Source organism: Methylomonas montana (assembly GCF_030490285.1).
GTDB classification, from domain to species: Bacteria; Pseudomonadota; Gammaproteobacteria; order Methylococcales; family Methylomonadaceae; genus Methylomonas; species Methylomonas montana.
Genome location: NZ_CP129884.1, coordinates 2,584,326 through 2,815,011, shown reverse-complemented (window position 1 = coordinate 2,815,011; position 230,686 = coordinate 2,584,326). Strand labels below are relative to the sequence as shown.

Below are 230,686 nucleotides of genomic sequence, written 5' to 3'. Positions count from 1 at the left end.
TTCCCGGCTTTCGGCGACCGCATCGGGTTGCGGCATCGGACAGGCTAGGGTATCCGTTTCCGATTCCTCGTCGTTGACAAAAGGGACGATTTGCCCGCGTCTATGCAGGTCGCCGCTCAGGTTGGCAGTGATGCGATACAGATAGGCGCGATGGTTGTCGATGGCGTCGGTGTTGCCGTGCTGCAAGAGCCTGAGATAAGCATCCTGAACCAGATCCTCGGCATGTTGGCGGCCGGCGCGTTGTTCGGCGAACACCAGCAGTTCCTTGTTGTGTCTTTGGAACAGAAAGTCCATGAGGCGAATATGGCGATTGGGCATGTCGGCGTGAAGTTCAATGGTTCGCAATAGCTAGCCGGAATCGTGCCTGATTTCCGGCTGATACACCTATTCAATGGCTTAAGCGGTTTGAAGATGGATCGAGAGTGCGGCTGATTTAATTAAACTGTGTTATATAGCTTTGGTGGTCATCGGGAAATCGCCGACATGCCAAGTCAGCGGCAACGCGGCAGGAATTCTGAGTGCCGACACCCTGGCATCGGTAAGTCAGCAGCGGGCTCAGCTGTTAATGGCGCAGATAAATATCTGAACTGGGAATGTGCGACAAATGCCTTATTAACGAGGGGAAATGACTGGTTTTTCTTAAAGCGAATGGACTCTGTTTGTGCTATCGACTGGTTCACACTTTTTTCGTGAAAACTGCTAGTCTTATGTGCTTGATCAAGCGGCTGAGGTCTCGATTGGAACAGGATATAACAACAGATTTGCGTGTGTTGGAAAGTCACTTGGATGGCATGCTAAACCGCGTCCAACACAATAGTCTGACGCTGAAGCGTTTACAAAGCTTCGAGATGCGTTTGTTAGGGTTAAATTCCTTGGCGGAAATGATCGAATTCATTCTCGGCCAAACGCCGGCCTTATTCGATTTGGATGTCGTCAGTTTGTGTTTGATCGACCCTAAAAACGAAATTGCCGATTATCTGGATAGCGACAACTATGGTTTCCGAAATCGGGAAGGCTTGTTTTTGGTTAATAGCGAATTGCAGGTGCGAAACAGTTTCGTTTTATCCAGCCAGCCTTTTCTCGGCAGTTATCAAACCGCAGTTTGCGAACAGTTTTTTTCCGAGTCGAGCCTGCAAAAGCCGGCGTCAGTGGTGATAGCACCGTTAATTCGCCGCGACAAATATCTGGGCTCTCTTAATCTCGGCAGCTATCGGACCGATCGCTTTATTCAGGGTATGGCTACGGATTTTGTCGAGCATATTGCCTCGGTGATCGGTATTTGCCTGGAAAATAATCTCAATGTCGAAACCATGCGCCGCACCAGTTTGGTCGATCCTTTGACAGGCGTGAACAATAGGCGTTTCCTCGAGCAGCGTATCGAAGAAGAATTGGATCGCAGTCAACGGGACCGTGAACCTTTGTCGTGCTTATTCTTGGACATCGATTTTTTTAAACGCATTAACGACGGTTTCGGTCATCAGGCTGGCGATCATGTGTTGACGCTAGTGGCGGGGGCGATCAAAAAGCAGCTGCGCAATAACGATGTAATGGCGCGTTACGGCGGCGAGGAGTTCGTGGCTTTATTGTCGCAAAGCGATCAGCGTAGCGCCGCCGAAATTGCTGAACGGATTCGGGTCAGCATCGCCAATCTGGGAATCGAGCATGCCGATCAATCAATACCGGTGACTATTTCGATCGGTGCGGCAACCTATCAACCCAATCGGTCGCTGAAAAAACGAGTGCCCGATATCGCTCTGCAACTGATTCAAGCCGCCGATACTGCATTATACGAGGCCAAGCGCAACGGTCGGAACCGTGTTGAACACGGCGGATTGGTGTTGGCTTTGGAGCCGGCTCAGGCGTAACCGTTAGGATTTTTTTTCTGCCAATGCCAGGCATCGGCCATCATCTGTGTTAAGGTTCGTTCGGCTTTCCAAGCCATTTTTTGCGCCGCCTGGCCTGGGTCGGCGTAACAGGCCGCCACGTCGCCGGCTCGGCGCGGCGCGATTTTATAAGGTACCGGTTGGCCGGTCACTTCGATAAAAGTATTGACCATCTCAAGCACGCTGTATCCGTTACCGGTGCCCAGATTGACGGCATCGCAAACCGCCGCATCAATGTCCTGTCCCAATAAATATTCCAGTGCCTTGATATGGCCTTGGGCAAGATCCACGACATGAATGTAATCGCGGACGCCAGTGCCGTCCTTGGTCGGATAATCATCGCCGAACACCGATAGAATCGGTAGTTTGCCGATGGCGACTTGCGATAGATAGGGCATCAGATTATTCGGAATGCCGTTGGGGTCTTCGCCTATCAACCCGCTGCTATGGGCACCGATGGGATTGAAATAACGCAAGATGGCGATCTGCCAGGGTTGGCTGTTATTGTTCAAGGCGTCGGCGTTGCTGACGTCGCGCAGAATTTCTTCGATGAACAACTTGGTGCGGCCATAAGGATTGGTGGCTTGCAACGGAAAGCTTTCCAGGATCGGCACGCTGTGCGGGTCGCCGTAAACGGTGGCCGACGAACTGAATACGAAGCGTTTGACCGAAAATTCCGCCATCACTTCCAGCAATGCCAGGGTGCCGTAGATGTTGTTACGGTAATAACTCAAGGGTTGCTGGCAGGATTCGCCGACGGCTTTCAAACCCGCGAAATGGATCACTGCATCGATTTTATGGGCTTGGAAAATGTTGCGTATTGCGGCTTGGTCGGTAATGTCGGCCTGATAGAAACCGGGCTTTTGTGAGGTGATGGTTTCTATGCGCCGGAGTGATTCGATTTTACTGTTACTGAGATTGTCGACAACGATGACCTCAAAGCCATTGTTCAAAAGTTCTACGCAGGTATGGCTACCGATAAAACCGGTACCGCCCGTTACTAAAATCGTCTGTGTCATCGTAGCATTCCATGGTTAGCGTTCAAGGATGTCCAGTCCAGCTTCGGCAGAGACGACTCGCGGCAGGGCCGATTCGGGGTCGCGGCGCAGGCCGGCAAAATCAAACAAGCTGGTGTCGGCCATTTGCGAAGGCGCGATGTTTTGCAGGCTGGCGAAAATGGTTTCGATGCGGCCCGGAAACTGTTTATCCCAGCCGTTCAACATCTGTTTCATCGCCTTGCGCTGCAGGTTTTCTTGCGAGCCGCACAGATTGCAAGGGATGATCGGAAACTGCTTGAAAGCCGCGAAGCGGTTGATGTCTTTTTCCCGGCAATAAGCCAAGGGCCGAATCACGATGTTTTGTTTATCGTCGCTGAGCAGTTTCGGCGGCATGGCTTTCAGCTTGCCGGCGTAGAACATGTTTAGAAAAAAGGTTTCGATGATGTCGTCGCGGTGATGGCCGAGGGCGATCTTGGTGATCTTATGTTCCTTGGCGAAACCGTACAGCGTACCGCGCCGCAGCCTTGAGCACAGGCTGCAAGTGGTTTGGCCTTCCGGGATGATGCGTTTGACGATGCTATAGGTATCGTGCTCGATGATGTGGTAGGGCACGCCTATCGACTGCAGATATTCCGGCAATACATGTTCCGGAAAACCCGGCTGTTTTTGATCCAGATTGACGGCGATGATCTCGAAATGAACCGGCGCGGTTTTCTGCAAATTCAGCAAAATGTCCAGCATCGTATAAGAGTCTTTGCCGCCGGACAGACAGACCATGATCTTGTCGTCAGGTTCGATCATGTTGAAATCGGCAATTGCCTCGCCAACACTACGCCGTAGGCGTTTTTGCAGCTTGTTGAATTGGGTGCGGGATTTTTGTTCTGGATCGGACATGGATATTGGCGAGGCGGCTGGAGCCTGGGCTCCAACCGCGCTAGAAATTAGCCGTTGTAGCGTTGGAAAATCAGCGTGGCGTTGGTGCCGCCGAAACCGAAGCTGTTGGACATGATGGTGTTTAGCGTCACGTTATCCCGATATTCTCTAACAATTGGAATGCCGGCCGCGCCAGGATCGAGCTGAGTGATGTTGGCGGAGGCGCTCAAGAAGTTTTCCTGCATCATCAGCAGCGAGTAAATGGCTTCGTTGACGCCGGCCGCGCCCAAGGCATGGCCGGTCAAGGATTTGGTGGAACTGACCGCGGGTACGCCGTCCGCGCCAAATACCGCGCGCAATGCTTCCAGCTCGCGGGTGTCGCCAACCGGGGTGCTGGTGCCGTGGGCATTGATGTAATCGATTTTATCGCTTACCGTGGCCATGGCTTGTTGCATGCAACGCACAGCGCCTTCACCGGACGGTTGCACCATGTCGTAACCGTCGGAGGTGGCGCCATAACCGACCAACTCGCCGTAAATTTTCGCGCCGCGCGCTTTGGCGTGTTCCAGTTCTTCGATCACCAGCACGCCGCCGCCGCCGGAAATCACGAAACCGTCGCGGGTTTCGTCGTAAGGACGCGAGGCAGTGGCCGGGGTGTCGTTGTATTTGGAGGACAGGGCGCCCATCGCATCGAACAGCACCGACATGGTCCAATGCAGTTCTTCGCCGCCGCCGGCGAACACCACGTCCTGTTTGTTCAGTTGGATCAATTCCATCGCATGGCCGATACAATGGGCGCTGGTCGCGCAAGCCGAGCTAATGGTGTAATTGACGCCTTTGATTTTGAACGGTGTGGCCAGGCAAGCAGTGTTGGTGCTGGACATCGCTCTGGGCACCATGTAAGGGCCGACTTTTTTTACGCCTTTGGAGCGCAGAATATCGGCCGCTTCTACTAAATTGGACGTCGAAGGGCCGCCGGAGCCCATCACCAAACCGGTGCGGAAATTGGAAACCTGGCTGTCTTCCAGGCCGGAATCGGCGATGGCTTGTTCCATCGCCAGATAATTGTATGCGGCGCCGTCGCCCATGAAGCGTTTGATTTTACGATCGATCATTTCGTCCAGATCGATGTTGATCGGACCATGCACATGGCTTCTGAAACCAAGCTCTTGATAAGTATCGGCATGCACGATACCGGAACGGCCCGTTCTCAACGATTCGACCACTTCGTCCCGATTATTGCCGATGCTGGAAACTATCCCTAAACCTGTTACAACCGCGCGTCTCATGATGGTTTCCTTAGAAATCTTGGGTGGAAGTGAATAAGCCGACCCGTAAATCGGTAGCTTCGTAGATTTGTTTGCCGTCGACTTCCATGGTGGCATCGGCGATGCCCATCACCAGCTTGCGTAAAATCACGCGTTTCAAGTCGATTTTGTAGGTCACTTTTTTAGCCGTGGGCAATACCTGTCCGGTGAATTTGACTTCGCCGCAGCCTAGCGCCCGACCTTTGCCGGGACCGCCTAACCAGCACAAATAGAAGCCGACCAATTGCCACATCGCATCCAGGCCCAAGCAGCCGGGCATGACCGGGTCGCCTTGAAAATGGCAGTCGAAAAACCATAATTCCGGGGTGATGTCCAATTCGGCGATAATTTCGCCTTTTCCGTATTTGCCGCCTTCATCGGAAATGTGGACGATGCGGTCCATCATCAGCATATTGGGAAGCGGTAGCTGCGCGTTGGCCGGACCGTATAACTCGCCTCGGCCGGACATCAATAATTCTTCGCGCGTGAAACTGTGCTGCTTCTCCATTTTAATTCTTACCTGGTGAGTGGGTTCAAAAACTGCGGCATTATCCAATAATCGGCTTAAAAAATCAGCTCAATTTTTATCCGGGCATTACCTCGCGTAGTAGATCGTCGATCTTTAAGCTGTCGCGCTGCAGGCGTTGTTGGTAAATCAAGCTGTACATCAATACCGATGCGACATAGCCGCGAGTCTCTTTATAAGGGATGGTTTCTATCCAGATATCGGCCGGTAGTGTCTGATTTTCCGGTAGCCAGCGTTTAACTTTGTTGGCGCCGGCGTTATACGCGGCAGTAGCCAACGCCACATGGCCGTTGAATTGTTGCAGCAGTTTTTTATAGTAAAACGCGCCGTATTTCAGGTTCAGTTCGGGTTTGAACAGATTGTTATCGCTATCCCAACGGTCGCGCATATCCGCAGCGATTTGCTGGCCAGTTTTGGGCATCACTTGCATCAAGCCCTTGGCGCCGGCCGGCGAATCGGCGGTTTCGTCGAAGGCGCTTTCCTGACGGATCAAGCCCAGGATCAAGGCCGGGTCCAATTGTTGTGCCGAAGCATTGGCCTGGATTTGCTGGACATATTCCAACGGAAAACGCAGATTGACATCGTCCCAGTGATTGGCCTTGGCTATCGTGGAAATCGCCCATGCCGGCGCATGCCATTGCTGCGCCAATTTAGCGGCCGCAGGCAATAAGCGGCTATCCAGCTTGCCGATCGCGTACCACCATTGCCGTTTGGCTTCCAGTTTGCGATCGATGGCAATCAGCTCGGAAACCACCCGAAAATCCGGATGAGTTTGCAGATAGTCGAGATCCTGTGCGGAAACGATCAGGGGATGATCCTCCAGCGCTATGGTTTGCCGCAAGCGGCCTGCCGCCAGAAAACCGTAAAAACTGCGATTCTTTGCCAGTTGCTGAAACAGGGCATTAGCCGATACCGGTTGCCCGGCTTCCGCCAAGCCGCGCGCTTGCCAGTATTGCCATTTTTCACGGGACTTTTCTTCGTCGCTGAGCCCGGCGATCGCGGCGGCGACATCCTGCCAGTTTTGCGCATTCAATGCGGCCCGGACTCGCCATTCCCGGGCCGATTCGTCGCTATTGTCCAGCCGGGATAAACGGGCGTAGGCCCGCTTGTCGTGCTTGAGCGCCAGCGTGACAGCGATGCGTTTTTCAATATATGCCAGCGTTGCAGAGACAATCGTTAACTGCGACTTTTCCTTGTCCCAAGCGGTCATCGCTTGCTCGACATCGGACTCCAGCCAACGGTCAATGGCGTGGGCAAACAATTCGCCAGCTTGTTCGGTATATTGGCGCCAGTGCTGATCACTTATCAGCGTTTCCGGATGACGGTGCAGTTTCAGCCAAGTGTTGGCAAGTTCCAGCTCCGCACCGGTCAAAAAACGCGTCAAATAGCCGGCCAGACTTAGATTATCGCGATTCAACGCCGCTTGAAAACGTTGGCGGATCATTTCGTGGTTAAAATAGGGCGATGCTTGATAGGCTGTAAACAAGGCATCGCAATGCTCCGGTTGCGATTTGCCGCTTAGCCACAAAGCGCGAGCCTGATCGAGCGCTTCCAAGGTTTGGCCAGTTTCGAAACGCGCCAAACCGGCATAACATTGCAGGTCCGGATCGTCGCTGCCATGATAATGCTTGAGCAATAGCGGCCAGTGCTGTTTTTTGCCCAATTGCAACAACCATTTTTGCCTAAGCGCTGAAGCGTAACGGCTGGCGGCGTTATCGATCAGAAACTGCTGGATCTCGCTATCGGCATCCAGATGATTTTTCAGCCATTGGTAGTGCAGATACGGGTAGAGCGGATAGTTTTTTAAAGCGGCCGCTAGCGCGAAATACTCGGTGTCGCGATTCCGGTCGATCGCTTGTTCCGCCAGCAAGAATTGTTGACGTTGGGCGGCCAGAGAAATTTCATCCGCCTGGGCACTGTTCGGCAAAATGTCGGTCAGAGCGGCAAGCAATAAAAAACGCAGGACAGAATGCATATTAATTTCCACGAAATCCGGCACGAAACACTCGGCAAGAAGTTTTTGCAAAGTGGGCTTGGCCATTATAATCGTTAAACCTCATCGGATTCCTTTCATTACCTTGAAAACATCATACCGCTCGCCGCAAGAGGAATACTCGTGGCGCTATATTTACCGCATCGCCCTGCAACACAAAAAACAACTGATCAATGGTCATCTGATCGCCATATTGGCTACCGCGGCCAGCGTACCGGTACCCTTGTTGATGCCGCTATTGGTCGACGAAGTCTTGCTACACCATCCCGGCATCGCTTTGCAAACGCTGAATCCCTGGCTGCCGTTGGAATGGCAGCAGCCCATCGTCTATATCGGGATTATTTTATGCGTTTGCATGCTGATGCGTTCGTTCGCGCTGGTGTTGAACATTATCCAGACCCGGCAATTTTCAAATATTGCCAAGGATGTGATCTTTCGGATCCGCGCCGGTCTGGTCAAGCATTTGCAACATATTTCCATGTCCGAGTATGAAAGCCTGGGCAGCGGTACGGTCAGCGCACATATGGTCACCGATCTGGACACGCTGGATAATTTTATCGGCACCACGATTAGTAAACTATTGGTAGCGGTGTTGGCCGTTCTAGGAATGGCGTTAATTCTGCTATGGATGCACTGGCAACTGGGTTTGTTCATTATTTTTTTAAATCCGCTAGTAATTTATCTGGCCAGGGCGATCGGTTCCAGGGTCAAGGAATTGAAAGCCAACGAAAACAAGGCTTATGCGGTGTTTCAGCAAGCCCTGAGCGAAACGTTGGAAGCGATCCACCAGATTCGCGCCAGCAACCGTGAGGAGCATTATTGCCGGCAACTGGTAGGCAGCGCGTTGGCCGTGAAAAATCACTCCACGGTCTATGCCTGGAAAAGCGATGCCACGGTACGCCTGAGTTTTTTGACCTTTCTGTTCGGCTTCGACATCTTTCGGGCCACTGCCATGCTGATGGTGCTGTATTCCAATCTGAGCATCGGCGAGATGCTGGCGGTCTTCGGTTATCTGTGGTTCATGATGGCGCCGGTGCAGGAAATACTCAGCATTCAACAGTCTTTTTACGCAGCCAAGGCGGCCTTATCCAGGGTGAATAAACTGACCTTATTGGAACGAGAGCCGTATTATCCGCATCTGGAAAATCCGTTCAGCGGCAGAAAAACCGTGTCGGTCAGCGTCAAAGATTTACATTTCAGCTACAACGAAGAGCCGGTTCTGAACGGCATTAATCTGACGATTCCGGCCGGTGGGAAAATCGCGTTGGTCGGCGCCAGCGGCGGCGGCAAATCCACCTTGGCGCAGACTCTGATTGGTTTGTATCCGCCGGGCAGCGGCATGATTTATTTCGACGGCGTGCCCTTGGATAGGATCGGCTTGGATGTGGTGCGCGAACATGTTGCCACCGTGTTGCAACATCCGGCGCTATTGAACGATACGATACGCGCGAATCTAACCTTGGGTCGGGAGATTGCTGATGCCGAATTGTGGCATGCATTGGAAATCGCGCAGATGAAAACCACCGTCGAGGAACAGCCGCAAGGGCTGGATACCGTGGTGGGCCGGCAGGGCATGCGCTTATCCGGTGGTCAGCGCCAGCGGTTGGCGATTGCCCGAATGATCGTCAGCCAGCCAGCCGTGGTGATTCTGGATGAAGCAACCTCGGCGCTGGATAGCGAGACTGAATACAAATTGCATCAGGCGCTAAATGGCTTCCTGGAAGGCCGTACCACTATCATCATTGCGCATAGACTTAGCGCAGTGAAACAAGCCGACCATGTCTATGTGTTCGAACAAGGCCAGATTTGCGAACAAGGCAAACACGACACCTTGATTCAACAAAACGGCTTATACGCCAAACTTTACGGTGATTATCAATAGTGTCGGAAATATACGATTTACACAGCCATTCCAACGCCTCCGACGGCGCCCTGTCGCCGACCGAACTGGTGTTGCGCGCCAAACAACAGGGCGTGGCCGCGCTGGCCTTGACCGATCACGATACCACCGCTGGGTTGCCAGAAGCGCGCCAAGCAGCCGAAGCAGCCGGCATACGACTGATTCCGGGTATCGAGCTATCGGCCAGTTTCGAGAACCATTGTCTGCATATCGTCGGCTTGAATATCGATCCGGATCATCCGGCATTGGTCGAGGGCGTCGCCCGGCAACAGCACATCCGCGACCAGCGTGCGCAAAAGATTGCCGAAAAACTGGCCAAGAAAGGCATAAGCGACGCTTACTCGGTATTGAGCAGGATGGTCGGCAACGGCGAAATCACTCGCTTGCATTTCGCCGATTTTCTGGTTAATCAAGGCTATGTCGAAACCCAGCAGGATGCCTTCGACCGTTATTTGAGCAAGGGAAAACCGGGTTATGTGCCGACTGCCTGGGCCGGCTTGGCCGACTGCATCGCTTGGATTACCGCGGCTGGCGGCGTTGCGGTATTGGCGCATCCCTTGCGTTACAAACTCAGCACAAAATGGATCAACAAGGTTTTGATTGCATTTAAAGCGGCGGGCGGGCAGGGGATAGAAGTGGTCACCGGCCGCGCCAGTGTCGACGATATTCGTTTAAGTTACCTGCATGCGTCCAAACATAAGCTGTATGCATCGGTCGGATCGGATTTTCATGCGCCCGGCAATCAATGGTTGGAACTGGGGCGCCTTGCGGCTTTGCCGGATGGCGCGCCGCCGATTTGGCAATTATTTTAAGCGGGATGACTCTTTCGCGCCGGACTGAAAAGCCGGGTAAATTCCTCCGCGGGCAGGGGGCGATGCCAATAAAAACCTTGAGCTTTTCGGCAGCCCAATAGGTTGAGTTGTTCGACTTGTTCGCGGGTTTCCACGCCCTCGGCCAAGGTCAGCAGGCCCAAGGTCTGGCCCAATTGCACGATGGCTTGGACGATTGCGGTGTCTTCGACTTTGCCAGAATTCATATCCCGAATAAACGATTGATCGATTTTTAGTTTGTTCACCGCAAAGCGTTTCAGGTAGCTAAGCGAGGAATAACCGGTACCGAAATCGTCGATAGCCAAACTGACGCCTAACGCCCGCAATTGGGCGATGGTGTCGATCACGGCGTCGGTATCGATCATCAGCACCGATTCGGTCAGTTCCAGTTCTAAATAATGCGGTTCCAGTTGAGATTCGGTCAGCGCTGCTTTCACCAACTCCAGTAAATTGCCGCGCTTGAACTGTAAGGCCGAGATATTGACGGTCACCAGCAGTTTTAAACCGGCATCGTGCCAGACCTTATTTTGCCGGCAGGCCTCGCGCAATACCCAATCGCCTATCGGCACGATCAGGCCGTTCTCTTCGGCGATCGGGATGAATTTAGAGGGTGAGATCATCTCGCCGTTTTCCGGCTGCCAGCGCAGCAAGGCTTCCGCGCCGATCAACCTGTTTTCGCGTATGAAATATTGCGGTTGGTAGTGCAGCCGAAATTCGTTTCGCTGCAAGGCCAGACGCAGGCCGTTTTCGATATTCATCCGCTCGATCGAAGCCAGATTCATATCGTCAGAAAAGAAGCGGAACGTATTGCGACCCTGGTTTTTGGCCGCATACATCGCGGTGTCGGCTTTGTTGAGCAGACCGTGAAAATTTAGGCCGTCGTTTGGATATAAACTGATACCGATACTGAAAGAGGTGCTGACAGTCACGCCTTCCAGCAGAAAAGGCTGGCTCAATTGATCGAGAATTTTAAGCGCAATTTGGGTAATGGTTTCGACTTCGGGAATGTCGGTGAGGATAATGATGAACTCATCGCCGCCTTGCCGGCAAACCGTATCGACTTCCCGCACGCATTGAACCAGTCGTGAGGCGATGCCTTGCAGCAAGCGGTCGCCGACATCGTGGCCCATGGTGTCGTTGATATGTTTGAAACGATCGAGATCCAGGAACAGTACGCCGACGAGTGTGGCATTACGCACTGCATGTGCCATGGCTTGATCGAAGCGGTCGTGCAACAAGGTGCGATTGGGTAGATTGGTAAGCGGATCGTGGCGAGCCATATATTCGATTTGCGCTTCGGCGGCTTTACGCTCGGTGATGTCGGAGAAAATGCCGATGTAATGACTTATTGCGTCCTGGGTATCGTAGATTGCCGATATACCCAACCAGGCTGGATAGGATTCACCGTTTTTGCGGGTGTCCCTCACTTCGCCTTGCCAATAGCCGTTTTCTCGCAGCGCTTGCCAGATACGCTGATATTGACTCAGGTCGAGATGTTGGACGTCCAATATCGGCGGAACTTGCCCCAAGACTTCTTCGGCGCGGTAGCCGGTAATATTGGTATAGGCTTGATTGGCGGAAACGATACGAGTATTCGGTGCACACAGGAAAATTGCCTCGCCACTATTTTCGAACACCTTGGCCAGCAAATGTAGGCGTTCGGCGGCCATTTTGCTGTCGGTGATGTCGGTGTAGGTGCCCAACATTCGCAATGGCTGGCCCTGTGCATCACGCTCGACGATGCTGCCGATCGATAATATCCATTTCCAGCTGTCGTCGGCGCAACGCAGGCGATATTCAACGCGGTATTCGTCAAGTTCACCGGCCACGTAGCGCTGGTAACTGTCAATAGCCCGAAACCGGTCATCAGGATGCAGACGCGCTTGCCACGCCTCGTAACTAGCGTCAAAGTTTGCCGGATCGTAGCCGAGCATGTTGGCATATTCCGCATTGACGATGATGACGTGTGCTTGCGGGTTCAGATCGTAAAAGCCTTGTTTTGCCGCCTGCATGCACAGTCGCAAACGTTCCTCGCTATCCGCCAAGGCCTGTTGGGTGAGGCGCATTTCGGTAATGTCGTGAGCTAAACCGTTCACGGCAATTACCCTTTGCTCGGCGTCGAGAACCGGCGATTCGTTAAGACTCAGTAAACGAAGGCTGCCGTCCTTACGATGTACTTCCACTTCATAGTTAGACGGTATGCTGCCGGTCAGACACTGTCGGGCGTAAGCGCTGGCGATCTCATTGATTGGATTATTGGCGGCGCTATCGAAACAATGGCGCAATAACTCATCCGGTTTATAACCCAGGATATGTTCCACCGAAGGTCCAAAATAGGTAAACAAGCAGTCGGTGTCGCGAGAATAAAGAAAATATTCGCGGCTGATGCTTTCAACCAGGTCCCGGAAGCGCTGCTCGCTTTGCTTCAGTAAGTTTTGTTGTTCGAGCAGGCTTTGAGTGGTTCGATGCGAACGCAAGACATAGTCGATTCGATGAGGGAGTAGCGGCCATTGCACGGGTTTGCCGATAAAATCGGTAGCGCCCAGTTTAAATGCATCGTCCACGGCGTGTACGTCTTCGATAGCCGTCATCATGACGATGGGGATGGTTTTGTTCGGGGTGGCTCGCATCGCTTGCAGACAACTGAAACCGTCCATTTCCGGCATCATCACATCCAGTAATACTAGCGCCGGGGATGTCTCGATGAACCATTTTAGGCCGTCTCGGCCGTTTTCGGCGGCGATGACTTCGTAGTCGCTGGCCGATAACACCTGGCTGACTAGTAACCGGATTATCGGGTCGTCGTCAATGATCAAAATATAAGGCTTATCTGTCATGATTAACCGGTAGCTGCGATTTGGGCGTTAAGTTTTCACGTGAAAGGCACAAATTCAAAGCCGTTGTCCGGTAACATCGTGCTAGATTCGGACCTTGGTTTTTGACTGCATCCCAGTCAGGTTTGATGTTTTCGGCAGTATTGGTCTGAAAATCTTCCGGTTGACGGATGTCTTTCGACAGCAAACGCTCTTTATCGTCGTCAATCGCCGGAAAAACGCTGCGAGTAGTTAAGCGTTCCATGTTCAAGAATTAAGTTGCGAAAGCCAATGTAATATTTCTTTATATTCGCTTTGCAAATTTTCGGCAAGTTGGGTACCTAATTGCAAGTTGTTATCCCGTGCGGCGAGTTCGATGTCGCGCGCCAGATCGGCAAGATGGAAGGCGCCAATATTGGCGGCAGCCGATTTTAAACTATGCGCGGCCTGGCGTACCGCTTCTGCTTGCTCTTGTTTTAACGCGGTCGCTAAGGCTGAGATTTGTTGCGCGGCGTTTTCGCGAAACAGCGTCAAGACCTCTTCGACCAAGGCGCAGCCGCCCATCTTGCGCAGCGTATTCAAGGGTGCCGGATCGAATTTGGCAGCACCAGCATCCACTTTCACCGGTTCCGGCGCGGGAAGGTTGCGTGGCGGTTTCGAATTAACATCGATCAGCGCTTGTATCTTGTCGTGCAAGGTTTTCTGCAGGAAGGGTTTGCTCAAATAATCGTCCATGCCGGCCAGCAAACATTTTTCACGGTCGCCCTCCATCGCATTGGCGGTCAGCGCGATGATGGGGATTCGGTTTAAATGGGTATCGCGCTCCAGGTCTCGGATTCGCGCTGCCGCGGTATATCCGTCTATCTCCGGCATCATGCAGTCCATCAGGATCAGGTCCGGCGGCTCGCGCTTGAAAATATCCAGCACCTCGCGGCCGTTATTGGCGACCGAAATTGCGTAACCGAGTTGGCGCAGCATGGCGTTACAGATTTTCTGATTGACCGGATTATCCTCGGCCAACAGAATATGCGCGCCGGAGCCGGACGGCGTTGGACGCCAGGCCGACAGCGGCGTTCTCGCCAGCACATCGAGCAGCGCGTCTTGCAACACCTGTCTGTGTATCGGTTTGTGCAAATACAGATCGTAGGCGCCGGCGCGCATCGCCGCTAGTTGTCTATCATCGCTGCTGGAAGCAATGATGATGCGCATATCGGTAAAGCGGGCGTCGCCGCGAATGGATTGGGCTAGTTCCACGCCGTTCATATCGAACATTTCCATGTCCAGCACGGCGACATCGAAAACCTGTCCCGCGTGACTGGATTGATCGAGAATTTTCAAGGCCTGCGCGCCGTTTTTAGCAACGCGGGTTCGCATGCCCAAGTCGTTGAGATGGTTTTCCAAAATCTCGGCGTTGATCGCATCGTCTTCCACCAGCAATGCCAGTTTGTCTTGCAAATTAGCGTTCGGTTGAATACTGGGCAGGGAGGTTTGGGCATCGCGCAAGGGAATATGCACGGTAAATACCGAGCCGGCATTAGTTTGGCTTTGCGCCTCGATATTCCCGCCCATCAATTCGCTCAATTCCTTACAGATTACCAATCCGAGGCCGGTGCCGCCATATTTGCGGGTGGTCGAGCCGTCGGCCTGGCTGAAGGATTTGAATAAACGCGACATCACGTCTTCCGCAATGCCGATACCGGTATCGCTGACCCGAAACTCCAGGCAAATGCCTATATTTGATTGACACTGGCCGGGGCCGGCGACGCCGATCTGCAGTTTGACGCTGCCGGCTTCGGTGAATTTGATCGCATTGGATAATAGGTTGGTGAGAATTTGCCGCAAACGGTAAGGGTCGCCTCTGACGTCCCTCGGTACGTCGGCGCCGACTTCGCAAAGCAGGCTTATATTTTTGCTGTTGGCCCGTTCGAAGAACAAGGCGGTGAGTTGATCGGTGAGATTGATCAAGCTGAAATCGATTTCTTCCAGTTCCAGCTTGCCAGCCTCGATTTTAGAAAAATCCAGAATGTCGTTGATCACGGTTAGCAGGGAATCGGCCGAACTGAACGCGGTTTCCGCGTATTGGCGCTGAGTGTTATTCAGATCGGTTCCCAGCAATAGTTCGGTCATACCCAGTACGCCGTTCATCGGCGTCCGGATTTCATGGCTCATGGTCGCTAAAAATTGCGATTTGGCAATATTGGCGGCTTGTGCTTCGCTTACCGCTTGACGTAAATCGGCCGTGCGCAAATCGACTTCTTTTTCCAGGCTGCCGCGTTGGCTTTCCAGCTCTGCGTCGCGTTGTTGTATCCGTTCTATCATCTGGTTGAAACTTTTTACCAGCTGGCCGATTTCGTCCGCGCTTTCGCCTTTGGCGCGCACCATATAATTGTTGTCGACCGAGACCTGTTTAGCCAATAGGGATAAACGCGTCAACGGCGCGGCGATCGAGGTTGCCAAGCGGCGTCCGAACCAGGCCGCCAACATAAACGATACCAACATGGCCAGAAAAATTCGGCTGAGACTACCGCCTATGGTTTGCCACATCGGCAGCAGATCGATCAATAAGCGTAATGTGCCGATCACCTCGCCGCTATCGTCCGACAAGGGATGCAGGATAGTCAGGCTGAAAAGCGGTATGCCTTGCTGGCGTTGCAATGCTTGCGCATTACCGAGGCTGGCCGGAAAACTGTCGAAATCGGCAGTGGCCGGATAGTACGCAAAAATGCCGCCATCCCGGTTGTACAACTGCGCGGAGACGATTTCGGGTTTACCGCGCAAGGTGGCGAGGATATCCGAGCCGGTTTTGTTGTCCCCGAACAGCAACGCGGCATTGGCATTAAAGCCTATCATTCGGCCTAGCGAGCGGATTTCGGTGGCCAGCTCCCGTCTTTCCTGCCAAGCCTGGGTGACGCTGGTAATCAGCAAGGTAAATAGCAAGGCCAGTGCCAAAGTGATAGCCTGTAAGCGTTGCAGCTTGTAGGTCATCGGTAAATTGGTGAGTTTATCCATCATTTGTTGGCGTTAATATTTTTAGCCAATTTCAACAATTGAGCGCTGAAACGAAGTTTGCTGGCATCGGCGCTATTCAAATTGATTTCAAAGCCGAGCCGATTGCCGTCTTGCAGTAAGCCGATGATGCCGCCTTGTTCGATGAAACCGGATTTGTCGCTGACCGAGACGATAGGCAAGCCTTTTAGCTCACGCGCATAATCGGCGGGATTGTCGTTCGCGCTGACATAAAGCATATGGCAGGTTTTCAGGTCTTTGACAGCGATGTCCTGAATCACGTTGAGCGGTTTGCCGTTCACGGTTTTTCCCTCCAACATCAGCAGGTTATTGCCGAAATCGTTATGACTGGTCAGGCACAAAGTGTAGTGGTTTGGGCCGGCAATAGTCTCAGGCCATTCGATAAATTTAAAAAAGTTATACAAAAAAGCCACTTTGACGGCCGCTTCGCTGGCCGCTTCCGCAAAACAAGGACTTGCTGTGATCATCAACACCAATAACAACACCTTGCCGAACCCCACGCCATTCGCCGATTTTGTCGGCGTCGGCGCATGCATTGAAATGTCAGACACATCGACAGCCAAGCCGCTGTCGTTAAACAGGGCCTTTGCATGCATCGCCTTCGGTGCCGGATGTCGTATTGAATGCATACTGTTCGGGACCGATTAGAATTGCCAGCGCAAGGTGCCATACACCTCGCGTTGCACGGCCGTCGCTGTCGAAAACATGTCCGAGCCGTATTCGAAGTGATAGCTGTTGAGCAAATTGCGACCCACTAGCGCCAATTCGACGCCGGAACCCACGTCCCAGGCCAAGCGCCCGTCCAAATCCTGATAGGCGCGTGGCCGCGCCGCGTCGATACTGGCCGCATCGGAATAACGCCAGTTTAAGTCCAGCTGGAGTTGTGGCGTCAGTTGGAACATGGACCAGAGCATGGCTTTGTTGGCCGGATAACTGTCGCCGGATGTCATAGTGGTAAACGCGGGGGCGGTGCTGGACAGGCGAAATTGTTCCTCTTCGTGACTATAGGTGGCGCGCAGTTTCCAGTCCTCATTCACTTGCCAGTCGGCGCTGATCTCGCCGCCATAGACTTTCACCTGGCCATAGTTGCTGTAACTGACGGTTTGCAGTAAATAGCTGGCGCCGATATGCGTGGTGTCCAAGGCATTGGGCGACAGGCTGGCGAAATCGTCATAGCTGTAATGGTACAAGGCCACGTCGACGCTCAATTGCCTATGTAATTGGCCACGCCATCCCAATTCGAAGGCGATCATCTTTTCGGCAGTCAGATCGGGATTGCCCACCAAACCGCGGATAAGCGCCGGGTTGGCGGGATTGGCGGCGCCGTCACCGACGGGCGGCCGGGTCTGCAAACTATAGGAGATGTTTTGCTCCACCCAATTGGGGGTGCGTACCGCGCGGGAGACCGAACCCCAAAACGATTGCTGTTCGTTGGGTGTCCACAGCAAGCGCGCGTTCGGTTGCACCTCAAACTGCGTCACGGGGTTGTGCTCCAGTTTGCTGCCTAAGGTCAGTCGCCAGCGATCGGGTACCAAGGTGATGTCGTCTTGGGCGAACAGACTATAGATGCGGTCGGTGCGGTTGTTCGCGAGCATAGCAATCTGAGCGCTATCCTGAAAATTATTCAGATTGAAACGGACGCCGCTGCCCCAAACCAATAAATGCCGGTCGATCTTGTAGTTGTGTTGAAAATCGATGTCGACGTTATCGATTTGATACTCGGAATCCAGATATGGCGATTTTCGGCTATGTCTATCCCAATACAGGCGCAGCACGGTATTGGAGTCGGCGCCCTGATGCTGTTCCCAGCGACCTTGGATATAGTGGCCGGAGAATAACTGGCTGGTAGGCAATAGACGGGAGTAGGGCGGTGCTGTCACCGGCGTCAGGTGCGAGGACAGGTATGGAAAGCTTTGGGGCGCGCCGTTGCTTTCGCCCAGAAAAGCGTCGCCTTGCAAGCTCAGTTTATTGGAAATATCGATGGCTTTATCGTAACGAAAGCCGATTTTGCTGAGTTGGCCTTCGTCGCCGGCGGAATTGGCGTCGCCCAGGGTTTTTGAGTCGCCATATTCGGCGTGGCGGCCGTAGACTTTTAGATAAGCATCGTCGCCAAGATCGGCACCGTAGCGAATGCCGCCACCGTAACGTTGGTTGCCGACATGGCTGGCCAGTAAGCCGCCTTGGCTGTCCTTGGCGGATTTGGTGATGATGTTGATGACGCCGTTGACCGCATTGGCACCCCATAAGCTGGCGCCCGAACCGCGGATCACTTCGATGCGTTCGATGTCATCCATCATCACGTCTTGTTGATCCCACCAGACTCCGGAAAAGAGCGGGTTATAAACGCTACGGCCGTCCACCAGTACCAGTAGTTTATTGACAAATTGACTACTAAAACCGCGTACCGATACCGCCCACTTGTTGCCGTCGACCTTGGCAACGTGTAGCCCGGGTACCACGCGGAGTGCTTCCGGAATACTGGTGGCGCCGGTCCGGCGGATTTCTTCGTTGCTCAGCACATAGATCGCGGCGGGTACATGGCTGACATCGGTGGGGACTTTCATCACCGAGGTGACGTCGAGGTTCATTAACTGTTCGACGCTCAGTGCGGTCAAATCCGGCAGATTCTCGTTTTCCGGCACTTGATTGGCGGCTTGCGCTACGGACAGTCCCAGCCCAACCAGCAAGCTGATGGATGCGGCGCGTTTAAATCGATTAGAGGAAGACATAAGCAATCCGTCTCAAAATGTCAGCTGAAATTTCAAACGAAACTCCCTACCATTCATGCGCAGCACATCGATATTCTCGCTGACGCCCAGCATTTGGTAATGGCTATCGAACACGTTGTATATCCCAAACGAGGTATCCAGACCATGGATCAATTTATCGGAACTGAGGTTAATATTGACTAATTCGTAACCGTTGACCTTGCCGCCTAGACCGTTTTTGCGACTATCGATAAATATGCTTTCCAAACCTAAACTCAGATAGTTGTCGAACAGCGGTTCGGCGTAGTGCAATTTGAAAAGGTTTTGCGGGGAGGCGTTGGCCCATGCGCCATGGCGGTTTTCGTTGGTTAATAGGCTATAGGTATAGGAGGCTTTTAATAAACGACCGTTACTCCAACGCTTTTCGGCTTCCAATTCGCCGCCGTAGGCGTGAAATCGGCCGGCGTTGATCAACGCATAATTGCCGTCGGCATCGCCGGTGAGATGGCCTTCCAATAATTGGGAGATGTCGTTGTAGAACAAGGTGCCCAGCAAACGCAGATTGCTGTCCGAACGCCATTCCGCAATCGCCTCGTAGCTTTTGATCTGTTCCTCGCGCATCAGGGGATTATCGACGAATCCAAAAGCGTTATAGTCGCGCTCCCAAGCGTTCGGCGCCCGGAATGTCGAGCTGTATAGAAGTTTAAACTGTGTGTTGGTCAGCGGACTCCAAATCAGGCCAACGCGCGGATTGAGTTGTAGGTTCTTCAGCATATGATGATAATCCAGGCGCGCGCCAGCGCTGAATACCAGATCGTCCAGCAGTTGGATGTCGTCTTGCAGATAGACTTCCACCCGATGGCCATTGCGGTGACTTTCCAGATACGGCAAATACGGATCTAAATCGTAATTGAGCAGGCGCTGGCGTTGGTCATATTGATATTCCAGGCCCGCGATCAGTCGGTGGCCCTCGAAAGGGTGGGTGGTCAATTGCGCCTCGCCGCCCCACCAACGGCCACTGGCTTCGTCGTGATTGATCACCCTGGCGTCGTTGACGATGTAAGCCTGGTCGCCGTAATAATCGTAACCTTGATAAAAGCCTTTCAGTAACAGTGAGGTGTTTTCGTTTAAAGCCTTTTCGTATTTTAAGTTGGAAAAAAACTGCTTGTCGTCGGTGAAAAAGAGCGGGTCGTTGAAAATTCCGTCGAAGGCCGCTGTCGGGACGTGTCTGCCGCGATCGACGTAGCCGCCGCTGAGCGTCAATTCTTCGAATTTGATTTTGCCGAATAGCCGGTCGGCGCGTTCGTCGTCCATCTTGTGGGCGATGCCGTTATTGGTTTCCGGGCTGTCGTATCCCGGAAAATAGAGGTTTTCAACGCCGGCCGTGTCGTAATGCGAAGCCGAAAATAATAGGTCGGTGCCGTTCTTCAAGGTTTTGCCGTAACTGACGCGGCCCTTATAGGTGTCGAACGTGCCGATTTCGCCGGCTAATTGGCTGCCGTCGATGGCCTTGCCTTGCTTGGTCACGACATTGATCATTCCCAAAAAAGCATTGGCGCCGTAGATCGAAGACCCGGAACCGGGGATGTATTCGATGCGCTCCACCAGATCCATATCCAGCATAAATTCTTGGGCGATGTAGCCGCCGTCGTAGATGTTTTCGTTCATGCGTTGACCGTCTATCATCAGCAATATTCGCGAGTTGTAATCCCCTCCGCGCATGAAACCGCGTATGCCCAGATAGCTATAATTGCGGTCGTTGCTGGTGAACAGGCCGCGCATGCTGTTCAAGGCCTCCGCCAGTGTCCGCCAGCCGAAGGTACGAATGTCGTTTGCGGTCAGAATCGAAACCGAGGTAGGGGCTTGGCTGCTTTTTTGTCCCAAGCGAGAGGCGCTGATGACTTCCAGATTTAACAATTGCTCGAGCGAAAGATCGGTTAAATCTTCCGGCGAGGTTTCGCTAGCCATCGCCGAAACTACGTGCGCCATCAAGAGAGCGGGAATTCTCAGCGCGCGCATGTAGGGTCGGGGCAAGGGCGTAAGTGGATCATGAGCTGCGGCGGACTTTAGATGGCGAATGATGGCTGGAAGTATAAGAGAAATTTATATATGTGCTCTTGAAAACCCTAGGCTGTCATATTATCCACATATTGAAAATGGATTTTTAACGATATTTGGTTAAACGCAGCAGTTTTTTCTATAAACCGACTTGGTAAATAGCGATAGGTCGTATTAAAACTATACGGCTATGCGAGATTCTGGAAAACCATCGGCATGTCATCGCCCAAGTCCCCCGATCTGGATAAATGCGTCGCGAGTTTCAAAGCTTATACGGCAAGGCAGAATATCGAATACCCGTAACAACAGCGGCAGGAAGCGTGATTGAAACGCTTCCTGCCTGTTCCAGCGAGGACTAATTTATCATCAAGCCTGCTCTGTTAGCGCATATCTCGTTCCTACGCGCTGAGGGAATCCAGGCTGAAAATAACCGCCCCAAAAGGGCGGCTTTGTTTATCGCGTGCAGGTTAGCTTAAACAGTCGCGTATTTGCGACGATTAAAGCCGATCCAACCCAAGAATGCCGAGCCAAATAACCAGAAAGCAGCCGGTACTGGTACGGCGCTAACCAGCGAGTTACCTAGAATGTAATTAAAGCTCAGCCCGGTATTGCTAGTGTGTGTATGCAGATTAAGGCTTAAGGTGATGTCCAGGTTGGCGTTGGCCGCAGTCACAAATTCTGACCACGCGCCTAAGTCCAGGGTTTTGTCGTGGAAGAAATTAGCGCCGCTGCCAGGTGCGTTTATATCAAGCAAATCGCTAAAGCTATAGTTTTTCGATAGAGTACCGCCGACTCCGGATACAACGATATTAAATGTCAGGGTATCGTTAATACCCAGATTGCTGCCACCCAATACTGGAGACAGCAAGCCCAGCAATAAGTCTTGTTGATTGGTATAGCCAGCCGTATTGATGATCAGATCTATCTTGCTGGAATAGTCATGAAAGTTGCCATCGACGGCGGTATTTAATACGCCTTGATTACCCAACAACCAAGCTTGCGCATCGGTACCGGCATTGAAATTGCGATTGACATTGGCATGATTAGCCAACGCAGCGGTCACATCGGTCGACAAAGGTAAAGCGGTGGCATAGGCGACAGCTTGTTTGTCATTCGCCGATGCGGTGACTGGCGCCGGTTGTCCAAGCGTAGCTTTTACGTCGCTGGTACCTGCAACGGTATCGGGAACGCTAGCTTCGGCGGAGACTGAAGCATAACCACTTTGGCCGGCTAAGGCGTTTGCATACGAACCGTTACCACCCACCGAGGTAGCATCGGCGGTGACAAGATTGGCAAGAGCTGAACCCGTACCAGCCGTTGCAATTGCCGAGCTTGAGGCAAACCCTGCGGTGCTGATCGCTTTGGTGTGGGCTTGCGCATCGCCGGCTAGGCCTTGCGTATTATAATCCGTCAATCCGCCGGTGCCGCCAGTGGCGTTACTTGACGCGTAGACCGATTGATTGCCGCTGTTACTGGCGTTTGCGTTTGAGACGGCGGCGCCACCATTGTTGCCAATGGAGTCAAAATAAAGGTACCCGCCACTACCGCCAGTTGCTTTATCGCTGACATGGACATTACTGTTACCGATGGCGGTGCCGTTAGAGTGGCTGGTGGCATTGGCCCCCTTGCCATTATTATCGTTGCCTGTTCCGTCCCCCATGCCGTATTTACCGCCTTCGGCGTTGCTGTTGACATAAATGCTATGTCCGTCACCGATGCTGGTCGTGTCGTTGCGTGCAATCGCATCGCCGCCGCGGTCGTGACTGCCCCCGCGCACAATGCCAGCGGTGCCGCCGATGGCTACTGTCGTGGTGTTCAATACGCTGCTGTCGGTATCGGTTACACTCAGTATTGAGGAGGCCTTGCCGCCGTTTCCATGAGTAGCTCCGGGCTCGGTACTTCCACCGCCGTCGCCGCCATAAGCATATTGTTTTAGCGTTAAAACTCCGCTGGTCGAACCGGTTACCGCATTCAACATGCTGGAATCAACGCTGGTACCGCCGTATTGGTGGGCGATAACCGTGACATTGCCGCCTCCGCCAGACCTGCCGCTGGCCCGAGCACTACTTGTCCCACCGCTAGATTTTGGAGCAGCACCGCCGGCTCCGCCAATAGCCGTACTGGAAACAGAAACGTCTCGATTGCCGCTATTGCTGGCACTTGCGTCGGAAGAGGCGCTACCGCCTTTGCCGGAAAATACTTGGTGGTGGCCATCGTAGCTGCCATTACCGCCGACCGCTTTATCGTCGACTTGGACCGCGCTGTTACCAGTGGCGGTAACGGAGGTTTGGCTAGTACTATTACCGCCAGCGCCGGGAAGACTAAAAAGCACCGGATTGCCACCTCTACCACCTTCGGCGTAACTGACGGCATTAATGTTGTGGTCGTCGCCATAGCTAATTGTGGTGTTAAGGGCTATGGCATCGCCGCCGGAGGCGGTGACAGCGCCATAGATGCTATCGCCCCCGATAGTATCGCCCCCGATACCTCCAATGGCATTCGTTCTGGTGTTCAGCAAACGGCTTTCGTTATTTTCTTCATATAGCCTGGAGCGGGCCTTACCGCCCATCCCACCGGAACCGTACCAGCTGTTACCGCCACCACCGCCATAGGCATATTGGCCCAGGGTCAGTATGCCAGTGGTGGATCCATGGACGGCACCTGACATAATTGAATCAGCGCCGTTGCCGGCACTACTGCCCCTATAGCTGTTGTACTCACCACTATTACCACCGTTACCCCCAAATTGGTAAGCGTAAACTTGGACATCACCGCCGCCGCTGGAACTGCCTCTGGCGACCGCCTCACTTGCCGCGCCATCTCCTCCTTTCTCATAATTGCTAACTGGATCTTGCGGAGCCAGCCCTTGACCACCATTACCGCCATGGGCGGTGCTTTGCGCGGTCGTTACGCCGGTCCCTCCGGCAGAGGTTGCGCTTGCTATTGAATTTGCCTGGCCGCCAGAAGCGCCATTGCCGCCGGTACCGCCGTATGAAATTGCGTTGGCAGTACTTCCTCCATTCTCGGCAGCGATTGAGGAGGCAATTGAATTCGCGTTGCCGCCAGACGTGGCAACGCTGCCGGTACCGCCGTATGCAACCGTGCCGGCGGTGCTTCCGCCGCTTCCGGTATTTCGGGATAACGCGGCAGCCGAAGCGTCACCGCCGGTTCCCGCACTACCGTCGCTTCCGGCGATTTCAGAACCATAACCGCCAATGCCACCGATACCTCCACTACCGGCAAACGCCGAGGCCGAGGCCGACGTGGTTAAGCCGCGGCTTAGATCGGTGATCGCGGTTGCGTGGGCGTCGCCGCCTCTACCGCCATGCCCGCCATTTCCTCCAATCTGCGTACCATTGCCGCCATTGCCGCCAGTACCCCCGATTCCAGCGGTTGCAGTTGCGTTGTTATCTATGGTTGATCCATTAGCGAGCGCCGAAGCATCGCTTCCATCTGTACCGTTTCCACCATCGGTGCCTACTAGATAGCCTGACACACCATGTGTACCGTTGACGCCATCACTGCCGGCGACAACGATTGTGTCGGCCCATGCCGACTGCGGTGTGATACTTGTGGCACTTGCAATCAAAATGACCAATATGGCTTTGCTTAATGGGTGTATTATCATTGTCTGATTCCTTATGGACGTGCGGATGTGACAGTTGATGGTAGTCAACGACTTCATCGTTAAGTTGACGACGGCGACTGTCTTGGAGGTTTGAAAAAAGGCGACGGATTTATTGCGTTGACAGTAGATATTAAAGTGGACGGCAGCTTAATTGTCTAGCGGCCTGCCTGACTTTCTAACGGTAAGGCCCGGTGTTTGGTAAAATGGCGGCCTAGGCCGACGCCCAATCCAAGAAGACCCATGACCTATTTCACCCCATACGACCGCTATCAACGGCTGCATTTCATAGCCCAAGCCCCCGAACTGGGAAATGTGTCGCGAGTTTCAAAGCGTATACGGCAAGGCAGATCATCGATTACCTGCAACGCAGCGGCAGGAAGCGTTATTGAAGTGCTGCCGCTTGTCATTCCCAGGCTTCAGCGTGGGAACCATAAGCGGCGCACCAGCGCGACCGTGAGTTTCAATTCTGGCAAGAAGGCATGCATGCCGAGTTGGTTTTCGGCAAGGCAATGATGCGGGAGAAGCTGGAGTACATTCACGCCAACCCGGTCACCCGAGGCTGTGTTAATTTGCCTTAGCATCGGCGTTATTCTCGTGCGGCCAATTATGCCGGCCTTGGTGATTTGATTGAGTGAGGGTTTTTTATTGTCCCCACGCTCCGGCGTGGGGACACCGCTACGGACGCTCTAGCGTCCCGAATCGTACCGCTGGAGCGGTTACGGGCTGCATTCCCACGCTGGAGCGTGGGAATGATAAACAAACGATGCGCTCCAGAGGAATTACGCTTTGCTTGACCGGCGTTTTAAAGCGGCAAAGCCGAGGATTGCCGAGCCAAATAACCAAACCGCGCCGGGTACAGGCACGGCCGCTACATCGCCATCGCGTACAGCCCAGGCAAAGTAGGCGGCTGTTTTGCCGGCAAGGCTTTGACTGCCATTGCTAAGCGAAAACAGCCAGGCATTGAAAGGAGCACTTGTCTGGTTTTCCCTATTTGTCCAGAAACTATTGGTGGTGTTAACAAATAAACTGGAATCAGGTATATGGCTATGAGCCGAACCATTTAGTTCTGTATAGAACAAATGTCCCATTTCGCTACCCGCATTAAAACCCTCTGCGGCGGGGCTAGTGGTAGGTAAACGCCAATCGCTGTACCCTCCATATACTAGACTGTTGGTCCAAGCCAAAGCTCCAAACCAAGTCGTGCGGCCATTACTTGTGTTGAGGTCAAAGCTACTCAGGTTGTACACGCCATCACGTCCATCCTCGCTATTAGGCGTGTCGTAGATCACCCCGTTGTTGGCGTCGATAATGTCTTGCACGTAGCTATTTGGATCTTCGGAGGCATTCGCTAATGTTTTGAACAACATTGCATCAGCTACCCAGGTAATATTTAGATCCGTATCGTAAACCATCGTGCCTCCGCCACGGCCCAGCAGTTCAGCCTGGGCAGGCGAGATGATGGTCAAAGCTACAGCCACCACTAACGGTAGTCGTACAAGAGATTCTTTTGAAAATAATGGTGTCATTTTTTGCTACTCATGGCTTTGTGTGTCGTAGAAATATTATCTAATTGTCCCTCCGGCGTGGGGACTCACAGCGGCGGACGCGCTAGCGTCCTGAATGACCTGCCTGGGCGATACAAGCTGCGTTTCCACGCCGGAGCGCGGGAACGATAATTGCGAAGCATGCCCTGATGGTAACCGGTCGAACCGGCATTTGCAAAATCTGCCGAATCCGCTGTATCCAAAAGCACGATAAGGGGATCGGGAGCAAACGCGCGAATAACCCATTATGGTCAGTGCGGATAAAGCCCATTCACAGGCCGGATATACGAGTGCAGTCATACCATCAACCCGCAAGGGAAATGCTTGCAAAACGGGATGAGTCCATATAAGGATTATGTCGTGGCGGTGCCGTATGGACTGTTCAATAAGCGACCGTCACGGTGATGCTGTCGCTGTAGCTGCCGATCATGGCACTCCGCTGCGTCGAGAGCGGTATGCGGCCATATATCGTATGGTTTCTGGAGCCGAGGAGAGTCGAGCCGGCATCAACTATGACGCTGCCGCCGGTGCCATCGCCCCATATCTGGCTGTAGCCGGCACTGGTGTAGAGGTTGTATTCCAGAGTGTTGCCGCCACTGGTCATCCTCCGTGGGTTATAGGTTCCGCTGCCGCCGGGCGAGAGCGCAATGGTATAAGACGACAGTTGCAACGCGCAGGTAACGGTGATGGTGGCAGTGCTGTCGACTGTGTTGCCGGTAAGCGGGCTGAAGCTGCCAAAGGCCAGGCTCGCATTGTTGACGGAGCAGAGGGCAGACGCTGTTGACGGCCATAGCATATTCAACAGCAGCACGGCGGCCAAGAACATTACCTTTTTCATCACGGGTCTCCACAGATAAGGGGGCCGATGCGCGGCTCGGGCGGCGCGTCGGCGGCGAGTGTGACGGCCAGATCGCAGCGACCATTTCAGTAGAAGCTGCTACATCATCAAGGAACCGGACAAGCCTCACTTTATGAGCTGCACGGTCGTCAATGTGGAGGCCATATTTAAATACGTATAGCGATGAACGCTGACGCGCCGGATTGATAACTCTTGGCTTTCAACGCTGTTTCGGGCTAGTATCGATCCGGCTATTCCGACACGAGAACCCCCTCATGATCAGCGCTGAACTGCGGCAACTACCTGCAACCGAAAAACTCAAACTTATCGAAGCTTTGTGGGACGATTTGCTCGATAACGAAAACGACGTCCCGGCGTTACCTTGGCATCAGGAGGAATTACAGCGGACAGAAGCAGCTTATACAGCAGGGGATGTCGAGGCGGTCGATTGGCAGCAAGCCAAAAAGGCATTACGCTCGCGGTTCGAATGAAAATTCGGATTTTGCGCACTGCCATGGATGATTTTTCGGCAGGACGCTTGTTTTACGATAAACAGCAAGAAGGAGTAGGCGATTATTTTTTCGATAGTCTGTTCGCCGAAATTGATTCACTAGCTCTGTATGCCGGCGTTCATCCGCTGAAAATCTTGGAAACGGAGCGATAGCGAAGTGAAGATTTTTAGTCCGCGATAGCCGTAGCGCCGGGCGGGTTTTCGTAGTGAAGCGGAGAAAACCTGCAAGGCATCGCGAAACGGCGTCAAGTCATGCGAGAGCCAATGTTTCGACCCCTTGTTGGGTCGAAACGAGGTGACGCGGACGAATCGGGGCCGCCGGAGGCATAAGCGGTCGCGTAATTTTTGCCGCTTGATTGGGCTGGGATGCCCAAAACAAGCTTTCGCAAAAATAGCGACTCCCCGAGTCTGCATTTTGGATTCCATAGGCTTTTGGCAAAGCGGTTTCCCTACGCCATTTATTACAAAGTGATCGACGATCAAGCCGTTGTGTTTCGAATTCTGGATTGTAGGCGAAATCCAAAGCGGCTTCGGCGGGAGATGGGGCGTTAATCGGTTTAGGCTTTGCTGTAAGCAATTGCCGCGAAAACGATGCGCTTCACGTTGTTCAGCACATCCTATGGCCCTCATCTGCTTACCATCTTTCGTCATCCCCGTATTGCCTCATAGAAAAAGGTAACCGAAGGGTCAAAGTCGTTGCCTCACATTAGAGGTAACCTGGACTTGTGAAAAGATGAGTTTCAATTGTTGCTCAATGGCGGCCTTGAGAGCAAATGGATTGAGCTTGGTATGGTGCTCTCTGAGAGCCTGTTTGGTGGATTCAGGAATATCAGTATGATCGAGAACCCTTTGGTAAGGCGTTTGCGGCACGTGGTATTTTTTAACGATCTTGGCGCCGTCTCGGTGTTTTTTCTGGAGTTTCAGACTGGGACAGAAGTGATTCTGCAACGGGCACCAAAGCGTGCTGTAGACCTCATTCATCAACGGCACCAGCACGGCGTTATCCAGCCGGTCGTAGCCGAATAATTGCCTGGCGTGGGTCCAGTTTTTCTGTTCGACGTGGGCATTGTCGTTTTTCTTGTAGGGCCTGGAGCGGGTAAAGGCGGGCTGTTGCGGATGATCGGTGAAATAGCGCAGTAAATGCTGGTTGAGAAATTCCGAGCCGTTATCACAATCGAAGCCTTTCAAAGGGAACGGCAACAGGTTCTCGATGGCCTGAATCTGTTCCAGGACGCCTTGCGAGCCCTTGTTCCAAGTGGCCCGGCATTCGGTCCAGCCGGTGACGATATCCGTCATCGTCAGACTCCAGACGAAATCGCCGGCCAGCGAATTGCCACAGTGAGCCACGGTATCAGCTTCGACGAAGCCGGGCTGGGTTTCGTCCCAATGATGGGTGCGGATGGGAATTTGGGTTTTCAGCAGCGAGCCGGGTTTGGTGCCGGACAACCCCTTTGGATGCTGGACGCGCAGGGGTTTGAGCAGGCGATCCAGGGTGGCCGCCGACACTTTGAGCAAGTCGGCGCGCACGCCATCCGCCAAGGGGCCGTATTGATCTTCGTGGTGAGGCAGCCAGATCGGTATCGCCGCCTTTAGTCGTTTGCCGCACAGTTGATCGCTGGCGAACCAGATGCGTTTCAGCGGCTCCAGCAACACCTCGGCTTGATATTTTCGCTTGGGCCCGGGGCGTTTGGTTGGAGAAGCGGCGGGCTTGGCTTTTCGATTCAGCAAACGAATGGCGTACTTGCGGGCGTAGCCGCAGACTTCGCAAAACTCGTTCAGGATCGTTTGTTTCGTGGCCCTATCGCTTTGTCGATAGCGCTTTTGAATCGCTTGTAAATAGGCTCGTCGTTCGTGTTTTCCCATGGTGGTAACCCGTTTTATTTCGGTTACACACAATGTGAGGCAACGACCTGTTTTTATTGACCCCTTGGGTTACTTTTAATTTGAGGCAATTCGATCCCTAAATCTGCCGTCCCGTATTTAACTTCGGTAATAATATAATCCGGTGGTGGACTGGGGTTTTTGTATACCCCATCTATACCTTGCTTCCCAGGATAGTAGTTGCCGTCGGTGTTTCCGACAGGTTCGTAGCCTTTTTCCGTCATCCTGTCATGGGCAGTTCGTTCACCGAAAGCCGCTTTCTCATGATTGGTTTTTTCGGCGACAGGTTTACTTTCGTTGCCGGAAGTTTCCCCGATACCATCACGCCCTTGTCTTTCCCTCATCGCGGTCTCGTTCCCACGCGCTGCGTGGGAATGCCGGGCTTGGCCGCGCTGCGGTACAACTTCACCGCTACGCGGAAAGTCTGGGTTTCCACGCGACGCGTAGGAACCAGGGTAATTTGGTCTGCACTTTATTGCCGGCGTATCAATCTTCATGCAGGGGGAGTTAGGCGTTGGATGCCTTTGCGTCCGGAATATTTGACCAGGTGCGATGGTTAAACTCAGATGGCAAAAACCTTCGCGCCCATCACACGGCGCGGGCGGCGTACCGGATCAGCGAGCAAGGCATTGATGATCTGAACAAGCAGCTGGTTGAAGACTTTGCCAGGCAGGTGATTACCACTACCCGCGAGCTGGAAACGGCGACGATTCCGGCGGCGGAAAAGGCTCAGCTGTTAGCGCAATTGGCCGATGCGTATGCCAAGTTTAGCAAGGCGTTTTCGCGGGTGAATCCGGCATTTTCCGGCTTGTCGGTGGCGCTGGATACCCTGCGCATCATCGCCGACGAGTTGCGCAAGCGCGATCCGGCGGCGTTGCGGGCCTTGCAGCCGTATTTGGATGATATTGGGGCGGTGTTGGGGAAGCGGTATGGGTAAGACTATCGACCTTTTTGATAAGCCCAGGAAAAAGCGCCAATGGCTGATGCATGTATGCGATGGGGCTAGTAATGGCCCTGGTGAACAGCTTGTTCGATACGCCTGTGCTCGTTGCGAGCACGAAACCGACTGGACATCGGCTGAAAGTGTGACGGCTGCTAAACGCGGGATTCCGTGTCCAACCTGCAATGAGGAGAATTGAAATGAAAGTAACTGGCATTTTGACCAGCCTGCAAATTAATGAAGATAGACCGGGTGATAGCTTGAACGTGAGAGTTGATGATCCAAACGGTCCATCACGATTCATCAGCATTTACGGTCTGAAACCCGATGAGGTAAGAAGCCTGTCGTCTCATCTTGGCTATACAGTGTCGATTTCGATTAGCCCAGACATTAAATAATGTCTGAATCCCTCGACATCCAGGAAGTTAAAAACTGGCGCGAGTTCGAGAAAGAGCTGGCCCTGCTCGGCGAGCAGATTCGCCAGCAGATCGAGCTGGAGTGCGAGTCGTTTGCTACCGATCCGGCGGCCAGCCGCGCGCGGCGGGAACGCGCCTGGTACGACTACGGCTATTTCTGCAAAACCTATTTCCCGCACTATGTGCCGACGCCGCATTTCAGCCAGTTTCATGAGTTCATTTTCCTGCGCTTTCCGCAAGTGATCGACGGTGCCGCCGATGGCCGCGAGGTGCATCAAGCGCCGCGCGGCGAGGCCAAATCCACCTACGAAACCCAGCTGGGTTCGCTGTGGTGCATCGTTACCGGCCGCAAGCACATGATCGGCATCATCATGAACACCGAGGAGCAAGCGGCGGAGATGCTGGAAAGCATCAAGGCCGAGCTGGATACCAATCCGCGGCTGATGATGGACTTCCCAGACGCCTGCGGTCGCGGCCGGGTATGGCAAGCGACCACGGCCATCACCGCCAACAACATCAAGATTCGCATCGGTGGTACCGGCAAAAAGATCAGAGGCATGAAGCACGGCCCGCACCGGCCTGATTTGATCTTCCTGGACGATTTGGAAAACGACGAGAACGTCAAGGACAAGGGCCAGCGCGACAAGGTGCAGAAGTATGTACTCAGCGCGGTGCTTGGCTTGGCCGGACCGGGCGGCGGCATGGATGTGTTTTGGGTCGGTACCAGTTTGCATTACGACGCGGCCATCAACCGTGTCAGCCGTGCGCCGGGTTGGCGGCGGAAAGTGTTCCGGTCGATTTTGAAATGGCCGGATCGGATGGACCTTTGGGACCAGTGGGAAGCGCTGTATACACGAACCGGTGAGGATGACGAAAAGGAGCAGTTCGAGGCCGAAGCGCTGGCGTTTTATAAAAAGCATAAGGCCGCCATGGATGCCGGCGCGGTATGCAGTTGGCCGGAAGTGCGGCCGTTGTATCGACTGATGTGCATGCGGGCGATTAATCACGATGCGTTTTCTCAAGAGCAGCAAAACGAGGCCGGAAACGATGAAAACGCGCCGTTCAAGGACATTCAGTTCTGGGTGAATCGGCTAGCAGATTGGGTGTTTTTCGGCTCGCTCGATCCGTCGCTGGGTAAGAAAGGCACGGTGAAAGGCGACCCGTCGGCGATTCTGGTGGGCGGTTTGGACCGCAAAAAGATGGTGCTGGATGTGGTGGAAGCCGATATCGCCCGCCGCGTTCCGGATTTGATCATCAGCCGGGCGATTGATTTGCAGGCCGAGTACGCCTGCATGGCCTGGGCAGTGGAAACCGTGCAGTTCCAGGCATTTTTGCATAGCGAGTTGATCAAGCGTGCGGCGTTGAAGGGCATCGCCTTTCCGGGGATTCCTGTGCAGCCAGATACCGATAAGAGTTTGCGGATTATCAGCTTGCAACCGCATATCAATAACGGGCTGATCCGGTTACACCGCAGCCAGTCCACGCTGATCGAGCAATTGAAGTTCTGGCCGGAAGCGGACCACGACGACGGCCCGGACGCGTTGGAGATGTTGTGGGCGATAGCCGGGCAGTTCGGCGGCGAGTGGAATTATACGTCGGCGGGCGGCGGACTCGGCAAACGCCGGTCTACCAGCCGCTGTAGTGCTGATTATGATGAGGATTGGGATGATGACTGAGCGATTAAAATCTGGCGTTGTTAATTTGCCAGGATATGGGCCGAACGGTAGGCCAATAACCGTTGTTTGTTCACGAATTTTGTATTGGAGGCTTGTGGACTATAACGGCAATTTTGCGACGGAAATCCATTTAGATACTGGTGAGTCAATAATCGTTGGCGCATGGCCAGACGATGTTGAATCCATGGTGACCGAAGATGATTAAACAAGCCAAAGCCGCTTTAGCCAAACTCACCCAGGTCAGCAAAAAAGGCCTGGAAACCCTGCAAGCCGGCGCACGATCCACGCAAAGCCACATGCTCAATTATATGAGCGTCAACACGCTGGACCCTACCCGGTTAGCATCGGCGTTCGCTCAAGCCGATCAGGGCTATATCACCGACCAGGCGACGCTGTTCGAGCTGGTGGAGGAGCAAGACCCGCATATATTCAGCGAGCTGGGCAAGCGTCGCCGCGCGGTGACCGGGCTGGGTTGGGATTTGCATCCGAAGGACGATGCGACCCAAGCGGAGATCGATCGTACCAATGAATTAAAAGACATGCTGTGCAAAATCCCGCGCTTTGAGGATGCGCAGTACGACATTACCGATGCGATCGGCAAGGGTTTGGCGGCGTTGGAGATCGATTGGCGCACCGGCGCGGAATGGGTACCGCAGGCGTTGAACTGGGTACCGCAACGCGAGCTGCGCATCGACATCAAAACCGGCGAGCTGATGTATCTTAAAAACGGTACGCCGGAAGCGTTGCGCGAATGGGGCTGGGTGGTGCATGAGCATCGGGCCAAGTCCGGGTATATTGAGCAGGCGGCGTTGTTTCGGGTGCTGGCCTGGACGTATGCCTATAAGGCTTACAACATCCGCGATATGCAGCGGTTTTTAGAGGTGTACGGCATGCCGCTGCGCTTGGGTAAATATCCGTCTGGTATCGGCAAAACCGAGCGCGACCAGCTGCTGAAGGCGGTGCGCAATATCGGCAACGACGGTGCCGGCATTGTGCCCAGCACGATGACTATCGACTTTGTTACGCAAACCTCGACGGGTAATGTCACCGACTTTTTAAACGCGACCCAGTATTGGGAGCGCAAGCAATCGCTGGCGATTTTAGGCGGTACGCTGACCAGCCAGGCGGACGGAAAAACCAGCACCAACGCGCTGGGCGTGATTCATGACAAGGTGCGGCGCGAGATCATGTTGCACGACGTGCGGCAGATCGAGCCGACCACCAATAGCCAGATCATCAAGCCTATCGTGTTGCTGAATGGCATGTTCTCCCATGACCGCATGCCTGTGTTTAAGTACGACACGGCGGATGAGGTTGATCAAAAAGCGCTGGTGGATGTATTGGAAAAAGGTGCGGCAATGGGCCTGGAGATTGATATCGATTGGGCGCATCAAGCGTTGCAGATTCCGAAAGCCGGCAAGGACGCAAAGATATTGACAGCATCCGGCAAGGTGGCCGTGCCATCACCAGCCAACGCGGCATTGACCCGATTGGCGGCATTGGCCGCGCAAAACCAAAACGGCGATATCGCCACATCCTATAGCCAGCAATTGGCGGCGCTGTGTGTGCCGCATGAAGAGGCATTGATTCAACAGATCGCGGCGGTGGTTGCGGAGGCTGGGTCGTTTGATGAGGCGATTGCCGGGATGGAGGCGTTAACGGCCAGCAATAAGGCCTGGGCGGAGTCGGTGCAATTGGGTATGGCGGCGGCGAATTTGGCGGGGCGCAGCGATGTTTAGTAAACAATCACAGCCTGATTCCTCCAGGAAGGGCGACAAAGAAGAAACAATCTTTGGTGGTGCGTCGTGAGCGTGCATATCGAGTGGACGCAGGGCGTTGCCCGCACGTTCGACAATGGCCGACGGTTTGAAGACGCCGATCCGTTCGTATCGGTGATTAAACTCGATAAGATCGGCCCCGATACGGTGCTGCTGTCCGCTGATTTGACGCAGCGCAAATTGACGCGTGGCGATATCGCCGAATTGAAACAAGAGTTGATTGCTGCCGGCTTTGCCTTGGTGCATTGCTGGCGCAAAGTCGGCCGTCGGGTGCCATATGGCGGCCGGGTGATTCGTACCAAAGGCCAATTGGCCCTGTGGGAGATCGAACTGTGACGGATTCGCCGGCGCAATTGCCGTTTTCAGAGGCCATTGATTTTATCAAGAACAAAATCAAGCTGCCTACAGCCAGTTGGACTGACATTTGGCAAGAACACCATAGTTACGCTGCGGTCATAGCAGGTGCAAGTCAAGATGCGCTATTGGAAGATTATTTCAACGCCATGATGACCGCGAAACAGAGCGGCAATGGCTACGATGAGTTTGCCAGCAAATTCGACGATATCGCTCAAAAACACGGATGGACATATAACGGGTCACCCGGCTGGAGAAGCCGGATTATCTACGACACCAACATCATGCAGGCTTATAACGTCGGCCGTTATGTACAAATGATGAAGGTGAAGCATCTGCGCCCATATTGGGAATATGACCACACATCAATAGAGCACCCCCGCCTAGAGCATAAAGCATGGGATGGGCTGATTTTGTCTGCTGATGATCCGTGGTGGGATACGCATTACCCGCAAAATGGCTGGTTATGCCGTTGCCGAGTAAATTCGTTGTCACATTACGAAGCTGAGCAAGCCTGGCAAGAAAAGGGTAATACCGGTCCAGATACGGCCCCTCCTATTGAGTGGGAAACCAAAACCGTCGGCAAAAGAGGCCCGTTTCCACGTACTGTGCGTGTTCCCAAGGGAATTGATCCCGGATTTGCTTACAATCCGGGTAAAGCTTACCTGGAACCGCTGACCGTGCCGCCTTTAGATATTCATGGCGAGGTGCTAAAGGTTCGCGATAAACCGTGGCCGACCGGTTTTGAGGTGCCTGACATGTCGAAACCGACCAAGGTTTCGCCAAATATAAAAATTCCGCCTGGTACCGCTCCTGAAATCGCAGTCGAAGAGTATTTGGGGATTTTCGGGGCGACGATGGATGAAGGGGCGGCGTTTACCGATGCAGTCGGCAGCACGTTGGCAATAACCAAAGCATTGTTCGAGGATGGGTCGGGCGAATTTAAGTGGTTGGCTAAGCCTGAAAAAGCCGATAGGTTGGAATATATCAACTTATTGGCCATGGCCCTATTGGAGCCTGATGAAATATGGTCGCGTTGGGAGGAAGATCGCAACTGGTCTAATCAAAACCCTGATCAACTGAAGCGGTGGAGGCTAAAACGTCGGTATTTGCGGGCATTTGAAATTGAAGGCACAGGTGAATATGCCATTGTGGCGTTCGAGTGGGGTCGTACTGGCTGGATAGGTTCGACAGCATTCATGGCTGAGCCAAGTAGCGCAAAGCAGCGATTGAAGTATTTCGATAAACAGCGGATTGGTCAGTTGCTGTTTAAGAGGTAATGGCCGGTTTGTGCTGTAAACCGGTCTGTGGTTTTGGTTGGGTCTGCCGTACAGTCGGCCTGTCTCCTATCGCCACGCACTCATTATATATATAGGTGGGGATTATGCAATTTGAAATAGAATTCGAAGCGAGTCATTTAGACCGGATGATGGAGGCGATTCGCCGGGAAATTGCAACACCGGATGAGATGCTGGGTAGCATCGGCGAGTCGTTGTTACGTGTGAATAGGCGGCGGCATGAAAAAGGCGTCGATCCGGAAGGTAAGGAGTGGAAGGCGTTGTCTCCGTTGACTTTGGGTAGCGCTGTTTGGAAAAACCAGGATGAATCATTCCGAAAATCTAAATCTTTAAGCATCGAAACAGCCAGAAAAATCCGTTCAAAGCGGGGTGGTGTTCTGAAGGATACCGGTCGGATGCTGGCTAGTTTCAATTATCAAGTTTCGAGCGATACGTTAATTCTCGGGTTCGATGATGCAAGAGATGCAAAGTTGGCTGGATGGCATCATGGCGGAACCGATCCTTATACGATCCTTCCAAAGGATAAAAAAGCGCTGTCGTTCGCCGGCATTGTCACCAAACGGGTTAATCATCCTGGGTTGCCGAAACGGGAGCTGGTCGGCTTTCCTGATGATGATAAAAACTTGGTCGAGAATGTGACCGCTGATCATTTATTGCGTGTTTTACAGCGCGTTCGATAAGGGAATAAATGGCGTTTAAACGGTATTTATTCAGGATTTGTTGAGGCTATTTTTCCGATATTCATCGGAATATTTCCGCACTTTCATGCCAAAACTGTCCGGAATTCAAGAATTTTTGTTTTTAGCCTGAATCCCGCGAATTTCGTGGTTTTCGGGGCGAATTTTGGTGTTGTGATTCATCCGTTTTCTACCTCCTCCCTACTCCATCCCTTAAAATTTGCCGCCAATGTCCGTGTTTACACCTGCGGTAGTAACGCACATCCCAGTCGGTGGACTTGACTCGCCAAGAGTAAGACCTCACGAACCCCTTGCTATTCCGCGTTACCTTGCAACCCTATGCTTGCTGTTCAATCCGTTAGCTGCCTGTCTCGCGATAGTAGCGTACCAAATCGACCGGATAGTGTTTATGCGAGGATATTGCCGTATCGTCGATATTCCATAACATGGCAACCAATGCTGCTTCAAAACACCAATAGCCTACATAAGCCTCGCTCTTGTGATTGCCATGCCAGCTCATATCTTTCATATGCTTTTTGTACCAGTTTTCGATATAAGTTTTGAGCATGGCTGGCCGGGCTTCGGCCGGGGCATCGATCACAGCCACTAAATCGTCATATTCCATACCGAATTTTGACGCAGCGGCGACATGCCGGCCGGTATCACCCAATTGAACGGCAATACGATCCAGCAAGCCATCTTCGCCGAGATGGCCTATGGCCTGGAGCAACTTCATATAAACATCTGCTGGGTATCGCAGGCTGGTCGCAAAGGCCAAGCAGGTGAAATGATCGTAAAGCTGGCTTAGGGTCAGGTTTCTCCACATTTCCCATCCCTGTTGTGGTAGATCAAGAGTAGGCATGGTTAGGTAACGCAGCTCAAACATATCCATCATTTGCGTCACGCTGGGTTTCATCTCCGCAATATCATCGCCACGACTGTAGCGTTGAGCACAAAGCATTGCGGAACGTTCGCATAAGCTATATACCTCTACCGCTCTTGCCGAATGTCGAGGTATTTCATGTACCGAATTCCTATCTCTGTCTATGGTTTTTTGCTTAAAGGCAATGCCTTTATCGAAATATTCTTTGGTTTGTATAGTGTCGCGCATATTTTCTCTCTACTCAATTAATCTAAAACGGAGTCAATTTGCCCAGTTTATTGGCATATTCATCAAGCTTGACCATGCTTGTTGAGCCATTTTCGTCAACCTTCATCAACCATTTCTCAACATTGTCTCTTTTTGCAGACTGCCTTATTGCATCAGTATTTTCTTCACCAACCTTTTCAAACAGCCTCTTATCTGTTAACCAGCCATCACTCATCTGCTTACCATCTTTCGTCATCCCTAAATCTGCCGTCCCGTATTTACTGCTCTTAAAATAAGTTAAGCCATATTCATGAGATAATATTTCCATGAAATGTAAACGAGATTCAGACGGCCGGGAAATTGATCACCATACTCTGCAAGTGATGCGACAGCAGGCGGTCAAAGCGGTGAAAAATGGGCAGACGGCGGCCAGTGTGGCGGCAGCGATGGGCGTCAACATTCGCACGGTGTTTCGGTGGTTGTCCGACTTTGCAACCGGCGGTCAAAATGCCCTGCTGGCCAAGAAGATTACGGGCCGCCCACCGCTGGTGACGCCCGACGAAATGCGCTGGATCGCCGAGACCGTGCGGGACAAAACACCCTGGCAAATGAAATTGGAGTTTGGCTTGTGGACCTTGTCGCTCATCGGGGAAGTCATCTATCGCCAGTTTGGCAAACGCCTGACCGCGCCGAGTGTGGGACGGATCATGCGGTTGCTGGGTTTTACGCCGCAAAAGCCCTTGTATCGGGCTTGGCAGCAGGACCCGGTCTTGGTGGAAAAATGGCAGTCGGAGGAGTTTCCTGCCTTGAAAGCCGAAGCCAAACGCACGGGTGCAGTGATTTATTTTGCCGACGAAGCCGGCGTGCGCTCCGACTTTCATGCTGGCACCACCTGGGCGCCAGTCGGTCGGACGCCGACCGTGAAGACAACCGGGCGACGATATGGTTTGAATCTGATCTCTGCGGTCAGTGCGCGGGGCGATTTTCGCTTCATGGTCCAGGAAGGCAACGTCACCGCCGACGTGTTTGTCGAATTCTTGAAACGCCTGCTGCGTGGCGCTGAACAGCCGATCATACTGGTCGTCGATGGCCATCCGATTCACAAGGCTAAGATCGTTAAAACGTTTGTGGAGCAACAGCAAGGCCGGTTGCAGTTGGCCTTTCTGCCGCCATATGCGCCACAACTGAATCCGGACGAACAAGTGTGGGGTTATATCAAACCACGCGTGGCCAAGCAGATGCCGGAAAATAAAATCGAATTAAAGAAACTCGTTCAATCTGCCATGCATCACTTACAGAAACTCCCACATGTCGTGAAATCTTTTTTCAGACACCCAGAATGTCAATATGCAGGTTAGTGACAATACTTTCTTTAAGAGCAGTAACTTCGGTAATAATATAATCCGGTGGTGGACTGGGGTTTTTGTATACCCCATCTATACCTTGCTTCCCAGGATAGTAGTTGCCGTCGGTGTTTCCGACAGGTTCGTAGCCTTTTTCCGTCATCCTGTCATGGGCAGTTCGTTCACCGAAAGCCGCTTTCTCATGATTGGTTTTTTCGGCGACAGGTTTACTTTCGTTGCCGGAAGTTTCCCCGATACCATCACGCCCTTGTCTTTCCCTCATCGCTTTCAGTTCCGACGGCGTCACTGCCGACGATGCTTGAGATGAAACAGCCGGGCTGGCTTTATTGTTTGCCAGTTTGGGATTTCGTTTCAGATCCTCCCAGTTCCTTTCTATCCAGACGACAAAACCATCAGGCAGTTTGCTTTTCCGCAGCAGCGCGGAGACTTCGGCCAGCGTTTCGTCTGCGGCGGCGCGGGTGCCGCCTCTGGCTATGGTCTGCCATGTCGAGAGCGCGGCCTGGCTGGAACTGACCGCGCCTTTCTTGAGCACATACGCCAGAAGGCCTTGGAGTATCAGTCGGACTAAAATACCCACCGCCTTGGCCAGATCTTGAGCCGCCCTATTGATTTCGAATTGAGGGTGATGATGTTCCGCCGCATACCAGGCATGGTGGATGGCACTCTTTAGAACGCCCGTCAATTCGCTCATTCCCTGCCCAATGGCGACCGCAAGAAAACCTAATCCCATCCAAGTAAGCAGAGCGGTTCCGGCTTCCAGGCCTAATTCACCGCCTATTACCGCACCGGGTGCGGCGCCGACACCGCCCAGAAAGAAGCCGACGGCGGCCCCGGCGCCTGCTCCCGCCACGGTGCTGATGCCGAGCACCGCCAGCATCTGTAGAAGCCCAGGCAATAAACCGTCAATAATTTCGCCCAATTGATAGCCGGTTTCCTGGTAAACCGCCGCAGGCGCCAGGCGTAGAGCCTGAAAATAGGCCTTGACTACGGATTGAACCCGTTCGGTGAGAGCCGGCTTACGAATCTCTTCAGGCGTAAGGTGGCGTCCCGCCGGCGAGTTTGGATGGGGTAAGCTTTCCCAATCAAGACCAATGTACTGAAGAGGGCCGGCATTGGTGAAGTTGCCGGGACCGCCGCCACCCGCGGGAGCATTGGGGTGGCAGCGTTGTTGGTGCCAGGAATCGAAAGGGTTTTTCGGTGGATCATTTTCCATGGGATTCCTGCTCAATAAATAATGTTGCTCATAAGTGTTGAAAATAGGTGTCGTGCTGTGAAATACAGAGGTTAGTTAAACTAATTACCTTAAAACAAATTAGGTTTATGAAGTTATTATATTGCGATAGCGCCCACCTCGATAGGGTGGGTGTGCTGAACGTAATAAAGTGCATTTATCTAACTGCTTGTATTGATAAGCAAATGTAAAACCACACGGCCACACCTTATAATGACGGCCTTTTTTCGATATTGACCATCATGTCCGCGCAAGACACGCTTAAACACCTCGCCAAAAATCTCCACGACTGCATGAGCATCGACCGCCACGGCTTGAAGCGGCAACTGGATCGCTTGCGCAGCGAGGCGGGCAGGGGCAAGGATGTCTCGGCGGGTTTGCAGCAGGTTTCAGGCAAGATCGAGCGTTCGGTGAGCCGTTGCAACCAGCGCCGGGCGGCGGTGCCGCTGATCAACTATCCGGATTTGCCGGTCAGCGGCAAGAAGGACGAGATTGCGGAGTTAATCAAGAACAATCAGGTCACCATCGTCTGTGGCGAGACCGGCTCCGGCAAGACCACGCAGTTGCCGAAAATCTGTCTGGAAATCGGCCGGGGCATCAGTGGCTTGATCGGCCATACCCAGCCGCGACGGATCGCCGCCCGCACCGTCGCCGACCGCATCGCCGAGGAGCTGGGCCAAACCATCGGCCAGGCGGTGGGGTACAAGGTGCGCTTTCACGACCAGACTCATCCCAATTCACTGGTCAAACTGATGACCGACGGTATCTTGCTGGCCGAGTCGCAGAACGATCCCTACCTGAATCAGTACGACACCATCATCATCGACGAGGCTCATGAGCGCAGCCTGAATATCGATTTTTTATTGGGTTATCTGTGCTGGTTGTTGCCGAAACGGCCCGACTTGAAAGTGGTCATCACCTCGGCGACCATCGACCCCGAGCGTTTCGCCAAGCATTTCGGCAATGCGCCGATTGTGAACGTTTCCGGGCGCACTTATCCGGTGGATGTGCGTTACCGGCCCATCGAATTGATAGAGGAAGACGACGAAACCGATGCCGATTTGCAGCAGGCGATCCTGGATGCGGTCGACGAGCTACACCGGGATTTACGCGGCGATATTTTGATTTTCCTCAGCGGCGAACACGAGATTCGCGAAACCACAGAATCCTTACGCAAATCACACAACAACAGCCGTTACGACGTGCTACCGCTGTATTCCAAACTTAGCGTCAGCGAGCAGGAACGAGTGTTCAAGCCCAGCGGCAACAAGCCGCGCATCGTGCTGGCCACCAACGTCGCCGAGACTTCTCTGACCGTGCCGGGCATCCGTTGCGTGATCGATTCCGGCCACGCCCGCATCAGCCGTTACAGCTATAAGAGCAAGATTCAAAGGCTGCCGATAGAACGCATCTCCCAGGCCAGCGCCAACCAAAGGGCAGGGCGTTGCGGCCGGGTCGCGGAAGGTATCTGCATCCGGCTGTATTCCAAGGAAGATTATATTGCTAGGCCGGAATTTACCGAACCGGAAATCCTGCGCACCAATCTGTCATCGGTGATCTTGCAGATGGCGGCATTGAAGCTGGGCGACATTGAGGATTTTCCGTTCATCGAGCCGCCCGACGACAAGATGATACGCGACGGCAAGAATGCGCTGTTCGAAGTCGATGCACTGGACAAGCAAGGCCAGTTGACCGACACCGGCCGGCAACTGGCGAAGATTCCGACCGACCCGAAACTGGCGCGGATGCTACTGTCCGCCGCCGAACTGGCGTCGTTGTCGGAGGTGGCGATTATCGTCTCGGCCTTGAGCATTCAGGACCCGCGCGAAAAGCCGGCCGACAAGATGCCGCAGGCCGAAGCCAAGCATGCGCAGTTCAAGGCCGAAGATTCGGATTTTTTGAGTCTGTTGAATTTGTGGAATGCCTTTGAGGAACAAAAAAAACATTTGTCCAACAGCAAGCTGCGCAAATATTGCCAGGACAATTTCCTGTCCTATATCCGCATGCGCGAGTGGTACGACATTCATGCCCAGATCATGCAGGTAGCGCGCGGCGATTTGAAGCTGAAGTTCAACGACAATCCAGCCAATTACGAGCAGATTCATTGCGCGCTGCTGCCAGGGCTGTTGTCCAACATTGGTTTTCGCCACGAGCAATACGAATATCTGGGCGCGCGTGGCTTGAAGTTTTTTATCTTCCCGGGTTCCGGCCAGCATAAGGCCAAACCGAAATGGATCATGGCCGCTGAACAAGTTGAGACCAGCAAGGTCTACGCCCGCACCGTCGCCAAGGTCGAGCCGGAATGGATAGAAGCCGCCGCTCAGCATCTGGTCAAACGCAATTATTACGACCCGCATTGGGAGAAAAACGCCGGCCGCAGCGGCGTCTACGAGCGCACGCTGTTGTATGGTTTGACCCTGCAGGCCAAACGCAAGGTGCCTTACGAGAACGTCGACCCAAAAGCGGCGCGGGAGATGTTCATCCGCCACGCGTTGGTCAATCACGATTATCACAGCAATGCGCCGTTCTTCAAGGCCAACGAAAAACTGCTGGAAGAGGTGGGTTACATCCAGCACAAGGGCCGCCGCGTCGACCTGGTGGAGGACGAGGAATGGCTGTATCAGTTTTACGATAAAAAGCTGCCGCCCGAGATCGTCAGCGGCATCACCTTGGATCAATGGCGCAAGAAGGTCGAGCGCGACCATCCCAAGATTCTGTTCCTGACCAAGGAAGATTTGACTCGCAGCGACGACGGCAAAATCAACGACTGGGATTTTCCTGATGCTAAGAAGATCGGCGATCTGACTGTCGAGTTACATTATCGCTTCGAGCCCGGCCACGACGAGGACGGCGTTACGGCCATTATTCCGGTGCATCAGCTCAACCAGATCAGGCAAACACCGTTCGACTGGTTGGTGCCTGGTATGTTGGAGGAAAAAGTCGTCGCGCTGATCAAGTCGCTGCCCAAGCACTTGCGCAAACATTTCGTGCCGGTGCCGCAGACTGCCCAGCAATGTCTGGAGATCGAGCCTGATTTTAAAGGTTCCTTGTTCGAGTGGTTGAGCGGCAGGCTGCGCAAATTGACCGGCGAATCGATTCCACTCAACGAATGGCAGTCCGACGCCTTGCCGGAACATTTGAAGATGAACTTTCGGGTCGTTGACGATAAGGGTAGGGCGCTGGGCTGTGGTCGCAATCTGGCGAAACTGCAAGCCGAATACGCGACCAAGGCCGGCGACAGTTTCGACAAGCTGGCGCAGGAGGAAATGAATTACACCGGCTGCATCGCCTGGGCCTTCGACGACTTGCCGGAGACCAAGCAGTTCATGCAGCAGGGCCAAACCTTTCTGGGCTTCCCGGCTATCATCGACGAAGGCGAGACAGTGGGCGTCAAGATACTGGATACCCAGCGTAAGGCCGACCTGGCGCATTACGATGGTTTGACCAAGCTGTTTCAATTGCAATGCCGTAAGGATGCGCAATACATTCTGAAAAACAGCGGCGTCGCCGCTACTTTGCAACTGGCGTATAACCAGTTGCCCAAGCATCCTTTATTGCCGGAACGATCGGGCGGCGATTTTAGAGAGGATCTGCTATTTTTGATATTCAGCAGCGTGTTCGTCGAGGATAAAAGCATACGTAGTCAACAACAGTTCGAGTCGGTGCTGACCGCAAAAAAATCCACACTGGTCACAGTTGCCAATCAAGTCGGCAAGCACCTCACTGAAATCATGGCAAACTACCAAACTGTCAGGCAAAGACTGAAACAACCCGGCGTGAGTGCAAGTTTGCGGGAAGATGTCGGAAAGCAACTAAGCTATTTGTTGTACAGCGGATTTATTCGCCACACGCCCTTGGCACAGTTGCAGGCCATACCGCGTTATTTGAAGGCTATCGAGTTCCGTCTGGAGAAGCAAAAACCCGATTCGGCAGATATTCAAGGCCTGCAACGATTATGGCAACGCTTTTGGCAAGCTATCGAAAAGCAAACCAAGACGGCGCCGATCCCGGAGCGCGAAGCGTTCCGTTGGGGATTGGAAGAACTGCGGGTATCGTTGTTTGCTCAGCAACTGAAAACGGCTTATCCGGTTTCCGTGCAACGCCTGGAAAAGATATGGAACGAAAAGTTTTAACCTGCCTCTCAATCATGTGCTAACTAAATTTGGACGCTTAAGATGATACCCATCAGAGATTCGATCCCCTGCAATACCAAGCCTTATGTGACGTGGGGCATCATGGCTGTCTGCATCGCCGTGTATCTGATGATGTTGTTGATGTCGGACGAAGTGGGGCAGCACTTTGTCTATATGTACGGTATGGTGCCGATTCGCTATTCCAATCCCGATTGGGCTTACAGTTTTGGTTTACCGCCTGATTATTACCTGTCGTTTTTCACTAGCTTGTTCCTACACGGCGGTTTCGGGCATTTGTTGATGAATATGGTGTTTCTATGGATATTTGCCGATAACATCGAAGATTTAATGGGACATAAACGCTTTTTGGCGTTTTATATTTTGTGCGGATTGCTGGCGACGTATGCGCAATGGTATTTCTATCCGAAAATGGCGATTCCGGTCGTCGGCGCCTCAGGTGCAATTGCCGGTGTGTTGGGGGCGTATTTCTTTCGTTTTCCGCAAGCTACGGTGGTGATTCTGGTGCCCATCATATTTTATCCCTTGTTTTTTCAGGTGCCGGCGATTGCCTTTCTGGGTTTTTGGGTCATCGTACAGATAGGCGACGTGTTTACCGCGGCATTTCTGGATAACGTCGCGGTCGATTCGGCTTGGTGGGCGCATTTGGGCGGTTTTGCCGCCGGAGCTTTGCTACATCCTTTTTTCATCGAAAAAAAACAAGAAGAATATCAGTGCTAATAAAATCTTAGCCCAGGTAGATTGCCACTAAGCGGCAAAAAGTCGAGAAACCGTAGGGCTTTTATTTTATAATGCCGGCATCAGTTAACGGCTAAAAAGGCAATATAAATCAAGACCGTTGCTTGTGTGCGCAAAAGATTCTTCATTTATTCGAGAAAAATAAGTCATGAAAAACGTTAATGTCGTAGTGGTAAGGCTGTTGCAGTTTGTGGTGTTCGCCCTGTTCACTTTCATCGTATTGTTGTACTTTGGCACGATGATATTGCTGCCGCTGGATATCGTGGTGTTGATCACCAAATTCCTGCATGTATTGGGTATCGGCACGCTGTTTGGTGCCATCGTCGCGGTGCCTGTCGTGGCCTATTTGGGTAAAATCGTTTATGGCACACCTGGTTTGATTCAGATGATCGTCGACAATGGTATCGATCTGGCCAACACCGGTAAACAAAAAGTCGAAGCGTTTAATAAAATCGCCGAAGCCGTTAAATAATTATTTATTGGGTTGGTAAAAAAGGGGCTTTACAGCCCCTTTTTTGTGTCCGCGGTTTTACAGCTCTCGCGTTGCGCTAAAGGTAATATCCGGCCAGCGCTCTTCGGTCAGTTGCAGGTTGACCCGGCTGCTGGCCAAGTAGACCAGATAGCCGCCGCCGTCTTCGGCCAGATTTTCGAAGGCCTTGTTTCTAAATTCTTCCAGTTTGGCCGGGTTTTTGGCGCTGACCCAGCGTACGGTGTTGATCGGCGAGGCATCGTATACGCACTCGACGTTATATTCGTTTTTCAAACGATGGGCGGTGACGTCGAACTGCAAGATACCGACCGCACCCAAAATCAAGTCGTTGTTTTTCAAGGGTTTGAACAGCTGCGTCGCGCCTTCCTCGGTCAATTGCACCAAGCCTTTTTGCAAGGCCTTGGCACGTAGCGGGTCTTTCAATACCACGCGGCGGAATAGCTCCGGCGCAAAGTAGGGGATGCCGCCAAATTTCAACGTTTCGCCTTGCGTGAAAGTATCGCCAACCTGAATCGTGCCGTGATTATGCAAGCCGATAATGTCGCCGGGATGTGCTTCTTCGACGTTTTTGCGGCTGTCGGCTTGGAAGGTAATCGCGTTAGCAACTTGGATGCTTTTGCCAATCCGGACATGATGCAGTTTCATACCTTTGTCGAACTTACCCGAGCAAATCCGCATGAACGCCACTCGGTCGCGATGGGCAGGGTCCATATTGGCCTGAATCTTGAACACGAAACCGGTGAATTTTTCTTCGTCGGGTTGGACTTCGCGTTGTTCGGCTTGCCGCGATCTCGGGCCGGGCGCGTATTCGGCGAAGGCGTCCAGCAACTCGATGATGCCAAAGTTATTGATCGCCGAACCGAAAAATACCGGCGTTTGCTCGCCGGCCAGATATTTGGCGTGATCGAATTCGTGGCTGGCTCCCTTCACTAGATCGATTTCGTCTCGCAACTCTTCGGCCTGATAACCAAGCAGTTCGTCCAGCTTGGGGTTGTTCAAGCCTTTGATAACTTCGGCCTTGGCGATACGGCCGCCGTGATGCGGGCTGAACAACAGAATCTCGTCTTTATATAACTGATACACGCCCTTGAAGCGCTTGCCCATGCCGATTGGCCAGGTCATAGGCGCACATTGAATTTTCAGCACGCTTTCCACTTCGTCTAGCAATTCGATCGGTTCGCGGCCCTCGCGGTCAAGCTTGTTGATGAAAGTCAGGATCGGCGTGTCGCGCAGTCGGCAGACTTCCATCAGCTTGATGGTCCTGTCCTCGACGCCCTTAGCAACGTCGATTACCATCAGCGCAGAATCGACGGCGGTCAAGGTGCGGTAGGTATCCTCGGAAAAGTCTTCGTGACCTGGCGTATCCAGCAGGTTGACGATGCAATCGTTATGCTCGAACTGCATCACCGAGGTGGTCACCGAAATACCGCGTTCCTTTTCCATCTCCATCCAGTCGGACGTCGCATGGCGGGCAGCTTTGCGGCCTTTGACCGAACCGGCTAGCTGAATCGCGCCGCCGAACAGCAATAGTTTTTCGGTGATGGTGGTTTTACCGGCGTCGGGGTGGGAGATGATTGCAAAAGTGCGTCTTCGCTTGAATTCAGTGGGTTCCATTGATTGTTTTATTTAGATTGGCATAATTGTGTACACAGCCATGTACGCAAATAAAAAGTACACTTCCGACAATACGATAAGTATTGCCGGAAAATATCGGAATTATATCGTAGATTCTTCCCAGGCGATGGCGTCCTCGGATCCCCTATTTCCCAGACAGTTCACCAAGCGACAAATTTAAGTTCATAAGCTTCAGGGGACATATAACCCAATTCAGAATGAAGCCGTTTGCGATTGTAGTACACCTCGATATATTCGAAGACGTGTTGTTTGGCTGCTTGGCGAGTTACAAATCGTTCGCCCGCCATGAACCGCTTCAACTTTTAAGCGGTGGTTCCAGCTTTCCATGGCGGCATTATCATAGCAATCGCCTTTCTTACTCATACTGCAAATCAATTGATGCCTGTTCAACAGCTTTTGATACGTTGCTGAACAACACTGGCTCCCCCGATCCGAATGCACAAGCACGTCCTTGGGCAGATGACGCCGCCAAAGTGCCATGGTCAGGGCATCACAGACCAGTGTGGCGCTCATACGTTCTGAAATCGACCAGCCAATCACCCGCCGCGCATACAAATCCAGGACAACCGCCAAATAACCAGCCTTCGTCCGTCCAGATGTAAGTGATGTCAGATACCCATTTTGATCTGGTTGATCCGCCTCAAAGTTCTGATTTAACAGGTTGAGCGCAACCGGCAATGAATGATTGCTGTTGGTGGTTGGGCTACCTTGGGCACGCCATCGCGATGAGCTCGCTCGACTGCTTGCTCTTTAAACTGCGGCGAATATTAAGTACGTTTGATTGATGATTGTTTGGGACTGTTGGTTCTCATAAGACTCCTCAGGTTGCGAGATTACTCTCTTAGCTGGGTGTCTGGGATTTGGGGCAAGATCAGTCGTACATTGGATTAGAATTGTTGTTCGTAGTGTTTCTTCTGCGGTTGGTTGGCTTTCCATGCGGAAATCAGGCGCGCACAGCCGCCGCGTAACGTCCACGCCACGATTAAAATACAATTTTTGCCACCCAGAATTTATTCAGGCCAAGTTGAAGAACATCGGCCAACATGCTATGCCCAGATGAAAAACGAAAAATTGTAAGCTTCTGGTGGTACGTTGTAATTGCGGTATCGATCAATTCCGGTCGATTTCGATATTTTCTTTGCTACCGCTTTTGGAGACAGCGAGCATAATGCCAATACCGAGCGCGATAACGAATCCGATCACAGCCCATGCCGTCCCGATATTAGCCAGAATACCCAATTTCCAGAGTGCAGCAAGAATTCCACAGAGCAATATAACGTAACCGAGAAGAAAAATACCTGTCCATTTCATGACAAACCTTTTTTATGTGATAAACAGATGACTAATTAGTCATCTGTTTATCACATAAAAACACACGATTGCAATAAATTAATGATATAGCTATCATTCATCAGCTTCAATAATAACCTATTGATTTAGAATAAATTTTCTTTGCAATTAAACAGTAGGGCACCTCGAAAAACTTATCGCCATGAGAAAATAGCCCTATTGCACACATACCGCAAAACCACCAGTCTGTCATCATCGGAAAGCTCGCCTTCAAACAGGTCATTTACCTTGGCGATGATCTTCACCAAATAGGCTTTTTCTTTTTCTTGCACCGAACCTGTGCCGGGGTCAAGCGCTTGGTTAACCAAGCATGCGGATACAGAGCAAGTTTATGGCTGCTTAAAAATCCGGATTATGAAATGATGACCGCGATGCCAGTCAGAGGTTGGGTAAATAATCTGATACGCAAGGGTTCGCGCTGGAATACAAGCGGTTTGAAATCGAATATCAGACTGACATTTAATCTATTCGCCATTAGTTATTCAAAAAATCAATGATGAATCATGATCCAAGTAGAATCTGAAATCGAAAAATTGCTTCATAAAGCCCTGTTAACGGCAAATCTGAGAATTATTGGCATAGATGGTGAACTTGGTGTCGGAAAAAGTGTGCTGGCAAATCAACTGAGTGCGTCGTTTAAACTCCCAGTGATCAGCATGGATCAATATTGCAGCTCTGGAACGGGGCAATATGTCGAAGGTTTGAATCTTGTCGCTCTTCGCAAGGCTATTGAAATGTTTCCAACGCCAGTTATAGTTGAAGGAGTATGTCTGCTAAAAGTTCTTGAAAGAATTCGATTAAATGCGGATATACACTTTTTCCTGTTTTCTGAGCCCGGAATAAGCTATACCTCTAATTCAAAAGTAGTGACCGAGGTAAATGATTACATCTCTGAGTATGAACCGCGAAACAAAACAAACTGGGTATTCAATATGAATCAGCAAACCAATTCACTCGACGTCGATATTGCCTACTTGAAAATGAAGACTATCGTGGCCGTCGTTCTTGCATTTGGCGGAATCACGGCGTTGATTGTCGGTGCCATCGTGCTAACACTTGGCGTTAATGCTGCAAACAGCGCAGTTTTTGAGATTGGGGGATTTAAGGTGACGGCCGAAGGCATTGGGGCTGTGATATTGGGTTCTTCAGTTTTTTGGGCTTACTTTGCCTACCTATCGCGTCCGGTTTACGCCCGCAGGCGGGAGATAATATCGAAGCAACTTGCAGATGGCAGCGCGCACTCGGAAGAACGCGAAACGTCGACCATGGTGACCGTCGACAAGAATTAAAAGCGATGACCTGGTTTTTCCAAGAGAAACCACATAGTTTCAGTTCTCGTTTCCTGTTGCCTGATCGACAATGTGTTTAGACGCTTCTTCCAACAGGATGAGAGTCGATGTTTCCGCGCCACCAAAGTTTCTGGTGGGTTCGTATTGGGTGCCGGGGGCAATTTCCATCCCTGTGAACCGTTCGGCGCCATCGTAATCAACCAATACCTGGCCATTTTTTATGTATTTCGCGTTATAGACCAATGAGCCACGTCCGGCACCAAATCCGATAGTCAGTCTTAATGCTGCATTTCCCGGATCGAATGCTGATATGGCTACGTCCAAGTGTGTAGCATTTTCATCGTTGACGACATTAAACCCGGCTGTCAGAAGATTAGCTTGGATGTATCGCGAGAGCTTATCGACGATTTCCGAATTCTGACCAGTCACAGATAGCTTTATGTCTTTGCCATAGCTTGATACTGTTTCTGGTGACGATGTCCTGACTTGATGTGACGAACAGGCTGCCACGGCGCAGGCAAACAATAGTGCGGCTAGTATTTTCAATGGTTATCCCGCTTTTTTAAATCTCAAATTTGAACGTCGATATTGAAACGGTAGGATTAATGCAATTTGCTACCCGCTAAGACATCCGATTTTCCCCGCGCGCTCGCAGTGCTTCATACAACTGTGCCGGCCCGAGCAAAATATCCCGCAAGCCAACTCGAACCTTTTCGGAATCCAATGCCTGTTTGCTCATGGTGGTGTGCGCGGCAAAGGCGTCGATTATCGCGTTCATCAATTCGTTGGATAGGTCGGGGGAGTTGGCGAACTGCTCCTTGGTGTTGTTCGTTGCCTGCTGCACCAGAATCTGCGATTCCAACAACTTGCCCTTGATCACGTTGTTGACATACACCAGCCGGTCATCGTCGGTCAGGTCACCGTCAAACAGGTCATTCACCTTGGCGATGATCTCGACCAAATACGCTTTCTCTTTTTCCTGAACCGTGCCGGTGCCTGGATCGGTCATTGGCATTAATTTCGGATAATCGCCGGATTCCAACGCCAAGTCGCGTTTACCGGTGCGTTTCAGGGTGTGATGGGTCAGGATGACCTTGGATAGGTCAATCCCTTCGCGTTCCCGGCCGAACTCCAGCAAGGGCAGCAGGCGTTTGTAGAAGATAAAGCGCTTTTCGATGGCGGTATTGCCGTAATCGAATATCTGCGACAGAAACGCATACAGTCGCTGGAAGGCGCCGATGTCGTGTTTGAACAGGATCAGCGCGTTCAGTTCGTTTTGGGCGTCTGCCATCGCCTTGCCGTCTTCTTTTGCAGTGGCGGCTTTCAGTTTTTCCTGCGCTGCCTTGTAACGATAAAGCAGGCGAGATACCACCGGTTCCAGTGCACCGGTTAGCTCGCTTTGCTTGGCATACGGATTAAATTCCACCGCAACCACCCGGTTGACTTCAAACTCGTCGTAAAAACCGGCCGCATCCAGTTTCATCCTTAAATCGAATACCAAATGCGGATCGGTGACATTGGCTAGTTCCGCCGTCTCGTAGTAGGTCTTGAACGCCGCCAGAATCTCATCGGGGTCGTTGACGAAATCCACGACATAAGTGGTGTCCTTACCGGGATAAGCGCGATTCAATCGCGACAGCGTCTGCACGGCGGCGATGCCGGCCAGGCGTTTGTCGACATACATGCCGCACAGCAAGGGCTGGTCAAAGCCGGTCTGAAACTTGTTGGCAACCAACAGGATTTGGTAATCGTCGCTTTTGAAGGCTTCGCGGATGTCGGAGCCTTTTAAATTCGGGTTCAGGCTGCGGCTGGTTTCCGTGAACGGATCGGGGCCGGATTCGGCGTCGTTCACCTCGCCGGAAAACGCCACCAGCGTGCCGATCTTGTAACCCTGGCTCTTGATGTATTGATCAATCGCCAAATGCCAGCGCACCGCTTCCAGGCGACTACCGACCACCACCATCGCCTTGCCTTTGCCGTCCAGCAGCGGCGACACATTCTCGCGGAAATGCTCGACGACCACCTGCACCTTTTGGCTGATGTTGTAAGGATGCAGTTTGACCCAGCGCATGATGCCTTTCAGCGCTTCGCTGCGCTCGACTTCTTTGTCGTCGATCTCCCTGCCGTCGTGTGCCAGCTTGAAGGCCAATTTATACGGCGTGTAATTCTTCAACACATCCAGGATGAAGCCTTCCTCGATGGCTTGGCGCATCGAGTAGACATGAAACGGGGCAGGGAGGTTATCTGCGCTGGCGGGCAAATCGGGATTGGGCCTGCGACCGAACAATTCCAGGGTCTTGGCTTTGGGCGTGGCGGTGAATGCCACATAGGTGATGCCGCTATCCGCCGCCCGATTGGCCATTTGCGCCGCCAGCACATCTTCGGTGCCGACCTCGCCGCCGTCGTTCAACTCGGCCAGTTCTTCCACTGACAGCACGGCTTTGAGTTTGGCGGCGGCTTCTCCTGTTTGCGACGAATGCGCCTCGTCGGCAATCACCGCAAAGCGTTTGCCTTGGGTCGCCGCCAATTCCTGCACGGCTTTCAGCGCGAATGGAAAGGTCTGTATCGTGCAGACCACGATCTTCTTGCCGCCGGACAACGCACTAGCCAATTCGCCACTCTTGCTGGCTGATTCACCCTTGATGGATGCCACCACGCCGGCGGTGCGCTCGAAATCGAAAATCGCTTCCTGCAACTGACTATCCAGCACCGTGCGGTCGGACACCACCAGCACAGTGTCAAATAGCTTTTGATGTCCCGCGTTATGCAAATCGGCCAGAAAATGCGCGGTCCAGGCGATGGAATTGGTTTTGCCGGAACCTGCGGAGTGTTGGATCAGATACTTGCCGCCAGTGCCTTCTGCCAACACCGACGCCACCAGTTTGCGTGTGGCATCCAGTTGATGAAAACGTGGGAAGATGATTTTCTTGATCTGGTTTTTCTTATCCTTCTGCGCCACCAGGTAGCGGCCCAGAATCTCCAGCCAGCTATCCCTGGACCAGATACATTCCCATAAATAGGCGGTGCGGTGGCCGCCGTTTTCATTGGCAGGATTTCCGGCAGCGCCATGGTCGCCGCGATTAAAGGGTAGGAAGTTCGTCGCCGCACCTTCCAGCTTGGTGGTCATCATCACTTCCATCTGACTGACGGCAAAATGCACCAGCGCGCCATTCGGGAACGACAATAACGGCTCGGCAGCGCCTTGACCTTTGGGTCGCGGATCACGATCGAAGCGATATTGATCCACCGCATCTTCCACCGACTGGGTGAAATCGCTTTTCAGTTCGACGGTGGCGACAGGAATGCCGTTCAGGAACAGCACCAAATCGATGGCATTTTCGTTATGCAGCGAATAGCGAACCTGCCTGACTACTCGCAGCCGATTGGCGGCATAGCGAACCAAAATATCTGGATTCATCGCCAACGCCGGCTTGAACTGTGCCAGCTTCAATGGTTGCCTCAAGCCGATTAGCTCGATACCCTGGCGCAGAACGTCTAGCGTGCCGCGTTGGTTGATGGAATCGCGTAATCGGTCCAGCAACACATCGCCAGCCTGAGCGCCGTGATTCTTTTGCAAGGTTTCCCATGCTTTCACGTCAGTGGCTTGAATCCAGGTCAGCACATCCGCCGGAAACAGCGCGCGATCACGGTCATAACTCCCAGCATCGCCTGATGCATACAACCAGCCATTAGCGGCTAAGTGTTCGCAAACTTCGGTTTCGAAGTGGATTTCCTTATGCAGACTCATTGTAAATATTGGGCAGGGGTGAGAATTGGAATGTTTTGCCAAGGACTAAGAACCAACAAATCCTCATCGCTGGAAATGATTAATTGCGCGGAACAGTGTAGCGCCAAGGCCAGAAACTTATGATCCTGAGGATCGCGGCAAGGCGGCAGCAAAGTTTTTTCCTGTTCAATCGTGACAGGAAGCAAGGTCGCGATAGAACGATAACGTTCCACAAATTGCCAACGGCTATCTCTGTCAAGATAACGGTCAAATTTATCGCGCATCAATACCCTTTCCAATTCGGCCAATGTCGCTGGAGAAACACACACAGTGGCACTGGCTATGGCTTTTAAAAAAGCTTGGCGGGGAATGGACTGCGGCCGCAACACAGCACTCACCAGAGTGCGAGTGTCGATGACCAGACGATTAGCGAAGTTCATGCACCCAGCGCGTTACCTCATCGTCGGTCAATAGGGCGTTGTCAGCACTGAGTTTAGCATCGGTATCGGCAAAATAGGCCTCAAAGTTGGCAACAGCTTGTGAGCGTTGCTTGCGTATCGCCATCAGTTCTTCCATGTCCTGCTTGGACACCATAAATGCAACCGGTCTGCCACGGCGGGTAATGGTAACGGGTTCGCGTTGTGCGGTATCCAGCAATTCGCCAAAGTGGTTTTGGGCTTCGGCCGATGTCATGGTGCGCATAATTAAATCCTCCAATTAGCTAATTTAGGGATTATAGGGATGTTTTCTGATTAGACAACGAGAAAGAACAATTTCAGGAGGCGCTGAATACGTCATCATCCTCGCGAAGGCGGGACTCGCTAAGCGCGGTGCGAATCCAGATTTTTGATTTTTCTGGGTTCCCGGCTGCGCGGAAACGACGAGATTGACTTAAGGAAACCCTAACTTCATAGTTTAATATGTGATTAATAAACCGCATCATGGTCGCCGACATTCACCGGGATGATTTGCTCATCCTGAATCAGCAGTTCCAATGTAATTCGATAGGACAGCTTGATGGACACCGAATGCAATCCCGCCAGCTTGCCGCGCAATGGACGGAGACGCAGCGACGGATGAAAAGGATTGGCTGCCAGTAATTGCAAGGTTTTCAAATACTGCTGGCGTATTTCCGGATGTTGCTGGATGAAGCGCGCCGCCCGGCGGTTGTATCGCTCGGTAAAAACCAGCGCGTAAGCCATTAAAGCGTATCCAGTCGCGCCAGATGCTGTTCCGGCGATTCCTGCACAAAGCGTCCGGCAGCCAGATCGGCGCGGGTTTCAGCCAGTGCCGCATCCAGTTCGCATTCGCGCAGATAGTGGTAACGAGCAATGTCCATCACCACGAATTTATCCTTGCCTCGCACCGAGACGATGGCTTCGGGCGACTCGCTCAATGCAGCTTCGATGGCGGATATGCCTTTGGTTTTTAAGTCGTTGGCGCTGATGTGAGACATGAAAGACTCCTGGAGAATACGGCAATAAACGCGCTAAGTAATGTGCTTAATCGTATTGTTAAGCAAGCTTTTCGTTCAGTCAAACGTCTTGGTATTTGACGCTCTCGGTATGACCTAAACGAATCGATGCCGAAATAATCGCCCGCGCCAGTTTCGCGGTATTGGCCGGGTCGATCAGGTAATCGGCAAAATGGTCATCGTCGATGCGTTCCAGGGCATCGACCACCTCATCGGCATGCAGCAAGGCTTTGTTTAACGGCAGCAACGCGCCGGATTGAATCGAGAAGTCGCCGAAGTCGATGAGATGGCTGGCGAGGACCATGCCGGTGGTCGCGGTTTTGGCCAGATGCTGATCGACCAGGGTAAAGCGGGTTTTGATGAACACGTCGGCCACCGTGACCGCGTCGGTGCCATTGCTCGCTTCCACTTGATAGACCGCATAACGGGCCAGACGCATGCGTGCCAGCAAGGCTTGCTCGTAGTCGCTCAAGCTGTTTTTGTTCAGACGCAGATATTTTTCGGCCATATTGAAACCGTTGGGCCGATAGGCATACACCCGGTAATCCATCAGCAACTCAAGCTCGGTATCGTTTTTATAGCTGACGGTTTTGTGCTGCCACAAACCCAGATGCTTGGCGCAGGTTTTGATCTCGTCGAGATTGGGATTTTTCAAAATGCGGGTGTGCAGATCGAATAGCGCGCGGCGAATCTCGGGGTAATCGGCGGCTTGGAAGCTGATGTCGGTCATAAAGTGTCAGGCAGGGTGGGAATGGGGCAGTGAATCGGCAAAGCCGCGCACATCGATCTTGCCGGTGACGGCGGCGGAGATTAGCGCGCTGCGGCGTTCTTTCAGCAAGGCTATGCCGCGTTGGGCTTCGGCGGTGAGGGTATCGAGTTTGGTGGTTTCTTGTTTAAGGTAATCAGAAATAACGATTTGCTCGTTGATTGGCGGCAGCGCAATTGGAGTTCTTCTGAGAGCATCTAAGGTAATTTCTTTGAAGGTTGCTCCTTTAGCCATGTGATCAAAATATGCTTGAGTCGCTGAAGCATTGATAGCCGGCAGTAGATACTCTTTGCTGATATTCAGTCCGGGAGAAATTTTTGCGGTTCCTTGGGTAAGATTTGCACCATCTAACTCATCAGGAACAGGTAGGCATTTACCAACAGTCGCACGAATCGCAATAACTAAGTCCCCCTTTGCCACTTTGGATCTTTCATAGGCCTGATCGATTTCGGGCGAAGTCAGTGAATATCCTTCGAGAGGTAACGAATCTCCTGACATGTCACTTGTTTTAATGTAGGGGATACCTCCTTCGTAATGTGGGCCTGCTTGAACAATACCGTAGGTGATTGACGTTGTTGGATTAACTACATGTTTCAACTGCTTAAGCTCCCAATGGGCCGGCACCTCGCCCAGCCATGCTATGCCGGAATCCTTCATCGGTGCGTTGGGGCTACTCGCGCAATCCCTGCGCTCGCCCTTCGGGCCGCCGCTTGTGACGGCGTTCAAATTTGCTCCCGGCAAATTTGTGAGGCCTTTGGTGACGGCGTGGGAAATCACCGCCTGCCGCTTTTCCTTCAACAGTGCTATCAGCCGTTGCTGCTCGGCAATCAGCGCGTCGATCTTGGCCGTTTCTTGGTCGAGGAAGGCTAGAATATGATTTAGTTCTTCTTGAGGTGGTAACGCAACCCTAATTGACCCAATGGTGTCAGTATTTAGGTTTAGCTGTGTGCCCCATTTGCCCAAGCCACCGTAGCAAGTCCCTGACTCGAAAATACGATAGAAAAGTTTTGGATTAATTTTTAGTCTTGGGAAATAAACAAAGCCATCATGAATGCAAGCCTTAATCCCTGATATACATGGTTTCCCAACTGAGCCAGCGATACTAACAAAAAGCTCACCCGGTGCAATTTTCACACTGAGTGAGCTTCCTAAAGCCGAAAGTTTTTGAGGGGTTTCTTTAAGAAATCCATCAGAGGCAGAGACATCTGCAATACGAACCCAAGCGTATTCACCGTTCTCATCAAAGTATTTTGGATCATCAATTGGTCTTGGTGATGCTCCTCGCAGCACAGGAGACATCCATTTAATAGAAATGACCTTCCAATGCGCCGGCACCTCACCCAACCACTCGACGCCGCTGTGCTTATATTCCGGGTAACGCGGAAAACTCATGCCGGGCCATCCTTCAATGACTGTTGGTCGGGGTTCGACGCCGTGGTGGGCGGGTTTGGCGGATGTTTCAGCGAGAGTATCAAGGTCATGGGCTGGGTGGGCGAGGCGACAAAGCCGTGGTGTTGATAAAAGGCCGTGGCCGGTTCCGACAGCGCGTGAACCAGCAGGCCGCGGATGCCGACAATGCTGGCGGCGCGCAGCGTGCGCAACACCGCATCTTGCAATAAGGCCACGCCCAGTCCCTGACCTTGCCAGGCGCAATCGACGGCCAAACGGCCCAGAATCGCCATCGGCACAGGATCGGGCATATTCCGCTTGAGAGTCGGGGGCGCATGATTCAGTGCCATCGCGCCGGAAGCCAGGCAGTAATAGCCGACAACCCGTGACTCATCGGTAACGACATAGGTGCGCGATGCCCCGCTCTGTTGGTTGGATAGCGCTCGGCGCTTCAGCCAGTCGTCGAGAGCATCGACGCCGCAAGCGAAGTCATGCCGTTGATGGTCGGCCGTCAGCAAGGCCGGCGACGACAGCATTTAGGCTTGCCAGGGTTTGCGCGCTGCCATCAGGCGGTCATACCCGTCGCCGCTGGCGGGCTGATCGAGCACTTGCAGGAACTGTTGGTAGGTCTCCCAATCGACGCGAACCAGCGCTTGGTCCAGCAACGATTCTTCCGCCGCGCGGCGTGCGGCATCGATCATAAAGTCGGAGCGGGTTTTTCCTTGCGCCTTGGCGGCTTGATCGATCAAGGCGCGAACATCGCCGCGAACCCGCAGATTGACGGCATGAGTCGGGCTTTCCGGATTGGATATGTGATGGGCCATAAAAACACCTCAAGATGACGAACCGACATGATACGCCATCAAGATACACGTTGTGTATCTGTTTTGTTTGAAACGGCCAGTCGGCGCCAAGGTGTAATCATCGATCCGCGTATCAAAACGCGCTATCGATCATTATGCCGAAAGTCCTTCGATCATGGTTTTGATTCTATCGGTGCATTGCTTCAAATCGGCGTCGATTTCGGCTAGCGGGCGCGGCGGTTCGAACAGATAGAAATGCCGGTTGAAGGGGATTTCGTAACCGACCTTGGTTTTGTCGTGGTCTATCCACGCATCCGGCGCATGCGGCAGCACTTCGCGCTTGAAGTAAGTCTCTACGTCTTCATGCAGCGGCACGTTTTCGGTGTCGCGCAGGCTGCTGTCAGGTTGCGGATTGCCTTTTTGCTTGCCTTTGCTGCCGATGACGATGTCGCCGTTCTCGTCGCGCAACGGCCGTTCGACGGTGATGGTGCGGTAGCCAAAATCGCTGTTCTTGAAGATTTTGGAGATAGGCTTCTTGCCGTCAGTGGCTTCGACGAACTGGCCGAACAGGCGGGTGACCTCGGCGATATGGTCGTCCGATAATTCCTTGCGCTTGCTCCCTAAGCTTTTGCGCATCTTTTGCCAGAAGCCGGAGGCGTCGATCAGTTGCAGCAAGCCTTGACGGTGCGCCGGTTTGCGGTTGCTGAGTATCCACACATAGGTGGAAATGCCGGTGTTGTAGAACATATCGGTCGGCAAGCCGATGATGGCTTCGACCAAATCGTTTTCCAGCACGTAACGGCGGATTTCGCTTTCGCCGGAACCGGCGCCGCCGGTGAACAAGGGCGAACCGTTCAAGACAATCCCAAAACGGCTGCCGCCGTCCTTGGCCGGGCGAATTTTGCTGATCAGGTGCAATAGAAACAGCAACGAGCCGTCGGAAACACGCGGCAGGCCGGGGCCGAAGCGGCCGTTGTAGCCCTGTTTTTCGTGCTCGTTGCGGATTTCTTTCTCGACCTTTTTCCATTCCACCCCAAACGGCGGATTGGACAGCATGTAGTCGAATTTCTTCAGGAGATGGCCGTCGTCGGAAAAGGTGTTGCCGAAAACGATGTTGGCGACATCCTGGCCCTTGATCAGCATGTCGGCCTTGCAGATGGCATAGGACTCCGGGTTGAGTTCCTGTCCGAACATGGTCAGCCGGGCTTGCGGGTTGTGTTCGTCCAGATACTCGCCCGCCACCGACAGCATGCCGCCGGTGCCGGCCGTCGGGTCATAAATCGTGCGCACCACGCCGGGTTTGGCCAGCACATCGTCGTCCTCGATGAACAACAGATTGACCATCAGTTTAATCACTTCGCGCGGGGTGAAGTGCTCGCCGGCGGTTTCGTTGGAAATCTCGGCAAACTTGCGGATCAGTTCTTCGAATACCAATCCCATTTGACTGTTGCTGACTATGTCCGGATGCAGGTCGACGTTGGCGAAACGCTCGGTGACCTGATACAGCAGGCCAGCCTTGGCGAGGCGTTCCACCTGAGTGTAAAAGTCGAAGCGCTCGAAAATATCCCGCACTTCCAATGAAAAGGCCTGGATGTAAGCGAACAGGTTTTCCTTGATGTGGTCCTGGTCGCCCATCAGTTTTTTCATGTCCAGCGGCGAGGTGTTGAAAAAGCTTTGGCCGGCCTTGCGCAGCAGGAAGGGTTCGGGATTGATGCCGGCCTGCTGTTTGGCGCCGTATTCCAGCAAGACCGCTTCTTTGGTGTTTTCCAGCACGCAGTCCAGACGGCGCAGCACGGTGAAAGGCAGGATGACTTTGCCGTATTCGGATTGTTTGTAATCGCCGCGCAACAGGTCGGCAACCGCCCAGATCAGGGCGGAGAGGGCTTGATGATTCATGCGTCCTTGGTAGTTATGGTTTTGACTTATTCGTGCCCCTGACTAGCCGCCAGGGAGCTTCCATTTAGAGTGTGCTGTCGGGATACAGACTGATGCCGCTGCGGATTTTAAGGGATGCTCTTGCGAATTGCCATTCGACCAAGTTTAACGAAAATCAGCAGGCTGAAACTGGTGTAGGGAAGCAGCAAACACGGCTTTAAAATTGGTCGCGAGTCTCAATGCTGTGCGTGCACTCGCACATGGAAATAAAAGACGTTTTTCGCCGGAAGAGGTGGAGTTTTACCCATAAAAAAGCCTCATAAAACAGGTTTGTATGACAACCCTGTTTTATGAGGCTTTTTTATGGCTTGATTTGTAATAAATATTTCTTACAAATCAATTAATTGGCGGAGAAAGAGGGATTCGAACCCTCGATACGTTGCCGTATACACACTTTCCAGGCGTGCGCCTTCGACCGCTCGGCCATCTCTCCTAATGTTTTTTTAAGTCTTTTTGTAAAGATACTGGCTTTTGAGTATTACACCTAACCCAGAAAACGACTGTTTTATCGGGTTTAATGTGTCCCGCTTGCCGCACTGCCATCGACTTAATCCAGACTAGGATAATGGAAACGAGCGACTTTTGCAATTTAGATGCGCATTTTCCCACCACTAGTGCTACTTGCGTGGTTTTTGCGCATGACGTTGTTTGGTAAGGTGACATGTCGATTAGCGACACCGATTGGAGGGTGGTGTAATTGCGGGTTAAATCGAAATTGGGTACCCTAGGTCAGGATAGATTCGATGGGGACGGAGTATTTTCGTTTGGCTGTACCGTTCGCGATGGATGTCTGGAGTAGGCGTAAATTAGGATTTTTATGAGCGATATTAATACCCAAAACGAGAAGCCGACCATTTTGATAGTCGACGATGTTCACGAAAATCTGCATACCTTGCTGCAAATTTTGCGCGGGGACTATGCGGTGCTGGCGGCTACGTCCGGCGCAAAAGCCTTGGAGTTGGCGCGGCGCAATCCGGTCCCCAATCTGATTTTGCTGGATATTAGAATGCCGGAGATGGATGGTTATCAGGTTTTGCAGTCTCTGAAGAGCGATGTGTTAACCGCCGATATTCCGGTGATTTTTGTCACGGCGGCGACGGAAGCGGAAGACGAGGCACTAGGGATCAGACTCGGCGCCTCTGATTATCTGGCCAAGCCGGTAATACCCGAAATATTATTGGCTCGGGTCAAACTGCATTTGGAATTGCACGCCTATCGGAAACGCTACGGCAGACTATAATCATTCGAGCCGTGTGGCACGCCTGCTCAACCATTTTCCTAGACCATGATCAAAGACGAACCTATATCGCCCACTTATCGGCCGACCATATTGGTCGTAGACGATCTTCCCGAAAATATCCACGGGCTACTGGAAGCATTAAAGGATGACTACAGCATCATGGTTGCCACTGATGGCTCGCGTGCGGTGGAACTGGCGCGCGGTCCGATACCGCCGGATTTGGTATTGCTGGATATCAAAATGCCTGGAATGGACGGCTACGAGGTTTGTCGTCGAATTAAGTGCGATCCTAAAAGCAGCGATATTCCTATTTTGTTCGTCACCATCGTCGATGCTTCCATCGAAAAAATCCGTGGCTTTTCCTTGGGGGCCGCCGATTTTATAACCAAACCGTTCGATATCGACGAAGTACGCGCCAGGGTCAAAACGCATCTGGAACTTGGCCGCTTGCGCCGAGCCCTGGAGGGGCGGGTCAAACGCCTGAACGAATACAAGCATGCGACCGAAGTTTCCAATATCATCTATAGAACCGATCCGGATGGCGTGTTTACTTATGTCAACGATGCCTTCGTCAATACCTATGGTTACTCGCGCGAAGAATTGATCGGAAAAACCAATGAAATCATCAGAGATCCGGACACGGCGCCCAGTCTGCACCGGGAGTTGTGGAGCACGATACTGAATGGCGCGATTTGGCGCGGCACTTATAGCAACATCAGCAAAAGCGGTGAAGTGGTTTACGTTAACAATACCATCGTGCCGGTGCTGAATGCGGATGGATCGATCCGCGAGTTCATATCCACAAGCGTCAATGTTACCTATCTGATCAAGCAAGAAGAATTGATTCATGAACAGACCACTGACGCGCTGACCGGTCTGCCGAATCGGGTCAAGCTAATGCAGGATCTGAGTGCAGCCGAGCAATCCATGCTGGGCATGATCAATATCGATCAATTCAAAGCTATCAACGATTTTTACGGCTTGAGCAACGGCGACAGAGTGTTGCTGGAGATCGGCGAACGCTTGCGAAACATGAGTGGCGATCGCGCGCAGGCCTACCGAATTGGCGGTGACCTATTTGCGTTGTTTTCCAAAAACTGTTGCGACCTGATCAGCTTTGAACGGCTGATAGGCCAAATCATCACGCAGCTGGAATCGGAAGCGATCGATTGCGGCGAAGACAAGATCAATATTCGCGTGACCGCCGGCATTTGTTCCGGCACCGATAATCCCTATACTCATGCGGCCCTGGCCTTGGAGCGCGCCAGAATCGAGCACCGCGATTATCTGATTTATACCGATCAGATGCAGATCAAATCGCATTACAAGGACAACATCCACTGGAGTCAAAAAATCCGGAGCGCGTTGGCCGATGGCCGCATCGTGCCCTATTACCAACCGATCATCGACAATCGTAGCGGTCAAATCGTCAAATACGAAGCGCTGATGCGGATGATAGACGACGACGGTACGGTGATTCCGCCGACCTTTCTGGGCGTTGCCAAACGTTCTCGGCAATATACCTCCTTGACCAGGCGGATGGTGGAGCAAGTGCTGCTGGCCTTGCCTGAACATCAGGGGGAGATGGCGATCAATCTGACGGTGGAGGATATTCTCGATGCCAGTACCGTGAGCTTCATGGAAGAAAAATTATCACAGCCCGGTATCGGCTCGCGGATATTATTGGAAATCACCGAAACCGAAGGCATTGAAAACTACGAGGAAGTTCGCGAGTTCGTCGACCGGATGAAAGGCTACGGCTGTCATTTCGCGATAGACGATTTCGGCAGCGGCTATTCCAATTTTGTGCATTTACTACGGTTGAAGATCGATTATCTGAAAATCGACGGTTCGATCATCATGAATATCATCGACAACCCCGATTCGGAAGTGATTGCCCACGTCATTGTCGATGCTGCCCGCCGCTTGGGGATGCGCACGGTCGCCGAGTTTGTCGGTAGCGCGGAGATTCAAGCCAAGGTAACGGAATTGGGCATCGATTTTTCGCAAGGTTTTTATTTGGGCAAACCCGCGCCTAAGCCGCTTTCGGCACCAGCGGACGACTAAGTAAAAGTGGATGGTCCGGAGTATGGAAGCGCCCTTCAACATCAGGATTTTCCATCGCTTACTGCCGGCGACTGTTGGCATGTTGCTGGCGATAACAGGCCCGGCGAAGCAGGCTAGCGCCGACATCAGCGCGGCGACGATCCGCGGCCAAATTCAGTTCGATACGCTCGGCGGCAATGCCGGGGCGCAAGTGATTGTTACCAGTCTGGAGCGGGGATTTTCCACGCGCACTTTTTCCCGGCAGGACGGTTCCTACGTGTTGATGGCCTTGAAGCCGGGCCGCTATCAACTCAAAGTGCTGGCACCGGACGGCCGGCAAACCAGTCAAGAGATCACATTGCAAGTTGGCCAGGTCGCGGATGTGAATATCGTGCTTAGTGAATCTAACGCTGGAGAACCGCTTGCCGATCATGCCGCCGAAGGTAATTCGGCGGAATTGGCGACTTATTTAACGCCCGAGCAAATGCAGCGCTTGCCGCAGGTTAACCGCAATTTTCTCAATTATGCCGATTTGGCGCCCGGCGTGAACGTGGTCACCGATCAGGATGGCAGTACCCGCTTGCAAAGCGGTGGCCAACGCCCGGACGCTGTCAATCTGTTTATCGACGGCGTCAGCCAGAAAAACTATGTGGTCAGGGGCGGCGTCGCCGGCCAGGATTCCAGCCGAGGCAATGTGTTCCCGGAATCGGCGGTCGCCGAATATAAAGTGATCAGTCAGAACTACAAAGCCGAGTTCGACCAGGTAGGCGCGGCGGCGATTTCGGTGCAAACCAAAACCGGCGGCAATCAGTTTCACGGTGAAGCGTTTTACGATCACACCAACCAGGATCTGCGCGCGGTGACGCCTGCCGAACAGCTCGGCGGCGGTAAGCGCGACACCGAGCAAGCTCAATACGGCGTGACGCTGAGCGGACCCATCGCCAAGGATGTCGCGCATTTTTTCATGGCCTACGAACGTAAGCTCAACGACGATTATGCCGCGGTCGCCGCCGGCGACGGGTCGGTTTTGCCGGCCCAATATCAAGCATTACTCGGCAACGTGAATCGGCCGTTCGAGGAAGATTTGTTCTTCGGCAAGCTGGATTGGGCGATTGACGACCGCAATTTGATCGAAGTGTCTTTCAAGTTGCGCGATGAAACCGAAACGCTGGGAATCGGCGGTCAAAACGCCCAGCCGTATGCGCTGGAGAAAGGCAATAGCGAAAAGCGCCTGGATTTTAAATATCAGTACAGCGCCGAGCATTGGGTCAACGAAGCGCGCTTTACTTACGAAGATGCCAATTGGCGGCAGTCTCCCGCCAGCCAAAGCGCCGGTCTGTTATTGCGCCGGCTGAACGGACGTATCAGCGATGGCGATTTGAGTAGCCTGGCGGTGCTGAATACTGGCGGCGCCACCAACTATCAAGACAAGGGCCAGCGCGGGCCGGGCTTTCAGGACGATCTGACGTTTAGCGGCCTGCAATGGTACGGCGAGCATGTGTTCAAACTGGGCGGCAAGCTGAAACAAATCGAGCTCGGCGCGGTGGAGCGCGATCCTTACCATCCGCAATTCAGTTTCAATTTAAACAATCCTGGCGGCAGTCCTTACCAAGTGCGCTGGGCGACGGCTTTGGCCGGTTTTGGTGACGGTTCGGCGAGCACCGATCTGACCCAGGTTGGCCTGTATTTACAGGACGACTGGGCCGTTAATCGGCATCTGAGCCTGAATCTGGGTGCGCGCTGGGATTACGAATACAATCCCGGCTATTTGAATTTCGTCACGCCGACCGATGTCAGCAGTGCGCTGCGCGGTTGGAGCAATCTAAGCCATGCCGGCTATAACATCGAGAATTACCTCAGTAACGGTGCTAACCGGGCCGCCGACAACAACAATATCGCCCCGCGTCTGGGCTTTGCTTATGATCTCGATCAAGACCGCCGGCATGTGTTGTTTGGCGGTTATGCCAGAGCCTACGATAGAAATATCTACGATGTATTGCAGCTGGAGCGGACCAAGGGCAGCTATCCCAGCTATAGTGTCAATTTTCAGGACGACCCTAATTACGATTGCATCGCCGGCGTCGATTGCATCGCCTGGAACCCGGACTATATCAACTATACCCCGGTGCAGTTGGCGGCCTTGACCGGCGCCAGCCTGGGCAGCAGCCGGGAAATCAATTTAATGCGCAATAATCTGCGCACGCCATACGCCGACCAGTTCAGCATCGGTTTCCGCAACCGTTTGGGCGACTGGAATACCGAGCTGGCCGTTTCTCATGTGCATAGTTACGACGGCCTGGTCGGTTTACTGGGCGGGCGCAATGCCGACGGCAGTTTTTACGCCGCCGGCTCTGGTTTCGGCGGTACCTTTCAAGCCGTGCCGGGTTATGGGCAATTGATTTTGTTCGATAACGGCGTGCAGACCAAAACCAATTCGGTGTTTCTGAAAGCCGAAAAGCCGTATAGCAAGGACAGCGGTTGGGGGATGACGTTTGCCTATACCTTTACCGATTCCGAGGAAAATAAATCGCAGTCGTTTATGGACAGCAGCAGTTATTTGCTCGAACATCCCGATACTCATACGCTGGGCTGGCTGGATACCGCCGGGGTGCGCAAACATAAAGTGGTGGCAACCGGCACCGTCGATCTGCCCTGGGATTTGATATTTTCCACCAAACTGACGCTAGCCACGCCGGAAACCCGCGCCGGGGTCAACTGCAGCGGCGGTGCCTGCCGTTTCGATACGTTTACGCCACCGGGCAGCGATTTTATTTTTCCGGGTCAGTGGTGGGGTTACAAACAAGTCGATATCGCGCTGATCAAAAGTTTCGATACCCCTCGCGACACCCGGATGAAGCTGCGTCTGGATGTGTTGAATTTATTCGATTTTAAAAACTATTCGACTTTTAACAGTGATTTCGCCTCGGCGAGTCTGGGATCACCGTTGACGGTGTTAGCTGGACCGGGCATGACGCTGAAATTGACCGCTCGGCTGGAGTTTTAATGCCGAAAAAATTTACCGTTTGGCGTTTTTGGCGGATCAGTGTGCTGGCTTCGGTCTTGCTGGCCGTGCTGAGCTGCCTTAGCCTAGCGGTGGCAGCGGACGATGCGCTCGACAAAACCAAGGCCAGTTTTCTATTCAATTTCACCAAATTCGTCGAATGGCCGGCTTTGGTCAACGATACCTTGCATATCTGTGTGGTCGGTTCGGAGCCTATCGTTAACCTGCTCAGCGACTTGGCCAGCCGCGATACCAAGGGGCATTTGCTGCAAATTTGGTCCGGTATCGACGATCCGCAGATTTGCCAGATTCTATACATAGACCGCGCCGTTCCGGAATTATCGCCGCTGCTGCAACAGGTGTTGGGTAATCAGGTGCTGACGGTGAGCGATGCAGAAGGTTTCGCCGCGCAGGGCGGTAGTATTGGTTTTTACGTCGAAAGCGGCCAAATCAAGTTGGAAATCAATCCCCAGGCGGTGCGCAATGCCCGGCTAAAAATCAATGCGCTGCTGATGGAAATCGCCCGTATCGTCCGTTAATTCAATTCCGCGAACCCGATGAAAAACCAGGCTGAATTCAAACGCGATCTGAATATTAAAACCAAGCTGGTATTGATTATGCTCGCCACCACGCTGGCGGCGCTGATCTTAGCCGGCATAGGGTTTATCGCCCAACAGCATGTGCGGGTCAAAGATGATATCAGTCGCGATTTAAGCTCGTTGGCGCGCATCGTCGCCAACCGCAGCACGGCAGCGTTATCGTTCAACGATGCCGGTGTCGCGGCGGCTACCTTGGCCGCGTTGAGCGTCAAGGAATCCATCGTGGCCGCCTGTATCTACGATGACGGCGACACCTTGTTTGCCAGTTACCAACATGGCGAAGCCTGTCCGCTGGTGCGGCCGGCGCAATTGAAACCGGGACAGCCGGCGTTCGACGACCGTCATGCTTCGGTGACTGAGGACATCGTAATGGGGGGGCGAGTCTTGGGCGGCGTTTTGATACGCGCCAGTTTGGCGGAGTTGAAGGCCTTGTGGAAGCACTCCCTGGCCTGGGTGGCGGTCATCATGCTGGTGTCCGGATTGGTCGCGCTGTTGCTGGCGTCGCGCTTGCAACTGATCGTTTCCGGGCCTCTGGTCAGACTCAAGAAAACGGTCGAGACCATTAATCAGGAAAAAAACTACACCTTGCGCGCCGTCCAAGAGAGTAATGACGAACTGGGAGCATTGATCCAGGCCTTTAACACGATGATCGCCACCATCGAAACCCGCGACCGGGAGCTGTTGGCGGTCAATCGGCAATTGGCCGACAACGAGCAGCAACTGGCGAGCATCAACGAAGGATTGGAAGAACGGGTGGCGGCCAGAACCGCCGAACTGGCGGAAAGCAACGCCAAGCTGGCGCATAACAGTGTGATTCTGGCCACGGTGCTTGACAGTATGTCACAGGGTTTGATCGCTTTCGACAGCCATTTAAAACTGCTGGTCTGGAACAAAAAGCTTAGTGAGGTGCGCGGCTATCCGGAAACCATGCTGGAACTGGGGAGGGATCATGGCGATTTCGTGCGCTTTGATCTGGACGATCCGCAGTTGCGCTTTAAAAATCCGGATGACAATCTCAAGCATCTATTGGAGCAAATCAGGTCGTTTCAACCGCACCATTTCACGCAGAGCAGACTCGACGACAAAGTCATCGAAATCAGCGGTGGACCGATAGCCGATGGCGGCTTTGTCAGTACTTACGAGGATGTGACGCTACGTAAGCAGGCCGAAGCGGCATTGAAAGAAGCCAGAGATGCGGCCCAAGCGGCCACCCAAACCAAAAGTCAATTCCTGGCGAATATGTCGCACGAAATCCGCACGCCGATGAATGGCGTATTAGGCATGTTGCACTTGGCTTTGCAAACCGAGTTGACGGCATCGCAGCGTAATTATTTGTCCAAGGCCCATAGCTCGGCGCGGGCTTTGCTGGGCATCCTGAACGATATTCTGGATTTTTCCAAAATCGAGGCCGGTAAATTGGCACTGGAAGAAACCGAGTTTCGTTTCGACAGCGTGGTAGAGCAACTGACCGATGTGATTGGTTACCAAGCCGGTCTGAAAGGCATCGAATTTCTGATTCGTCACGACCCGCAAATACCGCCGATATTAGTGGGCGATTCGTTGCGCTTCGGCCAGGTGTTGACCAATCTTTGTGGTAATGCGCTGAAGTTCACCGAGGCCGGTGAACTGGAATTGGCCTTTCAGTGCCTGGCCAAGACCGATAGCCATATCGATGTGCGGGTTTCGATCCGAGATACCGGTATTGGCATGTCCGAGGCCGATCAGCAAAAATTGTTTCAGGAATTCACCCAGGCCGATCAAGGTACCAGTAGGCGTTTTGGCGGTACCGGTTTGGGGCTGGCGATATGTAAAACCCTGGTGGAAATGATGCAGGGCCGGATTTGGATCGAAAATTCCCGCCTGGGTCAGGGCACCACATTCTGCTTTACCGTGCGCTTGGGCATTGCCCGAGACACCTTGTTGCGTCAGCAAGCCCTGGAACAAACCATCGGTGCCCTGCTAGCCGACGTGCGGGTGCTGGTCGTCGATGATAACGATGCTTCCAGGGAAATCATCAGCGATATGCTGCGGCCGTTTCAATTGCAAGTGACCTGCGCGGCCAGCGCGGCGGCGGCGCTGAGCGTGTTGCAGGAAACGGAAGCCGGTAAGCCATACGATGTGGTGTTGATGGACTGGAAAATGCCGGGCATGAACGGCGACGAGGCCATTCGCTTGATTCGCGCCGACGCCATGCTGCCGAGACAGCCCAAGGTGATCATGGTGACGGCGTATGGCAGCGAGGACGTGATGCGCCTGGCCGGACGGGCCGGTATCGATGGCTTTTTGATCAAGCCGGTGTCGCCGTCGTCACTACTGGATGCGATTCTATCGGCATTGGGCCGCGGCCGGATTTTGGGCATGGTCGATAAATTCAAGCAGGCGGGTTTAGCGAAAATCACGGACATCAAGCATTTGCAGGGTATCCGGCTGTTGCTGGTCGAGGATAATGAAATCAATCGGGAATTCGCCTCGGAATTGCTGCGCAGTCACGGCATCGAGGTCGACGAAGCCATTAACGGCGACGAGGCGGTCAATATGGTTCAGCAGCGCGATTACGATGCGGTGTTGATGGATATTCAAATGCCGGTGCTCGACGGTTTGGAAGCGGCTGGCAAAATTCGCGGTTTGGCAAAATCGAGCGGCCATCAGCGCTTCGCTACCATCCCCATCATCGCGATGACCGCCCATGCCATGGTGCGCGATGTCGAGAAAAGCTTGCAGGCAGGTATGAACGATCATATTACCAAGCCGATCGATCCTGATAGGTTATTACAAGCGCTGGCGACCTGGGTACCGCTACCCCTTGATCGCGCGGCTGGCGAACAGCCGGCGCCGACGGCTAGTGTCAGTGTTTATCCGGATGATTTGCAAACGCTGACTTGCCTGGATATCGTGCAGGGCATACGCCGGATTGGCGGGAATGCCGATGCCTATCGCAAGCAGTTATACCGGTTTCGGGAACATTATCCGGATGTGGTCGCGGAAATTCGTGGACTGATTAATGCTGGCGAACTGAGGCAGGCGGAGGAACGTTGTCATGCGCTGAAAGGCGTTAGCGGCAATTTGGGCGCAGTCGAATTATTCGAAGCCGCTGCCGGCGTCGATATCGTCCTCAAGCAAAACGAAATACCGCCAACCGAGCACCTGCAGCGGATGGAAGTTTTACTGCAGCGGGTGGTGTCGGAAATACAGGCATTACAGACGGTGGAAACCGCTAATGCCGTGATGGCTTCCAGCGGCAGCGAACAGGTCGTAAAAGCCGATATGGCGGCGGATTTGGCCAAACTATCTCTGTTATTGGAAACTGACCTGGGCGCTGCGGAAACGCTGTTGGAGCAGTTACGGCTACGCATGGTCGGTTGTGAGTACCAGCCGCTGTTCGAGGATGTCGCCAAAAAAATCGACCGGTTTGCAATCGACGATGCACTGTCACAATTAGCTGAATTACGGCAAAAATTTCCGCTGTAGTTTGGCTGGGGCATGCAATTTAATTTACCTGCCGAGCGCCAATATCTTACAATTCGGCAGCCCTTGGCTAACAATAATTACTTAGGAGGATGACATGTTTAAATTTCGTATGCTGGTTTCCGCGATAGCGCTTACCGGTTCCTTGTCTGCAATAGCGTCCGATGCGCTGCCGACTACGGCACCGGCCCCGGCCGACAATCCCACAACAGCCGAAAAAGTGACATTGGGCAAAATGCTGTATCACGATCCTCGTTTGTCTTCGACTGGCACTGTGGCTTGTGCGTCTTGCCATAACATCATGCTGGGCGGCGAAGACAACCGTCCTAACGCCATGGGCGTCAACGGCCAAACCGGCGGCCGCAGTGCGCCGACCGTTTGGAACGCCGCGTTCAATAAAGTCCAGTTCTGGGACGGCCGCGCCGACAGTCTGGAAGCGCAAGCCGCCGGCCCTGTTACCAACCCGATCGAAATGGGTATGAAAAGCTGGGATGACGTGGTGGCTCGCTTGAAAACCATCAAAGGTTATCGCCAGGCCTTCGAATTGGCCTTCGGCAGCGATGCGGAAGCCATTACCAAGGACAACGCCACCAAAGCAATTGCCGCTTACGAGAGAACTTTGATTACGCCAAATAGCGCTTACGACAAATATGTCAAAGGCGATAAGGACGCATTGACGGAACAGCAAGTGCGCGGCATGAAAAAAGCCGTGGAGATCGGCTGCACCAGTTGCCATAGCGGTCCTGCATTTAACGGTCCGGGCACATTCCAAAAATTCCCGGTTACTTCCAGCGGTTATTTCGAAGCGCAGTATCACTTCAGCAAGGATAAAGGCTTGGCGGAAGTGACTAAAAAAGACAGCGACGAACATCTGTGGAAAGTGCCGACTTTGCGTAACGTGGCTTTGACCGCACCTTATTTCCATAACGGTTCCGTGAAAACCCTGGATAGAGCGGTGTGGTTGATGGCTAAATTGCAGTTGAACAAGGAGTTGTCGGATGACGATGTCGCCGACATCGTGGCCTTCCTGAACGGTTTGACCGGCGAATTCCCGGCTCAAACCATGCCGCAATTGCCAGGCACACCGGGTACGACTTTTAACTGAGCGTTATAAGGTCGCGAAACGAAAGGGCCGTAAGGCCCTTTTTTTTGCCCAGCGTTGAAGCTGTTCGCTTGGGCTGCCCATAAAGGTTTTTTTCCATGGGTCGCTATCTTATAACGGTCCATGCACATATCTCATAAACGGGCAGAGCATATGGGGCCGATATTTAACTGATTTCCGACAAGCACGAGCGTGGCGTTTTTTATCAACACCAATATTGTTTCGCTGAACACCCTGCACAAGCTGACGAATACGCAGAATGCAATAGATACATCTTTTCGGCGTCTGTCATCGGGAGTGCGTGTTAATAGTGCCAAGGACGATGCGGCTGGGTTAGGCATAGCGAATCGCATGGAGTCTATAGTGCGAGGGCAGACTGTGGCTATTCGCAATGCCAATGACGCGATTTCGTATGCACAAACTGCCGAAGGCGCTTTAAGTCAAATCACCGAGCTTTTGCAGCGTATGCGCGAACTCGCCGTTCAATCGGCCAATGCCACCAACGCCGAAGCGGACCATGTTTCGTTGAATACTGAATTCGCACAGTTACAAGCGGAAATTACCCGAATAACGGTTAATACCAAGTTTAACGGTGAGAGCGTATTTGCGGGCAGTGCTAAGACATTTCAAATTGGCAGCGACACCACTGCCGACAACCAGATTACGACGCAAGGTCAGAACTTGATTGCAGATACTAGTGCAACGGGTAACGCCGCTTTTATTAATAATGGCGTCACCCAGGCCACTTTGAATAAGGCCAGAAGCGCGTTTATCGCTAACGGTGGCTTGTTTGATACATCCGACGGCTCGCCTTCGGCAGGCGATGTGGCGGCATTAGCGGCTGTGGCAACCGCATTCGAAAATAATATTCCCACACAGGATCAATTAACCTACGATGCGGCGAAATCTGCATTTATGAGTGCTGGCGGCAGTTTTAGCGCTAGCGATGGTAGTGCAGTAATGGCGAAATCCGGTAGCGCCACCACGGTTGTTATGATCGCCGGCGTACCGGTTACACAAACCGTTGCCGTTGCGACTGCGAGCGATATAAGTGCTTTTAACGCATTCAAATCGGCTGAATTCAATCACTATGCCGCAGCCAAAGGCATTCAAATTTTGGATCAACCCAGCTCGTTATCGGCGATCAGATCAGTCGATAATGCATTGCTGGAAGTGCAAACCGAAGCAACACTTCATGGCGCTACCCAAAACCGCATGTCAACCGTGATTTCTAATTTGCAATCCTCTGTGGAAAATCAAGCCGCAGCGCGTAGTCGGATTATGGATGCGGATTTTGCTACAGAAACCGCCTCGTTGGCGCAGCATCAAATATTACAGCGCGCAGGCATGGCAATCTTGGCACAAGCGAATCAGTCGGCAAATATTGTTTTGTCTTTATTGCAGTAAAGGCGGCCTGCCACCGGTAATGCCCGTTTTCAAGTGAGCATTACCGGCCGTATTGAGCGGCATTAGTTGATGAATTGTTCCGGTGCCAGGCAATTGAAGCCGAAGGCATCGGCAATACCCTGGCAAGTGACATTGCCGGCAACAATATTAAGTCCGTTCAATAAAGCCGGATTGTCGCGCAAGGCCTGTTGCCAGCCTTTGTTGGCCAGCTGAATCACGTAAGGCAATGTGGCATTGGTCAAGGCCAGCGTTGAGGTGCGCGGCACACCGCCAGGCATGTTGGCCACCGCGTAATGGACCACATCGTCAATGATATAGATAGGATCGGCGTGGGTGGTGGGGCGCGTGGTTTCCACACATCCGCCTTGGTCCACCGCCACATCGACGATCACCGTGCCGGGCTGCATCAGTTTTAAATCTTCTTGGCGTATCAGTTTGGGTGCGGCAGCGCCAGTGACTAACACGCCGCCGATGATCAGATCGGCACTGCGGATTTGTTCGAGGATGGCGTGTCGGTTGGAAAACAGCAATTGCACATTGGCCGGCAAAATATCGCTAAGCTGGCGCAGGCGTTCCAGCGATAAATCCATCACCGTCACTTGCGCGCCCAATCCTGCCGCCATTTTCGCGGCCTGAGTGCCGACCACGCCGCCCCCCAGAATCAAGACCTTGGCAGGCAACACGCCCGGTACGCCGCCCAGCAATACGCCGCTGCCGCCGTATAGTTTTTCCAGATAATGCGCGCCTTCCTGTACAGCCAGTCGGCCGGCTACTTCCGACATCGGCGTCAGCAAGGGCAGTTCGCCGGACGGCAGTTGCACGGTTTCATAAGCGATGCAGGTGGCGCCGGAAGCCAGATGCGCTTCGGTCAGCGGCCGATTCGCGGCGAAATGAAAATAGGTAAACAGCGTTTGGCCGGGGCGGATTCGCGACCACTCAGGTTCTATGGGTTCTTTCACTTTGACGATCATTTCGGCCGCCGCCCAAACCGGTTCCGGCCCTCCGACCAGTTCCGCGCCGGCCGCCTGATATTGATCATCGCTGAAACCGGCACCGATCCCGGCACCGCTTTCCATCACCACGCTATGCCCGGCACCGATCAACGTCGCCACGCCCGACGGCACCAGCGACACCCGGTTTTCGTTGGGTTTGATTTCCTTGGGTAGCCCGATTTTCATATTCACCTCTTGGGTCGTATTTAAGAATGCCGGTTTGATGATAGCAATAATTGGACCGCCGTGTTGCTTATGCCGAAATAGCCGAGTTTTCATTAGGTTGTCGCAATCGCTAGTGGCCATCGGCCGGCGGTTGTCGGGTTTTTGGTGTCATTTTGGCGCAAAAGCGTATGGATGCCACAAGGTTTCGGCGTGACATTTATGCTCGGACGGACCTTGAAAATCGGCTAAGCTTAGCCCAGTTGCTTTACCTAAGAGGACATCATGACGCCGCAAACTCAAAACATCCTGATTGGCCATTTAACCGAAGTCAGAGGCGACGGTATGGACGCCCGCCTCACCGAAGAACATTCGACGGCGGCGCCCATCATAAAAATCGGCGACGAGGAAATACTGGCCGGTAATATCGGTTCTTACGTGGTGATTCGCCAGTCGCATATCGGGGTGTTGGCGCTGGTATTCAAAATGTGGGAGCGCGACCGTTTTGACAGTGCTGGCAATCGTGCCACCGACCGCTTCATCGCCTTGGTACCGGTCGGGGAGCTGAACGAAAACAATGTGTTCATTCGTGGCGTACGCCATTATCCGACGCCAGGCGCGGCGGTCTATGCGGTGGGACTCAGCGAGATCAACGCGATTTTTTCCAAATTCCGCGATTACGAATTTTTCATCGGGCAACTGGCTAGCCATAAGGATTATCACTTAAGTCTGGATCCGCGCGCCCTGTTTGGCCGGCATTTTGCGATTGTCGGTCAATCCGGTTCCGGTAAATCCTGGACGGTGACCAGTTTGATCCAGCACACCATGAAAGCCATGCCCAAGACCCATATGATCATGCTGGATCTGCATGGCGAATATTGCTGGAAGCGCCCGGACGGCGGTATCGAATCGGCGTTTCCCGCCGAGCAGGTCAACTATGTCGATGCGCTGGAAATGGAGATGCCGTACTGGATGATGAGCTATGCCGAACTGGTCGACCTATTCATCGACCGCGACGATCCCGGTTCGTCTATCCAAATGGCGTTCATGCGCGAAATTTTGCAGCAGTTGAAACGTAAGGAAGCCAAAACGATAGGCTTGGGCTCGGTCACCATCGATACGCCGATTTATTTCTCGCTAGCGGAAATGTATATGCAATTTAAAGCCGCCAACGAGGAACGCAAAGACTTTGGGAAAACCAAAGGGGCGCTGTTTGGGCAGTTCGACGAGTTTCTAGTCAGGATGCAGAGCCGTTTCAACGACGTGCGTTACGATTTTTTATTAAAACCTAAAAAGCGCACGAGCTCAGATAGCATGGCCGGTTTACTGCGACAGTTCGTCGGTTTGGGCGAGAAGAAAGCCAATATTACCGTGGTCGATCTCAGCTCGGTGCCTACAGACGTGCGGCCGGCGGTATCGGCGCAGGTCGGCCGCTTGGCGTATGAGTTCAATTACTGGAATCCACGCCGCCGCGAGTTTCCGATCACGCTGATTTGCGAGGAAGCCCACGCCTATATTCCGCGTGAGAAAGGCGGCCAATTCGATGGCACCAAGAAAATGATGGAGCGTATCGCCAAGGAGGGTCGCAAATATGGCGTTTCCATCGGGGTGGTCAGCCAACGGCCGACCGAACTCTCGGAAACCATGTTGGCGCAATGCAGCTCCTTCATCTGCTTGCGTACCACCAACCCGGACGATCAAGAGTACATACGCAGTCTGGTGCCAGAGGCGGAAGGCGATTTGGCCGACATTCTCAGCTCGCTGGGCAGAGGCGAAGCGCTGGTGTTGGGCGAAGCCGCGCCGCTGCCGACCAGGGTACAAATCTACCGGCCCAATCCGGAACCGAAGAGTAATGATGTCGATTACTACACCAGCTGGCGGGAAGGCCCGGACGATCTGGATGTAGAAGGTATCGTCGATAACTGGCGGAATCAGAACCGGCATTAGGAAACAGCTTGATTGGCAGCTTAGCGGGAACATTTCCTTTATCGGGCTGATGCATTTGGAAAATCCCGGTCAATGCTGCTCAAGCAGTCGAGCTTAGGGTAAACTGCGCCCCGCGCCCAGCGTTCGGACGGCGCTGGGCAATTAGTGTTTTAATCGGCTCCAAGGAAACTCAAATGCAATTACTCAAACTCAGCAGCGTGGCACTGGCTCTACTGTGCTCGGCAGGGCTGCATGCCGAAACCGTATTCGTCACGCTGGAAAAAGACAATGCACTAGCGGTACTCGACCCTGTCGAAGGCAAGCTGGTCAAAACCGTGCCGGTCGGTCAGCGGCCGCGCGGCATCGCCATCAGTCAGGATGGCAAGACTCTGTTCGTTGCTACCAGTGACGACAATACCATCCGCATGTTGGACTCGGACACCTTGAAAGAAACCGGCAAGCTGCCATCCGGCGAAGACCCGGAAACCTTCGCCGTCAGTCCCGACGGCAAATTCATGTATGTCTCCAACGAGGACGACGCCGAAGTGACGGTCATCGACATCGCCGCCAAGAAAGCGGTTGCCAAGGTCAAGGTTGGCGTCGAGCCGGAAGGCATCACCGTCAGCCCGGACAACAAATGGACCATCAGCGCGTCGGAAACCACCAATATGCTGCATTGGATCGATACCAAGACCCGGCAGATTGTCGATAACACCCTGGTCGATCCGCGACCGCGCGCGGTGGCGTTTACCGACGACAGCCAGCAATTGTGGGCGACTTCGGAAATGGCCGGCACGCTGACCATCATCGATGCGGCATCGAAACAGGTCGTGCAGAACATTAAGCTGGATGTGCAAGGCGTCAGCAGCGATCAAATTCAGCCGGTCGGAATCGCAATCGACAAGGAACGCCGCTACGGTTACGTGGCGATGGGGCCGGCTAATCGAGTGGCGGTGATCAATGCCCAAACCTATAAGGTCGAAAAATTCCTGCTGGTCGGCCAGCGGGTCTGGAATCTGGCTTTCTCGCCGGATCAAAAGCGCCTGTACACCACCAATGGCGTCAGCAACGATGTCTCGATCATCGATCTGGAAAACCAGAAAGTGACCAAGTCGGTGGCGGTGGGCCGTTACCCTTGGGGCGTGGCGGTCAAGCCATGACCGAATTTGCCTTAGCGGTCGAAAACCTGAGCTTTGCCTACGGCAGTAAAAAAGCCCTGGATAAGGTGTCTTTCCAGGTTTCCGCCGGCGAATGCACGATCTTGCTTGGCCCCAACGGCGCCGGCAAGAGTACGCTGTTTGCGCTGATCACCCGGCTCTACGATGCCAGGGAAGGGCGCATCGGACTGTGCGGTTTCGACATCAAGAAACAAAGCCTGCAAGCCCTGGCCAAGCTGGGCGTGGTGTTTCAACAGACTACGCTGGATCCGGATTTGTCGGTCACGCAAAACCTGCGCTACCACGCCGCGTTGCACGGCATCAGCCGCAAGGCCGCCGACCTGCGGATACAGGAAGAACTGGAACGTTTGAACATGTTCGAGCGGCGCGGCGAAAAGGTTCGGCAACTGAACGGCGGTCACAAGCGCAGGGTGGAAATCGCTCGTGCCTTGTTGCATAAACCGAGCTTGTTGTTGTTGGATGAGCCGACCGTCGGTTTGGATATGCCCAGCCGGCAGGCCATCGTCAGTCACGTACACGAACTGGTTAAACGGCAAAATCTGGCGGTGCTGTGGGCAACGCATTTGATCGACGAAATCGCCGCCGACGACAGTTTGATCGTGCTGCACAAAGGCCAGGTCAAAGCTAACGGCAAACTGTCCGAAATCTTGCAGACCACCGGTTGGACAGACCCCGGACAGGTGTTCCAAAAACTGACTCAAGGACCGCAAGCATGAGAGTGTTACATTACTGGCGGGCGACGGCCGGCATCGTCGGCCGCGAATTGCTGCGTTTTCTGCATCAGCGCGAGCGTTTTGTGTCGGCTTTGGTGCGGCCCTTGGTGTGGTTGTTCGTATTTGCCGCCGGCTTCCGCGCCGCGCTGGGCATCGCCATCAGTCCGCCCTATGAAACCTATATCTTGTACGAGGTTTACATCACGCCCGGCCTGCTCGGCATGATTTTGCTGTTCAATGGCATGCAAAGCTCGCTGTCTATGGTCTACGACCGCGAGATGGGCAGCATGCGCATGCTGATGGTTTGCCCGCTGCCGCGTTGGTTCTTGCTATGCAGCAAACTGATCGCCGGCACGGCGGTCGGCGTGTTGCAATCCTACGCATTTCTGGGGATCGCCTGGCTGTACGACATTCAGGCGCCTTTAATGGGCTATGTCTGGATTTTGCCGGCGCTGGTGTTGGTCGGCATGATGCTGGGTGCGCTGGGCCTATTGTTGTCGTCTTTCATCAAACAATTGGAAAACTTCGCCGGGGTGATGAACTTCGTAATTTTCCCATTGTTCTTCATGTCCACCGCCTTGTATCCGCTCTGGAAAATCAAGGAATCCAGCGAACTGCTGCATACCCTGGCCCAATACAACCCGTTCTCCCAGGCCGTGGAACTGATCCGTTTTGCGTTGTACGAGCAGTTCAACCAGCAGGCGCTGATCTTTACCGGTGCGGCGTTTTTAGTGTTTATCGGGGCAGCGATTTTAGGCTATAACCCGTCGAAAGGTATGATGGTTAGGAAGGGTGGCGGTGGAGATTGATGAAATAGTCAATAGCTGGCTAGATCAGGTTACCTGATAGCCTTACCCGACAAAAGCCAAGCCAATGTCACGTAACGGCTGACGCCGCAACATGACCTACAAACGGTATACATGATACCGCGGATTCACGAGTGGATGCCGTGGCGTTTATCATCATACGCTCGCGCCTGTTTCCGCCATTCACACGCTGGAGCGTCCCGCCCATAAACTGGTACTATAGCGACCTTTAACGATTCGAGGCAAAGGGGAGTTAGGGTTTGACACAGGTTCAGGATATTACCAGTCCGATGACGGCCATGGAAAAGCGGGCGACCGTATCGCTGGCCAGTATCTATGCGCTCAGGATGCTGGGTTTATTCATGCTGTTGCCGGTGTTGTCGCTGTTTACCGAGCAAATGCCGGGCTCAACGCCCAAGCTGGTGGGTTTGACGATGGGAATCTACGGCCTGACCCAGGCCATCCTGCAAATCCCGTTTGGCTTGCTGTCCGACCGTTTCAGCCGCAAGACCGTCATCGTGATCGGTTTGATTCTATTCGTGGCTGGCAGTGTCTGGGCTGCGCTGGCGACCGATATTTATGGGGTTTTGATCGGCCGGGCCTTGCAAGGTTGCGGAGCGATTTCTGCGGCGGTAATGGCGTTGTTGGCCGACTTGACTCAAGAAGTGCATCGCACCAAAGCCATGGCTACCATAGGCGCCAGCATCGGCGTATCCTTTGGTGTGGCAATCACTATGGGGCCGGTGATCGCTCATCATTTCGGCATTTCCGGCATTTTTTGGATGATCGCGCTGTTGGCGGCCATGGCGATTTTGGTGATCCTGTTCGTGGTGCCCAATCCGCAGAAAATTACCACCCACCGCGACGCCGAATACATTCCGTCGGAATTTAGTTCCGTCATCAAGAACCCGGAATTGCTACGGTTGAATTACGGCATCTTTGCCTTGCATTTGATTTTGATGGCCAGCTTCGTGGTGGTGCCGCTGCTGATGCGCGACGCCGGCTTGCAAGGCGGCAGTCACTGGATGGTTTACCTGCCGGTATTGGTGACTTCGATGGCGATGATTATTCCGTTTGTGATCATTGCCGAGAAAAAGCGGCAGATGAAAAAAGTCTTTATCGGCGCGATTGCCACCTTGGTGGTCGCCAATGTCGGCTTCGTGCTGCTGCACGGCGAGTTGATCGGTTTGATTGCTTGTCTGTGGCTCTTTTTCTGTGGCTTTAATCTGTTGGAAGCGACCTTGCCGTCTTTAATTTCCAAAACCGCGCCCGGCGATCTGAAAGGCACGGCGATGGGTATTTATTCCAGCGCCCAGTTCCTCGGTGCATTTTTAGGCGGCGCGGCGGGCGGCTGGCTGTACGGCGAGTTTGGTCCCGCTTCGGTGTTCCTGTTTTCGGCGGGCATTGCCGCCAGCTGGATATTGATCGCCTTGTTCATGTCGCCGCCGCGCTATTGGGCCAATCTGCTGCTGTCGTTGCAAGCCATCAAACCGGAGCAGGGCGCTGAATTTTCCCGGCAATTGTTGGCCATCAACGGCATCGAAGAAGTGCGGCTGCATTTCGAAGAAAATGCCGCGTATTTGAAAGTCGATAACCAGCAGCTCGACAAAAACCAATTAGGTATTTTTTTAAAGCAGTGGCAGTAGGCCACTGTACATCGCAATTTTTACACGGAGACAAACATGCTGAATAAAGTCATGCTGATCGGCCGCCTCGGCGCCGATCCGGAAGTACGTTATATGCCGAGCGGAGACGCCATTACCACCATCCGCTTGGCCACCAGCCGCCGCTGGAAAGACCGCAATACCAACGAACGCAAGGAAGAAACCGAATGGCACCGGGTGGTGTTCTTCAGCGGTTTGGCCAAAATCGCCGGCGAATATCTGAAAAAAGGTAGCCAGGTTTATGTCGACGGCCGGATTCGCACCCAAAAATGGCAAGGCCAGGACGGTCAGGAACGCTACACCACCGAAATCGTCGCCGAAAACATGCATATGCTGGATAGCCGCAGCGGCGGCACCACTAGTTACGCCGACAGCAACACGCCGCCGGCCAGCAACTACGACAATCGCCAGTCTGCGCCTGCTGCCGGCCCGCAATCGGCGCCGGCTTCGTACGACGATTTCGATGACGACATCCCGTTCTAAACCGTCACTCGGACCACTACAAGGATGACACAAGCTGAAACCTTGGCGCTCACCGACTCGGGCGCACAGCCCGGTACGATAAGCGCAACTCGCCAACAACAGACTTTGGCCGTTGCGTTCGGCGGCGACTGGGTACTCGATGCGCAAATGCCAGCGCTCGACGCCGTGTTGGCGCAGATCGAAACCGAACAGGGTGTCCAAAATCTAACATTTTCGACGGAGGCTTTAGGACGTTGGGATAGCATGCTGGTCACCGAATTGATCAAACTGATCGATTGTGCGTCCCATAAAGGCATAGCCGTCGATAAAACGACCTTGCCGGCGGCGATTCAAGGTTTGCTGGCTCTGGTTTACGCGGTACCGGAGCGCGTCGATGCGCATCGCGACCAACAAAAAACCAGTTGGTCGCAGGCATTGGCCGTCAGTACGGGTAATGCCATTCAGCATGGTAAAGAGATTTTGATTTTCGTCGGCGAAATGACCACCAGCACGTTGGCGACATTACGCGGCCAGGCGCATTTTCGCTACCAAGATTTATGGTTGTATATCCAGGAATGCGGGCCGTCGGCGCTGCCCATCGTCACCCTGATCAGCCTGCTGGTCGGTTTGATTCTGGCCTTCGTCGGCGCGGTGCAGCTGTCCTTGTTCGGCGCGCAAATCTATATCGCCAATCTGGTTAGTCTGGGCATGACCCGTGAAATGGGCGGGCTGATGACGGCGATCATCATGTCCGGACGCACCGGCGCCGCCTACGCCGCGCAACTGGGCACCATGCACGTCAACAGCGAAATCGATGCGCTGAAAACCATGAATCTGGACCCGATGGCGTTTCTGGTGCTGCCGCGCATGCTGGCCTTGATTATCATCATGCCGCTGTTGTGTTTGTACGCCGACTTAATGGGCATTATCGGCGGCGGCCTGGTGACGGTGAATTTCTTCGACGTGTCCTTGACCGAATATCTGGACCGTACCGCCAGCGCGGTCAAGATGAAGGATTTCGTGATCGGTTTTGTTAAATGTTCGGTATTTGGGATTCTGATCGCCTTGTCGGGTTGCATGCGCGGCATGCAATGCGGCCGCAGCGCCTCGGCGGTCGGTGATGCCGGCACTTCGGCGGTGGTCACGGCCATCGTCTTTATCGTGGTGGCCGATTCGGTGATGACCATCATCTGCAATCGCTTGGGGATTTAACGATGGCCGATGCCTGCATCACGGTAAAAAATTTGACGATGACTTACGGCGATTTCGTGATTCAGCGTGATCTGAATTTTACGATCAATCGCGGCGATGTGTTCATCATCATGGGCGGCAACGGCTGCGGTAAAACCACGCTGTTGCGGCATATGATAGGTTTAAAGGCACCGGCGCAAGGCGATGTCTGTTACGGCAAGCAGGGACTCTGGCAAGCCGACCCGAAAGTCCGCCAGCAAATTTTGGCGCGCACCGGTGTGCTGTTTCAAAGCGGTGCCTTGCTCAGCTCGATGACCTTGGCGGAAAACGTCGCGCTGCCGATTACCGAAGCTACCCAGTTGCCGGCCAAGAAGGTGAGGGAGATTGTTTCTTATAAACTGGCGCTGGTCGGCTTGGCCGGTTTCGAAGATTATTATCCCTCTGAACTGAGCGGCGGCATGCAAAAGCGCGCCGGTTTGGCGCGGGCCATGGCATTGGACCCGGAGATTCTGTTTTTCGACGAACCGTCGGCCGGCCTGGACCCGATTACTGCCAAATTGCTCGACGACCTGATCTTGAGCTTGAGCAGCGCCTTGTCGGCTACCATCGTCGTGGTCACCCACGATCTGGACAGTATTTTCGCGATCGGCAGCAATTCGGTGTTTCTGGATGCCGAAACCCGCACGGTCATCGACGGCGGTCCGCCGCAAAAGTTGTTACACGAATCCAAGCATCCGAACGTGATAAGGTTCCTGAATCGCGGCGATCAATCCGAGCAAAATAGCAATCATCGACATATGAGGAACGAGGCGTGAGCAAACAGGCCAATCCACTTGCCATCGGCGCGTTTTTGGTCGGCGCACTGATTTTGCTGACGGCGGGCGTGATGATTTTCGGCGGCAGCGATTTTTTTAAGGACAAAAAACGCTTCGTGATTTTTTTCGATTCCGCGTTAAACGGTTTGAACGTCGGCGCGCCGGTCAAGTTACAAGGCGTGCAGATCGGCAATGTCAACGAGATTTCTCTGGTGATGGATTCCGCGACCGGCCGCATTTTCAAGCCGGTGGTGATCGAAATCGATCCAGCCTTGCTGCAAGACTTGTCGGTACAGCAATCCGGCGGCCACAGCAAAAAACAGCGTATGCAGGATGCTCAACGTATGATCGATGCCGGTTTAAAGGGCCGCTTGGAGACCCAGAGTTTGCTAACCGGCCTACTGTATGTGGATTTGAATTTTTATAGCGACAAGCCGATCAATCTGGTCAAGCTGGATTACAAGAATCTGCCGGAACTGCCCAGCGTACCGACCACAGTCGATGAAATTCGCAACACCGCTGACGAAATCTTCAACCGGGTGCGGCAGTTACCGTTGGAAGAGATTACCAAAAACATGGCGGATACCTTGAATTCGATGCATGGCTTGCTGGAGTCCGAAGAGACCAAAAAATCGATGACGGCCTTGGCTAATTCCTTGCAGGAAACCCAGCGGCTGATGGGCTCGCTAAACGATCAGATCGGGCCGTTAATGGTCAACGCCAATAGCGCCCTGACCGAGACTCGCACCACCTTGCAAGACTTTAACAAAGAATTGTTGCCGGTGTTGAAAGCCGCCGAACAAAGTTTGAATGCCGCGACCAAGATGATGGAAGGCTCGCAAAATGCTTTAACCGCAGTGGAAACGATGGCCGCGCCGGATGCGCAACTGGGTCAAACTTTGGTGGAAATGCGCAATGCCGCACGTTCCTTGAAGGATTTGACCGAGTCGCTGGAGCGGCGGCCAGAGTCGTTGATATACGGCAAATAGATTGGGTTGTTAACAGATTTAACCGGACGCATATGAAACACATAATTTATTTGCCAATGCTACTTTTCGCGCTGCTACTGAATGCTTGCGGTAGTACGCCGATGCAGTTTTACATGCTCAATGCCGAAACCGGCGCGCCGCTGTCGGGCACTGCTTTGCCGGCAGGCACCGTTTTGGGTTTAGGACCAGTCCATTTGCCGGCTTATCTGGATCGCCCGCAGTTGGTCACGGCCTTGAGCGAGCATCAATACCAACTGGACGAGCACAGCCGTTGGGCTGAGCGCCTGGATGAAAATATCACCCGCGCCTTGGGGCTTTCCTTAGCCAAACAGCTGGGTATCGAACAAGTGGTCCGCTATCCGTGGGCGCCACGCCAAGCTATCGATTACCAAATCAGCTTCGACATCCTGGAATTACATCAAACCGCCGCCGGCCAAAGCCGCTTATCGGTGCAGTGGCAATTGAAAAAAGCCGAACAAGTGATCAAAGGTAAACGTTTTGAGTGCAGCGAAGCAGCGGCCGATGACGCCGAAGCCATAGTCACTGCGCAAAGCCGTTGCTTGACAAGGTTTAGCGCCGAATTGGCGGATACGGTGCGTCAAGCAGCGCGCTAAGAGACTGGGTTCAACATCTTAATCCGTTGCTAACGCCGCCCCCGTTTCGTCGAAGCGCAATACATTGATCTCGCCATCCGCATCGGTAATTTCCGCTTCGGCCAGCGTGCCGTTGGCATGGTAGGTGTAGACATGGCGCAATTCCACATCGCCGTAGACCAGTTTTTCCAACAGCAGTAAGCGCTGATCGGTATCGTAACAGCCGCGAAAATAAGTGTTACGGTTTTCCAGATGGCTTTCGTCTTCCAATTCGTTGACAAGTTTCAACGGTAGTTTTACGCCGCTATAGCTGATGAAATAGCGGCAGTCGCAGTTTTCCAATTCCACGTCGGTTTTCCAAGGTTAAAAAACTAATTTCCGCAATTTTTGTGCCGGAATAGGCGGCGCGGATTGCCTGGCTTTGCCGGCGATTTAGCCTGCTAATGCTGTGGTAAATCGTTCGCCGCTGGTTCGGATTGTCGGGTTTGCTACATCGGGCCGGGCTTCAATCCAGCGACAAAATGAAACAATAGCGCCAAAGCTAGGGCGGATAAGCGTAGCGCATCCGCCAAGCATTGAAGGGTGGCGTGGATGCACTACGCTTATCCACCCAACATCGACCCGACTGGCTTTGTTTTTGCTTGGTCTAGGTTTTTAATCAGCCTAGCGCCTATGAAACTGTTTCTGGATTGGTCGTCTTACGAAAACGCCGGGATGGGCGACGCCTATGCCGATATTCCCAAACACGGCGCCGATTTCGCCAAGGCCGTGGCGGTGTGCATCGGTAGCCGGCAGTGCGAACGGGACGCCAAAGGGGTAATGTGCCCAAGTTTTAGAGTTTCGCAAAATCCAGGATTATCGCCGGGCGGCCGGGTGAAAGCCTTGAAAGCGGCCTTGAATGCCGACAACGACACTGCTTTTTTCAATCCCGATTTAGCCGAAACCATGGCCTTGTGCGTCAGTTGCAAGGGCTGCAAGCGCGAATGCGAGAACGAAGTGGATATGGCTCTGATCAAGGCCGAGTTTCTGGCGCAGCAAGTGCAGCGCAATGGCTTGACGCCAAGGCGGCGGCTGTGGGCGGAGTTACCGAAGATACTGCGTTGGCGCGGAATCCGGTCTTTAATCCAGTGGCGCAATCGTTTGCCGCTGCTGGCACGTTTAGGCGAAGCCTGGCTGGGCATCAGCGCCAAAGTCCGCTTGCCGGAACCGGCTGCACAGCCCTACCAAGTACCTAAACAATCCGAACTTGGGTTGCATCCGGAGTTGGCCGACAAACAAGTCGTGCTGCTGGTCGATACCTTCAATTATTATTTCAATCCGGCCGCGGCCGAAGCCGCTAAAAAGCTGCTGAATAGCGCTGGTTATCATGTACATATCGCCACTCCGTTAGCCGGCGACGATTCGGACCGCCCCCTGTGCTGCGGCCGCACATACTTTTCCAATGGCCTGATCGACCAGGCCCGCGCCGAAGCCGGGCGCATGGTCACGGCGCTGGCCGATCATGTCGCCGCCGGCCGCACCATTATCGGCCTGGAGCCGTCCTGCATCCTCAGTTTACGCGACGAATATTTAAAGCTGGGCCTGGGCGAGCCGGCGCAAAAACTGGCGGAAAAAATCTTGCTGCTGGAAGAGTTTATCGTCCGCGAACAAACCGGTAAACGTTGGCCGTTAGAGTTTCAAGCCATTCCCGGCGTCAACAGTTTGCTGTTGCACGGCCACTGCCATCAAAAAGCCGTCGGCGCGATCAAGTCGGTGCGCAAGCTGCTCAAACAACTGCCCGATCTGAAATTTGAGCTGATCGAATCGTCCTGCTGCGGCATGGCCGGCAACTTCGGCGTCGAAGCCGAACATTATGATCAGGCCCAAGCCATGGCCGAATTGGCCTTGTTCCCGGCGTTGCGGGCCGAACCCGACGCGCTGCTGGTCAGCAACGGATTTTCCTGCCAACAGCAGATCGGCAACGGCGGTTTCGCCAAGCCGCTGCATTTAGCCGAAGTACTTTGTTTAGCCTTACCGTCACAGGATTGATGCGATGAAATTAACCATAGACAAACGTCATCTCGAACAACTGCTAACCGATCATCCGCGCTTGCAGAGCCTGAGCGATCAATTGCGCCTGGGCAACAAAGCCCAGGTCTCGTTCGATCAACTCAGCAGCACCGAACTGGCCAGTCTGGCCGGGATTTATCAGCAAGCCGGCGAAGCGCTGCAACAGCAAGCGGCCTTGTTGGCGGCACTGCAACAGGCCATGGCCGAGAACACCAAGCGCTATAACGCCGAGCAATTGGAGATGCTGTTGCCCGACATTGCTCAGTATCTGCTGGACGGAGCGATTCGCGGCTGGTTCTTTCAGGTAGTAGGCGGTGGCCGCACCTTGGCTTATCTGATTACCCGCCTGGATTACACACCGCCTGGCGAGGAAGAAGCCGGACGGATATTGATCGAATTAAAAGCCAACAGCAAAGGCAAAATCGCCAACGAGACCTTGATCATCCGTGGCAAGGATTTGGCCGACAAAACCATCCCGGAAATTTTCGCCGGCAAAGGTTATTTGAAAGAAACCGCCGAGTTGATCGCCAGTTACGACGAAGCCTCCAGCCGCTATTTCGACTGGCGGGCTCGCTACGGCGAACAGTTTTCCGGCTGGGGCACCGGCCACTACGCCGAAGACCCCACTGCCAGCCACCGCAACAACGACTGGACGCGCAAAAACACCGTGGTGTTGTCGTCCGGCGGTGGCGCTTGCCGTTTGGTCAATGACGAAAACATTCTGGCTGACCGGGCGCTAAGCCTGGATGCCTCCGGCGATATTTTCGGCAACTATCTGCGCAAAGCCGGCAAAAGCATGCGTTACGACAGCAAAACCGAAAGCGCGATGGAAGCCAGCAAGGCCGAGATTGCCAAGGGCTTGTTCACGGAGTTGCCGGTACACGGTTACATCCTGCTGTTTCATCTGGAATTACACCATCACGTCTGGGTGCATGTCGACGATCTGCGGCCCTACGTCTATCAGCCGGAATTGAAAACAAAGCTGATCCTGCCGCCGGAGCAGACCGACTTGATCGACATTCTGACCGCCGAAATGGATATGTTGATGGACGATATTGTGGAAGGCAAATCCGGCGGCACCACGGTGTTATGCGCCGGTCCGGCCGGGGTGGGCAAGACGCTGACCGCCGAAGTGTATTCGGAAATCATCAAGCGGCCCTTGTACCGGGTGCATTCCGGCCAGTTGGGCCTGAACGTCGCCGAAATGGAAAAAACCCTGAAGGACACCTTGATCCGTGCCCAGCGCTGGGGGGCGGTGATGCTGATCGACGAAGCCGATGTTTACATCAAAAAGCGCGCCGACAATCTGGCGTCCAATGCGGTGGTCGGGGTGTTTTTGCGGGTGCTGGAATATTTTAACGGCCTGCTGTTCTTGACCACCAACCGGGTGGACGACATCGACGAGGCTATCATTTCCCGCTGTATTGCGATGCTGCGCTATCACTCCCCGGACCATGAAGATCGCTGCAAAATCTGGCGGGTAATGACGGAACAATTTGCCTTGCCGGTTGAGGAAAATCTGATCGACGAACTGGCGGCCATCTTTCCCGGTGCCACCGGCCGCGATATCAAAGGCCTGACCAAACTGGTCGCCAAGTTCTGCCAGCAAAAACAACTGGCGCCGGAGCTGGAGGTATTCAAGCGCTGTTCGGTGTTTAGAGGCTTGGAATTAGCCGACGAAGCGGCCTGAACGGGGCTATTTGCCATCCAAGGTAATCACACCATCCCAAGCCTGCTCAGGGTTTTGCAAGCGCGCCAGAGCTTGTTGCCGATAGAACCGCGTCGGACCGTCATCGGTGTTCATCTCCAGCGCGTCTTGAAAAAGCCGGGCCGCGTCGTTCCACTGGCCCTGGCGGAACGCCTGCAATCCATCGGCAAACTGCCGATACAAAGCGTTGTGTTGGGCGTCGATCTGTCCCACCGTTCCGACGATTTCCAGCAATTCCACCGGTTCGGCGCGGCCCAGTAGACGAAAGGCGCCGACTGGTCTATAGACAATATCGGTTAGGTCGGCGGTGACCGACTTGGAAGCCAGTATCTTCGTGCCCAGATACTTGTTGACACCCTGGATTCGCGAAGCGGTGTTGACGGTATCGCCGATCGCCCGGTAATGGCTGGTATCGCCGGCGTCCAGGCGGCCGAGCGTCAGCTCGCCTTCATGCAAACCGATGCGGGTGGCGAGCGGTGCCAGACTGGAGGACAGGTTGAACGAGGCGACCGCCGTGGCCATTTCCAGTGCGGCCAAACAGGCGGCGCGGCGTTGGCTGCTGGCCGGGGCGTCGAACCACACCGCCATCATCGCGTCGCCGGTCACGTCGGCGATCACGCCGTCGTGCGATACCACAGGATGCCCCAGCACTTGATAATAGGTATTCAATAACGTCCACATTTCCCGCGGCGAATGTCTGGCGGCAATGGTGGTATAGCCCTCAATGTCGGTGGCCAGGCATAAACCGCTGACATCTCTTTCGGTGCTGGCGGCCCCGACATTAGCGGTTTCCGTCCATTGCCCAGGCGCCGCCGGCAGCATACCCACCCATTGCGGAAATACTCTGCGCACGAATGCCAGCATGCGGCCTCGTTCCCGCATCAGCTCGTAGCGCGACCAGGCCAGGGTCAGCAGCCAGGACAGCGGCAATTGAAGCAACAATGGCATCGCCACCGGTAGCCACCAATGGCGTAGCCCGAACAGCCAGACAGCCAAGCCGGCATACATTGAGGCAAACGCCAAGCTGATCGCGATGCCGGTCCAGCCGGCAAATCGAACCAGTACCAATGCGACCAGCAAGCCAAAGGCGCCGGATACGAGCCCGCTCGGCGCCGGCATTTCGATAAAACAGTCTTCCAATAAATTGGCAAATTGCGTGGCCATGATCTCCACTCCGGCCATTTTGCCGGTGCGCGAGTCGGAATAGGGGGTTTGGAAAAAGTCGGATTTGCCTGGCGAAAATTGGCGGTTGGCGCGGCCGACGAACACCACTTTGCCCTGTAAATCGCCAACCTTGCCGTCGTACACGTCGCTATAGGATTCCATCCTCAGCGTGCGAGGCGGGCCGTAGTAATTCAGATAGCGGCTGTCGCCATTGCATAGCAAGTTATCGATGCGGCGTTGCAGCGGCGATCGCGCGGGCAAGCCATCGCTTTTGGACCGGCATGCGCGGCGTTGCTCGGTTAACCAAGCGGAGAACGGTCGATCGGTTTGCGCAGTGGCGCCGGAACGTTGTAGATAGTAAAGCCAGGTTACCATCGGCAGACTCGGCGCTTCGGCCAAGGCATCGAAAAAGGTCCAGACTTCGCGGATGCTGGCGTTTTCCGCGTCATTAATCAGGAAAAACGGCGCATGGTCCAATGCCGCTTCGGCAATGGCTGCCGTCGCCGTGACGCTACGCATCGCCACCAATTGTTCGGATAGCGCCGTATTCGAGTCGCCGTCCCTGGCAACGACGGGCTGACTATTGGTATCCGAACATTCCTCCCGGCCGTAAAAGTCCTCGACGCCATGCCGAAATTTTTGCACGCATTCGACCAGCAAAACGTTGCCGGCCTCGCGCATCGCGGCGACAAGAGCTGGGTCGTCGGCTGGGTGGGGTTGAATGAATTGCAGGTCGAATACGACCAATAGCGCACCTTGTTGCTGTAGGCGTTGGATTAATCCGGCGTGAAAGCTGCGCCAGCGCGTGAGATCTTGACCGACGCCAAGCCGGTGTTCCGAGGCTTCGTCCATTGCGATCAGCACTATCGCTGAAGGTGGCGTTTGGGGGCCTCGGATTCGGAGCAGGGTATCTAGCCCCAGCGTTGACTCTAAATCAACGATGAAATTGATGGCGCCACCGCATAGAAAAACGACAAAACCGATGGCGAGCGAGCGGAGCCAAAAGCGGGTCATAAGTTGATTGCTTTACGCATCGGCTGCAAACATGGTTAAGCGGGAGAGCAGGGCCCCCAGTGAATTTAGGCCGAATTTATCTGTTCGGCATCCGGGGGCCAGGCTGTTGATGTTCTAGGAATCCGCTTGGGTGTCTTTGAACGTATTCGCGAGATTCAGGGAATTATATAAATTAAAATCCGTTTAGCGCACACGGCCACAATTCTCGTATTGATCGCCGCCGGAAGCGGCAGCGTTACAATGCGACCCTTTGTAGAGTGCGGTGACAGTAATCACAAAGCGTGCCGGCTTCAACTCGCCGTCTTTTTTAATTCTCCCATCGAGTGTCTTTTTGCTGAGTTCCAGAGCGGCCTTAAGCTCCGGAGTACTGTCGTCGACAATCAGTTCCACTTTACATTTTTGGGGTTCGGCAACTTCTTTGCCCAGTTTGTCTGTGGCGGGGCGATAGTCGGATTTGGATTGGCCCGGTTGGATACAGGCTGGTACATGCTTGCCGCTCTCCGGATCTAGAGTGACTAATTTTGAGGTCTTGAAATCGATTCCGCTAGCTAGCGGCGCATTATTCTCGACAAGTTTTTCGATGGGCTTGTCGCACCCGAATAAAAAACTGCTGCCCAATGTCAGTAGTATGCCTGCTTTATAGATATTATATGTAGCCATTATAGTTCTCCTGTTTTTGATAAATTTTGGGTGGTTTCTAGTAAAAAAAACTAATTTTTACGAATAATTGCCGTTCGGGAATGAAAGGACCGATTTGCGGGCCGCTGGCGTCGAAGTTGCTTTGGTAATTAAATTTGTTATCGAATAAATTTCGGACTTCAAAATTGATCGTGCCTAGTTTCTTCGGAAAGCGATAGCCTATTGCTGTGTCGAATGTCCAAAAATCCTCGCTTTGATGATCCAGTGGGTTGGCGATAAAGTCCGACACAGTGGCGACATGTTGGTTGACATAGGTGCCGCTAACTCTTGTGAATAGGCCGCTAGGGTGAAACAGATTGATAGATAACGGTACTTGATGCGTGCCCACGCTTTGAGGAAGATTGGAACTACCGTTGCCTAGTACAAACGACCGGTCTAGCTTTTCAAATTTATATTCGGTGCGAAAAGCCACCCATTCGGTTGGCGCCCAATAGAAATAGGCTAAATGCGATAATTCGTTCCGGTCGAGAAGTACCGACGAGCCGTTATCGAAAAAAAACGGTTGTCGGCTATCCCGCCAGCTTAGTTCGCCGCCCATGAATACGGTTTTTAAGGGATGGTAGTCTAAGCCCACCCCGTAACGCCAAGCTCTGGCATTGTTATTGTCGTCGAAAAATTGATTGAATCCGGCGATCTGTGTCGGTTCTATCGTTTGATTCGCGGCCAGACGTCGATTCAGGGTTTTAAATATGGCGCCTCTTAGGGTTAAGTTTTCGATGGGATTCCAAGCGATACCGAATTTAGGGTTGAGTTGTTGGCGCTTAATTAACGAGGGGTTTCGCGTGGATATTCTGGATGAACCATCGGAAAAATATCTCGCCGAATCAAAACTAACTAATTCATTGTCCAAATAATCGAAACTGAGTCCCAAGGTTGTCGTTAGGTTTCCCGGTAAATATTGTTTGGAGTATATATAACCATTGAAATGATGCGTTTGACTGGTTGTTTTTGACGTATCGGTGAGCGGATCCGGTGCGCCGTTGATAAAGACGTTTGTATTGTCATAGTTTATATCGTTCCTTAATTCCAGATGGCCCACCCCGGTTATTAATTCAAAGGAGTGCGGGCGGTAAAGATATTGTATTTCGGTTTGATAGCCTTCGTTTTTGTTTAACCTGGATGTATCGTCAAGGTTGTCGAAGTCAGGATCGTCGGCGAAGGCATGTAGGAAGTTATCATGGGTGAGTTCCTTTCTCCTGGTATAAAAAAACGAACCGATCACATCCTGTTCGGGATCGATTTTAAAATGGCTGCCTATTCTTGCGGTGTCTTGCTTAATCGTTTGTCTCAGCGTTTCGTCGTGAAACTCGTTCAAACGCATCGGCACGTCGCCGGCCCTGACGTTTTCCGATTTCAATTCGACTTGCAGATTAAAGTCTTGAGTAAAAGCGTATTGGGCAAAGGCGTCGTAGACATTCCGCTGGTAATCGTCGTTTTGGCGAAAGCCGTCGGTCTGGTAATGAAACTGTCCCAGGCTCATCGACAGGTTGTTGTATATGCCGGAGACGATGGCGCTGTCGGTCTTGGTATCGCGGCTGCCGTATGCGCCGTTCAGAACCAGATGCGCGCCGTTGGCTGTATACAAGGAATCGTATTCGTTCATCGACAAGCTACCTGGTCCGGTATTATTCAAAATGCCGATATTTTCGCCGGTTAGTTGCGGTTGAACCGGGGTGATATTGATCGGTTGCAACAACTGCGCTTGCAATAATTCGCTGGCTCGGGCCACCCGGTAGCGCGGTTGGCCGATATAAGAATCCGATAGAAAACGGTGGGCTGATGGATTGGCGGCGTCTTGGCCCAGCGAGGTCCAGGCCTCCTTCAAGGCTACGCGACCGAAACCCAGGTCGTTGTATATCCTTGCTAAATTGGCGCTACGCGCCGCAGCATCCTCATCCAGCAACTGTTCAGAGCGATATACGCCGCGATTGTCGTTCAAATCTCTGGCTTGCTGCATATCCTGCAACGCTTCGATGGGACGATTGGCGGCTTGCTTGCGCAATGCGTCGTAAAAATAGGGGGTTGGGTCCTTGGGGTCGCGTTGTTTGGCCAGATCGAATTGATCGCCGGCCAGACGCTCGCGTTTTTCCTCGAAATAAGCTTTGCCTAGATAGCTGCGGATCAGTGAGTTATTCGGATCGAGTATTGCGGCGATTTCCAGGTCCCGACGGCCTGCTTCTAGATCGCCGCTGCGGATTTTCGCCAGTCCCAGACCCAAGCGCGGCAGTGGCGCCTTGGAATCTAGCCGGATGGCGGTGTCGAAGTGTTGGCGGGCGCCGGCTGTATCGACTCTGAACAAATTGGAAAAGCCCATCACCGTCTGGGTTCTTTCCAGGCCGGGATCGAGCGCGAATGCCTTGCTTGCCGATTCGGCGCTTTCCGAGCGCAAGCCCAAGGCTAATTGCAGTTCGGACAGACGCGCCCAGGTTATCGCATCGTGCGGCGCCAGTTGTTTGGCGCGCTCCGCGGACTGTAAAGCTTTTTCCAGTTCGAAATGGCCTTGCCAGACGTAGGACAGTGCGGAATGCGCGTTTGCCGATTGCGGATTCGCGTTGACGGCTTGCAAAGCCAGTGCATGGGCTTCGGGTTTGTGGCCTTGCGTCAAGGCCAAAACCGAGGCGAGCGCCAGCGCATCGGCATCGTCCGGGTTTTGCGCCCATAGCGCCTGAATATCCCGCATCGCCAACTCGCTTTGGCCGGCCGTCAGCCGGATGGCGCCACGAACTTTGAAAAAATAAGAGGTTTGTTGCGCTGGCGGAAAAGCGTCGAGCGCCGCCAAGGCAGCGTCTACCCGGCCTTGGCGGTAATCCTGGATCACAGCGCGCAGTGCCGGGTCTATAGGTGTTGTGGCGTCGGGGTAGGGTAACAACGGCGGGTAATACAGCGCCCAATTGACGGCGTCGCCGGGTCTGATGTCGATTCGGGCTCGTGGTGCCTGGCCCGGTACCGCGTGCGCTGCTTCACCGGGTTTCATGTGGATGTCGCCGTCGGCATTGAAAAACCTGACGGCACCTTCGTATACCCACAAGTCCGCGGTGGCCGCGTCGGCGCGTAGCGCGAATTCGGTGCCTTCCGGGCCGGCGTTGGCGATCGGCGTCGTGATTTGCAATTGCCTAGGGGTGCGGCTGATGAAGTGGACGAAACCTTTCAGTAAATCCAAAAGCGTGGGTTGGGTCGTGGCGATGCCATTCAACGACAAAATGGTACCTTCGCCAAGTCGTAGTGTGATGCCGTTGGGTAGTAACAAGGATGCGCGGCTATAGGCTTCCACCCGGACGCGGCTGCCTTCGCAGAATGTCTGGTCGAGTTGGCCAGGCTGCCATCGTCCGCTGCCGTCCGCGTCGAAAAACAGCGTGCCCTGTAAGGAAACCAGCTTCGCAGCGCTTTCTGCGTCGCAGTTTCTTACGGTCGCATTGGTTTCGGCTAAACATAATGGTGAAAATAAAACCATGAAGCAAATCACAAGGTGACGCATTTTCTCTCCGTAGGGGGTTTCTCGGAATATAGCTTAACTCCCTACTTTATCAAGGTAATAATTAACGTGCTTACCAGGATTTCGATCCGTACGCGGGTGCAGGTGGCTGGTATTGCGCCCGGCGGCGCGGCGCGGATGTCACGTAGTGGGGCCGATCAAAGGGCTTTTACGATAGCCTCACCAGGCCGCGGGCGGGGTATTTTCGATGCGGAGGGTTTTGTCGTCGACGCTGATATAACCGCCCTTGGTCAACTCCTTCATGACCTTGTTGATCATCTCCCTGGACGAACCCACCATCGTCGCCAGCTCCTGTTGCGTCGGCCGGTTATGGATCACGTATACATCGCCTTCTTTGTCGGCCATATCCTGCAGAATTTTTATCGTGCGCTCGTAAACGTTGGAGAGGGCCATTTGCTTGACTTTTTCGGTCAGAAAGCGGATTTTCTCGGCCAGCACGCCCAACAAGGCAATCGCCGCGTCGGGATGCAACTTCAACCACTGGATAAAGTCCGCCTTTGAAATTACCGCGCAGGTGGTTTTTTCCAAGGCTTCCACTGCCGCTGAGCGTGGTTCGTCGCTAAGCAGGGCCAGTTCGCCGAAGTACGAGCTGGCTTCCTGAATCAGTAGAGTCACTTCCTTGTCTTTCTCATTGCTGCCAAACACCCGGACTTTACCTGACAGGACGATGTAAAGTGAACTGGTTGAGTCCCCTTCGGCAATGATCATTGATTTCTTCGGAAATTTGACGGTTTTGGCGCGCGCGGCCAATGCCGCCAGCGCATCTTCCTCCACGTCGGCGAGGAATGGCATTTTGCTCAGATTGGTGATGATGTCTGCTTGCATGGCGATCTCGTGAAACCGGCTGGGGACTGTACTTATCGGCCGCATTCGGCAGATGAAGGGAACGGGCAACCAGCCTCGAGGCCCCGGTATTTCGATGCGGGTTTGGGGTGCAGTATTTCACAAATTCCCTGCCAATTAAATCACAGCCGCAACGGTTTTACGGCAAACGCCGGTCTTGCTGCAACTTCATTCTCTTTAGCGAGCCGTAGCGTTTCGTTTTCCGGGGTAAAAATCCCCGAATGCCCTTCAATCCCTTCCCACCCCGCCTCACCTATTCCATCCGGGAAAATATCCGAAAGTCGCCGCCGGAGGGACTGCGTTGGCTGCTGGCGCTGATGAAAAATATCCGGAACGGCGGTGGAATTTTTAACAGAATTTCAATGAGCTACGCGCCTAAAGTATCAATACCCGCTGCATTTCGCAAACCGCCAGCCGGGTATGTGATGCGGCCGCACGATTACATAGGCGGCCGGTATCGCAGTTTTGGAGGGTCGGAACATTTCGGCTCGGTTATGACTTACGGAGAAAGAAAATGTCTCAAAAACATGTATTCGATCAAAGCCTTAAGGTTTTACGGCAAGGCGAACTGAATCAGGTATCCGGCGCTTATATTGGCCAGGATCAAGACTTAAGCCAATTTCCGCGCAGGATTTGGCCTTACATCAATCCTGGACATTTTCTCAATCCTGAAACCCTGATTCCGAGCGTAATCGCCGGCTAACTTTGTTTTTAACCAATTTTGGAGAATTGTCATGTCAAGCAAAATCACTCGAATTTCATCCGAAGAGTTATCAGCCTTTGCCCAGCAAGGCATCCGACGCGCCATGGAAGCCCGAGAGGCTGCTGGCGTCGAACTGAGCCAGGAGCAACTCGATCAGGTCAGCGGTGGCGCTAGCCTGAGTCAGTTGCTAAGCGTAGGTGTTATTGCTGGTGGCCCTTGGTGGCTCGATCAGTTCAACGGCTTTGACACCGGCGTGACCAACCCCGCAGCCGGTGTCGGGGGCTTGGCCGTTGATGCGCAAGTTCAAACCATGTCGGTTTGATAGTGTCATGGCCTCGGATAACCCAGTGTTATGCCCCAGCGCGCAGCCGGAATGGCCAGGTGCTCAGGCGATCGGGGTGATGGCCGGTACGGCGGATAAACCGGAAATGGCTTATCTGAATGCGCCGCAACCGGTCACCGGGCAATTGCTGGAGATGGCCGGCTCGGTCAGCCCGGCGGAAGTGTTCCGCTTCTCCGCGCCATGCGCCTGCAAGGGATGCGGGCACTATGTGGAGGGTGAGTCCAGATGCCGGCTGGCCGAGAAAGTTGTGCGCTTGATGCCGACGGTGACCGAACAATTGCCGGTATGTGCAATCCGCTCGGAATGTCGTTGGTGGCGACAGGAAGGCCGCGCGGCATGTTTCAGATGCCCGCAAGTGGTGACCAATAACCTCAAGCCGACCGAAGAAATGCGGCTGGCGGCTGACTACAGCGTTCTCTGAGGCGTTGGTCTGTATGTTTAATCAGGTGAGAAGGAAACGACGAGATGAAACACGAGTTATTTCGACAACAGGCCTTGGACTTTAAAAAAGACAAGCCGCTCGGGGAGGTGATTCGCGTGGAGTCTTTGTCGTTTGCCTTACTCACCACTTTGGCGGTGTTCTGCGCGGGGGTATTGGTGGTGTTTGCGTTTTGGGGCGAGTACACCCGCAAATCCCATGTCAACGGCTATCTGTCGCCGAGCATGGGTTTGATCAAGGTTTACGCGCCACAGGCGGGCACCTTGATCGAAAAACACGTGCGTGAAGGCCAAATCGTCAAGACTGGCGATACCTTGTTCGTGCTATCGACGGAAAGCAGTTCGCGGGAAACCCCGCAAGCCCAGGCTGCGGCGATAGAGCAACTGAAGCAGCGCCGCGAAAGCCTGGAAACCGAACTGATCAAACAAGCCGAAATCGACCAGATTCAATACCGTTCGCTGCTGGATCGCCTGCATGGCTTGCAGCGGGAACTGCAACAGGTCAACAGCGAGATCGACACCCAGCAGCAACGCCTGGCCGGGGCGGCGGCGACTTCGCAGCGTTACCAGCAACTGCTGGAGACAAAATTTGTGTCCGCGGTACAAATTCAGCAAAAACGGGACGAATGGCTGGATCATCAGGCCAAACTGCTGGCCCTGCAACGAGTGCAGATGGGCCTGCAACGCGATATCCGCTCCGCGCAACTGGAAGTAGACAGCAGCCAGATGAAGTTCAAGAATCAGCGCGCGGCGATCGAACGCAATATTTCCACGCTGACCCAAAACATCACCGAATCCGAATCGCGGCGCAATATCGTCATCACCGCGCCGCACGATGGCACCGTGACGGCGATACTCGCCGAGCAGGGCCAGAATGCCAACACCGCCAATCCGTTGCTGTCCATCCTGCCGGCCGGCGCGAAGTTGCAGGCTCAGTTGCTGGTGCCTTCCAGCGCCGTCGGCTTTGTCGAACACGGCCAGACCGTATCGGTGCGTTACCAGGCGTTTCCGTACCAACGCTTCGGCAGTCATCGGGGCCAGATCGTCGAAATCGCCAAAACCCTGATTACCCCGAAAGATGCCGACTTGCCGGTCACGTTGCAGGAATCGGTGTACCGGGTCACCGTGGACATCGACAAACAGACGGTACAGGCCTACCGGCAGGATATTCCATTGCAAGCCGGCATGTTGTTGGATGCCGACATCTGGCTGGATCACCGGTGCCTGATCGATTGGGTATTCGACCCTCTTTATAGTGTCATTGGACGGGTTTAACGATGAGTATGCAAAACCTTTTGGACTTTTCCGGCCGTAAGAAAGCGCCGCTGATTCTGCAAACCGAAGCCGCCGAATGTGGCCTGGCCTGTCTGGCGATGATCGCCTCCTATCACGGCCACAGAGTCGATTTGGCCAGTCTGCGGCAGAAATTTTCGATGTCATTGAAAGGCTCGACGCTGAATCATCTGATCAGGATCGCCGATCAATTGCATCTGGCCTCCCGGCCGGTGCGGGTCGATCTGAACGAATTGAGCAAACTCAGCCTGCCGGCTGTTCTGCACTGGGATTTCAACCATTTCGTGGTGTTGACCCAGGTCAAGCGCGGCGTGGCGACGCTAAAAGATCCGGCCAAGGGTATGCTGAATCTGCCCTATACCGAAGTCTCCAAACATTTCACCGGGATCGCCCTGGAATTGGCGCCCACTCAGGCTTTCACCCCGAAAACCGAACGCCAGCAAATCAAGCTTTTCCGCCTAATCGGCCAGTTGGACGGTGCCTCCAGCGCTACCTTGCAAATCATTTTATTGGCCGCGGCCATCGAAGTATTTGCAATCGTAGCGCCTTTTTTTATGCAACTGGTGGTCGATAACGCGGTCGTCGCCCGTGACAGTAATCTGCTGACGGTGCTGGGCTTGGGGTTTTTATTGCTGGCTTTGATACAGACCGCGATTACCGCGCTACGGTCATGGGTGGTCATGGTGCTCAGCACCTCAGTCAATCTACAGATGATGAGCAATCTGTTCGGGCATTTATTGCAATTGCCGATGAGTTTTTTCGAGAAACGTCATCTCGGCGACATCGTCTCCCGTTTCGAATCCTTGAACGTCATTCAGAGGACATTAACGACCAGCTTTCTGGAAGCGATCGTCGATGGCGCGATGGCGTTGGTGACGCTGGCAATGATGTTGATCTACAGTTGGAAGCTGGCGGCCGTCGTCAGCCTGGCTGCTCTGTTGTACGGTCTGTTACGGCTGGGTCTGTTCACGCCGCTACGCGCCGCGACTGAGGAACAAATCCTGCGCTCCGCCAAGCAGCAGACCAATCTGCTGGAAACCGTGCGCGGCATGCAGAGCGTCAAACTATTCAACCGGCAGTTGCAGCGCCGCAGCGGCTATCAAAATCTGATGGTCGATCATTTCAATGCCGGCATCCGCGTGCAGAAACTGAACATCGTCTATCGGGCGTTGAACAGCCTGCTGTTCGGCGTCGAGAACATCGCGGTAATCTGGATGGGCGCCTTGTTTATCCTGGACGGCGGTTTCTCGGTGGGAATGCTGTTTGCGTTCATGTCGTTCAAAGACCAGTTTACACACCGGGTCGGCAGCTTCATTGAAAAAGGCATCGAATTCAAAATGCTGGGTCTGCACACCGAACGGGTCGCCGATGTTGCGCTGGCGGAAACCGAAGCCGATCCATTCGACGGCAGCAGCCACGCCGACCTGCCGGCGTCCATCCAGATCCGCAATCTGAATTTCAGTTACGCGCCGTCCGAGCCGCCGGTCTTGAAAAACCTGAATCTGGATTTTACCGCCGGCGAGTCGGTGGCGATCGTCGGTCCTTCCGGTTACGGCAAAACCACGCTGGCCAAGCTGATTCTGGGCCTGCTGCAACCCACGGGCGGGGAAATCCTGATCGGTGGCGTGCGCTTGAGCCAAATCAATGCCCATGATTACCGCAACATGGTGGCGGCGGTGATGCAGGAAGATCAACTATTCGCCGGCTCGATTGCCGACAATATCTGCTTTTTCGATCCAGAGCCGGATCAGGCCAGGATCGAAACCTGCGCGCAACTCGCTGCCGTGCATCAGGACATCGCCGCGATGCCTATGACTTACAACACCTTGATCGGCGACATGGGCACGGTGCTGTCCGGCGGCCAGAAGCAGCGGGTGTTGCTGGCCAGGGCCCTATACAAGCGCCCGAAAATCCTGGTGCTGGACGAAGCCACCAGCCATCTGGATGTGGCTCGGGAAAGGCTGGTCAACGGCGCGGTACAACAACTAAAATTAACCCGCATCATCATCGCCCATCGCCCGGAAACCATCGCTTCGGTGGATAGGGTCATCGATTTGCAGGCCATCGCCGAGCAAGAGCAGCTGGAAAGGCAGGTGGCCGCATGACGGCGGTGGCTTTGGCAACTCGCGATTGAGCTTTCTACAGGGCAAGCCTTGTTCCGAAATCAGCCACGCCATAGCCGTCCGGTGCTGGTAGTTTCATATATTGAAACTACTCATCAATATAATCCGGTATTGTGGATTGTTTATTAGCCGATATAGTTGAACCGTACCGACTAAACAACTGAAAACAGTCTAGCGGCGAAATGAATGCATTTAAAAATCGCGGTAGCGGCTTGGCTGCGACGTTGTGCTTATTGGCCGGAATTCTTGGCTTGCTACCTGTCGAGTTTGTGGTTTTCACATTGTTATTTACATTGGTGATACGCAGCGGGCGTTACTTGATCCCATTGGCCACCGCGAGCGAACCGAAAGCCAAGGAGCTGGATCAGACCTGAATATGCTTGATTCAACCTGTTTTGTCGTTCCGATCAAAGCGGACACCCTGAAAATTCAAGGTCTTGCCTGTTTTCAGGCGTTAGTGTCGAGAGCCAAACTTTGTGTTGGTCAATTCCTTCAAGCCCGCATAACTTTACGCACAGGATTAAGGACTATGTGTCGGGCATCGATTTTCAGTTTATCGCCATAAACTGTAGGCGGTTGACCGCCTAAATGCCACGCTATACACTGCGGCCATGATTAAAATGGTCAGGCATAAGAACTTCGCGGCCGTTAGCAAGGCGGCAATCGCCGGGTATCGAGCTTCGGGCCTGGACAGGAACCGCTAGTACTATGACCCGGCCGCCTGCTCGATAACTATCAACGGCTTGGCTGTAAACTGTCCATGTCTTTTCACAGATTCCGTTCGGTGCCGTGTTTGCCGGGCTGGCGATACCTACCGGCGTCTAATAATGACGAGCAATTGTAACGGCAACGATTGCCAGACCCTATTTTTCCATGTATCAGGATAGTATCTCTTACTCCGCAACCGACAATCTGAGCACGATAGAGGCATTGCCGGTCTGGAGTTCCGCGGCGGTTACCAAATTTCGCGCCCCACAATTGCGGACAAGCATCGTTTCGCGGCCGGCCTTGCTGCAACGCCTGCAATCATTGAGCGATCAGCACCGGGTGACGCTAGTCTGTGCGCCGGCCGGTTTCGGCAAGAGCACTCTGCTGGCTCAGTTGGCCGACGCCGAGGATGGCGTCGAAAGCCTGTGGCTGTCCCTGGACGAAGACGACAATTACCCCAACCGCCTGTTTGTCTCTTTACTAGGCGCTCTGGATAAACTTGCACTGAAGTGGCCGGTCGCTCCGCAGATACTGGCTTCGCAAGTGGACAGCGGCGGTTCCGGCGCGCGCGCCGCGGTGGCTGGATTGGTCAATGCCTTGTGCAGTTACCGGAGCGGACGGTTGCGGCTGATCGCCGACGATCTGCATCGCATCAATGACAATGGCGCACTGCGCCTGCTCGACGAGTTGATAGATCGATTGCCGCCGGAAGTGGGATTGGTGATCGGATCGCGCGTCGAGCCGCCGGCCTTGTCCCTGTCCCGTTGGCGCGCGCATGCCGAACTGGGCGAACTGTTCCTGACCGATCTCCAGTTCAACGAATCCGAAGCGCTTGCTCTCGCTAATGCCCGTTGGGCCGGCGACGTGTCTCCGGACATGGTCCGGCAGGCCTTGACGCGCACCGAGGGCTGGGCAGCCGGTCTGCAACTGATGTTCGGTGCGGCGGGTGGCAGACTGGCGTCGGGCCTGGAATTTGTCGGCGTTCGGGCCTCCCGGCATTTGTTCGATTATTTCGCCGCCGAGGTGCTGGCAGAATTGCCGCAGGATTTACGCGATTTTCTGTTGCATTGTTCCATCCTGCCGGAACTCGACCCACGGCGTTGCGCCGTTGTCAGCGGGCGAGGTGACGCCCGCCTCGCGCTCGAGGAATTGTACCGGCGCAATCTGTTTCTGACCGTGCTCGACGACAGAGCGCCGGTGCTGCGGCTGCACGATTTGTTTCGCGATTACCTGCAAGGCGAACTGGAATTGCGTCATTCCGGTTTGCCTGAGGAGTTGCACGCCAGGGCCGCAGCGGCCGAACCAGTCACGCCGCGTGCGGTGATGCACTGGCTCAAGGCCCGCCACTGGGACGAAGCGGTGGCCTTGATTCTGCGTTGCGCCGAGCCGTTGTTGGCGGAAGGCGGTTATGCGCTGATCGAGCGCTGGATAGGGCTGTTGCCGCAGCCGATGTCGGAGCAATATCCGGAACTGGCCAGCCTGCAGGGGATGTGTCGCTGGGCCTGCTACGACTTTATCGGCATGCGCGAGCCTTTGGAACGAGCTTGTGCGGGCTTTCGCCGACAGGGAGACAGCCCAAATCTGGCCAGGACGCTGCTGATTCTGGCGCGTAGCGTACATAACAACGGTAATCTGGAATACTGCGCCCGGCTGCTGGACGAGGCCGACAACCTCGAACTCGATCTGCATTTGCGCACGGCCATTCATGCCTTGCGCGCCTGGCAGGCGCTGGCCGATGGTCGGCCGCAAAACGTCGCCTCGGTCCTGCATGCCATCGTTGATGCGGTCGAAGCCGATCCGGCTACCTTGTATCCATCGATTAGCGATCTGTTCAACGGTTTCTTTTATGGGATTCCGGAAACGCTGGCACCGCTTGGGCGGCTGCGCGAACTGTGCTCGGCCTGGAGTGAGCAGCAAGCCGTGCATTGGCAGGTGGAGGCGATGGTGCACAGCGCCTGGCCGGCTTTCTGGCATGGCGAAAAAACGGCGGTACTCGCCGCATTAGCCGAGCAGTCCCGTTTCCAGCAGCGCATGGCGGCGTTGCCGGCGCTGTGGCTGGATTTTCATCAGCTAAGCGGCTGGATATTGGCGGCCGGCGGCGAGTTTGATCAGGCCGTGGCCATGGAGCGGCGCAATCTACAGATCGTCGATTCGGTAGAGTTCGGCTCCCTGGCCCCCAGCTGGCGGCGGGTCGCCGTCATCAATCTGGCCTGTGTTTATTGGGTCGCACAAGACGCCGAGGGGCTTGCCCAACTGGGGCCGGAGTTGGTTCTCGTCAGACAGCCTGCCGAATGGCCGATGGTTGACACCGGCCGCGCATTAGTCTTGGGCCAGATCGCGTTGTTGGAGGGACGGCTGGAAGAGGCCGAAGCGGAACTGGTGCGCGCGCAGGCATTTTATCAACGCTGGCGCCTGCCGGCTTTTATGAGTACGCCGGCGGTTAGTCTCGCGCTGTTGCGTCTGGCCCAGGACGACCCGGCTGCAGCCTGGGCGATGTTCGAACCGGTGTTGGCGGAAGCCCTGCACGAAGACTGTATCGGCCCTCTCTTGCTGGAGCCGCGCCAACCGCTGAGCCGACTATTGGCGCTAATCCCAAGCGCGGAACGCGACCGCTACCAGCCTATACTGGCCAGGCTGGACGGCTGGCAATCCGTAGCGGCGCCGGCAGAAAAAAACGTCGGCAATGCCGAGTCTTCATTGACCGAGCGCGAGATCGACGTGCTGCAACGCATCGCCGCCGGCGACAGCAACAAGCAGATCGCCCGGATTTTCGGCTTGAGTCCGCATACCGTCAAACGCCATGTCGCCAACATTCTCGGCAAACTCGAGGTTGTCACTCGCGGCCAGGCGGCTGCCTGGTGGCGCGATCACGGCGATAGCCGCAATTAAATCGACAGCCCGTCCGGGGGCGAATCCAAATTTGCCATTTGCAAACTGCCGTAGCGACAGGCGTATGGCCCATTTTTCCCTTCTCCAATGGCTCTTTCGGGTGATGACGTCCCGTGTTCAGATATTGAAAATAGCGCTGAAGCCGCACGTACGCCGTACCAAGGCCGTGCGGCAGATCAGTCTATTTTAACTTCCGTGAGATAACGAACATGAAGAATCATCATTTGCTAGCGCCGTTGAGCCTGGCGATTTTTCTTAGCAGCCATTCGGTGGAAGCGTCCTTATTGGGCCGCAGTCTGACCGGGGCGGGCGTCGATAACAATGCCGACACCTTCGAAGCCTATTACGACGACGATCTGGGTATCAGTTGGAGCCGCGACGCCAGTATGTTTAAAACCTGGGCCGTGGTATCGGGCGATGCGGCGAATTTTGTCAACAGCATCATCAGTGCCGTAGGTGGACGAGTTTACGATACGCCCAACAAATACGATACGCCGGCCAATAGCGGTTATCACGACCTGACCGCAGCGGATTTCAATACCTCGACCGGTAATCTGAGCTGGTTTGGCGCTCAAGCTTGGGTTGGATATCTGAACAACATCGAATACGGTGGCTATAGCGACTGGCGCTTGCCGACTATTCCTGCAACAACAACAGGTTACGACAGCACCAGTGAGTATGGGCATTTGTTCTATAACGAGCTGGGTGGCATTGCGGGGCGCCCCATTAGCTTGGTGCATAACGCCAATTACGGCCTGTTTGCTAATATCAACGATCAATCCGGCCATTACTATTGGTCGGGCACCGAGCATAACACCACGCCCTATAGCGCACGTATATTCAGTTTTTACTCCAGTGCCGGCGGCACGCAATTGAAAGACAACACCACGTTATCGGCCTGGGTGGTGCGCGGCGGCGATGTGGCCGCAGTGCCATTACCTGGCGCGGTCTGGATGTTTTTGACAGGATTGCTGGGTTTGTTGGGTATCAGACGAAATCAGCACAGTATCGATCAGCCAAACTAATGCATGGTTGAATGTAATGCACAACAGCACGATATTCGTGTTTTCCAGTGATCGGAAATGAGTTGGAAGCTGCAGACATCCGGCTTCCCAAACGGGCGCTTGGGAAACCGGACACTCAGGCATCGAATGCGTTATTTGAGAAGGACCATCCGCCATCTGTGCTAGTTTCCTTCGGTTTTCTTCGGCAAAGGCCGCTATTCAAATCCGCCTAACTGCTTGCAGGATGATCCAAACGGCCCAATAATGAATGCGATAATACCGTCGCCTGATGCAGCACGCAGGCAATTCCATTCAATTCATCGTGATTTGGCAACATGACTTTTCAGTTAAACGACTATTTACAGCGCATCGCTCTCGACAAACCCGAGCCAACCGTAGCCGGTCTGGCGCAATTACAGCGGGCGCAACTGAGCGCTATCGCCTTCGAAAACATCAACCCGCTGTTGGGTGTGATACCCGAGCTGGAAACGCCTGCCTTGGTCGAAAAAATCCTCGACAACGGCCGCGGTGGCTATTGTTTTGAATTGAACGGTCTATTGGGGCTGGCACTCGATGAACTGGGTTTTGCTTATCAGCCCATCATGGCCCGTGTGCGGATGGGACGTAGCGAAGGCGGTCCCCGCCATCATTTGGCCTATATTGTCGAAGCGGAAAGCCAATCCTGGCTGGTGGACGCCGGCTTCGGCGGGCCGAGCCACTTTCACCCTTTAGTTTTGGGAACCGAGCGCGAGCAGCAACAGGGGCACAACATCTTCCGAATCCGCTACGAAGACCACAGCGACGAGAGCGTACTGGAACGCCGCCAGGACGGCGACTGGTTCGCCCTGTACAGTTTCGACCGGGCCACGGTGCGGCGCTGTGATCTGGATGCGGCGAACGTGTTGTGCGCTACCTGGGACCAATCGCTGCTGGCGCAAAATCTGCTGCTGTGCCGCAACACCGAATCCGGCTGGATTCAGCTGTTCAATAACAACTTTACTAAGGTCCGCGCCGGCGAGCAGACCAGTATCGTCGTCGAAACCGCCGAACACTTGGGTTCACTAGTGCGTAATGACTTTGGCATCGCGGTTACCGACTCGGAAATTACCGGCATCGCCAGCCATCTGGGATTGGTGTAAGGGGCTATGGCTTCCAGACTCCAGTATCAGAATATCTCAGTCCTTGGCAATTCGTAGCTTGGGCCGGATTCGTTATAAAATCATCGGCGATTTTTTAATGATTTACGACTGGATTTTATGAACAACGCCATTGAAACACACGCTTCCAACGACATTTTTTCCGAGGCCTTCCTGCTGGGTAATATAGGCGCGCCGTTTATTCTGGGGATGGCGGTAGGCTATTTTGCCAAAAAAATGCTGCGCACGGCTTTGTTCGTGGGTGGAGCGATTGTCGTGATTTTGTTCGCTGCCGAATATTACGACCTGATCAACATCAATAATCTGGCTTTGGAAAATGCGGCCAGTTCCGCCGCTGAGGCTGCCAAGGAGTCCGGCAGTTTCTTGCTGGACCGTTTGGCGGTATTTACCAGTCGGGGCGTTAGTGGTGCGGGCGGTTTTTATGTGGGATTTAAACTCGGCTAAACCGGTTTTTATTTGCGTTGCCGCGCCTTGAATTTGGGTCGTTCGCACCCAGGATCTACCGGTTGTCCCATCTATCGAAGGTTTTTGCCTGGTTTCATAGTTCCCGCGCTGGGTCGTGGGAACTATGAGTGTCGGCGGATCCTCGCCAATTTTGTGCCAACAAACAGGGCAAAGCAGGCGAGACCTATCCGATTCCAGCCGCTAATTTCGGGAAGGAAAAATACCTTGTGTGGCTACACAGTATTTGATACCCAAAACAGGCGAACGAACGTAAAGGGGCTGGTTTCCTCCCGCAATGCCTACTTGGGTCGTTGCCGATGCTGAAGTGCTGATGGCGCCTGGGTCTAGCGACGTATTAGGCGTTGCGTTCGAATATAGGTTATCCCTGGATGCCGAAGCCGCCAATACTTTTCCGGACGGATTGGTCGTGTTGCCGGCACTGCTTACCGCATTAATCGAAGCAGACATGGTCACGTTGGTTTGTGCTGTGTGGTTGTGCGCGGGCATTTGGTTTGGGAGTATGGTGACAAATTCCGAACCGGTTTCTTCGCCGACCTGGATAGGCGATAGCCCCGGACCTTGCCCGTCCCCGACCGGAGAACGGCCGCGCAGATCCGGCAGCGCGAACGTCTGCACCCCATCGCCACCATACTGCGTACCCAATAACGCAAACAAGGCTGTATTTTGCTGAATGCTCAGGGTCTGTCCGGCTGCTTCCAAATAACCGCGGGGGCAGAAGTTATAAGTGAATGTGCAAATTTCGCCCAGAAAGGGGTCGGAACCGCAAGCCGAGGCGGATAGCGGTAATCCGGTGATGGCGATCATGGCCAGTTTTAATAGTGGTTTGAATGTTGGTTTTGACATGATAGTTACCTATATTAGATGTTAGCGAAAGAAACGTTGGCGCGGCGTTTGGATGCGAATAGCGAAATAAAGCCGATAGCCAGCAAGGTTAAGCTTTCCGGTTCAGGGACCGTCGAAATGCGTTGATTTACGACCGAATCGACGGTAATCAGGGTCGAGACGTTGCCAAAGAAACTACCGGAATCGGCGGAGCCGCGTAACGATACTTCGGCTGCGCTATCGCCTAAATTGATTAAATCACCGGGATTTAACAGAAACGTCAACAGCAAGAAACCGCCATCGGTCAATGTGCCGCCAAAGCCGGCAGCGGAATCGACCAGGTTATTGGTGAACAGAAATTGCTGATTGCCATTGATGGTATCGGAAAGCGCTTTCGCAAATAGCAACTCCGTGCCATCTTGTTTATGCAGCGTTACTAGTGATTCGGCAAATTCGCCATTGTCGGTAGTAGACCTTACCGTATCGGTGGCGCTGGCTTGAAAACTGAATTGAAATTTCAGACTGACCAGGAAGCTATCCAAGGCTGAATTGTTTTGCAGCGAAAACGTATAGTCGCCGAATAAAGGGTTAACCACTGAAGCGCCGTTTGTGGAGTTTCCGCTGGCGTTAAAATCAATCCCGAACCCATCGCCAATATTTGTCAAATTACCCGTCAGCGGATCGGCACCGGTGATTGTCGCCCCACTCAAGGTAGTGGTCGCCGTCGCACCGCCAATGATGCTAGTCAACGAGCCGCTTTGCGTGGCATTAATCGGTGCCGATGGGGCGCCTAAGCTGTCGAACTCCGCCGAGCCGTGAATCACAATATTGCCATCGAAAGCAGCGGCCCAAGCAGATCCTGAATGTGCGCCGAGCAACAATGTAATCGCCAATGCCACACTGGAAAGCCTGCCGCGATGGTTTATCGATCCCGATGTGATTGACGGTATGGTCTTAATATCGCTATCGAAGCGCTTTTTAAATTTAATTGAATCCATATTAATACCTCTTTATTTGATTAGGTTTGTCGGGTAATAAAAAATACAGACATCCCGTAATTATTTAACGGTAGTCAATTGAGAGATTTTGTATCTTTCCATCAACATACCGCTTACTAATTTTTAAAGTTAAGCTTTTTAACGGTTTGTCGTTATTTAAAAAAATGTATTACATGGATTCATAGCCAATTCTTGTGCCAGTGATGATTGGGTTGTGTAAAAACAATCTAACTTTATGTTTTTTATCTATTTTATTTGTAGGTATTTGGCGGAAGCCGGCGGCGAGGCGAACTGGTACGTAATCGTTTCGGCACGATATGTCGCGCGAAGTACGAAATATCGTTTTGATAAGAACCTGGGTGATGGCTAATTTACTGGCTTAATATGCAGTAATTTGAAGCGTGAGAAAAATAAGCTAGAAAATCAATGCGGCCAAATTAATAAATATTAAATGACTGTTTGGCTTGTGTTTTGGATATTGACTTGGCGCAAGTAAATTCATTTGTCGATAAGCGGCGTTGCTTGAAACCTGTGCTAAGCCGTTGTAGATTGCAGTTTCAGTATTCATATTGTTCGACCATGTTACTGCTCTTAAAGAAAGTATTGTCACTAACCTGCATATTGACATTCTGGGTGTCTGAAAAAAGATTTCACGACATGTGGGAGTTTCTGTAAGCGATGCATGGCGGATTGGACGAGTTTCTTTAATTCAATTTTATTTTCTGGCATTTGCTTGGCGACGCGCGGTTTGATATAGCCCCAGACCTGTTCGTCCGGATTCAATTGCGGCGCGTACGGTGGTAGAAAAACCAACTGCAACTGACCTTGCTGTTGCTCCACAAACGTTTTAACGCTCTTGGCTTTGTGAATCGGATGGCCGTCGACGACCAAGATGATAGGCTGTTCGGCACCGCGCAGCAGACGTTTCAGGAATTCGATAAACACGTCGGCTGTGACGTTGCCTTCTTGCACCATAAAGCGAAAATCGCCCCGCGCACTGACCGCAGAGATCAGATTCAAACCATATCGTCGCCCGGTCGCCTTCACGGTCGGCGTCCGACCGACCGGCGCCCAGGTGGTGCCAGCATGAAAGTCGGAGCGCACGCCGGCTTCGTCGGCAAAATAAATCACTGCACCCGTGCGTTTGGCTTCAGCCTTCAATGCCGGAAACTCGTCGGCCTGCCACTGTTCCACCAAGACCGGGTCCTGCTGCCAAGCCCGATACAAGGGTTTTTGCGGGGTAAACCCCAGCAACCGCATGATCCGTCCCACACTCGGCGCGGTCAGGCGTTTGCCAAACTGGCGATAGATGACTTCCCCGATGAGCGACAAGGTCCACAAGCCAAATTCCAGTCTCATTTGCCAGGGTGTTTTGTCCCGCACGGTCTCGGCGATCCAGCGCATTTCGTCGGGCGTCACCAGCGGTGGGCGGCCCGTAATCTTCTTGGCCAGCAGGGCATTTTGACCGCCGGTTGCAAAGTCGGACAACCACCGAAACACCGTGCGAATGTTGACGCCCATCGCTGCCGCCACACTGGCCGCCGTCTGCCCATTTTTCACCGCTTTGACCGCCTGCTGTCGCATCACTTGCAGAGTATGGTGATCAATTTCCCGGCCGTCTGAATCTCGTTTACATTTCATGGAAATATTATCTCATGAATATGGCTTAACTTATTTTAAGAGCAGTATGTCCAAACCCCTGATCCACAAAGGCCGCGCCAGCATCAGCAATGTCACCGGCCGCTTCGAAAAGCAAAGCGGGCAGGCCGAGGATGACGGCTGGGGCAGTCTGGACGCGGAACTGCCGCCGTTGCAGACCGAGGTGATCGTCGACAGCAGCAAGTCGCTGATCAATTACAATGATTCGCCGGATATTCCGTTCGACCGCTCCATCAATCCATATCGGGGTTGCGAGCATGGTTGCATCTATTGTTTTGCCCGGCCCACGCATGCTTATCTGGGCTATTCGGCGGGATTGGATTTCGAGAGTCGGATTCTGATCAAACCCGATGCGGCGTGCCTGCTACGCGAGGAACTGGGCAAGCGCAATTATCGTTGCGCGCCCTTGGCTTTGGGCACCAATACCGATCCTTATCAGCCGCTGGAACGCCAGCATCGGTTGATGCGGCAGATTCTGGAAGTGCTGGCGGAAACCCGCCATCCGCTGAGCATCGTCACCAAGTCGGCATTGATCGAGCGCGATCTGGATATATTGAAGGAGATGGCCGGGCAAGGTTTGGTTTCGGTATATTTATCGATCACCACGCTGAATAGAACATTGGCACGGACGCTGGAACCGCGCGCCGCCGCCCCGCAACGGCGACTGGAAACCGTGGCCCGCTTGCGCGAAGTCGGTATTCCGGCCGGGGTGATGGTGGCGCCGCTGATTCCGGTGTTGACCGACTACGAACTGGAAGCCATCGTCACCGCCGCACACAAGGCTGGCGCGCTCAGCGCCGAATACATACTGCTGCGCTTGCCGTTGGAAGTGGCCGATTTGTTCGAGGAATGGCTGCGCCAGCATTATCCGCTGAAGGCCGAGCATGTGATGAACAGGGTGCGCGACAGTCGGGACGGCAAGGCCTATGATCCGACATTCCATCAGCGCCTGCGCGGCAGCGGAGCCTATGCCGAGTTGATTGCCCAGCGCTTTCGGTTGATCAGCAAAAAGCTGGGCATGGATAAATCCTTACCGCCGCTACGCACCGATCTGTTTCGCAAGCCTACCGTCGGTGGGCAGATGAGTTTCGATTTTTTCGACTGAAATGTGATTTGGTGTTTGGCCGCCGAGCGCATGAGCGGCCGGCGTTGTTGATGTTTTAGGCGTCGGCTTCGTCGTCGCGGCTGTCTTCCAGCAGGCCTTGTTGGCGTATCATTGCCTTAAAACCTTTCATCACCGGCCGGGAAATCGTGGTTTCCGCCAGCAGGCGCTTTTCGTAGATTAGATTTTTTAGCGCTTCGTCATCACCCAGTTCGCGGGCGGAAGCGATTAAAGGATGCAGTTCAGCGTCCAGGAATTGGCCGGGCAGATATTTGATCTGGTCGTACAGCAATGCCATCACGACTTTTTCGCCCGGCCGCATTTTGCATTTGCCGTCCAGGATTTTCAACATCACCGTGACCGCGCAATCGACATGGATCGGTGTCAATGGATTGGCTTGCAGCCAGCTGGCGATTCGTTCCGGCGTCATCCGATGTCCTCGCCGGCCGCGGTGCGTCGGGCATAATCCAGCAAGGACTCCTCGACTGCGGCATAGGCATATTCGGAGACGGCACGCACACCTATGGCATGGACTTTCTCGGTCGGGCCATCGCCGATCCGGGCGACGAATACCGCATGGCAATCCTTGATGGCTTCCAGAATACCGCTCATCGCTGACTGGTCGGAATGCTGGCCCAGACAGTAATGCGCAACCTCTCGGCTTTCCAACAGTTCACAGTGGTCCGCTGTAACGTTATAGATGCCAAACTTTGTAGCGTGGCCGAAATGCTCGTTGATCGAAATATTGTCCTTGCTGGCGACCGCCAGTTTGATCGGAAATTGGATCATGATCGATCCTTACCGCCATGTCGGCGTGACAGGGTGGGCAAGGAGGCAGCAAATGTGTTGGCAGCTTTTATCATCGGGTTCCGTAAGGAAAGGGAGCGTCTGTAAAAACCAAGCAAAACAGATACCAATCTCGGTAACGCGCTGTTAGCTGCGTGATACATAGCGTCGAGCAAGGCATTCGGCCAGGAATTTGTTGGGTTTGCGACGAGTGAACCCAACAATCCAACCATTACCGGCGAACAAATTTGGGGAATTCGATCAGCCCGATTTAGCGCGCTAGTCCGGTTATATAACGATCAATCCTTCAATATCCGCACTTTCACCGGTTTACCCTTCAGTTTGCCGGCCGATAGTTTGCGCACTGCGTCGCGGGCAATGTCGCGGGTGACCGCCACAAAGGTGGTTTGATCGGTGACGGTGATCTTGCCTACTTGTTCGGCATTGAAGCCGGCTTCGCCGGTCAATGCTCCCAGCACGTCGCCGGGGCGGATTTTGTCCTTGCGCCCTCCCAGTATCAGCAGCGTCGCCATTGGCGGTGTTAACGGTGCGGCATCAGTATTTTGCAGCGCCGCCAGGCTGTGCCAATCCGGATCGATATTCATCTGCTGGGCGATGGCGGACACTCGCCGCTGCTCGGCGGGGCCAACCAGGCTCAGCGCCCAGCCGTTTTCATCGGCGCGGCCGGTGCGGCCGATGCGATGAATGTGGATTTCCGGATCGGGCGTGATGTCGACGTTGATCACCGCTTCCAGTTGAGCGATGTCCAGCCCGCGCGCCGCCACGTCAGTCGCCACCAGCACCGAGCAACTGCGATTGGCGAACTGAATCAGTACCTGATCCCGCTCCCGCTGTTCCAAATCGCCATTCAAAGTCAATGCATGAAAACCTTGGGCATGCAGGACCTCAAGCAAGTCGCGGCATTGCTGTTTGGTGTTGCAGAAGGCCAGGGTGCTAATCGGACGATAATGTTTGAGCAACACGGCGACGGCCTTAAGCCGCTCACGGTCTGTTACCTCGTAGAAGCGCTGGCGAATCTTGTCATCCTGATGCTGTTCCGGCAGTTTCACTTCCTGAGGATGGCGCAGAAACTGGCTGGCCAGTCTGGCGATGCCTTCCGGATAGGTGGCGGAGAACAGCAGGGTTTGGCGGCCGGCGGGGCATTGTTTTGCCACCGAGGCGATATCATCGTAAAAGCCCATGTCCAGCATCCGGTCGGCTTCGTCCAGTACCAGGGTATTCAATGCGTCCAGTTGCAGACTGCCGCGGCTCAAATGATCGATGATGCGGCCCGGTGTGCCTACCACGATATGGACGCCGTGCTCGAGACTGGCCGCTTGCGGCCGCAGCGGTGTGCCGCCGCATAACGAGAGGATTTTAATATTGTCGGCAAACCGGGCCAGTCGGCGGATTTCCTGCGTGACCTGTTCGGCCAGTTCGCGGGTCGGGCACAACACCAAGGCCTGGACCGCAAACCGGCGTGGGTTAAGGTTGTTCAACAAAGTCAGCCCGAATGCAGCAGTTTTGCCGCTACCGGTTTTTGCCTGGGCGATCAGGTCGTGGCCGTCCAATGCGATCGGCAGGCTGGCGGCCTGAATCGGCGTCATCGTCAGATATTCAAGCTGCTGCAAAGTGGCCAGCATATCCGCTGACAGCGGCAGGGTATGGAAAGAACTCTCTGCTGTGTTTGCCGAGGCTGAGGAGGGGATAGCTGGGGTGATAGTATTCATACGTTATTATCCGCGTCCGTCGATGATAAGTCTGTAAAAACTTGGGGTTTTCTCGGCTTTAACGGCGACAGGCGGAGTCTGTGCCGTCGAAATCGATTAATCCTCGTGCTTTTTCAAGGTGCTGCCGGCCGGTTTGAAGGTGTGCAAATCCACGGTTGGCTCAGTGCCTTGCGCGGCGCAGCCCCAGCTTAAAGCCTGGTCTTGGGTGAAGCGCTTGCCCAATTGCCAGGCAATTTCGGCGCGGGCCAGTTCCACGCCCAGATAAAAAGCGTGGCCGCCGTCGGTTTCCACGTGCAGTTTCGGATAAAGCTCGAATGGATCTTGGGCGGTGTGCAAGCCGTCGCGATTGAAGATATGAATGCCGTCGCTGCTGACCTGGACCCGGTAACTGGGGTCTTTAATTTCCGCGGCCAGTGTTTCGATTTCTTCGCGGCTGTTCAAAAACGGCGCGGTGTCGTGCACGGTTAACAGGTCGGGCGCGATATGCTTGGGCAGGGTGTTGTGCTGTTTGGCGGTGTACATGATGCGGCGGGCGCTATCGGCCTCGCGGATCGCGCGGCGCGCGTGTTTGCTGACTTCGGTGGCCAGAATATGATTGATGTTCAGCTCAGAGCAAATCCCCAGCAATATCGCATTGATGCCGGAGGTGTCGGCGTGCGTCAATTCGGTCAGATTGCCGACGCCCATCATCATTTCCACATCTGGATAGCGGCGACGGAATTCGTGATTGCGAACGATGGATTCGGTAAAGCCAAAGTGAATCGGGTCGAGGATGGGGTCGACGATGAAGGCGCGATTTTTTCGCTGCAATATTTCTATGGCCGCGTCCAGCGTACTCAAGTCGCCATGCGTTTCCGGGATCAGGATCGGCGTGGTGGCTACTTCGTCGGCGATCCACAGGCTCTTGGCGGTCAGACTGAGCATGTAATCGGCGCCGGCCTGGCCGCCGGCCAGCAGGTCGGCGTCTTCCAACGAGTCGATGCTGACGGTGAAGCCTGCTTGCTTTAAGGTGCGGATGCAATCGGCCAGATGCGGAAACGGCGTGCCGGGCAGGCAGCCGATGTCGATCACGTCGGCGCCGTTGGCCTTGTAGTAATAAGCGCGCTCCAGTACCTCATCGACACTGATGTTAGGGGCGTCGGTGATTTCGGCGAAGATTTTGGTCTGGTATTGGCTGAGATCGTAATGATGGGCGGCCATGCCGAAATGCAGCGGCAAGTCCTTGATTTCTTCCGGGCCGCGCTCGAACGGCACGCCGAAATGTTGGGCTAGGGCCTCCAGATCGCCGCGGCAGCGACCCGGCAAAATGACCCGGTCGGCGCCTTGCGCATCGGGTAAGCGGCGGATAATCATGTCGCTGGTAATCAACGCGGCGACGGTGACGCCCATCACATGCACCTTGTATTGAAAGTCTGGTTGCATTTTTTCCAGGACTTGCTTGACTTGCTTTTCGGCCAGCCGGCCGGTGATGAACAAGATGCGTTCGGTCATAAGCTGGCCAGCCGGGTTTTGACCGCGACGATTAATTGATCGACATCGTCGACCACTTGTGTATATGGGAAGCTGCGGATTTTATCGGTGGCGTCCAAATCGACAGGCCGGGGATAAACCATGAATTTTTTCTTGCCGGGCGCGGTGGTTTCGATTTCCGGCATGGTGTCGCAGGGGTAGACGATGCTGGGCACTCGGCATTTACCGGCCTGGGAATACAGATTGGTGACCAGCGAATCGGCGATACCCAGCACGCATTTGGCAATGGTGTTGGACGTAGTTGGCGCCATCACCAAGGTATGATAATAACCTTTGTAGAACAGGCCTACCGGCGGTGCCGAGGCGGCCTTGTCGCGGTAGATCGGCATCTTGGCACGGATGTCATCAAGGTGAATGCCGTACATTTTCAACACCTCCTCGCCAGCCTGGCTGAGATACAGGTCTACATTATCAAGCATCAGCATGAATTCTAGACATTCTTCGATATAATGTCCCGAGCCGGTAATAGCCCAGGCAAGACGCTGCGTGGTCATGATATTTACAGTAAGACAAGGAACTCGGCATTATACTTGAAGAGTGTTGCGGGAAGGCCATGCGGTTTTATGGCCTGGCCGAGTCGGACATCCCGCTTGTGATGCGGTTGCAGCCATTCGCCGCTTGATACCAATACAACTGCCTACGGTAAACCAATGGAAAGCTTTCAAATCTCCGAACAGTCTAAACCCGCTGGCCCTGGTAAAGCGCACGTCTTGGTATTTACGAGTGGCAAAGGCGGCGTCGGCAAGACCTGCGTTACCACCAATGTCGCGTCGGCGATGGTGAAAAGAGGTGCGCGAGTCTGTATATTCGATGCGGATACCGGTCTGGCCAATATCAATATATTGCTCGGCTTGCGGCCCGAAGCCACGCTCGAGCATGTGTTGCGCGGCGAAAAATCGATTCGAGAGGTGTTGATCAAGACCGGGGAAGGCATCGCGGTGGTGCCTGGGGCATCCGGCATTGCCGAGTGCGCCAACATCGGCGGACAGGAGGCGAAGCGGCTGATAGCGGCTTTGTCTGAATTGGAAGCAGAGTATGACTACATTCTGATCGATACCGCGGCGGGTGTTGGCGACAGCGTGTTGCAGTTTATCGAATCCGCGCCGTTCGCCTTCTTGGTGATCAGTTCCGAACCCACCTCGCTGACCGATGCGTTCTCGCTGCTGAAATTGCTGAATGCCAAGCGTTATGGCGGGAGTCTGAAGGTGGTCGTCAATCTGGCGGCCGATTATTCGGGCGCCATCGAAACCTATCGGCGTTTTGCTGCGGTCGTCGATAAATATCTGCAACTGAAAGTCGAGTATGGCGGGTACGTGGCGCGCGATGAAAACGTGCCGAGATCGGTGACCTTGCAGACGCCAGTGGTCGAATTGGTCGCCAACTCGGCGGCGAGCCGCTGTTTGTTTGCGCTGGCCGACAATATGTTGAAATATATCGGTTCCGAGCAGGCTGAATCCGGTTTGTCCGATTATTGGCGCAATTTGTTCGGCGAAACGGAAGTGACTGCGGACGATAATGGTCTTTTCGCGGCGGCTCCTCTAGCCGATGTGCAAAAAACCAAGGGCGAGCCGGATGCTGTACCGGCGACACCTGCCGCCGAGCTTGCCCGGAAATTGCTGGTGGCGATGAAAACTCACGGCCTGGATCAACAGGGAGCCGAGGCCTTTGTCGGTCAGTTCGTTGCGGGCTTTGTCGAGCAATACGGCGCCTTCCCGCAAAATTTTCGACCCTTGTTTTATCGCTGGCTGGAATCCGAAAATTATGCCGCGCCCAGGCTGATGGAATTGGTTGCCACGCTAGAGGCGTTATATTCGGCGCGTTATCAGCAGCCTTTGTTCAATTTGGAAGACAGCGCCGCGCGTTTGGTGGCACAGACCCAGGGGGTCGAAACCAAATTGGCCGAACTGGTTCATCAGTTACGTGCGGCGTATCGGCAGTCTTATCAGCACGATGTATTCGATGCGCAACAGGAGATTCTGCAAGCCATTCAGCAGGACGATTTCACCGAGGAACGTTTCGAGCAACTGTTGAAGGCATTGAGGGATGGCTTTCAAACCCGCTTCAACCGGCCTTATCAAGGGCAAGGCGAGTTGTTGCTGGAGTCGACAGCGGAGGCGTTGGAAGCGATGGCTTTCGAAGAAAAGAACTTGCAGGATGAAATCAATCTGCTGACCCAAAATTTTCAGCAGTTAACGACGCGGCGGGACGCGTTGCTGACCGCAATCAAAACCTCTCAGAACAACAGTTTATTGCTTAAGACCGGAAGCTCGGTCAAGGGCTAGTTTTTCTAGGCTCTGGCGCAAACCCAGACATCCACTCGATTCACGCCACCTTGTTTCAGCGTGGCAGCCAAGGTCGAAGCGGTCGCGCCGGTCGTCATTACGTCGTCGATAATCGCCACATGCCGGTATGCCAGGGGCTTGACCAGTTTAAAAGCCTGGCGCATGTTTTTCCGGCGCTGCTTGGCCGGCAACCCGGTCTGATGAACGGTATCCCGGCTCCGGATACAGCTATCCAAATCCAGCGGAATATGCAATTGCCGAGATAAATGTCGAGCAATTTCTATCGATTGGTTGAAGCCGCGTTCCCGATAACGCTTGGGATGCAGCGGTACCGGTAATAGGCAATCCGGAAGCTCCGCACTATCGGCAATATGTGCGGCCAGCAAGCTTGCCAACAGCCGGGCGTTTTTATAATCGTTGGCAAATTTCAATTGAGCTATCAAATAGCTCATCTGGCTTTGGTATAAAAACGGTGCGTAAGTCTCGTCGAAGCTTGGCGATTGCTTCAGGCAACGGCCGCATAACTGCGGAATATCGATCGCAGTTTCAAAATGCTCCCCGCAACGATAGCAACAGGACAGATTGCGCGGCAGGTCGTTCAGGCAGCCCACGCATAGATCCAGATCGCCGTATCCAGGGTTTCCGCACAACACACAACGTGGCGGCAGCAATTTCTTCTGTATAATGTTCAGCCAGTTGTTTACCATAATTTTAAAAATAGGTTGATAAGTCGGTGTCCGGCACCGCTTTTACCGTCATTTATCGGAGAGTATCAGAATGTCTGCAAGCCAGAAACCCTTGGAATCAGTGGCAACCATTCGTCATGACTGGCAATTAAATGAGGTGGAAGCACTCCTGGCACTGCCGTTTAACGATCTGATTTATCAGGCGCAAAGCGTACATCGGGTTTTTTTCGATCCTAACGAGATACAGGTTAGCAGTCTGTTGAGCATCAAGACCGGTTCCTGTTCCGAGGATTGCGGTTATTGCCCGCAAAGTGCGCGTTACGATTCGGATTTAAATCCGGAGGCCTTGATGCCGGTCGATGCGGTGTTAAAAGCCGCCCAACAAGCCAAGGAGCAGGGCGCATCGCGGTTTTGCATGGGCGCGGCCTGGCGCAGTCCGAAGGACAGAGACATCGAGCGGGTGGTGGAAATGGTGCAGGGCGTGAAGGCGCTGGGCATGGAGACTTGCGTGACGCTGGGCATGCTCAGCGACAAGCAGACCCAAGCCTTAAAAGACGGTGGCCTGGACTATTACAACCACAATCTGGATACCTCCGAAGATTATTACTCGGAAATCATTACCACCCGCACTTATCAAGACCGCCTGGATACGCTGGAGCGGGTGCGCGATGCCGGTATTAACGTTTGTTGCGGCGGCATCGTCGGCATGGGCGAATCGGCAACCGACCGGGCCAAATTGCTGCTGCAACTGGCCAATATGCCCAAGCATCCGGAAAGCGTGCCGATCAATATGCTAGTGCAGGTTGAAGGTACGCCGCTGCACGGCAGCGAAGCGCTCGATCCTATCGTCTTCGTGCGCACCATCGCCGTCGCCAGGATTTTGATGCCGCAATCGCGGGTGCGTTTGTCGGCCGGCCGCAAGGCGATGAGCGACGAGATGCAGGCCTTGTGCTTTTTGGCCGGCGCCAATTCGATCTTCTATGGCGATAAACTGCTGACCACCGATAATCCGATGACCAACCACGATCAGCAACTGTTCGAACGTTTGGGTGTCAAGATGGGCGGCTCCAGTTACGCCTAATGGCCAACGCTTTTTACGATTTTACCGGCGAACTGCGGCAACTGGAACAGGATAATCTGTATCGGCGCCGGCGTGTTGTCGACGGTCCGCAAGGGATAATCCTGAATGTCGATGACCGGGAACTGATCAATTTTTGCAGCAACGATTATCTGGGATTAGCTAGTCATCCAGAGGTTGCGGCAGCGTTCAAGTCCGGTGTCAATCGCTACGGTGTTGGCAGCGGTTCCGCGCACCTGATCTGCGGCCATAGCGCAGCTCATCATGCTCTGGAAGAGGAACTGGCGGCGTTTACCGGCCGAGACAGAGCTTTGCTGTTTTCCACCGGCTATATGGCTAATCTTGGCGTGATTTCCGCATTGCTGGGCCGCAACGATACGGTGCTGGAAGATCGCTTGAACCATGCCTCCTTACTGGATGGCGGCTTGTTGTCGCGCGCGCGTTTTCAGCGCTATCGGCATGCCGATGTCGAGGATTTGCAAGCTAAACTGGCTGCTTCTATAGGTAAGGCATTAGTGGTCGGCGATGGCGTGTTCAGTATGGACGGCGATCTGGCGCCGCTGCCAACGATGGTGGAACTGGCCGAGTCGTATCAGGCCGGTTTGCTGATCGACGACGCCCATGGCTTTGGCGTGCTGGGTAACAGCGGCGGCGGCGTTGTCGAGCATTTTGGTCTGAGTCAAAACGATGTGCCCATCTTGATCGGCACCCTGGGTAAGGCTTTTGGCACCTTTGGCGCATTCGTAGCCGGTTCCGAGGATTTGATTGAGATGTTGATTCAAAAAGCTCGGAGTTATGTGTTTACCACCGCACTGCCGGCCGCCGTGGCCGAGGCGACCCGCGCCAGTTTGCGCTTGCTACAAGCCGAGTCCTGGCGTCGGGATCGGCTACAGACGTTGATTGCCCGTTTCAGAAGCGGAGCCGAGCAACAAGGCTTACGGCTGATGGATTCCATGACCGCGATTCAACCCATCCTGATCGGCGACAGTGGTCAAGCCGTGGCTGCTAGCCAACGTTTGCTGGAACAAGGTTTCTGGGTGAGCGCGATTAGGCCGCCAACCGTGCCTGCCGGCAGCGCGCGCTTGCGGATTACCTTTTCAGCCAATCATAGCGAGCAGCAGGTCGATGCCTTGCTGGAGGCATTGGGTAAGGCTTTAACATGAGTGGCATTCATCATGAAATATACGGCCGGGGCAAGCCGTTGGTGATGATCCATGGTTGGGCGATGCATACTGGCATCTGGCGCGAGTTTGCCAAACAGTTGGCGGAACATTGCCAGGTGATTTGCCTGGATTTGCCCGGCCATGGGCGCAGCGTCAGCCTCGAATCCTTCGATCTGGAAGCCATCGGCACCGCATTGCTCGATGCTATTCCGGTCAATCGTTTTAATCTGCTGGGCTGGTCGCTTGGCGCGACGCTGGCGGTGGACATGGCGGCGCGATTTCCCGAACGCGTAAAGTCTTTACTGCTGCTGGCAGGCAACCCTAAATTCATAAACAGCGCCGATTGGCCTGGATTGAAAGCCGATGTCTTGGACGGTTTTGCGGCGCAATTGAGCGGAGATGCGCGGCTGACCTTGCAACGCTTTTTGGGCTTGCAGGTACAAGGTTTGGCGGATAACAAGCTGTTGTTGCAGACCTTGCGACTGGCGGTGCGGGAGTGCGATGCACCTGCTATCGATGCGTTACAGGGCGGGTTGGATATCCTAAAACATAGCGATTTGCGTAAGGCGCTGGCGAGTTTGGATTGTCCGATTACGGCGATGCTGGGCGATAAAGACACCTTGATTCCGGTGCAAGCCGGGTTTGCTTTGCAGGCACTGAATCCGCGAGTTGAACTACATATCTTGAAAAATGCCGGGCACGTGCCGTTTCTGTCGCATTCCCAGCAACTATGCAACATCATTGCGGCGGCACTATGAGTTTGCCCGCCGTTCTGGATAAAACCAAAATCAGGCGTTCATTCGCCGCCGCCGCCGTCAGTTACGATTCCTTGGCTGCGCTGCAGCGCCAAGTGGGAATGGCGTTGTTGGAAAAATTTCCGTTGCAGCCAGCCGCCGGTCCCGTGTTGGATATGGGCTGTGGAACTGGTTTTTTAACAAGGCAATTGGGTGCGGCTAATGTCAATCAAACTCTGCTGGCTTTGGATATCGCCTTGCCGATGTTGCAGGCCGCCCGCCGAAACAATCGGAACGTGCCGGCCGATTATCTCTGCGCCGACGCGGAAAAGTTGCCGTTTGCGGCGGATACAGTTCGACAGATTTATTCCAATTTGGCTTTGCAATGGTGTCAGGATTTAGCCGCCGTGTTTGCCGACGCCAGGCGAATATTGATGTCCGGCGGACAGCTAGCGTTCTCAACCTTCGGTCCGGCGACCTTGCGGGAGTTGAAAGCCGCCTGGGCAACGGTCGACGGATTTGTGCACGTCAACGATTTCTACAGCTCAGAGCAGATTCAAGATTTTCTGCACACAGCCGGATTGACGACGGTCGATGTCGAGTCCGTGCTCTATCAATCCCGGTATCCGTCGGTATTGGCCTTGATGCATGAGTTGAAAGGCATCGGCGCGCATAACGTCAGTCAAGCTAGGAATCGACGGCCGACAACTCGAGGCCAGTTGCAGCAGATGATTCGACATTACGAAGTCAGCATGGTCGGCCAGGAAATAACGGCTAGTTACGAGATCATTTTCGTGCGGGCACGGGAATGACTGTCGGAATTTTTATTACCGGTACCGATACCGATGTCGGTAAAACCTGGACCACTATTGCCTTGATGCGTCGGTTTCAGCAGGAAGGATTAACGGTGGCAGGCATGAAACCGGTTGCCGCTGGTTGCGAATGGCGGGAAGGCGTACTAAAAAATCCCGATGCGTTGTTGATGCAGCAATATGCGTCTCTGCCTACGCGCTATGAGTTGATCAATCCTTATGCTTTCGAAGCAGCGGTTTCGCCGCATCTGGCTTGTGGCGATGTCGAATTTAACCTGGAAGCTATTCTGGATGCATCCGTTCAATTGCGAAAACAGGCCGATGTGTTGTTGGTGGAAGGGGCGGGCGGCTGGTATTCGCCTTTGAGCGCGTCCTTGGATAATGCCGGTCTGGCGTTAGCGATGGGGTTACCGGTAATTATGGTGGTTGGCATCAGGCTGGGTTGTCTCAATCACGCGCGTTTGACATTGCGGGCCATTCAGCAGGCCGGCTTGCGCTGCGCTGGTTGGGTGGCGGTGCAAATCGATAAGACCATGCCCGGCTTTGATGGCAACGTGGCATTCTTGCACCAAACCCTTGATGCGCCGCTATTGGGCGTGTTGCCAAACTTGCTTGTCGCCGATTTCGACTATTTGGCAGCTAAATTGGATTTGCCAAACTGGCAAAATTTTGATCTACATCAAGATGCGTAATTTGCGGATGACGACAATGACGGCTCCATCACAAAAATAACCAGGAGACGTTTTATGGCTTTAATTACTTGGACTGCAGCTCAGTTTGGAACCAATGTCGGTTTTGCCGACCAAGAGCATCAGGTTTTGTTCGATTTGCTGAATAAGCTGTATGACGAGGCAACCGGCGGTGCTCCGCGTGCCACAATCGGCGCATCTCTGGATGCGTTGATCGCATATGTAGTCGATCATTTTGCACACGAAGAAAGAGAAATGGTGGCAAAAGGCTTTGGCGGTTATGATCGTCACAAAGCCGAGCATGAAGCGTTGATTGGAATTTGCGCGGATTTGCAGAAAAAATTTCACGCCGGTCAAGCGGAAGTGACCGAGGAAGTCGGACAATTGGTGAAAGGTTGGTTGGATAATCACATTCCGAAATTCGACATGGCATATTCGGATGCTTTGAAGTAATGACAGCTTAAAACTGTCTCTACTAGACGGCAAAAGGCTTGTGAGCAGCGATGCTCTCAAGCCTTTTTTATGTCTATTTTGTGTAAATGGGAAAACCTCTTCTGGTTTGTGGGTGAGTCATGGGTTAAAATTGCCCAGTTAATTTATGATAATTATCAGTAAAAGGAATTGTGGCCTGCTTTATGTGGTGCGCAAGATTACGAAGATATAACGCATACAAGTTTATAACTACTAATGGGGAGGCTGCTCCGTGAAGAAAACAAAGCAACTGCTCGCGTGTCTGATCTTGATGGCTTTTGGCCTGGGAACAGCGCATGCGGACTACACACTCAACCTAATGAAGGGCGTGACGCAACTCAGTAACGAGGTTTACGATTTGCACATGCTGATTCTATGGATCTGCGTGTTTATTGGTATTGCAGTGTTCGGTACTATGTTCTATTCGATTTATCATCACCGTAAATCGAAAGGACATCAAGCCGAGCAGTTTCATGAAAATACCACTGTCGAGATCATCTGGACCATCATTCCCACACTGATCTTGGTCGGTATGGCAATTCCTGCCACCAAGGCTGTGATTGATTTGGACAAAGTGCAAGAGTCCGAAATGAGCATCAAGGTCACCGGTAAGCAGTGGTATTGGGATTACGAATATCTGGACAACGGTGTGCACTTCGAAAGCCATTTGGACGAAGCCAGCGAGAAAGTTCACCGGGTCAGCGACAGTGATCCGCGTTCAGTCCCTAATTATTTGTTGAACGTCGATAGACCGCTGGTTGTACCGGTCAAAAAGAAAATTCGCTTCCTGTTTACCGCAGCCGACGTGATTCACTCTTGGTGGGTGCCTGACTTAGGTTGGAAAAAAGACGCTAACCCCGGTTTCATTAACGAAGCTTGGACTTATGTCGACAAACCTGGCACCTATCGCGGCCAATGTACCGAGTTGTGCGGTCGTGACCACGGCTTCATGCCGATCGTCGTGATTGCGATGGAACAAGAGCAATACGATGCTTGGGTGAAATCGACGCTGGACAAACAAAATCAAGCGCCTGATTTGAGCGATCAAACCCGTTCGACATTGATGGTAAAAGGTGAGTCGGTTTATCTGAAAAACTGCGTGGCCTGCCATCAAATCGACGGTAACGGCATTTCCGGTTGGTTCCCTGCTTTGAGAGACAGCGCCAAAGTCACCGGCAATATGGATCAGTTAATCGGTTTCATACAAGCGGGTACCAGCAAAATGCCGGCGTTCCGCAAACTGCCGGATAACGAACTGGCCGAACTGATTACCTATATCAGAAATGCGCCGGAATTAGGTAATAACGTGGGTGATGAAATTCAGCCTAATAAGATCACACCTAAATGGGACGACGATGAATAAGGTATTCGCTCTCTCGTTGAACGCATTTTCTAATTTTTGTTGAGGTATAGAGTATGACTGCTGTCGTAGCCGAACATGATGATCATCACGATCACCACGATCACGGTCCCGCTAAGGGGCTTTTGAGGTGGATTATTACCACCAACCATAAAGATATTGGTACCTTGTATTTGCTGTTTGCGCTGGTGATGTTCTTCGTCGGCGGTACCATGGCGCTTATCATCCGTTCCGAGTTGTTCGAACCGGGTCTGCAATTTGTCGACCCTAACTTCTTCAACTCGATGACCACCATGCATGCCTTGGTGATGGTATTCGGCGCGGTGATGCCGGCTTTCGTCGGCCTGGCCAACTGGATGATTCCGATGATGATCGGCGCGCCGGACATGGCTTTGCCGCGGATGAACAACATGAGCTTCTGGATGCTGGTTGCCGGCGTATTATTGCTGGCCAGTACCTTATTCATGGAAGGCGGAGCGCCTGCTTCCGGCTGGACCTTATATCCGCCGTTGGTGTTGCAAACCGGTAAAGCTTTTCCGTTTGCGGTTTTCTCGGTGCATTTGTTGGGTGTTTCATCCATCATGGGCGCGATCAACATCATCGCCACCATTTTCAATATGCGCGCGCCTGCGATGACGCTGATGAAAATGCCGTTGTTCGTCTGGACTTGGTTGATCACTGCGTTCTTGTTGATTGCGATCATGCCGGTATTCGCCGGTGCGGTCACCATGTTGCTGACCGACCGTTTCTTCGAAACCAGCTTCTTCGATGCGGCTGGCGGCGGCGATCCGGTGTTGTATCAACACATTTTCTGGTTTTTCGGTCACCCTGAAGTGTACGTGATGATTCTGCCGACTTTCGGCGTGGCTTCCACGATTATTCCTGTGTTTGCCCGTAAGCCTTTGTTCGGTTATGCCTCCATGGTGTATGCGACCGGCGCGATTGCGTTCCTGTCGTTCATCGTTTGGGCTCACCACATGTTTACCGTGGGCTTGCCGATTGCCGGCGAGTTGTACTTCATGTACGCCACCATGCTGATCGCGATTCCGACCGGCGTGAAAGTGTTCAACTGGACTGCCACTATGTGGAAAGGCTCGATGACTTTCGAAACACCGATGCTGTTTTCGATTGCCTTCGTGGTGTTGTTTACCATGGGTGGTTTTACCGGTTTGATGATGTCGGTTGCGCCGGTTGACTTCCAGTATCACGACACTTATTTCATCGTGGCTCACTTCCATTACACCTTGGTGCCTGCGTCGGTGTTCATCCTGATGGCGGCCGGTTATTACTGGTTACCTAAATGGACCGGCAATATGTACAACGAAAAAATCGGCAGACTGCATTTCTGGTTGTCGGCGGTTTCGGTCAACATTTTGTTCTTCCCGCAGCATTTCTTAGGGCTAGCAGGCATGCCGCGTCGTATCCCCGATTACGCGATTCAGTTTGCTGATTGGAACATGGTGTCCAGTATCGGTGCGTTCATCTACGGTTTCAGCCAATTGCTGTTCGTGTACATCGTGATCGATACCATCAAGGGCGGCGTTGGTAAAGCGACTGGCGAGGTATGGGAAGATGCCAGAAAACATGGTCTGGAATGGACCTTGCCATCGCCGGCGCCTTATCACACTTTCACCACCCCGCCTGAAATTGTGCCGACCGAGCATTTCTAAAGCTTGGCTGACAATCACATTAACCCACCCCATCATTTAATCTGATGGGGTGTAGGGTGAGGAAATGGATACAAAGAAAAAAAATATTTTGACGGCGGTGGTACTCGTGATAGTTGCGCTGACCATTTACGTGTTCGCCGTACTAAAGGCAATATCGCAATGAGCGAGGATCTCCAGCGGAAGAATGTCAAACTGGTCAAAAGATTGGTTTTGTTGGCCATTCTGATGTTTGGCTTTGGCTATGCTCTGGTACCGCTTTACGATGTGTTGTGCGATCTCACCGGTCAGAATAGAAAGATTGAAGGGGCTGCCGCGGAAACGACCGAATTTGTCGTCGATCAGACAAGAGAAATCACCGTAGAATTTATTACGTCTCTTAACGAATCGACGCCGATGACTTTCCGCGCCGAAACCCGCAGCTTAAAGGTTCACCCTGGTCAGTATTACACGGTTAATTTTTATGCCAAGAACAATACCGACAATAAGATAAAAGCCCAGGCTATACCGAGCATTGCGCCGGGGCTCGCCGAGGAATTTTTTAAAAAAACGCAATGTTTTTGTTTTACGACTCAAACGTTCGAGCCCAAGGAAGAAAAGACCATGCCGGTGCGGTTTGTGGTTAATCCGAAACTGCCCGAACGTTATAAAACCATTACATTGTCATACACTTTTTTTGATAGAACTAACATCGTTGAAAATTAACAGAGGGGAAGGTCATGTCCACAAACGCAGCTTATTACATCCCGCATAAGGCGGTCTGGCCGGTGCTGGCCACTGCCGGCTTAATGCTCATGCTGGCGGGTTTTGCCAATCATTTGAATGGTTCTCCGATCGGTTCCGGCATGATGCTGACCGGTTTTATCGCTTTTATCCTGATGTTGGGCGCCTGGTTTGCGTTGCAATCCACGGAAAGCGAATCCGGTATGTATAGCCATGGCGTCGGCATTTCCTATCGCATGGGCATGATGTGGTTCATTTTTTCCGAAGTCATGTTCTTCGCGGTATTCTTCGGCGCGCTTTGGTATGCGCGTAATATCTCGATTCCGCATCTGGGTGAAGGTGGCATGTCCAGTGGTCCGGGTCGTTCCACGCACGATGTATTATGGCCGGCGTTTCAAGCGATTTGGCCTACCAACGGTCCCGGCAAAGTGGGCGGTGATTTTGAACCGATGGGCGCATTTGGTCTGCCTTTCATCAACACCTTGTTACTGTTGTCTAGCGGCGTGACTTGCACTTGGGCGCATCATGGCTTGTTGGCGAAAAATCGCGACCAATTGATCAAAGGTTTGCTGGCAACCGTCGGTCTGGGCTTTTTGTTCGTGGCTTTCCAAGCGACCGAGTATTACGAAGCCTACCATGAAATGGGTCTGACACTGGGTTCAGGCATTTACGGTTCAACCTTCTTCATGCTGACCGGTTTTCACGGTTTCCACGTTTGCGTCGGTGCAATTATTCTTTCCGTGGTGTTGTTCAGAAGCTGGAAAGGCCATTTCACTCCGGAAAACCATTTCGCGTTTGAAGCGGCTGCCTGGTATTGGCATTTCGTCGACGTGGTCTGGTTGGGTCTGTTCGTGTTCGTTTACCTGCTGTAAAACCAGCTAGCGATAAAATCAAAAGCGCGGTCTGCGGATCGCGCTTTTTTTTTGTCGATTGCTAAGGCGACGGACTAGCCGCCGGCGGATTTTGGTTGGCATGCATGCGGGCGCCGATACCGTGCGGCTCAATCAGGCCGGTCGCATAAGCCAGGAATAGCAAGATAAATAAAGCCAAGGAAAGACCGATCCTGACGGTCAAGGCCCGGGCGGTCTTTTGAGAATCGGCATCTTCCTTGTGTTTGACAATATGAAACAACGCGGAACCCAGGCTGATGACGATGGCTAGAAATGCGACGATAGTGAGTATTTTGATGACCATGACGGTGTCGATAGATAAAACCTGCATTCTCAACGATTCGGTTGCGCTTGCCAATAGTGCGTGTCCCATACCAGGAGTAATGACTTAATGATTAAATTTAACATTTGGGGGCTCGAGTTTCGTTGTTCGCTGTTAGCGTTCGCCGCTTATCTGCTGTTATTGGCCTTATTGTGTAGCTTGGGTCTCTGGCAACTAGGCCGGGGCGATCAGAAAAGGGCCTTACTGGAGAGGCAGCAAGCCGCGGCGACCGCTGAAGCCTTGGATTTGAACCAGCAAACCGAGATCGACAAAGAGTTATTGCGTTATCGGCCGGCGCTGTTGAACGGCCATTACGACGGTGTACATCAGGTTTTGATAGACAATCAGATCTTGGACGGCAAGCCGGGTTATCTGGTGTTAACGCCGTTCTTGCCCGACAGCGGTCAGCCGGCGGTATTGGTCAACCGGGGTTGGGTTGCTTTGGGCACCTCGCGCGAAGCATTGCCAGACATAACTATAAACGCGCCGATTCAACAAGTTCTCGGTCGGATCAATCATTTTCCGGAGCCGGGCATCCGTTTGAAGGGTGCGGAAATCCCCGGCGAGACCTGGCCGGTGCGGGTGCAAGTCGTCGATAGCAAACTGCTGGCGGCCAAGTTGGGTTATACGTTAGCCGATTTTCAAATCGAGCTGGATCCCGCGCAGGCTGAGGGTTACCAACGCCAATGGAAGATTGCCGTCGCAATCCCGCCTGAAAAACATCGGGCCTATGCAGTACAATGGTTCGGATTGGCGCTGACCCTCACAGCCCTGTTTATTTGGAACAGTAGTCGAAAACAACACCGTGGAAAAACAATATAAGAAAAATCGCATCACCATTTTGGTGGTGTTTGCCATGTCTATCGTGCCGTTTGGCATTGCCTGGTATTTGGCGGAAAATCCGGACATAGTTAGGCTGGGCACCAATAACGGCGAGCTGATTATGCCGCCGCAAGTCACCGAAGCCAACGAGTTTTCCGGCTACGATGCCTTCTCCGCGCAGAACATGCAGGAATTGAAAGGCCATTGGGTGCTGGTCAATTCGGTATCGAAGGAATGTTCGGAGATCTGCCGGGATGCCTTGTATAAAACCAATCAACTGACGCTGATGATGGGTAAGGATATTGCCCGGATCCGGCGCCTGGCCATAGTATTCGATCAAGCCCTACAATTGCCGGCCGAATGGCGAGACGACGGCCGATTATTGAAAGCCTTGCCGGCAAGTTCGTTGCAAGAAAAATTAAACAAGCTTGGCCCACAGCCACTGCCGGAAGGCATGCTGTTCATCATGGATCCATTGGGGAATCTGATGATGAAATACCAGCCAGGCTACGATCCTTATAAAGTCAGAAATGACTTAAGCAAGTTACTCAGAATTTCACAAATCGGTTAGAAACATGTTCAGAAAATTAACCTTGTGCTGCGCAATATTGGCGCTGCTTGTTATCGTGGTCGGCGCATACGTCAGATTGACTCACGCCGGTTTGGGCTGCCCGGATTGGCCGGGTTGCTACGGTAAAGCCTTGGTCAGCGACAGTGCCGAATTCAAAGCCGATGCGGCCGCTGAGTTTCCGACATATGCGCTGGATACCGTAAAAGCCTGGAAGGAGATGACCCACCGTTATCTGGCCGGCGGCCTGGCAGTGTTGGTGTTGGTTTGGTTCGGCCTGGCTTGGCGGCAAAGCCGGCGTTCGCAGGCGGTGACGCTGACATCCTTGACCTTGCTGTTGATCGTCTCGCAAGCCGGTCTAGGCATGTGGGCGGTGTCCTCCGGCACTCGGCCGGGCGTGGTGAGCGCTCACTTATTATTGGGGTTCGTGACGTTTTGGATCATCGCATGGAGTTATTGGCGGCTGAATCCGACGGTTTCGCCAAGGCCGGTGAAATCCGGGCCTAGCCTGTTCGCCGGGTTTGGGATGCTGGTGTTGCTGATGCAAATTATCCTGGGCGGCTGGGTCAGCAGCAATTACGCAGGTTTGGCTTGCACTGATTTCCCGCGTTGTAACGGCACTTGGTTGCCGGATGCCGATTATTTAAGCGCACTGGATTTATTCAGGGATAGCGGTTTGTCGGCCGATGCGAAAATGGCGATACAAGCCCTGCATCGGGTATTCGCTGGATTCGTCTTCATCGTGTTAAGCGCATTGATGTTGTCGGCAACTTCCGAGCGCTATCCGAAACCGGTGCGTTTTGCCGGCAACATGTTAAGCCTGTTATTGCTGGTGCAGATCGCACTGGGTATTTTCAGCGTCAAATATGAACTGCCCTTGGCATTGGCGATTGCCCATAACCTGTTTGCCGCCTTGTTGATGCTGCCCTTGCTGGCGATTGTGTTTTATAGCCGCTACCGCGCTGGCGACGAGGCAGAAGAAGCCATCACTGTCGAAGCCGAGGTCTTGGTCGGCGAGATCGGTCCCGCCATCGAAGCGGAACCTGTCAGCCAAGCTTCTTTATATCTGCGGTTAAGCCATCAACTGAAAAAGACCCGTAGCGGTTTGGGTGCGGTGCTGGGCGGTTTGGCGTTCGGACAAAAAGCCGTTACCAAGGAGTTGCTGGCTGATCTCGAAGCCCAATTGCTGATGGCTGATATGGGGATCGAAACCACCACGCAATTGATCAAGCAGCTGACCGACAGTTTGGAGCGCGATCAACTCAGCGACGGCGAAGTACTGAGCCAGACCTTGAAACAGAATTTATTGGCCATGCTGGAACCGTGCAGCTTGCCGCTGCATATTCCGCAACAGGATGGGCCGTTCGTGATTCTGGTGGTGGGCGTCAACGGTGCCGGCAAGACCACCTCGATCGGCAAGCTGGCCAAGCGCCTGCAACAGCAAGGGCATAGCGTGATGTTGGCGGCCGGCGATACCTTCAGGGCTGCGGCGGTCGAGCAGTTGCAAACCTGGGGCGAGCGTAACGACATTCAAGTGGTGGCTCAGCATACTGGTGCCGATTCCGCATCGGTGATTTTCGATGCTCTGCAATCCGCCAAGGCCAAGGGCGTCGATGTGTTGATCGCCGATACCGCCGGCCGATTGCATACCAAATCCAATTTGATGGACGAGTTGAAAAAAATCAAACGTATCATGACTAAATTGGATGAGTCTGCGCCGCACGAAGTGTTGTTGATTCTGGATGCCGGTACCGGCCAGAATGCCTTGTCGCAGGCTAAACTGTTCAACGAGGCAGTCGAATTGACCGGCATCGCGCTGACTAAATTGGATGGCACTGCCAAGGGCGGTATTATTTTCGCATTGGCTAATCAGCTGCGGATTCCGATTCGGTTTATCGGTGTCGGCGAGCAGATAGATGATTTGCAGGATTTCAATGCCCGGAATTTTGTCGATGCTTTATTTGTAAGAGACTGACGCGTGACACCGAAACCATGCTGAAATTTGAACATGTAAGCAAACGCTATCCGGATGCCGGTGAAGCCTTGACCGATGTCAGCTTTCATTTGCAACGCGGCGAAATAGCGTTTTTAACCGGCCGTTCCGGGGCCGGCAAGAGTACTTTGTTGAAGCTGATCGCGATGATGGAGCAGTGTACACGCGGCACGGTGACCTTCGATGGTCAAGATATCAGCCGCATCAGCGAACGCAAGATCCCTTATGTGCGTCGCAACCTGGGTTTGATCTTTCAGGATTACAAATTGCTGCACGATAGAACGGTGTTCGATAACGTGGCTCTGCCTTTGGTGGTGTCCGGATACCATCCTCAGGAAGTGGCGCGGCGGGTGCGAGCATCGCTGGACAAGGTCGGCCTGCTGGGTAAGGAACGCAAACATCCGTTAGCGCTGTCCGGCGGCGAGCAGCAGCGGGTTGGCATTGCTCGGGCTATCGTCAACAAACCCAAGCTAATTCTGGCCGATGAGCCGACCGGTAACTTGGATCCCGAGCTGTCCGCCGAAGTGATGTATATGTTCGAACAATTCAAACAAGTGGGCGTGACGGTACTGATCGCCACGCACGACTTGGAATTGGTGACTCATCTAGGCCATCGGGTGTTGACGCTCGACAAGGGCCATATGATAGCGAGCTGACCATGAGACAGATGCGTCGTAGTCAACATTCCGAAAATCGATTGCTGGAGCTATTCCAGGCTTATTTGTTAAACCATGCCCACGGCCTGTTCTCTAGTCTGGGGCGCTTGAACCGTGCGCCGTTTACCTCGTCGATGACGGTGCTGGTATTGGCGATCGCCATCGCGCTGGCCAGCAGTTTTTATATCGTGGTCGCCAATATCCAGCAAATGACCGGCAATCTGGAGTCCAGCAATCAGATGTCGCTGTTTCTGCATGACAATATCACCGATGCCGCCGGCCAAAAAATGGCCGAGCAGCTACAACAAAATCCCAGTGTCGCCGCGGTTAAATTCATCACTAAAAAGCAGGCGCTGGAGGAGTTCAAGGCCAATAGCGGTTTCAGCGATGCGTTAAACGCGCTGGAACGCAATCCATTGCCAAGCGTGATTCAGGTGATGCCGAAAAACGCGCTGGAAAACAACGAAGACATCGAGAAATTGATGGCCGATTTCAAACAGTTGCCGCAAGTCGATTTCGTGCAGGTCGATATGCAATGGGTGGCCAGGCTGCAAACCATCATGTTGATCGCCAGTCGCGGGGTGACCTTGGTCAGTCTGTTGCTGGGTTTTGCGGTGACCTTTATTACCGGCAATACTATCCGTCTGGAACTACAAAACCGTCAGGACGAAGTGTTTATTTCCAAACTGGTCGGTGCCACCCACTCGTTTATTCAACGGCCTTTTTTATACACCGGTTTTTGGTTGGGATTTATTGCCGGTTTCCTGGGCTGGCTGATCGTCACCATCATGTTGTTGATCCTGGAATCGCCGGTGGAAAAATTGTCGACCTTATATAGCAGTTCTTTTGAACTGCTGTTCCTAAGTTTTTCGGAATTCATCCTGTTGCTGATGATTTCTTCGTTGCTAGCCGTGCTGGGCTCTTGGGCGGTATTGCATTATCAGCTTCGCCAACTTAAACCGCATTAAGCCATGAAATTCTGGGAAACTAAAAGCCTGGCACAGATGAGCACCGAAGAATGGGAATCGTTGTGCGATAACTGCGGCAAATGCTGTTTGAACAAGTTGGAAGACATAGATACCGGCGAAATCGCCTTTACCAGCGTGGCCTGCGATTTGATCGATCTGGAAACCTGCCGTTGTACCCGTTACAGCGAGCGTTGCACGCTAGTACCGGAATGTATCGATCTGAAACAACATGATTTTGCCGAATACAACTGGCTGCCCTCGACTTGTGCCTATCGTTTGTTAACCGACGGCGAACCGTTGCCGGATTGGCATCCGCTGGTTAGCGGCAGCAGCGAATCGGTCAAGGAAGCGGGAGTGTCCATCGGCAGTTATGCGATCAAGGAATCGCAAGTTACCGATCTGGAAGATCATATCATCGAATGGTTACAACCCTGACTAAGAGAGGCTAGGCCGCCGGAAAAGGTGCTTTCCGGCGGCTTTGGGTGTGAGAAATCCGGGACAGCCAGTATCCCTTGGGTACTGCGTTTTAGATCATCCTTTACCGGGCAGCATGCCAACCGTGCCGGGTTTGATGCGTTTGCAGGTCACCACGACATCTTCTTGGCGGCATTTTGATTCTTGCGAGTTGCCACAGCTGTCGCAGACAGTATTGCCGGCGCTTTTCACTTCTTCGACATGCCAGCCATAACCTTGGGATTGGCAGAACTTTTTGCTGAAACGATCAATATTGTAATTCTTGGAGGCATTTTCTTTAGCCTTGGTTTCGATTTGGCAGTGCTCTGGCGCCAGAGTGTTTGCCATAATATCGCGGTAAATATATTCGGTAGCCTGGACAGGGTTGGTCAAAAATAAAGCGGCGAATAGGGTGCCGATAACAGTCATTTTCATCATAATTAATCCTCGCGATTGCCGATGACACGGATATTCATTAAACGGTTTTCTTCGGCAATTTGGTCTTTAATGGGTGCAAATTTTTCGTTCTCACTCATCTTGACCGCCAAAATGGCGCCAACAACTACTGCCGTCGCCAGCACTACATACAACACGAAGTTATCTTTTTCTTGTTTTACTTCTGTCATGGTTTTACCTCTCATGTTTTTTAATCGGCCAGTGCCGCGCCGAATGATATGAAAAACCTGTCCACCCAAAAACTTAGGGCAGGCACTGTTTTGACGCCAAGCTGGCCGATTCTGCAAAGGCACGCTTGTTCGCCTGGATGGACGGTTTCGAATTAATATTTGGATTGGTTGAGAGCATCAACCAACATTTGCTCGGCGACCACGCAAGCGGGGCGGCCGGCGCGATACAAAATAGCTTGGGACATGTTCGACTCTCCACTTTAGTATCGAATCGAAACAATAAAGGAAACCGTAAGGCTTGTCAAAGAAAATATCGTATCAATACTATGCTTTTAGTGTTCTCTAAGCAAGCTGCGGTGAGGGGATGAATCTTGTTCCTTAATTGGCGGGTGTCAGGTAGTCGTTTTTTAAGCGGACATAATGCCAGGCCGAATATTCCAGAAAGGCCTTTTCCTCGTCGGTTAGGGCACGAATTTGCTTGGCCGGTGCACCGACATACAGATAACCGCCTTCTAGCTTTTTGCCGGGCGGCACCAGGGCGCCGGCGCCCAGCATCAGATAATCGCCTAGTTCGGCATCGTCCATCACGATGGCGCCGATGCCGATCAAACAATAATCGCCTATCGTGCAGGCATGCACCACGGCCCGGTGACCGATGGTGACGTGTTTACCTATCGTCAGCGGATGGCCTTGCGGCGAATAGTCGCCGGCGTGCGAGACATGCAATACCGCGCCGTCCTGGACATTGCTGCCCGCGCCAATACGGATGGCTTCCACATCGCCGCGTACCACGCTGGTCGGCCAGATCGATACATCGTCGCCCAGGCTGACGTCGCCGATCACTATGGCAGCTTCGTCGATGAAAACGCTTTTGCCGGTTTTTGGGGATTTGTTTTTATAGGGTCTGATCGCCACAGCAACTCCATATTTTTGCCATAATTGAAAGGCGATGTTACGCAATTAATCGACTCTTCTCTAGTCCAGCGAGGTAGTAATGGCATTTATCGACGGCATCAAACGGCAGCTGCGCTCCGTTATCGAGTGGGAAAATCCCAACCCCGATTTGTTGTTGGAACAATGGACCGAAAACGGCGATGAAATCAAGAATGCCTCCAAGTTAATCGTCGGTCCGGGGCAGGGCTGTATTTTTGTGTATCAAGGCCAGGTTAAAGCGGTAATCGAGGAGCAATGCCTGATTAATCTGGAAACCGACAACGTGCCGTTCTGGACCACTATTAAAAAATTCATGCAGTTGTTCGAGAGCGAACACAAGGTCGGGATTTATTTTTTCAGGAAAACGAAAATCCTCGACCAGAAGTGGGGCACCACCTCGCCGATCAAATATCAGGATCCTAAATATCATTTCCCGGTCGCGTTAAAAGCTTACGGCAACTACAGCTACCAAATCGCCGATGCCAATGATTTTTTTGTGAACATAGTCGGCAGCCACAACCAGATGCGCATCGACGAATTTCGTAACATTTTGTCGGCGCGGATTATCAATCCGATTTCCGATTATCTGGCCGAGTGCCAGTACAGCTTTGCCGACATCGACGCCAACCGCGACGAAATCGCCCGCGGCATTGCGATCAAATTGGCCATCGTGTTCCGCAAGTTGGGTTTCGGCATCAGCGATTTTCGTATCGAAGGTACCGATTTTGATGAAGACACCTTGCGGCGTATCAATCGCATTGCCGATCTGACTGCCGAGGCTCAAGCCGCGCAGGCGGTGGGTTTGGATTATGCCAAGGTACAGCAACTGGATGCCTTGCGAGAGGCGGCCCGCAACGAAGGAGGTGGCGCCGGCCTTGGCATGGGGATAGGAGCAGGCATTGGTCTGGGGCAAAGCATGGCGCAGTCGCTAGGCTCCGCGAACAATCCGGTCGCCGCCGATAACCAGCAAACCGTTGCCAAGCTCACGGAACTGAAGCAGTTGTTCGAAGCTCAGCTGATTACCGAAGCCGAATACGCTGCGAAAAAACAACAGATTCTGGATAAAATTTAACGATGGCTAAATGCACAAGCTGTTCTGCGCCGCTGCCTGCCAATACCCAATATTGCAGCTATTGCGGGGTACGCAACGATATCGATCTGCACGGCAAACACGATTATCAAATTATCGATACGGCCAGCGAGCGGACCTGTCCCGAATGTGAGCAGAAGCTGCAAACGATTGCGTTAGACTCTGCCGGTTCCTTGCACATCGATCGTTGTGCCAGTTGCTTTGGTTTGTTTTTCGATGTCGGTGAAATTGAAACATTGTTAGACAGTGCCGTGGCGCCGGTGGTGACCGTCAACCTGGAATTGCTGGCCAATATCAACCTGGATCGTTATCCCAAGAATGCCACGGTTAAATATTTGAAATGCCCGGTTTGCCAGACCCTGATGAATCGAGTGATATACGGTTATCGCAGTGGTGTGGTGATCGACCAGTGTAAAAGTCACGGCATCTGGCTGGACGGCGGTCAAATCAGCCATCTGCTGGAGTGGAAAAAGGCCGGCGGGCAGATACTCAATCAGCAAAAAATAGCAGCCAAACAAGCACAAGCCAGTTCGGAAAAAGCCAAGCAAGCTTTCCGAAAAGACTACTCAGCGCCGGAGTACCGCTTTGGCGGACAGAATGTTGATGGCGATTTGCTGGAGTCGGTGGCTGGGCTGATTTTCAAGATTTTCGAATAAGCTGGTCGATAGCCTGTTGCTTTCCCCCTCACGACTATGCATTTGGCGACCAGTTTGCCAACAAGGCCTGATGTTGTTCGCAGCTAGGCAGGCCGGGACGAGCGCCCATTTGGGTGCAACAATAAGCGCCGGCGGCGCTGGCGTAACGTAATAACTCACGCCATTCCATTTTAGCCGCCAGTGCGCAGCTAAACGCCCCGTGAAAGGCATCGCCAGCACCGGTGGTATCGATCGCTTTAATCGGCGGAGCGGATAACCGGCCGCTTTCCTGGCCTCTCTGCCAGATCAAACCATGTTCACCCAGGGTAATCACCACGACCGGTGCCAGAGCCGCTAGCTTGGTTAAGGCCAGCATAGGGTCGCCCGCATATTGCACGGCAAATTTTTCCGAACAAACCAGATAGTCGATTTTATCCATTAGTGCCAAGGTGCCGTCATGGACAGAACCGGCATCCAGTACCGTTGGAACAGTATCGCCGGCGATTTGCGCCAATAAGCATAAGGAAACCCGTGGTTCATGGCCGTCGAACAGGATGGCTTTGGCGCTGATGCCGTTAAAGTCGATGCTGTCCGCCGCCAATGCTTTTGTATCGCCCTTGTAGTTGATCAAGGCCCGCTGGCCGTCCGGTTTGACCAGTACCCCCGATAAGGGCGTCGGCGACCCGCCGCGTACCACCAGCCGAGTATCGACACCGTGCGAGTGCAATTCCTGGAGATGGCAATCGCCGTATACATCATTGCCCAAGTAGCCGCAAAAACCGGCGCTAAAGCCAAGCTTAGCGACGGTCACCGCCGCGTTTGCTGCCGGCCCGCCGCCGCAGCCCAGTAAACTGTCGGCGACCATTTTTTCGTCGGCGCCGGGGTGGTGAGGAATGGAAAATACCAGATCGTAACTGGCATGGCCGACGCAGAGGACGTCGAGTGGTGTTGGCGTGGCAGAGGTATTCGGCATGATTGGATTTTATAGTGGTTTAGTCCAAGCCCTTGCTGCGATTTTCCATCCGCCGCAGGAACTCGGCCATGATGGCCCGATACAATTCCTCGCCCAAGTATTTGTCTTCGACGCCGCTGTCGATGCTGGGGTTGTCATTTACTTCGATCACATAGCCCTTGCCGTTGATTTCCTTGACGTCGACGCCGTAAAAGCCGTTGCCGATCGGTTGGGTGGCTTTCAGTGCCGCATCCAGTACGGCTTTCGGCACTTCGAAGGTGGGTAGCGTGGCAAAGTTGCCGCTATCGGTGCGGTTGGCGCCATGCCGATAAATTTGCCAATGATTTTTCACCATGAAGTAGCGGCAGGCATACAAGGCCTTATGGTTAAAGATGCCGATCCGCCAATCGAAATCGGTGTACAAAAATTCCTGGGCCAGCAATAGCGCCGATTGTTCGAACAACTCCGCCACTTTGATTTCCAGCTCCTGGCGGTTATTGACTTTAACGATGCCGCGCGAAAACGAACCGTCGGGAATCTTGATGACCACCGGATAGCCGGCCACCGCTTCCAGTTTGTCCAGATGTTCGGTATTACCTTTATGCAAGATCCAGGTTTTCGGCGACGGTACCTTATGGGTACGAAACAGATCGGCCAGGTAAACTTTATTGGCGCAGCGCAGTATCGAAGTCGGGTCGTCGATGACGACCAAACCTTCCGCTTCGGCTTTCTTGGCAAAACGATAAGTGTGATGGTCGATCGCGGTGGTTTCGCGGATGAACAGGCCGTCGAATTCCGGCAGCCTGCCGTAATGATGCTGGGTGATCAGTTCCACATCGATACCCATCTGCCGGCCGATGTGAATAAATTTTTTCAGCGCGCCACGGTTGCTGGGCGGCAATTGCTCGGCCGGATTGATCAGGATCGCCAGATCGTAACGTGCGGTTTTTCGGATACGGCTCTTGCGCCAGACCTTCTTGCTAAACCGGTCCAACGCTTCGGCAAACAGGGTTTGCATCGCATCGTCCAATTGCCGTGGCGAAATGGCTTTCAGGTCGGTAATCTGCCATTGCTGTTCCAGATTCAACGTGATCTCCAACACCGGGCAGGCGAAGCGTTCGAACAGCAAACGGGTCAGTTCCTGAAAAGCCGGTTCCGGCGTGGTGCCGAAGTAGCTACACAAGGTGAATTCGCCGGTTTGGTTTTGATGTTTAAAGGCGCGGGTCAGTGTTTGGCTCAAATCTTCGAGTTGCAAACGATATAAGGCGTTCTTGCCCAGATCGTTGATAACCCTGACCGAGGGGATGACGTGATGGTTACGTGCCTCGGCCAGCAGGGAACAATAATAGCCGTCGGACAAATAGGTGTAACTACTGCATAGATTGATCACTCGCACCCGTTGGTCGGGATCGGATTGCTCGCTGGCCAGATAGCTTTCGAAGCTGATGACCTGTTCGCTCGGATAATAGGGGTTCCAGTCGGAAAGATTGTCGACAACCAGTAGCGTGCTTGCCATGGTAAAAAATGCTCCGTGGGTTTATGTTTATCAGGAGATTTTGAAACCAGTCGGGTTTTTAGACAAGCTGAAAGTTGCGGCTCACACGGGAACCTTGCACCTGCGGACCTCAAAACCTGGTAGGGATGCCGGTATGTACCACACCATTTACGCTTGGAGGGCCAATGCCCAAACTGTTTATCTGCCATGCCTCGGAAGACAAAAAAGCCATTGCCGGGCCGCTTGCGGAACAATTGCGACAGGCCGGCTATCAGGTTTGGTACGACGAATACGCGTTAAAACTGGGCGACAGCTTGCGGCGCTCTATAGACAAGGGGCTGGCCGAAGCCGATTATGGCATCGTGATTTTGAGTCCGGCGTTTTTTGCCAAAGCCTGGACCAGTCTGGAATTGGGCGGTTTAACGGCGTTGGACGTGCAGTGCAAAAATGCGATTCTGCCGGTCTGGCATCGAGTCAATCGCGCCGATGTCGAGCGGTTTTCGCCGATGCTGGCGGACAAATTGAGTATTTCGACAGACGGTGGCGTGGCGGCAGTGGTCGCCGGCATTCAGCGGGCGGTACAGGGCATGCCGCCGGCACCCAAAAAGCGTAAACGATTTCCGGTTATTTCTGTTCGTGCCATCCTGGTTTCGGTTTTTTTGATGATTCTGGGAGTCGGTGCGGTTCAGCTGTATTCGAAAATGCTGGCGCCACAACTGGCCAAGGCCAAGCTCGATGCGCTGCCTTTGGCATATACGCCCGGAGTCTTTATTGAAAATGCCATTCAAGGGAATCTTGGGGCCGTCAGTTTGTTTCTGCAGGCGGGTATGAATCCGAATATCCATGCGTCTTTGGTCATCATCAATGCGCCCGAAGACGGCACGGCGCTGATGTTTGCCGCCTACAGGGGGCATATTGAAGTCATGCAAGCCCTGTTAAATGCGCATGCCGATGTCAATGAACGCAATGACAACGGTGATAGCGCTCTGGATTGGGCGGCTTATGGTCGACATCCGGAAGCGATTCAGGTTTTGCTGAATGCCGGTATCGATAACAAACTGAAGGACGAAGCCGTTGGTATTGCCGTAAGAAGCGGAAGTATGGAAATATTGCACCTACTTTTGGAGAGCGGGGCTAAGTTGGATCGGGCAAAGGCTCAGGATTTACTCAGCGGTGCGGTGAGTTATAACCATAACCCGGAAATCGTGAAATTCCTGCTCTCCTTCGGTATCGATATAAATGCCAAAATTTCTGACGGCAATAGCGCGTTGCACTATGCGGCCCGAGATGAAAACTCCTTGCCTACTCTTTCTGTGCTATTGGCGCATGGTGCGAATATCAATGCCCGGAATGACAACGGCGAGACGCCGATCATGGACGCGGACTCCCCGACGGTGTTGCGAGTCTTGATTGCCGGCGGCGCGGATGTCAACGCCAAGGACAATCGGGGCAATTCCGTGCTGACAGCGTTTTTCGGCAGAAATATTGCAAAAAACGATCTGGAACAGATCATTAAGACCTTGATCGAGCGTGGCGCCGACGTGAATGCGCTGGTTAAAGAGCCGCCGATCAGTCCTCTGATTGAACTGTTGTCGCGCCAGGACTATGACGATCTATGGCTGCTCAATTTGCTGATCGACAATGGCGCGGACGTGAATTTTAAAGACGATCAGGGCTTTACGCCATTGATGAGTGTGTTGATGTATTTTTCCGACCTATGGGGTGAAGAAGATTATGAATGGCTGATTGCCAAGGTGAGCAAGTTGCTGGAAAAGGGTGCAAAAGTTCAAGACAGGGCCGCGGACGGTAAGACGGCACTGAAGCTCGCCGAAAAATTACCCAAGGGTACCAAAACCCGCGTGTTGAAATTGCTGCAAAACCGAATCTAAACCGGACGGGGGATAAGCCATGTGGGATGTCTTCATCAGTCACGCATCAGAAGATAAGGATGAGATCGCCAGACCCTTGGCCGATGCCTTGGTGGGCGCCGGCTTACGGGTCTGGTACGACGAATTTGCGTTGAAACTGGGTGACAGCCTGAGCGGCACGATCGATCACGGTCTGGCGCAAACTCGTTACGGGATCGTCATTCTCAGCCCGGCATTTTTTGCGAAGGAGTGGCCAAAACGGGAATTGGATGGCTTGAATAGCCGGGAAATCAGCGCCGGGAAAGTCATATTGCCGGTGTGGCACAAGGTTAGCCGGGTTGAAGTGGAACGGTTTTCGCCGATATTGGCCGATAAACTGAGCGTGTCCAGCGACCAGGGGCTGGCTGCCGTCGTGCACGACATTTTGCAGGTGTTTCATGAAGGACCAACACCCGCACAGGCCAAAACCGGCGCCGGACGTATCAAAAAACGCACACTAGTCATCGCTACAATTTCTTGCCTGATGCTTGCGACTGCGGCATGGTTTTATACGGAAGTGGCCGGGCCCGCCTACGCTCGCGCCAGACTGGATGCCTGGCCATTGGAATATTCGGCGAACAACTTCGTCATTCGCGCCGATCAGGGCGATCTGGCGGCCGTCAAATTATTTTTGGCGGCCGGTATCGACCCGAATTTGCCGGCATCACTGCAAGGCGGTATTACGGCGCTGGAGGTTGCCGCCTTTAAAGGCCGAACCGATGTGATGGAAGCCTTGATCAAATGCGGCGCCAAGGTCAACAAATGGGTAGGAGGCAACCATGCGCTGATGTCGGCAGCAAACGGTGGCCAATTGGCGGCCGTGCAACTTCTGTTGGCCAACGGTGCCGAAGCCGATGCTATCGATAAGGCGATACACTCGGCGACAATTGGCGGTAATCCGGAAGTGATGCGGACCTTGTTTGAGCATGGCGCCAAACTCAGTGCGGATGAAGGTGTCGGTGCGTTGCATGACGCAGCCTTCCGCGGTCACACTGCCGTGATTGGCTTGTTGTTGGATCACGGCGTCGATGTCAATGGCAAGGAAAACGATGGCTCGGGATTCTCGGCTTTGGTATACGCCGTTCGCGACGATCATATCCCGACTGCCAAGCTGTTGCTGGAACGAGGTGCCGACATCAATATACGGGACAACGACGGACAGACACCGTTGATGTGGGTTCTCACGCATGAAGAAACGGCACGCTTTCTGATCGACAAAGGCGCAGATATTCATGCCAAAGATAAACAAGGTGTGTCGGTACTGGCTCATGCTGTCAGTCAGGTGCCGTATGGCTCGGAGCCTATCGTCGACCTGTTATTGGCGAGTGGTGCCGACCCAAATTTGCCGGCTGACAACGGCGGGACACCGCTGATGGCGGCTCTGAGTTCATCTAAAAGTGTCGATGTAGTCGAAAAGCTGCTCGAGAAGGGAGTGGAAGTCAATGCCAAGGATCAGCACGGTTACACGCCGTTGATGTATGCGCTGAAATATCAGGATTTTTCTCGCTCGGCCCGACACAAAGAACCGCTGGCGGATGTAGTACGGGCGTTGTTGCGGCGCGGCGCACGGGTTGGCGATAAAGCCGATGACGGCGAAAACGCGTTAAGTCTTGCGAAACAACTGCCCGCCGAAGACCGGAAACGGATTGTCAAATTAATGCAGTCCGGCGCGAAAGCCTGACGATTGATCCTATGCGATTAAATATGCGCGAATTTTGAAACCAGATAGGTTTTTAAACAAGAGATAATGTGGGGCGACCAAGGTTTTCCGGAAAATCCCGGTTGATAGGCAATGTTTTTTCAAGAAAGGCTCGCGATAGCGGATAATGCGCGGCTGACTAAAACGCTCCCTAGGCTTCGACCACAATAACTGCCCATAGGCCGGCAGAATTATGCACCATGACTTTATTACTCAAATACCTCGCTCTTTGCTTCTTTAGAAATAATCCCCTCGATTTAATGCCGCCCAAATCCTTCATGTGGAAGGTGGTGGCTTTCTACCTGATTTCCGGCATCGTCGTCGAAAGTCTGATCGCCGATCCCGCCGACGGTACGCTGGAAGTGTTATTAAGAACCTTTATGGCGTTCACCACCATCGGCGCATTCTTGCTGATGACAAAAAAATGGCGTTTATTCAATCAGGTATACACGGCCATCTTTGTCTGCGAAAACTTTATCATGACGCTAGCTATCGGCGGAGAAATGCTGGATTACGTGATGGTGATGCAACACTGGGAACGTCGGGAGGAAATATCCATTGCCGTCGCGGTGTTGTTGGTGGCTTGGTATATCGCGATCGTCAGTTATATTTTCAGGCAGTTTTTTGCCTATCAAACCAGTCGTAGCGTGATTTCGGCGTTCAGCTATTTCGTGTTGACTTACGGGCTGCCGATGATGTTTATGGATATTTAAATCAGAAATAGGGGATAGCCAGGCTATCCCCTTGAATGCCTGCCAGTTAAACTTTAGGCATTTGCCGCAGCTTTTCGACCACTTTATCGCCGAACTCGACAGTGCTGATCATCGTCACGCCGCTGCCGGGCTTGGACAAATCGGCGGTGGAATAACCGTCGGCAAATACGCCCTGCATCGCTGCCCAGACGTTTTTGGCTTCAGCTTCCATATCGAAGCTGTTTTCCAGCATCATCGCCACCGAACCGATCATCGAATACGGGTTAGCGATGTTTTTGCCGGCGATATCCGGCGCCGAACCGTGCGAGGGCTCGTAATAGGCTTTGTCGGGACCGATGCAGGCCGATGGCATCAAGCCCAAGGAGCCCAAAATACCGCCGCCCTGGTCGCTGAGAATGTCGCCGAACATATTTTCCATCACCATCACGTCGAACTGGGTGGGTTTCAGGCACAGCGCGGTAGCGGCGGCATCGACTAGCATATTCACGACTTGTACATCGGGATATTCTTTCGCCACTTCTTCCATCACTTCATTCCACAACACGCTGGATTTCAGCACGTTACTTTTATGGATGTTGTGCAACAATTTTCGGCGCTTGCGGGCCAGTTTGAACGCTTGCTGCATGATTTGGAAAATTTGCGCTTCGTCGTATTCCAGCGTTTCGCGGACATAGCGCAAACCGGCATCGTTGACGCCCATTTCTTTCTCGCCGAAATACAGGCCGCCGACCAATTCGCGGACGATCATCAAGTCGATGCCTTCGCCGATGATTTCCGGCTTCAAAGGCGAGAAATGCGCCAGGGATTTTGGCAGCGACACCGGCCGGAAGTTGGCGTAGGTGTTGTAACGGCGACGTAGCGGCAACAGCGCGCCGCGTTCCGGCTGCTCGTCGATAGGAATACGCTTGGAGTCTTCGTGACTCAAACCGATCGGGCCTTTCAAAATTGCATCGGCTTCGTCGCAAATGGCTTTGGTTTGATGCGGAAACGCCGAGCCGGATTCGAAATAAGCGCAGGCGCCGAATGCGGCTGGCAACAATTCAAATGTCACATCGTTACGTTCTTCGATGACTTTCAGCACTTTTACGGCTTCCGCGGTGATTTCGGGGCCGATGCCGTCGCCGGCCAGTATTGCGATTTTGTAGTGTTTCATGGTTTCGCTGGTTGTAGGTGAATTAGAAAGGGTTTTAATACTGTTTGTTTCCGATACATCGTTCCCACGCTCCGGGTGGGAATGCCGTTTGAACCGCTCTGCGGTTCGGGACGCTGGAGCGCCCCTACCGGGTTCCCATGCAGAGCGTGGGGACCATAAGCGGAAGTTATCTTTGCCGAGATATTTAACGGCACTCGGTTACGAAGTCGCCGCCATTTCATGCAACTGAATGTTGATGAGTTTAATCGTCGCCAAAATCCCGGCAAACACCTGATTGACATGCACGCCGCGGGTTTTACGCAATTCGCTGCCGCAATCCCAGGTGATCACGCATTCGGTCAGTGCACTGGTGTGACCGCCCTTGGGTATGCGGATTTCATAATCGGCCAGGGTCGGCAAGGTGTAATCGTAATGTTGCAGCACCTTGCCAATCGCATCGATAAACGCATCGAAGCCACCGCTGCCGGCGCCGGTGGTCTGATGTTTCTCGCCTTTTACCTCTACCCGAATACTAACTGTGGATGGCAAATCCAATCCGCTACTAATCGAGCAAGCTAATAATTCGATGTGTTGATAATTCTTGCTTTCCAATACATCGGCGATGATGAATGGCAAGTCGTCGGTCGTGATGGTTTGTTTGGAGTCGCCGATACTGACGATGCGCGCCAGAACTTTTTTCTGGTCTTCTTCCGACAGATCCAGTTCCAGCTGTTCCAGGTTTTTCTTCAGCGAGGCCTTGCCGCTCATCTTGCCCAGCGCATAGCTGCGAATCCGCGAAAAGCGTTCCGGCCCCAGCTTGGTTTTATACAAGCCGCCTTTTTGGTCGCCGTCGGCATGAATGCCGGCGGTTTGCGTGAACACATCGGCGCCGACGATAGGGGCGTTGGCGGCAATGCGCTTGCCGGAGAAGTTCTCGACCATCTCGCTGATCCGCACCAAATGGCTCTCGTCCACGGACAATTCCATCGCCATTTTGTCGCGCAGTACCACCGCTACTTCCGCTATGGAGGCATTGCCGGCACGCTCGCCCAGGCAGTTGACGGTGCAATGTACGGCGCTGACGCCGGCCCGCACCGCGGCCATCACATTGGCTGTGGCCAGACCGTAATCGTTGTGTGGATGGAAATCGAATTGCAGCGCAGGGTAGCGCTGGCACATATCGCTAAAGCTCGCATACACCTCGTCCGGCGACATCACGCCCAAGGTATCGGGCAGCATGAAATGACTGATCGGGCTGTTTTGCAAGCGCTCCATCAAGCCATAGACATAATCGCGGCTGTCTTGATAGCCGTTCGACCAGTCTTCCAGATAGACGTTGATTTTCAAGCCCTGTTCGTGGGCATAAGCAATGGTTAGCAACACATCGGTGCTATGCTGATCCAGCGTCTTGCCAAGTTGTTCGCGGCAATGTTTTTCACTGCCCTTGGCCAGCAGGTTGATCACCTTGCCGCCGGTCGATTTGATCCAGTCTACGCTACGAGTATGGTCGACAAAACCCAGCACTTCGACTCGCTCGGCAAAACCTTCGTGCTGCGCCCATTGATTGATCAGGCTGACGGCTTGTTTTTCGCCTTCCGAAACCCGCGCCGATGCCACCTCGATCCGGTCGACGCGCAAATTTTGCAACAAAGCCTTGGCGATGCTGACTTTTTCCATCGGCGTAAACGCCACGCCCTGGGTTTGCTCGCCGTCGCGGAGCGTGGTATCCATTAGCTGGATGTGTCTTGAATTTGTGAGCATAACTGCTAGCTGTAGTCGATGTGGCTTGTAGTTTTATTTATTGGGCGCACATGCATGAGCGGTCCCAGATTTTTTTTGTACATGGTCTTTTTCATAGCGTATTCCCCAGCGTGCAGTGCCGCTACATAGAGCCTATGGCGAGTTACAAGAGGTAAGCGGCGTCATAGTATGGCTATGCGTAACGGGCCATTTTCCTCTAAAAGCCCTAGAATTTGCAATTTAGCGTCTGTTCATGGCCGAAAATCTAGTGCGAGGGGCGAGAGCGTGGAAAACAATGCAGGTGTAACGAAACGGTGACTATTGGTTGGTTAAGCATAAAGCTATTGCTTGCGCTGTAGCGGTTTGCCACACTGTAACGCTGCCAATATCCGAAATTCCAGGGGACTTTTATGAGTTTGTCTAATTACGGGGCCGAAATCGATACGGGTGTATTCCCAGCCAGTTATGCGCTTGGCCGTACGCAGTGGTTGCTAGAAATAGCCGAGCTGGGGTATTCGTCGCAGCATAAAGCCTATGCTTGTGCAGGTCTTGGGCCGGACGGCGAGGTGCTGGCGACCGACACGCTATGGCTAGGTGCGCCGGAGGCAGACAGTGTGGTCGTAGTCCTCGGTGGCACTCATGGCGTGGAAGGCTTTGCCGGTAGCGCGGTGCAGATCGATCTGTTGCAAGGCCTGAGCAAAGGCCGGTTGTCTATCCTCGAAGATTGCGCTTTATTGCTGGTTCATGCCTTGACGCCTTGGGGCTACGCCTGGTCCCGGCGCTGCGACGGCGACGGCGTGGATTTGAATCGCAATGCGGTGGATTTTTCCCGGCCCTTGCCGACTAATCCGGATTACGATTGCTTGCGGCCGGCGATTTTCGAGGCGGATGTCGAGCAAAGGCGGCGGGCTTTCGCCGAGTTCAGCCAACAACACGGCCGTGCCGCGTTGGAAACCGCCATTAGCGGCGGGCAGTATCGCGATCCCGACGGGCCGTTTTATGGCGGACAGGCGCCGGCTCACGGTCGCCTGGTGTGCGAAGACTTGATCAAACAATACGCCCTGCATCTGCGCCGTTTAGCGGTGGTTGACTTGCATACCGGGCTGGGGCCTTACGGTTACGGCGAGATCATTTGCGATCATGCCCCGGATAGCGCCGGTGCGGCGGTTGCCCAGCGTTGGTACGGCGATTCGGTGACCTTGCCGGCGGCCGGCACTTCCAGTTCGGTGCCTAAACTAGGCTTATTAGATTATTTATGGCATGGCGTGATGGACAGCCACAGTTGCTATGTCACATTGGAATTCGGCACGTACAGCACCGACCAATTATTCGAAACCCTGCTGCGCGATCATCAGTTATGGGCGCATGCGGATAGTGGCGACTCCCGTTTCGCCCATAGTCTGGCGATGCGTCATCATTTTTGTCCCAACGATGGCGCCTGGCAGGAAATGGTGTTGTTTCGCGCCCGGCAGGTGATTCGTCAAGCCTTGCAAGGGGTAGGCTCTTGAGTGCTTTACCCGCGTTCAACGCCAATTTGGCGATTCGTCCGGCGCAACTGCGCGATCTTGGCGGCTTGGTCGCTTTGGAAAACGCCAGTTTTTCCACCGATAAATTGAGCCGGCGCAGTTTTCGGCACTGGTTGACGACCGAGCACCGGGCCTTGTTGGTCGCGGAAATTGAGCAACGCGTGGCCGGCTACATTTTGATCATTTACCACCCCGGCACCCGGCTGGCGCGGATCTATTCGCTGGCGGTATCACCGCAGCAGCGGGGCAGTGGCATTGCCAAGGCGCTGATGACGGCCGGCGAACAAGCCGCCCAGGACGACGGCCGGCTGTATTTGCGGCTGGAAGTCAGTGTCGATAATTTTCCGGCCATTAGACTTTACGAGACGCTGGGCTTTCAGAAATTCGGCGTATACCGGGATTATTATCAGGATCATAAAGATGCCTTGCGTTATCAAAAACGCATCCGCCTTTACCGCGATAAACCCCGGCACCGCTCCGTACATTGGCTCAGGCAAACCACGCCGTTTACCTGCGGGCCGGCGTCGTTGATGATGGCGATGCATGCACTCAATAAAAATTATTTGCCGTCGCGGGAAGAGGAAATCGAACTATGGCGGGAAGCGACCACGATATTCATGACCTCCGGCCATGGCGGCTGTCACCCGCTGGGTTTGGCGTTGGCCGCGAAACGCCGGCAATTTAGCGTTGAAGTCTGGATCAACCAAGCGGGAACCTTGTTCATCGACAGCGTCCGTAGCGAGGACAAAAAACAGGTGGTCGAACTGGTCGACAATTGTTTCAAACGCGATGCGGAGCTGCAGGACATCGCCGTTCATTACGCCAACATTACCCAAGGCGAGCTGATCTCCGCGTTCGAATCCGGGGCGATCCCGCTTATTTTGATCAGCACCTTCGCGATGGATCGCAAGAAGGCGCCGCATTGGGTGGTGATGAGCGGTTTCGACGACGACTGTTTGTACATGCACGATCCCGATCCGGAAGAGGGTAGGCAAAACGAACTGGATTGCCAGTTTATCCCGATTGCTCGCGAGGATTTCGAGCGGATGTGCTGTTTCGGGAAGAGCCGTTTGCGGACGGCGGTGATTATTCGCGGCGACAGGTAATTTGCTAGGCGGGGCTAAGCATTTGGCAGCTTTTCGTTCTCAGGAGGTCTGGCAAACGTTACAATTAACGCCGTTACGATTATTTGCTAAAGAGGTTTAACGATGAGCGCGCAACACCCCGACGACGGCAGTAAAAAAGTTAAAAATATTGCCGCCGTGCTGTATTTGTTAGTGTTGACCTTTTTGGTCGGCGGTTCCTATCTGCATCAGCAACAAACAGACGCTACGTTGGCCGCGTCGGCCGCCGCCAAGCCTTAATAGAAGAGTGGATAGCGGTTTTCTAGTTGATCCGGCCGTCCCGAAATTGACATCGTTCAGCAACAACAGTACCTTAGCCGGTTTTGTTTAGAAGCTGTCTTCAAAACCTGAATCTCAAGAGTCTTTAATGGAAGAATTTCATCGCATCAGCCGCCTGCCGCCTTACGTTTTTAACATCGTCAACGAACTGAAAGCCAAAGCCCGTGCGGAGGGCGAGGACGTGATCGACTTCGGCATGGGTAATCCGGATCAGCCCACGCCCAAGCATATTCTCGACAAGATGCTGGAAGTGGCGCAACGCGATGATACCCATCGTTATTCGGTATCCAAAGGCATTCCGCGTCTGCGCAAAGCCATTTGCGGCTGGTACAAAAAACGTTTCGACGTCGATCTGGATTTCAATACCGAAGCCATCGTCACGATCGGCTCTAAAGAAGGCTTGTCGCATCTGGCCCTGGCGACCTTGGGCCCTGGCGATGTGGTGTTGGTGCCTAATCCGGCTTACCCGATACACCCTTATGGCGTGGTGATCGCCGGTGCGGATATTAGGCATGTGCCGTTGACACCGGGTACCGATTTCTTCGAAGAGCTGCGTAAAGGCATCGCCGAATGCTGGCCCAAACCGAAGATGTTGATCCTGAACTTTCCGGGCAATCCGACCTGCCAATGCGTGGAACTGGATTTCTTCGAGAAAGTGGTGGCGATTTGTAAAGAACACGGTATCTGGATCGTCCACGACATCGCTTACGCGGATATCGTATTCGACGGTTACGTGGCGCCGTCGATTTTGCAGGTAGAAGGCGCGAAAGACATCGCCGTCGAGTTTTTCTCGCTATCCAAAAGTTACAACATGCCGGGCTGGCGGGTTGGATTCATGTGCGGCAACCCGACGCTGGTAGCGGCCTTGACCCGGATTAAATCCTATATGGATTACGGCACTTTTACGCCGATTCAGGTGGCTGCGATCACCGCATTGGAAGGTCCGCAAGATTGCGTGAAGGAAATCTGCGATATGTATAAGGCGCGCCGCGACGTGTTGTGCGACGGCTTGAATGCGATGGGCTGGCATGTCGAGAAACCCAAGGCGACCATGTTTGTTTGGGCCAAGATTCCGGAAGCCTATCGGGAAATGGGTTCGATTGAATTCGCCAAAAAATTGATCATCGACGCCAAGGTGGCGGTGTCGCCAGGCATTGGATTTGGTCAACACGGCGACGATCACATTCGCTTCAGCTTGATCGAAAACGAGCACAGAACCCGGCAGGCCTTGCGCAGCATCCGCAATATGCTGAAAAAAGACAACGTAGTATAATCGCCGCCATTTTTGGGTATAACGCTAGGAGTCAGGTTTGAAGCCGGTAACAGTTGGGGTTTTGGGATTAGGGACCGTCGGTGGCGGTACCGTCAACGTGTTGAAAAGGAATGCCGGGGAAATCGCTCGCCGGGCCGGCCGTGAAATCGTCGTCACCCGTGCGTCGGCGCGCGACCTGAGCCGGGCGCGGATTTGCGACACCGACGGCATTGCCTTGACCAGCGACCCGTTCGAGATCGTCAACGATCCGAACATCGATGTGGTCGTCGAATTGATCGGCGGCTACGATCTGGCCAAACAGCTGGTGCTGACTGCAATCGGCAACGGCAAGCACGTGGTCACAGCCAATAAAGCCTTGATCGCCTTGCACGGCAACGAAATCTTCGCGGAAGCCAGCAAGAAAGGCGTGATGGTCATGTTCGAAGCGGCCGTGGCCGGTGGCATACCCATCATCAAAGCCATCCGCGAAGGTCTGGCCGGCAACCGTATCAAATGGCTGGCCGGCATCATCAACGGCACCGGCAATTTCATCCTCACCGAAATGCGCGACAAGGGCCGCGATTTCGCCGACGTGTTGGCGGAAGCTCAGGCACTGGGTTACGCCGAAGCCGATCCAACTTTTGATGTGGAAGGCATTGATGCCGGTCATAAATTGACCATTTTGGCGTCGATTGCTTTTGGCATTCCGCTGCAATTCGAGAAAGTCTTCACCGAAGGCATTACCAAAATTACCCGCCTCGACGTCGAATACGCCGAAGCGCTGGGTTATCGGATTAAAAATCTGGGTATCGCTCGCAAGACCGACGCTGGCATCGAGCTGCGTGTGCATCCGACTTTGATCCCCAAACGCCGCTTGATCGCCAATGTCGATGGTGTGATGAACGCGGTGTTAGTGTGCGGCGACGCGGTCGGACCCACCTTGTATTACGGCGCCGGCGCCGGCGCGGAGCCGACCGCTTCGGCGGTGGTGGCCGATCTGGTGGATGTGGTCAGGGCAATGACCAGCGACCCGGAAAACCGGGTGCCGCACCTGGCTTTTCAAGCCGACGCTATCGTCGATATTCCGGTATTGCCGGCCGATGAGATCAAAACCGCTTACTACCTGCGCCTGACCGCCGAAGACAAGCCCGGCGTGTTGGCAGACGTCAGCCGGATACTGGCAGCGCACAACATCAGCATCGAAGCGCTGATTCAAAAAGAGCCGCTACAAGGCGAGACTTCCGTACCCATCATCATGCTGACGCAGCTAACGCTGGAAAAAGAAATGAACGCGGCGATTGCGGCCATAGAAGCGCTGGCGACAGTCAGCGGCAAAGTGGCGCGGATTCGCTTGGAAACTTTAGGATAAACAATGGCAAACCAAACACGCTACACAGGCATCATCGAACGTTACCGCGACCGCTTGCCGGTCTCCGCCGCCACCCGGCTGATCAGTCTTTGCGAGGGCAACACCCCGCTGATCCAACTGCAAAATATCCCCAGATTGATCGGCAAGGATGTCGATATATACGTGAAATTCGAAGGCTTGAATCCGACCGGTTCGTTTAAAGATCGTGGCATGACCATGGCTGTCACCAAAGCCGTGGAAGAGGGCAGTCAGGCCATCATTTGTGCGTCCACCGGTAATACTTCCGCCGCTGCCGCCGCTTATGCGGTGCGGGCCGGCATTAAAGCCTTCGTATTGATTCCGGAAGGCAAGATCGCGTTGGGCAAATTGGCGCAAACCTTGATGTATGGCGCGCAGATTATTCAGATTAACGGTAATTTCGACGCCGGCATGGACATCGTCAAGAAAATTACCGACCATGCCCCGGTGACCATCGTTAATTCGATCAATCCGTTTCGATTGGAAGGCCAAAAAACCGCGGCTTTCGAAATCGTCGATGCGCTGGGCGATGCGCCCGATTTCCACTGCTTGCCAGTCGGCAATGCCGGCAATATCAGCGCTTACTGGAAAGGTTACAAGGAATACTCGACCGATAGCGAAACTCATAAAGCCGTTACCAATAAACGCCCGGTAATGTGCGGCTATCAAGCCGCCGGCGCGGCGCCGTTTGTCGGCGGGGCGATGGTCGATCATCCGGAAACCGTGGCCACCGCGATACGCATCGGCCATCCGCAATCCTGGGATTTGGCCTGGAACGCGCAGAAAGAATCCGGCGGCTGGTTTGCCGCATTTGCCGATGAGCAGATTTTGGCGGCGCAAAAAATGCTGTCGCAATTCGAAGGTATTTTCTGCGAACCGGCTTCCGCCACCTCGCTGGCTGGCGCCTTGCATGACATCGCTAACGGTAAAATTCCGGAAGGCAGTAAAATCGTCTGCACGCTGACCGGCAACGGCATCAAGGACCCGGATATCGCGATTAGCCAATGCAAGGATAATCACCCGGTGACCATAGACGCCACGCTGGATGCGGTGAAAAAGGCGATATTGGACAATATGTGAATTTCTCGTTTTAGGTGCTTGACGAAAGCCGGCATTATGTCGGCTTTTTAGTTTGCCTATCCAACCCTTTACCGAAACCACCTTGGCAGGAATAAGTCGACACCAAAGTTAGTGGAGGCTTTTGCGACCGAGTGTGCACTAATAACAGATACCACGCTGGAGATTCTGGATGCATATTGAATCAATCGAGATCAAGAATTACCGGCTGTTCCGGCATGCTAAATTGCAGGATATACCGCGCTTATGTGTGCTGGTGGGGGCAAACGGAACAGGTAAGTCGACATTGTTCGATGTATTTTCATTTCTGAAAGATGCCCTAGCCATGAATGTCGGCAAGGCGGTGGCGAAACGAGGCGGTTATAAGGAACTGGCCAGTCGTGGATTTGCCAGGGAACCCATAGAGTTAACGTTGCAATTTCGCCTGCAAATTAGCGGTTATGAACGTTTGGTGACCTATGCGTTGAAATTTGAACCCGATGCCTCTGGTCGGCCCGTGATCGTCAGGGAAATTTTGCGTTATAAACGCGGCGCGAGCGGTAAACCTTTTCATTTTCTCGATTTCGCTTACGGCAAAGGATACGCCATTAGCAACGAAGAAGATTTTTCCAAGACTGATGAGGCATTGATTCGCGAAGAGCAGGAGTTGGATGCCGTCGATATTTTGGCAATTAAGGGCTTGGGGCAATTCGAGCGCTTTAAGGCGGCCAGTGCCTTCCGTTTGATGATAGAAAATTGGCATATTTCCGACTTCCACGTTTCGGATGCCAGGCCCAGTCAGGAAGATGGCTTTGCCGAACACCTGTCGACTCGCGGCGACAATTTGCCACTCGTTGCCAGCTATTTATTCGAACATCATAAAGATCGTTTCAATCGTGTCATGCAGTCCATGCAGCAGCGCGTACCGGGGGTGACGTTGGTTGAGCCTAAGCAAACCGAAGATGGGCGCTTGGTATTGCGTTTCCAGGACGGCAGCTTTAAAGATCCGTTCATCGCCCGCCATGTGTCTGACGGCACGATCAAAATGTTTGCCTATTTAGTGCTGTTGAACGATCCGAATCCCTACCCGTTACTGGCTGTGGAAGAACCGGAGAACCAGCTTTACCCGGAGTTGTTGCCGGAATTGGCAGAAGAGTTTCGCGACTACGCCCGGAGAGGCGGACAGGTCTTTATTTCTTCGCATTCACCGGATTTTTTGAACGCGCTGTATTTGAATGAAATTTACTGTTTGCGTAAAGCCAGCGGCTTCTCAGACTTCACCAAGGCCAGTGACTCGTCGAATCTGCTAGCACTGTTCGAGGCGGGAGATTTGCCGGGTTACTTGTGGAAACAGGGTCTGTTCGAAGGCTTGAATTGATGCAGGGACGATTGATTTTTTTACTGGAAGAGCCTTCCATGAAGGCTTTACTTGACGGCCTATTGCCGCGTTTGTTTCCTGGTTGGATTGTCGAGCAACATTTCAAATGTATCCCTCATCAAGGCAAGAGTGACCTGGATGCCAGCATTCCGCGTAAGCTGAAGGCATGGCAGATTCCCGGAGATCGTTTCGTGATTGTCAGAGATAACGATAATTTGAACTGCGTGGATTTGAAAGCTCGGTATGTAGCGCTGTGCCAAGTTTGCGGGCGACCGGAAACCCTAATTCGTCTGGTGTGCCAAGAGCTGGAGAGTTGGTATCTCGGCGATTTACAGGCTTTGGGAGAGGCTTTTGCCAATCCCAAACTGGATAACATTAAGTTGCGCAAACGTATTGCTGATCCAGATCAATGGCAAAAGCCATCGCATGAGCTGGCGCGGATCGTTCCTGGCTTTCAGAAAGTCGGCGCGGCCCGTGCGATGTCGCAAACTCTGGTTGAAACCCGAAACTGCTCGCGTAGTTTTCAGGTCTTTATGCAAGGTGTGCGGCGGCTTGCCGGTGAGTGAGTTTGAGCTGATATGTATCTGCAAAGCGTTAAAAAAGCCATCGTACCTCGGCCCGAGCTGATCAAAAATCCGCATTTCGGCGAGATGGACCTGGTGTTGCAACGGATTTTCAACAGCCGAGGCATACAGCATGCCGAGGAACTGGATCGCAGTCTGGCCAGCTTGCCGTCGCCCTGGTTGTTGACCGGCATGAAGGAAATGGTCGAGCATTTGGTCTTGGCGATCAAACAGCAGCAAAAAATTACCGTGGTCGCCGATTTCGATGCCGACGGCGCTACCAGCTGCGCGCTGGCTTTGAAAGGCCTGGCCTTGCTCGGGGCGAAAACAGTGGATTTCGTGGTGCCCAATCGTTTCGAGTATGGCTACGGCCTGACGCCGGAAATCGTCGAACTGGTGAAGCGGCAAAGCCCGGATATCATCGTCACGGTCGATAACGGCATTTCCAGTATCGACGGCGTCAGCGTCGCCAAGGCCGCCGGCATCAAAGTGTTGATCACCGACCATCATTTGCCTGGGTCGGAATTGCCGGATGCCGATGCGATCGTCAATCCCAATCTGCCCGACGATAAGTTTCCCAGCCGGCATATCGCCGGCGTGGGCGTGATGTTTTACATCCTGATGGCATTGCGGATACGCTTACGCGAATTGCATTGGTTCGAAAAACAACAACTTCCGGAGCCGAATCTGGCGCGCTTGCTGGATTATGTGGCGCTGGGCACCGTGGCCGATGTGGTGGCGCTGGACCAAGTCAACCGGATTTTAGTGCATCAAGGTTTGCTGCGGATACGCTCCGGCCAATGCCAGCCCGGCATCAAGGCCTTGGCAGAGGTGGCCGGCAAACAGTTAAACGTTATACACGCCACCGATCTGGGCTTTAGCATCGCGCCGCGCCTGAACGCAGCCGGGCGGATGGACGATATGTCCTTGGGCATCCAATGCCTGCTGACCGAAGACGCCGGATTAGCCAAAGACATTGCCGAGCAGTTGCATGCCTTGAATCAGGACAGAAAAGAAGTCGAAGGCCAGATGAAGACCGAAGCGATGGCCTTGCTGGCGGAAATGAAAGCGCTGGACGAAAAGCACGTGCCGGCCGGCGTGTGTCTGTACGATGGCAATTGGCATCAAGGTGTGATCGGTATCCTGGCTTCGCGGATCAAGGATAGGTTGCACCGGCCGGTAATTGCTTTCGCGCCCACCGACAACGGCGACATCAAGGGTTCGGCGCGTTCTATCAATGGCGTGCATATCCGTGACGTACTCAGCGAAATCGCCGCCAAGCATCCGCAGATTTTGAGCAAATTCGGCGGCCACGCAATGGCGGCCGGATTGACGATCAAATTGCACGATTATCCGCATTTTGCGTTGGCGTTTGCCGAGACGGTGGCCGATAAGCTGTCGCAGGTCGATCTGGAGCAGAAGGTCTATTCCGACGGCGAACTGGACGACCGGCATATGACGCTGGCGTTTGCCGAAATCCTCCAGCAATCGGCGGTATGGGGGCAAGCCTTTCCTGAGCCGGTATTCAACGGCGTGTTCGATGTCATTCAATGCCGGATCGTCGGTCAACAACATTTGAAGATGGTATTGCGCTTGCCGTTTAGCGGCCAGTTGCTGGATGCCATTGCTTTTTTCGTCGATCATCCGGAAAGTTGGCTGGGTTGCCGGAAAATCAACGCGGCTTATAAACTGGATATCAACGAGTTTCGCGGCCAACGCAGCCTGCAATTGCTGTTGCATTATCTGGAGAAATGGGAGTAGACGCCTATGTCTGAGAAATTGTTAGGTTGGATAGCTGATCACAGCTTGGCGCTATTGCTGGCGATTCTGTTCGTGCGCGGTGGATTTTTGCTGATCAACGGTTTTGATTTGATCGGCGACGAGAGCTATTACTGGGATTGGTCGCGGCAACCCGATTGGTGTTATTACAGCAAGCCGCCGATGGTGGCCTGGTTGATCGGCGCTTTCACCTGGTTATTGGGCGACCATACCTTCACGGTGCGTCTGCCGGCGCTGCTGCTAGGCACGGTGTTTCTTTGGTTTTTTCACGCTACGGCGCGGGCATTTTACGGGGCGCGTGGTGGTGCGATGGCCTTATTGCTGGTATTGGCGACGCCGATCAATGTGTTGGCCAACTTCCTGATGACCATCGATCCGCCGCTGTACTGCTTCTGGATGATGAGTATTTATTACTTGCGGCGAGCGCTGTTCGATGCTGACCAGCGCGCCTGGCTCTGGGCCGGTTTGGCTAGCGCGGCGGCGCTGCTCAGCAAACAATCGGCGCTGATTTTGCCTTTAATGTTGCTGGTGTTTCTGTTGCAGGATAGTCAGCGGCGCCACCTGTTGAAAACTCAATTTTGGTTATATTTGCTGCCGATTGTCGTCGCGGCCGTGCCAATCGTGTGGTGGAATCTGCAGCATGACTGGGTGATGTTCGGGCACAGTAAAAGCCACTTCGGCAATCATGAACCGGTCGATTTGGCGAAGCATTTACAGTGGGCCAGGGATTTTCTGCTCTATCAGATTTTGCTGGTGTCGCCAGTGATATTTGTGCTGGTGGTAACGAGCGGTTTGCGGGCTGCCTTTAATTTTAAACGCTTGTCGGCGGAGCAACGGTTTTTACTGTTGATGGGGCCGGCCTTGCTACTGGGTGTTTTGCTTTTAAGTTTTCTGCAAAAAGCTCAGGGCAATTGGCCGATGCCGTTTTATTTTAGCGGCTTGATTTTATTGGCCGGCAATTGGTTGGCCGGTGCCTGGAAAAAATCCCTGAAATTCGGCTTATTACTGGGTTACACAATGGTGGCGATGACCTATGTGTTGCCGATTGTGATACAAGCTTTAAATTTGCAGCATACCGCTTTCGATCCGACCAAGCGCTTCAAAAGCTGGCAGGAGTTGGCGGTGAATATTCATTTCGAACGTCTGATCAGTTTGCCTGACCCGGAGAACACCTTTGTGGTAGCCTTGGGGCATCGTTATTTGGCTAGTCAATTGGCTTTTTATCTACCCGATCATCCGAAAGTGTATCGTTTCGAGCAGAGCGGGCAGGTAGGCTCGCAATATGAAGTGTGGCCGGGGCCGCTGGAATTTGTCGGCAAAAACGGCTTTGTGATTGGTCAATCCAGCGAGGAAAGTTTGCCCACGGAATTGAAAGCGGCGTTTCAAAATTTTCGGTTTCTGGCGCAAATCCCCAACCCGAGTAACCCTAACGCGCCGTATTATCTATATTTAGGCGAAAACTTGAAGTTTTGGCCGGAACCCACCAGGCAAACACTGGACAAGGATGCATATGCCCCATCGGAAAATTAAGCGCGCCCACTGGGAGTTGCTGGCGGTGTCGTCATTAGCGTTGCTAACGACGCTGGTATTTTGGTCGACCGATCTGGATTTACGGCTGGCCGAGCTGTTTTACCGGCCGGAAAGTTTCGGCGATGTCTGGCCGTTTCAACATTGGTGGCCGTGGCAATTGCTATACGACTACGCCTTTCCGTTTACGGTGTGGTCCGGCTTGATTGCACTAGCAGTTTATGTGCTGAGTCATTTTAATGCTTACACCCAGCGCTTTCGGCGGCGCGCATTGTATATCTTATTGGTGATTGCCTTGGGGCCGGGCTTGGTGGTTAATCTGGTGGTCAAGGATCATTGGGGGCGGCCGCGTCCGGTGCATGTCACCCAATTCGGCGGTGAGCACACCTATGTGCCGCCCGGTAAATTGGGTCATACCCCGGATAAGTCTTTCGTCTGCGGTCATTGTTCAGTCGGCTATACGTTTTTTGTGCTGTATTTTCTGTCGCAGAATCACAAGCTGGTTTACTTCTTACTGACGCTGGTATTGGGGTGGACCTTGGGATTTACCCGGATGACCTCGGGCGGACACTTCCTGTCCGATATTTTATGGTCGGGATATCTGGTGTTTCTGGTGGCGTTTGCGCTGTATTACGGCTGGTTTATTCGTGTCAAGCCCGTCGCTAAATCGACCGCCAAGTTGGGCGATACATGACGCCGACCATTTGGGTGGATGGGGACGCCTGCCCCAATTTGATCAAGACCGTATTGTTTCGCGCGGCGCAAAAAAGACAAATCCATTTGTTGCTGGTTGCTAATCACTCGCTGGCGACGCCGTCTTCCCGATATATCAAAGCGATTAGGGTTAATGGCGGCTTCGATGTGGCCGACGATTATATCGTCGAGCATCTGCAGGCCGGCGATCTGGCGATTACCGGCGATATTCCGCTGGCCGCTAAAGTGATCGCTAAGCAAGGCTTTGCGATCAATCCGCGCGGCGAAATATACAGCACCGAGAATATCGGCGAAAAATTGGCGATGCGCGATTTCATGGCAGGACTGCGCGATAACGGCTTAATGTCCGGCGGCGCGGCGGCCATGGCGGCGAAAGACGTGCAAAATTTCGCCAATGCGCTGGACCGATTTCTAACGACCCGACTAAATATAACAGGCTGAGTTTTCAGGGTTAGCTTGATATAATGGCCGGGTTTTATATCACCCGAACGAGAGATTTGCATGATTCAAGGTAGTATCGTTGCGCTGGTAACCCCAATGACGGAAGACGGCGCGGTGGATGAAGCCAGTTTAAAACGGCTGGTCGAATTTCATATTGAGCAAGGCACCGATGCGCTGGTCGCGGTCGGTACCACTGGCGAATCGGCGACTCTCGACGAAGACGAACATTGCGCGGTGATCAAGTTCATCGTCGAATGCGTGGCCGGCCGGATCCCGGTGATTGCCGGCACCGGCGCCAATTGCACTCGGGAGGCGATTCATCTGACGCAAAAAGCCAAGCAAGCCGGCGCGGATGCCTGTTTGCTGGTCACGCCTTACTACAACAAACCGACCCAGGAAGGTTTGTATCTGCATTACAAAGCCATTGCCGAAGCGGTTGACATTCCGCAAATTCTGTATAACGTGCCAGGCCGCACCGCGTGCGATCTGTTGCCGGAAACCGTGGGCCGCCTGGCGAAAATTAAGAATATTGTCGGCGTGAAAGAAGCCACTGGCAAGCTGGAGCGGGTCAAACAAATCCGGGATTTAACCGGCGACGATTTTGCGCTGTATACCGGCGACGATGCCACCAGTTGCGAATTTTGTCTGATGGGTGGCAACGGCAGTATCACTGTGACCGGTAACGTCGCCCCTAAACTGGTTCACGACATGCTGGCGGCGGCGATGAGCGGCGATCGCGCCAGCGCCGAGGCGATCGATGCCAAACTGACCGGTTTGCATGGTAGCTTGTTTATCCAATCCAATCCGATTCCGGTTAAATGGGCCGTCGCCGAAATGGGCTTGATGGGCAAGGGCATTCGTCTGCCGTTGACCTGGCTAACCGAAGACTGTTTCGATGCCGTGCGCGCAGCGATGCATCAGGCCGGCGTCGTATAACTATGAAAAAATGCCCCTGCGGCCGTTTAGCGGTTATCGGTTTGCTGTTGCTCAATGCTTCGGCCTGTAGCACCATCAAGAGTTGGTTCCCGGATAAGGAAAGAGACTATCAATTTACGACCGAAATCCCGGAGTTGATCGTACCCGAGGATCTGAAAGCCAAGACTTTCCCGAGCCGGCCGGAAGCGACTGCCGCTAATGCCGCGCCTATTCCGCAAGCCTCTGCGACGGCCAAGGCGGCCGAGGTTGTCGAGCCCGTTACCAGCAAATCGGAAGCGGAGCCGCTGGAAGCTGCTGCCAGTCCAGGTCATGGCGTACAAACCACCGGCGCCAGCGGCGTCAGTAGCTTGCAAATCGACCAATCCGTCAAGCAGGCCTGGTGGTTGGTGGGTAAAGCACTGAGCCGGCAAAAGCTGGAAGTGGTCGAACGCAATCTGGACAAAGGCTATTTCTTTGTCAAATACGATCCGGAAGCGATTAAGCCGGAGGATGGTTCCATTTGGGATGAAGTAACTTTTTTGTTTGGCGACGATCCTAGCCAGGAACAAGAATACCGGGTGAGCTTGCAGGAACTCGATGCGCAACTCACCGAAGTGACCGTGCAAAATAGCGAAGGCCAAACCATTTCCAACGCCGCCGCCACCTCCTTGCTCAGATTAATAACCGAAGGCATTAACCAGGATTTACCGACGAGCACGAACGATAATCCGGAAAGTGCCGCCGATCAATCCAAAGCGCCATAGGTAAGTAGCCATTGCTGCAACAATTCAGGTTTTACCTCAAATTGCATTATGAATGCCGGAGCTGACCGTGCTGCGGTTTTCTCTATCCAGCTTTAAAAATCGACCCAAACACAGCCCATGTTGACCATTTCCGGAACTTCCGCACTTTCCCGTTTCCGTCTCGAAAAATTACTCGGCGAACTGCAAGCCGTCGATAGCGGCATTACCGCCGTCAGCGCTCGGTTTCAGCATTTCGTCCAGCTAGACGGCGAATTGAACGGCGAGCAGCAGGCGATGCTGCAACGTTTGCTGGATTACGGGTATAGTCACGAAAATATCGAAAATACACTAACGCTAGAAAATAGTAGCGAATTGCCAGCAGCCCAATCCTCCGTATCGCTGTGGGTCGTTCCTCGTTTGGGCACTATTTCGCCCTGGTCCAGCAAGGCCTCGGAAATTGCCGAACGCTGTGGGTTATCCACCGTGAAACGTATCGAGCGTGGCATATCCTATACCTTTGCTAGTGCTACTGAGTTGAGCGATGCTGTCAAACACCAACTGGCTGGTTTGCTGCACGACCGAATGATACAGCAGGTCGTTTATAACGAAACCGAGCTGGATTTGTTTGCCGAACACGAGCCCAAGCCGCTGCAAAGCGTGGCCATCATCGAGCAGGGCAGGGATGCCTTGGTCAGAGCCAATACCGAATTGGGTCTGGCCTTGTCGGCGGACGAAATCGATTATCTGACCGATAGTTTTATTAATTTGGGCCGCAATCCGACCGACGTCGAGCTGATGATGTTCGCCCAGGCCAATTCCGAACACTGCCGGCATAAAATCTTCAACGCCAGCTGGACCATAGATGGCGAAGACCAGGCTAAGTCGCTGTTCGCGATGATACGCAACACCCACACCCTGAATCCGCAAGGCGTGTTGTCGGCGTATAGCGACAACTCTTCTGTTTTGGAAGGCCCGACTGCGCAGGTATTCATCCGCGATGCGGCTAATAACTATGCCTACGGCTATGTCGAAGAGCAGGCGCACCTGCTGATGAAGGTGGAAACCCACAATCATCCGACCGCGATTTCTCCGCATCCCGGCGCGGCGACGGGTTCCGGCGGCGAGATTCGCGACGAAGGCGCCACCGGTCGCGGTTCGGCGACCAAGGCCGGCTTGACCGGTTTCAGCGTTTCGCATCTGAAAATCCCCGGTTTCGAACAGCCCTGGGAAGCCGACTATGGCAAACCGGAGCGTATCGTTTCCGCTTTGGACATCATGCTGGAAGGCCCAATCGGTGGGGCGGCGTTCAACAACGAATTCGGCCGGCCCAACATCGCCGGTTATTTCCGCAGCTTCGAGCAACCCTCGGAAACGGGCGAGCCCAACCAATATCGCGGCTACCACAAACCGATCATGATAGCCGGTGGCATGGGCAATATCCGGCCGATGCTGGTTGACAAGCATCCTATTCCAGCTGGTTCTCTGATCGTCATTCTCGGCGGCCCGGCGATGTTGATCGGTTTGGGCGGCGGCGCGGCATCCTCGCAAACCTCCGGCGAAAGCGCGGCGGAACTGGATTTTGCTTCGGTGCAGCGCGAGAACCCGGAAATGGAGCGCCGTTGCCAGGAAGTCATCAATCACTGCAACTCGCTGGCCGACAACACGCCGATTATTTCCATCCACGACATCGGCGCCGGCGGCCTGTCCAACGCGGTGCCGGAAATCATTCACGACTGCGACCGCGGCGGCCGTTTCGAACTGCGCAAGGTGCAAAACGCCGACAAGGGCATGTCGCCGATGCAGATCTGGTGCAACGAAGCTCAGGAACGCTATGTGGTGGCGATCAAGCCCGAATCGCTGGAACTGTTCGAATCCTTCTGCAAGCGCGAACATTGTTTGTATGCGGTGATCGGCTACGCTACGGATGAAGAACATCTGACCCTGAGCGACGAATGGCTGGGTCGCTCCCAGCATCCTGCTTCTTGCGACACTAGCACATCCATGCGCGTCGGCGCTCACCCGGTCGACCTGCCGATGTCGGTGCTGTTCGGCAAGCCGCCGAAAATGCATAGAAACGTCCAGCGTTTAACCAAGGATTTGCCGGCACTGAAGCTGGATTCCGTCGAACTGGCCGAAGCGGTGAAACGGGTGTTGGCATTCCCTGCCGTGGCCGACAAGAGTTTCTTGATTCACATCGGCGACCGTTCGGTGACCGGTCTGGTAGCGCGAGACCAGATGGTCGGCCCGTGGCAGGTGCCGGTCGCCGATGTCGCGGTGACCGCATCCGGTTTTTATGCCTATACCGGCGAAGCTATGGCGATGGGCGAACGCACCCCGCTGGCGCTGATCGACGGCCCGGCTTCCGGTCGCATGGCGATAGGCGAAGCCTTGACTAATCTGGCGGCGGCGCGCATCGGCAAACTGGGCGATGTGAAATTGTCGGCTAACTGGATGGCGGCTTGCGGCAGTCCCGGCGAAGATGCGGTCTTGTTCGATACCGTCAAGGCGGTGGGTATGGAGCTGTGTCCCGAGCTGGGCATAGCGATTCCGGTCGGCAAGGATTCCTTGTCGATGAAAAGCGTTTGGAAAGACTCTAGCGGAGAGAAGACCATGACTTCGCCTCTGTCGTTAATCATCACCGCCTTCGCGCCGGTGCAGGATGTGCGCAATACGCTGACCCCGGAACTCAAGGGCGAAGACAGCGTATTGCTGTTGATCGATCTGGGGCAGGGCAAAAACCGTCTCGGTGGCTCGGTGCTGGCCCAAGTTTACAACCAGCTTGGCAATCAGGCGCCCGATCTGGACGATGCCGGTCTGTTCAAGCGTTTCTTCGATACCATCCAGTCTCTGAATGAACAAGGCTTGGTTTTGGCTTATCACGACCGCGCCGACGGCGGCTTGCTGGCGACGGTGACCGAAATGCTGCTTGCGAGTCGCAAGGGCGTCGAGCTGGATATTTCCGAGCTCGGTAATGATGTATTGGCGGCCTTGTTTAACGAGGAATTGGGCGCGGTGCTGCAAGTAAAAAAATCCGAACTGGATCATGTCGCACGGTTGCTGGATCAGGCCGGTCTTGACGAGTTTACGCACGTGGTAGGCACGGTGGTTTCGGGTCAACAGCTGCGTATCGTCCAAAACGGCAATGAAATCTACCGTGCCAACCGGGCCGAATTGCAGCAAACCTGGTCGGAAGTCAGCTTTAGGATGCAGGCGCTGCGCGACAATCCCGATTGCGCCGGCCAGCAGTTCGAGCGCATCGCCGACGACAGCGATCCAGGCTTGTCCGCTGTGTTGACTTACGACATCAACGACGACATTACCGCGTGCTTTGCGAATGGAGAAAAACCTAAGGTTGCCATTCTGCGCGAGCAGGGCGTCAACGGCCACGTCGAGATGGCGGCGGCTTTCGATAGGGCCGGTTTCGCGGCCATCGACGTGCACATGACCGACATCATCAGCGGCCGAGTTTCGTTGACCGAATTCACCGGACTGGTGGCTTGCGGCGGATTTTCTTACGGCGACGTATTGGGCGCCGGCGGCGGCTGGGCAAAGTCCATCCTGTTCAATGCCAAAGCCCGCGACGAATTCGCGGCCTTCTTTAATCGCCCCGACACCTTTGGCTTGGGCGTATGTAACGGCTGTCAGATGATGTCCGGCCTGAAAGACATCATTCCCGGCGCCGAATATTGGCCGCAGTTCAAACGCAACCTGTCTGAACAATTCGAGGCGCGGGTGGCGATGGTCAAGGTGCAGGAGTCGCCGTCGATTTTCTTTCAAGGCATGACTGGCTCGATGCTGCCGGTCGTGGTCGCGCATGGCGAAGGCAGGGCCGAATTCGGCGTTCAAGAACCGTCAATAGCGCCAGTCGCGTTGAGTTATATCGATAACTACGGCAACCAGACAGAAGCCTTCCCGGCCAACCCCAATGGTTCGCCGTTAGGCATCACCGGCCTAACCACCACCGACGGCCGATTTACCATCATGATGCCGCATCCCGAGCGCTGCTTCCGCGCCGTGCAAAACTCCTGGCATCCTGCCGATTGGTCGGAAGACGGGGCCTGGCTGCGGATGTTTAGAAATGCGCGGGTTTGGGTGGGGTAAACCTACTGCCGCTTGTACGGCTGGCTCCCTACCTTAGCCGCAGGTTTGTGATGCCCCGCACCCTGCGCGTTTCAGCACTGGCCGGCATACTCGTTTTATGTCTTCAAGCCTGCGCTAGTTGGAGACCGCTTCCGCCGTCACCGATACAGAGCATGGATTGCGACAGCCTGTTCGACGAGATGGACCGACGTGTCGATGAGTACGGCGTGGCGGATGCAACTGCGGCTCGGATATCCGGTTTTCCGGAATTGCGTGTCGATCGATTCCTGGCGTCTTTTGCAAATGAAGGTGTGGCAGGCGAAGCTTACGCTGCATGGCTTGAACGTTTGCGGAAACTGGATGAAACAGCCCGGCTGATCGAATGGCGTAACTTGCCAGCAGAGGCGACAGCTTCGCCGCTGGACGCTTTCGGCTCTAATGTCGAAACAGTAGTGAATGTCTGTGGACACATCCTAGCCGAGCAGGAGCTGATGTATCCGCATCGGCGCGGCCAATTGTTATCAGCTATCGAGCCGCCAGATGCCTATTCGACCTGGCAGCGGTTCTTCGGTCTCTATTTTCTCAGCCGCTGGGTCATCGTCGATGGTGTTTGGCGGGTGCAGCGGGAAATGCGCGAACCCTTCCTCAATCCCGATCAGAATCGGTCCGGCACAGGCCGATTGATTCGCTATGCCCCACCGGCGCCGGATGCGCTAAGTTCGGCCGAGGTTGCCAAGGTTCTTGAGCAGTCGGCGCTTAATCCATTAAGCATTCCTGAGCCTTCCGACGATCAATTCGCCCGATTATTTTCCACTTTTGCGCCGATCTGGGCCGTTGACACGGCGGACGACAATGACCGCATCGGTTCTGCCGACATTGACGATGAGGATGGAAAAAGCTATATCAACACTCAAAAACCCGTCGTTTATCGGCTGCCGTCTTATACACGCCTTGGCGGCCAAGTGCTGCTCCAACTCAATTACCTCGTCTGGTTTCCAGCCCGGCCATCGGTAAGCTGGATGGATATTTATGCAGGCCGCTTCGACGGACTCATCTGGCGCGTTACCTTGGGGATGGATGGCAAGCCGCTGGCCTATGACAGTATTCATCCCTGCGGCTGTTATTACATGGTCTTTCCGGGTGAAGGCGCACGGTTCGTGCAACCCCTGGACGGTTCGGAGCCGATCTTGTCGCCGATGCCGATTCTTGGACCCAAGCCCGGCGAACGCCTGGTGATTCAGGTCGCTTCGGGCAACCATTTCATCCGTGGTATCGGATCGGAAGAACAGGCAGCGGTTTCCGACATTTATGGCTGGCTTGCTTATGACCAACTCCGCTCGCTGCCGATGCCCAACGGCCGACACCGCAGTTTGTTTGATACGGATGGTTTGGTACCGGGCAGCGAGCGTCCGGAGCGATTTCTATTTTGGCCTATGGGAGTGCCGAGCGCGGGGGCCATGCGCCAATGGGGATCGCATGCGATTGCCTTCCTCGGCAAACGGCATTTTGACGATCCGTGGCTGCTGGAAAAATTCATACAACCCCGCCGGGAAGCGTTAGGCGAGAACACTTTACAAGCCGTTCCCGCAGACGATGGCGATAACCCACTAAAACTCGACGCGCACTGAATCTATGTCGGGGGGCTGTCTATTGCTGATCCTGAATCAGCCGCTTGCCGAGGCTGACAACGTCGTCTTGAACGTAGCCTAGCTTGCGGTAAAACTCCAACACTTCCAGATTGCCGGTACGTACCTGTAGATTCAGCTTCGGGCAACCGCGTTCTATCAGCAAGCGTTCCGCTTCATTCATCAATTGCCTGCCCAGGGATAAGCGTCGTTTATCGGGGGCGACGGCCAGATAATTGACCCAGCCGCGATGGCCGTCGAAGCCCGCCATTGCGCTAGCGATGATTTTCTGGTCTCCATTGACGCCTACCAGAAACAATTCCGGCTGTACGCCAAGCTTGCGCTCGATGTCCAGGTAAGGATCGTTCCAGGGGCGGAGCAGACCGCATTCATCCCATAGCGCGATCAAGGCGTCCTGGTCGCCGGTTTGATAAGAGCGGATTTTCATTGTCAGACGTCAATCTTGTAGTTCAATCGAATGTTAAAGCCCCAGTTTTCCGGCGGACTTTCCAGGACGCATATTTCGATGTCGAGTGTTCCTTAATCCCGTAAATCTTGACTTGCGCCATGCCCATGCGCTGCTCCTGGCTAATGTTGAGTCGTTTGGTAACGCCGCTTTCGCGCCTTGGTAAATGCCCACCAAGGCTGCGGCTCACCGCCGTTCATGAAGGCTACGACAGACATCAAGACGTCGATCATACATGGGTCGTGGTGGACACCGGTGGTTCGGCAAAGTTGTTCGTAAAGTTCGAAAGGATCCCGACCGATCAGTTGCTCGGGCCTGTCTATGCCGATCAGCCGCAAATCTCCCGCGCAGGCCTTGCCGATATTCGGCAAGTCTTCGAGTTTAACGGTGCGGGCTCTGTCGACTTTTTTCGGATGCATCTGGACGTTTATAGGTGATGTAAGCGGATTATAGCCAATGACCACTGAAAGCTGCGAGGGTGGTGGTGAATCAGGGTTTTTATGTTCGCTTGCGCGACTAGCCATGAATGGGGATGGCTGCGCTTGTACTCATGGCGGTGTTAGCTGAATGCATCGAAGGCTAAAAAAGAATTTTTCCTATAGCTGCGTGGGAAGCAAGGCGGGATAATGGCTGGTTTTTAATACCCTTGATGTTATGAGCCTTCGCTATCAGATTATTTGTCGCATCCTGTTGTCTTCGGTTTGTATTCTGGTGCTGGGCGGGGCGATTGCGGTATGGCAGGCGCGACAGTCAGTCGAGAAAGAAGTCGATGCTTCTATCCATTTGGCGCTGCAACTGATTACCTTGGGGATTGCCGATACGCCGGTGTTCCAGCAAAGCGACGATTTATCCCGTTTCAGCGCATTGCGGCAAACTCGGCATTTAAGCATCCAATTACAAAAGCCGGATGGTCAATTGATCCATTTCGCCGGGGAACATCAACCCAGCAATCCGGAAGAGATGCCGCCTGCCTGGTTTATCCGCTTGGTAAAAGGCGATTATCCCAAAGTCGAACATCAATTGCATACCCAGGACGGCAAGCTATTGACATTGATTATCCAGGCGCAGCCGCTCGATGAAATCACCGAAGTCTGGCAGGAAAGCGTGGCTTTTTTTGCCTCGATTTCTTTGCTAACCATGTTGACGTTTTTCGCGGTCAATCTGGTGTTTAATAAATCCTTGAAATCTATCGGGGTGATTGTCGACGCCTTGCGTCTGGTTGAAACCGGTCAGTATCGGCAGCAATTGCCACCGTTTTCAACACAGGAGTTCGACAACATCGCCAAGGCTATCAACCATATGACCGTGGAGCTGGAAAAAGCCCGCCAGGAAAACCGGGCGTTGACGCAGCATTCGCTGGCGATACAAGAAGAAGAGCGGCAACGCTTGTCTCAGGAGCTGCATGACGAGTTTGGGCAGTCGCTGACGGCGATTAAGGTGATGGCCGTGACGGCAGCGCACCAGAAAGCCGATACCGCCAAAATTACCGCATCGATTACCGAGATTTGCGACCATCTGATGACCGTGGTGCGCTCGATGATGCAGCAATTGCATCCCTTGGTGTTGACCGAGTTGGGCTTGAAAGCCACCTTGGAGGAGATGGTCAATCATTGGGCGGAGCGCAATGCCGAGCTGCAATTGACTATCCGTTGCAGCGATGAAGTGGACGATCTGGATAAAAATCTGACTATCCAAGTATTTCGGGTGATCCAGGAATGTTTGACCAATGTGGTACGTCACGCCAAGGCCCATCGGGTCAGCATTGATCTGGAAAAGCTGGTACGGCCGCAAGCCTGTTTGTGGCTCAAAGTGCAAGACGATGGCCAAGGTTGCGATTTGAAGTCCATTAGCCGCGGCTTTGGTTTATCAGGTATCAAAGAACGGATCAAGTCGTTGGACGGCGAACTGGAGGTGGTTTCGCGTCCCGGCAATGGCTTGATGGTTAACGCGCGTATCCCTTTAGCATGAATGACAAAATTAAAATCCTGCTGGTAGACGACCATCTGGTGGTGAGGGCCGGCTTTCGAATGTTATTGGCGACCGGCGATAGTGTCGAGGTGATCGGCGAAGCCGAGCGCGGAGAGCAAGCGATTCAGCTTTATCAAGAATTGAATCCGGATATGTTGGTGATGGACTTATCGATGCCCGGCATCGGCGGCCTGGAAACCATACGCCGTATCGTCCAGCGCGATAGTCAGGCGCGTATTCTGGTCTTTAGCGTTCATCATGAGCAGGTTTATGTGAGTCGCGCGTTGAGTGCCGGGGCATTGGGGTATATCACCAAGAATAGCGCTCCTGGTATCTTGGCGGAAGCGATAGGCGCGATTATGGATGGCCAATGTTATGTCGAGCGTGGCCTGATCAAGGAAAGTCACGAGACGGAGCAGCACAGCGACCATCAAGCAACTATCGCCAGCTTCTCGCCGCGAGAATTCGATGTGTTTAGTCTGCTGGCCCAAGGCTTGACGGTACATAAAATCGCCGATCAACTTTGCCTCGGCCATAAAACCGTGGCCAACTATGCGACGCAAATCAAGAAAAAGCTGCAAGTCGATACCACGACCGAGCTGGCGCATATCGCGGTCAATTTAGGCATGATGGCACGCTAATCCGAGTCTCTTGGGACAGGCCAAGCGATTGTTGATCTTTTGGCGTTTAATCCAGGAGGCCGTCCAGTTCCGATTTTTCGGCAAGAATTTGCGGCATTTTTTCGTTAAGCAATTGGGTTGACAGTCCCAATTGCTCGCTTACCTCGGTCGGTAAGCGCGCTAATATCTGGCTTTCGTCCAAACCCCGATCTTGGCAATCGCTGATGAAATGAGCCAAGAATACCGCGCAACTCAGTTTGTTAGGCGTTTCGGCTGTCATGGGCTCGGCGGACTGCTCAATGGTTTCTATCAACTCATCGGCAAATTTCCAGCGGCGGCACAGTTCGGCGCAGACTGCTTGGCTGGTGAAGCCTAGGCGTTTTTTCTCGGTTTCGAGTCGAGAGCTCCCGGCTTTGACGTGTTGATCGATTTCGTTGGCCTCTCGGGGACTGCCGATATGAATCAGAATATTACCCAGATTGCTGACCAGACCCGCCGTATAGGCAATATCCGCCGCCTGTCCTGATTGTGCGGCTAGCCATTTCGCGTGGCTGGCGGTCCGAAAACTATTGCGCCAACTTTGCTTCACGTCGAAATGTTCTAATTGCGGCACTACGCTGATCAGGCCGGATGCGATGACTAAGGTTTTTAACTGATTGAGGCCCAGCATGGTGATGGCTTCATCGATGGAGCCTATTTTGCGGGATAAACCGAAATGCGCGGAGTTCACCAAACGAAGGATTTTTAAAACAAGAACTTGTTCCTTTTCAACGTTTTTTGCTATATCCAGCATCTCCGCATGGGGATTATTCAGTTGATTAATGACAGTTCTTACTACTTCGGGGATTTGCGGAATTTTGTGAATTTGGTCGAACAGCAGATTGATGGATGTTGGCATTTTTAAGACCTGACCTTAATGAAGGAAATTAACGATGATGCGCCGTTAAGTATAGTCAGGCAGGACAAACAGGTTTGATAAATTCGACTTGGATTTGGTCGGCGCGACCAGTCGCGCCGACCTGATTGTTCGGATTAGGTTTTGAAGTTTCCGACCATGGAGCGCAATTGATTCGCCAGTTCGAGTAATTCGTGGCAGGCGTCTGCAGTGTTTTTGGCGCCTATCGAGGTTTCTTCGGAGACATGGCTGATATTGCTGATATTACGATTGATTTCCTCGGCAACTGCAGTTTGTTCTTCGGCAGCGCTGGCAATCTGATTGTTCATGTCATTGATGGTGTCTATACGTTCGCTGATCGAAGTGATGGAGCCGCCCGCCGAAGCGGCTTGTTCGACACTCGATGTCGCTCGGCTTCTACCATTATCCATCACCGCCACCGCTTGCTTGGCACGGTCTTGCAAGCGTTCGATGGTTTTTTGAATTTCCAGTGTAGAGTTTTGGGTGCGGCTGGCCAAAGTTCTGACCTCGTCGGCCACTACCGCGAAACCTCGACCTTGTTCACCGGCTCGCGCCGCTTCGATCGCGGCGTTTAACGCCAGCAGATTGGTTTGTTCGGCGATGCCTTGAATGACCCCCAGTACTTCGCCAATGCTGTTGCTGTCGTTTTCTAGTTCATGAATGACATTGGCGGCGTTTTCCACTTCCGACGCCAAGCTATTGATGCCGTTTACCGCTTCCTTGACGATGCTTTTGCCGGAAGAGGCTTCTTTGTCGGCGATTTCGGCAGCCTCGGATGCTCTGACGGCGTTTTTGGCAACCTCCTGTACGGTGGAGGTCATTTGTTTCATTGCATTGGCGACCAGGGTGGTTTCGTGTAATTGGCGTTCGACGCCAGCTTGGGTGGTCTGGGTAATATTCGCTAATTTGTGCGAAGCGCTAGTCAGTTTTTCACTGGTAACACTGATTTGATCTATCGTTTTGCCTATTTTGCGAACGAAAGAATTGAAGCTTGAGGCAATCCAAGCAAATTCCGATTTGCCGCTTGCGTCCAGGCGAGCGCGAAGATCGCCGTCGCCACTGCCGATGTCTTGGAGTTTTAAGGCTAATGCCGTTAGCGGACCGATGATGATTTTGCTCATCGTGAAATAGCCGGTGAGGCCGATAATGACCAATGTCAGGCACAGGAAGCCGACGGCGTAATACGCATGGGTTGTCAATTGGCCGAGCGTTACGCTGAATGGCGTGATGATTTCAAACGCGCCGTGTAAATCGCCGGCTCGGCGATTTTCCATCGGGTAGCCAAGCAAATCCTGGCCTTTGTCGTTGTTCCAAAGAGTTTGCGAGGTTTTCGGGTCGCCGTGACAAAGTTCGCATTGTTTAACCATTTTCACAGGGCGAAGGTAGCGAATCTCCTGCTTGTCTTCGTCAACATAGCTGTAATCGGCGGCGGCGGGATTGCTCTTGAAGAATTCCAGGGCTTTGCGTTCGATGTCGTCCGCTGCATTCCTAGGGTTTCTGGGGCTGATACTGGGTGCTTTAAAACGGAAGCCATGATCCTTTGCTTCCGATTCGATCACATCCCAGGCGTTAGCGGTCGGTACCGTAGCAATGACCAGGTCTCTGGATTTGGCGGGATCGTTTTGCTGGACTAGGTGCATGAGTTGCTCGGGTGAATAAATACCCGCTTCCCATTTCTTGACGACATTGTCTCGAATCGATTCGGAAAGTATCAGCAACTGGCGCGACGATTGGATTTCCCTATCAACCAGTTTTTGTTTTTCGACATTTGCGTAAACAACTAAAATTGCTATGCCTACCAATGTGAGTACTGACATGGTTATCGAAACCACCTTTACTCCCACCGAATGCCAGTTCATCATCAACATCCCAAACTCCTGAATACGCTTTTAATTTTTATAATTTACCTGTCTTTCCAGTGCGAGCCTAAAGACAGGCGATCAGAGTATAGCTTACAATTTAGCGTCATCTAATCTAAAAACTTTATAACTATGCGGAAAATCAAGGTTTTGTTTGTTTGTATGGGCAATATATGGCTTTAAGCTTTTGTTTATGATAAACAAAGGCTTACGGCGTTCCCCAAAATCTCCCCAAAATCTCCCCAAAATAAATATCTATTTTGTGACCACATCGAGCCATTCTGCGCCGCGAACGTCATGGTAAACGTCGGTCATTTTTTGCGATTTATGACCAAGCAATGTCTGAGTGTTCAATCCTTGCTCTCGATACAGACGTTCGGCAAGGCTGCGTTGTTCGTGGAAGGTTGGCGGGGTTTTTCCGTCCCAGGTCAGTCCGGATTTTCCGCGCGCCTTGGCAAAGCCTTTGCTGACTGTATTCAAATGCACGGGGTCGCCGACGCTTTGCTTAAAACCGTTTTGTGTGTGGTGTATCAGGTATTGCGACACGGCATGACGCCGGCATCGGCTGACCACGTCGCCCACTGACAGTTTCAGACAGTCAAGGCGTAAGTCGAGCGGAATGCGGAGCAGGGTACCGGTCTTCTGTTGTGGGACGTGTAAAAAGTCGGACTCGATGAACGCATAGGGTTTTATTGGGTGGTTCTCTCGCTTGCGGTAGGCGATCAATGCCGGCCCCCAGTCTGCTGATTTCTTGAATCGGGCCAGGGCGATATCCTCCAGGCGCTGTCCTGTCAGCAAAGCCAGCAGCATAGAGTTTTGCACCCAAGGATTCAGGTCTTCCGCAGCTAAAAATATCTTACTCCACTCGTCATAGGTAAGCCTGGAGCGTTTCACGACTGCTGGTTTGTTCTTGGTCATGCTGGCTGGGTTGTTTTCGATCTCGCCGGCCTGTATTGCTTCGGCAAAGATATCGATCAACGTGGAGCGTAACGACTGCGCCATTCGCGCCTTGCCCTGGTCATGATAGGCTTTCAGGCCTTGGGCTATATCCTTGACGCTGATGCTCTGGATGCCTTTGCCTTTGAACATTTCACCCAACCGAGCAGCCAGATGCGCTCGGATTCTGTGTGTGTTGGGTTTGATATCTCCAGTAGACAGGCGTTCGTCGGTAATGCGCAAATATTCGGCAATCCACTTTTCAAACGCTATTCCGTATTGTTTGACGGCTGGATGTTGCGCCATGATACGGTCTGTGTCTGATTGGGCCAGTTGCGCGTAAATGGCCGCGTTAAGTTGTTTAGCCTTGATTTTGGCTATTTCTTCGTCTGTACCCATGCCATAGAAGGTTCCGTCTCGGGGGTCTTTGTACTGGAAAGACGCCTTGTTGGTGCGCTTGTCAAGCTTACGGTACAGGTTTGGGATTTTGTTCAGGTCACGATTTTCGCCTGAGCGTTTGCGGGGGGCCATGTTGTTTACCCGTTACTGTTTCAACAATTTTTTACGGCTGCCATTCAGAATTGACAATACCACAGGATCGGTAGCGGCAATGCTCATGTCGACATTACAGGGAATTTTAGACGGTCTGTCATTTTTGACGTACTTGGCGGCGCGATCCACCAACCAATCGCGGCCTACTTTTTGCGGGGCAGGGGCGATGTTGCCATTTCTGGCCCAGGCGCGTAGCGTGTTGATACTGAATTTTCCGCCGTAGGTGTTGGCGTTCCATTGATCCAATGGGATTAGCGCTGTCATGCTTTATTCCACCATCTGGTAGCAAAAATAAAATTCCCAGGCTGACAATCGATTGGCAATATTTGAGATGCCAAGGTCGTATCTGGCGCTCGCGATCTGAATTTTAGAGACGGTGCTCCAGCGCTTTTCGAGTGTCTGTATATAATCGCCTCTAACGACATGACCTGCTGTTTTCCAGCCGCAGGTATCGCACTGGTATGCAGCAATGGGTTCCATGGAGACTAATGCCCGGTTTGGGTTGTCGGTGTCATCGATCAGTTCTGGGTATCCCATTTTGCAGATCGGGCATTTGTTCGAAAACGCTTCAAATAAGTCGGTTGTTGCCGGTTTTGTAGCCATCAATCGTTCTCCGCATCAGCATCATGCTGAAAATAATCCGGATACTCAGTCCTTAGTTTTTCAATAGCCGCTTTCGAGCCCGCTCCTTCCTGCTTGGCTTGTCTCAGATGGTATTCAGCGGTGGAAATGGCGCGCTGTGCAAGCGACAGACGGGCCCAGGCGCAATCGATCAGCCGCTTTATCGCGTCGAGTTCGTTCTCGAAATGGGTATTGACGAAACATTTGTCACCCTCGCTGTCCTGGCCAGGCCAGGGCTGACCGGTAACTATTCTGATTTCCCAGTTTCTGCAGCAGACCTTGTACAGTGTGCGGACGGGTTGGTTGGTTTTATGGATGCTCATTAACCGACCTCCTGTACTGAGCGGCATTTATCGAAAATTCGGACCTGCAATTTTGATAAGGTCATCACCACCGGCTTTAATTCTGTTGGCTGCGCCCTGTATTGATTTTTGCAAAGACGAAGCAGTTCGGCATTGCTGACCAGTTCGAAATTGTCCTCGGCAAAATTGGCGAGATCGCCATCTTTAAACACCAGACGCATATCGTCCGGAATCGGGCCGTTTCTTTCTTCCCATAAAATCCGGTGCTTTTGTCGCCATTGATCAGGCTCGGCAATTTTTTGCCAAAGGTAACCATCAGCTTTTATACGCTCGGCGCCGACAGGCAGCGCGTTATGGGGCGTGCCACCTTTTTTAAACTGCGTGGATGTCGATTTTCCCTTGCTGCCGATTTTTAGCCCTGCGTTCCAAGATGTGCCGCTTTTTGTGAATAGGCCTGTTCTGCCGGTGTAAATTTTTAGCCTTTTACAGGCGCCGTTGATAGCTGACTTGCTTAAGCTGGTTTTAAACTCGGCATTGAATTTATCCACTGTTTCAGAAATCAGCCATAGCTTGCGATTTTTACGCAGCCAGTCAATTTGCTCTGGTGTATAACGGTGGTGGTTTTTCATTCGGCCGCCAATGCTTTAGGGGTAAATTTGAGTTGATGGTCCGATTTGGCGACTTCCGCATCGAGCACCAAGCGACCGTTAGCAATGATCTGGCTGGCGACGCCAGTAATGGCCTTGCCTCGCTCTATTTCCGCCTTGAGCTTTTCACCTTCAAGACTTTCATCGCCCAGCCGTTCCAGTTGCGCGAATAAGTGGTCGTTGAGATCGGTCAGTTTGTTTTTCATTTCGTGCGTCTCATGCAGCCGATATTGATTTTAAGCAGCCGCTCTTCGCGCTTTTGCCAGCGCCAGCGTTGCCATTTAAAGAGGATGTGTAGGAAATAGTTCATGATGTGGCGGCCTGTTCGGGACGTCCGCCGAACGCCTCAACCAGATCGGCCAGCAGGTTGGCGATTTCGCCGGCCATGATGGTAAAGTCGCCATCGAATTGCTCGGCTTCATCGAAGGCTTCGGTATCCGCCGCTTGCTCTTGAACCAGGTCTAAAAATTTCAGGCGCTTGATTGCCAGGTTGGCGTCGAGGGTGAAGCTGATCCGGTCCCGCCAGGTCAGCGCCAGCTTATGGACGACCATTCCTGCTTCAATATGGCTTCTAGCCCATTCGCCGGCATCGCCTTCGCAATGTTTGCCGCGGATTACCCCACCGGTTTTATCCGGCGATCGCAGTTCGCATTCATCATCAAGCGCAAACCCGGCCGGCAGGCAGTTTTCGGGATCCGTTACCCATTGCGTCATCACGCCGGCCGGTTTGACGATGGCTTGCAACGGCACCACTGGCAGCGAGCCCAGGCATTTACGCAACTGGCGTAATAAGTCCTCGGCTTTTTTGGACGACGCGGAATCCACGATCAGATAGCCGTTCGCCAGGTCAATGTAGGCAAAGGTCTTGGCCGACTTGGTTAAGGCCCGAGGCAACAGTTCGAAAATCAGCTCGTCTTTCATACGCAACCGTTCTTTTGCCGGCAGCTTCCGCGCTTCGCGTTCTTCGATTTCCTTAAGGCGCTTGGCCAGCTCTTCGTTGATCGCGGCGGAGGGTAAGATTCTCTCTTCTTTTTTACCGCAGACCATCAGGTGCAGAGCGACTTCACGCACTAATACATCGGATGATTCGTTGACTGGCGGCACAAAGCCGAAACTGAATTCGTCCTGTGCCTGGCAGGGTGTAAATGGTCTTTGTAAGAGCGCTTCGTTTAATACCGATCGAATAAAGACCGTTTCTTGCAATCGGTAAACCGCTAAATTTTTAAACCACATTGTTTTTCTCCGGTTAAATAGCCTGATGTTTAGCCATGGGGTTTTGTTCGGCGGTTTGACGGATGAGGCCGATCAGCTGATCGATAATGGAGTCGGCTTTTTCCTGACGAAGCAGCATGGCTTCCACTTCGTCGCGCGTTTCGAAGAATATCGCCAGGGCATTGATGCCTTCGTCCAGTCGGTTGCAGGCCTTGACGGTCACCGTATCGATCAGGTATTGGCTGGGGGCAACTCCTAGCTGCCGGGCTTTTGCCTTCATCATGGCGTCGATACTCCAGGCCAATCTATTTTTGGTCATGGCGTTATCGATCTTGGCATTTGGCTTTAGTAGGTTTACTGTGATGCTCATGATTTCTCCTATCTTGGTGAGTAGCCGGCTTCGGCCAGGCTTTTTTGAAGCTTGGCGATGGCATCCAGCATGATGTAGGCCTCGGCGTTATCGACAGCGTTGGTCCGGCAATCGCTATAGCTGATGCGTTTGCACAACTGCGCCAGCGCTAGGGCTTCGTCGTCGGGTAGATCGACTTTGATCGGGTTCGTTTTGGTAGACATGGCGCCTCCTTGTTAAAGTGTTTGATGGCTTGGCGCCCCGTTTTCCACAGCAGGGCCAATGCGGAACCAATTAGGTATGAAAAGAAACCGCACGACTGCTCCAGCCTTTTTCCGGTGCGGGAGGACACCGGCCAAGCCATCACGTAAACCCTACCGGCTTTTTGTCCCTAACCGGCAGGGTTTACGTGATGACCCTTCAAAAAAGACCCGCTATCGAAGCCGGGTCAGTAGGAAGGAACGCACACACAAAGCAACTGCACTTTGTAAAAAACACCCTGCTGACAAGGCGTTTTGTACAAAGCGGCTTCATCCTGTTTTCTTTTGATCTGGATACTTTTCGCCGCAGAATGGGCAGTAGTTGAACATCATGCTTTGCTTCTGGGTTTTCGCTTTAACCCCACCTTTTTTTAAAGGGAATTTCGCTGTTGTTTCGAAAGGCATGCAGCCTTTCATTTCTAAACCAGTGCCTGAAAACAGGAAGCCATACCCAGTCAATGAAGCTTTATGTTCGGTTGCCTCAGGGGATTGTTCGATGAATCGCGCAAGCAGCATTTCCTCAATATCTGCCCTGCAATTACACGTGCTAGTTTTCTCAGGACCAGCAAGCATCTCGGCCCAGTACAGCACGGTGCCATCTGGCAATGGAAAGCTATCAGCAGCGAACCAACCGCCATCTAAGTGATAACCAAGCCAAACGGGTTCATCCATTTCCGGATGCCATAACAGCACCGTCATTTCGTCATCCGGCAGCCGGTCGCTTACTGGGTACCAGGTAATTTTTTCTGTCGTTGGCATTTGATTAAGCCGCCTCAGCCTTGCGGCATTTGTCGTAAATTTTTTTAAGGTCGATTAGCGCCAGCTCTGTGTAGGCATGTTCCCGGCGGCCGATGAGCAGCTTGGATATGCCGGCGAGTTCCGATCTGGCGTTTTGATAACAGGCGTCCAGGTCCTGAGCGCTTTTCGTATCCCGATGAAACTGGGCAACGATGAACGTCACGGTGTCTTTCAGGGTTTTTTCGGCGATTAGCATGGCGGGTTCCTAAAGGTAGATGACAGCGGTGCCAAAATGGTTTGCATTGACGTATGCCTGAGCCGTTAACGCTCTAAACCAACGCCCGCATGCTAGAAATGAGCCGTCTTTGCATACTTTTTTGACAAAACAGTATTTCCAATTCAGCGGAATGATTTCGCCGTTTTCCAGCTCCAGCCAATCGCGGTGATTTTTGCAATCTGCAACTTTGATCATGTCGCCTTTTTGGGGCACTAAGCCGCGATCAACCACGGGAACGATGGCCCTAATTTCGACGTCGTGTATTTTCATGGCAGGTTCCTAAAAAACTCCGGAAAGCGTCCGGATCGCGTATTGTCTTTTTGGGGCTGAGTTGCCAAGTGAGCGCAACCCAGCCGCCTAACGGTTTTGGGACGCGTTATTCTTCCGAGCCCAGTTCTTCGTCGTTTTCACCAGCCGATTCAGTGACTTTTTCTGCTTCTTTGGCGGCCTGGCTGATTTGGTACGGCATCCACTCGGCAAAACCACCGTTTTCCGGACGCACATCGCCTTCTTGAAGAAGTGACACCGATGTTCTCGAATACTGGCGACCATTCGCGTCGACGACAGACAGGTTGACCATTTTGTCGCTATGGACACAAGCCACGGTCGCCGCTAGTGGTTGATCATTGCTGGCAGATACCGAAGGCAGGTCGACGCCGGCACCGGTTTTTTCTGATTGAGTGGGCCAGTACCAGACGACACGCCCGATTGAAGGTTTGATTAAGCTCATTGCTACTCCTAAAAAACTCCGGAACGCGTCCGGATCGCGGGCCGATACAGCGGCGGACAGGTTTTTCTGGTTCCGGGCGTGTGGCTTGGCGTAAAGATACGTTAGCGTATTTTATTTGTCAATACGGTATCGTATTATTTTTTCGACAGGCAGCAAAAAACCGCTAGAATGCGGCTGCGATGAGCATAAAAAAACCCGCACGGGGCGGGTTTAGTGAGGAGAACGAGCCATGATAAATCAATTAAGTAAAGAGGATTTGTATATATACGAACAGCTGGGAGAGATACCGAAAATTATTGATATTGCTAGTGAGGGGGTGCGCTATCGTCTATCTCGCGAAGTATCTGAATACTTGTTAAGCCTCCCCAGAGACCGGCCAGCGCCGAAAACCGCGTTGCGAGTTGTGGAAATTGACTCTGTTGAAGCGATTCCTTCTCTTTTAGCAAAAGATCGCAAAGAACGTCTGCTGCAGCAGGGTTGGTACGGATTGTGGTATCGATGCAGATTTTCGCGAGTCTTAGCACGAGCATCTCAATTTCTTCTGGGGTTAGTGATTGATTGGTTTGATCTGGCGGCATAATTATTTAATGGTCAGGCATTCGAACACCAGTTCGATGCGCGGGAATTCACCTAATCCCAATGGCGTGGTGGATGCGGTTTCCTGAAGGACATTGAGGTTTTTTTGTTTGCGGGCACAGAATTCGGTTGCCCGCTTTTCGGCGGATTCTCGGAGGGCGGACACCGTCACAAAGCCGGTAGCGCCTTGATGAAAAACTCGGAAGGCTTCTTCTCCAGGAGTAGGCTTGGAAACCTGGCTAGTTTCACCGCTCCATAGGACATGAGCGAATCCGGATTCGCTGGAGGCTGCGGGTTGAATGGTAGATGATTTGGCGCAGCCAGAAAGAACCATGATTGCCAGGACGATATTCAGCAACTTCATTGTCGTGTTATCTAGGAGGACAGGCCTGAGCACAGAGCTTTAGGGCGTCGGTGCATTCGTGCTGCATCATTATCGGGAAGAAGGTGAATTTTCCTACGCATCCCGAATAGGTCTTGGCGCAGGTTTGGCCGCACTGGGTTTCCACTTTGCTGAGATCGATGTCGGAAACACTGGCGCAGCCGGCCAATAACATGACCAGGCTAAAGATGAACAATCGCATCATAAATTTGTTGTTTGTCATCTATACAGATACCGCTTCCACCTAGGCCATTCGAGGTAAATTCGCATCGTAAGCCTTTGCCACTAGGCGATGAGAGAATGCCTTTGACGGTTCGGGTGCCGCCGAATTCGGAAGCCGAGGCACTGTTTCCGTGGCGTTGGATAAGACCGAAACCAGCATCCGTGCTAACAATCGGCCCGGAGTAAGTTTCGCCGTTAATCGGGAGAGTGATGGAGCCTGAGCTAAAGCCGTTACCGAAGACTTCGCCGCTGTAGACTTTTCCTGAATCTCTTGGCATTGCCTGAATGACGCCGGTACAGCCAGTAAGGATAGGCAGCAGCAAAGCCAGCGGAGTAAGGGGATATTTAATATTCATCCTATTTTTGTTTCCATTAGTATTTTCTCAAATTCCACCAACCCAGCACTTATCCGCCCTACGAGCTAAATCCTCGTACTTTCCTTGATAACGACCTTGCCTATCACCAGACAGAGATCGCCGGAACACAGCTTGTTTGGGTGTCTGTTTTTGTCCGGATTATCTGATTGCAGCCACCATTGCCCGGCATCGCGAATCATGCGCTTAATGAGCAATTCGCCTTCGTAGTTGATGGCGTATACATCGCCGTCTTTCGGTGTGGTTTTGCTGGTATCTATGATGACAGTGTCGCCATCATATAAGCTTGTTTCCATGGAATCGCCTGTTACACCAGCTGCAATTAGCGTTTCAGGTTTTAAGCCTTCTCGTTGTAGTTTGGCGACATGAATGAATACCGGCTCCTGCTCGTCGCCGTGATAGTCAACGGCGAACCCAATAACTCCTGCTTGCAAGCGAAAGCTTCCATATCTAATTGCTTTAAATTGCGGGGGCGCCAGCTCGGAAACACGATTCTCGTGCTTTCTCGGCTCTATACCTCTAAGTTGCGCCTCTGTCAGACCCAGGCCGAACGCCAACTTTTTAACGGTTGTCGATCGTGGATCACCATGTTTTCCGCTTCTGATTCTCTGGATTGTTGGCTGAGGGACTTTTGATTTAGCCTCTAAATCATAATCATTCAGGCCTTGAAGGCTCATCTCATCTTCTAAGATCTCTCGTAAGGTGCTCATGCCGTGAGCATACGTGTCCGTATTTTTTTCGGCAAATACGTTTGCTCGTTGACTAAGATACGGAAGCGTATTATTATTTTTTGCCATGAACATACAAACCGTCCTGAATCAGTTAAAAACTACCATGACCGACGCTGAAATCGGCGAAAAGATTGGCGCCCCTCAATCTACTGTCACGCGATTGAGAAACGGAAAACACAAGACCACTTATTTTGAGCGGGCAGAAGCTATTCGTAAATTGGCCGAAGCCCACAACATCAACACCGATTCGGTCGCCTCATGACCAATCAACCATTTCAATCCGAAATCGACGAGATCAATGAGGTTTTTTCGGGCCTTCACCGTGAGCATGTTCGCGTTCGGCGAGTGATTCAATTTTCTTACGCAGTTCTCGACGAATCGAATCTAAGCCTTCTTGGGCGTCTAGTTCTAAAGGCCCAAAGGGTTTTGCTGCGGTTATGTCTTCGAAATCCTGCAAAATTTTTTGCGGATTTGGATGGTTAAGGGCGATGGCGAACATGAGGTTTTTAATGCCTTCCACTTTTCCGGCGGTTCTTAATATGAGCCGTTGGAGTTTTTGTATTTCATTCATGAGGTTTTCCTATGGGTCTTAATGCCTGTCTTTCGTCTGAAACGCCGTCTCCGCTCCTGGCGCAGCAAGTGCGTGAGTGGCTAGAGCAATTGCCGCCGTGGGACAACGTCCCACGGCTTGAGCACTATTTATCTGACTGCGCAGATCATCGGCCAGCCGTTGAGCATCCATCTGTCTAGCCATGGCTGCCACGATTAATGCGAAGCCTTCCTGTTGTGCCTCCTACCTGGGCCGCTTCGGCGGCCGTTTTTGGGCTGGACATAGGATCGCTGGTTTTGGCTGTTTGGACTATTAGGCCGATTCCTTAGGGAATAGGGCCTAGGGAATTTCCCCTATTGTTTTTCTTGGAGATTGTCGATGGAAACGCCCGCTGTTTATCGAGTTCCTAGTATCCAGGTGGCTGGCATGCCGGCATTGCCCACTGCCCATCGGCGTGGATTAACGGAACGGGAATTCGAGGTGTTGCAGCTGTTGTGCCAGGCCATGCCGGACAAAGTAATGGCGCGGCGATTGAATGTGTCGGCCAAGACGATTTCCATGCATCTTGAGCATATTTATTCGAAGCTGGGCATCCATAGCGATTCGCAGAATGCCCGCTGTGCGGCGATTTTAGCGGCGTTTGATTTGGGCTTGGTGCAGCCACCAAGTTGTCATTAAGGGGAATGGTATGGATGGACTTTTACGCGCCGGCGCGACTTTTATTCAAGAGCTGAGCCTAGGGGCGTTGTTGGTGTTAGCCGGTGCCGGCTTGATGTTGAAGCCGTTTGTTTTGCTGGTTGGCGCGGTAGCGAGCGGCTTGTTTTCGTTTTTGGTGTTTTTGGCCGTGTTGGGCTTTCTGCTGCTGGGCATTGTGATTTATGGGGCGATTGATTTGGCTGCTACCGGTTGGCGGCGCTGGGTCAATGGCCGGTTCGAGGCTGTTTTTAGGGATTGGATGTGAGCAAAATTATTTTGTATGGCACGACGGCCAATAAGCGCGCGGAACTGGCGCACAAGCTACTGACAAAACAACCGGACCATCGCCTGGTCGATGACTGGGATGGGGTATCGGCTATCGAGGCGAATACCCTCGTGTCAACCGACCTGATGCCGCCGTTTGAAACGGCCACGGATTGTTTGATGGTAGCGGTTGGTTTGGCGCCATGCCCGACTTGCGGGGAATGATCGATGATGCTGCCTAAGATTAAATTATTGAGACAATTGTATTGCTGGTGGTTTGGGCATTATCCCTATATCGCAAGCTGTCGGGATGATGAAGCCGGGATTTACACCTGCATCCGTTGCGATCGAAAATTGGTAGACGATGTGGATCTGTGCTCATGGGAAAGTCGTCATGCGAGAGTCATAGGGTTTTTCTATTACTGGTTTTTCAGAAAATGGATTCCGGAGAGATGCCCGACCTGCGGGAAGCGCCTTAATCAGTGCGATAGCGACGACTGCTTACCATTTTGATCTGAATGGCCGGCAAAAAAATCGATTTCGCCGCGATCAACCGCGCGGCACTGGGACAGTTTGAGTCGCTATTAGGCGAATGGCTGCCCGACGGCGAGCCGAGCGGCTCTGAGTATCGGGCGATTAATCCGACCCGTGGCGATAGCAAGAAGGGATCGTTTTCGATCAATATCCGCAAGGGTGTGTGGCAGGACTTCGCCACCGACGATGCGGGTTCCGATCCGATCTCGCTGTATGCCTATCTGTTTTGCAACGATGACCAGGGCGCCGCCGCGAAAGAGCTGGGCGAGCTGCTGGGCATCGAGGCACCAAATACACCCCGAGAGAAGAAGGCGAAGGCGCCTTATAACCGTCAGCCTCGGCAGGGGGATAAACCTGCCGAGCCGAACAAAAAACCCTCCAACGAATCCCTCTGGCACCCCATCATTCCGGTACCGGCCGATGCGCCGGAGCGCCACAAAGCGCATTCTGTGCGCGGCCTACCCGACACCGTGTGGACCTATCACGGCCTCGATGGCGCTGTGCTGGGGCATGTGTACCGGTTCAAAAGCAGCGACGGCGGCAAGGAAGTGTTGCCGCTGACCTGGTGCCGGCATGAGAAAACCGGCCAGTGCGAATGGCGCTGGATGCAATGGGCGGTACCGCGGCCGCTGTACGGCCTGGAGCGGTTGACCGTTGCCGATATCGACGATCCGGAACATAACAGCCCCGTGCTACTGCTGGAGGGCGAGAAATGCGCCGACGCGGCCGATATCGAGCTGGCCGAGCTAGCCTGCCTGACCTGGTCGGGCGGTTCCAAGGCGGTTGATAAAGCCGATTGGACGCCGCTGGCCGGCCGCAAGGTGATCATTTGGCCGGATTGCGATAGCCAGCGCGAGAAAAAACCTAAGGACGCTCCCGACGATTTTATCCCGCCCTTTTTGCCTGAGGATAAGCAGCCTGGCATGGTTGCCGCCCGCAAGATCGCCGAGAAGCTGGTGGAATTGGGCTGCAAGGTGTGGGTGATGGCGATTCCGCCAGTGGGCACCATGAAAAACGGCTGGGACGTGGCCGACGCCATTGCAGACGGCTTGACGGGCTTGACCCTTGCGAATTATGTCCGGGCCAAGTCGAAGCTGTTCATGGGCTCAGCCGAAGCCGAGTCTGCTGCCAAATTGCTTTCTACTCCGGTGCCGGCTAGCGCTGGCGGCGGGGATTCTGGCGATTTTCCGCCGGATTACCCCGACTATCCGGATTACCCCGATCCGCCTGACGATACGCCCAATCCTGATAGCGCCTGGTATCACGCCCTAGCCAAAAAAGCCCGCGGCGGCATCGAGCCGTGCCGATCCAACGTGGCGAAGATTTTGCGGATGCATCCGAAGTGGCGCGGGGTGATCGGCTACAACGAATTTGCGCATCAAATCGAAAAGCTGCTGCCGACGCCATGGACCGCCGAGCCCGGCGTTTGGGACGGCGCCGACGATTCTTGTCTCGATGAGTGGCTGGCCGACGACGTCGACGTGCTGATCAAGGCCATGTCAACCATCGCCGAGGGCGTTTCTCACGCCGCTAACGCGCACAAGTTTCATCCGGTGAGGCAGTTCTTGACGGGCCTGGCGCCCTGGGATGGCACTTCTCGACTGGATTGCTACCTGGCCGATATTACCCAAGCCGAGAACACACCTTTTCTGCGCCTGGCCGGCCGGTTTTTCCTGATCGCCATGGTCGCGCGAATCTTCCGGCCGGGCTGCAAATTTGACTACATGCTGGTCCTGGAAGGCAAGCAAGGGCAGGGGAAGTCTAGTTTCTTCCGGATCCTGGCCGATCCCTGGTTTAGCGAGACGCCATTCGATATCGGTACCAACGAAGGCAACATGGCCATCCAGGGCGTTTGGCTTCAAGAGATGGCCGAGATGGGGATGTTTAGCCGGTCCGAGGATACGGCGTTTAAGTCGTTCCTGGCGATCGTCAGAGACAAGTTTCGCCGGCCGTATGACCGCCGGCCGGTGGAAGCGCCGCGCGTGTGCCTGTTTGGCGGCACGACCAACCTTGACCAGTATTTGAAAGATCAGACCGGTAACCGGCGCATCTGGCCAGTTCGCTGTGCTGAGGTGGATACCGAATTATTACGGGACATCCGCGAGCAGCTGTTTGCCGAAGCCCTCGTGGCCTTTAACGCCGGCGAACGGTTTTGGCCGACACCGGAAGAGGAGCGGTTGTATTTCGAACCTGAACAGGCGACTCGTTTGTCGGTCGACGCCTGGGAAGAGCTCATACAAGGATATGTGAACGATCCATCCGAGAAGCTACGTAACTTCTATACCGCGCTGGATCTCTTGATCAACGCCTGCAAGGTCGAGAAATCGAAGATCGATGAAGCCAACCGGATGACCTCAAGGGTAGGGCGGATCATGCAGAAGATCGGCTGGGAACGGGTGCGCGAGCCGAGCGGCCAGTTCCGGCGCTGGGGTTATGTACGCCCAGTTGCCGAACGCATCCGGAAAGACATCTTTACGGATCCCATCAAGGACTAGCGAGATGACTGTTAAGGATCAATTTAGGCGGCATTCAAATAGTCCGCGCAGCGGCTCATTTTATGACTTCCCGACCCTCTCCCCGCACCCCTCGGCAACTGCTCCCGGCGTGGCCCTACCTCCTGCATCCTTGCAGTCGTCGCCCGCGCAGCCTGGCTTTTGCCGCCGCGTGGGTTTGCTTTGCGCCAGCGGCACGCTCGCGATTTTTTCGACTTTGCGTCCGTTTTTGCCTTGCGCTAGCGGCAGCTCGCGCGCGATTTTTAATATAAGCCTAAAGCCGACAAGGGGTGTAGCCGTCCCAGACTTTACTGGGACAAGTCCATTGGGACGGCTACAGGGCACGGCCGGCGCGGCTTGTCCCAGTGTCCCGGTTTTATCGCAGGCGCGCACATGTACACACACGCACGCGCGCACCTGCGCGACGTGTGTTTATCGAATATCACTATTTATTTTTTTTAACTGTTTTTACTGGGACTGGGACAAGGCTAGAGAAATAAAGGCCTACAGCCGTCCCAGTGGACTTGTCCCGGTTTTTACTGGGACGGATTTTGCCGCCAATGATGTCAGGTAAGGCGTTTTTTTGTGATTTGGGGAGGTGTTGTGGCTGAAGTGTTGGAACGAAGAATGTACCGGGATCCGCTGGATGTGCTGATCTCAATCGAAAACGGCACTTGTGCCGGCTGCAAGTACCAGCGCGAAGAGTGGGACACGCGCTATTGCGGCCTGGGCAAGCGCTATGGCTGGAAATGTAAATCCTATGAGGAAGTGGAGGTGGATAATGGCAAATCCTGAAATTATCGGCCTGCTGTGCGCAGGTTCGTCATTTTTTGAGTCTGGCCCGCGTCGCAGTAGCGGCGTAGTGCTGTCTCGTTCCGAGTTGGCGGGTTATTTGGCGGGTACCAGCGATATTGCGATGAGCTTTGCCTTGGGCTGCTATGCGCTGGATCAAGACGCCGAGCGATTGTTAATTGCCTATGTGCGGGTCTGGGCCGCGCATCTGGCGAATCGCGAAGGTTGGGAGATTGTGAAAGGCCGGCCGACGGTGTCTAACTTATCCGCCATTGCGGTGTATGAGGTGATTAGGCCGCTGGTGCATATGGCTTGTGCCGGCTCTGGTTATACTCGGGATGCTCGATCCGGCAAGCGGGTGGTGTGTTCGGCGTGTGCCGGCACCGGCATCAAGGCTTTATCGGGCCGGAAGATTGCGGCGGCGGCTGGCCTGGACAAGATGGATTGGTTTAGACATTGGCAAAACCGGTATCTGCAAATCTTGAAATATGTCATCGAGCTGGACGGTGAAGTGCAGGCGATTTTGGCGGACGCGACGAAACCGCTTGACGTTGAGACAAAAAAAGCCTATAAAACGTCATACTGAACGAAAGCCTGCCCGGAAACGGAGCGGGCTTTTTTTTTGGATTTTTTCCATAATTGGCACTACGACATTCGTCGGCCATTTAACCTAAGGTTTATCAAGCTGTGACAGAACGCGACCCTGGCCTGACTGACAAGGAGTGGCTATTTTGTAATGAATACTTGATCGACTTAAACGGTACGCAAGCCGCGAAACGCGCGGGTTATAGTGAAAAGTCGGCCAGACAGCAAGCTACTAAGCTGTTGTCAAAAGCGTCTATTCAGGTGTCTATTTCCCGGTTGCGTTCAGATCGGGAAGAACGGACGCAAGTGACTGCAGATCGCGTTTTACGAGAAGTCGGGCGAATTGCTTTGGTCGATCCTCGCAAAGCTTTCGACAAAAACAACGCCTTACTGCCTGTCCAAGATTGGCCCGACGAAATAGCCGCCGCCATATCATCGATAAAAATCCTGGAAGTGAAGGATTCAGAGGGCAATATCATCGGCGAAACCAAGGAAATCAAGTTTTGGGACAAAGCTGCTGCATTGACCTTGGCGGCCAGACATCTGGGAATGCTGAACGACAAGGTCACGCTGGACGTGACCGACAACCTAGCGGACCGCTTGGCGAGAGCTAGATTGCGTGTCGGCGGATAAAAGCGACGATCAACTGATCGAACTGGCTGCCGAGTGCAGCACCGATCCGCATAAATGGAGCCTGCTGGCGTGGGATTGGGACCACGGCCCGCTGAAAGGCCATACCGGCCCGCGCGAATGGCAAACGGACATCAACTGCATTATTCGCGACCACCTGCAAAATCCGGAGACGCGGTTTGAGCCGCTGAAAATCTCGGTGGCATCCGGTCACGGTATCGGCAAGTCGGCCCAACTGGGGATGTTGGTCAACTGGGCGCTGTCCACTTGTGAAGATTGCAAGGTGGTCATCACCGCCAACACCGACGGCCAGTTGAAAACCAAGACCTCACCCGAGGTCGGCAAGTGGTCGCGGATGTCGATCACGGCCGATTGGTTCGACGTGCAAGCCACCAGTATCGCTAGCCGCGATAAAGACCACACCCGCGAATGGCGGGCCAACTTTGTGACCTGGTCGAAAAACAATACCGAGGCCTTCGCTGGCTTGCACAACCAGGGCAAGCGCATCGTCATTATCTTTGACGAAGCGTCGGCGATCGATGACGCGGTCTGGAAAGTCACCGAAGGTGCGCTGTCAGACGAAAACACCGAGATTATCTGGATCGTTTTCGGTAACCCGACCCGGAATACCGGCGAGTTTCGCGAGTGCTTTCGGAAGCATCGCCATCGCTGGCATAACCGGCAAATCGATTCGCGGACTGTCGAAGGCACCAACAAAACCCAGATTGCCAAGTGGATCGAAGACTACGGCGTCGATAGCGACTTCGTGAAGGTGAGGGTGCGCGGCATGTTCCCCAACGTGTCGGCGAAACAGTTTATCGTCACCGAAGACGTCGACCAGGCACTGGGGCGCGAATTGCGACTGGAGCAGTTCAACTTCGCACCGAAAATCATCACGGTTGATCCTGCCTGGGAAGGCGACGACCCGTTGATCATTGGTTTTCGCCAAGGCCTGTTGTTCAAAATACTGCGCAAGCTGCCCAAGAATGATAACGACATCCATGTGGCGAACATCATCGCCAACCTGGAAGACGAACACCAGGCCGATGCGGTCTTCATTGATGCCGGTTATGGCACCGGGATTAAATCCGCCGGCGCGACGATGGGTAGAGACTGGCGGTTAGTCTGGTTTGCCGGCGAATCCTCCGATCCAGGCTGCCTGAACAAGCGCGCTGAAATGTGGAAGCTGATGCGCGACTGGTTAAAAGCGGGCGGTTGCATCCCTGACGATCCGGAACTGTATGACGAACTGATCTCGCCGGAAACCGTGGCACGGATGGACGGCAAGATTCAGTTGGAAAGTAAAAAAGATATGAAAGCCCGCGGCTTGCCATCGCCGAATAAGGCCGATGCGCTGTGCTTGTCCTTTGCTTATCCCGTGACTAAAAAAATACCCGGCGGCTATAACCACCGCCCACGCGATCAGGCCATTCGCGGCCATGATCCGTTTGCACGATCTCACCCTTAATTTTATACGAGGTACTTATGTGTTCAGGTGGAAGTAGTCCTTCGGCGCCACCCCCGCCACCACCCCCGCCGCAAATGGCATCAACGCCTAGTGCGGCTGCCGCCATTAGACCGGTTACTGCCGCCGTCAGTGCGCAACAGTATAGCTCGACCATTCTGACCAGCGGCTTAGGCGACACCAAGGGTCTGGATGACAAACTCGGCAAGAAAACCCTATTAGGGCAGTAATGGCACAAGACCTCAAACTAATCCAGGATCTGAATAAGCGCATAGGCTTATTGAAGACTGAGCGTTCGACCTGGTGGATGCAGTGGAAAGACTTGTCGCAATTCATCTTGCCCTATAACGGTCGGTTCTTTAATTCGGATCGCGATCGGGGCTGGAAGCGGTTTAACTCGATCTACGATAACTCAGCCACGCGGGCGAATCGGATTTTAGCCGCCGGCATGATGAGCGGCGCATCGTCACCTTCTCGGCCCTGGTTCAAGCTGTCATTGCACGATAAAGACTTGATGCGCTTCCATCCGGTCAAGGATTGGCTAGCCACCGTCACCGACTTGATTGCCCAGGCGCTGGTGAACTCCAACACCTATCGCGTGCTGCCGATGCTGTATGGCGAAATGGGGGTGTTCGGTACCGCCTCTGCGCTGATCGCTGACGATTATAAGAACGTCATCCATCTGCATCCGTTTACGGTCGGTGAATATTGCATCGAAACCGATTGGAAAGGCGACGTCGTCACCATTTACCGCGAGTTCGACAAAACCGTCGGCGCCATTGTCAGCGAGTTTGGCTATAGCAATTGCAGCAAGACACTGCAAAACCAATTCGATCGCGGCCAGCTCGATATTTGGTACACCGTTAGACATGCTGTCGAACCCCGCTCGGATCGGGACCATACCAAGATAGACGGCAAGAACATGGCCTGGCGATCAGTGTATTGGGAAATGAGCAATGCCGATGGACACATGCTGCGGGAATCCGGCTATAAAAGCTTTCCGTGCGTGTGCCCACGTTGGCAAGTGATGGGCGGCGACATTTACGGCAACAGTCCAGGCATGGAAACGCTGGGCGACGTGAAGCAATTGCAGGCCCAACAGTTCCGGAAGTCACAGGCGATCGATTATCAAGCGAACCCGCCGCTGCAGGTGCCTAGCGACATGAAAAACCGGGAAATGGAGATTTTCCCGGGCGGTATCAGTTATTACGACGCCGCTACACCGCAGCAAGGTATCCGCACGGCATTCGAAGTCAATCTGAACTTGCAGACCTTGCTAGAGGATTTGCAGGACATTCGCGGCCGGATCAATAACACCTTCTTTGTCGATATCTTTCTGGCGATTACCGATCAATCGAAAGATATGACCGCTTATGAAGTGGCCGCCCGGAAAACCGAACAGATGTTGATGCTGGGCCCGGTCGTGGAGCGGGTCACTAACGAACTGTTGACGCCGTTATTGGAAACCACGTTCGAACGCATGCTGGCCGGCGGTCTATTGCCGCCGCCGCCCGAAGAGTTATCGGGCCACAACCTCAATATCGAGTACATATCGGTACTGGCCCAAGCCCAAAAGGCCGTGGCGATCAATTCGATCAGCCAGTTTGTCAGCGAGCTGGGACAGATAGCCACGATCAAACCGGACGTCTTGGATAAGTTCGATGCCGATAAGTGGGCCGACATTGCCGCCGACATGCTGGGCATTCCACCCGATCTGTTAGTGACCGATAGGAATCTGGCGTTGATTCGTCAACAAAAAGCGCAACAGGCGCAACAAGCGCAAATGGCGGCCATGCTGGAACAGGGCGCCAATATCATGAACAAAGCCGGCAGCACGCCCACACAACCCGGCTCGGCCGGGGGCGACATGTTGCAGGCCCTGCAAGCACAGGCTGCGTCCAGAGGAGGGCGATGATGGTCAGTATGAAAACGACCGATTCCGGCGTTGAGGCGATCAGTGATAACCCATACGGTTATGGACTATCGATCTACCTTAACGATGACCAATGCGAAGCGCTGGGGATCAAACAGCCGTTACGCGCTGGTACCCAGGTCAAGATTACCGCGTTGGCGTTTGTCCAGTCTGCGACTGAATCTGTTGAGGATGACGGCGACGACACCGGCAATGACATCAGCTTGAGCTTGCAGATTACCGATATGGAGCTATCCGGGACCAGTAACGCCGCCGAGCATGCGGGCAAACTCTATGGTGATGCATGAATACCATTGAAGAACAGCAAATCATCAAGGCGGCCAGGGAGGCCGAGCATCGGCGCCAGGCCATTCTGGATAAAACGGATTTCAAAGCGATCATCGATACTGCCGAAGGCCGCCGCTTTATCCGTCGGGTACTGGCGGAATGCGGCGTGCATAAGCTGAGCTACAACTTTACCGATACTGGCTCGAATACCGCTTTTAAGGAAGGCAAGCGCTCGATTGGCTTGTGGCTGCAAAGTCTGTTTGTCGACTGTCCGGACCAATACATTCAATTATTGAAAGAGGAATCTCAGGTCAGAGCCAGTGACTGAGCCCTATTCAACTATCACTGTTTCCACGGTTAGAGGTAAATCACATGGCATTTAGCATTTTAAAAAACAAACTCACCGCACGCGGCTATTGGTCTGCGGCCCCTGGTAGTGAAGGCGGAGCCGGTAGCGGGGGCGGTGCAGCTGAACCCGCTGCTGGCAGCAGCCCAGCCGATGCGGGCGCCACCTTATTAGGCGGCGGTCAGCCAGGTGCGGCCGATCCGGCGCCACAACCCACTGATCAAGCCCCAGTCGATGGCGCAACAGCCGATGGCGATGCAGGCAAGACCGCCGATACCACTGATACCACCGAACCGCTAACCGAATACGCCGACTTTAGCTTTCCGGACGGCTTCGAGGCTGACCCGGTCATGATGGATGCGTTCAAGGCGATGGCCTTGGAAGCCAAACTCAGCCAGGAACAAGCTCAGCATTTTGCCTCCATGGGGGCACAGCTACAGCAAAAAATGCTGAGCGAACATTTTTCTGCCATTGAACAGCAGAAAGCTGACTGGGAAGCAGAGGCCCGAGCGGATAAAGAATACGGCGGCGCGAAATTCGACGAAAACCTGACTTATGCCGCTAGAGCCAGGGACGCTTTCGTGACACCAGCGCTGAGGGAGCAATTGGACAAAACGGGCCTTGGCAATCATCCGGATTTGATTCGGGTGTTTGTTCGGGCCGGCAAATTGATTTCGGAAGATTCACTGGTGTCTGGCGGACAACGCCCATCGTCGCAGACCAAGTCGGCCGCTTCCACGCTTTACCCCAACCAGCAGTAATGAGTTAGCGCTTAGGGCTTGGACGGCATCGGTTCGGCTTAGGAATCACGCCGATGCGCCAAGCCTTAATCCCTAAGCCATTATTGTAATTTTCGGAGAATAGAATGAAGAATCGGTTGTTTCGATGCTTTTCGTGGACGGTATTGACTGCCGTTCTGTTCGTTTTGGCGGGCTGCTTAAGCGCGACTGCCCAGGCGGATGTTTTTCACCACGCCTTTAGCGCCCTATCGGTCGATAACAATTGGCTATATGGCGCCGCGTTTGGTACTACGGCGTTATCCAGCAATGCCAAGACGCTAGCCGACTGGGCCAAAATGCAAGACCCGGACGGCAAGGTTGCGGTGGTTGCCAACTTGCTTTCCCAAACCAATGAAATCCTCGAAGACGCGTTGTTCGTGGAAGGCAATTTGCCGACCGGTCACCGGGTCTCGGTGGCGACCGGTTTGCCGTCCGTGTATTGGCGGTCGTATAACAAAGGGGTGCCATCCAGCAAAGCCACCACGTCGCAAGTAGACGAAGCGATCGGCATGTTGGAAGCCTACGCGGTAGTCGATAAGGACTTGGCATTGCTCAACGGCAATACCGCGGCTTTCCGGCTCCAGGAAGACTCGCTGTTCCTGGAAGCAATGAACCAAACCCAGGCGCAAACCCTGTTCTACGGCAATCCGGCCAACGATGCCCGCCAGTTTATGGGCTTGGCGCCGCGTTATTCCAACCTGAGCACGGCCGGCAACAAGCAAAACATTATGAGTGGCGCCGGCAGCAGCTCAACCTTGACCTCGATCTGGTTGGTGGTGTGGGGCGAAAATACTGTGTTTTGCCCATTCCCCAAAGGCTCGCAAGCCGGTCTGCTCCACGAAGACCAAGGCGAGCTGACCGTCTATGACGACAACCAAAACCGCTACCAAGCATTCCAAACGCACTATCAATGGAAAAACGGTCTGTGCGTGAAAGACTGGCGCTATGTGGTGCGGATCGCCAACATTGAAACCAATCCCGCCACCGCCGGCGGCTTGGGTAGCTCATCCGGCACACAGCCCGATATCTTGGCGCTGATGTCGCGCGCACTGGATCGCATCCCCAATCTGGGCGCGGGCAAACCTTGCTTTTACATGAACAGGACGCTGTACAGCTACTTGCGCCTGCAAGCGTTGAGCAAATCCAACTATGCCTTGGCGATTGAAAAGGCCTTGAGCCAATTCGGTACGCCGCAAAGCTGGACCACCTTCATGGGGGTGCCACTGCGCAAAGTCGACGCCATCACCAACACCGAATCAACCGTTTCCTAAGGAGGCAACATGCAAGATGCAAAATTATTGCTGTCTGGCGCCATTTCCGGCGTGAACAACGCCATCACCGGCCAGACAGTCACCGGCACCGGCGCGACGGTTTATTCGACGTATTCGATCGATAAGTTAGCGGCACAGGATATTGGTGAAGGCAACCCGCTTTACCTCAAACTGGCGGTGCAAACAGCCGCATCCGGCGGTACCAGTCTGCAAGTGGAGCCTATCGATTCCACGGTAGCGGATGTGGGTGCCGGCACAGTCACCTCTCTGGGTAGCTTGACGATTCCGGTGGCTAGCTTGGTGGCGGGTGCCGTCTTTTATATTCCGATTGATCCCGCGATTGGCAGCATCGGCGGGCGTTACCTGGGCGTGCGTTACACCACTGTGGGCGCCGTCGCGGCCGGTGCCTATATTGCCGAGATTACCAATCAGATCAGCGACCCGACCAAGTTTTATCCGTCGGGCTTTTCAGTGAAATAAGGGGACTTTATGGCATCCGAAAAATACAGAGTACTGGAAACGTCTTATATCCATGATCGCCTGGTACAGCCAGGCGACGAAGTGGATTGGGATGAAAAAGTTCACGGCACCGCCGGTCCCAATCTGGAACCGGTCAACCCCAAAAAGAAACGGCCGGCCGCTGTGAAAACAGAAGAGCCGAGCAAACCAGAAGAGCCAGGCGGCGATGATAGCCACGACAATGGCGATATCGCCAATGCCGACGCCGTCGACTGAAACGCACCATCGCCGGCCAAGCGATCATGATCGCCACGCCGGCGTTTTTTTACTCTCTCTGCGAAACAGTGATGATCAATAGAGACGAAATGAGGGTGTTGCTTGAAGAGTTTTTTGAAGAGAGCGCCAGAATCAACGCAGTGGAACACAGCGAACACCATGCCTGGATTCAAGAGCGAATCGAGGCCGAAAAGGCCCGGAAAGAAATGTGTTGGGAAATAACGAAAGCGGTCGCGCAATGGTCGGTGCTGGGCATTGCCGGCGCCTTGTGGTTTTGGATTAAAAACGGCCACTGGCCGCAGTAAGGGGATTAATGATGTCGAAAGTAGGTCAACCGCCGGCGGGGATTTATTCGGATGATGGGAAGCGATTGGAGGGTTTGTTGCACCCGAATGGTGATGTATATGATGTTATCAATAGTACGCCAATTCGCAAACGACTGGTGACCGTCGGCCTTGGAAATTCCATAGCATCGGCGAATAAAATGGCATCAGGTGATTCACCCGCCCTTAGATACCAAAATGAAAAGTTTTTAACATCGGCGTTGTTAGATGGAGGGTTAGACTTTCCAGAGACAGGGGCATACGGACATATTCTCGAAACTACATCTTGGATGGACTCTCAAGGATGGCATGGGCATGGTGGTCGAACATCCAGTCAGATTTTGTCCGAGATGGAGGTAGAATTTTTCGCTAAATTGAAAAAATCAGGCATTTCACCCGACTTAATATGGATTCATTCGCTGTTCGAAAATGATTACGATGCTGCGAATAATTTATCAATCGCCACATCATTGCTAAATCTGGACTTGATCATAGCCAGTTGCCAAGCCATCTGGCCCGAAGCGGTCATTCTGATCGCCAAGCATCGCCCTACTGCATCAACAGGGATTACCGGCGCGAATAGGGCCAAGATTCCAGTTCTCAATTTGGCACTAGATGCCTATGACGATGGCGACAAGGTGCTGGTATATGATCCCGGTGCTGAATACGCAAGCTCATCCGATCCGACTTACCCGCGCTTTATCACTGCTGTCGGGTCAATCTCAGACACAACCCTCACAATCGAGTCAACTACAGGAATTATCAATCGAGCGGATGGAGTTTGTTTGGCTCCAGGTCTAGGCGGCGCGACCTATGTTACTAACATAGGCACCAGCCAGGGCGGAGTAGGTACTTACACCATCGCTAACGGCAATGCATTATCGGCTCCATCTGGCTCTACGATTTACATTTATGCGGACGTTGATACCCAAGTCCACCCATCTGCAAAAGCCAATATGCTGACCGCCAAAGCGGCTGCTGATAAAATCGCGCAACGATTTGGTAGTCATTTTTCCCATGACAATCTTGTGGTATCAAACAACCTTAATCTCATTGGATCGGCGGCAGCATCAGGAACAGATATTGTGGCAGGCTCAACGTTACCGACCGGGGTGACGGCTGGCACCCGGGAGTTTTCCAGCGCCTCGATCACCTATACCGCGCTAGGAAAAGGCTTTAAGGTCAAGATTGAAAATCCAGTTGTGTCTAGCTCCACCCCACAACATTCAGGCGCACTAACGCTAAATAATGGCGCTAACGGCATTAATCTATCGTCGTTGGGATTTGCAGCTGCCGATGCGTTTGAGTTATTTGTAAAACTCAAGGTCATCCAAGGAGGGGAATGGATTCACAGATTTTCAATAACATCTAGGACATATAGGGCAGCCCAGGATGCTGCTGTTGAGTTAACGCTGTATTCATCAGGCCAGTCTGGCTATAACCGCCTCGCTCCTAAAGACGGGCAGGTATTGAATCTAACGTCCCCCGTCGTGCGCTGCGTCGGGCATGGTGCTGATTACATTACCGCGTTAGGTTCTTACTTGAACATTTTTTTGGCTCCAGAGACGCCAGTCAATGCCATCGTTGAAGTCGAGGTAATGCAGCAAGGCTTCCAGCTCATACGTGATGACAGCGAGGTGGCTACACTGGTGGGCGGCACCGTCACCGTCGCGGACGCGAGAATCAAACAAACCTCAAAAGTCAGGGTTTTCCGTCGGAATGGTGCCGGCACGGTTGGCAATGTTGCCGAGTCGGCCAGGGTAGCAGGTACGTCAATCACTATATCGTCCAGCAATGCCGCAGACACATCGGCGGTTGGCTACGCGATTGAATAGGTGGAGATCAAAATGACCACAAAACTAGGCATCAACTGGCAAGAGCGCGAAACCAAGCTGTGCGCGTTTGTGTTGGCAGGGATGGCGCTATCTGTACTGGCGCCTAATCATGCGCAAAATATTCAGCAAGCAGTCGGTTGGGGCGCTGGGTTTCTGGGGCTGTTGACCCACACATCGGGTAGTCGCTGATGGCTACAGCAATCGATATTTGCAACCTGTCCCTGGCTAAACTCGGCGACGAAGCCAGGGTGACCAGCATCGCGCCGCCCGATACCTCCATGCAGGCTCAGTATTGCGCCCTGTTTTACAGTCAATCCCTGAATGTGATGCTGGATAAACATGCATGGGCGTTTGCGACCGTCACGGTTACCCTAACGGCATTGACCACCAACCCAAACCCATTCTGGGCCTATGCCTATTCGCTGCCCACCGATTTCTTTGGCGTGAATGACGTTAGGTCGTCCGGCTATATCGAGGAAACGCAAACGCCGCCCACACAGAATTATGCGCTGGAGGGTTCGACGCTGTATAGCAACATAGCCGACGCCGTGTTGGTGTACACCTCTAGCCTGGCGACCGATCCTGCCAAGTTTCCGCCGCTCTTTATCGAAGCGCTCAGCACGCTGTTAGCCTCTTATCTCGCCGGCCCGATCCTAAAAGGCGACGTGGGTGTCGCTGCCCAAAGGAGCATGATGCAAGCCTTCATCACGACAGCGCTGCCGGAAGCAATCACCTCCGATTGCCAATACCGCAAGGTTCGCCCTCAATATACCCCATCAGGAATCGCCGCCCGTGCCTAGTGTTCGTACCATCCGTACCTCGTTCGTGGGTGGCGAGGTATCGCCTGAGATGTATGGCCGCCTGGATCTCGCCAAAGAGCAATCCGGCCTCAAGCTGTGCAAAAACTTTCAAGTGTTGCCGCATGGCCCAATTCAAAACCGGCCTGGATTGCGCTATGTGAACGCCGTCAAAAATGCCACGGTTAAAACCAGGTTGATCCCGTTTTCGTTCAGCAATAGCCAAACCTTTGCGATCGAGCTTGGCGCCGGTTATTTTCGGTTTCATACGCTGGGCGCCACCCTAATGAATGGTGGCGTGCCGTATGAGATTGGCAATACCTATGCCGCTGCCGACCTGATGGATATTCATTATGTGCAGTCCGGCGACATTATTACGCTGACTCACCCGAGCTATCCGCCGCTGGAGTTGCGCCGCTACGCCAATTTGAATTGGACCTTAACCGGCATTACGTTTCAGTCAAAACTGGCATCACCCTCCGGCGCCAGTGCGACGGCCACTTATCCGACAGCAGGCACCCCCCAGTCCTTTCAATACATCATTACCGCTTTGGATAGTTACGGCCTGGAAGAGTCGATGCCTTCCACCGCGACGGCGGCGATCACCAATGATTTGACCATCACCGGCAACTACAACACGATCACCTGGACCGGTGTATCGGGTGCCTCTAGGTATAACGTCTACAAATCCACCAATGGCGCGTACGGCTACATTGGGCAAACCGTCAATGCCAGCTTTGAAGACAAAAACATTCTGGCTGATTTAACCCAGACGCCGCCGCTGACCGATACCGTATTCACCTCTGCCGGCAATTATCCGGCAGCAGTCGGTTATTACGAACAGCGTCGCTTCTTTGGTGGCAGCAACAACCAACCGCAAAATCTCTGGGGCACGCAGTCCGGTACCGAAAGCAACATGAATTACAGCGTACCCTCCAAGGAGAATGACGCGCTGCGAGTCAGGATTGCCGCACAACGGGCCAATTACATCAGGCATATCGTGTCGCTGCTGGACATGATCGTGATGACGGCCTCCACGGAATGGCGGGTATTTTCCGCATCCGGCAACGCCTTAGCGCCCACCACCATCACCATCAAAGCCCAGTCCCAGAACGGCGCATCCAACGTGCAGCCAGTGGCGGTCAATAACACGGTGGTGTATGCGCAGTCGCAAGGTGGCCATGTGCGCGAGTTGGCATACCAGTGGCAGGCCAGCGGTTATCAAAGTAACGATTTATGCTTGCTGGCGACGCATTTGTTCAACGGCTTTAACATTGTCGACATGGCCTTTAGCCGGTCGCCTTATCCCATTGTCTGGGTGGTCAATGACCAGGGCAAATTACTGGGCCTGACTTACCTACCCGATCAGCAGGTAGCCGCCTGGCACCAACACACCACCGACGGCTTTTTCGAGTCGATTTGCACGGTAACGGAAGGCAATTATGACGTGCTCTATGCGGTGGTGCGCCGGACGATCAACGGCGTCACCACCCGCTACATCGAAATGCTGGATAACCGGCAGTTTGCCAAGCTGGAAGACGCCTTTTTTGTGGACTGCGGCCTCAGCACCTTCAACCCCATCAATTACCTGACCGGGCTGGAGGGCAACCAGGCGACGCGGATGATCCAGAATTACACCAAAAGCCCGGTGCAAAAAGGGACGATGCAGATTCGCTTCGACGGCGGCAATTACAACGCCGCCTATACCGGCACAGTGGCGGGGACGGTCAGCGGTATCGATCAGGCATCATTGTATCGGGTGGATGTTTTTTCGACGACAGACATCGATTACGCGCAAGGCTCATCCGCCATCAGCTATAGCGGTGGCTGGTCGGTGGCGGGCGTACACACGGGCGCTAAAACCGCCAGGCTGGTCAGGATCGCGGACGGCGCCATTATTGCCGAGATATTTTTCGGCAATGGTTTAGCCAGGTCTTACGAAGTGCCACCAAACGATCCCGTTTACCCGGTCCTGAAAGACCGCTGTTTCCTTTATGACCAGGCGCTGGCGATTGTCATGGCGGTGTGCAATCGTAGCGGGGTGGCGAATAGCAACTTACCCGGGTATTTGATGGATGGCTTGAAAGTCGCCCTTGATGCCTCTATGGCGGCCTCTGCGACTTACATTCTAGGCCCGCAACCCGTCGTGTTTTCCGTGAATTACAAAAGCGGCAATCCGCCTGATATTTATGTGCGAAACGGCGCCACGGCTTGGGTGCTCTACGCCATGGCATTTTATGCCGCCAATATGGCCGATGGTTTGCGCACCTGGATCCCGTCGTACATTGATCAGGTTGCGGCACAGCTGCTGCAATACAAAGCCGTCACTTATGTACCGACGACGACAACGCCCATTAACCCATTGCAGGCTGGCGCCATTATGGGCGGCATCGGCAAGTATTCGCTGCCCGATTACCTGACATTCACCAATACACCCGTCACTTGGTGCAGCACCGAGCACAATATCGACTCGTATTTTGCGCTGGCCCTGGCCGGCGCCGTGCGCGGCAATGCCACCTACACGGCGGCGGCACAAGCGATCGGCACAGCCTTGGTCACCAATTTTTGGGACGCCGCCAACGGCCGCTTTTACCAAGGCATTGGCGCATCCGGCGTGGATACCTCAGATGCACTCGACTGTCATTCTTGGGGCTCGCTGTTTTTGCGGGCGTTTGCGGCCGCCAATGGCGGCAATGCCACCTATCTTGCCATGGCCGCGTCGGCCTATGCCGGCGTCGATGCCTATGCCACCTATGATGCGGCGACCGGGGTGGCCGGGTATCGGCCGTATTTGCCCTCCAGAGGCTACCCCAACACCACCGCTGGTGTCTGGGGAGAAGGCACGCTGGGAGTCATATTAGCCAGGGTCGCCGCCGGTGATACTGCCCGAGCGGTCGCCGACTACAATCAATTATTAGCGATTGCCGGCCCTAATGGCTTGCCGTACAGCACGATCCGAGATTACGTTTACGAACTGTCCGACTGGCCCAGTGTCGCGTCGACCTCATGGTTGATCATTGCCGCGCATCCCGATGGGTTCTGGGGCGTCACGACCAATATCGACACCACGATTATCGCGCAGTCCAGCGCGGTGATGAATCAACCCATGACCACCATCGCGGGCTTGAGCTTCCTGGAAGGTAAAACCGTATCTATTTTGGCGGACGGCATTGTGCATCGGCCGTTAAAAGTGGCCTCTGGCACCATCACGCTGGACTTCCCGGCATCAAAGGTCACCGTCGGCCTGCCCATCGATGCAAAAGTGGAGACGCTACCCATTGCCTTGGCTGGCGATGCGGCATTAGGTCAGGGGCGCATCAAGAACGTCAATCAAGTCTGGGCGCGCTGTGTGGATTTTGTGGGCGCATCGATCGGCCCGACTGATCAGGATTTGGTGCCGATATCGCCTTTGCAATACGAAACAGACAGCATCACCCCGAAATTAGCCAACGGCGAATTCCGAATCAAGATCATGCCGAAATTTAATCCGGAGGGCGGCGTCGTGCTGAGCGAGCCTAATCCATTACCCATCACCGTCGTCGACATCACAACAGAGGTAGCCATCGGTGGCTAAGACAGAAGACAGCGGGGTTATGCCCCTGATTTATACCCTGAGTTTTCCCAGCGATGAGGATATTTGCGACTTGGCCGCGCACCTTCGCCAATCCGATATCGATGAACTGGTCGCCATCGGCGACGACACGCCAGAGGAAGTGATTATCAAATCCATGCAGGCGTCCGATCCCGCCTTAACCCGCGCAGCTCATGTGGATGGCCGGTTGGCCTGCATCTTTGGCTGCTCACCCAGAGCCGAGCATATCGCGGCACCCTGGCTGTTGTGTACCGATGTCGTGAGCAATTACAACAAAACCCTGACGCGTGACACCAAACAGGTGGTGAGAGGCATGCTGGAAAAATACCCGGTGCTGACCAACGTGGTCGACGTGCGCAATACCCGGACCATTCAGTGGCTGGAAGTGCTGGGCTTTAAGATGATGGAAATCGTGGAATACAAGCCAGGGTTTCCGCTGTTTCGATTTGAGATGAGGGCGGCATGAAAAATATGTTTTTATTGGACCAGAACGTCGATGTTTCGCAACTGGCATTTGAGCTGCACACTCATCCAGAACTGTGGAATGCCGATAGAGAACGCACTAGCTTTTCAGCATCGCCACACCGCGACTGTGACGATATCTGGGTGAGGTATAACGACAAGACGCCCTATGTTGAAAAGGGTGATTTTTCAGGCTTTAACGACCTTCATTTCCCCGTCTGGTATCCAGCCTATTATCAATTGCCATCCTTGAACGCTTTGATTTGGATGTTGATGGGCGCTGTTCGAGGCGAGCACTTGGGTGGCATTCTGATTTCCAGGGTTAAGCCTGGTCAAAAAATCCATCCGCATATCGATCGAAGTTGGCATGTGGATTTTTACGATAAGTTCAACGTGTGCGTGAAAGGGGCGCCTGGTTCAGCGTTTATCTGGACCGATGACCGTGAAACGATGCCAGGCAGAACGGGCGATATCTACCACTTCACCAATTCGACGACGCACGAAGTGGTCAATGAATCAGACCAGGATTTTATCTTGCTGGCCATCTGCATCCGAACCCACCAATTCAAGGACAGATACAAACGATGAATTTAGCGAATTTTTTGGGCATACAGCACTACTTCCCTACCGACGGCAATCAGGTTTATATCCGCCAAATGTCGGCCCCAGCCGGCTATGTGATTGACACTCATCAGCATGCTTATGAACATTACAGCATCCTGGCCAGTGGCACCGTGCGAGTAGAGATCGACGGCGAGACGACAGAATACACAGGGCCTAAAGTGATCGCGATCAAGGCCAACACCGTTCACAAAATTACCTCAATCACTGATTTCACCTGGTTTTGTATCCATCACACCGACGTAGATGATGAAGACAAGATCGACGACGTTTTGATAAAAAAGGAGTAATCATGCCATTTGCCTTTGTAGCCGCTGCCGCCGCCGTGATTGGCGCCGGCCTTTCCGCTTATTCGGCCTCCGAGCAAGCATCTGCTCAGAAAAAAGCCGCCAATTATCAGGCGCAAGTGGAAGCCAACAACGCCAAAATCGCCGGTTATCAGCGTAGCGCCGCCTTGCAACAGGGGGAGGAACAAGCCCAGCAGTCCATGATGGAGCAGTCGCAGCTGCGGGCTAAGCAGATTGCGTCCATGGCGGCGAATGGCGTCGATCTTAACTCGGGGTCGGCCACCGATATTTTGGCCACCACCGACTTTCTCGGGAAGCAGGATGTTAACGCTATCCAGAACAATGCCGCTCGCAAGGCTTGGGGATACCAAGTGGAGTCTGGCAACTATGACGCGCAATCCAATTTGAGCAAGTGGAAAGCCGATAATACCAACCCCGCCAAAATAGGCGCCATCACCGGCGCTTCGTCGTTACTGTCATCGGCCTCCACGTATGCGGGCGCAAAGGCAGGTAGATAATGGTCATGCGAGTTCCTGAGTATAACCGGCAGGTTGGCCCTGGCGAATTGCCTGGCGTGCGGCAAAACATTCAGACTGACGCCAGTAATTTTTTGGGCGGTACCGAACAGGTTTTTTTGAAACAGTCGGCGGCGGCGGTTCAAGACATGGGTCGTGCCGCTATGACGTTGCTATTGCGCGAAGAGCAGGAAGCCAACCGCACCCGTGTGCAAGACGCCCTGAACCAGTTCGAAACGCGCCGGCAGGATAGGCTGTTTGGACAGAATGGTGCGCTCAATGTGCGCGGTGCCGACGTGTTTACCCAGCAAAACAGCATCCCATTGACAGACAATGTCGTCACCGACCTGGATCATGCTTTTGGCGAAATCGCTGACACCTTGGGGAATGATGAACAAAAGCGCTTATTCGCCCAACACGCTCAAACGGCTATCGCGCACACGCGCGGCCAGCTGCTACAGCATGAAGCCGAACAATATCGGGTCTATCAGCGTGGCGTTGGACTGGCGACGATCGACACCAGCCAGAAAACCATCGGCCTAAACTACAACAACCCGGAGTTGGTGCGTCAGTCATTGGATGCCATCCACACCGCCAGCGTGGATCTTGGAAAGCTGGAAGGCTTTGGTGAGGAATATGGCGCGTCTCAGGCACAAAAGCACAAGTCCGATGCGCTAAACGGGGCGATTCAATCTGCCTTGGCACAAAACGACCATGCCAGCGCGACCAAAATCCTGCACGATTTCGCGCCGGATATGGACACCAACGACATGTTAAAGGCATACCAGACCATCACCAAGGAACAAGACGCCCGCGCGTCGTTTGGGATGGCTCAAAATGTGATGTCTGCCATTTACCCTCGCATGCAAACCTCTGATGGTGATCGAGCGTTGAATATTTTATTCAAGGCTGAATCGGGCGGTAATCATTTTGTGCCTGGCACGCAAACCCCGGTTACCAGCCCAAAAGGCGCGGTCGGCATTGCTCAAGTGATGCCAGCCACCGGGCCGGAAGCGGCGAAACTGGCCGGGCTGGCATGGGACGAAAATCGTTTTAAGATCGATCCGGAATACAACAAAGCGTTGGGCGCGGCTTATTTCAATCAGCAATTGAAAACTTTTCGCGGCGATTTGGGCATGGCCTATGCCGCTTATAACGCTGGCCCAGGCGCCACTAAAGAGGCGATCGACCAGGCCAGCAAAGAAGGCGGCAATTGGCTGTCGTACTTGCCGAAAGAAACCCAAGCCTACGTGACCAATAACATGAACGCCTACGCTGCCGGAGAAGGCCAGTATCAACGGCCCACATTGGCCGATGCTCATGCGACTGCTCTGGAACACATCGGTCCCAATGCCTCACCTGATCTGCGTAAACAAGTACTGGCCGAAGTGACCAACCAGTACGAAGAGCAAACCAAGGCCATCAAGCAACGTGAAGAGGAAAGCACGGCGGAAGCCATGCGCCAGTTGCTGCAAAACGGCGGCAAATATTCCGCGCTGCCGGTCCAAGTTCGCGCGGCCATCCCGCCTAAGGAAGTCGACAACCTAATGAATTTCGGTCAGAAAATCGCGAAAGGCGAGGACACTAGCAGCTTATGGTTATACAACAAACTCACCAATCATCCCGAAGAGCTTTCCAAATTAAGCGATGATGAGTTTTACGGGCTGCGCGCAGATTTATCCGAATCAGATTTTAAGCATTTCGCTAATGAACGCCAGAAGGCAAAAGGCAATACAGCCAGTAACGGGCCAGGCGAGCTCAACAGTACCGCCATTAAAACCGAGCTGGATAATAGATTGCGAATGCTGGGCACCGACCCAAGCCCATCAGACACGCTACAAAAGGATTTGGCGAACCGTGTCGGCGGCATTCGACAGTTTGTAAATAATTATTTTATGGCGGCGCAAATGGAAGCCGGCAAGAAATTTACAGATACCGAAGTAGCTCAACATCTGGATGCGTTGTTTGCGAAAAACTATGCCTTTAAGGGATTCTGGAGCAATTCATCAGGCACGCTATTGAATATGAAAGCCAGCGATTTGCCAGGCGAAATACAGACCGGCATCAAGGCCGCATTCAAGCGCCAGGGCATCAATGATCCGACCGATGCACAAATCTTAAATGCTTATTGGTCTACACAAACCACGGTTAAAAAATGAATCAGGAAGAGATTGATTTCGATGCAGCGGTCGCTGCTAGCTTACAACCCAATAAAGCGACTTCTGCCCGTTTAGGTGTGATGGTTGCCGCTGACACTAACCCGGACGCCTACGCCGAGGCGAAGCAGATTGCGGCTAGAACAGGTGTGCCCGTGGATACCGTCTTTAATCAGCCGAACGAGATGAAGCGCCAGGATAAAATGGGTAGCATCGACTTTGACACGCTGGCGAAAGTGACACCGGCTACCGCCGCGTTATTATCGGATATTGAAAAGGCAAAAATTGCCCATGATGACATCGACAACCTAAGCGCCTTTGAGCAGGTGTTAGGCTTTTGGAAGAACAATAACCAGGCGTTGGCGTCCGGGGTTTACGGATTTTCGGAAGGGGTAGCGGGGCAGGCCGAAGCCGGCGCCGAGTTGCTGAGTAAATATGTGACGGGCCCCATAGCCGATGCCGGCATATTGCCAGTGGATATTGGCGCCCCGGTTGCCCAGGCTTTCCGAAATATTCGCCAAAGCCAACGCGACTGGCGAGAATATTTAATGCCGAAATCGGATGGAAATCTTGAGGCGGGTTGGCATGCCGGTTTGCAATCGTTGACGCAAAACGCTTTGACGCTACCGCTGGCTTTGATCACCGACAATCCCAATCTGGCGCTGACCACTATGGCGGCCAACACCGGCGGCCAATCCTATGGCAAGGCGAGAGATAAGGGTATCGAACCTGCACAGGCGGCCGTCTATGGCGCCGCCGATGCCGCGATCGAGTACGCTACCGAGCAAACCGGCATGAATCTGTTGTTTAAGGATTTGAAAGTCGGCTCGTCGCTGATGAAAACCCTGACTAACCAGATCTTGCCGGAAATGGTCGGCGAACAAGCGGCGACCGTATTGCAGGATTTTAACGAGTGGTCGGTATTGAATCCGGACGCGACCTTAAAAGACTATACCGATGCCAGGCCCGATGCCGCGATCCAAACGGCCATTGCCACTATCGTCGGCCAGGGAGGCATGGTGTCGCTTGCCAAAACAGCCCAAGCGCTGGCCGGCCGCAATCAGCAACAGGCCGACCGAGCCGAGCAGCAGGCCGCCACCGTTGAGCACATCAATCAGCTCGCAGCGGCCAGCAAAGTGATGCAGCGCGATCCGGAGGCGATGAAAAGTTTCATCGATGAGGCGCTGGCCGACAGTCCGGCGGAGAATATCTACATCGATGCCAAGAGCTTTGCCCAATCCGGCATTGCCGAACAGGTGGCCAGCGTGTTGCCCGATATCGCCCGACAGTTGCCGACCGCTTTAGCGACCGGCGGCGAGATCAAGATTCCGATGAGCGATTACGTGAGCAAGATCGCCGCGACGCAGTACGCCCAGCCCCTGGTCGACCATATCCGCATCGAGGGCGAAGAGTTCAGCCGCGCCGGCGCCAAGCAGTATATGGATAACCACGCCGAGGAACTACAAGCCGAAGTCGCGCGGGCTTTGAGCCACAAGCAGGCCGATGACAGTTTTCAGGCATCAATGTTGGCCGTGAAGGACACCATCAAACAGCAGTTGGCTGGCATTTCACGGTTTACCGATAAAGTGAACGACCACGACGCGACGCTGATTTCCCAGTTTTATGCGGTGCAGGCCAACAAGTTCGGCATGATGCCGGAAGAACTTTTTCAGCGTTATCCGCTGCAAGTGAAAGCAAGCGGAATAAGCGGTGCTGTTTTAGATCAAGCCGCCAAGCAATTCGAGGGATCGTTGTCCCAGATGTCTGAACATATCAAAGGCCATCCAGACGATACGGCATTAGTCTCGAGGCTGGGCATTGTGGAAGACGGCGGCAAAGTGATCGATGCGACTGGGTTAGACATATCAGGTGCCAGAGTATTGGCTTATGGTAGCGACGTAAAGTCGGACATGCGCGACCATCCTGATACGACGGCCCAGGATTGGGATGATGCCTTTTCGTTACTGGGTAATCATGATTTAGCGGGACGCAGCATCGAGCAACGCGGAGCCCAGGGCGAGCGCATTACGCTGGTTCGTAATCTGGAAGACGGTAAAGCATTGGGCGCGGTGTTCGAGTTGCTGAACAGCGGTAGACACGGCAAACGCTTGGTGTTAAAAGGGTTATTCAGGGACGATGCCAAGAAAATGGCGACGTGGTTTAAATCTAACACACGAGAAAAAGCGGAATCTGGCTTCATGCCCGCGGGTGGGGACTCCCGCCTTCCCAATAACCTCTCCGAGGTCAAGGCAGACCCCCCAGATTCCAGCGATAGTTTAGATCAAAATCCGCTGTATTATCAACGAGCAAAACGCGATGACTACACACTTGATCTATTTGACCTACCGGCCGAAACCGGAACGACTGGAGCCACCGCCGCCGCAGCCGGAGGCGGATTATCGCGCGACGACACCCCAGAAGGCGCCTACGGTACCCGCACCCAAATTGTCCAAGAAAATACCCGAGAATTGGGCACTGATAGCGTCAACTCCCCCGAACAAGCCGCCCAAGCCTTAGCTTACTTATCTAAAAGCGCGGTCGAACGCTTTGACGCGCTGGTGACAGACCAGGCCGGAAAACCGTTGGCCATTGTCGGCGCGTTTAAAGGCGCGATTGGTGAAGCCTCAGTTTATACCGCCACCGTCGCCGGCGAGGCGTTTCGCATCAATGGCGCCGCCAATATCTGGTTTGCGCATAACCATCCCAGCGGCATCAACGCATTCAGCGACGCCGACCGGAAAATGAACAAAAAGCTGACCGACGTGTTTAGGGGCAGCGAGATCGCGCCGCGCGGCTTTTTTGCCATTGCCGGTAAGGAAGGCGATGGCCGGCAATGGGTGTATCAATCCGAAGATGGTGGCGACGATGTCAAAGGCGTGACAAGCAAGCCAGCCGCCGGCGTCTCGGTACCGGTGGTCGAGCGCATTTACAGCCAGGAAGATAAGATCGGCTCGGCAATCAATGCGCCTGATCAGGCCAAGACTAGCGCCAGGGCGTTATCGAACGGCGAATCCGGCGTAATGCTGATGGACAACCAGAACACGCCGGTGGCATTCATTCCGCTGAAATCCGCCGAGTCGGAAACCTTGCGCACCGATGGCCGCATGGATGCCTTGCACCGTGGCTTATCGATGGCGAACGCCGCCGCCGCGATTATTGTCAACCAGGGCGACATGACCAGCAACGCGGTAATGAATCTGGCCGGCTTCTTCAACAGCAATCAGGTGCGCGTGCTAGACGTGCTGGACAAGAATGGCGAAACCTTCGATTCACGCGCCGACGTGGGCTTATCGTTTAGCCGTGACACCTTCAATCAGGGTACTGATAGCCACAGAGGCGCGTTTAATCCCGCCACCCGTACCATCACGCTCCTGGACAAAGCGGATTTGTCTACCTTCTTGCATGAATCCGGTCATTTCTTTTTAGAGATGCAGTTCGACCTGGCGGCCAATCTACGCAAGGAAGATGACCTGGTCGGCACCACGGCGGCGCAAAAGCAACTGATGGACGATACCGACGCCTTGTTGCATTGGTTTGGGCTGGAGTCGATCGAGGAATGGTACAACCTGGACTTCGAGCAGAAGCGCAGCTATCACGAGCAGTTTGCCGAGGGCTTTGAAAAATACCTGTTTGAAGGCAATGCCCCCAGCCTGCAATTGGCCCGCATCTTTGCCAGCTTTCGGCAGTGGATGAAAAAAGTGTATGAGCACGTCCGCGACCATTTTAAAGACATCGAGCTGACCGACGAAGTGCGCCAGGTGTTCGACCGGATGCTGGCGACTGATGCCGAAATCAAACTGGCCCAACAAGCGCGATCGATGATGCCGTTATTTGCCGACCAGGCGAAGTCTGGCATGACGCCCGAAGAGTATGCCGACTATCAAGCCGCCGGGCAGGAAGCCACCAGCATAGCGATGGAACAATTGGCATTGAAAGGCTTGCGGGATATGCAGTGGCTGCAAAATGCCCGCAACCGGGAGCTGAAAAAACTACAGCGACAACATGATGAATTGCGGCGAGAGGTTAGGGCGGAAGTGCGGATAGCCGTTTTGAAACAGCCAGTTTATCGAGCCTGGAAGTTTTTAACCGGCAAGATCACCACCGACGATAAGCTGGCCACCGATAAAAAGCCTGGTTCAGATCCTGGTAAAGTCGATGGTACACAAGATTCGTTATTTACCGCTATCGCGAAACTCGGGGGCTTGGATAGGCAACAATTGGAAAGCGAGTGGAACTGGGATCAACCTGGCCGTTCGCCGGTACCGGTTTTCGGCAAGCCTTTGGTACGCAAGGAAGGGGGCTTGTCGATCGAGGCGATGGCGGAAAAGCTGCTCGATGAAGGCTATCTGACAACTGATTCCAACGGTAAATACGATTTGCGTGAGTTTGAGGATAAATTCGACGCGGAATTACGCGGCCAGGCGCAGTATTCGCTGGGCTTTGGTGCCGACCTGTTCGCCGAAGAAGGCAAGGCCGGCGAACAGGTCATTAACCCATCCGGCTTGAATGCCGGCCGTATCGAGTATGCATCGCTGAAAGCGCTGTTCGATATTCCAGATGCGGTGGTGAATCGCCTGGTCGATCTGAAAATGACCGCTAAGGATGGGTTGCATCCGGACATTGTCGCGGAGCTGTTCGGCTTTTCGTCCGGCGACGAGCTGGTCAAGAAACTGGCCGATGCACCGACGCCCAAAGACGAGATCGAGCGCCTGACCGATGAACGCATGCTGCAAAACTACGGCGATTTATCGACACCTGACGCGATCCAGCGCGCAGCGGATATGGCGATTCATAACGAGGTGCGAGCGCGGTTTATCACGACCGAAGCTAATGCGCTAGCCAAGGCTACGGGCTCCTTGCGGCTATTGGGCAGCGCGGCCAAGGAATTTGCCGAAAGCATGGTGTCTCGGGTCAAGGTGCGCGATATTTCGCCGTCGCAATTTGCCCGAGCGGAAGTGCGGGCCGCCAAAGCCGCCGCCGCTGCCGAGAAGGCCGGCAAGCTGGATATTGCCGCAGCCGAAAAGCGCAACCAGATCATCAATGTGCAAGCCACCCGCGCCGCCTATCAGGCGCAAGACGATGTCGAGGCCGGTTTGCGCTATTTCCGGAAACTGGAAACCGACAATAACAAGATCGATCCGGAATACAAAGACCAGATTTATCGGGAGCTGGAGCGCTTTGACTTGCGCAAGATGACCAACAAGGTATTGGATAAACGCAAATCGTTGTCGCAGTGGGCGGAATCCCAAAAAGAACAGGGTTATGAGCCTGATATTCCGCTGGAGCTGCTGAATGAGGCCAGCAAGATTTCCTATAAGGACATGACGGTCGAAGAGTTTCGCGGCCTGGTAGATACCATCAAGCAAATCGAGCACTTGGGGCGATTGAAAAACACGCTATTGACCGCCAAGAAAAACCGCAACTTCGAGGAAGTGAAACAGGAAATTGCTGGCAGCATCATCGAGCATGCTGGTACCCGCATTGCTGATACCCGCACGCCGACCACTAACAGCGGCCGCCTACTGCAAGGGATTAAAAACTTTTACGCCTCGCATGTGAAAGCAGCTACTTGGGCGCGGATTTTGGATGGTGGGCAGGATGGCGGCTCGGTGTGGGAATATTTCATCCGGAGCGCGAACGAGCGTAGCGAATACGAAACCACCCGCCGCGCTGACGCTACCGAGAAACTGACCGCCATCCTGGAACCGATATTCAAGATGGGCAAGATGGGCGGCAAGGGCATGTATTTCCCCAGCATCAATCGTGCGTTAAATCGAGAAATGCGCCTGGCCATGGCATTGAATACCGGCAACGATGGCAACCTGCAGCGCCTGTTGGGCGGTGAAGGCTGGACCATCGAGCAAATTACACCGGTGCTGCAAACCTTGACGGCCGAAGAGTGGCAGGCCGTACAACGCATCTGGGACTATTTCGATACGTATCGGCCAGAGATCGGCGCCAAGGAGCGTCGGGTTTACGGCAAGGAACCGAACTGGGTAGAACCCAAGCCGGTCATCGTGCAAACCAAAACCGCCGCCGGCGAGCCTGTCGAGTTGCGCTTGACGGGCGGTTATTACCCGATCAAATACGATCCGCTTGCCAGTCAGCGGGCCGAACAACATGCCGATGCCGAAGAAGCCAAGCGACAGATGCAAGGCGCTTACAGCTCGGCCACGACCCGCCGCAGTTTTACCAAGAATCGGGAAGAAGCTATTTTAGGCCGGCCCTTACTGTATTCGCTATCTGGCGTGTATGCGGGCATCAATGAAGTGATTCACGATTTAGCCTGGCACGAATGGCTGATTGATATGAATAAGCTGATGAAATCGAGATCCATCGACCAGGCGATTCGCGGCCATTACGGCCCGGAAGCGGTGAGACAGTTTAAAAGCTGGGAGCAGGATATTGCTGGCGGCGATCAGGCGGCGACCAATGCCGGCGAGATTGCCCTTGGTAAATTGCGCCAAGGCATTAGCGCCGCGGGACTGGGTTTTAATGCCATGTCGGCTGCCATGCAGGTGCTGGGGTTTACTCAATCGATTGTCCGGGTAGGGGCGCCGTGGATGGGGCGCGGCATTTCCCAGTTTATCGGCGATCCGAAGGGATCATTGCGCGAAGTGACCGACAAGTCGGAATTTATGCGTAATCGTTCCCGTACTCGCTTCCGGGAACTGAACGAACTGCGCAACCGGGTGCAGGATGAGACGTCCACCGAAGCCGCCATTCGATCCGGTACGTTTTTCTTGATGATGAAAGCTCAGCAGCTGGTCGACGTGCCGACCTGGCTGGGTGCCTATGAGAAGGCGATTGCCGATCTGAACGAAGAGGACAGGGCGATTGCCTTGGCTGACCAGGCGGTAATCGATGCGCAGGGCGGCGGACAGACAAAAGACCTGTCGGCAATCGAGCGCGGCGGACCGGCGCAAAAACTGTTTACCGTTTTTTACAGCTTTATGAATACTGCCTTTAACCTGGGCGTGGCGCAAACCATGACCGAGAAGAAAAGGGCCAAGTTGGCGGCGGATTATCTAATGCTGTATTCGGTGCCGCCGGTATTGGGGTTTTTCTTGAAAGAGGCGCTAACACCGGGCGGCGGCGATGATGACTGGGAGGAATTAAGCAAAAAACTATTGGCTCAGCAAATCGATTACCTGATGGGCTTGATGGTGGTTGTGCGGGAATTTTCCGACGCTGTTAAAACCGTGACCGGCGCTAATGATATGGGCCGGGAATATCAAGGTCCGGCCGGACTACGATTAATTGCCGATAGCATCAAGCTGGCCGGCCAGGCGCATCAAGGCGAATTCGATGAAGCTTTCCGGAAGGCCGCCATCAATGTGATTGGCGACATCAGCGGCTTGCCTTCCGCCCAGGTGAATCGCACCATCACCGGCGCGGAAGCATTGAACGAGGGCAGAACAGAAAACCCGGCGGCGCTGGTGTTTGGGTTTAGGAGGTAGCATGGGGGATGTATTAAATTTTTCTGGCAATACTCGCCACGACATCGATCCTGATCAGGTTCTGATAGGGGCGCAAGGGCATCTGACCAGCGTTATCGTAATTGGCTACGATAATGACGGAAATCTTTTTTTAGCCAGTTCATCAGCCAATGGCCCCAAGATAAATTGGCTTCTGGACAAAGTGAAACATAAGCTGATTAATGGGGATTACTCGGAATGATCGGCAACAGTGAATGCAATGGGATTTTGTTTGAATACAGCCCAACTGGCGCCGGCGATTTAACCAGGAAGGGGTCCAGGCTTAGCGGTGTTGAATATTCCAGACATTTAGCGGAGATGGACGGCTGCAGGGCACTGTTGATTGCCGATAGTTTTTTGCAAGCTGCCGACGAATTCAATCTGCCGCCGGCGCTGTTGATCGGCATTGCGAGCCGGGAAAGCCGTGTTGGTTGGCTATTAGACGATACTGGCTGGGGTGATTTAGGCCGAGCATTCGGCATCATGCAGATCGACCACCGCAGCCATACGGTTTTAGGCCGCCCCGATCCGCGAAGCCAGCAACATATCAACCAGGCAGCAGAAATCATTCATGATAACTTAGCAAAGATCAGGCGAAATCATACATCCTGGCCTGAGGCCAGGCAGCTGCAAGGCGCGGTCGCCGCCTATAATTTCGGGGCGAATAACGTTTGCACGCTGGATGGTATCGACAAGGGCTCCACGCACGATGACTACTCTAATGATGTGTGGGCTAGGGCGCTTTATTTTGCGGGACTATAAAAGCGCAATTTTTTTGCGTTACCGCTGATACCTGCACGCAGTATAATTATTTTGAACTTGGGGAATCTTTCCCCAAAATAAAAGCATAAGTGTTTGTTTTTGTTAGCGTGAAATAAGCCGTTTAAGTTAGTAATTTTTTATGATTTTTATAATATAAGCCATTGTTATTTATGAATAAAATAAAGGTTCTCTTTGTCTGCATGGGCAATATCTGTCGATCGCCTACTGCGGAGGGGGTTTTTACCCATTTGGTCACTACAAAAAACCTGTCCGAACACTTTCAAATCGATTCTGCTGGCACTCATGCTTATCATATTGGTGATGCCCCTGACCTGCGTGCGCAAAAAGCGGCTCGCGATAGAGGTGTTGAGCTAAAACATCTGCGGGCGCGTAAAGTTGTATCGACAGACTTCGAAGCGTTTGATCATATATTGGTAATGGACGACGATAACCACGCGATATTGACAGAGGTCTGTCCGGCCGATTTGAATCATAAAATCCGCCATTTTCTGGACTATGCGCCGCATCTGAATCAACGCGAGGTGCCGGATCCTTACTACGGCGGTAGTTATGGTTTCGAACGAGTATTGGATATGGTTGAGCAAGCGTCGGAAGGTTTCTTGCAAGCGCTACAGCGCACCGGCGAACTATGATTGAAACAATGAGAAAAGGTGTATGGCAATAGTCTCGAATACGGTCGCCTATCTCGATGGCGATACAGTGCTGGAAGGCTTTTTCGCCTATGATGATGCGATAGCCGGCCAGCGTCCGGTAGTCTTGATTCATCACGCCTGGGGCGGGCGAGATCAGTTTGTCGCCGATAAGGCAATCAAGCTGGCAGAATTGGGCTATCTGGCTTTTGCCACTGATATGTACGGCAAGGGTGTTTTGGGTAAAAGTCCCGAGGAAAATGCGGGGTTGATGCAACCGTTTATTGACGACCGGGCCAAATTACAGCAGCGTTTGCTCGCAGCCTTGGCGACCGTCAAATTGATGCCGTGGGCCGATAACGATAGGGTAGCGGCAATCGGATTTTGTTTCGGTGGCCTGTGTGCGCTGGATTTGGCTCGCACGGGCGTCGATATTCGCGGCGTGGTGGCATTTCACGGATTGCTTGGAGCGCCGGATAATCTTAGCAATCCTCAAATCAAGGCCAAAGTCCTGGTGTTGCACGGCTACGATGACCCGATGGGGCCGGTGGATCAGGTGATTGCGTTACAGAACGAATTGACCAGGGCCGGCGCTGATTGGCAGGTTCATGTGTACGGTCATACCATGCATGCATTTACCAACCCGGTCGCCAATAATCCGGATTTCGGCACGGTTTATCAAACGTTTGCCGATCGCCGGTCTTGGCAAGCCATGCAAAACTTTTTGAGCGAGATTTTTGCCTGACGCCAGCAGGTGGCGTTTGCTATAATCGACGGCTTTATAAACCTGTTAGCACTGCGTAAAAGGAATTGATGCTTCAGGCTAACCCGTCGATCGATAAGCTTTCGACTGCACTGGAACCACGGACCCATGTCAGACTTCGCTAAAGAAATTATCCCCGTCAATCTCGAAGACGAGATGAAACAATCCTACCTCGATTATGCGATGAGCGTCATCGTCGGCAGGGCGCTTCCCGATGTCAGAGACGGCCTGAAGCCGGTACACCGCCGCGTACTATACGCGATGAACGAGCTCGGAAACGATTGGAACAAACCCTATAAAAAATCGGCGCGTATCGTCGGTGACGTGATCGGTAAATACCATCCTCACGGCGACACTGCGGTCTACGATACCATGGTGCGGATGGCGCAGCCGTTCTCCTTGCGGTACATGCTGATTGACGGTCAAGGCAACTTCGGTTCGGTGGATGGCGACTCGCCTGCGGCGATGCGATATACCGAAGTGCGGATGTCGAAAATTGCCCACGAATTGCTGGCCGACCTGGATAAGGAAACTGTCGACTTCGTTGCCAACTACGACGAATCGGAGTCCGAGCCGACGGTGATGCCAACCAGAGTGCCTACACTGCTGGTTAACGGTTCTTCCGGTATCGCGGTCGGTATGGCCACTAATATCCCGCCGCATAATCTGGGCGAAGTCATCAGTGCCTGTCTGGCCTTGATCGAAAACCCCGATTTGAGCATTCCCGAATTAATGCAAATCGTACCGGGACCGGATTTTCCGACCGCCGGCATCATCAACGGTGCTTCCGGCATTTTCGAAGCCTATGCCACCGGTCGCGGTCGTATTTATCTGCGCGGCCGCAGCCATTTCGAAGACATTGGCGACAGTGGCCGCCAAGCGATCATCACCACCGAATTGCCGTATCAGGTTAACAAAGCCCGTTTGCTGGAAAAAATCGCCGAGCTGGTCAAGGAAGGCAAGCTGGAAGGTATTTCCGGTCTGCGCGACGAGTCGGACAAGGACGGCATGCGCATGGTGATCGAACTGCGTCGCGGCGAAGTGCCGGATGTGGTGTTGAACAATCTGTACAAGCAAACCCAGATGCAGACCGTATTTGGTATCAATATGGTGGCCTTGCTGGACGGTCGCCCGCACTGTATGAATCTGAAAGAGATTCTGGCTGCGTTCGTTGATCATAGACGCGAAATCGTTACCCGTAGAACGATTTACAACCTGCGCAAGGCGCGTGAGCGGGCGCATATCTTGGAAGGTCTGGCGGTCGCTCTGGCTAACATTGACGAGATGATCGAACTGATCAAAACCTCGCCGAATCCGCAAGAAGCTAAAGTCGGCCTGTTGGCACAAAGCTGGAAAGCCGGCTTGGTGGCAGCGTTGCTGGATAGAGCCGATGCGGATCGCTCGCGGCCGGACGATTTATCCGTTGAATTTGGCTTGGCCGATGGTGCGTACCGCTTGTCCGAAGCCCAGGCCCAGGCGATTCTGGACTTGCGCTTGCATCGCTTGACCGGTCTGGAACAAGAAAAAATCGTCAACGAGTACAAGCAATTGCTGGAATTGATCGACGAATATTTGCATATCCTCGGCAGCGACCTGCGTTTGATGGAAGTCATTCGCGAAGAGTTGGAAGAAATTCGTAGCCAATATGCCGATCCGCGCCGTACCGAAATCGTTCAGGATTATTCGAATTTGTCGGCGGAAGACCTGATTACCGAAGAAGACATGGTGGTCACCATGTCGCACGAAGGCTATGTGAAAACGCAACCTTTGAGCGATTATAAGGCTCAACGTCGCGGCGGTCGCGGCAAGTCGGCGACGGCGACCAAGGAAAACGATTTCGTCGAAAAACTGATCATCGCCAATACCCACGACACGATTCTGTGCTTCTCGTCGTCGGGTAAGGTCTATTGGTTGCGGGTATTTAATCTGCCGGTCGCCAGCCGGGCATCGCGCGGCAAGCCGTTTGTTAATCTGTTGCCGCTGGAAGAAGGCGAGAAAATCAATGCGATGCTGCCGGTGCGAGAATACAGCGCAGATAACTATATTTTCATGGCCACTTCGTCCGGCACCGTCAAGAAAACCCCGTTGACCGAGTTTGAACGCCAGCGCAGCAACGGTAAAATCGCTATCGATCTGAACGAAAACGACACTTTGGTGGGCGTGGCGATTACCGACGGCCAGCAAAACGTGTTGTTGTTCAGCAGCGACGGCAAAGCGGTGTGCTTCAATGAAACCGATGTGCGCTCGATGGGCAGAACAGCGACCGGTGTGCGCGGCATTCGCCTGCAGGAAGGTCAGAAAGTAATTTCGCTGATTATCGCCAGCGAAGGCACTGTGTTGAATATCACCGAAAACGGTTACGGCAAACGCACTAAGCTGGAAGAATTTACTCAGCATCGCCGCGGCGGCCAGGGCTTGATCGCGATTCAAACCTCCGAGCGTAACGGCGCGGTGGTCGGCGCGGTGCTGGTTAACGATACCGACGAAATCATGCTGATTACCGACGGCGGCATATTAGTCAGAACCAGGGTCAGGGAAATTTCCGTGGTCGGTCGAAATACTCAAGGCGTTACCGTCATCCGCCTGGATAAAGGCGAAAGAGTGGTTGGCGTTGATCGTATCGACGGTCTGGGCGATGAAGACGATGTCGATGGCGATATCGACGAAAACGATGTGGATGTGGTGGAAACAGACAGCGCCGAACAGGGCGGAGAAGAGGAATAAATGGCACGGATATACAATTTTAGCGCCGGTCCGTCTATGTTGCCGGAATCGGTATTGCTGCAAGCTCAGCAAGAGATGTTGAATTGGCAGGATAGCGGCATGTCGGTGATGGAAATGAGTCACCGCGGCAAGCATTTCATGGCGATTGCCGAAGCTATGAAAAATGATTTGATCGAGCTACTGGCTATTCCGGCGAACTACAAGGTGCTGTTTCTGCAAGGCGGCGCCACGGCGCAGTTTGCGATGATTCCGCAGAATATTTTGAACGGTAAAGCCAAGGCTTGTTACGTCAATACCGGTGCCTGGTCGACCAGCGCAATCAAGGAAGCCGGCAAATACTGCGACGTGCAAATCGTCGCCAGTGCCGAAGATAGTAAATTTACCACGATCCCGGACTTTAGCGACTGGTCTGTCGATGCCGATGCGGCCTATCTGCATTACACATCCAACGAAACCATTCACGGCGTAGAGTTCTCGGCAATTCCCGAGGTCGGCGCATTGCCGCTGGTCTGCGACATGTCCTCCAACATTTTGTCTCGGCCGGTCGATGTCAGCCGGTATGGCATTATTTATGCCGGAACCCAGAAAAATATGGGGCCGTCCGGCGTGACGGTGGTGATCGTCCGTGAAGACTTGATCGGTCTGGCGCCCAAGAGCGTACCGTCGGTGTTCAATTACGAAACCCAGGCGAAAAGCGATTCGATGTTGAACACGCCGGCGACCTATAACTGGTATCTGCTCGGCCTGGTTTTGCAATGGCTGAAACAGCTGGGTGGCGTCGCAGCCATCGAACAACGTAATATCGCCAAGGCCGCCAGATTATATAAAGCCATAGACGAGTCTAACTTGTACAGTAATCCTGTGCTCAAGGAATACCGTTCCAGAATGAACGTGCCGTTCGTGTTAGCCGACGCGGCTCTGGATAAAGAGTTTTTGGTGCTGGCCGAGAAAAATGGCTTGGGTTCCTTGCAGGGCCATCGCTCGGTCGGCGGCATGCGCGCGAGCATATACAACGCCATGCCGGATGCCGGTGTCGATGCTTTAATCGATTTTATGGCAGAGTTTGAACGTAGCCACTAAGTATCGATATGACGGCAATTATTCCTTTGTCGGAGCTGCGTGAACGTATCGACGGCATCGACCAGCAACTGTTACAGCTGATCAATCAGCGTGCCCAATGCGCTATTGAAGTGGCCAGAACCAAGCAAGCCGAAGGCGAAACCGGTAGCTTTTATCGGCCGGACCGCGAAGCGCAAGTATTGCGCCGCATCAAGGAATTAAACCCTGGTCCATTGGCCGACGATACCGCCGTCCATTTATTTCGGGAAGTGATGTCCGCCTGTCTGGCTTTGGAAAAGCCGCTGGAAGTGGCATTCTTGGGCCCCAAGGGTACATTTTGCCAGCAAGCGACGTTTAAGCATTTCGGTCATGCGGTGCGGGATATTCCGGCCGCGACGATACCTGAGATTTTTTTGGCGGTGGAAAGCGGGCATTGCCAGTTCGGCGTGGTGCCGGTGGAAAACTCCACCGAAGGCGTGATTGCGCATACCCTGGATCGCTTTATGACTACCTCCTTGCAAATTTGCGGCGAAGTGGAAATTCGGGTCCATCAAAATCTGTTGGGCAAGATGGATTCCCTGCATGGGATTACCGAAGTGTATTCGCATCAACAGTCCTTGGCGCAATGTCGGCAATGGCTGAATACCTATCTGCCCGGTGTGCCTTGCAGCCCGGTCAGCAGCAATGCCGAAGCGGCTCGATTGGCGTCCTTGGATCATACTAAAGCTGCGATTGCCGGACTAACGGCGGCCGAGTTATACGAATTGAATATCCTCGAAAAACATATCGAGGACGAATCCAATAACACCACGCGTTTTATCGTCATCGGCAAACAGCAACCGGCCTCCACCGGCGCGGATAAAACGACGATTCTGGTTTCGACCGGCAATCAGTCGGGCGCGCTGTACAGAATTTTGGGGCCGTTCGCCGAATACGGCATCAGTATGGCGCACATCGAATCCAGGCCATCCCGCCAAGGCTTGTGGGAATACGTGTTTTTTATTGATATCGAAGGTCATCGCGACGATGCCGATGTCGCCAAAGCGCTGGAAACTCTGCAAAACAACGTCAAAATGTTGAAAATCCTCGGCTCTTATCCAAAAGCCGTTATTTAATTTTTAATCGATGAATAAATTTTTAGAACTTGCTATCGCCGGCGTTCAACAGCTGGTGCCTTATGTGCCCGGTAAGCCGGTCGACGAATTGCAACGTGAACTGGGTATAGCAGAAGTTATCAAACTGGCTTCCAACGAAAATCCTCTGGGTACCGGTGCCAAAGTCGCCGCCGCCATTCAAGCGGCCTTGCCGGAATTGACCCGCTATCCCGATGGCAGCGGTTTTGCGTTGAAAGCAGCGCTGTCCGCTAAATTAAATGTGGCGCCCGAGCAAATTACCCTGGGTAACGGTTCCAGTGAAATTCTGGAATTGGTGATGCGTACTTTCGTCACGTCGGAATTGGAAGTGGTGTTTTCCCAGCATGCGTTTGCGCTGTATCCGATTTTGACGCAAGCGGTAGGTGCTAAAGCCAAAGTGGTGCCAGCCAAAAATTACGGCCACGATTTAGCGGCGATGCGCGAGCAGATTACCGAGCGCACCCGTGTGGTGTTTATTGCCAATCCCAATAATCCGACCGGTACCTTGCTGGATAAAGACGAACTGGAAAGTTTCATTGCCAGTTTGCCGGCTCATGTGTTGTGCGTATTAGACGAGGCTTACTACGAGTTTGTCGATCCCGCGGCTAGAACAGAATCGCTGGATTGGCCGATTCGATATCCGAATCTGATCATCGCTCGCACTTTCTCCAAGGCATACGGCCTGGCGGGATTGCGCATCGGTTACGGAATTTCTTCGCCGGACATCGCCGATTTGTTAAATCGGGTTCGTCAGCCTTTCAATTGCAGCATGCTGGCTTTAGCCGCAGCGGAAGCCGCGCTGGACGATACCGACTATTTAAATCAGACGGTGACGCTTAACAATGCCGGCATGGCGCAGATGACCGACGCGTTTAAGGAATTGGATTTGCCGTGGATTCCTTCATTCGGTAATTTTGTCTCGGTCGATGTCAAGCAGCCGGCTTTGCCGATTTACGATGCTTTGCTGCGCAAGGGTGTGATCGTGCGGCCGGTGGCCAACTATGAAATGCCCAAGCATTTGCGGGTCAGCATCGGCACCGAACGTGAAAACGCAATATTCATAAAAGCATTGCGCGAGGTGCTGAGCGGTGTTTAACCGCCTGTGCATTATCGGCATCGGTTTGATCGGCGGTTCGATTGCCAGAGCCGCGCGTGCCCAAGGTTTATGCCGTGAGGTTGTCGCATACGGCCGGGAAAAAAATCTGCCGAATATGCAGTTGGCGAAACAACTGGGTGTTATCGACCAGTTTTACACCGACATCGCGGCCGCGTTGCAAAATACTGACTACGTGATCGTCGCCACGCCAGTTGGCAGCATGCGAGCCATTTTCGAACAAATTAAACCGTACTGGAACCCGGACAGCCTTTATAGCGATGCTGGCAGCACCAAGGGCAGTGTGGTGTCGGCGCTGGAAGCGGTTTTCGGCAGCGTGCCGACGAATTTTGTGCTGGCGCATCCGATTGCCGGTGCCGAGCGTAGCGGCGTCGATGCCTCGACCGTCGATTTGTTTGTCAATCGGCGCCTGATATTGACGCCATTAGAAAGCACCGATCAACAGGCGCTGGCAAAAATCAGCCTGTTTTGGGAAAAGATCGGCTCCAGCGTTTCGGTGATGTCGGTGGAACATCATGACACCGTATTGGCGGCGACTAGTCATTTGCCGCATATTCTGGCCTTTGCATTAGTTGGCCTGTTGGGGCGCAAGGACGAACAGCGCGAGATATTTAAATATGCCGCCGGCGGTTTCAGGGATTTCAGTCGTATCGCTTCCAGCGATCCGACCATGTGGCAGGACATTTGTCTGGCCAATAAACAGGAAATCGTGCCCTTGATTCGCCAGTTTCAAGCGGAATTAAGCAAAATTGAACAATTGCTGGTCGACGATCAGGCTGCGCAATTATTCGAAACCTTTACGTATGCCAGAAATGCCCGGCAGCGTTTTCTCGATCAACAAGAAGACTAAGAAGATTAACATGTCACAAACCATTACTTTTCAAGTGCAGCCGGGCGGTAGTTTGCGCGGCGAAATCCGTGTGCCAGGCGATAAATCCATGTCGCATCGCTCTATTATGCTGGGCTCTCTGGCGGAAGGCGTCACGCATGTCACCGGTTTTTTAAACGCAGAAGACGCGATCTCGACCTTGGAAGCGTTCCGGGCCATGGGCGTGAAGATTGAAGGGCCGGTTAATGGCGAAGTGACGATACACGGTGTCGGCAAGCACGGCTTGAAAGCGCCGGAAAAACCTCTGTATTTAGGCAATTCCGGTACCTCGATGCGTTTGCTGAGCGGTTTATTGGCGGGCCAGCCGTTCGATAGCGTGTTGACTGGCGATAAATCGCTGGAATCGCGGCCGATGAAAAGGGTGACCGCGCCGTTGGCGCTGATGGGTGCCGAGATCGTTACACAAGAAAACGGTACTGCGCCACTGCATATCAAAGGCAAAGCCGGCAAATTGCAAGGTATTCATTACGACATGCCTATCGCTAGCGCCCAGGTCAAATCCTGTTTATTGCTGGCCGGCATGTATGCCGAAGGCGAAACCAGCGTCACCGAACCGGCGCCGACTCGCGATCACACCGAGCGGATGCTGAATGGTTTCGGCTATCCAGTGCAACGCGAAGGCAGTACCGCGCGTATCAATAACCAAGGCAAACTCACTGCAACGCAAATCGACGTACCTAGCGATATTTCCTCTGCGGCGTTCTTTCTAGTCGGCGCCAGTATCGCACCGGATTCCGATGTGACATTACGTCACGTGGGTATCAATCCGACTCGCACCGGCGTGATCGATATTTTGCGCTTGATGGGTGCCGATATTGAAGTATTGAACGAAAGAGAAGTAGGCGGCGAACCGGTTGCCGATTTACGTGTGCGTTCTGCACAGTTGAAAGGGATCCATATTCCGGAGCATCTGGTACCGTTGGCTATCGACGAGTTTCCGGTATTGTTCGTGGCAGCGTCTTGTGCGGAAGGCCAAACCGTATTGACCGGTGCGGAGGAATTGCGGGTTAAAGAATCCGACCGTATCCAAGTGATGGCTGATGGTTTACAGATTCTAGGTGTCGATGCTCAACCTACCAAGGACGGCATGGTGATTAACGGCGGCGGCCACATTGGCACTGGCGAAGTTGAATCTCATGGCGATCACCGAATTGCGATGTCGTTTTCGATTGCCGGCTTGCGCGCTGCTGGATCGATCACGATTAAGGATTGCGCGAACGTGAACACTTCATTTCCTGAGTTCCGCGACTTGGCCACAAAACTTGGTCTAGCGTTGACGAGCTTTTAAGATGCAAGTACCGGTATTGACGATAGACGGCCCGAGTGGCGCCGGTAAAGGCACGGTCAGCCGTGCCGTTGCAAAGTTGTTAGGATGGAATTATTTGGATAGCGGCTCGATTTATCGTTCGCTGGCGGTCGCGGTTTTAAAGTCTGGTTTGGATTTAGCCGACACCGCTGCCATTTGCCGCGTCGCTGAAGCCATGTCGTTAGAATTCGATTGCGGCGACGAGTTGATCGTTAAGCTGGACGGCATTGATATTACCGGGCAATTGGCCACCGAAACCACCGGCAATACCGCATCCATCATCGCCGCATATCCGGATGTGAGGGCTGTGTTATTGCAAAAACAAAAGGATTTTCAAAGACTTCCAGGTTTGGTGGCTGATGGTCGGGACATGGGTAGCGTGGTATTTCAGGATGCCAAAATCAAGGTTTATCTGACCGCCAGCGCCGAGGAAAGGGCGGAAAGACGATATAAACAGTTGATTGACAAGGGAATTGATGCTAATCTTTCACAAATCACTCGGGAAATAGAAGAGCGCGATTTACGCGATCAGCAGCGAGCAGCGGCTCCGCTCACCGTGCCGGAAGGTGCGCATTATATCGATTCTTCCAGCTTGACTATTCAACAAGTGATTGATCAGGTAGTAAATTTAGTCAATTAAGACTAATGGTGGTCATCGAATCATTATCGATGGCTTTTTTTAATTTCAGAGAAGAGAAAGCTTGTTTGAGTCTTAACAAGTTTGGGAAAGTAGAGATGGGCGAAAGCTTTGCAGAGTTGTTTGAAGAGAGTTATGCCAAGACCGAAATGCGTCCTGGCGCAATGTTAATTGGTACTGTTGTTGATATCGAAAACGAATTTGTTATCGTCAGCACACAAGCCAAATCAGAAGGTGTCATTCCAAAATGGCAATTTCTGAATGCCGACGGCGACCTTGAGGTCAATGTAGGCGACGAAATTGAGGTTGCTCTCGATTTATTTGAAGATGGCCTGGGCGCCACTCTTCTTTCCCGTGATAAAGCCAAGAAAAGTAAAGCTTGGGCGGAACTGGAAAAAGCCTTTGAAACTCAAGAAACCATCGTTGGCCGTATCAATGGCAAAGTACGTGGCGGTTTCACGGTCGCAGTCGGTGCGTTGCGCGCCTTCTTGCCAGGCTCTCTGGTTGACGTTCGTCCTATCCGCGATACCGCTTTCCTGGAAAATCGCGATCTGGAATTTAAAGTCATCAAAATCGACCAAAAACGTAACAACGTCGTGTTGTCGCGTCGTGCGGTGGTCGAAAGCGAATACAGCGCAGAACGCGAAGAGTTGGTTAAAACGCTGCAAGACGGCGCGATTGTTACCGGTATCGTTAAAAACCTCACCGACTACGGTGCGTTTATCGATCTGGGCGGCGTCGACGGTCTGTTGCACATCACCGACATGGCTTGGCGCCGCGTCCGTCACCCATCCGAGTGTGTAGAAATCGGTCAGGAAGTTAAAGTTAAAGTCCTGAAATTCGATAAAGATAAAACCCGTGTATCGTTGGGCATGAAACAAATGGATGAAGATCCATGGCAAAACATCGCCCGTCGTTACCCAGCCGGCACTCGCGTGTTCGGTAAAGTTAATAACCTGACTGACTACGGTTGCTTCGTGGAAATCGAAGAAGGTGTCGAAGGTTTGGTGCACGTTTCCGAAATGGACTGGACCAACAAAAACGTCAACCCATCCAAAGTGGTCCAATTGGGCGACGAAGTTGAAGTCATGGTTCTGGAAATTGACGAAGAACGTCGTCGTATTTCACTGGGCATGAAACAATGCCGTTCCAACCCATGGGATGAATTTGCCGCTACTCATAACAAAGGCGACAAAATCTCAGGCAAAATCAAATCGATCACCGATTTTGGTATCTTCATCGGCCTGGACGGCGGCATTGACGGCTTGGTTCATATGTCCGATATTTCCTGGAATGAGAACGACGAAGAAGCCATTCGCAATTACAAAAAAGGCGATGAAGTCGAGACTGTGATTCTGGCTGTCGATTCCGAGCGCGAGCGTATTTCGTTGGGTATCAAACAACTGGAACAAGATCCTTTCCAAAACTATATTGCCGTTCATGAAAAAGGCAGCTTAGTCAAAGGCGTCATCAAAGAAGTCGATGCTAAAGGCGCTGTCGTTACCTTGGCCGACAATGTCGAAGGCTATTTGCGAGCTTCCGAGATTCAACGCGATCGCGTTGAAGATGCGCGTACCTTGTTGAAAGAAGGCGACGAGATCGAAGCCAAATTTGTCGGTGTTGACAAAAAGACTAAGTCTATTTCTTTGTCTATCAAAGCGAAAGACGTTGAAGAAGAGTCAAATGCCATTAAAGATTACTCGTCACAAAATGCCGGTACAGCGACATTAGGCGACATCTTTAAACAAATGGATAAGTAGTAAAACCATCTCCAAGGGTGGCATGAGTTACTCATGCCACCCTTTTTTGATTATTCAGGGCTGGATGTGACGAAATCAGAATTGATAGAGATGCTGGCACGAAAGCAGCCTCATCTCGCGCTTAAAGATGTTGAATTAGCAGTCAGATGCGTTGTCGACCACTTGAGCGATACGCTGGCAAGTGGCGATAGGATAGAAATTAGAGGTTTTGGCAGTTTTTCCTTGCACCATCGTTCCGCTCGTTTGGGACGAAACCCCAAAACCGGTGATTCCGTCTCTTTAACAGAGAAGCATGTGCCGCATTTTAAACCGGGAAAGGAGTTACGGGATATGGTCGATGCTTCCAGGGAAAAATTTAAAATTGTCGATTAATATCCACTATTGACGCGGTAAGCACCGCTGCAACGTTTTATGATTTCAAGTCGCGTTGTGTGTATATGATTCTCGAGTGGCGACAGCAGTCGCCACTTTTGATTGACGCTCTTTTCCGAAATTAGGTCTGAATTAGGCCGCACTCATTTTTAATCAGGCCGGTCGTTAGTGAGTTCATTCGATCATTATTACAATTATGATCCTGGCTATGGTTATAGTCTTGACGATTTGTTAAGTGTTCCCGCACCGCAGGAGCCGGACGATTTCAGTCTGTTTTGGCGGGATAAATACCAAGCAACCCTCGCTCAATCGCCGCAACTTATTTTGAATTACCAATGCCTACGGGCAGGGTATAAGGTTTACGACATCAGTTATCAGTCTACCGATGGCATCCGGATAGCAGGTTGGTTGTTGGAGCCGGAATCGCAACTCATCACCCAATGCATTGTCGTCGGCCATGGCTATGGCGGCAGAGAGCAGCCGGATTATCATTTGCAAATCCCTGGTGCGGCATTATTGTTCCCTTGCTTTCGCGGCATATCGCGTAGTCGCTGCGATAATTTTCCGGATCAGCCGAGTCAGCACGTCGTACACGGTATCGATCATCCTAAAAACTATATTATTGGCGGCTGTGTCGAGGATCTTTGGTTGGCGGTATCTGCACTGGCCAAGCATTATCCGGCAATGGTTGATAGTATCGGCTACATGGGCATCAGTTTTGGTGGCGGTATCGGCGCTTTGGCCGCACCGTGGGACGATAGGATTAAACGGGTTCATCTCAATGTGCCGACGTTCGGCAATCAGCCCTTGCGCTTAAGCTTGCCGACCAGCGGCAGTGCCGCCGCGTTAAAGGCTTATAGTCAACAGCATCATCACGTATTTGACACATTGGCATATTACGATGCCGCTGTTTCCGCACGTTATGCATGGCAGCCTTTGCATGCGGCCGTAGCGTTATTCGATCCGGTCGTCGCGCCGCCGGGACAGTTTGCGATTTACAATGCCTGGGCGGCCGATAAATCGTTGTTCGTGCTGGATGCCGGGCATTTCGATTACCCGCGTAAGTTTGATCAAGAGCGTCAGCTTATCTCGGAATTGCAAAGTTTTTTTGGAGTTACATCGCTTTAAATTATGAATCGCGAATATCACCACTGGTATAGCCCGCGTTTGGGCAGAGACATGGAGTTTCTGATTTTTGGCCATGCCGGTGTCAAAGTGTTGATTTTTCCGACTCGTGACGGCCGTTTTTACGAATACGAAAATCTCAGGATAGTCGATAGTCTGCGCGCGAAAATCGAGGCCGGACAGTTGCAGTTGTATTGCCTGGACAGCATCGATCACGAGACGTTCTACTGTTTCTGGAACCGTCCGGAAGACCGCATTCAACGGCATATGCATTTCGAGGATTATGTCCTGAACGAAATCATGCCGTTCATGGCCTTGAAAAATCCCCATCCCAGCGTCATTGCCCACGGTTGCAGTCTAGGCGCTTATCATGCCGCCAATATTGCTTTTAGACACCCGCAATTGTTTAAAAAGTTGGTGGCATTTTCCGGCCGTTTCGATCTGACCTTGGACGTGGAATACTTCAGAAACCTGTTTGACGGTTATTACGACGATAACATCTACTTTCATACGCCCACGCATTTTTTGCCCAATTTGAATTGCCCTGGGCAGTTGGCCGAATTGCGCAAAATGGAAATTACTTTGGTGATCGGAAAGGAAGATCCGTTTTTGCAAAATAATCACGATTTGAGCCAAATATTGGCGCGGAAGGGTATTCGGCATCAGTTATACGAATGGGAGGGACGGGCCCACCAAGGGCATTATTGGCGGCGCATGGCGCCTCTGTATATTTGATAGACTATTCCTTTCGTCTCCATCTCGTTAATTTACGTATGATTAAACGTATCCTGCTCGTCTTGTTGTTCTCCGTGTTGATTCTCGGCGGATTGTTTGGCATGAAATTTTTTCAGATCAATCAAGCCATCAGCCAGATGCAAGCGCCACCGCCACCGCTGGTTGCCGTCGCCGACGTTAAACATGAGCAATGGCCGGCCTCGTTGGCAGCGGTCGGCAGTTTACGCGCAGTCGCGGGCATTAACATCAGCAACGAAGTGGCCGGGCAAATCAAGGCGATACATTTCGAATCCGGGCAAGCCGTCAAGCAAGGACAATTGCTGATCGAGCTGGATAGCGCGACCGACCAAGCCGAGTTACAAGGTCTGCAGGCCGAGCAGCGCCTGGCGCAAATTCGTTATCAACGCAGCGCTCAGCTGAAAGACAAAAAATTCGTGTCGCAATCGGATTACGACCAAAACAAAGCCTTGTTGGAAGAAGCAAGCGCCGCGGTAAGTAGTAAACAAACGCTGATTGCCAAGAAGCAGATAAAAGCGCCATTTAGCGGCGAATTAGGCATACGCCAGGTGGATTTAGGCCAATATTTACCGGTCGGTTCCGCCATCATTCTGCTGCAACAACTCGATCCTATCTTTCTGGATTTCAGCTTGCCGGAGCGCTATTTAAGCCAACTCAATGTCGGTCAGCAAGTTGCCGTTAATGTTCAGGCGTATCCCGATCAATCTTTCGGCGGCGAAATCATGGCGATCAGCCCGGCGGTGGAGCAACAAAGCCGCTCCTTGAAAGTGCAGGCCCGCTTAAAAAATCAGGATAGAAGGCTGCATCCCGGTATGTTTGCCCAGGTGCAAATCGTTTCCGGAAAACAGAGTTCGGTATTAACCGTGCCGGATACGGCGGTTACATACAATCCTTACGGTGAGTCCGTGTTTTTGCTGGTCGGTAACGACAAAGGTTTTACCGCACAAAACCGGCAAGTACAAACCGGACAGAGCCGAGCGGGCAGGGTAGAGATTGTCAGCGGTCTCAATGCGGGGGATAAAGTAGTCAGTGCCGGACAGGTCAAACTGCGCAACGGCATGCCGGTGGCCGTGGACAGTCAAGCGGCGCCTGGCGAACGCGGGGCTGCGCAGTGAAATTTACCGATCTGTTCATCCAGCGGCCGGTGTTGGCCAGTGTAGTCAGCTTGCTGATTCTGATTCTGGGTTTGCGGGCGTTGACGGTATTGGAACTGCGCCAATACCCGGAAACCGAAAACACCGTGGTGACCATCACCACCTCTTATCCCGGCGCCGGCAGCGAACTGATCAAAGGGTTTATCACCACGCCCTTGCAGCAAGCCATCGCCGAAGCCAATGGCATCGATTATCTATCCTCCAGCAGTCGGCAAGGTAGCTCGGTAATCGAGGCGCATATGCGTCTGAACTACGACCCGAACGCCGCCGTCGCGGAAATCCAGGCCAAGGTCGCCAGCCAGCGTAACGTGTTGCCGGAAGAAGCCGAGGATCCGGTGATCACCTCGCAGACCGGCGACGACACGGCTTTGATGTATATCGCACTGTACAGCGATACCTTGCAAGCCGCGCAGCTCAGCGATTACATGCTGCGGGTGGTGCAGCCCAAGCTGCAAGCGGTGGCTGGCGTCGGCAAAGCGGCGATGTTGGGCAATAAGACCTTTGCAATGCGGATCTGGCTGGATCCGGAGCGGATGGCGGCGCTTGGCGTCACTGCCGGCGAGGTAGATCAGGTCTTGCGCGCCAACAATTATCTGTCCGGAGTGGGCGGCACCAAGGGCAATTACGTCAAGCTCGATTTGGGCGCCACCACCGACGCGGTCAGCCAGCAGCAGTTTCAACAATTGGTCGTCAGCAATCGCGGCGGCTCACTGGTGCGGCTGGCCGACATCGCCAATATCGAACTGGGTAGCGAAGATTACGATTCGGTGGACTGGTACAAAGGCAAAATGGCGATTTTCATGGGCATAGAACAAGCGCCCGGCGCCAATCCGCTCACCGTCGCCAAAGCCGTTAAGCGGCAATTAAAAGAGATCGAACGCGATCTGCCCGATGCGATGCATATATTGTTGCCCTACGACGCCAGCCAATTTATCGAGGATTCCATTCACGAGGTATTCAGCACCTTGCTGGAAGCGGTCGCCATCGTCTTGGTGGTGATTTTTTTGTCTTTGGGTTCGTTTCGAGCCGCCCTAATCCCGGCGGTGACCGTGCCTTTGTCCTTGGTGGGCGGTGCGTTTTTGATGCTGGCAATGGGCTTTTCGCTGAACTTGCTGACCATGCTGGCGATGGTATTGGCGATCGGTTTAGTGGTCGATGATGCGATCGTGGTGGTGGAAAACATTCACCGGCATATCGAGGACGGCCACACCCGGATGCAGGCTGCCATCGAAGGTGCTCGCGAACTGGGTCTGCCAGTCATCGCGATGACGACTACGCTTATTGCGGTTTACGCGCCGATTGGCTTCATGGGAGGTCTGGTCGGCACCTTGTTTACCGAATTTGCATTTTCCTTGGCCGGGGCGGTATTGATTTCCGGGATAGTGGCGCTGACCTTGTCGCCGATGATGAGTTCGCGCTTTTTGAAAGATGCCGGCCAACCCGGCCGCTTCGAACTGGCTGTCGAACATTTTTTCGACAGCTTGGCCCGCTTCTATCTGCGCTTACTGCACAAGGTACTGGAATATCCGGCGGCGGTGATGATGTTTGCGTTGCTGATGTTGGTTAGCATTTATTTCATGTTCATGCTCTCCAATAAAGAGCTGGCGCCGACCGAAGATCAAAGCTTTTTGTTCGCGATTTCCACCGCGCCGCAAACTGCCACCTTGAAATATAACGAAGTCTATGCGCGCGAGTTGATCAAGCAGTTTGAGAGCGTCCCGGAACACGAAGAAA

Annotated in this window: 209 protein-coding genes, 1 tRNA gene and 1 pseudogene (2 of these 211 only partly in view); 133 read left to right on the top strand and 78 right to left on the bottom strand. The window is 53.4% G+C overall.

Annotation, left to right across the window (positions count from 1 at the left end; translation table 11 throughout):
* Positions 1–294, bottom strand: the 5' portion of a protein-coding gene (locus QZJ86_RS12995) for an RNA polymerase sigma factor (protein ID WP_301670848.1). 195 nt of this gene lie to the left of the window's left edge; 294 of the gene's 489 nt are visible here — the first part of the coding sequence; its start codon is at positions 292–294; its stop codon lies off the left edge, out of view.
* 497 nt (positions 295–791) lie between these two features.
* On the opposite strand from QZJ86_RS12995, the gene QZJ86_RS12990 reads away from it, so the two are divergent.
* Positions 792–1,865: a diguanylate cyclase gene (locus tag QZJ86_RS12990; protein ID WP_407081617.1), complete on the top strand. Its 1,074-nt coding sequence runs from the start codon at positions 792–794 to the stop codon at positions 1,863–1,865.
* Here the strand turns inward: QZJ86_RS12990 and galE are convergent.
* The 5 genes from galE to QZJ86_RS12965 form a co-directional block, all read right to left on the bottom strand.
* Complete coding sequence (galE, locus tag QZJ86_RS12985) at positions 1,856–2,902, bottom strand: UDP-glucose 4-epimerase GalE (protein ID WP_301670846.1); 1,047 nt, start codon at positions 2,900–2,902, stop codon at positions 1,856–1,858. The two genes, QZJ86_RS12990 and galE, sit on opposite strands and share 10 nt — an antisense overlap.
* Positions 2,903–2,917: 15 nt before the next feature.
* Positions 2,918–3,775, bottom strand: coding sequence for a tRNA 2-thiocytidine(32) synthetase TtcA (ttcA, locus tag QZJ86_RS12980; protein ID WP_301670845.1), 858 nt, complete (start codon positions 3,773–3,775; stop codon positions 2,918–2,920).
* A gap of 47 nt (positions 3,776–3,822) precedes the next feature.
* Positions 3,823–5,043: a beta-ketoacyl-ACP synthase I gene (fabB, locus tag QZJ86_RS12975; RefSeq protein ID WP_301670844.1), complete on the bottom strand. Its 1,221-nt coding sequence runs from the start codon at positions 5,041–5,043 to the stop codon at positions 3,823–3,825.
* A 10-nt stretch (positions 5,044–5,053) separates the two neighbouring features.
* Positions 5,054–5,569: a 3-hydroxyacyl-[acyl-carrier-protein] dehydratase FabA gene (gene fabA / locus QZJ86_RS12970; protein ID WP_301670843.1), complete on the bottom strand. Its 516-nt coding sequence runs from the start codon at positions 5,567–5,569 to the stop codon at positions 5,054–5,056.
* A 76-nt stretch (positions 5,570–5,645) separates the two neighbouring features.
* Complete coding sequence (locus tag QZJ86_RS12965) at positions 5,646–7,628, bottom strand: transglycosylase SLT domain-containing protein (protein ID WP_301670842.1); 1,983 nt, start codon at positions 7,626–7,628, stop codon at positions 5,646–5,648.
* Between QZJ86_RS12965 and QZJ86_RS12960 the strand changes: the two genes are divergently transcribed.
* Positions 7,615–9,462 carry an ABC transporter ATP-binding protein gene (locus QZJ86_RS12960; RefSeq protein ID WP_301670841.1) on the top strand — a complete coding sequence of 616 codons (1,848 nt, stop codon included), beginning with the start codon at positions 7,615–7,617 and terminating at the stop codon, positions 9,460–9,462. The two genes, QZJ86_RS12965 and QZJ86_RS12960, sit on opposite strands and share 14 nt — an antisense overlap.
* On the top strand, positions 9,462–10,292 hold the full coding sequence (locus QZJ86_RS12955; protein WP_301670840.1) for a PHP domain-containing protein: 831 nt from the start codon (positions 9,462–9,464) through the stop codon (positions 10,290–10,292). The genes QZJ86_RS12960 and QZJ86_RS12955 overlap by 1 nt, the downstream gene beginning before the upstream one ends.
* Here QZJ86_RS12955 and QZJ86_RS12950 read toward each other — a convergent pair.
* From QZJ86_RS12950 to QZJ86_RS12915, 8 genes are all read right to left on the bottom strand, one after another.
* Entirely contained in the window at positions 10,289–13,147 is a 2,859-nt protein-coding gene (locus tag QZJ86_RS12950) for an EAL domain-containing protein (RefSeq protein ID WP_301670839.1), read from the bottom strand. The genes QZJ86_RS12955 and QZJ86_RS12950 overlap by 4 nt on opposite strands.
* Positions 13,148–13,390: 243 nt before the next feature.
* Positions 13,391–16,135 carry a response regulator gene (locus tag QZJ86_RS12945; RefSeq protein ID WP_301670838.1) on the bottom strand — a complete coding sequence of 915 codons (2,745 nt, stop codon included), beginning with the start codon at positions 16,133–16,135 and terminating at the stop codon, positions 13,391–13,393.
* Positions 16,132–16,779 (bottom strand): YfiR family protein, encoded by a 648-nt coding sequence (locus QZJ86_RS12940; RefSeq protein ID WP_301670837.1) that lies wholly within the window; start codon positions 16,777–16,779, stop codon positions 16,132–16,134. The genes QZJ86_RS12945 and QZJ86_RS12940 overlap by 4 nt, the downstream gene beginning before the upstream one ends.
* 15 nt (positions 16,780–16,794) lie before the next feature.
* Positions 16,795–18,879: a TonB-dependent receptor plug domain-containing protein gene (locus tag QZJ86_RS12935; protein ID WP_301670836.1), complete on the bottom strand. Its 2,085-nt coding sequence runs from the start codon at positions 18,877–18,879 to the stop codon at positions 16,795–16,797.
* Positions 18,880–18,891: 12 nt separating this feature from the next.
* Complete coding sequence (locus tag QZJ86_RS12930; protein WP_301670835.1) at positions 18,892–20,847, bottom strand: TonB-dependent receptor plug domain-containing protein; 1,956 nt, start codon at positions 20,845–20,847, stop codon at positions 18,892–18,894.
* Positions 20,848–21,388: 541 nt separating this feature from the next.
* A complete protein-coding gene (locus QZJ86_RS12925) occupies positions 21,389–24,544 on the bottom strand; it encodes a beta strand repeat-containing protein (protein WP_301670834.1) in 3,156 nt (1,051 codons plus the stop codon).
* 779 nt (positions 24,545–25,323) lie between these two features.
* Positions 25,324–26,070, bottom strand: a complete 747-nt coding sequence (locus tag QZJ86_RS12920) for an Lcl domain-containing protein (protein ID WP_301670833.1) — start codon at positions 26,068–26,070, stop codon at positions 25,324–25,326.
* Between the two features lie 400 nt (positions 26,071–26,470).
* Complete coding sequence (locus QZJ86_RS12915) at positions 26,471–26,926, bottom strand: Csu type fimbrial protein (RefSeq protein WP_301670832.1); 456 nt, start codon at positions 26,924–26,926, stop codon at positions 26,471–26,473.
* Between the two features lie 275 nt (positions 26,927–27,201).
* Between QZJ86_RS12915 and QZJ86_RS12910 the strand changes: the two genes are divergently transcribed.
* On the top strand, positions 27,202–27,417 hold the full coding sequence (locus QZJ86_RS12910; protein WP_301670831.1) for an addiction module protein: 216 nt from the start codon (positions 27,202–27,204) through the stop codon (positions 27,415–27,417).
* Positions 27,414–27,590, top strand: a complete 177-nt coding sequence (locus QZJ86_RS12905; RefSeq protein ID WP_301670830.1) for a hypothetical protein — start codon at positions 27,414–27,416, stop codon at positions 27,588–27,590. Before QZJ86_RS12910 ends, QZJ86_RS12905 begins: the two co-directional genes overlap by 4 nt.
* A 534-nt stretch (positions 27,591–28,124) precedes the next feature.
* On the opposite strand, the gene QZJ86_RS12900 is transcribed toward QZJ86_RS12905, so the two are convergent.
* On the bottom strand, positions 28,125–29,300 hold the full coding sequence (locus QZJ86_RS12900; protein ID WP_301670829.1) for an integrase: 1,176 nt from the start codon (positions 29,298–29,300) through the stop codon (positions 28,125–28,127).
* Between the two features lie 53 nt (positions 29,301–29,353).
* A complete protein-coding gene (locus QZJ86_RS12895; RefSeq protein WP_301670828.1) occupies positions 29,354–29,662 on the bottom strand; it encodes a hypothetical protein in 309 nt (102 codons plus the stop codon).
* 203 nt (positions 29,663–29,865) lie between these two features.
* Between QZJ86_RS12895 and QZJ86_RS12890 the strand changes: the two genes are divergently transcribed.
* The 7 genes from QZJ86_RS12890 (at position 29,866) to QZJ86_RS12860 (ending at position 36,460) form a co-directional block, all read left to right on the top strand.
* On the top strand, positions 29,866–30,255 hold the full coding sequence (locus QZJ86_RS12890) for a DUF1804 family protein (RefSeq protein ID WP_301670827.1): 390 nt from the start codon (positions 29,866–29,868) through the stop codon (positions 30,253–30,255).
* A 203-nt stretch (positions 30,256–30,458) separates the two neighbouring features.
* Positions 30,459–30,656, top strand: a complete 198-nt coding sequence (locus tag QZJ86_RS12885; protein ID WP_301670826.1) for a hypothetical protein — start codon at positions 30,459–30,461, stop codon at positions 30,654–30,656.
* On the top strand, positions 30,656–32,350 hold the full coding sequence (gene terL / locus QZJ86_RS12880; RefSeq protein ID WP_301670825.1) for a phage terminase large subunit: 1,695 nt from the start codon (positions 30,656–30,658) through the stop codon (positions 32,348–32,350). Before QZJ86_RS12885 ends, terL begins: the two co-directional genes overlap by 1 nt.
* A gap of 197 nt (positions 32,351–32,547) precedes the next feature.
* Positions 32,548–34,089, top strand: a complete 1,542-nt coding sequence (locus QZJ86_RS12875; protein ID WP_301670824.1) for a DUF935 domain-containing protein — start codon at positions 32,548–32,550, stop codon at positions 34,087–34,089.
* A 66-nt stretch (positions 34,090–34,155) separates the two neighbouring features.
* Positions 34,156–34,464 carry a hypothetical protein gene (locus QZJ86_RS12870; RefSeq protein WP_301670823.1) on the top strand — a complete coding sequence of 103 codons (309 nt, stop codon included), beginning with the start codon at positions 34,156–34,158 and terminating at the stop codon, positions 34,462–34,464.
* Positions 34,461–35,762 (top strand): PBECR2 nuclease fold domain-containing protein, encoded by a 1,302-nt coding sequence (locus QZJ86_RS12865; protein WP_301670822.1) that lies wholly within the window; start codon positions 34,461–34,463, stop codon positions 35,760–35,762. The genes QZJ86_RS12870 and QZJ86_RS12865 overlap by 4 nt, the downstream gene beginning before the upstream one ends.
* 104 nt (positions 35,763–35,866) lie before the next feature.
* Positions 35,867–36,460: a phage virion morphogenesis protein gene (locus tag QZJ86_RS12860; protein WP_301670821.1), complete on the top strand. Its 594-nt coding sequence runs from the start codon at positions 35,867–35,869 to the stop codon at positions 36,458–36,460.
* Positions 36,461–36,815: 355 nt separating this feature from the next.
* On the opposite strand, the gene QZJ86_RS12855 is transcribed toward QZJ86_RS12860, so the two are convergent.
* Positions 36,816–37,568 (bottom strand): PoNe immunity protein domain-containing protein, encoded by a 753-nt coding sequence (locus QZJ86_RS12855; protein ID WP_301670820.1) that lies wholly within the window; start codon positions 37,566–37,568, stop codon positions 36,816–36,818.
* Between the two features lie 22 nt (positions 37,569–37,590).
* The gene (locus QZJ86_RS12850) at positions 37,591–37,875 is read right to left on the bottom strand and encodes a hypothetical protein (RefSeq protein WP_301670819.1); all 285 of its coding nucleotides are present in this window, start codon (positions 37,873–37,875) and stop codon (positions 37,591–37,593) included.
* On the opposite strand from QZJ86_RS12850, the gene QZJ86_RS12845 reads away from it, so the two are divergent.
* On the top strand, positions 37,874–38,905 hold the full coding sequence (locus QZJ86_RS12845) for an IS630 family transposase (RefSeq protein WP_301670818.1): 1,032 nt from the start codon (positions 37,874–37,876) through the stop codon (positions 38,903–38,905). The genes QZJ86_RS12850 and QZJ86_RS12845 overlap by 2 nt on opposite strands.
* On the opposite strand, the gene QZJ86_RS12840 is transcribed toward QZJ86_RS12845, so the two are convergent.
* Positions 38,874–40,124: a DUF6861 domain-containing protein gene (locus QZJ86_RS12840; protein ID WP_301670817.1), complete on the bottom strand. Its 1,251-nt coding sequence runs from the start codon at positions 40,122–40,124 to the stop codon at positions 38,874–38,876. The two genes, QZJ86_RS12845 and QZJ86_RS12840, sit on opposite strands and share 32 nt — an antisense overlap.
* Positions 40,125–40,384: 260 nt before the next feature.
* Between QZJ86_RS12840 and hrpA the strand changes: the two genes are divergently transcribed.
* The 3 genes from hrpA to QZJ86_RS12825 all read left to right on the top strand — a co-directional run bounded on the left by hrpA (position 40,385) and on the right by QZJ86_RS12825 (position 45,503).
* Positions 40,385–44,275 (top strand): ATP-dependent RNA helicase HrpA, encoded by a 3,891-nt coding sequence (gene hrpA / locus QZJ86_RS12835; protein WP_301670816.1) that lies wholly within the window; start codon positions 40,385–40,387, stop codon positions 44,273–44,275.
* Positions 44,276–44,317: 42 nt separating this feature from the next.
* Positions 44,318–45,013, top strand: coding sequence for a rhomboid family intramembrane serine protease (locus QZJ86_RS12830; RefSeq protein ID WP_301670815.1), 696 nt, complete (start codon positions 44,318–44,320; stop codon positions 45,011–45,013).
* 166 nt (positions 45,014–45,179) lie between these two features.
* Positions 45,180–45,503 (top strand): hypothetical protein, encoded by a 324-nt coding sequence (locus QZJ86_RS12825; protein WP_301670814.1) that lies wholly within the window; start codon positions 45,180–45,182, stop codon positions 45,501–45,503.
* Positions 45,504–45,560: 57 nt separating this feature from the next.
* Here the strand turns inward: QZJ86_RS12825 and QZJ86_RS12820 are convergent, their stop codons facing one another.
* The 3 genes and pseudogenes from QZJ86_RS12820 to QZJ86_RS12810 all read right to left on the bottom strand — a co-directional run bounded on the left by QZJ86_RS12820 (position 45,561) and on the right by QZJ86_RS12810 (position 48,467).
* A complete protein-coding gene (locus QZJ86_RS12820; protein ID WP_301670813.1) occupies positions 45,561–47,135 on the bottom strand; it encodes a peptide chain release factor 3 in 1,575 nt (524 codons plus the stop codon).
* Positions 47,136–47,296: 161 nt separating this feature from the next.
* Positions 47,297–47,855 (bottom strand): annotated as a pseudogene (locus QZJ86_RS12815) (IS3 family transposase); the annotation flags it as partial.
* Between the two features lie 411 nt (positions 47,856–48,266).
* Complete coding sequence (locus QZJ86_RS12810; protein WP_301670812.1) at positions 48,267–48,467, bottom strand: hypothetical protein; 201 nt, start codon at positions 48,465–48,467, stop codon at positions 48,267–48,269.
* 542 nt (positions 48,468–49,009) lie between these two features.
* Between QZJ86_RS12810 and QZJ86_RS12805 the strand changes: the two genes are divergently transcribed.
* Complete coding sequence (locus QZJ86_RS12805) at positions 49,010–49,795, top strand: hypothetical protein (RefSeq protein ID WP_301670811.1); 786 nt, start codon at positions 49,010–49,012, stop codon at positions 49,793–49,795.
* Between the two features lie 39 nt (positions 49,796–49,834).
* Here the strand turns inward: QZJ86_RS12805 and QZJ86_RS12800 are convergent, their stop codons facing one another.
* The 12 genes from QZJ86_RS12800 to QZJ86_RS12745 form a co-directional block, all read right to left on the bottom strand.
* Positions 49,835–50,341, bottom strand: a complete 507-nt coding sequence (locus tag QZJ86_RS12800) for a DUF4410 domain-containing protein (RefSeq protein ID WP_301670810.1) — start codon at positions 50,339–50,341, stop codon at positions 49,835–49,837.
* Between the two features lie 76 nt (positions 50,342–50,417).
* A complete protein-coding gene (locus tag QZJ86_RS12795) occupies positions 50,418–53,543 on the bottom strand; it encodes a type I restriction endonuclease subunit R (protein WP_301670809.1) in 3,126 nt (1,041 codons plus the stop codon).
* Positions 53,540–53,962, bottom strand: coding sequence for a putative toxin-antitoxin system toxin component, PIN family (locus tag QZJ86_RS12790; protein ID WP_301670808.1), 423 nt, complete (start codon positions 53,960–53,962; stop codon positions 53,540–53,542). The genes QZJ86_RS12795 and QZJ86_RS12790 overlap by 4 nt, the downstream gene beginning before the upstream one ends.
* Positions 53,949–54,224, bottom strand: coding sequence for a type II toxin-antitoxin system Phd/YefM family antitoxin (locus QZJ86_RS12785; RefSeq protein ID WP_301670807.1), 276 nt, complete (start codon positions 54,222–54,224; stop codon positions 53,949–53,951). Before QZJ86_RS12785 ends, QZJ86_RS12790 begins: the two co-directional genes overlap by 14 nt.
* Positions 54,225–54,448: 224 nt before the next feature.
* The gene (locus QZJ86_RS12780) at positions 54,449–54,724 is read right to left on the bottom strand and encodes a type II toxin-antitoxin system RelE/ParE family toxin (protein ID WP_301670806.1); all 276 of its coding nucleotides are present in this window, start codon (positions 54,722–54,724) and stop codon (positions 54,449–54,451) included.
* Positions 54,724–54,978: a type II toxin-antitoxin system Phd/YefM family antitoxin gene (locus QZJ86_RS12775; RefSeq protein WP_301670805.1), complete on the bottom strand. Its 255-nt coding sequence runs from the start codon at positions 54,976–54,978 to the stop codon at positions 54,724–54,726. Before QZJ86_RS12775 ends, QZJ86_RS12780 begins: the two co-directional genes overlap by 1 nt.
* A gap of 79 nt (positions 54,979–55,057) precedes the next feature.
* Positions 55,058–55,726, bottom strand: a complete 669-nt coding sequence (locus tag QZJ86_RS12770; RefSeq protein WP_301670804.1) for a hypothetical protein — start codon at positions 55,724–55,726, stop codon at positions 55,058–55,060.
* A 6-nt stretch (positions 55,727–55,732) separates the two neighbouring features.
* On the bottom strand, positions 55,733–57,154 hold the full coding sequence (locus QZJ86_RS12765; RefSeq protein ID WP_301670803.1) for a restriction endonuclease subunit S: 1,422 nt from the start codon (positions 57,152–57,154) through the stop codon (positions 55,733–55,735).
* Positions 57,151–57,687, bottom strand: a complete 537-nt coding sequence (locus tag QZJ86_RS12760; protein WP_301670802.1) for a GNAT family N-acetyltransferase — start codon at positions 57,685–57,687, stop codon at positions 57,151–57,153. Before QZJ86_RS12760 ends, QZJ86_RS12765 begins: the two co-directional genes overlap by 4 nt.
* Positions 57,688–57,975 carry a type II toxin-antitoxin system TacA family antitoxin gene (locus tag QZJ86_RS12755; RefSeq protein ID WP_301670801.1) on the bottom strand — a complete coding sequence of 96 codons (288 nt, stop codon included), beginning with the start codon at positions 57,973–57,975 and terminating at the stop codon, positions 57,688–57,690.
* 132 nt (positions 57,976–58,107) lie between these two features.
* Complete coding sequence (locus tag QZJ86_RS12750; RefSeq protein ID WP_301670800.1) at positions 58,108–59,850, bottom strand: type I restriction-modification system subunit M; 1,743 nt, start codon at positions 59,848–59,850, stop codon at positions 58,108–58,110.
* Positions 59,851–60,234: 384 nt separating this feature from the next.
* Positions 60,235–60,322: transfer RNA gene (locus QZJ86_RS12745), tRNA-Ser, on the bottom strand.
* A gap of 384 nt (positions 60,323–60,706) precedes the next feature.
* Here QZJ86_RS12745 and QZJ86_RS12740 point away from each other — a divergent pair.
* The 7 genes from QZJ86_RS12740 to QZJ86_RS12710 all read left to right on the top strand — a co-directional run bounded on the left by QZJ86_RS12740 (position 60,707) and on the right by QZJ86_RS12710 (position 72,749).
* Positions 60,707–61,129: a response regulator gene (locus QZJ86_RS12740; protein ID WP_301670799.1), complete on the top strand. Its 423-nt coding sequence runs from the start codon at positions 60,707–60,709 to the stop codon at positions 61,127–61,129.
* A 45-nt stretch (positions 61,130–61,174) separates the two neighbouring features.
* Complete coding sequence (locus tag QZJ86_RS12735) at positions 61,175–63,196, top strand: two-component system response regulator (RefSeq protein WP_301670798.1); 2,022 nt, start codon at positions 61,175–61,177, stop codon at positions 63,194–63,196.
* Positions 63,197–63,218: 22 nt separating this feature from the next.
* Positions 63,219–66,179 (top strand): TonB-dependent receptor, encoded by a 2,961-nt coding sequence (locus tag QZJ86_RS12730; protein ID WP_301670797.1) that lies wholly within the window; start codon positions 63,219–63,221, stop codon positions 66,177–66,179.
* Entirely contained in the window at positions 66,179–66,715 is a 537-nt protein-coding gene (locus tag QZJ86_RS12725) for a YfiR family protein (RefSeq protein WP_301670796.1), read from the top strand. Before QZJ86_RS12730 ends, QZJ86_RS12725 begins: the two co-directional genes overlap by 1 nt.
* A gap of 18 nt (positions 66,716–66,733) precedes the next feature.
* Entirely contained in the window at positions 66,734–70,243 is a 3,510-nt protein-coding gene (locus tag QZJ86_RS12720; RefSeq protein WP_301670795.1) for a response regulator, read from the top strand.
* Positions 70,244–70,337: 94 nt separating this feature from the next.
* On the top strand, positions 70,338–71,345 hold the full coding sequence (locus QZJ86_RS12715; RefSeq protein WP_301670794.1) for a cytochrome-c peroxidase: 1,008 nt from the start codon (positions 70,338–70,340) through the stop codon (positions 71,343–71,345).
* Between the two features lie 189 nt (positions 71,346–71,534).
* Entirely contained in the window at positions 71,535–72,749 is a 1,215-nt protein-coding gene (locus QZJ86_RS12710) for a flagellin N-terminal helical domain-containing protein (protein ID WP_301670793.1), read from the top strand.
* A 62-nt stretch (positions 72,750–72,811) separates the two neighbouring features.
* Here the strand turns inward: QZJ86_RS12710 and ald are convergent, their stop codons facing one another.
* A complete protein-coding gene (ald, locus tag QZJ86_RS12705) occupies positions 72,812–73,927 on the bottom strand; it encodes an alanine dehydrogenase (protein ID WP_301670792.1) in 1,116 nt (371 codons plus the stop codon).
* A 261-nt stretch (positions 73,928–74,188) separates the two neighbouring features.
* On the opposite strand from ald, the gene QZJ86_RS12700 reads away from it, so the two are divergent.
* The 10 genes from QZJ86_RS12700 (at position 74,189) to QZJ86_RS12655 (ending at position 84,261) form a co-directional block, all read left to right on the top strand.
* A complete protein-coding gene (locus QZJ86_RS12700; RefSeq protein WP_301670791.1) occupies positions 74,189–75,850 on the top strand; it encodes an ATP-binding protein in 1,662 nt (553 codons plus the stop codon).
* A gap of 173 nt (positions 75,851–76,023) precedes the next feature.
* Complete coding sequence (locus tag QZJ86_RS12695) at positions 76,024–76,989, top strand: PQQ-dependent catabolism-associated beta-propeller protein (RefSeq protein ID WP_301670790.1); 966 nt, start codon at positions 76,024–76,026, stop codon at positions 76,987–76,989.
* Positions 76,986–77,723, top strand: coding sequence for an ABC transporter ATP-binding protein (locus QZJ86_RS12690; RefSeq protein ID WP_301670789.1), 738 nt, complete (start codon positions 76,986–76,988; stop codon positions 77,721–77,723). Before QZJ86_RS12695 ends, QZJ86_RS12690 begins: the two co-directional genes overlap by 4 nt.
* The gene (locus QZJ86_RS12685) at positions 77,720–78,529 is read left to right on the top strand and encodes an ABC transporter permease (protein ID WP_301670788.1); all 810 of its coding nucleotides are present in this window, start codon (positions 77,720–77,722) and stop codon (positions 78,527–78,529) included. The genes QZJ86_RS12690 and QZJ86_RS12685 overlap by 4 nt, the downstream gene beginning before the upstream one ends.
* Before the next feature lie 257 nt (positions 78,530–78,786).
* Positions 78,787–80,172, top strand: a complete 1,386-nt coding sequence (locus QZJ86_RS12680; protein ID WP_301670787.1) for an MFS transporter — start codon at positions 78,787–78,789, stop codon at positions 80,170–80,172.
* Positions 80,173–80,208: 36 nt separating this feature from the next.
* Entirely contained in the window at positions 80,209–80,673 is a 465-nt protein-coding gene (gene ssb, locus QZJ86_RS12675; protein WP_301670786.1) for a single-stranded DNA-binding protein, read from the top strand.
* 24 nt (positions 80,674–80,697) lie between these two features.
* Positions 80,698–81,864, top strand: a complete 1,167-nt coding sequence (locus QZJ86_RS12670; protein ID WP_301670785.1) for an MlaE family ABC transporter permease — start codon at positions 80,698–80,700, stop codon at positions 81,862–81,864.
* Between the two features lie 2 nt (positions 81,865–81,866).
* On the top strand, positions 81,867–82,658 hold the full coding sequence (locus QZJ86_RS12665; RefSeq protein WP_301670784.1) for an ABC transporter ATP-binding protein: 792 nt from the start codon (positions 81,867–81,869) through the stop codon (positions 82,656–82,658).
* Positions 82,655–83,647 (top strand): MlaD family protein, encoded by a 993-nt coding sequence (locus QZJ86_RS12660; protein ID WP_301670783.1) that lies wholly within the window; start codon positions 82,655–82,657, stop codon positions 83,645–83,647. The genes QZJ86_RS12665 and QZJ86_RS12660 overlap by 4 nt, the downstream gene beginning before the upstream one ends.
* Positions 83,648–83,679: 32 nt before the next feature.
* Positions 83,680–84,261, top strand: a complete 582-nt coding sequence (locus tag QZJ86_RS12655) for a PqiC family protein (RefSeq protein ID WP_301670782.1) — start codon at positions 83,680–83,682, stop codon at positions 84,259–84,261.
* An 18-nt stretch (positions 84,262–84,279) separates the two neighbouring features.
* Here the strand turns inward: QZJ86_RS12655 and QZJ86_RS12650 are convergent, their stop codons facing one another.
* Entirely contained in the window at positions 84,280–84,588 is a 309-nt protein-coding gene (locus QZJ86_RS12650; RefSeq protein ID WP_301670781.1) for a DUF6156 family protein, read from the bottom strand.
* A gap of 324 nt (positions 84,589–84,912) precedes the next feature.
* Between QZJ86_RS12650 and QZJ86_RS12645 the strand changes: the two genes are divergently transcribed.
* Both QZJ86_RS12645 and QZJ86_RS12640 read left to right on the top strand, forming a co-directional pair.
* The gene (locus tag QZJ86_RS12645) at positions 84,913–86,268 is read left to right on the top strand and encodes a (Fe-S)-binding protein (RefSeq protein ID WP_301670780.1); all 1,356 of its coding nucleotides are present in this window, start codon (positions 84,913–84,915) and stop codon (positions 86,266–86,268) included.
* Positions 86,269–86,272: 4 nt separating this feature from the next.
* A complete protein-coding gene (locus tag QZJ86_RS12640) occupies positions 86,273–87,979 on the top strand; it encodes an AAA family ATPase (RefSeq protein WP_301670779.1) in 1,707 nt (568 codons plus the stop codon).
* A gap of 6 nt (positions 87,980–87,985) precedes the next feature.
* Here QZJ86_RS12640 and QZJ86_RS12635 read toward each other — a convergent pair whose 3' ends face one another.
* The 4 genes from QZJ86_RS12635 to QZJ86_RS12620 all read right to left on the bottom strand — a co-directional run bounded on the left by QZJ86_RS12635 (position 87,986) and on the right by QZJ86_RS12620 (position 95,192).
* Entirely contained in the window at positions 87,986–90,175 is a 2,190-nt protein-coding gene (locus tag QZJ86_RS12635) for a CHASE2 domain-containing protein (protein WP_301670778.1), read from the bottom strand.
* 183 nt (positions 90,176–90,358) lie between these two features.
* Positions 90,359–90,835 (bottom strand): hypothetical protein, encoded by a 477-nt coding sequence (locus tag QZJ86_RS12630; protein ID WP_301670777.1) that lies wholly within the window; start codon positions 90,833–90,835, stop codon positions 90,359–90,361.
* 37 nt (positions 90,836–90,872) lie between these two features.
* Positions 90,873–94,349, bottom strand: a complete 3,477-nt coding sequence (locus tag QZJ86_RS12625) for a FecR domain-containing protein (RefSeq protein WP_301670776.1) — start codon at positions 94,347–94,349, stop codon at positions 90,873–90,875.
* Between the two features lie 177 nt (positions 94,350–94,526).
* Entirely contained in the window at positions 94,527–95,192 is a 666-nt protein-coding gene (locus QZJ86_RS12620) for a Crp/Fnr family transcriptional regulator (RefSeq protein ID WP_301670775.1), read from the bottom strand.
* Positions 95,193–95,724: 532 nt separating this feature from the next.
* Between QZJ86_RS12620 and QZJ86_RS12615 the strand changes: the two genes are divergently transcribed.
* From QZJ86_RS12615 to QZJ86_RS12570, 10 genes are all read left to right on the top strand, one after another.
* The gene (locus QZJ86_RS12615) at positions 95,725–95,913 is read left to right on the top strand and encodes a hypothetical protein (protein WP_301670774.1); all 189 of its coding nucleotides are present in this window, start codon (positions 95,725–95,727) and stop codon (positions 95,911–95,913) included.
* Between the two features lie 31 nt (positions 95,914–95,944).
* Positions 95,945–96,235, top strand: a complete 291-nt coding sequence (locus tag QZJ86_RS12610; RefSeq protein ID WP_301670773.1) for a hypothetical protein — start codon at positions 95,945–95,947, stop codon at positions 96,233–96,235.
* A gap of 7 nt (positions 96,236–96,242) precedes the next feature.
* Complete coding sequence (locus QZJ86_RS12605) at positions 96,243–96,677, top strand: nitrogen fixation protein (protein WP_301670772.1); 435 nt, start codon at positions 96,243–96,245, stop codon at positions 96,675–96,677.
* Between the two features lie 44 nt (positions 96,678–96,721).
* The gene (locus tag QZJ86_RS12600; protein WP_301670771.1) at positions 96,722–97,969 is read left to right on the top strand and encodes an HlyD family secretion protein; all 1,248 of its coding nucleotides are present in this window, start codon (positions 96,722–96,724) and stop codon (positions 97,967–97,969) included.
* Between the two features lie 8 nt (positions 97,970–97,977).
* Positions 97,978–100,092 carry a peptidase domain-containing ABC transporter gene (locus QZJ86_RS12595; RefSeq protein ID WP_301670770.1) on the top strand — a complete coding sequence of 705 codons (2,115 nt, stop codon included), beginning with the start codon at positions 97,978–97,980 and terminating at the stop codon, positions 100,090–100,092.
* Positions 100,093–100,292: 200 nt separating this feature from the next.
* Positions 100,293–100,484, top strand: a complete 192-nt coding sequence (locus QZJ86_RS12590) for a hypothetical protein (protein ID WP_301670769.1) — start codon at positions 100,293–100,295, stop codon at positions 100,482–100,484.
* A 499-nt stretch (positions 100,485–100,983) separates the two neighbouring features.
* Positions 100,984–103,707 (top strand): LuxR C-terminal-related transcriptional regulator, encoded by a 2,724-nt coding sequence (locus QZJ86_RS12585; RefSeq protein ID WP_301670768.1) that lies wholly within the window; start codon positions 100,984–100,986, stop codon positions 103,705–103,707.
* A gap of 209 nt (positions 103,708–103,916) precedes the next feature.
* Entirely contained in the window at positions 103,917–104,732 is an 816-nt protein-coding gene (locus tag QZJ86_RS12580; RefSeq protein ID WP_301670767.1) for an Lcl domain-containing protein, read from the top strand.
* 314 nt (positions 104,733–105,046) lie between these two features.
* Positions 105,047–105,850 (top strand): arylamine N-acetyltransferase family protein, encoded by an 804-nt coding sequence (locus tag QZJ86_RS12575; RefSeq protein ID WP_301670766.1) that lies wholly within the window; start codon positions 105,047–105,049, stop codon positions 105,848–105,850.
* A gap of 117 nt (positions 105,851–105,967) precedes the next feature.
* Positions 105,968–106,312, top strand: coding sequence for an FUN14 domain-containing protein (locus QZJ86_RS12570; RefSeq protein ID WP_301670765.1), 345 nt, complete (start codon positions 105,968–105,970; stop codon positions 106,310–106,312).
* 201 nt (positions 106,313–106,513) lie between these two features.
* Here QZJ86_RS12570 and QZJ86_RS12565 read toward each other — a convergent pair whose 3' ends face one another.
* The 3 genes from QZJ86_RS12565 to QZJ86_RS12555 all read right to left on the bottom strand — a co-directional run bounded on the left by QZJ86_RS12565 (position 106,514) and on the right by QZJ86_RS12555 (position 109,794).
* Positions 106,514–107,176, bottom strand: a complete 663-nt coding sequence (locus QZJ86_RS12565) for a phage tail protein (protein WP_301670764.1) — start codon at positions 107,174–107,176, stop codon at positions 106,514–106,516.
* Between the two features lie 14 nt (positions 107,177–107,190).
* A complete protein-coding gene (locus QZJ86_RS12560; protein WP_301670763.1) occupies positions 107,191–108,153 on the bottom strand; it encodes a PEP-CTERM sorting domain-containing protein in 963 nt (320 codons plus the stop codon).
* A 609-nt stretch (positions 108,154–108,762) separates the two neighbouring features.
* Positions 108,763–109,794 carry an IS630 family transposase gene (locus QZJ86_RS12555; protein ID WP_301670762.1) on the bottom strand — a complete coding sequence of 344 codons (1,032 nt, stop codon included), beginning with the start codon at positions 109,792–109,794 and terminating at the stop codon, positions 108,763–108,765.
* Positions 109,795–109,840: 46 nt separating this feature from the next.
* On the opposite strand from QZJ86_RS12555, the gene QZJ86_RS12550 reads away from it, so the two are divergent.
* Positions 109,841–110,917 carry a PA0069 family radical SAM protein gene (locus QZJ86_RS12550; protein ID WP_301670761.1) on the top strand — a complete coding sequence of 359 codons (1,077 nt, stop codon included), beginning with the start codon at positions 109,841–109,843 and terminating at the stop codon, positions 110,915–110,917.
* Between the two features lie 55 nt (positions 110,918–110,972).
* Here QZJ86_RS12550 and QZJ86_RS12545 read toward each other — a convergent pair whose 3' ends face one another.
* From QZJ86_RS12545 to QZJ86_RS12525, 5 genes are all read right to left on the bottom strand, one after another.
* Complete coding sequence (locus QZJ86_RS12545) at positions 110,973–111,344, bottom strand: hypothetical protein (protein ID WP_301670760.1); 372 nt, start codon at positions 111,342–111,344, stop codon at positions 110,973–110,975.
* Entirely contained in the window at positions 111,341–111,703 is a 363-nt protein-coding gene (locus tag QZJ86_RS12540; protein ID WP_301670759.1) for a NifB/NifX family molybdenum-iron cluster-binding protein, read from the bottom strand. The genes QZJ86_RS12545 and QZJ86_RS12540 overlap by 4 nt, the downstream gene beginning before the upstream one ends.
* A gap of 296 nt (positions 111,704–111,999) precedes the next feature.
* Positions 112,000–113,430 (bottom strand): ATP-dependent RNA helicase DbpA, encoded by a 1,431-nt coding sequence (dbpA, locus tag QZJ86_RS12535; protein WP_301670758.1) that lies wholly within the window; start codon positions 113,428–113,430, stop codon positions 112,000–112,002.
* A gap of 96 nt (positions 113,431–113,526) precedes the next feature.
* Complete coding sequence (locus QZJ86_RS12530; RefSeq protein ID WP_301670757.1) at positions 113,527–114,921, bottom strand: DUF6513 domain-containing protein; 1,395 nt, start codon at positions 114,919–114,921, stop codon at positions 113,527–113,529.
* Positions 114,918–115,454 carry a flavoprotein gene (locus tag QZJ86_RS12525; protein WP_301670756.1) on the bottom strand — a complete coding sequence of 179 codons (537 nt, stop codon included), beginning with the start codon at positions 115,452–115,454 and terminating at the stop codon, positions 114,918–114,920. The genes QZJ86_RS12530 and QZJ86_RS12525 overlap by 4 nt, the downstream gene beginning before the upstream one ends.
* Before the next feature lie 156 nt (positions 115,455–115,610).
* On the opposite strand from QZJ86_RS12525, the gene QZJ86_RS12520 reads away from it, so the two are divergent.
* The gene (locus QZJ86_RS12520) at positions 115,611–117,242 is read left to right on the top strand and encodes a MinD/ParA family protein (protein WP_301670755.1); all 1,632 of its coding nucleotides are present in this window, start codon (positions 115,611–115,613) and stop codon (positions 117,240–117,242) included.
* Between the two features lie 5 nt (positions 117,243–117,247).
* On the opposite strand, the gene QZJ86_RS12515 is transcribed toward QZJ86_RS12520, so the two are convergent.
* Positions 117,248–117,949, bottom strand: a complete 702-nt coding sequence (locus QZJ86_RS12515) for a ComF family protein (RefSeq protein WP_301670754.1) — start codon at positions 117,947–117,949, stop codon at positions 117,248–117,250.
* Positions 117,950–118,019: 70 nt separating this feature from the next.
* Here QZJ86_RS12515 and bioB point away from each other — a divergent pair, with 70 nt between their 5' ends.
* The 10 genes from bioB to QZJ86_RS12465 all read left to right on the top strand — a co-directional run bounded on the left by bioB (position 118,020) and on the right by QZJ86_RS12465 (position 127,497).
* On the top strand, positions 118,020–119,009 hold the full coding sequence (gene bioB, locus QZJ86_RS12510) for a biotin synthase BioB (protein ID WP_301670753.1): 990 nt from the start codon (positions 118,020–118,022) through the stop codon (positions 119,007–119,009).
* Complete coding sequence (gene bioF, locus QZJ86_RS12505; protein WP_301670752.1) at positions 119,009–120,169, top strand: 8-amino-7-oxononanoate synthase; 1,161 nt, start codon at positions 119,009–119,011, stop codon at positions 120,167–120,169. The genes bioB and bioF overlap by 1 nt, the downstream gene beginning before the upstream one ends.
* Positions 120,166–120,927: a pimeloyl-ACP methyl ester esterase BioH gene (gene bioH, locus QZJ86_RS12500; RefSeq protein ID WP_301670751.1), complete on the top strand. Its 762-nt coding sequence runs from the start codon at positions 120,166–120,168 to the stop codon at positions 120,925–120,927. Before bioF ends, bioH begins: the two co-directional genes overlap by 4 nt.
* Positions 120,924–121,715 (top strand): malonyl-ACP O-methyltransferase BioC, encoded by a 792-nt coding sequence (gene bioC, locus QZJ86_RS12495; protein WP_301670750.1) that lies wholly within the window; start codon positions 120,924–120,926, stop codon positions 121,713–121,715. Before bioH ends, bioC begins: the two co-directional genes overlap by 4 nt.
* On the top strand, positions 121,712–122,407 hold the full coding sequence (gene bioD, locus QZJ86_RS12490) for a dethiobiotin synthase (RefSeq protein ID WP_301670749.1): 696 nt from the start codon (positions 121,712–121,714) through the stop codon (positions 122,405–122,407). Before bioC ends, bioD begins: the two co-directional genes overlap by 4 nt.
* 54 nt (positions 122,408–122,461) lie before the next feature.
* Complete coding sequence (locus tag QZJ86_RS12485) at positions 122,462–122,857, top strand: bacteriohemerythrin (protein ID WP_301670748.1); 396 nt, start codon at positions 122,462–122,464, stop codon at positions 122,855–122,857.
* 250 nt (positions 122,858–123,107) lie between these two features.
* Positions 123,108–124,238, top strand: a complete 1,131-nt coding sequence (gene coxB / locus QZJ86_RS12480) for a cytochrome c oxidase subunit II (protein WP_301670747.1) — start codon at positions 123,108–123,110, stop codon at positions 124,236–124,238.
* Between the two features lie 53 nt (positions 124,239–124,291).
* Entirely contained in the window at positions 124,292–125,905 is a 1,614-nt protein-coding gene (gene ctaD, locus QZJ86_RS12475; RefSeq protein WP_301670746.1) for a cytochrome c oxidase subunit I, read from the top strand.
* Between the two features lie 159 nt (positions 125,906–126,064).
* Entirely contained in the window at positions 126,065–126,607 is a 543-nt protein-coding gene (locus QZJ86_RS12470) for a cytochrome c oxidase assembly protein (RefSeq protein WP_301670745.1), read from the top strand.
* Positions 126,608–126,621: 14 nt separating this feature from the next.
* On the top strand, positions 126,622–127,497 hold the full coding sequence (locus tag QZJ86_RS12465) for a cytochrome c oxidase subunit 3 (RefSeq protein ID WP_301670744.1): 876 nt from the start codon (positions 126,622–126,624) through the stop codon (positions 127,495–127,497).
* Positions 127,498–127,558: 61 nt separating this feature from the next.
* Here the strand turns inward: QZJ86_RS12465 and QZJ86_RS12460 are convergent, their stop codons facing one another.
* Positions 127,559–127,846 carry a twin transmembrane helix small protein gene (locus tag QZJ86_RS12460; RefSeq protein WP_320415821.1) on the bottom strand — a complete coding sequence of 96 codons (288 nt, stop codon included), beginning with the start codon at positions 127,844–127,846 and terminating at the stop codon, positions 127,559–127,561.
* Between the two features lie 60 nt (positions 127,847–127,906).
* On the opposite strand from QZJ86_RS12460, the gene QZJ86_RS12455 reads away from it, so the two are divergent.
* From QZJ86_RS12455 to QZJ86_RS12430, 6 genes are read left to right on the top strand one after another with little or no spacing between them, the layout of a single operon-like run.
* On the top strand, positions 127,907–128,659 hold the full coding sequence (locus QZJ86_RS12455; protein WP_301670743.1) for an SURF1 family protein: 753 nt from the start codon (positions 127,907–127,909) through the stop codon (positions 128,657–128,659).
* Complete coding sequence (locus QZJ86_RS12450; protein ID WP_301670742.1) at positions 128,643–129,230, top strand: hypothetical protein; 588 nt, start codon at positions 128,643–128,645, stop codon at positions 129,228–129,230. The genes QZJ86_RS12455 and QZJ86_RS12450 overlap by 17 nt, the downstream gene beginning before the upstream one ends.
* Positions 129,231–129,234: 4 nt before the next feature.
* Complete coding sequence (gene ftsY, locus QZJ86_RS12445) at positions 129,235–131,202, top strand: signal recognition particle-docking protein FtsY (protein WP_301670741.1); 1,968 nt, start codon at positions 129,235–129,237, stop codon at positions 131,200–131,202.
* Between the two features lie 17 nt (positions 131,203–131,219).
* Positions 131,220–131,876, top strand: a complete 657-nt coding sequence (gene ftsE, locus QZJ86_RS12440; protein WP_301670740.1) for a cell division ATP-binding protein FtsE — start codon at positions 131,220–131,222, stop codon at positions 131,874–131,876.
* 2 nt (positions 131,877–131,878) lie between these two features.
* Positions 131,879–132,844, top strand: coding sequence for a permease-like cell division protein FtsX (gene ftsX, locus QZJ86_RS12435; RefSeq protein ID WP_301670739.1), 966 nt, complete (start codon positions 131,879–131,881; stop codon positions 132,842–132,844).
* 3 nt (positions 132,845–132,847) lie between these two features.
* Positions 132,848–133,279 carry a YcgN family cysteine cluster protein gene (locus QZJ86_RS12430; protein ID WP_301670738.1) on the top strand — a complete coding sequence of 144 codons (432 nt, stop codon included), beginning with the start codon at positions 132,848–132,850 and terminating at the stop codon, positions 133,277–133,279.
* 96 nt (positions 133,280–133,375) lie between these two features.
* On the opposite strand, the gene QZJ86_RS12425 is transcribed toward QZJ86_RS12430, so the two are convergent.
* The 3 genes from QZJ86_RS12425 to QZJ86_RS12415 form a co-directional block, all read right to left on the bottom strand.
* The gene (locus QZJ86_RS12425) at positions 133,376–133,735 is read right to left on the bottom strand and encodes a hypothetical protein (protein WP_320415820.1); all 360 of its coding nucleotides are present in this window, start codon (positions 133,733–133,735) and stop codon (positions 133,376–133,378) included.
* Positions 133,736–133,737: 2 nt separating this feature from the next.
* The gene (locus QZJ86_RS21510) at positions 133,738–134,046 is read right to left on the bottom strand and encodes a hypothetical protein (protein WP_320415819.1); all 309 of its coding nucleotides are present in this window, start codon (positions 134,044–134,046) and stop codon (positions 133,738–133,740) included.
* Positions 134,047–134,301: 255 nt separating this feature from the next.
* Positions 134,302–134,838, bottom strand: coding sequence for a gamma carbonic anhydrase family protein (locus QZJ86_RS12415; RefSeq protein WP_301670737.1), 537 nt, complete (start codon positions 134,836–134,838; stop codon positions 134,302–134,304).
* Between the two features lie 79 nt (positions 134,839–134,917).
* Between QZJ86_RS12415 and QZJ86_RS12410 the strand changes: the two genes are divergently transcribed.
* Both QZJ86_RS12410 and QZJ86_RS12405 read left to right on the top strand, forming a co-directional pair.
* A complete protein-coding gene (locus QZJ86_RS12410; protein ID WP_301670736.1) occupies positions 134,918–135,928 on the top strand; it encodes an SPFH domain-containing protein in 1,011 nt (336 codons plus the stop codon).
* Positions 135,929–135,930: 2 nt separating this feature from the next.
* Entirely contained in the window at positions 135,931–136,602 is a 672-nt protein-coding gene (locus tag QZJ86_RS12405) for a TFIIB-type zinc ribbon-containing protein (RefSeq protein WP_301670735.1), read from the top strand.
* A gap of 34 nt (positions 136,603–136,636) precedes the next feature.
* On the opposite strand, the gene QZJ86_RS12400 is transcribed toward QZJ86_RS12405, so the two are convergent.
* The gene (locus QZJ86_RS12400; RefSeq protein ID WP_301670734.1) at positions 136,637–137,554 is read right to left on the bottom strand and encodes a carbohydrate kinase family protein; all 918 of its coding nucleotides are present in this window, start codon (positions 137,552–137,554) and stop codon (positions 136,637–136,639) included.
* A 19-nt stretch (positions 137,555–137,573) separates the two neighbouring features.
* Positions 137,574–139,049, bottom strand: coding sequence for a RimK family protein (locus QZJ86_RS12395; RefSeq protein WP_301670733.1), 1,476 nt, complete (start codon positions 139,047–139,049; stop codon positions 137,574–137,576).
* Between the two features lie 164 nt (positions 139,050–139,213).
* Here QZJ86_RS12395 and QZJ86_RS12390 point away from each other — a divergent pair, with 164 nt between their 5' ends.
* The 3 genes from QZJ86_RS12390 (at position 139,214) to QZJ86_RS12380 (ending at position 143,347) form a co-directional block, all read left to right on the top strand.
* A complete protein-coding gene (locus QZJ86_RS12390) occupies positions 139,214–140,917 on the top strand; it encodes an ankyrin repeat domain-containing protein (RefSeq protein WP_301670732.1) in 1,704 nt (567 codons plus the stop codon).
* Between the two features lie 19 nt (positions 140,918–140,936).
* On the top strand, positions 140,937–142,616 hold the full coding sequence (locus QZJ86_RS12385; protein WP_301670731.1) for an ankyrin repeat domain-containing protein: 1,680 nt from the start codon (positions 140,937–140,939) through the stop codon (positions 142,614–142,616).
* 218 nt (positions 142,617–142,834) lie between these two features.
* Entirely contained in the window at positions 142,835–143,347 is a 513-nt protein-coding gene (locus QZJ86_RS12380) for a hypothetical protein (protein ID WP_301670730.1), read from the top strand.
* Between the two features lie 46 nt (positions 143,348–143,393).
* Here the strand turns inward: QZJ86_RS12380 and leuB are convergent, their stop codons facing one another.
* Together leuB and QZJ86_RS12370 are read right to left on the bottom strand one after the other, a co-directional pair.
* The gene (leuB, locus tag QZJ86_RS12375) at positions 143,394–144,500 is read right to left on the bottom strand and encodes a 3-isopropylmalate dehydrogenase (RefSeq protein WP_301670729.1); all 1,107 of its coding nucleotides are present in this window, start codon (positions 144,498–144,500) and stop codon (positions 143,394–143,396) included.
* Positions 144,501–144,698: 198 nt separating this feature from the next.
* Positions 144,699–146,210, bottom strand: coding sequence for an alpha-isopropylmalate synthase regulatory domain-containing protein (locus QZJ86_RS12370; RefSeq protein ID WP_301670728.1), 1,512 nt, complete (start codon positions 146,208–146,210; stop codon positions 144,699–144,701).
* 419 nt (positions 146,211–146,629) lie between these two features.
* Between QZJ86_RS12370 and QZJ86_RS12365 the strand changes: the two genes are divergently transcribed.
* The 16 genes from QZJ86_RS12365 (at position 146,630) to QZJ86_RS12290 (ending at position 166,611) form a co-directional block, all read left to right on the top strand.
* Positions 146,630–147,727, top strand: coding sequence for a DUF2817 domain-containing protein (locus tag QZJ86_RS12365; RefSeq protein ID WP_301670727.1), 1,098 nt, complete (start codon positions 146,630–146,632; stop codon positions 147,725–147,727).
* Positions 147,724–148,851, top strand: a complete 1,128-nt coding sequence (locus tag QZJ86_RS12360) for a GNAT family N-acetyltransferase/peptidase C39 family protein (RefSeq protein WP_301670726.1) — start codon at positions 147,724–147,726, stop codon at positions 148,849–148,851. The genes QZJ86_RS12365 and QZJ86_RS12360 overlap by 4 nt, the downstream gene beginning before the upstream one ends.
* Before the next feature lie 102 nt (positions 148,852–148,953).
* Positions 148,954–149,109: a hypothetical protein gene (locus tag QZJ86_RS12355; RefSeq protein ID WP_301670725.1), complete on the top strand. Its 156-nt coding sequence runs from the start codon at positions 148,954–148,956 to the stop codon at positions 149,107–149,109.
* 127 nt (positions 149,110–149,236) lie between these two features.
* Complete coding sequence (alaC, locus tag QZJ86_RS12350) at positions 149,237–150,421, top strand: alanine transaminase (RefSeq protein WP_301670724.1); 1,185 nt, start codon at positions 149,237–149,239, stop codon at positions 150,419–150,421.
* 37 nt (positions 150,422–150,458) lie between these two features.
* Positions 150,459–151,769: a homoserine dehydrogenase gene (locus QZJ86_RS12345; RefSeq protein ID WP_301670723.1), complete on the top strand. Its 1,311-nt coding sequence runs from the start codon at positions 150,459–150,461 to the stop codon at positions 151,767–151,769.
* Positions 151,770–151,772: 3 nt separating this feature from the next.
* Positions 151,773–152,867, top strand: coding sequence for a threonine synthase (thrC, locus tag QZJ86_RS12340; protein ID WP_301670722.1), 1,095 nt, complete (start codon positions 151,773–151,775; stop codon positions 152,865–152,867).
* A gap of 169 nt (positions 152,868–153,036) precedes the next feature.
* The gene (locus QZJ86_RS12335; protein ID WP_301670721.1) at positions 153,037–154,221 is read left to right on the top strand and encodes an AAA family ATPase; all 1,185 of its coding nucleotides are present in this window, start codon (positions 153,037–153,039) and stop codon (positions 154,219–154,221) included.
* Positions 154,222–154,259: 38 nt separating this feature from the next.
* The gene (locus tag QZJ86_RS12330) at positions 154,260–154,787 is read left to right on the top strand and encodes a DUF4276 family protein (protein WP_301670720.1); all 528 of its coding nucleotides are present in this window, start codon (positions 154,260–154,262) and stop codon (positions 154,785–154,787) included.
* A gap of 12 nt (positions 154,788–154,799) precedes the next feature.
* Positions 154,800–156,545: a single-stranded-DNA-specific exonuclease RecJ gene (gene recJ / locus QZJ86_RS12325; RefSeq protein ID WP_301670719.1), complete on the top strand. Its 1,746-nt coding sequence runs from the start codon at positions 154,800–154,802 to the stop codon at positions 156,543–156,545.
* Between the two features lie 6 nt (positions 156,546–156,551).
* On the top strand, positions 156,552–158,093 hold the full coding sequence (locus tag QZJ86_RS12320; protein WP_301670718.1) for an ArnT family glycosyltransferase: 1,542 nt from the start codon (positions 156,552–156,554) through the stop codon (positions 158,091–158,093).
* Positions 158,074–158,784 (top strand): phosphatase PAP2 family protein, encoded by a 711-nt coding sequence (locus tag QZJ86_RS12315; protein ID WP_301670717.1) that lies wholly within the window; start codon positions 158,074–158,076, stop codon positions 158,782–158,784. The genes QZJ86_RS12320 and QZJ86_RS12315 overlap by 20 nt, the downstream gene beginning before the upstream one ends.
* Entirely contained in the window at positions 158,781–159,245 is a 465-nt protein-coding gene (locus QZJ86_RS12310) for a YaiI/YqxD family protein (protein WP_301670716.1), read from the top strand. The genes QZJ86_RS12315 and QZJ86_RS12310 overlap by 4 nt, the downstream gene beginning before the upstream one ends.
* A gap of 60 nt (positions 159,246–159,305) precedes the next feature.
* Positions 159,306–160,181, top strand: coding sequence for a 4-hydroxy-tetrahydrodipicolinate synthase (gene dapA / locus QZJ86_RS12305; RefSeq protein ID WP_301670715.1), 876 nt, complete (start codon positions 159,306–159,308; stop codon positions 160,179–160,181).
* A gap of 2 nt (positions 160,182–160,183) precedes the next feature.
* Positions 160,184–160,924 (top strand): outer membrane protein assembly factor BamC, encoded by a 741-nt coding sequence (gene bamC / locus QZJ86_RS12300; RefSeq protein ID WP_301670714.1) that lies wholly within the window; start codon positions 160,184–160,186, stop codon positions 160,922–160,924.
* A 117-nt stretch (positions 160,925–161,041) separates the two neighbouring features.
* Positions 161,042–165,004, top strand: coding sequence for a phosphoribosylformylglycinamidine synthase (gene purL, locus QZJ86_RS12295; RefSeq protein ID WP_301670713.1), 3,963 nt, complete (start codon positions 161,042–161,044; stop codon positions 165,002–165,004).
* Positions 165,005–165,156: 152 nt separating this feature from the next.
* Positions 165,157–166,611, top strand: coding sequence for a hypothetical protein (locus QZJ86_RS12290; protein WP_301670712.1), 1,455 nt, complete (start codon positions 165,157–165,159; stop codon positions 166,609–166,611).
* 19 nt (positions 166,612–166,630) lie between these two features.
* Here the strand turns inward: QZJ86_RS12290 and QZJ86_RS12285 are convergent, their stop codons facing one another.
* On the bottom strand, positions 166,631–167,056 hold the full coding sequence (locus QZJ86_RS12285) for a GNAT family acetyltransferase (protein WP_301670711.1): 426 nt from the start codon (positions 167,054–167,056) through the stop codon (positions 166,631–166,633).
* A gap of 140 nt (positions 167,057–167,196) precedes the next feature.
* The gene (locus QZJ86_RS12280) at positions 167,197–167,493 is read right to left on the bottom strand and encodes a helix-hairpin-helix domain-containing protein (protein ID WP_301670710.1); all 297 of its coding nucleotides are present in this window, start codon (positions 167,491–167,493) and stop codon (positions 167,197–167,199) included.
* Between the two features lie 235 nt (positions 167,494–167,728).
* Here QZJ86_RS12280 and QZJ86_RS12275 point away from each other — a divergent pair, with 235 nt between their 5' ends.
* Together QZJ86_RS12275 and QZJ86_RS12270 are read left to right on the top strand one after the other, a co-directional pair.
* Positions 167,729–169,042, top strand: coding sequence for a sensor histidine kinase (locus QZJ86_RS12275; RefSeq protein ID WP_301670709.1), 1,314 nt, complete (start codon positions 167,729–167,731; stop codon positions 169,040–169,042).
* Entirely contained in the window at positions 169,039–169,683 is a 645-nt protein-coding gene (locus QZJ86_RS12270) for a response regulator transcription factor (protein WP_301670708.1), read from the top strand. Before QZJ86_RS12275 ends, QZJ86_RS12270 begins: the two co-directional genes overlap by 4 nt.
* A gap of 46 nt (positions 169,684–169,729) precedes the next feature.
* On the opposite strand, the gene QZJ86_RS12265 is transcribed toward QZJ86_RS12270, so the two are convergent.
* The 15 genes from QZJ86_RS12265 to QZJ86_RS12195 form a co-directional block, all read right to left on the bottom strand.
* Entirely contained in the window at positions 169,730–170,560 is an 831-nt protein-coding gene (locus QZJ86_RS12265; RefSeq protein WP_301670707.1) for an HDOD domain-containing protein, read from the bottom strand.
* A 134-nt stretch (positions 170,561–170,694) separates the two neighbouring features.
* Positions 170,695–172,395: a methyl-accepting chemotaxis protein gene (locus QZJ86_RS12260; protein WP_301670706.1), complete on the bottom strand. Its 1,701-nt coding sequence runs from the start codon at positions 172,393–172,395 to the stop codon at positions 170,695–170,697.
* Positions 172,396–172,692: 297 nt separating this feature from the next.
* Positions 172,693–173,904 (bottom strand): phage integrase Arm DNA-binding domain-containing protein, encoded by a 1,212-nt coding sequence (locus QZJ86_RS12255; RefSeq protein WP_301670705.1) that lies wholly within the window; start codon positions 173,902–173,904, stop codon positions 172,693–172,695.
* A gap of 12 nt (positions 173,905–173,916) precedes the next feature.
* Entirely contained in the window at positions 173,917–174,189 is a 273-nt protein-coding gene (locus QZJ86_RS12250) for an excisionase (protein ID WP_301670704.1), read from the bottom strand.
* Positions 174,190–174,192: 3 nt separating this feature from the next.
* Positions 174,193–174,528 carry a hypothetical protein gene (locus QZJ86_RS12245; protein WP_301670703.1) on the bottom strand — a complete coding sequence of 112 codons (336 nt, stop codon included), beginning with the start codon at positions 174,526–174,528 and terminating at the stop codon, positions 174,193–174,195.
* Positions 174,528–174,869, bottom strand: a complete 342-nt coding sequence (locus QZJ86_RS12240; protein ID WP_301670702.1) for a hypothetical protein — start codon at positions 174,867–174,869, stop codon at positions 174,528–174,530. The genes QZJ86_RS12245 and QZJ86_RS12240 overlap by 1 nt, the downstream gene beginning before the upstream one ends.
* Positions 174,869–175,477 carry an HNH endonuclease signature motif containing protein gene (locus QZJ86_RS12235; protein ID WP_301670701.1) on the bottom strand — a complete coding sequence of 203 codons (609 nt, stop codon included), beginning with the start codon at positions 175,475–175,477 and terminating at the stop codon, positions 174,869–174,871. Before QZJ86_RS12235 ends, QZJ86_RS12240 begins: the two co-directional genes overlap by 1 nt.
* Positions 175,474–175,701, bottom strand: a complete 228-nt coding sequence (locus QZJ86_RS12230) for a hypothetical protein (protein ID WP_301670700.1) — start codon at positions 175,699–175,701, stop codon at positions 175,474–175,476. The genes QZJ86_RS12235 and QZJ86_RS12230 overlap by 4 nt, the downstream gene beginning before the upstream one ends.
* Before the next feature lie 100 nt (positions 175,702–175,801).
* Complete coding sequence (locus QZJ86_RS12225; RefSeq protein ID WP_301670699.1) at positions 175,802–176,728, bottom strand: recombination-associated protein RdgC; 927 nt, start codon at positions 176,726–176,728, stop codon at positions 175,802–175,804.
* 13 nt (positions 176,729–176,741) lie between these two features.
* Positions 176,742–177,077 carry a hypothetical protein gene (locus QZJ86_RS12220; RefSeq protein WP_301670697.1) on the bottom strand — a complete coding sequence of 112 codons (336 nt, stop codon included), beginning with the start codon at positions 177,075–177,077 and terminating at the stop codon, positions 176,742–176,744.
* Positions 177,078–177,085: 8 nt separating this feature from the next.
* Positions 177,086–177,280 carry a DUF7706 family protein gene (locus QZJ86_RS12215; protein WP_301670696.1) on the bottom strand — a complete coding sequence of 65 codons (195 nt, stop codon included), beginning with the start codon at positions 177,278–177,280 and terminating at the stop codon, positions 177,086–177,088.
* Positions 177,281–177,586: 306 nt separating this feature from the next.
* Positions 177,587–178,075: a hypothetical protein gene (locus tag QZJ86_RS12210; RefSeq protein ID WP_301670695.1), complete on the bottom strand. Its 489-nt coding sequence runs from the start codon at positions 178,073–178,075 to the stop codon at positions 177,587–177,589.
* 4 nt (positions 178,076–178,079) lie between these two features.
* Positions 178,080–178,310, bottom strand: a complete 231-nt coding sequence (locus QZJ86_RS12205; RefSeq protein WP_301670694.1) for a hypothetical protein — start codon at positions 178,308–178,310, stop codon at positions 178,080–178,082.
* 9 nt (positions 178,311–178,319) lie between these two features.
* Complete coding sequence (locus QZJ86_RS12200; protein ID WP_301670693.1) at positions 178,320–178,601, bottom strand: hypothetical protein; 282 nt, start codon at positions 178,599–178,601, stop codon at positions 178,320–178,322.
* A gap of 106 nt (positions 178,602–178,707) precedes the next feature.
* On the bottom strand, positions 178,708–179,061 hold the full coding sequence (locus QZJ86_RS12195) for a hypothetical protein (protein ID WP_301670692.1): 354 nt from the start codon (positions 179,059–179,061) through the stop codon (positions 178,708–178,710).
* 229 nt (positions 179,062–179,290) lie between these two features.
* Here QZJ86_RS12195 and QZJ86_RS12190 point away from each other — a divergent pair, with 229 nt between their 5' ends.
* Positions 179,291–179,641: a hypothetical protein gene (locus tag QZJ86_RS12190; protein ID WP_301670691.1), complete on the top strand. Its 351-nt coding sequence runs from the start codon at positions 179,291–179,293 to the stop codon at positions 179,639–179,641.
* Here QZJ86_RS12190 and QZJ86_RS12185 read toward each other — a convergent pair whose 3' ends face one another.
* The 3 genes from QZJ86_RS12185 to QZJ86_RS12175 all read right to left on the bottom strand — a co-directional run bounded on the left by QZJ86_RS12185 (position 179,642) and on the right by QZJ86_RS12175 (position 181,418).
* Complete coding sequence (locus QZJ86_RS12185) at positions 179,642–180,001, bottom strand: hypothetical protein (protein WP_301670690.1); 360 nt, start codon at positions 179,999–180,001, stop codon at positions 179,642–179,644. It abuts the gene before it with no gap.
* 200 nt (positions 180,002–180,201) lie between these two features.
* The gene (locus tag QZJ86_RS12180) at positions 180,202–180,597 is read right to left on the bottom strand and encodes a hypothetical protein (protein WP_301670688.1); all 396 of its coding nucleotides are present in this window, start codon (positions 180,595–180,597) and stop codon (positions 180,202–180,204) included.
* Positions 180,598–180,662: 65 nt separating this feature from the next.
* Positions 180,663–181,418, bottom strand: coding sequence for a LexA family transcriptional regulator (locus QZJ86_RS12175; protein ID WP_301670687.1), 756 nt, complete (start codon positions 181,416–181,418; stop codon positions 180,663–180,665).
* Here QZJ86_RS12175 and QZJ86_RS12170 point away from each other — a divergent pair.
* Positions 181,411–181,608, top strand: coding sequence for a helix-turn-helix domain-containing protein (locus tag QZJ86_RS12170; protein ID WP_301670686.1), 198 nt, complete (start codon positions 181,411–181,413; stop codon positions 181,606–181,608). The two genes, QZJ86_RS12175 and QZJ86_RS12170, sit on opposite strands and share 8 nt — an antisense overlap.
* Before the next feature lie 33 nt (positions 181,609–181,641).
* Here QZJ86_RS12170 and QZJ86_RS12165 read toward each other — a convergent pair whose 3' ends face one another.
* A complete protein-coding gene (locus QZJ86_RS12165; protein ID WP_301670685.1) occupies positions 181,642–181,917 on the bottom strand; it encodes a hypothetical protein in 276 nt (91 codons plus the stop codon).
* Positions 181,918–182,274: 357 nt separating this feature from the next.
* Here QZJ86_RS12165 and QZJ86_RS12160 point away from each other — a divergent pair, with 357 nt between their 5' ends.
* From QZJ86_RS12160 to QZJ86_RS11945, 44 genes are all read left to right on the top strand, one after another.
* Positions 182,275–182,574 carry a response regulator transcription factor gene (locus tag QZJ86_RS12160; protein ID WP_301670684.1) on the top strand — a complete coding sequence of 100 codons (300 nt, stop codon included), beginning with the start codon at positions 182,275–182,277 and terminating at the stop codon, positions 182,572–182,574.
* Positions 182,575–182,584: 10 nt separating this feature from the next.
* Positions 182,585–182,857: a hypothetical protein gene (locus QZJ86_RS12155; protein WP_301670683.1), complete on the top strand. Its 273-nt coding sequence runs from the start codon at positions 182,585–182,587 to the stop codon at positions 182,855–182,857.
* Complete coding sequence (locus QZJ86_RS12150) at positions 182,854–183,081, top strand: hypothetical protein (protein ID WP_301670682.1); 228 nt, start codon at positions 182,854–182,856, stop codon at positions 183,079–183,081. Before QZJ86_RS12155 ends, QZJ86_RS12150 begins: the two co-directional genes overlap by 4 nt.
* Before the next feature lie 293 nt (positions 183,082–183,374).
* Positions 183,375–185,885, top strand: coding sequence for a VapE domain-containing protein (locus QZJ86_RS12145; protein WP_301670681.1), 2,511 nt, complete (start codon positions 183,375–183,377; stop codon positions 185,883–185,885).
* A 624-nt stretch (positions 185,886–186,509) separates the two neighbouring features.
* Positions 186,510–186,677, top strand: coding sequence for a hypothetical protein (locus QZJ86_RS12140; protein ID WP_301670680.1), 168 nt, complete (start codon positions 186,510–186,512; stop codon positions 186,675–186,677).
* On the top strand, positions 186,664–187,260 hold the full coding sequence (locus QZJ86_RS12135) for a hypothetical protein (protein WP_301670679.1): 597 nt from the start codon (positions 186,664–186,666) through the stop codon (positions 187,258–187,260). The genes QZJ86_RS12140 and QZJ86_RS12135 overlap by 14 nt, the downstream gene beginning before the upstream one ends.
* Before the next feature lie 101 nt (positions 187,261–187,361).
* Positions 187,362–187,892 carry a terminase small subunit gene (locus QZJ86_RS12130; RefSeq protein ID WP_301670678.1) on the top strand — a complete coding sequence of 177 codons (531 nt, stop codon included), beginning with the start codon at positions 187,362–187,364 and terminating at the stop codon, positions 187,890–187,892.
* Positions 187,879–189,357 (top strand): terminase, encoded by a 1,479-nt coding sequence (locus QZJ86_RS12125; protein WP_301670677.1) that lies wholly within the window; start codon positions 187,879–187,881, stop codon positions 189,355–189,357. The genes QZJ86_RS12130 and QZJ86_RS12125 overlap by 14 nt, the downstream gene beginning before the upstream one ends.
* Positions 189,358–189,431: 74 nt before the next feature.
* Positions 189,432–189,584, top strand: a complete 153-nt coding sequence (locus QZJ86_RS12120) for a hypothetical protein (RefSeq protein WP_301670676.1) — start codon at positions 189,432–189,434, stop codon at positions 189,582–189,584.
* A complete protein-coding gene (locus QZJ86_RS12115; protein WP_301670675.1) occupies positions 189,584–191,269 on the top strand; it encodes a portal protein in 1,686 nt (561 codons plus the stop codon). Before QZJ86_RS12120 ends, QZJ86_RS12115 begins: the two co-directional genes overlap by 1 nt.
* 8 nt (positions 191,270–191,277) lie before the next feature.
* Complete coding sequence (gp10, locus tag QZJ86_RS12110; RefSeq protein WP_301670674.1) at positions 191,278–191,574, top strand: capsid staple protein; 297 nt, start codon at positions 191,278–191,280, stop codon at positions 191,572–191,574.
* Positions 191,571–191,882: a Bbp19 family protein gene (locus QZJ86_RS12105; RefSeq protein WP_301670673.1), complete on the top strand. Its 312-nt coding sequence runs from the start codon at positions 191,571–191,573 to the stop codon at positions 191,880–191,882. The genes gp10 and QZJ86_RS12105 overlap by 4 nt, the downstream gene beginning before the upstream one ends.
* A 44-nt stretch (positions 191,883–191,926) precedes the next feature.
* Positions 191,927–192,661: a hypothetical protein gene (locus QZJ86_RS12100; protein WP_301670672.1), complete on the top strand. Its 735-nt coding sequence runs from the start codon at positions 191,927–191,929 to the stop codon at positions 192,659–192,661.
* A 104-nt stretch (positions 192,662–192,765) separates the two neighbouring features.
* On the top strand, positions 192,766–193,950 hold the full coding sequence (locus QZJ86_RS12095) for a major capsid protein (protein ID WP_301670671.1): 1,185 nt from the start codon (positions 192,766–192,768) through the stop codon (positions 193,948–193,950).
* A gap of 9 nt (positions 193,951–193,959) precedes the next feature.
* Positions 193,960–194,430 carry a Bbp16 family capsid cement protein gene (locus tag QZJ86_RS12090; protein ID WP_301670670.1) on the top strand — a complete coding sequence of 157 codons (471 nt, stop codon included), beginning with the start codon at positions 193,960–193,962 and terminating at the stop codon, positions 194,428–194,430.
* A 9-nt stretch (positions 194,431–194,439) separates the two neighbouring features.
* On the top strand, positions 194,440–194,685 hold the full coding sequence (locus QZJ86_RS12085) for a hypothetical protein (RefSeq protein WP_301670669.1): 246 nt from the start codon (positions 194,440–194,442) through the stop codon (positions 194,683–194,685).
* A gap of 71 nt (positions 194,686–194,756) precedes the next feature.
* Positions 194,757–194,990 carry a hypothetical protein gene (locus QZJ86_RS12080; RefSeq protein ID WP_301670668.1) on the top strand — a complete coding sequence of 78 codons (234 nt, stop codon included), beginning with the start codon at positions 194,757–194,759 and terminating at the stop codon, positions 194,988–194,990.
* 8 nt (positions 194,991–194,998) lie between these two features.
* A complete protein-coding gene (locus QZJ86_RS12075) occupies positions 194,999–196,843 on the top strand; it encodes a hypothetical protein (RefSeq protein WP_301670667.1) in 1,845 nt (614 codons plus the stop codon).
* Positions 196,844–196,855: 12 nt separating this feature from the next.
* Complete coding sequence (locus tag QZJ86_RS12070) at positions 196,856–197,032, top strand: hypothetical protein (RefSeq protein ID WP_301670666.1); 177 nt, start codon at positions 196,856–196,858, stop codon at positions 197,030–197,032.
* Positions 197,032–197,643 carry a hypothetical protein gene (locus tag QZJ86_RS12065; protein ID WP_301670665.1) on the top strand — a complete coding sequence of 204 codons (612 nt, stop codon included), beginning with the start codon at positions 197,032–197,034 and terminating at the stop codon, positions 197,641–197,643. Before QZJ86_RS12070 ends, QZJ86_RS12065 begins: the two co-directional genes overlap by 1 nt.
* A complete protein-coding gene (locus tag QZJ86_RS12060; RefSeq protein ID WP_301670664.1) occupies positions 197,636–201,214 on the top strand; it encodes a hypothetical protein in 3,579 nt (1,192 codons plus the stop codon). Before QZJ86_RS12065 ends, QZJ86_RS12060 begins: the two co-directional genes overlap by 8 nt.
* Entirely contained in the window at positions 201,207–201,698 is a 492-nt protein-coding gene (locus tag QZJ86_RS12055; protein WP_301670663.1) for a hypothetical protein, read from the top strand. The genes QZJ86_RS12060 and QZJ86_RS12055 overlap by 8 nt, the downstream gene beginning before the upstream one ends.
* Positions 201,695–202,282 carry an aspartyl/asparaginyl beta-hydroxylase domain-containing protein gene (locus QZJ86_RS12050; protein ID WP_301670662.1) on the top strand — a complete coding sequence of 196 codons (588 nt, stop codon included), beginning with the start codon at positions 201,695–201,697 and terminating at the stop codon, positions 202,280–202,282. Before QZJ86_RS12055 ends, QZJ86_RS12050 begins: the two co-directional genes overlap by 4 nt.
* Complete coding sequence (locus QZJ86_RS12045) at positions 202,279–202,605, top strand: cupin domain-containing protein (RefSeq protein ID WP_301670661.1); 327 nt, start codon at positions 202,279–202,281, stop codon at positions 202,603–202,605. The genes QZJ86_RS12050 and QZJ86_RS12045 overlap by 4 nt, the downstream gene beginning before the upstream one ends.
* A 2-nt stretch (positions 202,606–202,607) precedes the next feature.
* Entirely contained in the window at positions 202,608–203,120 is a 513-nt protein-coding gene (locus tag QZJ86_RS12040; protein ID WP_301670659.1) for a virion core protein, T7 gp14 family, read from the top strand.
* 5 nt (positions 203,121–203,125) lie between these two features.
* Complete coding sequence (locus QZJ86_RS12035; RefSeq protein WP_301670658.1) at positions 203,126–205,276, top strand: transglycosylase SLT domain-containing protein; 2,151 nt, start codon at positions 203,126–203,128, stop codon at positions 205,274–205,276.
* Positions 205,273–212,733: a JAB domain-containing protein gene (locus tag QZJ86_RS12030; protein ID WP_301670657.1), complete on the top strand. Its 7,461-nt coding sequence runs from the start codon at positions 205,273–205,275 to the stop codon at positions 212,731–212,733. The genes QZJ86_RS12035 and QZJ86_RS12030 overlap by 4 nt, the downstream gene beginning before the upstream one ends.
* A gap of 1 nt (position 212,734) precedes the next feature.
* Entirely contained in the window at positions 212,735–212,953 is a 219-nt protein-coding gene (locus QZJ86_RS12025; RefSeq protein ID WP_301670656.1) for a hypothetical protein, read from the top strand.
* Positions 212,954–213,090: 137 nt separating this feature from the next.
* A complete protein-coding gene (locus QZJ86_RS12020) occupies positions 213,091–213,513 on the top strand; it encodes a transglycosylase SLT domain-containing protein (RefSeq protein ID WP_301670655.1) in 423 nt (140 codons plus the stop codon).
* A 170-nt stretch (positions 213,514–213,683) separates the two neighbouring features.
* Positions 213,684–214,166, top strand: coding sequence for a low molecular weight protein-tyrosine-phosphatase (locus tag QZJ86_RS12015; protein WP_301670654.1), 483 nt, complete (start codon positions 213,684–213,686; stop codon positions 214,164–214,166).
* A gap of 22 nt (positions 214,167–214,188) precedes the next feature.
* Positions 214,189–214,908 carry a dienelactone hydrolase family protein gene (locus QZJ86_RS12010; protein WP_301670653.1) on the top strand — a complete coding sequence of 240 codons (720 nt, stop codon included), beginning with the start codon at positions 214,189–214,191 and terminating at the stop codon, positions 214,906–214,908.
* Between the two features lie 126 nt (positions 214,909–215,034).
* Positions 215,035–217,650 carry a DNA gyrase subunit A gene (gene gyrA / locus QZJ86_RS12005; RefSeq protein WP_301670652.1) on the top strand — a complete coding sequence of 872 codons (2,616 nt, stop codon included), beginning with the start codon at positions 215,035–215,037 and terminating at the stop codon, positions 217,648–217,650.
* Positions 217,651–218,730, top strand: a complete 1,080-nt coding sequence (gene serC, locus QZJ86_RS12000; protein ID WP_301670651.1) for a 3-phosphoserine/phosphohydroxythreonine transaminase — start codon at positions 217,651–217,653, stop codon at positions 218,728–218,730.
* 8 nt (positions 218,731–218,738) lie between these two features.
* On the top strand, positions 218,739–219,824 hold the full coding sequence (gene pheA / locus QZJ86_RS11995) for a prephenate dehydratase (RefSeq protein WP_301670650.1): 1,086 nt from the start codon (positions 218,739–218,741) through the stop codon (positions 219,822–219,824).
* Between the two features lie 10 nt (positions 219,825–219,834).
* Positions 219,835–220,938 carry a histidinol-phosphate transaminase gene (gene hisC, locus QZJ86_RS11990; RefSeq protein WP_301670648.1) on the top strand — a complete coding sequence of 368 codons (1,104 nt, stop codon included), beginning with the start codon at positions 219,835–219,837 and terminating at the stop codon, positions 220,936–220,938.
* On the top strand, positions 220,931–221,806 hold the full coding sequence (locus tag QZJ86_RS11985; RefSeq protein ID WP_301670647.1) for a prephenate dehydrogenase: 876 nt from the start codon (positions 220,931–220,933) through the stop codon (positions 221,804–221,806). The genes hisC and QZJ86_RS11985 overlap by 8 nt, the downstream gene beginning before the upstream one ends.
* Before the next feature lie 10 nt (positions 221,807–221,816).
* A complete protein-coding gene (gene aroA / locus QZJ86_RS11980) occupies positions 221,817–223,133 on the top strand; it encodes a 3-phosphoshikimate 1-carboxyvinyltransferase (RefSeq protein WP_301670645.1) in 1,317 nt (438 codons plus the stop codon).
* A 1-nt stretch (position 223,134) separates the two neighbouring features.
* Positions 223,135–223,791, top strand: coding sequence for a (d)CMP kinase (gene cmk, locus QZJ86_RS11975; protein WP_301670644.1), 657 nt, complete (start codon positions 223,135–223,137; stop codon positions 223,789–223,791).
* Between the two features lie 95 nt (positions 223,792–223,886).
* A complete protein-coding gene (rpsA, locus tag QZJ86_RS11970; RefSeq protein ID WP_301670643.1) occupies positions 223,887–225,548 on the top strand; it encodes a 30S ribosomal protein S1 in 1,662 nt (553 codons plus the stop codon).
* 66 nt (positions 225,549–225,614) lie between these two features.
* Complete coding sequence (locus QZJ86_RS11965) at positions 225,615–225,920, top strand: integration host factor subunit beta (protein WP_033193988.1); 306 nt, start codon at positions 225,615–225,617, stop codon at positions 225,918–225,920.
* Positions 225,921–226,088: 168 nt separating this feature from the next.
* Positions 226,089–227,048 (top strand): acetylxylan esterase, encoded by a 960-nt coding sequence (locus QZJ86_RS11960; protein WP_301670642.1) that lies wholly within the window; start codon positions 226,089–226,091, stop codon positions 227,046–227,048.
* 3 nt (positions 227,049–227,051) lie between these two features.
* Positions 227,052–227,780, top strand: coding sequence for an esterase family protein (locus tag QZJ86_RS11955; protein ID WP_301670641.1), 729 nt, complete (start codon positions 227,052–227,054; stop codon positions 227,778–227,780).
* A 38-nt stretch (positions 227,781–227,818) separates the two neighbouring features.
* A complete protein-coding gene (locus tag QZJ86_RS11950) occupies positions 227,819–228,913 on the top strand; it encodes an efflux RND transporter periplasmic adaptor subunit (protein WP_301670640.1) in 1,095 nt (364 codons plus the stop codon).
* Positions 228,910–230,686 carry the 5' portion of an efflux RND transporter permease subunit gene (locus QZJ86_RS11945; RefSeq protein WP_301670639.1) on the top strand. 1,265 nt of this gene lie beyond the right edge of the window, so only the first 1,777 of its 3,042 coding nucleotides appear in the window; its start codon is at positions 228,910–228,912; its stop codon lies off the right edge, out of view. The genes QZJ86_RS11950 and QZJ86_RS11945 overlap by 4 nt, the downstream gene beginning before the upstream one ends.

What these genes read in the sequence shown, in the direction of transcription:
- QZJ86_RS12580 (WP_301670767.1), top strand. Translation starts at nt 103,917, where the DNA reads ATGAAGAATCATCATTTGCTAGCGCCGTTGAGCCTGGCGATTTTTCTT.
- QZJ86_RS12725 (WP_301670796.1), top strand. Translation starts at nt 66,179, where the DNA reads ATGCCGAAAAAATTTACCGTTTGGCGTTTTTGGCGGATCAGTGTGCTG.
- QZJ86_RS12940 (WP_301670837.1), bottom strand. Translation starts at nt 16,779, where the DNA reads ATGCATTCAATACGACATCCGGCACCGAAGGCGATGCATGCAAAGGCC.
- dapA (WP_301670715.1), top strand. Translation starts at nt 159,306, where the DNA reads ATGATTCAAGGTAGTATCGTTGCGCTGGTAACCCCAATGACGGAAGAC.
- thrC (WP_301670722.1), top strand. Translation starts at nt 151,773, where the DNA reads ATGGCAAACCAAACACGCTACACAGGCATCATCGAACGTTACCGCGAC.
- QZJ86_RS12270 (WP_301670708.1), top strand. Translation starts at nt 169,039, where the DNA reads ATGAATGACAAAATTAAAATCCTGCTGGTAGACGACCATCTGGTGGTG.
- QZJ86_RS12385 (WP_301670731.1), top strand. Translation starts at nt 140,937, where the DNA reads ATGTGGGATGTCTTCATCAGTCACGCATCAGAAGATAAGGATGAGATC.
- QZJ86_RS12255 (WP_301670705.1), bottom strand. Translation starts at nt 173,904, where the DNA reads ATGGCCCCCCGCAAACGCTCAGGCGAAAATCGTGACCTGAACAAAATC.
- QZJ86_RS12080 (WP_301670668.1), top strand. Translation starts at nt 194,757, where the DNA reads ATGATCAATAGAGACGAAATGAGGGTGTTGCTTGAAGAGTTTTTTGAA.
- QZJ86_RS12840 (WP_301670817.1), bottom strand. Translation starts at nt 40,124, where the DNA reads ATGGAAAATGATCCACCGAAAAACCCTTTCGATTCCTGGCACCAACAA.
- QZJ86_RS12185 (WP_301670690.1), bottom strand. Translation starts at nt 180,001, where the DNA reads ATGAAGTTGCTGAATATCGTCCTGGCAATCATGGTTCTTTCTGGCTGC.
- QZJ86_RS12330 (WP_301670720.1), top strand. Translation starts at nt 154,260, where the DNA reads ATGAAGGCTTTACTTGACGGCCTATTGCCGCGTTTGTTTCCTGGTTGG.
- QZJ86_RS12160 (WP_301670684.1), top strand. Translation starts at nt 182,275, where the DNA reads ATGGAAACGCCCGCTGTTTATCGAGTTCCTAGTATCCAGGTGGCTGGC.
- QZJ86_RS12520 (WP_301670755.1), top strand. Translation starts at nt 115,611, where the DNA reads ATGGAAAGCTTTCAAATCTCCGAACAGTCTAAACCCGCTGGCCCTGGT.
- QZJ86_RS12565 (WP_301670764.1), bottom strand. Translation starts at nt 107,176, where the DNA reads ATGTCAAAACCAACATTCAAACCACTATTAAAACTGGCCATGATCGCC.
- QZJ86_RS12860 (WP_301670821.1), top strand. Translation starts at nt 35,867, where the DNA reads ATGCAATTTGAAATAGAATTCGAAGCGAGTCATTTAGACCGGATGATG.
- QZJ86_RS12905 (WP_301670830.1), top strand. Translation starts at nt 27,414, where the DNA reads ATGAAAATTCGGATTTTGCGCACTGCCATGGATGATTTTTCGGCAGGA.
- QZJ86_RS12390 (WP_301670732.1), top strand. Translation starts at nt 139,214, where the DNA reads ATGCCCAAACTGTTTATCTGCCATGCCTCGGAAGACAAAAAAGCCATT.
- gyrA (WP_301670652.1), top strand. Translation starts at nt 215,035, where the DNA reads ATGTCAGACTTCGCTAAAGAAATTATCCCCGTCAATCTCGAAGACGAG.
- QZJ86_RS12810 (WP_301670812.1), bottom strand. Translation starts at nt 48,467, where the DNA reads ATGAAATGGACAGGTATTTTTCTTCTCGGTTACGTTATATTGCTCTGT.
- ttcA (WP_301670845.1), bottom strand. Translation starts at nt 3,775, where the DNA reads ATGTCCGATCCAGAACAAAAATCCCGCACCCAATTCAACAAGCTGCAA.
- QZJ86_RS12365 (WP_301670727.1), top strand. Translation starts at nt 146,630, where the DNA reads ATGAGTTTGTCTAATTACGGGGCCGAAATCGATACGGGTGTATTCCCA.
- QZJ86_RS12215 (WP_301670696.1), bottom strand. Translation starts at nt 177,280, where the DNA reads ATGTCTACCAAAACGAACCCGATCAAAGTCGATCTACCCGACGACGAA.
- QZJ86_RS12545 (WP_301670760.1), bottom strand. Translation starts at nt 111,344, where the DNA reads ATGACGCCGGAACGAATCGCCAGCTGGCTGCAAGCCAATCCATTGACA.
- QZJ86_RS12155 (WP_301670683.1), top strand. Translation starts at nt 182,585, where the DNA reads ATGGATGGACTTTTACGCGCCGGCGCGACTTTTATTCAAGAGCTGAGC.
- QZJ86_RS12250 (WP_301670704.1), bottom strand. Translation starts at nt 174,189, where the DNA reads ATGACAGCGCTAATCCCATTGGATCAATGGAACGCCAACACCTACGGC.
- QZJ86_RS12770 (WP_301670804.1), bottom strand. Translation starts at nt 55,726, where the DNA reads ATGACCGACATCAGCTTCCAAGCCGCCGATTACCCCGAGATTCGCCGC.
- QZJ86_RS12610 (WP_301670773.1), top strand. Translation starts at nt 95,945, where the DNA reads ATGTCAAGCAAAATCACTCGAATTTCATCCGAAGAGTTATCAGCCTTT.
- leuB (WP_301670729.1), bottom strand. Translation starts at nt 144,500, where the DNA reads ATGAAACACTACAAAATCGCAATACTGGCCGGCGACGGCATCGGCCCC.
- bioF (WP_301670752.1), top strand. Translation starts at nt 119,009, where the DNA reads ATGGCCAACGCTTTTTACGATTTTACCGGCGAACTGCGGCAACTGGAA.
- QZJ86_RS12070 (WP_301670666.1), top strand. Translation starts at nt 196,856, where the DNA reads ATGACCACAAAACTAGGCATCAACTGGCAAGAGCGCGAAACCAAGCTG.
- QZJ86_RS12095 (WP_301670671.1), top strand. Translation starts at nt 192,766, where the DNA reads ATGAAGAATCGGTTGTTTCGATGCTTTTCGTGGACGGTATTGACTGCC.
- hrpA (WP_301670816.1), top strand. Translation starts at nt 40,385, where the DNA reads ATGTCCGCGCAAGACACGCTTAAACACCTCGCCAAAAATCTCCACGAC.
- QZJ86_RS12025 (WP_301670656.1), top strand. Translation starts at nt 212,735, where the DNA reads ATGGGGGATGTATTAAATTTTTCTGGCAATACTCGCCACGACATCGAT.
- QZJ86_RS12065 (WP_301670665.1), top strand. Translation starts at nt 197,032, where the DNA reads ATGGCTACAGCAATCGATATTTGCAACCTGTCCCTGGCTAAACTCGGC.
- QZJ86_RS12090 (WP_301670670.1), top strand. Translation starts at nt 193,960, where the DNA reads ATGCAAGATGCAAAATTATTGCTGTCTGGCGCCATTTCCGGCGTGAAC.
- QZJ86_RS12785 (WP_301670807.1), bottom strand. Translation starts at nt 54,224, where the DNA reads ATGCGCACCATGACATCGGCCGAAGCCCAAAACCACTTTGGCGAATTG.
- QZJ86_RS12855 (WP_301670820.1), bottom strand. Translation starts at nt 37,568, where the DNA reads ATGCGCGACACTATACAAACCAAAGAATATTTCGATAAAGGCATTGCC.
- QZJ86_RS12695 (WP_301670790.1), top strand. Translation starts at nt 76,024, where the DNA reads ATGCAATTACTCAAACTCAGCAGCGTGGCACTGGCTCTACTGTGCTCG.
- QZJ86_RS12910 (WP_301670831.1), top strand. Translation starts at nt 27,202, where the DNA reads ATGATCAGCGCTGAACTGCGGCAACTACCTGCAACCGAAAAACTCAAA.
- QZJ86_RS12720 (WP_301670795.1), top strand. Translation starts at nt 66,734, where the DNA reads ATGAAAAACCAGGCTGAATTCAAACGCGATCTGAATATTAAAACCAAG.
- QZJ86_RS12400 (WP_301670734.1), bottom strand. Translation starts at nt 137,554, where the DNA reads ATGCCGAATACCTCTGCCACGCCAACACCACTCGACGTCCTCTGCGTC.
- QZJ86_RS12225 (WP_301670699.1), bottom strand. Translation starts at nt 176,728, where the DNA reads ATGTGGTTTAAAAATTTAGCGGTTTACCGATTGCAAGAAACGGTCTTT.
- aroA (WP_301670645.1), top strand. Translation starts at nt 221,817, where the DNA reads ATGTCACAAACCATTACTTTTCAAGTGCAGCCGGGCGGTAGTTTGCGC.
- QZJ86_RS12575 (WP_301670766.1), top strand. Translation starts at nt 105,047, where the DNA reads ATGACTTTTCAGTTAAACGACTATTTACAGCGCATCGCTCTCGACAAA.
- QZJ86_RS12135 (WP_301670679.1), top strand. Translation starts at nt 186,664, where the DNA reads ATGGCAAATCCTGAAATTATCGGCCTGCTGTGCGCAGGTTCGTCATTT.
- QZJ86_RS12310 (WP_301670716.1), top strand. Translation starts at nt 158,781, where the DNA reads ATGACGCCGACCATTTGGGTGGATGGGGACGCCTGCCCCAATTTGATC.
- QZJ86_RS12665 (WP_301670784.1), top strand. Translation starts at nt 81,867, where the DNA reads ATGGCCGATGCCTGCATCACGGTAAAAAATTTGACGATGACTTACGGC.
- QZJ86_RS12430 (WP_301670738.1), top strand. Translation starts at nt 132,848, where the DNA reads ATGAAATTCTGGGAAACTAAAAGCCTGGCACAGATGAGCACCGAAGAA.
- QZJ86_RS12140 (WP_301670680.1), top strand. Translation starts at nt 186,510, where the DNA reads ATGTACCGGGATCCGCTGGATGTGCTGATCTCAATCGAAAACGGCACT.
- ftsY (WP_301670741.1), top strand. Translation starts at nt 129,235, where the DNA reads ATGTTCAGAAAATTAACCTTGTGCTGCGCAATATTGGCGCTGCTTGTT.
- QZJ86_RS12180 (WP_301670688.1), bottom strand. Translation starts at nt 180,597, where the DNA reads ATGAATATTAAATATCCCCTTACTCCGCTGGCTTTGCTGCTGCCTATC.
- cmk (WP_301670644.1), top strand. Translation starts at nt 223,135, where the DNA reads ATGCAAGTACCGGTATTGACGATAGACGGCCCGAGTGGCGCCGGTAAA.
- QZJ86_RS12145 (WP_301670681.1), top strand. Translation starts at nt 183,375, where the DNA reads ATGGCCGGCAAAAAAATCGATTTCGCCGCGATCAACCGCGCGGCACTG.
- QZJ86_RS12515 (WP_301670754.1), bottom strand. Translation starts at nt 117,949, where the DNA reads ATGGTAAACAACTGGCTGAACATTATACAGAAGAAATTGCTGCCGCCA.
- QZJ86_RS12320 (WP_301670718.1), top strand. Translation starts at nt 156,552, where the DNA reads ATGTCTGAGAAATTGTTAGGTTGGATAGCTGATCACAGCTTGGCGCTA.
- QZJ86_RS12260 (WP_301670706.1), bottom strand. Translation starts at nt 172,395, where the DNA reads ATGTCAGTACTCACATTGGTAGGCATAGCAATTTTAGTTGTTTACGCA.
- QZJ86_RS12935 (WP_301670836.1), bottom strand. Translation starts at nt 18,879, where the DNA reads ATGTCTTCCTCTAATCGATTTAAACGCGCCGCATCCATCAGCTTGCTG.
- QZJ86_RS12655 (WP_301670782.1), top strand. Translation starts at nt 83,680, where the DNA reads ATGAAACACATAATTTATTTGCCAATGCTACTTTTCGCGCTGCTACTG.
- QZJ86_RS12820 (WP_301670813.1), bottom strand. Translation starts at nt 47,135, where the DNA reads ATGGAACCCACTGAATTCAAGCGAAGACGCACTTTTGCAATCATCTCC.
- recJ (WP_301670719.1), top strand. Translation starts at nt 154,800, where the DNA reads ATGTATCTGCAAAGCGTTAAAAAAGCCATCGTACCTCGGCCCGAGCTG.
- QZJ86_RS12335 (WP_301670721.1), top strand. Translation starts at nt 153,037, where the DNA reads ATGCATATTGAATCAATCGAGATCAAGAATTACCGGCTGTTCCGGCAT.
- QZJ86_RS12805 (WP_301670811.1), top strand. Translation starts at nt 49,010, where the DNA reads ATGATCCAAGTAGAATCTGAAATCGAAAAATTGCTTCATAAAGCCCTG.
- QZJ86_RS12275 (WP_301670709.1), top strand. Translation starts at nt 167,729, where the DNA reads ATGAGCCTTCGCTATCAGATTATTTGTCGCATCCTGTTGTCTTCGGTT.
- QZJ86_RS12405 (WP_301670735.1), top strand. Translation starts at nt 135,931, where the DNA reads ATGGCTAAATGCACAAGCTGTTCTGCGCCGCTGCCTGCCAATACCCAA.
- QZJ86_RS12920 (WP_301670833.1), bottom strand. Translation starts at nt 26,070, where the DNA reads ATGACACCATTATTTTCAAAAGAATCTCTTGTACGACTACCGTTAGTG.
- QZJ86_RS12380 (WP_301670730.1), top strand. Translation starts at nt 142,835, where the DNA reads ATGACTTTATTACTCAAATACCTCGCTCTTTGCTTCTTTAGAAATAAT.
- QZJ86_RS12895 (WP_301670828.1), bottom strand. Translation starts at nt 29,662, where the DNA reads ATGAGGGAAAGACAAGGGCGTGATGGTATCGGGGAAACTTCCGGCAAC.
- QZJ86_RS12085 (WP_301670669.1), top strand. Translation starts at nt 194,440, where the DNA reads ATGGCATCCGAAAAATACAGAGTACTGGAAACGTCTTATATCCATGAT.
- fabB (WP_301670844.1), bottom strand. Translation starts at nt 5,043, where the DNA reads ATGAGACGCGCGGTTGTAACAGGTTTAGGGATAGTTTCCAGCATCGGC.
- QZJ86_RS12830 (WP_301670815.1), top strand. Translation starts at nt 44,318, where the DNA reads ATGATACCCATCAGAGATTCGATCCCCTGCAATACCAAGCCTTATGTG.
- pheA (WP_301670650.1), top strand. Translation starts at nt 218,739, where the DNA reads ATGACGGCAATTATTCCTTTGTCGGAGCTGCGTGAACGTATCGACGGC.
- QZJ86_RS12040 (WP_301670659.1), top strand. Translation starts at nt 202,608, where the DNA reads ATGCCATTTGCCTTTGTAGCCGCTGCCGCCGCCGTGATTGGCGCCGGC.
- QZJ86_RS12105 (WP_301670673.1), top strand. Translation starts at nt 191,571, where the DNA reads ATGAATACCATTGAAGAACAGCAAATCATCAAGGCGGCCAGGGAGGCC.
- QZJ86_RS12780 (WP_301670806.1), bottom strand. Translation starts at nt 54,724, where the DNA reads ATGGCTTACGCGCTGGTTTTTACCGAGCGATACAACCGCCGGGCGGCG.
- QZJ86_RS12615 (WP_301670774.1), top strand. Translation starts at nt 95,725, where the DNA reads ATGTCTCAAAAACATGTATTCGATCAAAGCCTTAAGGTTTTACGGCAA.
- QZJ86_RS12570 (WP_301670765.1), top strand. Translation starts at nt 105,968, where the DNA reads ATGAACAACGCCATTGAAACACACGCTTCCAACGACATTTTTTCCGAG.
- QZJ86_RS12635 (WP_301670778.1), bottom strand. Translation starts at nt 90,175, where the DNA reads ATGACCCGCTTTTGGCTCCGCTCGCTCGCCATCGGTTTTGTCGTTTTT.
- QZJ86_RS12645 (WP_301670780.1), top strand. Translation starts at nt 84,913, where the DNA reads ATGAAACTGTTTCTGGATTGGTCGTCTTACGAAAACGCCGGGATGGGC.
- QZJ86_RS12550 (WP_301670761.1), top strand. Translation starts at nt 109,841, where the DNA reads ATGTCCAAACCCCTGATCCACAAAGGCCGCGCCAGCATCAGCAATGTC.
- QZJ86_RS12195 (WP_301670692.1), bottom strand. Translation starts at nt 179,061, where the DNA reads ATGAGCTTAATCAAACCTTCAATCGGGCGTGTCGTCTGGTACTGGCCC.
- QZJ86_RS12370 (WP_301670728.1), bottom strand. Translation starts at nt 146,210, where the DNA reads ATGGATACCACGCTCCGCGACGGCGAGCAAACCCAGGGCGTGGCGTTT.
- QZJ86_RS12585 (WP_301670768.1), top strand. Translation starts at nt 100,984, where the DNA reads ATGTATCAGGATAGTATCTCTTACTCCGCAACCGACAATCTGAGCACG.
- QZJ86_RS12735 (WP_301670798.1), top strand. Translation starts at nt 61,175, where the DNA reads ATGATCAAAGACGAACCTATATCGCCCACTTATCGGCCGACCATATTG.
- QZJ86_RS12175 (WP_301670687.1), bottom strand. Translation starts at nt 181,418, where the DNA reads ATGTTCATGGCAAAAAATAATAATACGCTTCCGTATCTTAGTCAACGA.
- QZJ86_RS12205 (WP_301670694.1), bottom strand. Translation starts at nt 178,310, where the DNA reads ATGCTAATCGCCGAAAAAACCCTGAAAGACACCGTGACGTTCATCGTT.
- QZJ86_RS12315 (WP_301670717.1), top strand. Translation starts at nt 158,074, where the DNA reads ATGCCCCATCGGAAAATTAAGCGCGCCCACTGGGAGTTGCTGGCGGTG.
- QZJ86_RS12285 (WP_301670711.1), bottom strand. Translation starts at nt 167,056, where the DNA reads ATGAAAATCCGCTCTTATCAAACCGGCGACCAGGACGCCTTGATCGCG.
- QZJ86_RS12265 (WP_301670707.1), bottom strand. Translation starts at nt 170,560, where the DNA reads ATGCCAACATCCATCAATCTGCTGTTCGACCAAATTCACAAAATTCCG.
- bioB (WP_301670753.1), top strand. Translation starts at nt 118,020, where the DNA reads ATGTCTGCAAGCCAGAAACCCTTGGAATCAGTGGCAACCATTCGTCAT.
- bioC (WP_301670750.1), top strand. Translation starts at nt 120,924, where the DNA reads ATGAGTTTGCCCGCCGTTCTGGATAAAACCAAAATCAGGCGTTCATTC.
- QZJ86_RS12790 (WP_301670808.1), bottom strand. Translation starts at nt 53,962, where the DNA reads ATGAACTTCGCTAATCGTCTGGTCATCGACACTCGCACTCTGGTGAGT.
- QZJ86_RS12620 (WP_301670775.1), bottom strand. Translation starts at nt 95,192, where the DNA reads ATGCAAGCAGACATCATCACCAATCTGAGCAAAATGCCATTCCTCGCC.
- QZJ86_RS12555 (WP_301670762.1), bottom strand. Translation starts at nt 109,794, where the DNA reads ATGAAATGTAAACGAGATTCAGACGGCCGGGAAATTGATCACCATACT.
- QZJ86_RS12915 (WP_301670832.1), bottom strand. Translation starts at nt 26,926, where the DNA reads ATGAAAAAGGTAATGTTCTTGGCCGCCGTGCTGCTGTTGAATATGCTA.
- galE (WP_301670846.1), bottom strand. Translation starts at nt 2,902, where the DNA reads ATGACACAGACGATTTTAGTAACGGGCGGTACCGGTTTTATCGGTAGC.
- QZJ86_RS12120 (WP_301670676.1), top strand. Translation starts at nt 189,432, where the DNA reads ATGGCATCAACGCCTAGTGCGGCTGCCGCCATTAGACCGGTTACTGCC.
- QZJ86_RS12280 (WP_301670710.1), bottom strand. Translation starts at nt 167,493, where the DNA reads ATGCATCCGAAAAAAGTCGACAGAGCCCGCACCGTTAAACTCGAAGAC.
- fabA (WP_301670843.1), bottom strand. Translation starts at nt 5,569, where the DNA reads ATGGAGAAGCAGCACAGTTTCACGCGCGAAGAATTATTGATGTCCGGC.
- QZJ86_RS12010 (WP_301670653.1), top strand. Translation starts at nt 214,189, where the DNA reads ATGGCAATAGTCTCGAATACGGTCGCCTATCTCGATGGCGATACAGTG.
- QZJ86_RS12075 (WP_301670667.1), top strand. Translation starts at nt 194,999, where the DNA reads ATGATGTCGAAAGTAGGTCAACCGCCGGCGGGGATTTATTCGGATGAT.
- QZJ86_RS12590 (WP_301670769.1), top strand. Translation starts at nt 100,293, where the DNA reads ATGAATGCATTTAAAAATCGCGGTAGCGGCTTGGCTGCGACGTTGTGC.
- QZJ86_RS12945 (WP_301670838.1), bottom strand. Translation starts at nt 16,135, where the DNA reads ATGATGGATAAACTCACCAATTTACCGATGACCTACAAGCTGCAACGC.
- QZJ86_RS12630 (WP_301670777.1), bottom strand. Translation starts at nt 90,835, where the DNA reads ATGGCTACATATAATATCTATAAAGCAGGCATACTACTGACATTGGGC.
- bioH (WP_301670751.1), top strand. Translation starts at nt 120,166, where the DNA reads ATGAGTGGCATTCATCATGAAATATACGGCCGGGGCAAGCCGTTGGTG.
- QZJ86_RS12795 (WP_301670809.1), bottom strand. Translation starts at nt 53,543, where the DNA reads ATGAGTCTGCATAAGGAAATCCACTTCGAAACCGAAGTTTGCGAACAC.
- QZJ86_RS12355 (WP_301670725.1), top strand. Translation starts at nt 148,954, where the DNA reads ATGAGCGCGCAACACCCCGACGACGGCAGTAAAAAAGTTAAAAATATT.
- QZJ86_RS12530 (WP_301670757.1), bottom strand. Translation starts at nt 114,921, where the DNA reads ATGACCGAACGCATCTTGTTCATCACCGGCCGGCTGGCCGAAAAGCAA.
- QZJ86_RS12015 (WP_301670654.1), top strand. Translation starts at nt 213,684, where the DNA reads ATGAATAAAATAAAGGTTCTCTTTGTCTGCATGGGCAATATCTGTCGA.
- QZJ86_RS12170 (WP_301670686.1), top strand. Translation starts at nt 181,411, where the DNA reads ATGAACATACAAACCGTCCTGAATCAGTTAAAAACTACCATGACCGAC.
- QZJ86_RS12030 (WP_301670657.1), top strand. Translation starts at nt 205,273, where the DNA reads ATGAATCAGGAAGAGATTGATTTCGATGCAGCGGTCGCTGCTAGCTTA.
- QZJ86_RS11950 (WP_301670640.1), top strand. Translation starts at nt 227,819, where the DNA reads ATGATTAAACGTATCCTGCTCGTCTTGTTGTTCTCCGTGTTGATTCTC.
- QZJ86_RS12740 (WP_301670799.1), top strand. Translation starts at nt 60,707, where the DNA reads ATGAGCGATATTAATACCCAAAACGAGAAGCCGACCATTTTGATAGTC.
- QZJ86_RS12900 (WP_301670829.1), bottom strand. Translation starts at nt 29,300, where the DNA reads ATGGGAAAACACGAACGACGAGCCTATTTACAAGCGATTCAAAAGCGC.
- QZJ86_RS12930 (WP_301670835.1), bottom strand. Translation starts at nt 20,847, where the DNA reads ATGGCGCACGTAGTTTCGGCGATGGCTAGCGAAACCTCGCCGGAAGAT.
- QZJ86_RS12755 (WP_301670801.1), bottom strand. Translation starts at nt 57,975, where the DNA reads ATGGCCCATCACATATCCAATCCGGAAAGCCCGACTCATGCCGTCAAT.
- QZJ86_RS12700 (WP_301670791.1), top strand. Translation starts at nt 74,189, where the DNA reads ATGACGCCGCAAACTCAAAACATCCTGATTGGCCATTTAACCGAAGTC.
- QZJ86_RS12875 (WP_301670824.1), top strand. Translation starts at nt 32,548, where the DNA reads ATGATTAAACAAGCCAAAGCCGCTTTAGCCAAACTCACCCAGGTCAGC.
- QZJ86_RS12600 (WP_301670771.1), top strand. Translation starts at nt 96,722, where the DNA reads ATGAAACACGAGTTATTTCGACAACAGGCCTTGGACTTTAAAAAAGAC.
- QZJ86_RS12775 (WP_301670805.1), bottom strand. Translation starts at nt 54,978, where the DNA reads ATGTCTCACATCAGCGCCAACGACTTAAAAACCAAAGGCATATCCGCC.
- bamC (WP_301670714.1), top strand. Translation starts at nt 160,184, where the DNA reads ATGAAAAAATGCCCCTGCGGCCGTTTAGCGGTTATCGGTTTGCTGTTG.
- QZJ86_RS12290 (WP_301670712.1), top strand. Translation starts at nt 165,157, where the DNA reads ATGGATTGCGACAGCCTGTTCGACGAGATGGACCGACGTGTCGATGAG.
- serC (WP_301670651.1), top strand. Translation starts at nt 217,651, where the DNA reads ATGGCACGGATATACAATTTTAGCGCCGGTCCGTCTATGTTGCCGGAA.
- ftsX (WP_301670739.1), top strand. Translation starts at nt 131,879, where the DNA reads ATGAGACAGATGCGTCGTAGTCAACATTCCGAAAATCGATTGCTGGAG.
- QZJ86_RS12210 (WP_301670695.1), bottom strand. Translation starts at nt 178,075, where the DNA reads ATGCCAACGACAGAAAAAATTACCTGGTACCCAGTAAGCGACCGGCTG.
- QZJ86_RS12115 (WP_301670675.1), top strand. Translation starts at nt 189,584, where the DNA reads ATGGCACAAGACCTCAAACTAATCCAGGATCTGAATAAGCGCATAGGC.
- QZJ86_RS12605 (WP_301670772.1), top strand. Translation starts at nt 96,243, where the DNA reads ATGGCCTCGGATAACCCAGTGTTATGCCCCAGCGCGCAGCCGGAATGG.
- bioD (WP_301670749.1), top strand. Translation starts at nt 121,712, where the DNA reads ATGACTGTCGGAATTTTTATTACCGGTACCGATACCGATGTCGGTAAA.
- QZJ86_RS12470 (WP_301670745.1), top strand. Translation starts at nt 126,065, where the DNA reads ATGAGCGAGGATCTCCAGCGGAAGAATGTCAAACTGGTCAAAAGATTG.
- QZJ86_RS12760 (WP_301670802.1), bottom strand. Translation starts at nt 57,687, where the DNA reads ATGCTGTCGTCGCCGGCCTTGCTGACGGCCGACCATCAACGGCATGAC.
- purL (WP_301670713.1), top strand. Translation starts at nt 161,042, where the DNA reads ATGTTGACCATTTCCGGAACTTCCGCACTTTCCCGTTTCCGTCTCGAA.
- QZJ86_RS12045 (WP_301670661.1), top strand. Translation starts at nt 202,279, where the DNA reads ATGAATTTAGCGAATTTTTTGGGCATACAGCACTACTTCCCTACCGAC.
- QZJ86_RS12765 (WP_301670803.1), bottom strand. Translation starts at nt 57,154, where the DNA reads ATGAGTTTTCCGCGTTACCCGGAATATAAGCACAGCGGCGTCGAGTGG.
- QZJ86_RS12595 (WP_301670770.1), top strand. Translation starts at nt 97,978, where the DNA reads ATGCAAAACCTTTTGGACTTTTCCGGCCGTAAGAAAGCGCCGCTGATT.
- ssb (WP_301670786.1), top strand. Translation starts at nt 80,209, where the DNA reads ATGCTGAATAAAGTCATGCTGATCGGCCGCCTCGGCGCCGATCCGGAA.
- QZJ86_RS11955 (WP_301670641.1), top strand. Translation starts at nt 227,052, where the DNA reads ATGAATCGCGAATATCACCACTGGTATAGCCCGCGTTTGGGCAGAGAC.
- QZJ86_RS12240 (WP_301670702.1), bottom strand. Translation starts at nt 174,869, where the DNA reads ATGAGCATCCATAAAACCAACCAACCCGTCCGCACACTGTACAAGGTC.
- QZJ86_RS12035 (WP_301670658.1), top strand. Translation starts at nt 203,126, where the DNA reads ATGCGAGTTCCTGAGTATAACCGGCAGGTTGGCCCTGGCGAATTGCCT.
- QZJ86_RS12455 (WP_301670743.1), top strand. Translation starts at nt 127,907, where the DNA reads ATGATTAAATTTAACATTTGGGGGCTCGAGTTTCGTTGTTCGCTGTTA.
- QZJ86_RS12950 (WP_301670839.1), bottom strand. Translation starts at nt 13,147, where the DNA reads ATGACAGATAAGCCTTATATTTTGATCATTGACGACGACCCGATAATC.
- ald (WP_301670792.1), bottom strand. Translation starts at nt 73,927, where the DNA reads ATGAAAATCGGGCTACCCAAGGAAATCAAACCCAACGAAAACCGGGTG.
- QZJ86_RS12100 (WP_301670672.1), top strand. Translation starts at nt 191,927, where the DNA reads ATGGCATTTAGCATTTTAAAAAACAAACTCACCGCACGCGGCTATTGG.
- rpsA (WP_301670643.1), top strand. Translation starts at nt 223,887, where the DNA reads ATGGGCGAAAGCTTTGCAGAGTTGTTTGAAGAGAGTTATGCCAAGACC.
- QZJ86_RS12460 (WP_320415821.1), bottom strand. Translation starts at nt 127,846, where the DNA reads ATGCAGGTTTTATCTATCGACACCGTCATGGTCATCAAAATACTCACT.
- QZJ86_RS12990 (WP_407081617.1), top strand. Translation starts at nt 792, where the DNA reads ATGCTAAACCGCGTCCAACACAATAGTCTGACGCTGAAGCGTTTACAA.
- QZJ86_RS12525 (WP_301670756.1), bottom strand. Translation starts at nt 115,454, where the DNA reads ATGACCACGCAGCGTCTTGCCTGGGCTATTACCGGCTCGGGACATTAT.
- terL (WP_301670825.1), top strand. Translation starts at nt 30,656, where the DNA reads ATGTCTGAATCCCTCGACATCCAGGAAGTTAAAAACTGGCGCGAGTTC.
- gp10 (WP_301670674.1), top strand. Translation starts at nt 191,278, where the DNA reads ATGAAAACGACCGATTCCGGCGTTGAGGCGATCAGTGATAACCCATAC.
- QZJ86_RS12190 (WP_301670691.1), top strand. Translation starts at nt 179,291, where the DNA reads ATGATAAATCAATTAAGTAAAGAGGATTTGTATATATACGAACAGCTG.
- QZJ86_RS12730 (WP_301670797.1), top strand. Translation starts at nt 63,219, where the DNA reads ATGGAAGCGCCCTTCAACATCAGGATTTTCCATCGCTTACTGCCGGCG.
- QZJ86_RS12750 (WP_301670800.1), bottom strand. Translation starts at nt 59,850, where the DNA reads ATGAATCATCAAGCCCTCTCCGCCCTGATCTGGGCGGTTGCCGACCTG.
- QZJ86_RS12965 (WP_301670842.1), bottom strand. Translation starts at nt 7,628, where the DNA reads ATGGCCAAGCCCACTTTGCAAAAACTTCTTGCCGAGTGTTTCGTGCCG.
- QZJ86_RS12230 (WP_301670700.1), bottom strand. Translation starts at nt 175,701, where the DNA reads ATGAAAAACAAACTGACCGATCTCAACGACCACTTATTCGCGCAACTG.
- QZJ86_RS12885 (WP_301670826.1), top strand. Translation starts at nt 30,459, where the DNA reads ATGAAAGTAACTGGCATTTTGACCAGCCTGCAAATTAATGAAGATAGA.
- QZJ86_RS12050 (WP_301670662.1), top strand. Translation starts at nt 201,695, where the DNA reads ATGAAAAATATGTTTTTATTGGACCAGAACGTCGATGTTTCGCAACTG.
- QZJ86_RS12465 (WP_301670744.1), top strand. Translation starts at nt 126,622, where the DNA reads ATGTCCACAAACGCAGCTTATTACATCCCGCATAAGGCGGTCTGGCCG.
- alaC (WP_301670724.1), top strand. Translation starts at nt 149,237, where the DNA reads ATGGAAGAATTTCATCGCATCAGCCGCCTGCCGCCTTACGTTTTTAAC.
- hisC (WP_301670648.1), top strand. Translation starts at nt 219,835, where the DNA reads ATGAATAAATTTTTAGAACTTGCTATCGCCGGCGTTCAACAGCTGGTG.
- QZJ86_RS12395 (WP_301670733.1), bottom strand. Translation starts at nt 139,049, where the DNA reads ATGGCAAGCACGCTACTGGTTGTCGACAATCTTTCCGACTGGAACCCC.
- QZJ86_RS12845 (WP_301670818.1), top strand. Translation starts at nt 37,874, where the DNA reads ATGAAATGTAAACGAGATTCAGACGGCCGGGAAATTGATCACCATACT.
- QZJ86_RS12560 (WP_301670763.1), bottom strand. Translation starts at nt 108,153, where the DNA reads ATGGATTCAATTAAATTTAAAAAGCGCTTCGATAGCGATATTAAGACC.
- dbpA (WP_301670758.1), bottom strand. Translation starts at nt 113,430, where the DNA reads ATGAATACTATCACCCCAGCTATCCCCTCCTCAGCCTCGGCAAACACA.
- ctaD (WP_301670746.1), top strand. Translation starts at nt 124,292, where the DNA reads ATGACTGCTGTCGTAGCCGAACATGATGATCATCACGATCACCACGAT.
- QZJ86_RS12425 (WP_320415820.1), bottom strand. Translation starts at nt 133,735, where the DNA reads ATGATGAAAATGACTGTTATCGGCACCCTATTCGCCGCTTTATTTTTG.
- QZJ86_RS12715 (WP_301670794.1), top strand. Translation starts at nt 70,338, where the DNA reads ATGTTTAAATTTCGTATGCTGGTTTCCGCGATAGCGCTTACCGGTTCC.
- QZJ86_RS12690 (WP_301670789.1), top strand. Translation starts at nt 76,986, where the DNA reads ATGACCGAATTTGCCTTAGCGGTCGAAAACCTGAGCTTTGCCTACGGC.
- QZJ86_RS12625 (WP_301670776.1), bottom strand. Translation starts at nt 94,349, where the DNA reads ATGCGTCACCTTGTGATTTGCTTCATGGTTTTATTTTCACCATTATGT.
- QZJ86_RS12245 (WP_301670703.1), bottom strand. Translation starts at nt 174,528, where the DNA reads ATGGCTACAAAACCGGCAACAACCGACTTATTTGAAGCGTTTTCGAAC.
- QZJ86_RS12685 (WP_301670788.1), top strand. Translation starts at nt 77,720, where the DNA reads ATGAGAGTGTTACATTACTGGCGGGCGACGGCCGGCATCGTCGGCCGC.
- QZJ86_RS12200 (WP_301670693.1), bottom strand. Translation starts at nt 178,601, where the DNA reads ATGAAAATACACGACGTCGAAATTAGGGCCATCGTTCCCGTGGTTGAT.
- QZJ86_RS12165 (WP_301670685.1), bottom strand. Translation starts at nt 181,917, where the DNA reads ATGAATGAAATACAAAAACTCCAACGGCTCATATTAAGAACCGCCGGA.
- QZJ86_RS12925 (WP_301670834.1), bottom strand. Translation starts at nt 24,544, where the DNA reads ATGATAATACACCCATTAAGCAAAGCCATATTGGTCATTTTGATTGCA.
- QZJ86_RS12220 (WP_301670697.1), bottom strand. Translation starts at nt 177,077, where the DNA reads ATGAGCATCACAGTAAACCTACTAAAGCCAAATGCCAAGATCGATAAC.
- QZJ86_RS12825 (WP_301670814.1), top strand. Translation starts at nt 45,180, where the DNA reads ATGAAAAACGTTAATGTCGTAGTGGTAAGGCTGTTGCAGTTTGTGGTG.
- QZJ86_RS12540 (WP_301670759.1), bottom strand. Translation starts at nt 111,703, where the DNA reads ATGATCCAATTTCCGATCAAACTGGCGGTCGCCAGCAAGGACAATATT.
- QZJ86_RS12235 (WP_301670701.1), bottom strand. Translation starts at nt 175,477, where the DNA reads ATGAAAAACCACCACCGTTATACACCAGAGCAAATTGACTGGCTGCGT.
- QZJ86_RS12850 (WP_301670819.1), bottom strand. Translation starts at nt 37,875, where the DNA reads ATGGAAATATTATCTCATGAATATGGCTTAACTTATTTTAAGAGCAGT.
- QZJ86_RS12670 (WP_301670785.1), top strand. Translation starts at nt 80,698, where the DNA reads ATGACACAAGCTGAAACCTTGGCGCTCACCGACTCGGGCGCACAGCCC.
- QZJ86_RS12485 (WP_301670748.1), top strand. Translation starts at nt 122,462, where the DNA reads ATGGCTTTAATTACTTGGACTGCAGCTCAGTTTGGAACCAATGTCGGT.
- ftsE (WP_301670740.1), top strand. Translation starts at nt 131,220, where the DNA reads ATGCTGAAATTTGAACATGTAAGCAAACGCTATCCGGATGCCGGTGAA.
- QZJ86_RS12410 (WP_301670736.1), top strand. Translation starts at nt 134,918, where the DNA reads ATGGCATTTATCGACGGCATCAAACGGCAGCTGCGCTCCGTTATCGAG.
- QZJ86_RS12640 (WP_301670779.1), top strand. Translation starts at nt 86,273, where the DNA reads ATGAAATTAACCATAGACAAACGTCATCTCGAACAACTGCTAACCGAT.